Genomic DNA, 188,714 nt, shown 5'->3' with positions numbered 1-188,714 from the left:
GCCATAAGATCGAGTAGAGTCCGGAGCACATCGATGACTTTGGAACTGAGTGCGCTGGACAAATCCGTGCTCGGCGGTGAGCAAGGTCCTTCGGTTGCCGCCGCAATGAAAATCCTCCTCGCCTTTTCCAAAGCCATCGGTGCGGGCAGTCTGCTCGATATCACCGGCGCCCATATTGATGGCTGCCTCTATCACGGCAAGGCAGGGCTCGATTTCGTCGAGCGGCTGGTCGAGGGCGGTGGCCGTGTGCGTGTGCCGACGACGCTCAATGTCGGCTCGTTCGACCTCATCCATCCCGGCATGGTGAAGATGCCCGTCGCGGAAGAAGTGCCGGCGCGGCGGCTGATGAAGGCGCATCTGGAGCTTGGCTGCCAGGCCACATTCACCTGTGCCCCCTACCAGACGCGGTTCCGACCTGAATTCGGCCAGCAGATCGCATGGGGCGAATCCAACGCCATCGTTTTCGCCAATTCGGTGATCGGTGCGCGCACCAACCGCTATGGCGATTTTATCGATCTGTGCTGCGCCATGACTGGGCGCGCGCCGGCCTGGGGCTTGCATCTCAGCGAGAACCGGCGCGGCCGCATCCTGTTCGAAATGGACATCGCCGACCCGGAACCAAGCGACAGCCTGTTCGTCGGCGTCGGGCTGATCATCGGGCAAGCGAGCGGCGATCGCATTCCGGTCATATCAGGCCTGCCGCAACCACGCGACGAGGACCAGCTGAAGGCGCTGGGCGCGGCGGCGGCAACGACCGGCGCGGTGGCATTGTTCCATGTGGTTGGCATCACGCCCGAGGCGGGGACGCTCGAAGAGGCGTTCCACGGTCACGCCCCGGAAGAGATGTTTCGCATCAGTCGCGCCGACATTGATCATGCGCTTTCCAGGCTGTCTGGAGTGCCCGATGGCGCGCCGCTTTCGGCCGTCTCACTGGGCACGCCGCATTTCTCGCATGAAGAATGGATGCGCCTTTTACCGCTGCTGCGCACCGTCGCGCCGGGCAGGGGCATCCCGATCTATGTCAACACGGGCCGAGCGACGCTGATGCGGCTGCAGGAGGAGGGCGCGCTCGACGGGATGGAGGCGTTCGGCCTGATTCCGGTCGCCGACACCTGTACCTACGTCACTTCGATCCTCGAACGCCTCGACGGTGTGGTGATGACCAATTCCGGCAAATGGGCGCATTATGCGCCGGGCAATATCGGCGTGACCGTCGCCTTCGCCGAGATGAGGGACTGCATCCAGTCCGCCGCGGCCGGGCATGTCGTGCGGAGTGCATTATGACGCGGCCGGTGGAACTGGAAGTTACTGAGCGATCCGGTACATTCCAGCTGGCCGGCATCGCGGAAGGGCAGGCCTTGGTGATTTCGCAGCCGCTCAGCTTCTGGGGCGGCATCGACGTGGAGACCGGCGATATCATCGACCATTCCCATCCCGATCTTGGCCAGAATGTCGCCGGCAAGATCCTGGTCATGCCGGGCGGGCGTGGATCGTCTTCTTCTTCCTCAGTGCTGGCCGAGGCAATCCGCAGGGGCACGGCACCGGCCGGCGTCCTTCTCGAGCGGCCGGACCCGATCCTGGCGGTCGGAGCCATCGTGGCGGAGTTCCTTTATGCGATCAGCATGCCGCTGGTGGTCTGTGACATTGCGGGCCTGCCTTCCGGCGGGCGTATTGCGGTCGGTGTCGGTGCGGATGGCGAGGCGATAGTTAGCCTTGTCGATGCGGCGACCGCCGGGGGAGCTGCGGTCTGACGCAGCTTTTCTTGCTTTGGATTCCGCAGCTGTCACCTGCACCGTCCTGATGGGAAATGATGGTGCAGGCCTTGGCCGACGCCGGGTCCTTGACGTTATATCCTGTTCTCTAGGAGGACTGGATGGCGAGCACGGATTTCAAACCGGACGTCGAGGTGCGCGTCAGGGAATACCGGATCGGCTGCGTCGGCGCCGGCATGATCATGGCCGAGTGCCACCTGGCTGCCTATGCGCAGGCCGAATTTCCAGTGGTGGCGATCGCGTCGCGCACGAAGGCCAGCGCGGAGAAGGTGGCGAGGCGCTGGGCAATTCCCGCCGTGCACGACACGCCGGAGCAGCTGATCGAAGATGGCAATGTCGAGATCGTGGACCTTGCCTTTCCTCCCGACCAGCAGCCGGCGTTGATCCGCCATGCGCTGAAGCAGAAGCACATCAAGGCGATCCTGGCGCAGAAGCCTTTGGCGCTGTCGGTCGAGGAAGCCGTCAAGCTGCGCGACGAGGCGGCGAAGGCCGGCAAGATCCTCTCGGTCAACCAGAACATGCGCTACGACCAGTCGATGCGCGTGTTGAAGCAGATCATCGACAGCGGCGCGTTGGGCGACATCGTCTTCGCGCAGATCGACATGCATGCCATCCCGCACTGGCAGACCTTCCTTCAGGGCTACGACCGGCTGACGCTCGCCAATATGAGCGTGCATCACCTCGACGTGCTGCGCTTCCTGTTCGGCGATCCCGACGAGATCACCACGCTGGCGCGCAAGGATCCGCGCACGACGTTCGACCATTCGGACGGCATCACCGTCTCGACCTTGCGTTTCCCCACCGGCGTGCTTGCCGTGTCGCTCGAGGATGTCTGGTCCGGTCCGCGCCAGGAGGGCTACAAGGACGACCAGCACATCAACTGGCGTGTCGACGGCACCAAGGGCGTCGCCAAGGGCACGATCGGCTGGCCGACGGGCGTTGCATCGACCTTGACCTATGCCTCCACCGAAACGACCGGTGGAGAATGGGTCAGACCAAGCTGGGAGACGATGTGGTTCCCACATGCTTTCATCGGCGTCATGGAGCAGCTTCAGTATGCGGTGAAGACGGGCACGCCGCCGGCTTTGTCGATTGCCGACAACGTCAAGACCATGGCGCTGGTCGAAGCCGGCTACCGCTCGATGGGTGAAGGTCGCACGGTCAGGCTTTCCGAGATCGCTACCAACTGAATGTCTGTCGCCTAACAGCATGGCGTCTAAATCGCTTACCGGGAGGACTTCACCCATGATGCAGGCAGGAATTTTCACCGGCTATTTCCCCTATGAATTGGAGGAAGCCGCCAGGCGCATCCGCGCGCTCGGTTTCAACACGGTGCAACTCGACCTGCATTTCAGGGATATTGACCTGTCGGCCGGGCAGATCACCAAGGACAAGGCCAGGAAGGTGCGCGACGTCTTCCGCGACCACAATCTGCCGGTCTGCTGCGTGTCGGGCTACACCAACATCATCCATCCTGACAAAACCGAGCGCGACAGGCGCGTCGGCTATCTCAAGGAGATCATCCGCAACGCGCGCGATTTCGGCTCGCCCTATGTGATCTCCGAAACCGGCACCTACAATACCGAATCCGACTGGGTGCATCATCCCAGGAACAAGACCGAAGAGGGGTTCGAGGAATGCCGCAAGGTCATCTCCGACCTTGCCCAGACGGCCTATGACCACGGCGCGGTCTTCCTGCTCGAAACCTATGTCAATAACGTCGTCGGCTCGGTCGAAGAGACGGTGAAAATGTTCGCGCAGGTCGATCACCCCGGGCTCGGCCTCTTGATGGATCCGACCAATTATTTCGAGGCGCACAACATCGATCGCATGGACCAGGTGCTGAACCAGGTGTTCGACACGCTGACCGACAAGATCAGGATCGCGCACGCCAAGGACGTCAAGCGTTCGGGTGGCGACAAGTCGGAAAAACATGCCGACATCGGCGACGAGAACGCGCATGAGGGGCTGACATTCCGTGGCGTCGGCGAGATCGAACTGCCCGCACCTGGTCTCGGCTCGCTGAACTATGATCTCTATCTCAAGCGGCTCAGCGAGAAGCACCCGAACATCCCGGTCATCATTGAGCACTTGACCGAGGACGACGTGCCGCGCGCCAAAACATTTCTGGATGGGAAATTCCGCGCCAACGGCCTTTGAGGCCAGCGGGAGAAGACGATGGCGAAAAAGCGCGACTACAGCCTAGTCGGCGAAAGCACCAGGACGGCGATCGAGACCGGGCTTGCCTCGGCTGAGTGGTACCACACGGACGTGCCACGCAAGGCGATGAAGGAACTGATGCAGCGTTCCGACGGCCCGGCGATCCGCGACACCATCATCTGGATTGTCGCGATACTGGGTTCGGCCGCCGGCATCGTCTGGTTCTGGGGTTCGTGGTGGGTGGTGCCGTTCCTGTTCGTCTACGGCGTGCTCTACGGCTCGTCGAGCGACTCGCGCTGGCACGAGTGCGGCCATGGCACGGCCTTTCGCACGCGCTGGATGAACGATGTCGTCTACCACATCGCCTCCTTCATGCTGATGCGCAATCCCGTGCAATGGCGCTGGAGCCATGCCCGCCATCACACCGACACCATCATCGTCGGCCGCGATGCCGAGATCGCCGTCATGCGCCCGCCGGACCTGTTGAAGGCGGCGCTTGCCCTCACCGGCATTCTCGATTTCCGCTATTCGCTGCCGACGCTGGTGCGCCAGGCATCAGGCACACTGTCCGACGAAGAGAAGAGCTATATCCCCGAGATGGAGCAGCATAAGGCCGTGGTCGCGGCTCGCTGGCACGTTGCGATCTATGTCGCGACGATCGCCCTCGCGATCGCGCTGAGGTCGTGGATACCGCTGGTGCTGATCGGCCTGCCGCGCCTCTACGGCACCTGGCACATGGTGACGACCGGCTTGCTGCAGCATATCGGCTTGGCCGACAATGTCGTCGACCACCGGCTGAACACGCGCACCGTCCACATGAACCCGATCAGCCGGTTCATCTACTGGAACATGAATTACCACGTGGAGCACCACATGTTCCCGATGGTGCCGTATCACGCGCTGCCCAGGCTGCACGAACTGATCAAGCATGATCTGCCGGAGCCCAATCCGTCGATGTGGCATGCCTACCGCGAGGTTTGGCCGGTCCTGCTCAGGCAGCTGAAATACGAGGACTATTACCTCAAGCGCGAATTGCCGCCGACGGCCAGGCCGTATCGCGGCGAGTTCCACGAGGTCGATATGTCGGCGGCGGCCGAATAGCGGTCGCGAGTGGTTGCAGGAGATTGAAATGGCGGATTGGGTTGAAGCGTGCGCGGTGGACGACATCGAGGAAGAGGATGTCATCCGCTTCGACCATGGCGGCCGCACCTTCGCGATCTACCGCTCGCCGGACGACGAATTCTTCGCCACAGATGGTTTTTGCACACATGAAAAGGCGCATCTGGCCGACGGGCTTGTCATGGACGACATCATCGAATGCCCCAAGCACAATGGCCGCTTCAACTACAAGACCGGCCAGGCCAAGGGCGCACCGGTCTGCGTCAACCTCAAGACCTACCCAGTCCGGATTGAAGCTGGCAAGGTGATGATCGAGATCGGCTGAAGAGCCGGCACCAGCAAATCAAGGAAAGAGTTCCATGAGCCGAAAGAGACCGACCGTCGCCGACCTGCGCGCCATGAAAGGCAAGCGTCAGCTGACCATGCTGCGCGTGCTGACCCTGGACGAGGCGGAAGCCGCCGAGCGGGCAGGGGTCGACATCGTCTCGGTGCCGCCCGAGCTGGTGCTCAATCCGCAATACCGCGATGCGGCACCCAGCCTGTTCACCATGCCGGGGGACAATTTCTACGAAATCGGCACATCGGACGATTTTCTGCGTTGGGCCTTCCGGCTCTACAAGGCAGGCGCCGACGCGGTCTATTGCAGCGCCGGCTACGCAACCATCAAGCGGATGGCGGACGATGCTATCCCCGTCATCGGCCATGTCGGCCTCATTCCCTCCCGCGCGACCTGGACCGGCGGTTTCAAGGCGGTCGGCAAGTCCGCCGATACGGCCATGCAGGTGTTCGAGGCGGTGAAGCAATTGGAGGCGGCCGGCGCCATCGGCGCCGAGATCGAGGTCGTGCCGGTCGAGGTCGCCAAGGCGATCTCGGAGCGCACCTCGCTGATCATGCTGTCGATGGGGGCGGGCACAGGCTGCGACGCGCAATATCTGTTCGCTGACGACATCCTCGGCCAGAACCGGGGCCACATGCCGCGCCACTCCAAGGTCTATCGCAACTTCGCCGCCGAGTATGACCGGCTGCAGGCGGAGCGAGTGGCGGCGTTCTCGGAGTATGTCGCCGACGTCAACAGCGGCACCTATCCCGAGGACAGGCACATCGTGCACATGGACCCGGCCGAGCTAAAGCTGTTCCTCGACAAGGTCGGCCAGTCTTAAGGTCGGTTGCTGGTTTCCGGTGCATGGGCCAAACGACTTTTCGGGAGCAATGCGTCAATGAAAAATGTTCAGTTGATCGATGGAGCCATCAACACCGCCTACAATATCTATGCAGTGTCGGATGAGGATTTTGAATTGATTTTTCCGAATGGTCAGGACATAGAGTTCATTGAAGATTTCATCAAGCGTGTTGGGCGTAAGAGGGCCGGACAGGTTGTGTATTCTTTAAATAAAGGCTTGCAAAAGAAATCTGAAGTAAACGGAATACACGGTACGCTTTTCTATGAGCTGAGGCGGCAGAAGAAGCGTCTCTATCCGAATAAAAGATTTTCTGATGACCCTACGTCGGCATATTGATGGCACGTCATAAACGGCATAGGGCCTGCCATGTGCCGCCTGTGAGCGCGGCGCAGAGTGCTTCGGCATCGATGCCGAGCGGCCTGTCTTCCTTCAGGATTGGGACGAGCCCGCGCACGGCTGTCTGAACGTGCGTGGTTTGCGGTGCCAGCGTCAGCCCATCGCGCAGGTCGACGGCCTGGGCGGCGGCCATCAGTTCGAAGGCGATCAGCCGCCGCCACAGCGCGATCATCCCGGCGCATTTCGAAACGGCGAGGGGTGACTGGGTGGCGTGATCCTCGACACCTTCCGAAACCGGGAGAAAATCGAGCATTACCGGATTGGCCTTGTGGCGGATGGCGGCCAGGATCGATGTCGCCGTCTTCTGCAACGGCACGAAACCGGCCGAGGCGCCACCGATCGGCGACAGATATTTCGGCAAGCCGTTGCGGCCCGAGCCGGTGAGCTGGATGAAGCGGGCTACACTGGCGGCGGCACATTGAGCGATTGCCAGGCTGAGCGTCTCGAAGGCGAGCGCCAACGCCGCCGTGTGGAAGTTGCCGGTCGACAGCACAAGCTCATCGTCGCCCAGAACCAGCGGGTTGTCGGCGGCGGCATTCAGTTCGATCTCGACGGCTCGTCTTGCCTGGTTGATCGCCTCGATCAGCGCGCCGTGGATCGAGGGCATGCAGCGGATCGACAGCGGGTCCTGTATGGCGGTGGGCGCCGGCGCTTCGTCGCGGGCGAGAAGATCGTGCAGCGCCTTGGCGGCTTCCTGCTGGCCGGCGGCCGGCCGTGCCATGTGCAGGCGCGGATCGAGGATGGTGCGGTTGGCGCCAAAACCTTCCATGGTCAGCGCGCCGGCCTGCTGCTGCTGGGCAAGGGCCGACAGCGCATCCGTGACCACAAGCGCGCCGCTGCCGGCGGATACGGCGGATGCGTTGATCAGCGACAACCCGTCCTTGGGCGCCAGCCCAATCGGGCCGAGGCGGGCCATCATCAGCGCCTTGACTGCCGGCATGCGCCTTCCCTGATAATCGGCTTCGCCTTCGCCGATCAGCAGGCGGGCGAGCGCGGTCATCAGCACAAGGTCGCCGGCGCCGATCGAGCCCAGCGACGGCATAACCGGATGGACGCCGGCATTGAGGACATCGACCAAAGCGACAAAGACCGGCGGCGAAAGGCCGGACCCGCCGGCCGACAGCATTGTCAGGCGGGCAAGCATGGTGGCACGCACGGCCTCGATCGGCAGGGCCTCGCCGACCGCACCGCTGCGGCCTTCCAGCAACTGGCGCTGGAAGGCGCTCGCATCACCCTCGACCGATGTGCCGAGATTGGCGCCGAGGCCGGTGTTCAGGCCGTAAATCTGTTGGCCGGCGGCGGCGGCCTGGTCGAGCATTTTTCGCGCCTTCTCCAGCCTGCCGATGACATCGGTTCCGATCTCCACCTTGCGTGCCTCGCGGGCGACGGCGGCGACATCGCCGACACTGACGCCAGCCCCGGTGAGGACGAGCGCGCTCATGCGAAACGCAACCTCTGGCCGATGCCTTGCGCCTGCGCCTTGGCCAGCATCGCCTTGCCCAACGCGATGTCGGACAATGACAGGCCGCGATGCCAGAACAGGATTGTTTCGTCGTCGCGTTCACGACCAACCTTGAGGCCGGCGGCGATCTGGCCGAGCTCGGCATGCAGCGTCTTTTCGCTCAGCCGCCCTGTCTCGACATGCTCGCGCAGCGAGCCGAACTTGCCGCCCTTGCACTGGCCCCAGTCGTCGACGACCATCTTCTGCATGATGTCGGTCAGCGACAGCTCCACGGCACTCATCGTGCCATAGGGCACCACCAGCGCGCCCGGCTTGATCCATTCGGTCTTGAGCAGCGGCTGCGGCTCGGGCAGGCGCGAGGCCTCGACGACGATGTCGGCACCCTTGACGCAGCTTTCCCAGTCGGCCATCGCTCTGACGGGCTTGCCAAGGTCGGCGGAGAGTTTTGCGGCAAAGCCGTCGCGGCTTTCCGGCCGGCGCGAATGGACGCGGATTTCGTCGAAATCGAAGAGATGGTCGAGCAGGCGCACGTTCCAATAGGCGGTGCCACGCGCGCCGATATGGGCCAGCACTTTCGAACTCTTGCGCGCCAGGTGTTTGGCACCGATGGCTGTGACGGCTCCGGTGCGCATGTCGGTGATGACCGTGGCGTCGAGAATGGCGCGCGGCGCGCCGGTGCGTGGATCGAACAAATTGAGGATGCCGAATTCCGAGGGCAGGCCGTGCAGGTAATTGTCGACATAGTCGCCGACGATCTTCACTCCGGCCGTATCGAGCGGCGCAACATAGCCGCGCAAGACATTGAAATGGCCGTGAAAGGATGGGTCGGGTTCGAGATGGACACGCGGCTCGATCACTGTCTGGCCCTTGCCTTGCGCAACGAGCCCGGCCTCGACCGCGCCGATGATTTCTGCATCGGTCATGGCAAGGGCTTCGATGTCGAGGGCGTTGAGGTAGTCGATGTAGATGGGCTTCATGCGTCTGCGTTCCTCAGCAACCCCGCTCATCCATAACAGGCCGCGACGCCACACGAAAGTTTGTTGGCTCTTGTCTGGACGGAGTCGGCCAAATGCTGTTCAAAGCGGTCCGTCATGACTGCCATTTCCGAGACCGAAGCTTCAGCCGACCCAACCGGGAATTCGCGGCGTGTGGCGCTGATCGTCGCCATCGCCTTCTTCATGCAACTGCTGGATTCGACGATCATCTCGACCTCGCTGCCGCAGATGGGCGCCTCTTTCGGTGTGCCGGCGGTGGCGATGAGCACCGGCATCACCGTCTACATGCTGACCATGGCGGTGTTCGTGCCACTGTCGGGCTGGCTCGCCGACCGCTTTGGCGCACGCAACATTTTTCTCGCGGCCATCGCTCTGTTCACTCTGGCTTCGCTCGCCTGCGGTCTCTCGCAGAACCTGACTGAATTCGTCGTTGCCCGCGCCGTGCAGGGTCTGGGCAGCGCACTGATGACGCCGGTCGGCCGTATCCTGGTGCTGCGCAACGCATCCAAATCCGAATTGCTCAACGCCACGGCGCTGATCACCTGGCCGGCGCTGTTCGCGCCCGTGGTCGGGCCGGTGCTTGGTGGCTTCATCACCACCTATCTGTCCTGGCACTGGAATTTCTTCATCAACATTCCGCTCGGCATGATCGGGCTGGCGCTGGTCGCCCGCTTCATCCCGGGCGACCGTGAAGCCGATCCCAAGCCGCTCGACTGGCCGGGTTTCTTCCTGACGTCGCTGGGGCTCGCCTGCCTGCTCTACGGGCTCGAGCGCATCGCGCATCCGGAGGATGGCGCCTGGCCGACTATAGGGCTGATCGCGGCGGGGATTGTCATCGGCTGGCTGGCGGTGCGCCATCTCCGTCGCGCGCCGCATCCGCTGCTCGACCTGTCGTCCTTCAAGGTGCTGACCTTCGCCATCTCGACGCTCGCCGCCGGCACCATCTTCCGCGTCGCGATCAACGCCACGCCGTTCCTTTTGCCGCTGTTGTTCCAGGTCGGCTTCGGTCTCTCGCCCGTCGATGCCGGCATGATGATCCTGGCCTATTTCCTCGGTAATCTCGGCATGAAGACGGTGACGACGCCGACGCTGCGCCGCTTCGGCTTCCGCTCGGTGATGGTCGTCAACGGCATCATCGCGTCCGCATCGATCATGGCTTGCGCCGCGATCTCACCGCAGACGCCACAAGCGCTGGTGGTGGCGCTGATGCTGATCGCTGGCCTGTCGCGCTCGATGCAGTTCACCGCGCTCAACACGCTGGCCTTTGCCGATATCGCCGCCGGGCAGCGCAGCTCCGCGGCGACGTTGTCCTCAATGCTCCAGCAGATCTCAATGTTGTTCGGCGTCGCCGTGGCGGCGGCGATCCTCAATCTGTCGCAGATCGCCAGGGACCGGACGGCGCTCGATCTCGTCGATTTTCGAGCAGCCTTCCTGGTGATCGGCGTCATCGGGCTGGTGGCGTCGTTCCGTTTCCTGGTGTTGCCGAGGACCGCCGGCGCCGAGGTTTCCGGCCACATGGCCGGGAACTGAAATCGAATTTCCCCGCCGATCGCAGGGTTAAATTCCGTCTTCGCCTTTCGCCTTGGTGCTGTGCTTTCGCCAAGCGCCGCGATGGCGCAACCAATTACCAAAAACGTTGAAGTTTCCATGCATTGCGCCAGATTCGGCAATCAATGCGTCCACTTTGCGAATCCCGTCGCGGGCCCGCGTTTTGAACGCGGATTCATTTGACGAAACGGCGCTGAGCCGATTAGCTTTCTCCCCCAGGGGTGGCAGCGCTGCCACCGGGGTGAAAGCAGACAATGAACATGGCCGGCTGGCTGAACTTCAGGAGCCTGAATCAGGAAGGCATTGTCTTCGCCATAGCGGTGGTGCTGTTCGTTGCCGCGGCTATAGCCCTGCCTGGCTTCATCGATCCCAACAATCTCGTCGCCATCGTCCGCTCGGTCTCGGTGCTGGGTATTCTGGCGCTGGGCATGGCGGTCGTCATCATCGGCCGCGGCATCGACCTGTCGGCGGTGGCGATCATGGCGATGTCGGTCGCCTGGTATCTGCAACTGCTCAACACCGGAACGCCGGATGGGCTGGCCTTCGCCTACGTGCTGGCCGGCGTGCTCGCCATCGGCCTGCTCAACGGCTTTCTCGTCGCCTACGCCGATGTGCCGGCGATCTTCGTGACGCTGGCGACCGGCTCCTTCGTCTTCGGCTATGTCCGCTCGCAACTGATCACGCAAGACGCGGTGCCGGTGCCGCAGGGCCATTGGGTGGAACTGCTCGGCGGTCTGCGCTTCCTCGACGTTCCGATCGAGGTGTTCGTCTTCGCGGGGCTCGCCTTCCTGTTCTTCCTGTTCCTGCGCTACACCAAATGGGGCCGCTACATCTATTTCGCCGGTGACAATCCGGTTGCGGCGCGCAACATCGGCATTCCGGTGCGGCCAATGCTGGTGCTGCGCTATGTGCTGTCCGCTTGCGTGGCACTGATCGCCGGCCTGCTGACGGCGGCCAGCCTGCATTCGATCAACACCCGGGTCGTCAATTCGACGCTGCTCTACGACATCGTGCTGGTGGCAGTGATCGGCGGCATCGGCCTGTCGGGCGGACGAGGCGGGGTGCGCAACGTGCTGGTCGGGGCAGCTCTGATCGGCATCCTGCTCAACGCCATGACCATCATCGACATTCCGCTGCTCTACCAGAACCTGATCAAGGCGGCGATCCTGCTCGGCGCCATCATCGTCGACGGCATCATCAATCCGCGCGACGAACAGACCGCGCAGCAGGGTGACATTTAGAGCAGATGGGCTAGCCCATCTTGCTCGGGGTACCCGGTGGGATCGGGACGATCTTCCGGCAGTGAAAACCGAACCAGAGGATGAGACATGAAACTGATCAGAACACTCATGGCGGCGGCCACGGCCCTTGCCGTCACCGCCTTCGTGGCGCCGACTTTCGCCGCTGACGATCCGGGGCCTGCTGCCTATGCACAAGCGCTGAAAGGCAAGCGCGTCATGCTGGTGCCGCTGGCGATGGGTTTCGACCTGGCGCAAGGCTGGGCGCACTACCTGAAGAAGGAGGTCGAGGCCTGGGGCGGCACGTTCGAGACGCGCGATCCGAACTGGGTGGTCGATGCCGGCGCGCAGGCGATCACCGATGCGATCTCGTCGGACACCAGGCCTGATGTGCTGATCATCCATGCGCCGGACCTCAACTCCTACTCCAAGCTGATGAAGAAGGCGCAGGCCGCCGGCACCTATGTGATCCTCGTGGACAACCCGGCGAATTTCCCCGCCGACGCCTTCGTCGGCAGCGACTGGGACCGGCTCGGCCAGCTCGAAGCCGAAGCCGCGATCAAGGGCTGCGGCGAGAATTCGTCCAAGAAGATCGGGCTGGTGCAGGGCGACCAGGCCAACTCGTCCAGCCTTTATCAATATGCCGGCATTATGAAAGTGCTCGACAAGCACCCCGAGTTCAAGGTCGTGGCCAAGCCCGACTCCAACTGGGATGCGACGACGTCGCGCAACGTGACGACGACCATGCTGCAACAGAACCCGGACATCTGCTCGATCATCGATTTCTGGGATGGTGACGCCACTGGCGCATCCGCCGCGATCCGCGACGCCAAGCTCGACGGCAAGGTGTTTTTGGTCACCACCGGCGGCGGCGAAAAGGCGGCCGATTGCGACAAGCTGCAGGACGGTACTTACGGTGCTGTCGTCATGACAGAACTTGCCCGGCAGTCGGGCGACATGAACGCCATCATCAAATACCTGCTGCAGAGCGGCCAGCCGGCCGGCACCTCGCACACCTACATCTACACGCTGGAGAAGGCGACGACCAAGGCCGACCTCAAGCCCGACAGCTGCTGGGACCTGAAGGCGCTGCAGGCCGAAGCGGCGGCGAAGTAGGGCCGGCTTTCCTGAGTTGGGCGCTGCCCCTCATCCGCCTGCCGGCACCTTCTCCCCGTATAGTGACGGGGAGAAGGGACTAGACGCAACGTTGACGACCCCCTCTCCCCGTCCTTCGCGGGGAGAGGGTAAGGGTGAGGGGCAGCGCAAACCTTGACCGATTGCCCCTCGGATGCCGACCACATCTTTCTCCATCTCTTGCAGCAGTGACCTGATGAGCTTTCGCGAACGCCTCCAGTCCTGGCGCTACAATCTCGTGCCCGACCATCTGGTCGGCGAGATCCTGACCAAGCGCTGGACCGACAACGCCATTCCGTTCCTGGCGCTGGTGGTGACATTGGCGACCTTCGGCTCGATCATTCCGGGCTTCTTCAAGCTGACTTCGCTGCAGGAATCGACCCGCCAGCTCGGTGAATTCTCGATGGTGGTCACCGGCATGACCGTGGTGATGCTGGGCGGCGGCATCGATCTCTCGGTCGGCTCGATCTTCGCGCTGTCCTGCTTCTCCGCCGTCTATGTCTTCTTCATCCTCGAACAGTCGATCTGGCTGGCGCTGGCAGCCTCGCTGGCCACCGGCCTGGTGTTCGGGGCGATCAATGGCTACCTTGTCGGCTATCTCAGGCTGCGCGCCTTCCTCACCACGCTGGTCACCTTCATCTTCGGCCGGGCGCTGTTCGACATCCTGGTCACCAGCTATGCAGCCGACGTGCAACTTTCCACCGCGACGTCGAAGGTGCTGGATTTCATCGGCGACAGCACCTTCTGGGGCCTCTCCGTCTCGGTGTGGCTGGCGATCATTCTGGCCATCGTCACCCATATCGCGTTGACACGATCGCGGCCCGGTTGGCACGTGCTGGCGGTGGGCGGTTCCAGGCGCTCGGCGCATAATGCCGGCATCCGCGTGCGCCGCACCGTGTTCATGACCTATGTCTTTTCCGGCTTCTGCGCCTCGATCGGCGGCTTTCTCATCGCCTGCCGGCTGAGCGGGGCAGGGCCGGGTACGGGCCTGAACCTGGAGATCATGGCGCTGACCGCGGCGGTGGTCGGCGGCGTCAGCCTCGGCGGTGGGCGCGGCTCGGTGATCAAGGGCCTGATGGGCGCCATCATCGTGCTGACCATGACCAACGGGCTGATCCGGCTGGGCTACGGCACCGGCACCAACCAGATGGTGCTCGGCATCATGCTGGCGGTGGCGGTGACCATCGACATCCGCTGGCTGAAGAACCGCCACAAGGTGCTGAACGAAGTCTATGTCGCGCCGGTCTATCTCAAGATGGGCGAAACACAGTCCGCGGTGCCGGGCTCCGGCACGCCTTACGCGCTCGACAACCGGCTGTCTGCGGCGGACCATATCGGGCTCGGCGAACTGGAAGGGCCGGAGGACGTCATCCTCGACCGCGACGACCATCTCTATTGCGGCACGCGCCATGGCGAGATCGTCCGCTTCTTCGCGCCGGATTATGTCAGGTCGGAAGTATTCGCCCATATTGGCGGTTTTCCACTGGGCTTGGCCTTCGACAGATCGGGCAATCTGATCAGCTGCGTCGGCGCCATGGGACTATATTCGGTTTCGCCGGACCGCGAGGTGAAACGCCTGTCGGCGGAGACATCACGCTCCTGGACCTCGATCGTCGACGATGCTCGGCTGCGCGACCCCAATGATTGCGACATCGCGCCCGACGGCCGCATCTATTTCACGGATTCGACGAAGCGATACGACGCCCATGACTGGGCGCTGGACTCGATCGAGAACCGTGCCACCGGCCGGCTGCTGGTCTACGATCCCAGGGATGGCTCGACGAAGACGCTGCTCGACGGCTACCGCTACACCAATGGTGTCTGCATTGCGCATGACGGCAAGTCGCTGTTCTTCGCCGAAAGCTGGGCCTGCCGCGTGCATCGCTATTGGCTGGAAGGGCCGAAGGCCGGCACCGCCGAATGCGTCATCCGCGACATGCCGGGTTATCCCGACAACATCAACCGCGCCTCGGACGGCAATTACTGGATGGCGTGGCTGGGCATGCGCACGCCGAGCTTCGACCTCTCGCTGCGCCACCCCGACATGCGCAAGCGCATGACGCGCCGGCTGCCGCAGGACGAGTGGCTGTTCCCCAACATCAACACCGGCGGCGTGGTGAAATTCAACGAGAAGGGCGGCATCGTCGAGGCGATGGGCGACTTGACGGGCGGCGCGCATCCGATGGTCACCTCGATGCGCGAACACAAGGGTTTCCTGTTCGTTGGCGGCATCCTCAACAACCGCATCGGCCGCTACAAGATTTCGGGCGCCGACCCGAACTGGACCAGCCCCGCTTCCTATTGGGGAGCAAAACCATGATCCTCGACCCGATCCTGGATATGTTTCGCGGCAAGGCGGTGACCATCCCGCCGCTCGACGGCGCCTTCCGTCCCAACACGCGGCTCGATGACGCGCCGGCTTTCGCCGAATTGACCGAGCCGGACAATCTGCTGGTTGCCGATGGCCGGGTGCTGGCCTCCAGCGGCAACGCCATCTACGCGATTGCTGTTGGCGTGGAACCTGTCGTGGTCGAGGCCTTTCCGTCTCCCGTCACGGCGCTGGCGCTGTCGCCTTCAGGCGAACTGACGGTGGGGCTGGAGAGCGGCAAGCTGTTGATCGCGGGCAGGGAGGTGTTTTTGGCGGCGGGGATCCACTGCATCACCGCGCTTGCCTATGCAGAAGACGGCACGCTGTGGCTGGCCAATGGTTCGGCCGAATTCGCGCCGTCGCAATGGGCTGCCGATCTGATGAAAAAAGGCGCGTCCGGTTCGCTTTGGAAACGGGACGCGGCGGGTGGCGAGTTCCGCAAGGTGGCCGGCGACATCGCCTTTCCCTACGGGCTTCACATCCTTGGCAGGGATGTGCTGGTCAGCGAAAGCTGGCGCCATCAGCTTGTCCGTTTCGATGCCGCGACCGGCAGCCGCTCAACCGCGCTGACGCATCTGCCAGGCTATCCCGCGCGGCTGTCGCCCGCCGGCGATGGCGGGGCGTGGCTGACCCTGTTCGCCCCGCGCAACCGGCTGATCGAATTTGTGCTGCAGGAGACGCACTACCGCCAGGACATGATCGACCAGGTGCCGCCGGCCTATTGGATCGCGCCGGCGCTGGCCTCCAACCGCAGCTTCCTCGAACCACTGCAATGCGGCGGCATCCGCACGATGGGCATCCATAAGCCGTGGTCGCCCAGCCGCTCCTACGGGCTGGTGGTCAGGCTCGATCAGAACATGCAGCCGCAATTCAGCCTGCACAGCCGCGCCAACGGTACGCGCCATGGCATCTGCAGCGTGGCGGAGAAGGGCGGCGAACTGTACATCGCTTCCAGGGGTGGCGATTGCGTGCTGGCCGTCGACCTCGCCTCGGGAGGTTTCTGATGGAACCGATCGTTCGCCTCGAGAATGTCACCAAGACTTACCGTGGCGTGCCCGCGGTGAAGAACGTCAGCTTCGAACTGCGCAAGGGGGAAATCCATGCGCTGCTCGGCGAGAATGGTGCCGGCAAGTCGACACTGACCAAGATCATCGCCGGCGTGGTCGATGCCACATCAGGCAAGATGTTCCACAAAGGCCGGGAGATCGCCTACGCCTCGCCGCATGCCGCGCTCGAGGCGGGTATCGCCATGGTGTTCCAGGAGACCAGCCTGGTGCCGTCGATGACGGTGGCGCAGAACCTTTATCTCGGTACTGAAAAATTCCTCAACAGGCTGCGCGGCACGTATATTTCAGCACAGCAGTTCCTGCAGTCGCTGAATTTTCCCGTCGACCCGAACGCCATGGTGGCAACACTGGGTGCCGCCAAGCGGCAGATGGTCGAGATCGCGCGCGCCGTCCACCACAATGCCGAGATCATCATCTTCGACGAGCCGACAGCGACGCTGACGCCGGAGGAGAAGCGGCATTTCTTCGCGCTGATCCGGCGGCTGAAGGCGAACGGTGTGTCGATCGTCTTCATCAGCCACGCGCTGGAAGAAGCATTGATGATTGCCGACCGCATCACAATACTGCGCGACGGCGAGCTGGTCGTCACCGACGACACCTCGGCCTTCGACCGCGACAAGATCGTTGCCGCGATGGTCGGGCGCACGCTGTCGGGACAGATCTACCGCCAGCGCGATGAGGCCAAGCTGCGCAAGGCCGGCAAGAAGGTGCTCTCGGTGCAGGACATTTCGATGGGCAATGTCGTGCGCAACAATTCCTTCTCGATCTTCGAAGGCCAGATCACCGGCGTGTTCGGGCTGATCGGTTCAGGCCGCACCGAGACCTTCAAGATCGTGTCGGGCATCTACAAGCGTGATTTCCTGCGCGGCGGCACGATCGAACTCGACGACAGACCGGTGCGCTATCTCGTGCCGAGCGAAGCGGTGGCGGACGGCATCGTCTATGTCACCGAGGACCGCAAGAGCGAAGGCATCTTCGAGACGATGGGCATTGCCGAGAACCTCTTTGGCGGGCTGCTGGCGGCGGGCCGCGAACAGGCCTGGGTGATCAACCAGCAGGAGATGCGCCAGCTTTCGGCGGAATGGACCAAGACGCTGAACATCAAGGCGATCAACGACAATGCTCGCGTGGTAGAACTGTCCGGCGGCAACCAGCAGAAGGTGGTGATCGGCAAGGGTCTGGTGCAGCAGCCGCGCATCGTCATCTTCGACGAACCGACACGCGGCGTCGATGTCGGTGCGATTGCCGAAATCCACCAGATCATCAACCGGCTGGCCGATGAGGGGCTCGCGGTGGTGGTGATCTCGTCTTACCTGCCGGAGATCATGAACCTGTCCGATCGCATTCTCGTGTGCCGGCAAGGGCGCATCGTCGAGGAGTTTTCGCCGGCCGAGGCGACGGAGGAGAGGATCATGTACGCGGCGGTTCATTAGGGTGTCTCGGTATTCAGGTGAGGCCGGCCTGCAAACGGCGGCTTCCTGCGCTTCCGGTGCTCACGTACGAAAAGTACGCTCCGCTCCGGTTCTCGGAACCCGTCGTTTTCGACTCGGCCTGACCTGAATCTCGACACACCCTAGCCCCGTCCGTCGAACTACGGCGGAAGGCGAAAATGTAAGTCAAGTGAATGGATTGGCGGTGATTATTCGTCACCCGATTCAAGCAACAAACGAAGGACCAGACCATGGCCACCATAAGACTTCTCAGCGATGCCGAAATGGAGAAGATCCCGGCGGTGAAAGCGGTGTTCGACGATATCCGTGCGACACGCAAATCAGATTTCGTCAACAATTTCTGGCGCGGGCTCGCCAATGATCCGGCGGCGCTGAAGCGGATATGGGAGCAGTTGAAGGTGGTGATGGTCGCCGACAGCGCCATCGACCCCTTGACCAAGGAAATGATCTATATCGCGGTATCTACGGCCAATGGCTGTTCCTACTGCGTCCACTCGCACACGGCGGCCGCGCGCGCCAAAGGCATGACCGATGCGCAGCACGGCGAACTGGTGTCGATCATCGGGCTCGCCGGCCAGACCAATCATCTGGTCACGGCCATGCAGATCCCGGTCGATCCGCAATTCGAGGTGAAAAGCTAGCGGCCAGCCAGCTCATCGGCGTGGCAGGGAACATTTGTCCCCTGCCTGTTAAGGAAGTGACATGTAACGGCACTAAGGAGACCCACGCGAAGTCGCGCCGGTGGTTCTCCGGCAGCCGGCTCTCGCAGTGGAGCCGGCATGAAAATAATCCAGATCACCGACACGCATTTCAGCCCGACCAAGCCGCATTTCAACGGCAATTGGGAGCCGCTGGCCGCCTGGATCGAGCAGAGCGGCGCCGATCTCGTCATCCATACCGGCGATCTCAGCGTCGACGGTGCCGACAAGGATGCCGACATCAGCTTCTGCATGGAGCTGATGCGGGAAATCTCGGCCCCGATGCTGCTTGTACCCGGCAATCACGATGTCGGCCATCTGCCCGGCTCCCTGCAGCCGGTCAATGCCGGGCGGCTGGAACGCTGGCGCCGGTTGGTTGGCCCTGATTATTGGACGGAGGACGCCGGAAATTGGCGATTTATCGGCCTCGACAGCCTGCTGATGGGCTTTGATGATGCCGAGGAAGAGAGCCAGTTCGAATGGCTGCGTACGGCCCTGGAAAGCCGTGGCGGTCGGCGCGTCGCGGTCTTCGCCCACAAGCCGCTGTTCATCGATGAACCTGACGAGGGCGATACCGGTTACTGGAGCATCCGCCCGACACAGCGGCAGCGTCTCTACGATCTTATCGGTGCCCATGATGTGGCGCTGTTCGCCAGCGGTCACCTGCACCGGGCATGGCAAGGCAAATACGAAAACACCGCGCTGGTATGGGGTCCGTCGGCCGCCTTCGTCGTCGGCGACATGGAGCGCGACATGCCGGGCGAGCGGCTGCTTGGCGCGGTCGTGCATGAATTCGGTGACGCAGTCACCAGTGAAATCGCCGCGATCCCCGGCATGACCGTCCATGTCCTCGACGACGTGGTCGAGGAGGTTTATCCGCACGAAGCGCACAAGGTTCGAAAGAGGGTCGCCTCATGAGTGCTCTCTCGCTTCGCGGTCTGAACAAGTCCTTTGGCGGCAATGCCGTCCTGAACGGCGTCAGCCTTGATGTCGAAGCAGGCGAGTTCATCGCTTTGGTCGGTCCCTCGGGTTGCGGCAAGAGCACCTTGCTGCGCATTCTTGCCGGGCTTGATCATGCCGACAGCGGCGAGATATTCGTCGGCGGCAGGGACATGTCGGCGGTTGCCGCGGCCGACCGCAATATCGCGATGGTGTTCCAGTCCTACGCGCTCTACCCGCATCTGACGGCCGGCCAGAACATCGCGGTTCCGCTCGCAATGAAGCGGTTGAGCCGGACGCAGCGGCTGCCGTTGGTCGGCTCCATCCTGCCCGGCCAGAAAGAGATCCGCACCGGCATTTTGCGCGATGTCCGCGAGATGGCGACTGTGCTGAAGATCGATCATCTGCTCGACCGGAAGCCTGGTCAGATGTCGGGCGGGCAGCGGCAGCGCGTGGCCCTTGCGCGTGCCATGGTGCGCCATCCCAGCATTTTCCTGATGGACGAACCTCTATCCAACCTCGACGCCAATCTGCGCGTCCATGCCCGTGGCGAAATCGTCGAACTGCACCGCCGCGCCGGCGTGCCGACGCTCTATGTGACGCATGACCAGGCCGAGGCGCTATCGATGGCCGACCGCGTGGCGGTGATGATCGGCGGCAATCTGCTGCAGCTCGCCCCGCCCGAAGCGATCTACAACGATCCGGCTCATATCGAGGTCGCCCGTTTCGTCGGTCAGCCGAGGATCAACATCATACCGGCGCTCGCCGAAGACGGTCGGGTGAGTTTCGAGGGCATCCGGCTGGCCCTGCTGGAGAAGGTGGCCAATGGCCAGGTCAGCCTCGGCATCCGGCCCGAATTCGTCAAACTTTCGCCCAGCGGGCGGAGCGGCCTTGGCGGGCGGATCGATCGTCTCGAATTTCTCGGGTCGGAGGTCGTCGCCCATTGCCGGCTAGACGCGACCGGCGACATCGTCATCGCCAAGCTGGCGCCGCACGAAGCAAGGGATCTGATTGCTGGAATGCCGGTGGGTGTCCTTCTTCTGCCCGAACGGGCCATGGTCTTCGGGCCGGAGGGAAGGCGGTTGCGCACGGCGAGTGCCGCGCCCGCACGCCAGGAGCCGGCCTATGTCTAGCGTCGCGGTGGCGGGCAATGTCCGGAGCGCCGCCGCCCTTCATCGGCGCAGCGAGGACCGCATCGCCTGGCTGCTGGCGGCCCCGGCGATCGTGCTACTGCTGCTGTTCGTGCTGCTGCCCGTGGTTGCCGTCATCTTTCTCGGCTTCACCGATTTCGAGCTCGGCTATGGCAAATTCCGCCTGGTCGGCTTCGAGAACTACGCGCATCTCCTGACCGACCGCACCTTCCGCAGATCGCTGTGGAACACGTCGGTCTACACGGCGATCGTCGCTCCGGTCTCGATCGTGCTTGGCCTCGGCGTCGCCTTGCTGATCGAAGGCGAACCGCGCGCACGTGGTTTCTTCCGTACCGTTTATTTCTTGCCGGTGGCATCGCTGATCGTCGCCATGGCGACCGTCTGGCAATATCTCTTCCATCCGACGATCGGGCCACTCAACGCGCTGCTTGCGCTGGTTGGCATTCCTGGCCCGAACTGGCTCGGCGCCTCGAACACCGTGCTCTACAGCCTGTCGATCATCGGCATCTGGCAGTCGGTGGGGTTCAACATGGTGCTGTTCCTGGCGGGCCTGACGGCTATCCCGCGTGAACTCTACGCCGCTGCTCACGTCGACGGCGCGAAATCGGCGCTCGACCGGTTCTTCCTGGTCACCTGGCCGATGCTCGGGCCGACGACGCTGTTCGTCGTCACCATCAGCATCACCAATGCGGTGAAGGTTTTCGAGACGGTGAAGATGCTGACCGATGGCGGGCCTAACAAGGCCTCTGAAGTGCTGCTATTCACCATCTACCAGGAAGGGTTCGTCTACCTGCGCGTCGGCTATGCCTCGGCGATGACGGTGGTCTTCTTGGCGATCCTCGTCGTCCTGATGCTTCTCCAATACCGCGTGCTGGACCGGCGGGTGCACTACACATGACCAGCATCCCGGCCGGCCGCATCATCCGCTTCGCGCTGCTTTCGCTCGGCGCGCTGATGATCCTTGCGCCCTACATTTTCATGATCTCGACCGCTGGCAAGACGCAGAGCGACATCTTCACCTCGTCACTGTCGCTCATCCCCGAGCATTTCTACTTCGCCGAGAATTTCGCCAAGGCGCTAAGCAAGGTGCCGATGGCAACACTGCTGTGGAACGGCGTCCTTGTGTGCGGCATGATCTTCTTCTTCCAGGTGCTGGTTGCCATTCCTTGCGCCTACGCCATGGCCAAGCTGAAGTTCCGCGCCGCCCGGCTGATGATGGTGCTGGTCATGCTCGGCCTGCTGGTGCCGATCCACGCGACGGCGCTGCCGCTCTATGTCGCCTTCGACAGGATGTCGCTGTTGAACAGCTATACCTCGCTGGTGGCGCCTTTCACCATTTCGGTGTTCGCGATCTTCATGTTCCTGCAGTTCTTCCGCGCCATGCCCGACGATCTCATCCACGCGGCGCGGCTCGATGGCATGTCCGAGCTCGGCATCGTGGCCCGCGTCATCGTTCCCAACGCCTGGCCGGCGGTAACCGCCTTCGCGATCTTCTCAGTGGTCGCCCACTGGAACGATCTCTATTGGCCGCTGATCGTCGTCAGCAAGCAGGCCTACGCCACGCCGCCGCTCGGCCTGATGTATTTCCGCGCCGCCGAGGCGGGCGACGACTACGGCGCGCTCATGGCCGCCACGCTGATCATCACCCTTCCACTCGTCGTCGCCTTCCTGTTCGCACAGAAGCGCTTCGTCGAAGGCATCACCATGACCGGTCTGAAAGGCTGACCGGGTCGAACCAGGAGCACGAGCAAATGAAGCAACTTCCCAGGATTCTTGCAGCGGCGGCGGTCTCGCTGACCTTCGCCCTTCCGGCCTATGCCGACACGACGCTGACGGTCCATTATCCGATGCCCGGCTTCTTCAAGAACGTGATGGACACGATCTCGAAGAAGTTCATGGAAGAAAATCCCGATATCAAGATACAGTTCGCCAGCCCGTCCGCCACCTACGAGGAAGGCATCCAGACCATCCTTCGCCAAGCCGGCACCGACGAAATGCCCGACATCACCTTCATCGGTCTCAACCGTCTGCGCATGCTCAACGAGCGCGACGTTGCCGTCGATCTTGGCCCGCTGGTCAAGAAGGAAGGCAACATGGCGGAGCTCGGCTTCTCCGACACAATCCTGAAGCTGGCGCAGGTCAACGGCAAGCAGGTTGGGCTGGCCTTCGCCACCTCGAACCCGATCATGTATTATAATGCCGACCTGGTGAAGGCCGCCGGCGGCGACCCGGACAATCCGCCCAAGACCTGGGACGAGGTCATCGCGCTCGGCGGCAAGATCAAGGCGCTCGGCAACGGCGTCGACGGCATCGACTTCCGCTGGCAGGGCGACGACTGGATGTTCTCGGCGCTTCTGTTCGGCGCCGGCGGCAAGATGCTGAACGAGGACGAAAGCAAGGTCGCGTTCAACGGGCCAGAAGGCGAGAAGGCGGTCGAGATCCTGCAGCGGATGGTGAAGGAGGGCGGCATGCCGGTCTTCACCAAGCCGGCTGGCGAGCAGGCTTTCGCGGCCGGCAAGGTCGGCTTCGAATTCCAGACCACCGGCGCCTTGGTCAACACGATCAAGAATGTCGGCGACAAGTTCACTTTGCGCACGGCCAAGATCCCGCTGATCGATCCGATCAACGGCCATCTGCCGACCGGCGGCAATGCCGTGGTCATCCTGACCAAGGATGCCGCCAAGCAGGACGCCGCCTGGAAGTTCGCGAAATTCGCGGCTGGCCCTTATGGCGCGTCGGTCGTAGTGCCCGGCACGGGCTATGTCCCCAACAATGAGCTCGCGGCGAAATCGCCGGAATATCTTGGCGATTTCTACAAGAAGAATCCGCTGTTCCAGGCCGGCCTCAGCCAGATGCCGCGGATGATTCCGTGGTATGCCTTCCCCGGCACCAACGGTGTGAAGGTGACGCAGACCATCGTCGACAATCTGTCGCGGATCGTCGACCAGTCGGCACAGCCGAAGGAAGCGCTCGCTGATGCGGCAAACGACGTCGAAGGCATGCTGCCGACGCAGTAAGGGCCTGCCGGAGCATCGCCGCGCCAGTGGCGCGGCGACGCCGGGCGGTCAAGCTGGTCGATAGATCTTCTCCGCCGAATTCCAGAAGATATCCGCCTCGGCAACTGGACCGTGCTTCGCCACCGCATCCCGGTGCGCCCTGATCAGTTCGGCGTGGCTGGTCCACAACTTCTCGATCGGGAAGTTTGAGCCGAACATCAGGCGATCCGCGCCCAATATTTCGATCGCGTTGTCGACGATATAGACGATCAGTGCCGGGTCGTTGCGATGGACGAAGGTGCCGAGGCCGGACAGCTTGGCGTAGAAATTCGGCGCTGCCGACAGCGTGCGCAGGCCAGCCTTCCAGGCTTCGGTGGTTTCCTGATCCATGCCGGTCAGCATGCCGGCATGGGTGAGAATGAAATTGATTTCGGGATTTTCCCCGACCAGCGTCAATCCGTCCTTCATCTGGGCAGGGAAGAGCTGCAGGTCGAAGGACAGGCCATAGTCCTTCAGCCGCGCCACATTGGCGCGTACTTTCGGGTCGATGACCTGATCGGGGCCAGTGGCGAACCGGAAGGCCGGCGTCTCGTGCCAATGCAGTTGCATGCGCACGCCGCGCAGCAGCGGATATTTTTTCAAGCGGTCGATCTGGGGTCTGGCATCGTCCACCGTCATGTCGGTGTAGCCGACGATGGCGTGCGGCCAGCCGGTCTCGTCAGCCGTTTTCTGCAGGAAGGCGACTTCCTTTTCGAAATCCTCTTTCGCCCAGTTGGTCTGGACGTAGACAGCCTTCTCGACGCCCGAACCTTGCTGGTCGGCGAGAAACTCCTCGATCGGATAGTCGCGGCGGATCGGCTCGTAAGGGCCGAAGATGCGCGGCACCATTGGGCCGACCAGCCAGGGCTGGTCCTGCTGGCGCCAGATGTGGAAATGCGCGTCGATGGCTTTCTGCATCACGATACCCTTTTCCAGATTGTCACCGCTCGCGGGGCAGGGTGGGCGAGCGACAGGATGAAATCGGTGAGGCTGTTCACCGACGAGCCGTCGACCAGATCGTCAAGCACTGGCAGGATGGCGCGCAGTGCCGTCGTTGCCGGCTGGAAGCGCGGGTCGCCGGCCAAAGGGGTTGCCAGCGACAGCCTAAAGGCGCGGGCGCTCAGCCGGCGGATAGCCGTCTCCATCTCGGCATGGTCGCCGCGCTCCAGCGCGTCGGAGAGGATGATCACTGCCGCGCCACGCGCAAAAGATGAGAAGCGCGGCACGGAGAGGAAGGCAAGCAGCGTCGGTCCCATGCGGGTGCCGCCGTCCCAGTCATCGACTTGGGCGGCCGCGCGCGCCAGCGCCTGCTCGCGGCCGCGGACGTGCAACGCCGTGGTGATCCGGGTCAGACGCGTGCCGAAGGTGAATATCTCTGCCCGGTCCGCGCCTTGCACGACTGCATGCGCCAGCTTGAGGTAGTCAGCCGTGTGGAGTTTCATCGACCCCGATACGTCGATCAGGATCAGCAGCTTGCGCGGCACGGTCTGGCGGCGGCGCAGCAGCGGCGAGGGGACATCGCCGTCGGCACTGACGATTTCCCTGAGCGAGCGGCGCAGGTCGAGCTTGCCGCGCGAAGGGGTGCGCACCGTGCGGAAGGAGCGGCGGGCCGGCAAGGCGCTCGACAATCGGCGGCGAAAGGCGGTCAGCCTGTCGTCGTCGCGCTGGAAGTCGCGGCTGCTCAACTGCTCCAGCGCCGAGGAAAGCTCACCGCCTTCCTGTCGCTGCTCGGCCTCGATCCGCTCGTCGTCGGCGCCGCCATCATCGTTGATACGAGTTTCTTCGCCGGCGTCGCCTTCGACCACGGCTGACGTGTTGCCGTAGAAATGGCTCTGGAAATGCACCTCGAATTCGTCGCGGCGATCCGGCGGCGGCGCCAGCGTGGCGAGCGCTGCTTCGCGGATATCGGCCATCGAGCGGGGCCCAAGCAAGGTTGCCGCCTGCATGAAGCTGGAGACTTGTTCGGGGGCGATGGCAAAGCCGTAGCGGCGCAGCAGCCGGCCGAAGCCGAGAAGGGGTGCGGCGGCATGGGGCAAGCTATTCTCTCTCCGTTGGCGCCGCCCCTCATCCGCCCCTTCGGGGCACCTTCTCCCCGTGAACGGGGAGAAGGGATTGTCGAGGTCGCGGCTCACGCCAGCGCCTCCTCGACGATGCGGCCGAGTTCCGGCGCGATGTAGGAGAGGTCTTCCTCGTCCTTGATCAGCACCCCGATGGCGCGGCGGAAGGCTTCCGGCCACGGGCTGCCGCCTTTTTCCAGAATGGTTGCCGCATTGGCCCATTCGACGGCTTCGGCGATGCCGGGCGGCTTGGCCAGTGGCCGGGCACGAATGCTCTGCACGGCCGCCGCCACGGCGCGTGCGGTGGCCTGCGCGACGTCGCCTGCGCGCAGCATGATGATAGCGGCTTCTCGTTCGGCGTCGGGATAGCCGATCCAGTGATAGACGCAGCGGCGGCGCAGCGCCTCGGCAAGTTCGCGGGTGCGGTTGGAGGTCAGAATGACGATTGGCTGTGCCTCGGCACGGATGGTGCCGCGCTCGGGAATGCTGATCTGGAAGTCGGAGAGGAATTCCAGCAGCAGCGCTTCGAATTCATGGTCCGAGCGGTCGATCTCATCGACCAACAGCACGCGTTGCTGCGGCGCCTTCAGCACCTGCAGCAGCGGCCGGGCGATCAGGAAACGGTCGTCATAGATATCGATCTCGTGCTCGCCGGCATGGCGGATGGCGAGCAGTTGGCGCTGATAGTTCCATTCGTAGAGCGCATGCGCGGCGTCGATGCCTTCGTAGCATTGCAACCTCACCAGATCGCGGCCGAGCAGCTCTGCGACCGCCTTGGCCGCCTCGGTCTTGCCGACGCCTGGCGCGCCTTCGAGCAGCAGCGGCTTGCCGAGCCGGATGGCAAGAAAGATGGCGGTGGCCAGGCTGTCATCGGCGAGATAGCGCGAGGCGGCGAGATGCTGTGCCACCGCCTCCGGCGAGGTCGCGACAGTCTCGGTGTTCACCTCGGGCATTTCGGCACTCAGTTCGCTTGCGCTTTCAGCGCGCGCAGAATGCGCTCGGGCGTGATCGGTAGCGTGTCGATGCGCACGCCGACGGCGTCGAAGACGGCATTGGCGACCGCTGGTATTTGCGGGTTGGCGCACATTTCGCCCGGCCCCTTGGCGCCATACGGTCCGTCGGCCGACGGCCGCTCCAGCACGATGATTTCGGTCTCGGCGAGGTCGCCTGGGCCGGGCATCAGATACTGGTTGAAGTCGGTGCCGCCATGGTCACGGTTGGGATAATAGGGCTCGGTCGTCTCGTAGAGCGCATGGCTGATGCCCATCCACGAGCCGCCGACCAGTTGCTGCTCGACCATTTTCGGGTTCAGCGCGCGGCCGATCTCGAAGACGTTCTTCACAGTCAGCACGGTCACCTCGCCGGTCTCGTCGTCGACCTCGACTTCCGCGACCGTGCAGGCATGCGCGTAGCAGGTCGACGGCTTCATCGCGCCGGTTTCCTTCTCCGGGTGGGAGCGGGGGATCAAAAACATGCCGCGGCCGGAGATCGAGCGGCCGCGCTTGAAATGCGCCGACAGCGCGACATCGAAGATCGAGATCGACTTTTGCGGCGCGCCCTTGACCAATATGTTGCCCTGGCCATCGGTTTCGAGGTCCGAGGCATTCACCTCGAGCTCTTCGGCGGCCACTTCCAGCATCACCTGGCGGGCTTCCTTGGCGGCCTGGATGACGGCGTTGCCGGCGCGGTGGGTGCCGCGCGAGGCGAAGGTGCCCATGCAGTGCGGGCCGGTGTCGGTGTCGGCGGTGTCGACGACGACGCGATCGGTCGGCACGCCAATCGTCTCGGCGCAGATCTGCGCCATGATCTGCTTCATGCCCTGGCCGAGATCGACCGATGACAGCGTGACCATGAAATTGCCGGTCGGGGTCGAATGCACCAGCGCCTGTGTCGGATCGCCGCCGAGGTTCATGCCCGTGGGATAGTTGATCGCGGCGACGCCGCGTCCGCGCCTGATCGCCATCTCAAGCTCCGTTCTTGTAGGAGGACATCGCCATGTATTTTTCCGCCACCGGCCAGTTGGCGACGCGCGAGGCTTCCTGCATGCATTCGATCAGTGCCGCACCCTCTGTCGGCTGGCGATGCGCCTTCATGTCGCCGTCGCGATAGGCGTTGATGAAGCGGAATTCGAGCGGGTCCATGCCGATCAGCCGAGCCAGCTTGTCCATCTGCACCTCCAGCGCGAAGTCGCCGATGGTGACGCCGAAGCCACGCATGGCCGACGACGGCGTGCGATTGGTGTAGACACAGTAGGTGTCGATCCAGACATTGGGGATGGTGTAGGGGCCGGGATAATGCCCGGCGCCCTTCTGCGCGCCATAGGGCGAATGGCGGGAGTAGGCGCCGGCGTCGGTGTAGCCGGTGACTTTCCGAGCGATGATGCGGCCGTCCTTCATGACGCCGTCCTTGATGATGACTTTTTCGGCCGCGCGAGGCGAGGAGATCTGCATCTCCTCCTCGCGGCTGTAGATAAAACAGACCGGTCGCCCGGTTAATTTTGCGCCGAGGATGGCGATCGGCTCGACGATGACATCGACCTTGCCGCCAAAACCGCCGCCGACGGTGCCGCCGACGAAATGCAGCTTCGAGCCCGGCATCTGCAGGATGATCGATGTGTTGTCGAGGGTGAAGAACATCGCCTGTGTGTTGGTATAGCAGGTGAAGCGGTCATTGCCTTCGGGCACCACCACGCAGCCTGTGGTCTCGGTCGGCGCGTGCTCGATGGGCGAGGACTGGTAGCTTTGCTCCAGCACGTGATCGGCCTCGGCAAAGCCCGCCTCGACATCGCCGAAGCGCACCTTGCGGCATTCTCCGCTGTCATAGAGGTAATAGTTCTGCCCGTGATATTCGTTGACCAAGGGCGCGCCGGGCTTCAGTGCTTCCTCCATGTCGAAGACGGCGGGCAGCACCTCATAGTCGACCTTGACCTTGGCGGCGGCTTCCTGGGCGGCGCGTTCGGTCTCGGCCAGCACCGCCACCACGGCCTCGCCTTTCCAGCGCACCTTGCCGTCGGCGAGCACCGTCTCGTCCTCCGGTCCGACCTGGATCAGGATCAGGATGGTGTAGACATTGTGCGGCACGTCCTTGGCCGTCAGCACCTTGACCACGCCCGGATGCTTCTCAGCCTCGGAGGTGTCGATCGAGCGGATGCGGGCATGGTGGTGCGGGCTGCGCACCATCTTGAGGTGCAGCATCCCGGGGAAATTTCGGTCGGCGAAATAGGCTGTCTTGCCGGTGACGTGGCCGGGCGAATCCGAGCGTGGCCGGGGCTGGCCGATCTCGTGCAGGTCGTCCTTGCGCACATCGGCGAAGTAGTTCTTGCGCAGTTCCATTCTTTTGGTCCCTCAGGCCGCGTTCTGCGAGTTGGCGCGGGCGGCGCTGAGCACCGCCTGGATGATCGGCTCGTAACCGGTGCAGCGGCAGATGTTGCCGGACAGCGCCTCGACGACGTCCTCGCGGCTGGGATTAGGCGTATGGTCGAGCAGCACCTTGGCGGCCATGATCATGCCCGGCGTGCAGAAGCCGCATTGCGTGGCGAATGTGTCGAGAAAGGCGCGTTGCAGCGGGTGCAGCACGCCGCCTTCGGCAAGGCCCGATGTGGTGGTGATCGTTGCGCCGTTGCAGGTCTCGGCCAGCGTCAGGCAGGAGAGCCTCAACTCGCCGTCGATGATGACCGAGCAGGCGCCGCATGTGCCCTGGTGGCAGCCGCCCTTCGGCGAAGTGTCGCCGATCTTGTCGCGCAAGGCATTGAGCAGCGTCGTGCCGCTGTCGATGAATTCGGCCTTTTCAGACCCATTGAGCGTGAATTGAACCGGGACCTTTGTCATTCTTCCTCCTTGCGCGCCTGCCCCGCAGGGCAAGCGCGCGCCCCCCGACCTGTTCATTTTTGTGCTTGTCGTTCTCCCAAAACCGCTTCACACTTTTGGGCGACAAGCATTAGCCGAGCAGCAGCCGGCCGAGATGGACCGGCAGGACTTCGGCGCGATACCAGGCGCTGGCGATTGGATCGGTGATCGGCGCAGTGCCTTCGCTCGCGGCGGCCAGCGCCGGTGCGATGCCGTCCGGGTCAAGCGTTCTGCCGAGCAGCGCCTTTTCGGCCGCCTTGGCGCGCATCGGTCGATCTGCCATGCAGCCGAGCGCGATCCTCGCCGAGGACACGGTCCCGTCTCCAGCCTGTTCCAGAACGACGGCGATGCTCAGCACAGAGACACCCTTGGGCTTGACCCGCGACACTTTGAGGAAGCGGAAGTTGTCGGGCTTCGTGAAACTGACCGATGTGACGATGGCGCGGCTGTCGTCCCGCCCGACCAGGAAGGTCTCGATGGGCATCTCGCCGTTATCGGTGCCGACCGCTGCGTCGAGCGCCAGCAGGGCGACGGCAAAATCGCCATAGGGCGCTGGCGCGAACAGATTGCCGCCGACGGTCGCCATGTTGCGGATCGCCGGACCGCCGACGGCGCGGGCGGCCTTGGCAAGGGGGCCGAGTTCCGGATGGCGGGCGATTTCCGCCATGGTCACGGAGGCGCCGATGCGAACCTTGCCGCCGCCGACCTCGATGGCCGACAGGGCCGGGTCGGTCGACCTGACAGGGCTTGACACCGAGACGTCGCCTTCATTGGCGGCACGGACAACAAGTGTACCCCCGCCGAGATAGCGGGTGCCGGCGGACTTCAGCGCGGCATTCGCGTCCTTTACCGTTGCAAAAGTCTGCAGCGCCAGCGCCATGGTCCGCTCCTTCAGCTCTGGCCGGCGAAATGGCTCTTGAGGGCATTGAAGCCGCCCTGGAAGACATTGGCGCCCATGCCTTCGGCCAGCTTATCGGCTTCCTCGGGGGCGGCGTCGAAGCTGGCGGTCCATTCGGCATAGGTGCGGTCACCGTCGGTGACGCGCCTGAGCTGCAGCGTCGCCTTGTGGTTGGTGAGCGGCTGCGGCGTTTCCAGGATGGAATAGCTGACCAGGAAATCGTCATCGGAGAAGTCGACCAGTTTTTCGCGCAGACGTGCGCCGCTGGCCAATTGGAAGTTGCGGACGCAGCCGATCGTGGTCGCGTCCTTGCCGTCCTCGATATGGCTTTCGACCATGCGCGGATGCCACCCCGGCAGGCCGTTGAAGTCACGGATGCGCGCCCAGACCTTTTCGACCGGCGCGTCGATGACGCTGGAGATGGTGACTTTGGGCATATGACGTTCCCTTGCGAATTTTCGTTGCGGCAAGGGTAGGACGCTAGATCGGGCGGCACTTATCAATGCGTCTTGAGCGCGTATCAACCAGTCTGAAAAAACAGATGGCTGCGGCTCAGGCGGTTGCCCGTGCGGCCTCGCGGTAGAGCGTCGGCGGCACGCCGACATGGTCGCGGAAGAAGCGCGAGAAATTGCCTTGCGTGGTGAAGCCGAGATTGCAGGCGACCGAGATCAGCGGCTCTTGCGACCACTGCAACTGCCGCACCGCTTCCTCCATGCGCAGCGTATTCCAGTAGACGTTGGGCGTCAGATTGGTCTGTTCCTTGAACAAGGCGAAGAAGTGCGGCCTGGACAGGCCAACGGCACGGGCGACGTCGTCGAAGGAGATGCGCTCGCAGACATTGGCCTTCATCAACTGGATCGCCTTGCGGACGCGGAAGTCCTGCATGGTGTTTATGCGGCCGCGCGGCTCCTGCGGCGCCGAGGCGTCGGCGGCATCGAGCACTGAATCGATGAAGCGCTCGATCTCGTAATTGGCGATATCATCGACGCTTTCATTGTCGGTGAGATGGTCAAGCAGGCTGGCGGCGGCCTGGTGCAGCCACGGCTCGAGCGCGATTGCCGCCTGTGAGAACAGCGGCGCGCTGGATGGCAGGTCACGACGACGGTGCGCCCAGTCCGGATCGATGTAGAAGGCCAGGAACAGGCCCGGCCTGCCGTCATGCGACAGGACGTGGCTATGCGGCTGCAGCGAGTTGATGCCGGCGGCGGTGCCTGGGCCGAGGCGGACCGTCTCACGGCCGATGGTCATCTCGCCGGCGGTGCCTTCGAGCCAGATGATCAGATGTGCCTCGACATGGGCATGGGTGACGAAGTCGCTCGCGACATTCAAGACAGAAACATGTCCGAACCGGCCCCAGTAGAGCCTGATCGCTTCCGTCATGGGTATATCCTCCCGCAAGCGACTGGCCTCCCTTCGCCTGCCGGGGGATTGTGCGGCCGGTTTTCGGTATCCGTCAAGGTAGCGGCTGTTGGTGGGTACCAATGCAGGTCGGCCTCAGCCGATTTTCAGACTGAGCGATAGGAACCCGAACGAATAACGCTTCGACGACGAAGTGCTCTCAGTCGCTGCGCCTGAAATTGCGAATGCGGTCGAACAGAACCGCCAGCAGGATGGCGCCGCCGATAAAGGTGCCTTGCCAGAAGGCGTTGATGCCAAGCAGGCCGAGGCTGTTTCGGATGACCTCGATCAACGCCGCACCGACGATGGCGCCAAAGGCGGTGCCGACCCCGCCGGCGAGGTTGGCGCCGCCGATGACGGTGGCGGCGATCACTTGCAACTCCATGCCGTTGCCGAGATTGGTGGTGACTGCGCCGAGCCAGCCGGTTTCGATGATGCCGGCAATACCGGCCGACAGCGCCGAGATCATGTAGACGGCGACCTTGATCTGGCGCACTGGCACGCCGGTCAGGGTCGCGGCGTGCTCGTTGCCGCCGATGGCGAAGATATGCCGGCCGAACTTGGTCCAGCGCAGGATGAAGCCGGTGATCAGCGCCAGGATGATCATGTAGAGCACCGGATTGGCAATGCCGAACAGCCAGGCGCCGCCGCCGAGCGCCAGCAGCTTGTTGTGGTCCGGGCCGAACTGGAAGACGACGGTGTTGTTGGAAGCGACCATGGCGAGGCTGCGCGCGATCGACAGCATGCCCAGCGTCACCACGAAGGGCGGGAAACCGAGATAGGCGATCAGGATGCCGTTGAAGGCGCCGATGACGAGCGCGGTGGCGATCGTGGCCAGAATGCCGATCTCGATCGAATAGCCGGCATGCATGGTCACGGCCAGCACCATCGAGCACAGGCACAGCACCGAGCCGACCGACAGGTCGATGCCGCCGGTGATGATGACGAAGGTCATGCCGAGCGCGACGATGGCGACGAAGGTGATGTTGCGGGTGATGTTGTAGAGGTTCTTCGACGTGGCGAAGGCGTCGGTGGCGAAGGACAGGAAAATACAGGCCAGGATGACGGCGATCACCACCCAGAAAGTCTGGCTGGAGAACAGGCGCGACAGGAAGGTGTGCTGCTTCTGCGCGATCGTCTGGTCAAGGGTGACTGCCATTATCGACCTTTCCTGCGCTGCCGATGCGCGGTGAAATCCGGCTTCGCCATTCTCATGCCACCTGCTCGATTGCGCCGGTGATCAGCCCGGTGACTTCCTCGGGCGAACTGGACGCGATCGCCTTGTCGGCGACCTTCCTGCCGCGCCGCATGACGATGACGCGGTCGGCGACGTCGAAGACGTCGGGCATACGGTGGCTGATCAGCACGACCGCGATGCCCTGGTCACGCAGATGGCGGATTAGGTTCAGCACTTCGGCGACCTGCCTGACCGAGATCGCCGCCGTCGGCTCGTCCATCAGCACGATCTTGGCCTGGGACAGCATGGTGCGGGCGATTGCCACCGCCTGGCGCTGGCCGCCCGACATCTGCTTGACGAGGTCGCGCGGGCGGGTCTCGGATTTCAGCTCGGCGAAGATCTGGCCGGCGCGCTTGTACATGGCCGCATAGTCCAGGATGCGGAACGGGCCGACGCCACGGCGCAGTTCGCGGCCGAGATAGACATTGGCCGCCGCCGTCAGGTTGTTGCAGAGCGCCAGGTCTTGGTGAACGATCTCGATGCCGTGCTGGCGCGCCTCGACCGGCTTGTGCAGGATCAGTTCCTTGTCGTCCATCCGCATCGTGCCGTGGCTCGGACGGAAATTGCCGGCGATCATCTTGACCAGCGTCGACTTGCCGGCGCCATTGTCGCCCATCAGGCCGACCACCTGACCTGGCTCGATCGACAGCGACACGTCGTTGACAGCCTGGATGGCGCCGAAATGCTTCGAGATGTTGGTGAGTTCGAGAACCGCCACCAGCCTTTGCCTCCCATGCCTGGCCGCACCCGCCAGGGCACAGCTCTTGCATCGCGGTCCCGGCTCCTCCCGGAAAACAACGATGACGGGGCATTTACGCAAATGCCCCCACGGGCGTCAATTGTCGGATGAACGGGAACGAGGTATTTGTCCGACGAATAGTTGGACGCGGCTCCGAAAAATCCGTTTTGTAGGACAAATAGCAATTGACGTTGGCGGCTCGTCGTTATTAGCTGATCGTCGGAGGAAGATTTGCCGGTCCCCAAGCCGTTATCGATGGCCGGACCAGCGAGAGATCATCGATCGTCCCGGCGCGTGCCGGTGCGGTCGCATCTGAAAATGCTTATCGGCCTTGCCTGACGGCTCAAGCGTTCGCCTTGCCATCTCGCATCCAGGCTGGTTTGTGTGGCGGACACGCCGTGTCCGTCTGTTTCCAAGGGAGGACTGACATGAGGAAAACAGTTTTGCTCGCCGCCGTCGCCGCCATGGCATTGGGCGCCGGGCCGGCTTTGGCCAAGAAGCAGCTCGTCATCGTGGTGAAAGGTCTGGACAATCCGTTCTTCGAAGCCATCCACCAGGGTTGCGAAAAGTGGAACAAGGAAAACGCCAGCTCGGAATATCAATGCTTCTACACCGGCCCGGCATCGACTTCCGACGAGGCCGGCGAGGCGCAGATCGTGCAGGACATGCTGAGCAAGGCCGACACGGTGGCGATGGCGATCTCGCCGTCCAACGCACCGCTGATCGCGCAGACGATCAAGAGCGCCAATCCGTCTATCCCGATCATGACCGTCGACGCAGACCTTGCCAAGGAAGACGCGGCACTGCGCAAGACCTATCTCGGCACCGACAACTATCTAATGGGCAAGAAGATCGGCGAGTATATCAAGAAGGCCAAGCCGAATGGTGGCACGATCTGCACCATCGAGGGCAATCCCGCGGCGGACAACATCCTGCGCCGCGCGCAAGGCATGCGCGACGCGCTGACTGGCAAGGAAGGCCTCAAGGCCCTTGCCGGCGAAGGCGGCTGGACCGAAGTCGCCGGCTGCCCGGTGTTCACCAATGACGACGGCGCCAAGGGCGTCCAGGCGATGACCGACATCCTCGCCGCCAATCCCAAGCTCGATGCGTTCGGCATCATGGGCGGCTGGCCGCTGTTCGGCGCGCCGCAGCCCTATCGCGACCTGATCGGACCGTTGAAGGACCGGCTGGCCAAGAACGACTTCGTCATTGGCGCCGCCGATACGATCGGCGACGAGGTGGCGATCGCCAAGGATGGTCTTGTCACCGCGCTGGTCGGCCAGCGGCCCTTCGAAATGGGCTACAAGGCGCCATCGGTGATGATCGATCTCGTCAAGGGCAAGAAGGTCGACGATCCGGTGTTCACCGGTCTCGACGAATGCACCAAGGACACGGTCGACACCTGCATCCAGAAGTAGGATTTTCGATCCGGGGCGCCCGCCAGCGGGCGCCCTCCACCTCGGCGGATGATTGGGCAGACATTTCAGGGGCCGACGGCTCCGGCATTGTCGCGCCCATGGTTCGGATTTTTCTACAACGGATTTGGCGGACCCGACAGTTGCGGAATGTGCCCGGGACAAGATACGGCCGACGTATTGGAACGTGGATGCCGGACGAGACGTCAAACAGCCGAGCCAAGCGGGCCAAGCCACAGGCCGGCCGCCGGGAGGCCGTGGTGCGCCGGGCCGACGCGGCGCACTTTCCCGGCGCCAGTGTCCACGCCTCGCTGGCCGGCGAAATCGGTCTGCGGATCGTGCGCGGCGACTATCCGCCCGGCAGCATCCTGCCCAATGAGGCCAAATGGGCCGAAACCTTCAATGTCAGCCGTTCGGCGGTGCGCGAGGCGATCAAGATGCTGATGGCCAAGAGCCTTCTGGCATCGCGCCCCAAGATCGGCAGTTGGGTCGAGCCGAAGGAGCGCTGGAACCTGCTCGACCGCGACGTGCTTGCCTGGTACGCGACCGCACCGGATCGCGAGGCGTTCCTGCGCACCGTGCAGGAGTTCCGCCACATCATCGAACCGGAGGCGTCCGCCTTCGCCGCGATACGGCGAAGCGACGAGCAGATGGCCGAGATCAGCCTGGCCTGCCGCGAGATGGGCGAGGCGGCCAACCTGGCCGAGCGCATCCGTGCCGATACGCGCTTCCATCTCGCCATCCTGCGGGCGTCGGGCAATGATCTTCTGGTGCCGCTCGGCGTGCTGATCGAGTCGGCGCTCGACCATCTCTTCGCCTTCACCACGCGCCAGGTCGGCGATCAGCGGCGGGCGCAGAAACTGCACGAGGCGATCGAGAAGAGCATCCGCCTGCAGCGGCCGGCCGCGGCGCGCAACGCCGTGCACAAGCTGCTCGCCGACACCGATGAGGGAATCGGAAGGGACCGGCGGTAAGGCCAGCCGTCCGGATCCTCAGATCGTCTGCTTCTTTCCATCCTTCATCGGCATCAGGTCGATACCATTCACTTTGGCGATATGGGTCACCAGCATCGGCACGAACTGCTCGGCTGGGCCGGTTGCGTGAGCGCCGGCGAAGGAGTTCTTGGTGGCGTTGCCGAGCGGGTTGGCGATGCCGGCCGCACCCGCCATCGATTCCAGATAGGTCAGATCCTTGAAGGCGTTGGCGATGGTGAATTTGTGAGCGTCGCGGTCGCCTTCCAGCGTCCAGCGCATGAAGGTCTGGTAGAAACCGCAATCCATGCGGCCATTGCGGATGACGCTGTCGAAACGCGGCGGCGAGATGCCGACCTTCTCGGCCAGGGCCAATGCCTCGGAATAGATCGCGGCATAACCCAGCGAGATGAAATTGTTGAGCAGCTTCATGCGGTGGCCGTCGCCGGTGTCGCCGATATGGACGATGCGGCCAGCCCAGGTGTCGATCACCGGCTTGACCCTGGCGAAGACGGCGTCGGGCGCGCCGACCATGGCGTCGAGCGTGCCTTCCCAGGCTTCCTTAGGCGTACGGCTGAGCGGCGCGTCGACATAGTCGACGCCGAGGGCCTTGAGTTCGGCCGCGAGCGCCACCGTCGAGACCGGATCGGAGGTCGAGCAGTCGACGACGACCGAACCCTTCTTCAAGCCCTCCTTGAGGCCGCCGGGACCGCGAATGATGACCTCCACCTCGCGCGAGCCGGTGACGCAGATGAAGACGATATCGGACGCCGCCGCCACGTCGCGGGAGGTCGATGCCTCATGAGCGCCTCGGCCGAGAAGATCCTCCGCCGGTTTGCGGTTCTTGCGGCCGAGAAAGGTCAGGGAATATCCCTTGTCGACGATGTTCTTGGCGATGCCGTGACCCATCAGGCCAAGGCCGACAAAGCCGATCTTCTCGCTGGCGGTCGTGTTCATGCTGTCTGTCCTGTTCTGGATTATCGATAATGTCGACGCTGTTTTAGCCACAGACGGTTGCGGAAAGCAATATTGTCTGACAATACAGGTAAATCCCAGGACTTTCGTGGAGACCACAATGACGAAGCGGATCATGTTCACCGGCGGCAGCGGCAAGGCTGGGCGCCACGTCGTGCAGTATCTGGTGGAGCAGGGCTGCCAGGTGCTCAACATCGACACCAGGCCGCTCGACAATCCCAAGGTGCGCACGCTGATCACCGACATCACCGACAGCGGCCAGGTGTTCAACGCGCTGTCGAGCTATATGGGACTGCACGAATTCGACCCCTCGCTGCGCCCGCAACCGGTCGATGCCGTGGTGCATTTCGCCGCCATTCCACGCATCATGATCACGCCCGACAACGAGGTGTTCCGCATCAATGCGATGGGCACCTACAACGTCATCGAGGCGGCGGTGAAGCTCGGTATCCGCAAGGTGATCATCGCCTCCAGCGAGACGACCTATGGCCTGGTGTTCGCCAACGAGCCGCGCGACCCCACGCATTTCCCGCTCGACGAGGACTATGACGTCGATCCGATGGACAGCTATGCGCTGTCCAAGGTCGTCAATGAGAAGACAGCGCGTGCCTTCGCGCAGCGCAATGGCACGGACATCTATGCCTTGCGCATCGGCAACGTCATCGAGCCGCATGAGTATTCGCTGTTTCCGAAATGGTTTGCCGATCCGGGCTTTCGCAAACGTATCGCCTGGAGCTACATCGACGCGCGCGACCTTGGCCAGATCACGCTGCGCGCCGTCGAGAAGGACGGGCTGGGCTACCAGGTGTTCAACGCCGCCAACGACGATACCTCGTCCGATCTGCCGACCGCCGAACTCCTGAAGCGCTTCTATCCCGGCGTGCCGGTCAAGGGCGAACTCGGCGAATACGAGACGCTGCTGTCGAACCGCAAGGCGCGCGACATGCTCGGCTTCCGGCCGGAGCATAGCTGGCGCAAATACGTCAAGACCGCCTGAGTATGGTCGCGCCGCGGCTTGGTTGTGCATAGAAGCCGGCTTTGCGGCCCAACGGCCGCACCGCGCTTGACAGCTTCCCTAAACCGGCCTTTCTGGAATTCATGCGGGACGCGAAGCCGAGCAAGGAAAAATCGCCCAAAAAGGCTGTAGCCGCCGAGCGCCCGGCCGGTGTTCGCCGGCCCGACGCGGCGCGCATTCCGGGCTCCAGCGTGCATACGTCGCTGGCCAGCGAAATCGGGCTCAGGATCGTGCGCGGCGACTATCCGCCCGGCACCATCCTGCCCAATGAAGCCAAATGGTCGGAGACCTTCAGCGTCAGCCGGTCGGCGGTGCGCGAGGCGATCAAGATGCTGATGGCCAAGAGCCTGCTGGCATCGCGCCCCAAGATCGGCAGTTGGGTCGAACCGAAGGAACGCTGGAACCTGCTCGACCGCGATGTGCTTGCCTGGTACGCGACGTCGCCCGACCGTGAGGTGTTCCTGCGGACGGTGCAGGAATTCCGCCACATCATCGAGCCGGAAGCGACCGCGTTTGCCGCCATGCGGCGCACCGACGAGCAGATGGCCGAGATCAGCCAGGCCTGCCGGGAGATGGGCGAGGCGAAGAGCTTGCAGGAACGGACCCGCGCCGACACCCGCTTCCACCTCGCAATCCTGCGTGCCTCGGGCAATGATCTGCTGGTCCCGCTCGGCGTGCTGATCGAATCCGCCTTCGATCACCTGTTTGCCTACACGACCCGCGAACTCGACGATTTGCAGCTCGCCCAGAAGATGCACGAGGCAATCGAGAGGAATATCCGCCTGCAGCGGCCGGATGCGGCGCGCAATGCCGTGCGCAAGCTGCTGGCCAATACCGACAACGTCATCCGTTCGCGATAGATTTCCGCGACACGGCCATTCGGCGCAGGTGTGCTTCCGCCTTGCGGGCTCTCGGAAAAATTCAGGCCGGCGCCGCCAAAAAATTCGAGAGCCTGTGTCGGATCGGCTGTGTGGTATCCGTCCTTGGAGTATCGAACAGGAGCCGAAAGGAAATCGACATGCCCAGCACCGTCCGTCTGCACCGCGTCCTGACCGCCAGCCCGGAGAAGGTCTACCGCGCGTTCCTCGAGGCCGATGCGCTTGCCAAATGGCTTCCGCCGAATGGCTTCACCTGCACGGTCCATCACTTCGAGGGCAAGGTCGGCGGCACGTTCAAGATGTCGTTCCGCAACTTCACCACCGGCGACAGCCATTCGTTTGGCGGTGAATATGTCGAACTCGTTGCGGGCGAACTCCTGCGCTACACCGACAGGTTCGACGATCCCAACCTGCCCGGCCAGATCGAGGTGACCGTGACGTTGAAGAAAGTGTCCATGGGCACCGAACTGAACATCACCCAGGCCGGCATCCCGGACGTCATTCCCGCCGAAGCCTGCTATCTCGGCTGGCAGGAATCGCTGCGGAACCTGGCCAAGCTCGTCGAACCCGAGATCAAGCAATAGCGCGCCGACCGGCTGGGCAGCCGGTACGAAATGGGTTCCTCACCTCGTTTTGATGGGTGAGGAACAAGCTTGAGGAACCATTGGCGGTCGAGGGCTAATCCTCCTTTGGACGCCCGAATGCTTCGCGCAGTTCGTCCTTGGCGTCCTCGAGGATTTTCTTGCGCGCCGCAGGCAGGTTTTTTCCCGCCCTGTTGATGTAGAAATTCAGCATCGACATGGCGGACTGGAAGGGTTCGGCCTTGCGGCGGTGGCTGTGTTCGGCCGAACGCTTGAGCGAGGCGGCGATCTTCTTGGCATCGTCGGATTCGAAGACGTGGTCCTCGAGATCCATCGCGTCGCTGTGCTCGGTCACCTCGGCCGACCATTTGTGCTTGGTGGCGGTCATCGCTGGACTCCTTTGCGGGGTTGCTGATCGGAAACTCCAAATATCGGCGTCGGTTCCCGCATGCGTATCGGCCTGGAGCCACGGATTTGCCCGCTGTGGTGCTGCTGTGCGCCGGGAATGCGTCGATAGTGGTCAAAACAGCAGCGGTTGAGACCGCCGACAGGAAACGCCTTTGACGCGAACCGACTTCAGCCGGCCCAGTCCCGGTATCGACAGTTCCTACGCCTGGATGCGCCTGGCCATCTCGATGCTGCTGGCCACGATCGGTGCGGTCGGCATGTGGGCCGTCGTCGTGGTGCTGCCGGCGGTACAGGCCGAGTTCGGCGTCGATCGTGCCGCGGCATCCATGCCTTACACCGCGACCATGGTGGGCTTCGCCGCCGGCAATGTGCTGGTCGGCCGCGCCATCGACCGGATGGGCTACTGGATCCCGGCACTGTTCTCCTCGATCGCGCTCTCCGCCGGTCTCCTGCTCGCGGCGCTGTCGACCTCGATCCTGCAATTCACCCTTGCCCAGGGCGTGCTGATCGGTGTCGGCACGTCGGTGATCTTTGGGCCGTTGATCGCCGATATCTCGCACTGGTTCAACCGCCGCCGCGGCGTCGCCGTCACGGCGGCCGCCGCCGGCAACTACCTTGCCGGAGCGATCTGGCCCACCATCATGCCGACGCTGATCAAGGCGGAAGGCTGGCGCTTCACCTATGCCGCCATCGGTGTGTTCTGCCTGGTTACCATGGTGCCGCTAGTGCTGATGCTGCGGCGCGGCGCTCCGGAAGCGGCAGCCGCCGGCTCGCCCGGAAGCCGGCCTGTGCAGCCGATGCCAATGTCGCCGGCGGCAATGCAGGTCCTACTGGTCGTCGCGGGACTGGGCTGCTGCGTGGCGATGTCGATGCCGCAAGTGCATATCGTCGCCTATTGCATGGATCTAGGCTACGGCATGGCGCACGGCGCCGACATGCTGTCCATCATGATGGCCGCGGGCGTCGTCAGCCGGCTTGCCTCGGGCTTTGTCGCCGACCGCATCGGCGGCGTCAAAACCTTGCTTATCGGCTCGGTGCTGCAATGCCTGTCATTGCTGTTCTATATCCCGTTCGACGGGCTCGCCTCGCTCTATGTCGTGTCGCTGGTGTTCGGCCTGTCGCAGGGCGGTATCGTGCCTTGCTATGCGATCATCGTGCGCGAATACCTGCCGGCCAAGGAGGCCGGCCAGCGTATCGGCATCGTCATGATGGCGACGATCTTCGGCATGGCGATCGGCGGCTGGATGTCCGGCTGGATCTACGACCTGACCGGTTCCTACGCCGCCGCATTCCTCAACGGCATCGCCTGGAATTTGCTGAATATTCTGGCGATCGGACTGTTCATCTGGAAGGCGAGGCACAGAGCTGCCGTAGCCGCCTGAGGAAGGGCCAGGCATACCCACTCAGGGGCTCGGCTTGACAACAGGCAGGCACTGCGCGACGCCAGGGGCCGGTGGATGCGGCAACAGGCCGGTGAGATGGCGACAGCTGGAAAGATCGCATTGGGCGCGCGCTTGGATGGCCGTGCGCATGGGGCAAGGCCTTGACCAAGCCGCGCTCGCGCCGGGGCGGTGGCCGCCCGACCATAGCGGATGTGGCCCGCAAGGCCGGCGTCGGTGCTATCACCGTTTCGCGCGCGCTGCGCGAGCCGGAACGCGTTTCCGAGGAACTGCGCCGCCAGATCCTGGCCGCCGTCGACGAGCTTGGCTATGTGCCGGATCCCAATGCGCGCGCGTTGGCCTCGGCGCGGGCGGAGGTGTTTGGCGTGCTGGTGCCTTCGCTGACCAACAACGTCTTCGCGGAGGTGGTGCGCGGCATCTATGACAGCCTGTCGGACGGCCCGTTCCGCGTCCAGCTCGGCAACACGCACTATTCCGGACTGGAGGAGGAGCGGCTGCTGCAGGTGTTTGGCTCCCAGCGGCCGGCAGCGCTGATCGTTGCCGGCATTGACCAGACACCCACCTCGCGAAAGCTGTTGGAGAATGCCGGTTGCCCGGTGGTTCAGGTGATGGAGACCGGACCCGATCCCGTGGACATGATGGTCGGCTTCTCGCATCTCGACGGCGGCAGGACGGCGACCGAGCATCTCATCGAGATGGGCTACCGCCGGATCGGCTTCATCGGTGCACGCATGGACCCGCGCTCGCAGCGGCGTCTCGCTGGTTACCGGGTGGCGATGGAAAAGGCCGGCCTGCTGGACCCGCGCCTGATCACCACCACGCCGGTGCTTTCCAGCGTGTCGCTTGGCCGCGAACTATTCCGCGATGCCCTTGCCAAGATGCCGACGCTCGACGGCGTGTTCTGCAACAACGACGACATCGCGCTCGGCGTGCTGTTCGAATGCCATCGCGCTTCGATCGACGTGCCGAAGACTATCGGCATTGTCGGCTTCAACGATCTCGACATGATGCAGGTGGCCTTTCCCTCGATCACCAGCATCCGCACCCATCGCTACGAAATCGGCAGGCGCGCGGTGGCCATGGCGCTGGCGGCAATTGGCGGCAACAGGCCGGAGCAGCGGGTCGTAGACCTCGGTTTCGAACTGAAGCAGCGCGAGAGCACGGGACGCTGGAGTATTTAGAGGATGCTAAAGTGAGACTTTACAGCCGCCATTGGTAGCGCTACCATTCGCCATCAGCGTGAAGTCTCTGCGCTGTTTATTATACATAAGCGACAGAATTTTCCTTGTTTATTATTGATAATATGATACTTTCGCTGCCGCTTAAGGAAGCAACAAGGAGGATCAGATCGGCGCTGTCCACCTGACATGCATGGCGGGCTAGGGCTGGAGGTGCCTGGGCGGACGTCATTGTACTGCAGCTAAACAAACAAGTCAGAACTGCAACTGGGAGGAATATCGATGATCAAGTCACTCGTTGGTGGCATCGTTGCCGCCACTGCATTTGTCATGTTGAGCTCAGCGGCGATGGCCGCAGGCCCGGAAATCGTCAAGGGACCGGCAGCCGAGCCGGACTGCTTTGCCCCATGGGCAGCCGATACGCAATTCTTCAAGTTCCCCAAGAAGGCCGGCCCATACCGTATTGCGCTCGCCAACGGCTATATCGCCAACACCTGGCGTATCCAGATGGTGCAGACCGCCAAGGCATATGCCGCACAGCCGGATGTCGCCAAGAAGTTGAAGGAATTCAAGGTTGTGTCGACCGGTGAGGACGTTCCGGCGCAGATCTCCGCGATCAACAATTTCATCGACTCCGGCTTTGACGCGATCGTCGTCAATGCGCAGAATCCGACCGCTTTCGGGCCGGTTATCAAGCGCGCCAAGGAAGCGGGGGTCGTGTTGGTCGCCTTCGACAACATCCTCGACACCAAAGATGCCATCAACGTCAATGTCGACCAGAAGGGCCTTGGCCAGTTGTGGGGCAAGTGGCTGGTTTCGCATGTTCCGAACGGCGGAAAGGTGCTCGAAGTGCGTGGCGTCGCCGGCACCTCCGTGGATACGGACCGTCATGCCGGCATCCACGAGGTGCTCGACGGCTCGGGCAAGAAATGGGCCGTCACCGAGGTTGTTGGCAAATGGGACGATGGCGTGGCTCAGAAGGCGACAGCCGACGCGATTGCCACCAACGGCCCGTTCGACGGCATCACCGGCCAGGGGGGCGACACCGGCATCGTCCAGGCGATGATGGATGCCAAGCATCCATTCGTGCCTTTTGGCGGCGAGACGGAGAATGGCTTCCGCAAGTTCTGTGCGGCGCATGCGGCGGATGGGCTAAAATGCTCGTCAGCCGGAACCGGACCAGCCCAGGTGGCGGTTGCCATCAAGACGGCCATAGCAGCCCTCGAAGGCAATGTCGTGCCGCAATCGGTCAAGCTGCCGTTGGCGATCGTAGAGGATCCTAACTTCAAGCCAGGCCAGGATTTCTTCCCCGACCAATCCGACAATTTCTTCGTCGGCAATTCCTTCCCGACCTGCGGCATCAATTTCACAGCCCAGGAGATTATGGGCCAAACCAAGGAAAACAAATAGTCTGACCGGCCGGTGGCGCGGGGAGAACCCCGCGCCGTCGGCCCGCTTCTGCCAGCGGCAAATGGCTTGGGGAGGGCTGATGGACGGCGCGGTTCCGCTCTTGCGCGTGGAAGGCATATCCAAGCGCTATGGAGGCGTACGGGCGCTGGAGAAGGCTGATCTGTCGGTTTCCACCGGCAGTATCCATGCCATCCTTGGTGAAAACGGCGCCGGCAAGTCGACATTGATCAAGGTCATGGCCGGTGTCGTGGCGCCCGACGAAGGCCGCATGACGCTGGATGGGCGCGAGGTGACCTTCGCCTCGCCGGGTGCGGCGAACAAGGCGGGCATCGTATGCATCTTCCAGGAACTGTCGCTGATCCCCGAACTCAGTGTCGCCGACAATATTGTCATTTCCGATCCACCCAAACGCTTCGGCATGATCGACCGCAAGGCGCAGCGGCGCATCGCCGAGGACGCGCTGGCGCGGGCGGGTGCCGGTGACATCCATCCGCTGGCGCTGGTCAAGGACCTGCCGCTGTCGCGGCGCCAGATGGTGGAGATCGCCAAGGCCTTGGCTCGCAAGCCACGTATCCTCATCCTCGACGAAGCGACCTCGGCGCTGACGGCAGCGGACGTCTCGAAGATTTTCAGCGTCTTGAAGCGGCTGCGCTCGGAAGGGTTGGCGCTGCTCTACATCTCGCATCGCATGAACGAGATCGCCGAACTCGCCGACCAGTGCACGGTGTTCCGCAACGGCCGCAACGTCGCAAGCTACAAGGCCGGCTCGAAGAGCGACAATGAGGTGGTCGAGCTGATGATCGGCCGCGAATACAGCCATATCTTCCCGCCCAAACCGGCAGTGGCAGCTGCAAGCGCCGCCCCTAGGCTTGAGGCGCGCAAGCTGTCCTGGGTCGACCGGCTGGATAATATCTCGTTGACGGTCAGGGCAGGCGAGGTGGTCGGCCTCGGTGGACTCGACGGCCAGGGCCAGCGTGAACTGCTGCTTGCTTTCTTCGGTGTGCTGCGCGGCCTCTCGGGCGAGGTGCTGATCGACGGCAAGCCGGTGACGATCACCAGCCCGGCGGCGGCCCGCGAGGATGGCATCGGCATGGCGCTCATCCCGGAAGACCGTAAGACCGAAGGACTGATGCTGCCGATGACAGTGCGCGAAAACCTGTCCTTTGCCGCGCTCGACCGGCTGTCGAAAGGCGGCATCATCGATCGCGCCGCCGAACAGCGGCTGATCGACGACATGGTCGGCCTGCTGGCGATCAAGACGGCGGGTCTCGACATCCCGGTCGGCGCGCTATCGGGTGGCAACCAGCAGAAGGTGGTGATCGCCAAATGGCTGATGCGCCAGCCGCGCATCATCCTGCTCAACGATCCGACGCGCGGCATCGATGTCGGCACCAAGCAGGAAATCTATCAGCTGATGCGCAAGCTGGCGGACGCCGGCGCGGCGATCCTGTTCTATTCGACCGACTATGACGAGCTGATCGGCTGCTGCGACCGGGTGCTGGTGCTCTATGACGGGGCAGTCAAGCGCGAACTGGTCGGCTCCGAGATCACCGAGCGGGCGCTGATATCGAGCGCGCTCAACATCCATGGCGAGGAGAGCCCGGTGGGCCTGGGAGCGGAAGCGTGAAGGATTGGCGCTACTGGCTGGCCGAGCAGCGCGGAACGCTGCTGGCGCTCGGCATCTTCATCGTCATGTTCGTCATCTACACCTCGAACCATCCGGCTGGCTTCACCGCCAATGTCGTGCAGACGGCGGCGAACAAGGGCGTGCTGCTCGCCTTCGTCGCCATGGCGCAGACGCTGGTCGTGATCACCTCCGGCATCGACCTGTCCGTCGGCATGATCTTCCTGCTCACCAATTGCCTGGCCTCCTGGTTGGTCGTGGGCACCCCCATCCAGACGACGCTCGGCGTGATCGCCGTGCTGGCGGCGGGCCTTCTGTGCGGCGCCATCAACGGCGCCATCGTGATCTATGGGCGGCTGCAGCCGATCGTCGCGACCATTGCCACCGGCGCGGTCTACTACGGTATCGGCCTTTTGCTGCGGCCGTTCCCGGGTGGCTCGGTCAACGAGGATCTGGCCGATGCCCTGACAGGTCGTTTGTTCGATCTGGTGCCGGCAAGCCTGGTCGTGCTGCTGGCGGTCGTGCTGCTGATCTGGGTGCCGTTCAGCCGTTCCGTGCTCGGCCGCGCGGCCTACGCGGCCGGCTCTTCGGAAACGGCGGCCTATATGTCCGGCGTGCCGATCCGGCGCGGCAAGTTCGCCGCCTACACGCTGGCTGGGCTGCTGGCGGCGATTGGCGGGCTGTTCCTTACTTTCTTCACCTATACGGGCGAGGCGGCCTATGCGAGCGGCAATGCCTATACGCTGTTCTCGATCGCCGCCGTGGTGCTGGGTGGCGTCTCCTTGTTCGGCGGCAAGGGCAGCGCCATCGGCGCCATCTTCGGCGCACTCGCATTTCGCACCATCGGCGACCTGTTGTTCGTCTTCGATTTCGATCCGCTCTGGCAGCCGCTGTTCCAGGGCGTTATCCTGCTGGTCGCCGTCAGCCTCGGCGCCTTCGCCCTGTTTCGGGTCCGCAACCGGCTGGAGTGGTTCCTGTGAGCGAGACGACCTTGGGCGGCATTGCCGGCCGTATGCCGAAATTCATCCGCCGCGCCGATCCGGCGGTGCTGACGGCCTTTGCCTGCATCGTGGTGCTGCTGTTGGTCGGCAGCGTCTATTCACGCAGCTTCCTGTCGCCTGAATATCTCTTGCAGCAGCTCAAGGTGGCCTCGTTCCTCGGCGTTATCGCCACCGGCATGATGCTGGTCATCCTGCTCGGCCAGATCGACCTGTCGGTGCCGTGGTCGGTGGCGGCGGGCGCGATGATGGCCTGCGCGGCGGCCGCCTACGGTCCGGCCGGCGTGGCGCTAGCGATCACGTTCGGCATCTTCTGCGGCGTGCTGATCGGCATCGTCAATGGCATCGGCGTCGCCTATATGCGCATCCCCTCGATGATCATCACGCTGGCCACCAACGCCGTCTCGCAAGGGCTGATGGTGGTCTACACCGGCGGTTTCTCGCCGCAGGATTCGGCGACCGGCGCCATGCGCTACCTGGCCACCGGCTTCACCATTCCGGGCGTCCCCAACGCGGTCATCATCTGGGCGCTGATCGGGGCCGTGATGGTGTTCGTGCTGACCCGCACCGGCTTTGGCCGCGCGGTCTACGGCATCGGCAACCGCGAGCGCGCCGCCTATCTCTCCGGCGTCGACACAAGACGTGTGGTGATGATCGCCTTCGCCGTCTCCGGAGGGCTCTCGGCTTTCGGCGGCGTGCTGCTGGCCGGCTACGCCTCCAAGGCGGCGCAGTCGATGGGGGACGCCTATCTGCTGCCGTCGATCGCGGCGGTGGTGCTCGGCGGCACCTCGATCCTCGGCGGGCGCGGCTCCTATCTGGGCACGGTCGCGGGCGTGATCCTGATCACGCTGCTGCAATCCATCCTGTCGGTCATGCAGATGCCGGAGGCGGGGCGGCAGATCATCTATGGCGTCGTCATCGTCGCCATGCTCCTGCTCTATGGCCGCGCGCCGGCGAGCCGCTGACAGTGGACGAAAACGCAGCGCAGGCGCCGACGGGCGCCCTCGGCTCGGTGCCTCCAGCCATTGTGGTGATGGGCGTCGCCGGCTGCGGCAAGTCAGCCGTCGGGATCGCGCTGGCCGCCGCGCTGGGTGCCGTCTTCATCGAGGGCGACAGGCTGCATCCGCCCGAAAACGTTGCCCGTATGGCACGTGGCGAACCGCTCACCGACCAGATGCGCGAAGGCTGGCTCGACGCGATCGGCGAGCACATCGAGGCGTCGATCGGCAAGGAGCAAGGTGTGGTCGCCGCCTGCTCGGCGCTGAAGCGCGGCTATCGCGAGCGCCTGCGCGGCTTCTGCTCTGACATCGTCTTCCTCTATCTGGAGATCGATCCCGCTACCGCGCGGCGGCGCGTTGGCAATCGCAAGGGCCATTTCATGCCGGCAAGCCTGGTCGACAGCCAGTTCGCAATCCTGGAGCCGCCAAATGCCGATGAGCGGGCATTGACGCTCGACGCGACGCGACCGATCGACGAACTCATCGCCCAGGCAATGCGCTCGATGCGCCGGTCATGAACCTTCTTCAGCGCCGATGCCGACGCCGTCCTGGGCTTCCGTCAACCGCTCATGGCGCGACCAGGATATCATCTGCTCGGGGCACTGCTTCAGCGCCTGCAGCAGGCAGTCGCGTTTCAGAAGGATGTAGTGTGCCTGCAGGGCCATGTTCTTGGCTCCGGCCCTGGTTGTGTCCACTGCCAGGAGCGCCGGTGCCGCCGGCACCAGTTCGGGGCTCAAGACGGCGCGGTATTCCCTGAAGGGTACCACCTCGAAAGTCGACATGGCAAACAGGGCCGTCTTGCCTCGGGCGGCGAAATTCGCCGGTGCCGAGGCAAGGTGCGTCCAGCCGCTTTCGCCCAAAGTGGTTTCGGTGAAGGTCGAGCCGGCGTGGATGGTGTTGGTCATCAGCACGACGCCGTTCTGCTTCAGCATCTTCTGAATGCGGATGGTGACCTGATAGGCGTCGTCACGGCCGAAGACGATCCGGCTTTTCAGGAACCGGTTTTCGACATGAACCATTGTCGGGTTGAGGAAGCGCTGGCCGAATGCCGTCTCGGAAACGCCATGCGTGTTGACGCTGACCTGATGCGCTTCGATGCCGGCCTCGTATATAGCGCGCTTGCCGATCATCGTCTGGGCGGTGAACTGATCGCACCAGAGGATCGCGCCGTGGCCGCGTTGCAAGGCGGCCTGCAAGCCCTGGAGCCCCTCCAGCCGGATCGTCGGCGTCCAGCGACGGGCGACCAGATGCGCGGCAAGTTGCATGCGGCGGCGGTGGCGCGCCGCGAGCAATGCCTCGAACAGCTTTTGCGCATCGATACCGTCGCCGAGCACCGCGCGCGTTGCGGCGGCGTAGCCGCGGAAATCTTTGCGCATATGGCGCTTCAGGCGCAACCTGGACGCCCAATCGCAGATCGGCGACCACCAGCGCACCGGCAGCGCTGTCGCGACCGCGAGGTAGAAGAGGATAACCAGGCTTTCGCGAAGATCCCTGGTGGAGAAGCGGCGGAGCCTGCCGGGATCAGCTACCTTGCGGCTGAAAAAGCGCACGTCCTCGGCATATTCGGGGACAAGGACGTCGGCGATGATCTCGGTGCGAAAGCTCGCTGCCGATGGCTGCTTGCGGGCGGCTTTTCGGGATTTCGTAAACCTCGACAGCCTCATCCACCCGGCTCTAGATCTGGGATGTCAACTCGACTGGAAAATCGTCGTTGTCGGCATCGCGCATGGCGGCGAGGCTACGGTTGTCCAGCACCTCGGCGATCGCCTGCCGCACTTCGAGCATCATGTGCCGGACCTGGCAGGTCGCCTCGTCGCAATCCTCGCAGCGCTGATACTGCGTGCGGCTGGCGCAAGGTATCGGCGCCAGCGGCCCGTCGAGCACGCGCACGACATGGCCGATCTTGATCTCCGAAGCAGGGCGGGCGAGACGATAGCCGCCTTCCTTGCCCTTGCGGCTTTGGACGAAGCCTGCGTTGCGCAATTCGCCCAGGATGGCATCAAGGAATTTCTTCGGGATGTTGTTGGCGACGGCGATGTCGTTGACGAAGGCCAGTTGACCAACCGGAAGATTGGAAAGATGCACGAGGGCCTTGAGGCCGTATTTGCCTTTTTTCGTCAGCATGCCCTGATAACCCGTTGAAGCCCCAACCACCCCGCATCTGGCGGTTGTTTGTGTGCAAATGATGACAACATTGCTTCCGCACGCTGCCGTCTCGCGAAAACAAAGCCATGGGAGGGCATGTTAGGGCCAAACGCGTTGATTCTTTGTAACGTTTTGCGCGAAGCGCGCCGAATTTACCCGATCGGCTGCATAAGCAAGGAAAGCCGACCCCGGGGCCGGCTTTCCTGATTTTCGATCGGGCCGCGGAGACTTACCGGCTGCCATAAGCCTGGTCGAGCAGACCACCGGCGGCGAAATGTTCTTTTTGGACCTTGTCCCAACCGCCGAAGACGTCTTCCACCGTCAGCAGGCGAACGTCCGGAAAATCGGCCTTGTATCTGGCCGCGACAGCCGCGTCGCGTGCGCGCAAGCCATTGTCGGCGGCGATGCCCTGGCCCTCGGGCGTATACAGGAAGTCGAGATAGCTCTTGGCCAGATCACGCGTGCCGTGCTCGTCGGCGACCTTGTCGACAATCGCCACCGGGAATTCCGCCAGCAGGCTGACCGAGGGCGTGACCTGCTCGAATTTGTCGTCGCCATATTCCTTGCGGATGCCGCGTGTCTCGGATTCGAAAGTGATCAGCACGTCGCCGATCTCTCGCTGCACAAAGGTGGTGGTCGCGGCGCGCCCGCCAGTGTCGAAGATCGGCACGTTGTTGAACAGCTTGGTGATGAATTCCTTCACCTTGGCGTCGTCGCCCTTGAAGGCTTCCTTGGCGTAAGCCGTGGCGGCCAGATAGGTGTAGCGCGCATTGCCCGACGTTTTCGGGTTGGGGAAGATCACTTGCACGTCGTCGCGCACGAGATCGTTCCAGTCCTTGATGTGCTTAGGGTTGCCCGCGCGGACAAGAAACGACGGCAGCGAATAGAAGGGCGAGGCGTTGTCAGGGAAATCCTTCTGCCAATCGGCGGAAACGAGGCCCTTCTTGACCAGGAAGTCGACGTCGGTGACCTGGTTGAAGGTGACGACATCGGCACCGAGACCTTCGGCGATGGCGCGCGCCTGAGCCGAGGTGCCGGCATGCGACTGGTCGATGCTCACTCCCGGGTTCTTGGCGATGAAGGCCTTGTTGAGCTGGACGAACAGTTCGCGGCCGACATCATAGGAAGCGTTGAGCAGCTTGTCGGCCGACCAGGCTTGGGAGGATGCGAGGAGGAGGCCGGCGGCGACGGCAACGCCGATGAAAAATCGCTTCATGAAAAGGCTCCGGATGTCATGCTCTATTACCGGACCATAGCCGGGGCGCGGAGGAGCGGCGAGGTACGCGCAACAGTTGTGCCTTGTCGTCGTGAGAAAAGACGTCGTCACAAATGCCTGTCATTAGAATTCTGTTCCAGCCAGCGCCTTGTTGCCTCCGGATTGTTCCTCAACTTGCAATGTTGCATCTCTGGGCATATACATGTGGCATATACATAGAAGGTGACTATGCCCCAGCGCCAATCAACAACGTCGCCGAAGGAGGCGAAGCTCTTCCGCAACAACCGCAGCCAGGCGGTGCGCATTCCCGTCGAGTTCAAACTTTCGGGTGACAGGGTCCTGATCAGCCGTGAAGGCGACCGCCTGATCATCGAGCCGGTCCGAAAACCCGGCCTCGCCGCACTGCTGGCCCAGTGGGCGAAAGAGCCGCAGCTTGGCCCCGAAGACGGTTTCCCCGAGATCAACGATGCCCCTGTCGAATCCGAGGACATTTTTTGATGCGGTTCATGCTGGACACGAACATAATCAGCGACATGATCCGAAATCCGGCCGGCAAAGCTGCCAGTGCCGTGGCGCGCGAAGGTGACGCCGCTGTGTGCACCAGCATCGTCGTCGCTGGGGAATTGCGATATGGCTGCGCCAAGAAGGGATCAGCCAAGCTGCTCAAGAAGGTCGAGGAACTGCTGGCAGAGATTCCTGTCTTGCCGCTCGATGTGCCCGCGGATGCCAAGTACGGCGAACTTCGCGCCGAGTTGGAAGGCGCGGGCCAGACGATTGGCCACAATGACCTTTTCATTGCAGCCCACGCTTGCGCACTGGGAACGACTCTGGTGACCGCCAATAGAGGAGAGTTCACCTGGATACGGAACCTTAAGGTCGAGAACTGGCTGGAGTAGCGCGCTCGAGCCTGGAATCAAGCGGGCGGAAACAGCTTCCAGCGCCCTGGCCGGAACGCCACGCGGCTCTTTTGCGCCGCCGGATGATCGACCGGCAACTCTATCTCGACCCGCTGGCGTTCGCCGCCGATCTCAAGCTCGACGCGCCGTGTGCCGGCGACCCGGCGGCTGGCGACCACGGTGCCGGCGATGCAGCCGCTGCAGCCGTCCAGAAGTTCGACATCGTGCGGGCGGAAGTAGAGCGTCGCATCGCCCTCGGACGCGTGCGGCGCCTGCAATCCGATCGGACGGTCGGCGAGCCAGATCTCGCCATTCTCGACCTTGACCGGAAGGGAGCTCGATTCGCCGATGAAGCCGTAGACGAAGGGGGAGTTCGGCGTGTCGTAGATGTCGTCGGCGGTGCCAACCTGCTCGATGCGGCCCTGGCTCATCACCACGACACGGTCGGCCAGTTCCAGCGCCTCTTCCTGGTCGTGGGTGACGAAGACGGTGGTGTGGCCGGTGCGGTCATGGATTTCGCGAAGCCAGCGGCGCAATTCCCTGCGCACCTGCGCGTCGAGCGCGCCGAACGGCTCGTCGAGCAGCAGCACCTTGGGTTCGATGGCCATAGCACGCGCCAGCGCCACGCGCTGGCGCTGGCCGCCCGAAAGCTGCGCCGGATAGCGCTTCTCCAGCCCTGAAAGCTGGACGAGATCGATAAGCTCGGACGCACGGCGGCGGATTTCCGCTGCCGGCGGCCGCGTCGGCCCGTGCCGCACCTTGAGGCCGAAGCCGATATTGTCGGCCACCGTCATGTGGCGGAACAGGGCGTAGTGCTGGAAGACGAAGCCGACATTGCGCTCCTGGATCGATTTCTGCGAAGCGTCCTCGTCACCGAAGAAGATCTTTCCGCGTGTCGGCCGCTCCAGCCCGGCGATCAGCCTGAGCAAGGTCGTCTTGCCGGAGCCGGACGGCCCCAGCAACGCAATCAGTTCGCCCGACTTGATGTCGAGCGACACGTCGTGAAGCGCCGGAAACCGCTCGAACTCCTTGCGCACATTGGCAACGCGAACTTCCATACTGTTCCCTCTTCAGTGCCCGCGCGTTGCGGCGAGCTCGGCGCCGTAGCGCATCTCGAGCAACGTTTTCAAGACCAGCGTGACGAGCGCCAGCCCGGCAAGCAACGAGGCGACGGCGAAGGCGCCGACGGCATTGTATTCGTTGTAGAGGATTTCGACATGCAGCGGCATGGTATTGGTCAGGCCGCGTATGTGGCCCGACACCACCGAAACCGCGCCGAACTCGCCCATGGCGCGCGCATTGCACAAAAGAACGCCGTAGAGCAGGCCCCATTTGACGTTGGGCAAGGTCACGTACCAGAAGGTCTGCCAGCCATTGGCGCCAAGCGAAAGGGCGGCCTCCTCGTCGCCATTACCCTGTTCCTGCATCAGCGGGATAAGCTCGCGCGCGACGAAGGGGAAGGTGACGAAGACGGTGGCGAGCACAATGCCCGGCACGGCGAACAGGATGACGATGCCGTGTGTCTTCAGCCATGCGCCGAGCAACCCCTGGGCACCGAACAGAAGCACGTAGACCAGACCCGAAATGACTGGAGAGACCGAGAAGGGCAGGTCGATCAGCGTGGTCAGGAAGGCCTTGCCCTTGAACTCGAACTTCGCGATCGCCCAGGCTGCCGAGATGCCGAAGATGATGTTGAGCGGCACCGAGATCGCCGCCACCAGCAAGGTCAGGCGGATCGCCGAACGGGTGTCCGCATCGCTCAGCGATTCCAGATAGGTGCCAACGCCCTTGGCGAGGGCTTCCTTGAAAACGATGATCAGCGGCAGCAACAGGAAGACGACGAGAAAGACGAAGACGATGGCCATCAGCACGGCCCGTGCCGGCCGGCTTTCGGTCACCGCCGCCGAGTGGCTTTCATGGAACGGTTCGTAGGATTTGATCTCGGGGTCAGCCATAGCGCTTGCGGCTCCATGTCTGCACCAGATTGACGATCAACAGCATGAGGAAGGACAACGCCAGCATGATTGCCGCGATCGCGGTCGCCGCCGGGTAGTTGTATTCCTCGAGCCGGATGACGATCAAAAGCGGCGCGATCTCGGATTTGTAGGGCAGATTGCCGGCGATAAAGATGACCGAGCCGTATTCACCGACGCCGCGCGCGAAGGCGAGCGAGAAGCCGGTGATGATGGCCGGCGCCAAGCCCGGAAACAGCACGCGGGTGATGATCTGGAAGCGGCTGGCGCCGAGCGTGGCGGCGGCTTCCTCCACTTCCTTGTCGATCTCTTCCATGATCGGCTGCACCGTGCGCACGACGAAGGGCAGGCCGATGAAGATCAGCGCGATGACGATGCCAAGCGGCGTGTAGGCGACCTTGATGCCGAGCGGCATCAGCAGCTTGCCGATCCAGCCATTCGGCGCATAGAGCGTGGTCAGCGCGATACCGGCCACAGCCGTCGGCAGCGCGAAGGGCAGGTCGACCATGGCATCGACGATGCGGCGGCCGGGAAAGCGGTAGCGCACCAGCACCCAGGCGACGAGCGTGCCGAAAACGACATTGACGGCAGCCGCGACGAACGCCGTGCCGAAGCTGATTTGCAGTGCGTTGACTGTGCGGCGATCGGTGGCGATGGCCCAGAAATCGGTCCAACCGAGGGCGGCCGAGCGCCAGATCAGCCCGGATAGCGGAATGAGGATGATAAGGGTGAGGTAGGCAAGCGAGAAGCCGAGCGTCAATCCGAAACCCGGAATGACGCTCGGCTGCCTGAACCGCCACCCCGCCTGCGCGGGTGCTGTGGTCATGTCGTCCCGATCTGGATTAGCTCACTGGGCCGGCTTGTATATCTGGTCGAATATACCACCGTCGCCAAAATGATAAGGCTGTGCCTTCTTCCAGCCACCGAAAAGCGGGTCGTCGATGGTGATCAACTTGATCGGCGGCAGCTTGGCGAGATCCTCCGGCGGAACCAGTTCGGGCTTGGACGGCCGGTAGTGGTTCTTGGCGATGATGGTCTGGCCTTCCTTGGAATAGAGGTAGCCCAGATAGGCCTCGGCCACCTTGCGCGTGCCCCTGGCGTCGACATTGGCATCGACCACGGCCACTGGCGGCTCGGCCAGGATCGAGGTCGGCGGATGGACGACGTCGAAATTGTCGGCGCCAAACTCGTCGAGCGCCAGATAGGCGTCGTTTTCCCAGGCGATCAGCACGTCGCCGAGGCCTTTTTGCGCGAAGGTCACCGTCGAGCCGCGCGCGCCGGTGTCGAGCACGGGCGCATTGGCGTAGAGCTTGCCGATGAATTCCTTGGTCTTGGCTTCGTCGCCGCCATCATTGGCGTTGGCATAGGCCCAGGCCGCAAGATAGTTCCAGCGCGCACCGCCCGAGGTCTTGGGGTTGGGCGTGATCACCTGGACGCCGTCCTTGACGAGGTCGTTCCAGTCACGGATGCCTTTGGGATTGCCCTTGCGAACAAGGAAGATGATCGTCGAAGTGTAAGGCGCTGAATTGTTTTCGAATTTCGTGCGCCAGTCGGGATTGATCTTTTTCGATTTGGAGACGATGGCGTTGATGTCGCCTTCGAGCGCCAGCGTCACCACATCGGCGTCGAGGCCGTCGATCACGGCGCGGGCCTGGGCGCCCGATCCGCCATGTGACTGCTGGATGGTGACCGTCTCGCCGGTCTGTGCCTTCCAATGCGCGGCGAAGGCCTCGTCATAAGCCTTGTAGAGCTCACGCGTCGGATCGTAGGACACGTTGAGAATGGTGGTGTCGGCAAACGCGAAACCGAGCGTTCCGAACTGGACAGATGTGGCGACCAGTGCGCCGAGCAGTTTCCGGAAATGAGGTTTGGTCATTTCTGCCTCCGTTGAACCCGCGCCCAATCTACCAAATTGATAGAATTAAGATGCATTGAATCTTGCCTTTTTTGTCCTCCTGAAGAAAATCCTCTGGCGATCTGTCGCGGCAATGGGAAATATTTTCCGTGCAGCCGCTCCGCGCCGCCAATCGGCCAATCTAGGGTTGCGTGGTTGCCGGGCAAGGCTGCGTTGGCAGGTTACTCGGCGGTGACCGTGAAATCGAAGCGCTACCCGGGGAGGATCGGCGCAGGCAACGAAAGGGCAGAGGGGGTGCTTCGGAACAGGCATGGGGAGAGTATCCCGATTGTCCGCTGACCTTCTCGAAAGCTAGTTCTATGAATCGCTTGGTTCAGTCTACTCAACGAACACTTTCACGCTCGCCGCCCGTCCAGCCGCGTCGATGACGGTCAGCGTTGAGTAACCCGCGCCGTCGGGCTGCCAGGTGGCGGTGCGGCGGCGGTCGAGGCCGATGAGGGGCTTGCCATTGGCCAGCCAGCGGAACGGCGCGCGGCCGCCTTGCAGCTTCAGCACCAGTGGCGAGGCGTCGGCCGAATTGGTGGCCAGATCGACGCGGGCGCCATCCGGCGGGAAGATGATGGTCGGCGCCGGTTCGGTCGGCGTCGCCTGCACCAGGCCATCCGCGCCGGCGCCGAAGCGGGCGAGCGTCACTGGTAGGTCCTGCCGCTTGGGGGTGAAGGCGCCTGGCGGCTTGCCCGGCAGCGGTACGGTCACCAGCCCCGAGCGGACAAAGCCCTCGAACAGGATCGGGGCGGCCGAGACATAGCCGGAAAGACCTGGCACCGCGCCGGCGTCGGGCCGGCCAACCCAGACACCCAGCACATAGCGGCCGTCGAAGCCGACCGACCAGGCGTCACGGTAGCCGTAAGAAGTGCCGGTCTTGTAGGCAATGCCGCGTTGCAAGGCGCCTTCGGGTGGCTTCACACCTGACAAAATGTCGATGATCTGCCAGTTGGCCTGATCGTTGAGGATGGTGGTGGTCGAACTCACCGTGTTGGCCGGCTCGGTGCCATCATGCAGCGAGTGCGTCTTGCCGCCATTGGCGAGCCCTGTGTAGAGCTGGACCAGGTCGCGCAGCGTGACGCCGACGCCGCCGAGGCCGATGGCCAGGCCCGGCGCTTCGTTGACCGGCAGGATCGGGTTGACGCCGGCCTGACGGAACCGCGCGGTCAGTCGCGCCGGGCCGACCGCGCCGAGTACGCGTATCGCCGGCACGTTGAGCGACAGTTGCAGCGCCTGGCGGATGCTGACGTCGCCCTGATAGCCCATGTCGAAGTTCTTCGGCCTATAGCCACCGAAATCGACCGGACTGTCCTCGATCAGCATCTCCTGCGCCACCAGTCCCTGCTCGAAGGCGAGGCCGTAGATGAACGGCTTCAGCGTCGAGCCGGGCGAGCGCACGACCTTGGTCATGTCGATCCAGCCAGAACGGCTGGAATCGAAGAAATTGGCCGAGCCGACTTCGCCCAGAATGTTGCCGGTGCGGGCGTCGGCCAGCACCATGGCGACGGACAGTCGCGGCCCGAGCTTTGTCGCGGCATTGCGCGCCACCTGTTCCAGTCCCTGCTGGACGCTTTTGCGGATCGTCAGCTTGAGCGGCTGGCCGGGAACGGCCTTGGGAAGCATCGCATAGGAGGCATGCGCGGCCAGCGCCGGCAAGGTGCGGCGCAGCCCCGACACATCGTCGAGTGCTGCGCGTGCCGCCTCTCGTTGGCCGATCAGGCCTGACGAGACCATGCGATTGAGCACACGGTCGCGGGCGGCATGGGCAATCTGCAGGTTGCGGTCAGGGCGGCGTTTCTCCGGCAGCTGCGGCAAGGCCACCAGAAGCGCGGCCTCGGAAACGGTGAGCCGCCTCGGCTCCTTGCCGAAATAGGCGAGCGAGGCGGCGCGCACGCCTTCCAGATTGCCGCCATAGGGCGCCAGCGTCAGGTAGCGTTCGAGGATCTCGCGCTTCGACAGTCGCCGCTCGATCTGGATGGCGCGCAGCATCTGCTTGATCTTGGAGCCGAGGCTGCGGCTTTCGCGCGGCTCGATCAGGCGGGCGAGCTGCATAGACAGGGTCGAGCCGCCCGAAACGATATGGCCGCTGGCGGCGAACTGGCCGGCGGCGCGGCCGAGCGCCAACACGTCGACGCCCTCATGATCCCAGAAGCGCTTGTCTTCATAGGTGACCAGCATGTCGACGAACTGCTTGTCGACCTGGTCGAGCCGGGTTTCGAGCCGCCAGTAGCCGTCGGGCGTGGCGAAGGCGCGCAACAGCTGGCCGTCGCGGTCCTGGACTTCGGTGGAGACGGTGAGCTTTTCAGGAAGCGGGGGCGGGAAGGCGCGGTCGAGTTCCCAGAGGGAGGCGACGGCGATTGCCGTGAGGCCAGCGATAGAAGCTATCGCGATGGCAGTGTGACGACGAAATTTCTTGGAGAGCACGGCGCTGCCCCTCATTGCCCTGCCGGGCATTTCTCCCCGTATAGAGACGGGGAGAAAGAGGCCTGCGCAGAGGCTTTCGCCAATTTCCTAGGTTGCAGAACTGGTGCCGGCGATCGCGATGCTTCCCTTCTCCCCGTCTCTATACGGGGAGAAGGTGCCGGCAGGCGGATGAGGGGCAGCACCATCGCCATTTTCATTTTGACCATCAACACTTACGGCGCCTTGATCTCCATCATGCCGGTGGCGGTGCGGGCCGAATATTGCGGCCGGTACATGTCCTCAACCGTTGCCGCCGGATGGGCGTACGTGCCCGGCGTCACCGCGCGCACGACATAGGCAAGCGTCAGATTGTGGTCGTGGTCGCCGTCGGCCGGATTGAATGCCGCGACGAACCGGTCGTCGCGGAATTCGAGATGGGCTGCGTCGGTCTGGGCCAACCAGGAGAAATTCGACAGCTGGGCGCTGGAGACCAGGCCTGGATTGTCGATCTCGAAGCCGGCCGGCAACAGGTCGGTGACCAGCAGGCGTGAAGGCCAACTGTTCTGCTCGGTGACCTTCAGCACGACGACATAGCGTTCGTTCTGGGTTGCCTCCGTCACATTGGCTTCGGTGCCGTCGAGCTTGTAGTAGGTGCGAGCGATGGTGAAGCCGTCACCGCCGGCCGGCAAGGGCTGGATTGGCGAAGCCACGGTGGTGACGACGGTTTGCAGCGGGGCCTTGCCGGTGTTGGCGATTTCGAGCGGGCTGTCGACCAGTTCACGGCCGTTGACCTGGTTGGAATAGCCGCCGGAATGCGGCGCGCCATTGACGGTCAGCGCGATCGAATCATTGCCCTCCTTCAGCGCGCGGGCCGCCAGCAGCATCCAGGAATCGTCCTGGGTGCTGGTCCAGCGGGCCTCGGCGCGTTCCCTGGTCACCAGTTTGATCAGCTCGGGCACGATCGTCGATACCGGCTTCGATTCCGCCGCCAGCGACAGCATCGCCGCGCCGTCACGCAACGCCGAGCCGTAGTCGGAGCGGTACCAGTCGTAGTCGGTGCTCGATTTGGCGAGCTGCAGCGCGGTCTTGAACGTCGCCTCCGACCGCTGTGCATCGCCATAGAGCGCCAGGCTCGCGGCCAGCTGGGCAACGGCCATCGGGCTCGAGAAGGCTTCGAGCTGGGTGTCGGCGTAGTAGCGCAGATCGCCGATCGAGGCCTTCTTGTTGCGGGCCAGCACGTACAGGGCGTAGGCGATCTCGCTGCCGCGGTCCTGTACGCTCTGATCGTAGCCGAGCGAGTTCTGAAGGTTGTTCAGGGCCTGGTTCATCGCGAGAGCCGGCACGTCGTATTTCTGCTCCCGCGCCCTGGTCAGGAACTCGCTGACATAGGCGTCGAGCCACAGATCGCCGGAGCCCGGACCCCACAGACCGAAGCTGCCGCTCGAGGACTGGTAGCTCAGGACCTTGTAGATCGCATCCTGGATGCGGCCGTGCAGGTCAGGGTCGCTTTCCATGCCGATGCCGGATGCCATCTCGTTGACGTAGAGAAGCGGCATGGCACGGCTGGTGGTCTGCTCGGCGCAGCCATAGGGGTAGCGGTCAAGCGTCATCAGCAGCGAAGGCACGTCGAAGGCAGCCGCCTGCGAAACGCCGACGCTGACCGAAGCGCCTTCAAGCAGGCTGGCGGCCAGCAGTTCCTTGTCGACGCGCAGCGCGCCGCCATTGCCCTTGAGGTCGACTACAAGACGCGTGGTGACCGGCAATTGCGCCGGGCGCACCGGTACATAGAGCGTCTGCTCGACCTTGGTGCCGTCGGCATGCGCCAGCTTGATGGTGAGCGAGGCGTTGCCCGCCGTCTTTGCGATCAGCGGCACGGTCAAGGTCTGGCGCTTGCCCTGGGCGAGCGTCAGCTTCTGGGGCAGGGGCTTTTCGCCCGTCGACAGATCCCCCGTCGTGTCGATCGACAGCGCATAGTCGCCGGCAGGGCCGTCGGTATCGGCGACATCAAGGCGCATGACGGCGTTGTCGCCGGGCGCCAGGAAGCGCGGTAGACCCGCGGTGATAACGACGGGATCGCGCACGATGACGTCGGTCTGTGCATGGCCGACAGCCTCCTTGGTCCAGGCGACAGCCATGACGCGCACGGTGCCGTTGAACTGCGGGATGTCGAAGTCGATCCGCGCCTTGCCGTCGGCATCGAGCTGAACCGGGCCGGAGAAGAAGGCGACCAGCTTTTCGATGGGCGGGCTGCCTTGCGCCTGCATGTTGGCGCCGTCACCGCCGGTCCTGAGCTTGCCGGTGGTTCCCAGCGAGCCATCGATCAGGCGGCCGTAAATGTCGCGGATCTCCATGCCCAGCATGCGCTGGCCGAAGAACCAGTTCTCCGGGTCCGGCGCCTTGTAGTTGGTCAGGTTGAGGATGCCGACATCGACGGCTGCTACCATGACATAGGCGTTGATGCCTGGCTGCACGCCGGCCACGGAAACCGGGATCGACAGCTGCTGGCGCGGCATTGTCTTGTCCGGCGGCGTCAGGGTGACGGCGAGTTTCTTGGCGCCCGGATCGACCGTCAGCCATTTCACGCCGATGGCACGGGCGGGCATGCGTGTTTCCTGCGCATCGCCCGGCCGGAACAGGGTGGCCGTCACATAGGCGCCGGCGCCCCAATCGTCGCCGACCGGGATATCGACGGTGCTGCCGCCGGCCGGAACGGTCGCCGTGATGGTCTTCAGCAGCTTGTCGGAGCCGATGTTGATGAGAAGTTCGCCGGCAAAATGCGGCGAGATTTTCAGCTTGGCCACTTCGCCCGCGGCATAATTGTCCTTGTCGAGGGCAATCTCCAGACCGTCAGGCGTTTCGGTGGTGGTCGAAGCGACATACCAGCCGGCGTCGAACTCGTAACTGGTCGCCGGCCCCTCGGGGTCCGATGTCTCGACCTCGAGCCTGTACTGGCCCCAATCGACCGGTACGGAGACGGTCGCATCGCCGTCGGCGCCGAGGTCGACCTGACCGTTGGCGATCGATTTGGTGAAACTGACCGGCTCGTAGTTCCAGGAGTTGTTGGAGCGGTACCACTGGTAATTGCGTTCGACCTTGACCAGCGTCCACTGCGCGCCTTTCAGCGCCTCGCGCTTGCCGTCGGGATCGACGGCGATCAGGCTGAACTTGGCGGTGCCCCCCTGCGGCACTTCACCGTCGGCGAAATCCGGACGGATGCCGATCATATGGCCTTGCGGGCGGATGCCGATGTTGAGCGAGCGCTCGATGGCGCGGCCACCGGTTTCGCGCATGCGCACCGTCACCTTGCCGTTGACCAGCTTGGTGGTCGATGGCAACTGGTCGACGCTAACAGGGAAGGTCGCCTTGCCGTTATCGCCAACCACAGGCAGATCGGTGAGCGGCGTGACCGTGGGCTGCGCCGACTGCTCGTCGGCGAGGCCGAAGGAAAAGTTGGGGAAGCGGTCCCAGTCGCGCGACGTCGACAGCGTCAGTTCACCCTCCAGCGCCAGGCCCGCCGCCGGCGCGCCATAGAGGAAGCGGCCGTCAATGTCGATGTTGGCGGTTTCGCCCCGAGCAATCCCCTGCTTGTCGGCCTTCATGTCGAATTCGATGCGATCCGGCACGAAGTCCTCGACCAGGAACATCTGGCTAGCAACCGCCGGCTGCTTGGGGTCGGTGTGGATCGACACCGACCACGTGCCGCGCATGGCATTGGGTTCGAGCGGCAGGTCGACGGCGTGGCCGCCGGCGGATGCACCGTCGCTGACGATGCGGCGGTCCTCGACGCCATCTGGACGCGAGAAGATGAAGGTCAGCGGCAGGTTCTCGACCGCCTTGGCCGCACCGTCGCGGGCAAGGGCTGCGACATGGACGTCCTCGCCGGCGCGGTAGATGCCGCGCTCGGTCCAGGCATAGACGTCGAGCGCGCCCGGTGCGGCGCGTCCGGTGACGCCACGGTCGGACAGGTCGAAGCCGGCCTTGGCCATGTCGAGGAAGACGAAATCATTGTCGCCCTGCTTGGCCATCAAAACGGCCGGCACCATGCCGCCGTCACCGCGCGTCAGGCCGGGGTTGAAGACGGCATGGCCGTTCGCATCCGACGTCGCGGTTCCGAGGACCTCGTTGTTACGGGCAACCAGTGTCAGCTCCGCACCGGCAATCGGCTTGGCGCTGCCCAGCGAACGGGCAAAGACATTGAGCCCGTCCTGGCCGGTATAGGTCGACAGGCCGATGTCGGAGACGACGAACCACTGGGTGGCCAGCGAACCGTAGTCGTCGCTCTTGTCGTTGACGGCCTTGGCGGTCAGCACATAGACGCCGGGCTTGCGCTGCGGCAGCGCTTCGTCGACCGGGAAAGAGGTGGTGACTTCCTTGTTGAGGTCGTTGACGATGTCGAGTTGGCCGTGCCAGACCGGCGCGCCCATCTGCTCGGAAATGTTGGAAATGTCATAGCCGTCGAGCTGGTGCAGGAACTGGTAGCCCGACAGAAGCTGCGCCAGCGAACGGTCGCCGATGCGGTAGAGCTTCATTTCGGCGGCATTCATGTTGACGGTGACGACCGGTATGCCGCGGCGCGCGCCTGCGGGCAGCACGAAGCTGTCGCCGGTGAAGCGGGCGGACGGCGCGCGGTCCTGCACGTAGATCGAAAGCACCACGGGGCCCGCGGTCACTTCGCCGATCGCGGCCGGCAGGCCGGCGCGGAAGGTGACGTCATAATGCTGGCCGTGTTCGAGCCCCTCGACGCAGATCTGCTTGTCCTTGGCCTCGACGCCCTTGGGCGGCGCGTTGTCGACAGTGACGAACTGCGCGTAGTCGACGCCGGTCTTGACCAGATCCTCGGAGAATTGGGCGCAGATGCGCGGCGCGCTGGTGTCGGCATCGACAGAGTGATCGATGACACGGAAACCCTTGCGGGCCTTCAGATCGGCATAGTCGGCTTGCACCGCGGGCGAGCTTTCCAGCGCAAGGCTGGCCTCATAGGCCTGGAGCGCCGGCCGGTAGAGATCGCGCTTGTCGAGACCATTGCCGAGGAGCGCCAGCACTTCGGCGCGCGTCTTGGTGGTGCGAAGCAGCTTGTAGGCGTTAAAGGCGGCCGAGGTGCCGTTTGCCGGCAAAGTCGAGGCTTCGGAGGTGTTCGCGGCAGGCTGCACGGCCAGCGTTTCGCGCGCCAGCTTGAGCCAGAGCTGGCCGTCATCCGGCATGACCGAGACCGCGGCTTCATATTTCTGCATGGCGGAGCGATGGTCGCCAGTCTGTACCGCTTGTTCGGCCGAGTTGATCAGCGCCGCGATGCCCTCGGTCGGCTTGTCAAAGGCCGGGCCGAGCAGCTTGTTGCGGTATTGCTGGGCTTGGTCGGCCATCCAGTTGGGGAAGAAGGCGAGTTCCGGCGGCGCACCGATATCGGGATCGCCGTCGATATTGACGACCTTGCCGGCGATCGCGCCGTTGAAGGATTTCAACTGGTTATAGTCGGATTTGAGAAAGCACCATTTGGCCTTGGTGTTGTAGGTGAAGGCGCGGCAGGCCGGATCGCCGAGACATGTCGTCTTGCACTGGTCGAGCGTGACGTTCTGGTCCGACCTGAGGTCGAAACCGAAATAGTCGGAATTGTCGGTCGTTGCGATTCGCCGGGCCTCGGCCGCTAGCGCGACCCCGTTCCAGGCTAAGGCGTTGGCCCAGGCGAAGAAGAGAAGGATGAGGATCGACAGACCACGAGCCGCGCGCATTGCCATAACACCCCTCCAGACAATTGCAGACGTCCGGGCATGATCAAGCTTCAGTCAGGCTTGTCAACGCGCGAACGCGGCAGGTGCCGCCTGCCAACGGTTTATTTTCCGGCCAAGGACCGGTATGCGGACAGTAACCTCCATAGGACAGGAGATCACGCTTTCTTGCGGACACGCAGAAGGTGTGAATTCCAAGCCCGTCCTATTTCAGACAATTGGATTGTGGCCCCTTTACGAGCGCTTCAGAACTTCATTCCAATTTTAGGTTTACGAACTAGGTTGTCTTAATGCCGGCGCATGAAAAGCAGATGTCAGGAGGGACCGCGCCAGGGCGCGTGCTTCCGCACGCCCTGCTTGTGGCCATAATATGCTCGATGGCGCTGCTCGCCGAGGCGCGGCATGCCGGCGCCTTCGAGATTTTCGGCATCAAGCTGTGGGGATCGTCTAAAGACGAGGACGCTGACATTGTCGATCCCCTGCGCTACGCGGTGACCATCTCCGCACCCGATGCCGACAAGGATCTCGTCAAGAAGCTCGAAAATGCCTCGACACTGAAAGGCGACGAGGACCGGCCGGTTTCGGGCTCGCTTGGGCTGATGACCAAGGCGCGCAGCGACCGCGAACAGCTGGTCGCGGCGCTTTATGCCGATGCCCGCTATGAAGGCGTCGTCACCATCACCATCGACGGCAAGCCACTCGACGAACTGCCGCCGGACGCAGAGTTCAAGGGGCCGCAGCCCATTCCAGTGGCGATCACCATCTCGGCCGGCCCCAAATTCACCCTTGGCAATATCAGGCTGAAGGGCGATGCGGCGGAGCTGATGAGCGCCGATTACGGCCTGATATCAGGTGGCGACGCCGGATCGGGCGCGGTGCTCAAGGCCGAGGCGCTGATCGTGCGGACGCTGAAGGAGCAGGGCAGGCCGCTGGCCAAGGTGACCGACCGGCAGATCGTCGCCGACCATGCCACCTCGACGCTCGACGTGACGCTGACGGTCGCTGCCGGGCCGGTAGCCGGCTATGGCGCGACCACCGTGGAAGGTACCGAAAAGGTCGACCGCGACTTCACCGAATACATGACCGGGCTGAAGCGCGGCCGCCAATATTCGCCGCAGGAGATGAGCGACGCGCGTGACAGGTTGCTGGCGCTCGAGGTCTTCAACAGCGTGACCTTCAAGGAAGCCGACAAGCTCGACGCCGACGGCAACATCCCGATCGGCGTCCAGGTCAGCGAGCGCAAGCCGCGCTATTACGGTCTCGGCGGCACCTTTTCCAACACCGAGGGGCTTGGTCTGGAAGGCTACTGGGGCCATCGCAACCTGTTTGGTCACGCGGAAAAGCTGCGCATCGACGGCGCCATCAGCGGCATCGGCAGCAATAACCTGTCCGAGCTGAACTACAATGCGGGCATCATGTTCGAGAAACCCGGCGTCATCGGACCGGCGTCGAAGTTCTTCGCCAGCGTGAAGACCGTGCTCGAGCATCCGGACGCCTATGACCATTTCTCGGTCAAGGGCAGCACCGGCCTGTCCTATGAACTCGACAAGAAGCAGACCGTATCGGCCGAGGTGGCGCTCGATTATTCGCGCATCCACGACGCCTTCGGCAAGCACACCTACCTGATCGCCAGCATTCCGCTGCAATATGTCTATGACAACAGGGACAGCAGGTTGAACCCGACCAGGGGCTTCAGGGTGCTCGCCTATGCCGAGCCAAGCTACGACATATTGAGTGGTGCCGCCTTCCTCAAACTGAAGGGCGAGGGATCGGCCTATCAGTCGCTGGACACCGCCTCGAAGTTCGTACTGGCCGAGCGTGTCTCTATCGGCTCGATCGTTGGTACCGGGCTGCAGAACGTTCCGGCCGACCGGCGCTTCTATTCCGGCGGCGGCGGTTCGGTGCGCGGCTATGCCTATCAGGGCATTGGGCCCAAGGATTTCACCGGCCAGCCGATCGGCGGCCTGTCCTTCTTCGAAACTTCGGTGGAGATGCGCATCGCCGTCACCGACACGATCGGCATCGTGCCGTTCGTCGATGCCGGCACGGTGTCGACCAGGTCGGTTCCCAACTTCTCCGACGTCAAGGTCGGCGCCGGCGTCGGCCTGCGCTATGTCACGCCATTCGGCCCGCTGCGCATCGACGCGGCCGTGCCGCTCAACCGTGATCCCGGCGACCCGCATTTCGGCATCTATGCCGGCATTGGCCAGGCGTTCTGACGATGAAGACGGTCCGGCGCATCCTTCGCATTGTCCTCTACACGCTGCTGATCGTGGTCGCGGGCGCGATCGGCGCGATCGTCGTCCTGACCAAGACCGAGCGCGGACGCGACAACCTCGCCGGCATCATTTCCCGGCTGGCCTCTACTGACGACCGCAAGGTCACGGTCAGCGGCATCGACGGCATCTGGTCGGGCGCGCTCAGCGTCGACCATGTCGTGCTCGAGGATCGCGAGGGCGCCTGGCTGGTGGCGCGCAAGGTGGCAGTCGACTGGTCACCGACGGCGCTTCTGTCGAAAAGCTTCAGCGCCGACCACATCGCGGCGGAGCGCATCGAACTGGCACGCCTGCCGGTGGCCGGCACGCAGCCGCCGGCGCAGAGCGGCACGACGACGCTGCCGGTCTCCATCGACATCAAGCAGATCGACCTGCCGGAAATCGCGCTTGGCGAGCAACTGGCCGGCAGCGGCATCGCCGAGCTTGCGGCCAAGGGAATGCTCAAGGCCGATGCCGCGCCACTGGCGGTCCAGACAGTGCTCAACGTCACCCGCCACGACGGCAAGCAGGGCAATGTCGATGCCAAGATCCATTTCGCACCCGCCGACGACAAGCTGGACCTCGGCCTGAAGGCGTCGGAGCCGGCCGGCGGCATCATCGCCAATCTGCTCACGCTGCCGGATGCGCCACCGGTCGATATCGTGGTTTCGGGCAGCGGCCCCCTTGCCAACTGGAGTGGTGTCGGCACCTTCCTCGTCGACCATCGGATCGTCACCCAACTCACCGGCCGCCACCAACTCACCGACAAGGGCAATCATATCGAGGCAAAGGGCGACGGCGATTTTGCGCGCTTCCTGCCGGAAAACCTGAAGCCGCTGTTCGCCGGCAAGACCAGCTTCGATGTCGCGGGCACCGCCACATCGGCTGGCGGCATCAGCATCGACCGGGCCAGCATCGAGAGCGATGCAGTGCACGGCACCGCCTCCGGCATTGCCGACCCTGCCGGTGCCAGCGACCTGTCGGTCGAACTCGCCGCCAAGGGCCCGCCCGTGGTGATCAGCGTCGGCAGCAAGGCGCAGCCGATCACGCTCGCGATCAAGAACGCCACCGCGCGCGCCTTCGGCGACGGTAAGTCGCCGATCGTCGACATCGGCGCCTCCTTCGTTTCGATCGTCGCCGGCGGCACGCGGCTGGACGATCTGGCGGCGCAAATCCATTCCGATGGTTTCGATATCCAGAATCGCGCCGGCCCGGTTGCCGTCAAGCTGGCGGCCGGTGGCCTGAAAACCGACGTCGCGACCTTGGCGCCGTTGGTCACCGGCAAGGTCGACGTCGATCTGGCCGGTTCAATCAGCAAGGACGCCATTATTGCCATCGATCAAGGTACGTTGCGCTCCGATGCGCTCAATGCGTCGCTGACGGCGACGGTGGCGCTCGCCGACATGTCGATGCAGCTCAAAATGAATGCCGATGCCGTGGCGACCGCGTTCCCGCAGCAGATCGCTTCGGTGCTCGGCGGGCGGGTGAAATTCTCGGCCACGGCATCCCGCGACCCGCAAGGCTCCTTCGCCGCGAACTCCATCGAACTCACGTCGGGATCGCTCAGCGCCAGCGGCACGGCCAGCATGCAAGGCACGGACATTCAAGCCGACATCAAGGGCAAATTGGGCGACGTTTCGGTGTTGTCGCCGACGGTCGGCGTGCCGGTTGCCGGCGGGGTCGATTTCGCGCTCTCGGCAACCGGCGCGATCACCGCGCCGGATTTCACTGTTAGCGCCGACAGCGACAGCCTGACCGCTTCGGGCCGCACGGTGAAGGCCATCAAGCTGACCGCGAGCGGCAAGGCCGACATAACAAGCCCTTCCGCAAACGTTTCGCTGACCGGCGCCGTCAACGACCAGCCGCTCGACATCAAGGCGGCCCTGGTGACCAGCGAGGGCAAGCGTTCGATCAACGGCTTCCTGGTGTCGCTGGGCGACAACAAGGTCTCGGGCGACCTGGCGCTCGACGACAAGTTCATGCCCCTGGGGACGCTGACGCTCGCCGCGCCGGCAATCGACCAGTTGGCCGCGCTCGCCGGCCAGGCGGTGACCGGCGACATCAACGGCACCATCCTATTCGCCAAGGACGGCGACGCGCCGTCCATTGCCATCGATGCGAAGAGCACGTCGGTCGCGCGTGGAGAGGTGACGGCCAAAGCGATCGCCATCAATGCGCTGATCGCCAATTATCTCAAGGCGCCGGCGATCTCCGGCACCATCAAGGCCGATGCGGTCACCTCGGGAAGCACCGAGATCGGCGGTATCGGCGTCGACCTCAAGCGCGACGGCGACTGGACCAGTTTCACTGGCGGCGCCACAATCGCGGGCATTCCGGCAACCGCTGCCGGCCGGGTGAAGATCGCCGAGGGCACCACCAGTGTCGAGATTGCCTCGGGCGACGCCACCGTTCGCGGCATCAAGGCGGCGATTGCCGAACCGTCGGCTCTGACCATAGCCAACGGCACGGCCAATATCGAGAAGCTGGCGCTCGATATTGGCGGCGGCAAGGTGGCGCTGTCGGGCAGCGCCGGCGAGACGCTCGATCTTGCGGTGCAGGTCTCGGCCTTGCCTGCCGCCCTTGCCAACGCGTTTTCGCCTGGCCTCGATGCAGCGGGAACGCTTGACGGTATCGCCGAAGGGAGCGGAGCGCCGGCGGCTCCCGACATCCGGTTCAACGCGAAACTGGCCGGCGCCGAGACGAGCCAGACCCGACAGGCAGGGCTCGGGCCAGTCGCGGTCGACGCGGCCGGCAGCTACACGATTGCCGGCGGCGTTGCCGTTGACCACGCTACCCTCTCCGGCGACAAGGTCTCCGGCCAGGCCGCCGGCACCATCAACCCGAACGGGGCCAGCGATTTCGCGATCGACCTGACCTCGTCCGGCCCCAGCCTGCCGCTGACGGTCGGAAGCGCCCAGAGCCCGGTCAAGATCGATGTCCGATCAGTGTCGGCCAAGATTGCGGGCGAAAGCACGCATGCCCGGCTGGACCTTTCCGCGATCCTGCCCTCGGTCGTCACCGGCCCGGCGAAGGTGGACGGACTTACCCTGACGCTGCATTCGGATTCGTTCGATCTCAGGAACCGCGCCGGGCCGGTTTCCGGAACGGTGTCGGTGGACAAGGTTGGGCTCGACAATCCGACGATCGCGCCGCTCATCGCGGGCAAGGTAACGGCCGCGCTCAACGCCCGGCTAAGCGCCGACGCCGTCGCCATCGACAGCGGCTCGCTGAAAAGCGATGCGCTCAGCAGCCAGGTCGCCGGCCAGGTATCGCTGCGTGACGGCGCCATCGATCTCAACCTCAAGGCGGATGCGCCATCGTCGGCCTTGCCGGCGGCGGCACGCGGCATGCTTGGCGACCGCGCTCAAATAAGCGCCACGCTGAAGCGCGAGCCCAACGGCAATCTCAACATAGGCGGATTGAAGCTGACGTCAGGCGCGCTGAGCGCCGATGGACAGGCAAGCCTCGCCGACAACAAGGTGACCGCCGACATCAGGGGGGCGCTGAGCGACATCTCGCCATTGTCGAAGGATGCCACGGGCGCCATCGCCTTCGCGCTGAGCGCGCAAGGGCCGGCCATGGCGCCCGACCTGTCGCTTACCGTCAACAGCGACAAGCTCTCTGTGGCATCGCGCGAGATCACCGGATTGAAGCTCACCGCCACCGGCAAGGCCGATGCCACCAATCCGGCGGCCAATGTCCAGTTGACCGGCAATGTCGCCGGCCAGGCGTTGCAGGGGAGTGCCGTGCTGGCAACGGCCGACGGCAAGAGCGCCATCAACGGCCTGCTCCTGTCGCTGGGCAAGAACAGGATCTCCGGCGATCTGGCGCTGGACGACAAGTTCGTGCCCGAAGGCACCATCTCGCTCGACCTGCCCGATATCGGGCCGCTCGCCGCGCTGGCGCTGGAAAAGGCGGAAGGCGACGTGCGCGGCACGATCGCCTTCGCCAGGAATGGCGCAGCACCCCAGGTCGCCATCAAGGCGACTACCGCCTCGATCACGCGTGGCGACCTCCAGGCAAAGGCCGTTTCCGTCGATGCGCTGATCGCCAATTATCTCGCCGCGCCAGTCATCTCCGGCAAGATCCGCGCCGACACCGTCACATCGGGCGGCACCGTGATCAGCGGCATCGACGTCGACCTCAAGCGCGACGGCGACTGGACCGGCTTCTCCGGCGGCGCCACGGTCAAGGGCATTCCGGCCAAGGCGGCCGGCCGCGTGAAGGTGGCCGGCGGCACCACCACCATCGAGCTCGCTTCGGGAGAGGCGACCGTTCAGGGCGTCAAGGCGGCCATCGCCCAGGCCTCGACCGTCAGCATCGCCAATGGCAAGACGACGCTGGACAGGCTGGTGCTCAACCTTGGCGGCGGCACCGCGACGGTAACCGGCAAGGTCGGGCAGGCGCTCGAGATCAATGCGGCACTGGCGCGCGTGCCGATGTCACTCGCCAACAGTTTCTCGCCCGGGCTCGACGCCGCGGGTTCCATCTCCGGCACGGTAAAGGTGACGGGCGCACCGGCGAGCCCCGCCGTTGCCTTCAAGATAGACGCGGCCGGAGTGCAGACGTCGCAGACCCGTGGCGCGGGCGTCGGCGCGGTCGCTGTTTCCTCGGCGGGTACCTTTGCCGGCAACAAGCTGACCTTCGACGCCAATATCAGCGATGGAGCTGGACTTGGCCTCAAGGGCGGCGGCACGGTGATGACGGCGGGCACGCCGGCGCTGGCACTCGATTTCAACGGTGCCGTGCCATTCGGCCTGCTTAGCGAGAAGCTTGCCGCGCAGGGCCTGTCGTTGACCGGCAACGCCAACGTCAATGTGCAGGTGCGCGGTCCGGCGACATCGCCCGTGATCGGCGGCAGCGTCAAAACCTCGGGCGCGCGGCTGGTCGATGCACGCTCGGGCCTTGCCGCCAACGATATCGCGGCCGATGTCTCGATAGGCAACGGCGTCGCCAGGATCAACCGGTTGACGGGAACGCTGTCGACGCGCGGCAGCCTGTCGGCCAGCGGTACGGTCGGCATCAATCCGGCGCAGGGGTTCCCGGCCGACCTGTCGATCAAGCTCACCGATGGCCGCTACACGGATGGACGCGTGGTGACCGCCAACCTTGGCGGCGACCTGACGATCAAGGGGCCGCTGACTTCGTCACCGGCGATTGCCGGCACCGTCAACCTAGCCAAGACCGTCATCACGGTTCCGGACAAATTGCCGGGCTCGCTCTCGGCACTCGACGTCAAGCACAAGAATGCGCCGGGCCCGGTCAAGGCGCAGGACAAGGCGCTGCGCCCGGCGACGACCAGCGGCAAGAGCGGCGGCAGCGGCCTTGCGCTCGACGTCACGGTCAATGCGCCGAACCAGATTTTCATCCAGGGCAGGGGTGTCGACGCCGAATTCGGCGGTTCGCTCAAACTGACGGGCCCGGCCTCGTCGCCGCAAGCCGTCGGCACCTTCACCTTGCAGCGTGGCCGCCTGTCGATCCTTGGCAAGCGGCTCACCTTCACCGAAGGCACGGTCGGCTTCTCGGGCTCGCTGGTGCCTTACCTCAATCTGACGGCGACGACGACCACGACCGGCGCCACGGTCACCATCGTGGTGTCGGGCGAGGCGACCAATCCGAAATTCACCTTCAGTTCGGTGCCGGCACTGCCCGAGGACGAGGTGCTGGCGCAACTGATCTTCGGGCGATCGATGTCGAACCTGTCGCCGCTGCAGATTGCGCAACTGGCCGAAGCGGCCGGGCAACTGGCTGGTGTCGGTGGCTCGACGTCGCTGCTGGAGAATCTGCGCAGCGCCATTGGTGTCGACGATCTCGATGTCACCACCGATGACAAGGGCGGCACGGCGGTCTCTGCCGGGAAGTATCTCAACGACCGCACCTATGTGACCATCCAGAAGGGCGACAAGCCGGGTTCCGGCAAGGCGACCGTCGACCTCAATGTCGGGCGCGGCGCCAAACTTCGCGGTGAGGCTACGGACGCCGGCGAAGCCAAGGGCGGCATATTCTACGAGAAGGAATATTGAGGGTCTGGCCCTTGTCCTGGCCGCAACTGGCGCTGTCGTAACCGGTGCGAATGTCCCAGTTTAATCGCCCAAAGAGATTTTGGCGAAATCTGGGCGCACTAGCAATTTTGCGCCAAGACTGTCGCTATCGCGCGAACCGCTCCCCTCCCAAAGTTGCACATTCGCTAACATGTTCCCAATCCACGCCGTCTTTGACATCATGGCCCGGATGCGGAATGTTAATCGGCGGAAAGCCAACAATGGGAGTTAGTCATGACAATCTACAAGAGCAATGGCGACAGCGTTCCGGATCACATCCTGGCGATGGCCGAAGAAGCCAAGTCGGGTAAGGTCGATCGTCGCGAATTCCTGGCGCTGGCCAGCATCTTCGGCGCTTCGACGGCGATGGCTTATGGCCTGCTCGGCCTTGCCGCTCCGACCCCGGCCAAGGCCGAGGACGTGAAGGGCAAGAAGGGCGGCGTGCTGAAGGTGGCGATGTCGATCAAGGATCCCAAGGATCCGCGCACGGCGGACTGGTCCGAAATTGCCAATGCCGAGCGCCAGGCGCTCGAGCCGCTGGTGAAGTACACCAAAGAGTACACGTTCGCGCCCTATCTCCTGGCAAGCTGGGACATCAACGACGACGCCACCGAATACACACTGCATGTGCGGCCGGGCGTCGAATGGAACAATGGCGACAAGTTCACCGCCGATGACGTGATCTACAATTTCACCCGCTGGGCCGACAAGAACGCAGCAGGCAATTCCATGCCGGGCCGCCTCGGCAGCCTCGTCGACGAAAAGACCAAGAAGCTGAGCGAAGGCTCGATCGTCAAGGTCGACGACATGACGGTCAAGCTGAAGCTCACCAAGCCCGACATCGCGCTCATCGCCAACCTGTGCGACTATCCCGGCCTCGTCGTCCACAAGAGCTTCGACGAGAAGGGCGCCAACTTCAAGAACTGCCCGATCGGCACCGGTCCGTTCGAGCTCGTCTCCTACGATGTCGGCCAGAAGGTGGTCTACAAGCGCCGCACGACCGGCAAGTGGTGGCAGGGCGAGGCATTCCTCGACGGCGTCGAGTTCATCGACTACGGCACCGATCCGGCAGCAACCGTTTCGGCCTTCGAATCGGGCGAGGTGCAGACCAATCACGAGACGACGGCCGACTACGTCAAGATTATCGAAGGTGTCGGCGCTCCGGTTTCGGAAGTGGTGACGGCGGCAACCGTGGTGTCGCGCTTCAATGTCAACGCCAAGCCTTATGGCGACCAGAAGGTGCGTCAGGCAATGTGCCTGGCGGTCGACAATTCGGTGGTGCTGCAGCTCGGCTACGGCAATGCCGGCACACCGGCGGAAAACCACCATGTCGCGCCGATCCATCCGGAATATGTCGCGCTTCCGAAGATCCCCCGCGATATGGCTAAGGCCAAGCAGATGCTGACCGAAGCCGGCGTGATCGATTTCGAGCACGAGCTGATCAGCAATGACGAGGACTATCACAAGAACACCACGGACGCGATCGCGGCCCAGCTGCGCGAAGCCGGCATCAAGGTGAAGCGCACCGTGCTGCCGAGCTCGACCTTCTGGAATGATTGGACAAAGTATCCGTTCTCGGAAACCAACTGGAACATGCGTCCGCTGGGCATCCAGGTCATCGCCATCGCCTACCGCTCCGGCGAAGCCTGGAACGAGACGGCCTATGCCAATCCGGACTTCGACAAGAAGGTCAACGAGGCCCTCGGCATAGCCGATGCGGAGAAGCGCAAGGTGGTGATGAAGGATGTCGAGCAGATGCTGCAGGATTCCGGCATCATCATCCAGCCCTACTGGCGCAAGCTCTACATCAACATCAAGCCCGAGGTGAAGAACCACTCGATGCACCCCACCTACGAGCACGACTTCGGCAAGGTCTGGCTCGATCAGGCGTGACATATCGCTCGATAGAAGCGAAGGGTTGCCCTTCGCTTCTTCGGCATCTCCGTCGCTGCATGCCTTGCAGCGACGGTGTGACGTCACAAGGTTTTCGAAACAGGGTTGACCATATCTGACCCCAACCCGGCCGGCAGGGGGGCACAATGTTCTCATTCATCATCAGACGCATCGGCACGATCCTGCTCACGATGCTGTGCCTGACGCTGGTCGTGTTCTTCCTCGTCAATCTCGAACCCAATCTGAAGAAGCTGGCGATCAGCCAGACAGAAATGCACACATCGGCCGAGCAGCTCGAAAGCTGGCTGGTCAATCACGGCTATCGCCAGAACTTCTTCGTCCGCTATGGCCAATGGCTCGGCGTCGTGCCCAAGCAGCCGATCACGGACCCGGCGACCGGCAAGACGACACAGCGCTTCTCGTTCTGCAATGACCCGGTCGTGCCGACTTTCTCCGGCGTGATCGAAGGTGATTTCGGCTGCTCGACCAAGTTCAAGACCACGGTCGGAGCCAAGCTGTTTCCAGCGCTCGGCGCCACCGGCATTCTGATGCTCTGCGTGCTGGGGGTCATGGTGCCGGTCTCGCTGCTGGTCGGCATCCTTGCCGGCATGCGGGAGGGGTCGCGCACCGATCGCGTGCTGTCGGTCGCCTCGATCGCCTCGACGGCGACGCCCGAATATGTGTCCGGCGTCATCTTCACCGTCATCTTCGCCTCCTGGCTCGGCTGGCTGAACGGCTCGGCGGCATCAGCGAGCCAGGGCATCACCTTCTATAACTTCACGCTCCCGGTGATCACTCTGGCGATCTACGGCATCGGCTACATCGCGCGCATGACACGCGCCTCGATGGTCGAGGTGATGACGCAGCAATATATCCGCACCGCCCGATTGAAGGGCCTTTCGTTTGGCAACGTGGTGGTCAAGCATGCGCTGCGCAATGCTCTGATCGCGCCCTTCACTGTCATCATGCTGCAGTTTCCGTGGCTGCTCACCGGCGTCGTCATCGTCGAGGTGATGTTCCGCTACCAGGGCTTCGGCTACACGCTGGTCGAGGCCGCGGGCAACAACGACATCGATCTTCTGCTCGGCTGTTCGCTGGTCTCGGTGTTCATCGTCCTGATCACGCAGCTCATTTCCGACGTCGGCTACGCGTTCCTCAATCCGCGCATCCGCGTTCAGTAGGGAGAAGGCGCATGCAAGCCCAATATATCAGCGCCTCCGCCATCATCCTCGAAGTGCTCTGGCGCTTCTGGCCGGTCTGGCTCGCGCTCGCCATCGTCATGGGCGCGAGCTTCATCTACAAGAAGAAGCTCGCGCTCTACGGCCAGCTGTTCGACAGCGGCGTCGGCATTGCCGGCGTCTTCATCTGCCTGTTCTGGCTGTTCACGGCCATCTTCGCCTCAACCATCTCGCCTTTCGATCCGCTCGGCCAGATCCCGATCATGAAGGACACGCTGCCGGGCGCCATCGAACCGCAATCGGGGCTCGTCTATCTGTTCGGCGGCGACAAGCTCGCACGCGACGTCTTTTCGCGCATGGTCTATGGTAGCCAGATCGTGCTGATCATCGCGCCCGCCGCGACCGGTTTCGCACTGATGGTCGGCATCACGCTCGGCCTGCCGGCCGGTTATTACGGCGGCAAGATCGATTCCATCCTGTCGTTCCTGGCCAACCTCGTGCTGGCCTTCCCGGTGATCCTGCTGTTCTACCTCCTGGTGACGCCGGGCATCATGGACACGCCGATCCCTTATGCGCTGGCCGGCGTCTTCTTCCTGTTTCCGATCATCTTCTTCTGCGTGCTGTTCTGGACACGCTACAAGAACCGGCCGGACCGGATCTACATCCTGCTCGGCCTGACGCTTATCGTCGGCGGCTGGATCTATCTCGGCCTTGTCTTCGACAGGGATCCGCTGAAGATCGTGCATATCGATCCGAACCAGCTCAACATCTTCGTGGCGGTGGTGTTCGCCTCCAGCCCCGGCGTGTTCCGCATCGTGCGCGGGCTGACCATGGACATCAAGACGCGCGACTATGTGGCGGCAGCGCAGACGCGCGGTGAATCGCCCTGGTACATCATGCTGTGGGAGATCCTGCCCAATGCACGCGGACCCCTGATCGTCGATGCCTGCCTGCGCATCGGCTACACCACCATCCTGCTCGGCACGCTGGGTTATTTCGGCCTCGGCCTTGCGCCCGAGAGCCCGGACTGGGGCACCGCGATCAAGGACGCCAGCCGATTGCTGCGCTCCTTCATCCACCCGGCACTGCCGCCGACGATCGCGCTGATGTCGTTCGTGCTGGGGCTCAACCTGTTGGCCGATTCGCTGCGCGAGCAATCGATGAAAGACTGATTGACGGGCCTTGACCCGTATCTGGTACAATTTGGATTGGAGCGACCCATGAACGAGGCAGTTCGAAATCCCGCCAACCCGACCAATGGGCCGATCATCGAGATCGAGAACCTGTCGATCTCCTTCTTCACCCGCAAGGGCGAGATACCGGCCGTCATGGATTTTTCCTGCACGGTCATGCCGGGCGAGGCGATGGGCATCGTCGGTGAATCCGGCTGCGGCAAGTCGACCGTGTCGCTCGGCATCATGCGCGACCTGTCCAACATCGGAAAGATCGTCGGCGGCAAGATCAAGTTCCAGGGCAAGGACATGGGCGAGCTCTCCGAGGAGGAGCTGCGCGCCATCCGCGGCAACAAGATCGCCATGATCTACCAGGAGCCGATGGCCAGCCTCAATCCGGCGATGAAGATCGGCCAGCAGCTGATGGAAGTGCCGCTGATCCACGACAAGGTGTCGAAGGAAGAGGCTTATAAACGCGCGCTCGAAATGGTGCGCTCGGTCAAGCTTCCCGACCCGGAGCGCATGATGCGCTCCTATCCGCACCAGCTGTCCGGCGGCCAGCAGCAGCGCATCGTCATCGCCATGGCGCTGCTGTCGAAGCCGGCGCTGCTTCTGCTCGACGAACCGACCACGGCGCTCGACGTGACGGTGGAGGCGGGCATCGTCGAACTGGTCAAGGGGCTGGGCGAAAAATTCGGCACCTCGATGATCTTCGTCTCGCACAATCTCGGCCTCATTCTTGAGACCTGCGACCGCATCACGGTGATGTATTCGGGCGAGGCGGTGGAGACCGGCAAGATCAAGGACGTTTTCGACCGGATGCGTCATCCCTATACCCAGGGGCTGTTCCGCTCGATCCCGCTGCCGGGCGCCGACAAGAACTCGCGGCCACTGATCTCTATCCCCGGCCAATTGCCACTGCCGCACGAGCGGCCGAAGGGCTGCAATTTCGGTCCGCGCTGCCATCATTTCGTCGAGGGCGTCTGCAACGCCGCCGAGATCCCGATGGTCGAAGTCGCGGGACACGAAGGCCACTTCTCGCGTTGCGTACGCTTCAACGAGATCGACTGGGAAGCGCTGCCGCCCGGCGCCAAGAAGGTCAATGAGCGCGTCGTGCCCGGCGCGCCGGTGCTCAAGATCGAGGACCTCCGGAAATACTACAAGGTCGGCGGCAGCGAGGTGTTCGGCTCGAGCGAGGGCCGTGTCGTCAAGGCCAACGAGACGATATCGTTCATGGCGCGCGAATCCGAGACGGTCGCCATCGTCGGCGAATCCGGCTGCGGTAAGTCGACCCTGGCCAAGGTGCTGCTCGGACTGGAGACGGCCAGTTCCGGCAGCGTGACGCTGGGCAACAAGGAAATCCAGTCGACCGGCATCGAGAGCCGCAGCGTCGACACCGTGTCGTCGATCCAGATGGTGTTCCAGAATCCGTTCGACACGCTCAACCCCAGCCATTCGGTCGGATCGCAGATCATCCGCACGCTCGAAAAATTCAATGTCGGCAAGACGGTCGCCGACCGGCGCAAGCGCATGCTGGAGCTGCTCGACCTGGTGAAGTTGCCGCGTGCCTTCGAGACCCGCAAGCCGCGCCAGCTTTCCGGCGGCCAGAAGCAGCGCATCGGCGTGGCCCGCGCCTTTGCCGGCGATGCCAAGGTGGTGGTGGCCGACGAGCCGGTTTCGGCGCTCGACGTCTCGGTGCAGGCGGCTGTGACCGAATTGCTGATGGACATCCAGCGCAAGAACAAGACGACGATGCTGTTCATCAGCCACGATCTCTCCGTCGTGCGCTACATCGCTGACCGCGTCGTCGTGATGTATCTCGGCTATATCGTCGAGCAGGGCACGACGGACCAGATCTTCGCGCCGCCCTACCACCCCTATACCGAGGCGCTGCTGTCGGCGATCCCGATTGCCGACACCAGCGTGGTCAAGAAACACATCGTGCTGGAAGGCGACATCCCCTCGGCGATGAACCCGCCGTCCGGCTGCCCGTTCCAGACGCGCTGCGGCTACAAGAAGCTGGTGCCGGACAATCTGTGCGAGACCAAGGTGCCGCCGGTCAAGAACCTCGGCGATGGCCATATGAGCCTGTGCTGGCTTTCCGACGACGTGCTCAAGACCATGGAGCCGGTGATCAAGTTCGACAAGGAACACGCCGCCCATGAGGGCGTGCCGGATGATGCGGCGCATGGCGAAGGTCCAGGCTTTGCCGGTTCGCCGCCGGCGCGCCCGAGCGGCAAAAATGCCAATGCGGAAGCCGATGCGACCGGAAAGGCTGCCGAGGACGCGGACGCCGTCTTGCGGGCCCGTCGTCACGAAGTCCGCGACGAGGTTTCCGAAACCGGTGTTTCAAAGCCGAAAGATACGACAAGGCGGCACTAACCTGGGGTTGAGTGTCAGCTTCCGCACTGCCGCAGCTGCGCTTCATAGTCGCGGGCCATTTTGTCGGTAGCCCGTGCATAGCCCTGGACGCCGGCATCGCCCCGATTGCCTCGGCCATAGGCGGTCCAGCCGAGGTAATAGGCGAGGTAAAGGTTGTAGGTGTCGTTGCGCGCGACGCCGTATGCGTCTGATGTCTTGGAATGATACCAGCCGACGAAGTCGACGGCGTCGGCGAATTTCGTGCGCCGCGCCGCCCAGTTGCCGGTTTCGCTCTGATATTGCGACCAGGTGCCGTCCAGCGCCTGCGAGAAGCCTGTGGCCGAGGAGACGTGCTTCCACGGAATGAAGCCGAGCAGCTTGGTGCGCGGCGGCCGGGCATTGCTCTTGAAGCCGGATTCCTTGCGCACTGTGGCCATCAGCACCGGCACCGGCACGCCGTATTTCTGGGAGGCGCGCTCGGCCGCCGACTGCCAATTGTCGAACCAGCCGTCATTCTGGTCGAAGACGGCGCAGACATTGTTGATGTGACTGGGTGCAGTCGCGCAGGCCGAAAGTGCAAGCAGCACGCCAACCGCTACAATTTTACTAAAACTCGACCTGTGCATTGGATGAGCAATAGGCCGAAATCATAAAGGGAATCTTGCTGCCGCCGTTAACGCTTCGTCGGCAGGCGAGAAAATGCCATATCGGTATTCCGACGCCGATTGTCGCTTTTTCTAAACAGACGTTGCAGATATGCCGCCTTGGCTAAAATCACGCCGGCAAACGGCGTATTTCTGACAGACCGGCAACGCTGCCGAAGCTTTGATGCCGGCATGACCGAACCAAGACGCAAGCGCGGCGCCGAGCGCACCAGCAACAGGGGGCCAGCGCCCATCGCGCAGCTGCCGCCCAGACGGGTGATCAATCCCTATCCGCCGATGGCGTTGCTGTCATCAGACCAGATCGAGGCGATCCACCAGGCGTCGATGCACATATTGGAGAATTTCGGCATCGAGGTGATGAGCCCTCGTGCGCTGGCGCTGTTCGAGAAGGCCGGCGCCAGGGTCGATCACGCCTCGGCCAATGTGCGCATCGATCGCGGCATGGTCGACGAGGCGCTGAAGACGACGCGGTCCGACTATACGCTGACACCACGCAACCCGGCCAATGCCGTCCACCTCGGTGGCAACACCATCAATTTCACGCTTGTGGCCGGTCCTCCCAATGTGCACGACATGGAGCGCGGCCGCCGCGCCGGCAATCTGCACGACTATGCTGATCTCACCAGGCTGGCGCAGCATTTCAACTGCGTCCACATGCTCGGCAACCAGGTCTGCGCACCGGTCGAGCTGCCGGCCAATTCACGCCACCTCGATACGTACTTCACCAATCTGACGCTGACCGACAAGAGTTTTCATGTTTCGGCGATCGGCCGGGGCAGGGCTCTGGACGGCATCGAGATGATGGCGATTTCGCGCGGGCTCACCCTCGATCAGATGCGGGACGATCCCGGCATCGCCACCATCATCTCGGTCAACTCGCCGCGCCGCTTCGACGAGATGATGGCCGAAGGGCTGATGACCATGGCCGAATATGGCCAGTCGGTGGCGGTGACACCTTTCACGCTGATGGGAGCGATGAGCCCGGTGACGCTGGCCGGCGCCCTGGCGCAGCAGAATGCCGAGGCGCTGTTCGGCGTGGTGCTGACGCAACTGGTGCGGCCGGGCGCGCCGGTGATGTATGGCGCCTTCACGTCCAATGTCGACATGAAGTCGGGTGCGCCGGCCTTCGGCACGCCTGAAAATACCAAGGCCAACATCGCCTCCGGACAATTGGCGCGGTGCTACGGCCTGCCATACCGGACGACGCCCGGCTCGGCTTCCAACGCCGCCGATGCGCAAGGCGCCTATGAGACGCTGATGGCGCTGTGGGGCGCGGTGCTCGGCCACGGCAATCTCGTCTACCACGCCGCCGGCTGGCAGGAGGGCGGGCTGACGGCATCGTTCGAGAAATTCATCATCGACGTCGAGATGATCCAGCACATGATGGAGTTTTTGCGCCCGATCGTGGTCGACGAGGCGGAGCTTGCCGTCGAGGCGCTGGGCGCGGTACCGACCGGCGGCCATTTCTTCGGCGAGCCGCACACGCTTGAGCGCTACGCCACCGCTTTCTACCAGCCAATGCTTTCCAACTGGCAGAATTTCGAGGCCTGGCAGGAGGCCGGCGGCCTCGACGCGACCGCGCGCGCGACGCGGCTGTGGAAAAAGGCGCTGGAAGACTATGTCGAACCGGCGATGGACATAGCCGTGCGCGAAGAGCTCGAGGCTTACATGGCCAAGCGGCGCGAGGCGATCGGGCAGGGCGAGCCGTGACGCCTCTCATCCTGAATCCACTCACCCATTCAACTTATTGATATCAGAGAAAAATCCATGAAATCGCATGCAAAGGTCGTGGTCATTGGCGGCGGTGTCGTCGGGTGTTCCGTGCTGTTCCACCTCGCCCGCCATGGCTGGACCGACATCGTGCTGCTGGAGCGCGACGAGCTGACCTCCGGCTCGACCTGGCACGCGGCCGGCGGCATGCACACGATCAATGGCGATCCCAACGTAGCCAAGCTGCAGAAATACACCATCAATCTCTACAAGGAGATAGAGGAGCTTTCCGGCCAGGCGACCGGCGTGCACCTGACCGGCGGCGTGCTTCTGGCTGCCACCGAGGCGCGGCTTGACTGGCTGCGCGGCGTCGTCGCCAAGGGCCGTTATCTCGGCATCGAACTGGAGGAAATCTCGCCGAAAGAGGCGGCCGAGCTGATGCCGCTGCTCGATCCCAAGCAGTTCGTCGGCGCCGTCCGCAACAAGGAGGACGGCCACCTCGATCCGTCGGGCGTCACGCACGCCTATGCCAAGGCGGCGCGAAAGCTCGGCGCCGAGATCGAACGCTTCACCAAGGTGGAGGACATCGTGCGCCGTCCCGACGGGATGTGGCGCGTCATCACCAACAAGGGCGAGGTAGTGGCCGAGCACGTCGTCAATGCCGGCGGCCTGTGGGCGCGCGAGGTCGGCCGGATGGTCGGGCTCGAACTGCCGGTGCTCGCCATGGAGCATATGTACCTGATCACCGAGGACATGCCGGAGGTCGCCGCCTGGAACCAGAAAACCGGCACCGAGGTCATCCACGCGGTCGATTTCGACGGCGAGCTCTATCTGCGCCAGGAGCGCGGCGGCATGCTGATGGGCACCTACGAGAAGGCCAACAAACCGTGGTCCGAATACCAGACGCCCTGGAATTTCGGCCATGAACTGCTGGCGCCGGATATCGACCGCATCGCGCCGTCGCTCGAGGTCGGCTTCCGGCATTTCCCGGCTTTCCAGAACACCGGCATCAAGCAGATCATCAACGGGCCCTTCACTTTCGCGCCAGACGGCAACCCGCTGGTCGGGCCGGTGCGCGGCCTGCCGGGCTTCTGGGTCGCCTGCGGCGTGATGGCCGGCTTCAGCCAGGGCGGCGGCGTCGGCCTGGCCCTGTCCAACTGGATGATCGAGGGCGATCCAGGCGCCGATATCTGGGCGATGGACGTGGCGCGCTATGGCGACTGGGCGACGATGGCCTACACCAACGCCAAGGTGCGCGAGAATTATTCCAGGCGCTTTTCGATCCGCTTCCCCAACGAGGAACTGCCCGCCGGGCGGCCGCTGAAGACGACGCCGGTCTACGACCTGTTGTCGGCGAGCGGCGCGCAGTGGGGGGTCGCCTATGGGCTAGAGGTGCCGCTCTGGTACGCGCCTGAGGGCATCAAGGACGAGTTCTCATGGCGGCGCTCGAGCGACTTCACCCATGTCGCCGCCGAAGTCGCGGCGGTGCGCTCGGGCGTCGGCCTGTCGGAGATATCGAGCTTCGCCAAATACAAGGTGACGGGCGAGCGGGCCGCGGCCTGGCTCGACCGGATGCTCGCCTGCAAGCTGCCGAAGCCCGATCGCATGACCCTGGCGCCGATGCTGAAGGAAGACGGCAGGCTGATCGGCGATTTCACGCTGGCCAATCTGGGGCCCCAAGATCGGGAAGAAGGGGGCTGGTTCCTGGCCGGCTCCGGCATCGCCGAGCAATATCATATGCGCTGGTTCGAGCAGCATTTGCCTGATGACGGCTCGGTTCACATCGAAGCGCTGGGGCAAAAGCTGACCGGCCTGTCGATCGCCGGTCCCAAGGCGAGGGACGTGCTGGCGAAAGCCACGCGCTCCGACATATCGAATGCGGCGTTTCCGTTCATGGCCATTGGCAAGATGGATATCGGCATGGCGCCATGCCTGGTCGGCCGCGTCAGCTACACCGGTGATCTCGGCTACGAGATATGGGTGGCGCCGGAATACCAGCGTGCGGCGTTCAACGCCCTGATGGCGGCGGGCGAAGAGTTCGGCATCGGCCTGTTCGGCTCGCGCGCGCTCAACGCGCTGCGGCTGGAGAAGAACTATGGCTCATGGGGGCGCGAATACCGGCCGATCTACGGGCCGCTGGAAGCCGGCCTCGATCGCTTCGTCGCCTATGGCAAGGACGCGGATTTCATCGGCAAGGCAGCGGCACTGGCCGAGCGCGAGCATGGCGGCAAGCTGCGGCTGCGCGCCTTTATCGTCGACGCCGACGATGCCGATGTCATCGGCGACGAGCCGATCTGGTTCGGCGGCGCGGTGCGTGGCTGGGTGACGTCGGGCGGTTATGCCCACCATTCGAAGAAGTCCGTCGCCGTCGGCTATGTGCCGAAGGAGATCGCCGACGAGAGCGACGGCTTCGAGATCGAGTTGCTGGGCAAGCGGCATGCGGCGCGCATGCAGGCGGCGCCGCTGTTCGATGCGAATTTCGAACGGATGCGGGGATGAGAGCGCACCCCTGCATGGAGCATCATGCGTTGCGTCGGTTGTCGAGCGCGAAGGCGCCGGCGCCGGCAAAGACCAGATAGAGGAAGATGAAGCAGAACGAGATCGCCGCGTCGCCGCTGTTGTTGACGGGGAAGAAGTCGCGCGGCATGTGCGTCGAGAAATAGGCGATCGCCATTTCACCGGCCAGGAGGAACGCGACCGGGCGGGTGAAAAGGCCGAGTGCCAGCAGGATGCCACCGGCGAATTCGAGGATGCCGGCGGTCGTGGTCAGCCCGGTAAGGGCGTGGGGTTGGGCGCTTACCGGGAAGTTGAACAATTTCTGGCTGCCGTGTTCGATGAACTGCAGCGCGGTCATGATGCGCAACACGCCAAGCGCTTGCGGCCGGTACCTGGCAAGGCCTTCAAAAAGTTTCATCTGAACTCCTTTTCACCCTCCCGGCCCGGCGATAGATTATCGCCCAGCGATGGACCATTCACTTCCCTTGGCATGTCATCAACAATCGGTGATTGAAGATGTTCCCCGGCATGCCCTCCCATATTATTCTCGCCTGGGTTGCATTCTTGTCTCTATGGTTGTATTGACATGGGCATTCTGAACGTGTGGATTTCCGTGCCATGAAAAAAGTCATCATCAGCCTATTCGCACTCCTTGCAGGCACCAGTTTAGCCATGGCGGAGGACGCCGGCTGCGAGGCCTTCAAATGGCCGGTGACGCGAGAGCAGGCGCTGTTTGCCGCGGCGCCGGCAACGCCATCAGGGGCAACGCTGACGGTCGGTTCGGCCGCGGATCTGGTTTTGGTGCCGGCCGAGAAGGCCGGCTTCGCGGTGCCGCCCGAACACACCCCGGCAGCGGGCACGTTTGGCGCCGTCGCCAGCGTGGCGGTGCCGCCGGAGGGAGCCATCCAGATCAGCGTGTCGGGCGAGGCCTGGATCGATGTCATCCAGGACGGCCATCCGGTGAAATCGGTAGGTTATAGCGGCGTCAAGACTTGCCCCGGCATCCGCAAGAGCGTGCGCTTCAAGCTTGCGGCAGGCACGGCCACCGTCCAGTTCAGCGGTGCCAAGAAAGAGACCCTCAAGGTCGCGGTGCTGGCGCCGGAGTGAGCCGACGCCAGCAAGCGTGATATCAGCGGTTGGCGTGGGCGCTATCGCACCGGCGCCATCAAAGCGAAATGCGCGCCTTGCGGATCCTGGCACTGTACGATCCAGCTGCCTCCGGGCACCTCCATGGGTCCCATCAGGATCTTGCCGCCACCGTCGGTGACGCGTTTTGCTGCGGCGTCGATGCCGGTGACGTTGAAATAGAACTGCCAGACCGGCACCGGAATCTGCTCGGGCTTGTTCATGATGCCGCCGCCGGATTCGGGACCGGCCGTGAAGGTCTGGTAGATACCCATCGGCCCCATGTCGAATTCGCCGGCATTGGCCCAGCCGAACTGGCTGGAATAGAAATCGAACGCGGCCTTCCAGTCGCTCGTGTAGAGTTCGTGCCAGCCGATATGGCCAGGCGTGCTGGCCGGCACGACGGGCTGGTCCGGACCGTTAGGCTGCAGGAACATGAAGGTCGCGCCCTGCGGATCGGCGACGACGGCGAAGCGGCCGACGCCTGGAATGTCGTCGGGCTGGCGGTGAACGGCACCACCTGCCTTTTCCACCGACGCCGTCGCGGCATCGGCATCCTTGGTGTGGATGTAGCCGAGCCAAGCTGGAGGCATGCCCATATTGGCCGCATCCTCGGGCATCGTCATCAAGCCGCCGACGCCACGCTCGCCGACATTCATGACGATATAGCGCGGCATGCCTGGGGCCTTGTCGAAGGGTTGGGCCCTCCAGCCGACCACTTTTGTGTAGAAAGCCTCTGCGGCGTCGAGGTCCGACGTCATCAGTTCGTACCAGAAGAAGGGCATCGGGGATTTTGGCATGGTCGGTCTCCTCACCGTTGTGCGCCGATCGTCGTTCGATCCATCCTAGGACGATCTTGACGACAGAAATCCGACATCTGGGCTGAAAATCCGGAACGGCAAGGCGCAGCCTCCCCGCATCTTGCATGCCTTGCGATTTTCGCCTTTGCTCGGCTCGAGAAGGGGACCCGATCCATGCGGCAGATGTCACTTACGGCCGAGCTTGTCGCGCTGTGCCATCGCGAGGAGGCCGATCCTGGGCCCAGCGGTAGCTGGACACAACTGAGCGACGAGGATTTCCAGGCTCTCTCCGCGCGGCTGACCGATGAAGCAGACGCGGGGCCGCTGTGGGTGTTCGCCTATGGCTCGCTGATCTGGAAACCGGTTTTCGAGTCCGTCGAACGCCAGCGCGCCACCGCCTATGGCTGGCACCGCTCCTTCTGCATCGACATGGTGCGCTGGCGCGGCAGCGTCGCGCAGCCAGGACTGATGATGGCGCTCGAACGCGGCGGAAGATGCGATGGTGTAATCTATCGGTTGCCGGAACGGGAGAAGGCCGCGCAGATCGAAAGGTTGTTGCGGCGCGAGATCGACGATCATGAGAGCGTCGCTTCTGTCAGGTGGGTTCCGGTGCGTACGGCGCAAGGGCCGTTGCGGGCGTTGGGTTTCTGGGTCGGGGTGACGGGCAGAGGCACTTCACTCGGGCAGCCTCTGGAGACGGTGGCACGGGTGCTGGCGCGCGCTTGCGGCCATGTCGGTTCCGGCGTGGAATATCTTTACAACACGGTCAGCCACCTCGAGGAATTCGGCATCCGCGACCGCAATCTTTGGACGTTGCAGCAATTGGTCGCCGAAGAGATCAGGTCGATCCACGGCATCGGCATAGGCGGCGGCTCTATGCTTGCGTCACCGTCACCTTAACTTGAATACAAGTGTCATCTTTTAATTCAGCCTTTTCAGCAGTTTGCGTCAAAAATTGACCAATTGATAAAAAAATAAAACGTGCTAGCCTTCCTCAAAACAAAACATGGGGAACTGACGATGCCAGAAGGCCAGTTCAAAGAGGGTATTGCCGGCGGCCGGCTGTCGCCCGACCAATATGCCGAGAATTTTTCCGACCTGCATCCGCCGCTCGATCATCACGAGGCGCTGGTCGAATCCGACCGCTGTTATTTCTGCTACGACGCGCCGTGCATGAATGCATGCCCGACCTCGATCGACATTCCGCTTTTCATCCGCCAGATCTCGACCGGCAACCCGATCGGTTCCGCCAAGACCATCTTCGACCAGAACATCCTGGGCGGCATGTGCGCCCGCGTCTGCCCGACCGAGACGCTATGCGAAGAAGTTTGCGTGCGCGAGGTGGCGGAAGGCAAGCCGGTGCAGATCGGCCGTTTGCAGCGCTACGCCACCGATGTCGCGATGAGCGAGAACAAGCAGTTTTATCCGCGTGCCGAGCCAACAGGGAAGACCGTAGCCGTGGTCGGCGCCGGGCCGGCCGGTCTTGCCGCGGCGCATCGGCTCGCCCGTCATGGCCATGACGTGACCATCCTGGAGGCGCGCCCGAAGGCCGGAGGCCTCAACGAATATGGCATCGCCGCCTACAAGAGCGTCGACAATTTCGCCCAGGCCGAGGTCGACTATGTCACCGCGATCGGCGGCATCGACATCCAGAACGGCAAGGCGCTCGGCCGCGACTACCAACTCTCCGATCTGACCCGCAACTATGACGCCGTATTCCTCAGCATGGGGCTTGGCGGCGTCAACGCACTGCGCGCCGATGGCGAGGACGCGGCCGGCGTCACCAACGCAGTCGAATTCATTGCCGAACTGCGCCAGGCCAGCGACCTCTCAGGGCTGCCGGTCGGCCGCCGCGTCGTCGTCATCGGCGGCGGCATGACGGCGATCGATGCCGCCGTGCAGTCGAAGCTGCTTGGCGCCGAGGAGGTGACGATCTGCTACCGGCGCGGCCAGGAGCATATGAACGCCTCCGAATTCGAGCAGGACCTGGCCGCCGCGAATGGCGTCACCATCCGCCATTGGCTGCAGCCGAAGCGCGTCATCGCTGACGGTGGCAAGGTGTCGGCCATCGAACTTGAATACACCGCGCTCAACGGCGACAAACTCACCGGCACCGGCGAGACCCTGACGCTGGTTGCCGACCAGGTGTTCAAGGCTATCGGCCAGAGTTTTGTTCCTTCCGCCCTCAATGGCAGTGGCGCGTCGATCGACCTCGAAGCCGGCCGCATCAAGGTCGATGCGGAAGGGCGCACCTCGCTAGCCAAGGTCTGGGCCGGCGGCGACTGCATCTTCGGTGGTGATGATTTGACGGTTTCAGCGGTAGCGCAGGGGCGCGATGCGGCCGAGAGTATCAACCGGGCACTCACCCTTAACGGGAGGGCATGAGCATGGCAGACATCCGCAATAATTTCGTCGGCATCAAATCGCCCAACCCGTTCTGGCTGGCCTCGGCGCCGCCGACCGACAAGGCCTACAATGTCATCCGCGCCTTCAAGGCGGGTTGGGGCGGTGTCGTCTGGAAGACGCTCGGCGAGGAAGGGCCGCCGGTGGTCAACGTCAACGGCCCGCGCTACGGCGCGATCTGGGGCGCCGACCGGCGCCTGCTCGGCCTCAACAACATCGAGCTGATCACCGACCGCGATTTGCAAACCAATCTGCGCGAGATGAAGCAGGTCAAGATGGACTGGCCCGGCCGCGCGCTGATCGCATCGATCATGGTGCCTTGCGTCGAGGAAAGCTGGAAATCCATCCTGCCGCTGGTCGAGGAGACGGGTGCGGACGGCATCGAGCTCAATTTCGGCTGCCCGCACGGCATGTCGGAGCGGGGCATGGGCGCGGCCGTCGGCCAGGTGCCGGAATATATCGAGATGGTGGTGCGCTGGTGCAAGCAGTATACGCGCATGCCCGTCATCACCAAGCTGACGCCCAACATCACCGACATCCGCAAGCCGGCGCGGGCAGCACATGCCGGTGGCACCGACGCGGTGTCGCTGATCAATACCATCAACTCGATCACCGGCGTCAATCTCGACAGCTTCGCGCCGGAGCCGACTATCGACGGCAAGGGTTCGCATGGCGGCTATTGCGGCCCGGCGGTGAAACCGATCGCCATGAACATGGTGGCCGAGATCGCCCGCGACCCCGAAACCCGCGGCCTGCCGATCTCCGGCATCGGCGGCATCACCACATGGCGGGACGCCGCCGAGTTCCTGGCGCTGGGCGCCGGCAATGTGCAGGTCTGCACGGCGGCGATGACCTACGGCTTCAAGATCGTGCAGGAGATGATCGCCGGCCTCGAAAACTGGATGGACGAGAAGGGACACCGCTCACTCGACGACATCATCGGCCGCGCCACGCCAAACGTCACCGACTGGCAATATCTCAACCTCAACTATGTCGCCAAGGCGCATATCGACCAGGACGCCTGTATCAAATGCGGCCGCTGCCACATCGCCTGCGAGGATACCTCGCACCAGGCGATCACCAATGTCGTCAACGGCGTCAGGCATTTCGAGGTGATCGAGGCCGAATGCGTCGGCTGCAACCTTTGCGTCAATGTCTGCCCGGTCGAGAACTGCATCACCATGGAGCCGCTGGCGGCCGGTGTGATGGACCAGCGCACCGGCAAGCCCGTGTCTCCGGTCTACGCCAACTGGACCACACACCCGAACAACCCGATGGCCAAGGTGGCGGCGGAGTAGGGAACAGACATTCGACGAAAAAAGCGGTGCCTTCGGGCGCCGTTTTTTCATTTCCCTATTGCAGATAAGAATTATCCACGATAAAAGATATCCAGGAATTGGAGATTGGCATCATGAAGCTGGGCGAGGGGGTTGAGGCGGCTATTCACTGCGCGGCCACGCTGGCCAGTGTGGATGGCAACAGCACCATGCCGGGCGCGGCCCTGGCGGAATCCTTTGGCCTGTCGCCGAGCTACCTCCTGAAACATCTCAATATGTTGAGCGCGGCGCGCATCCTGGAATCGGTGCCGGGTCCGGCAGGCGGCTATCGGCTGGCACGGGCGGCGGAACGCATCACACTGCTCGACATCGTGCTGGCCGTCGAAGGGCGCGAGCCGGCGTTTCGCTGCGGCGAGATCCGCCGCAATGGTCCGGTCAAGATCGATGCCTCGGCCTATGTCAAACCCTGCGGCATCAATGCCGCGATGCTGAAAGCCGAGCGCGCCTACCGGGCAGCGCTCGCCGAGGTGAAGCTGTCCGACATCGTGGCGGATTATGCCGCGGAAGGCGACCCCAGATCGTTTGCCGCGAGTTGCGCCTTTGTCGAGCGTCACCAGCGGCCGCAGAAATCCGGTTCAACCAAGCAAATCTAAAACCCTGAAAGGAAAGACGATGAAACAGAGGATGCAGTTCTTCGCCAAGGCGCCCGAGATCATGAAGGCGGTGTCGGCGCTCAACAAGGCGGTCGACGAATGCGGACTGGAGGTGAGCCTGCTGCACCTGATCAAACTCAGGGCTTCGCAGATCAATGGCTGTTCCTTCTGCGTCGAGATGCACAGCCGCGAGGCGCGCCGCGACGGCGAGACCGAGCAGCGGCTCTATCTGGTGTCGGCCTGGAAGGAATCGCCGTTGTTTTCCGAGCGTGAACGTGCCGCCTTCGCCTGGACCGAGGCCGTGACCCTGATCGCCAACAATGGCGTGTCGGACGCTCTCTATGCCAGCACGCTCGAGCATTTCTCGGAAGACGAACTGGTCAAGCTGTCGGTCGCGCTGGGCATGATCAACACCTGGAACCGGCTCTGCATCCCGTTCCACGCCATTCATCCGATGCCGGCGGCCAAGGCTGCCTGATCGTTCTCCCGTCGTGCGGGTCTGTTAAAGGCCCGCACGTCCTTGATCTCCGTCGGCGGATTCGGCGCAATTGTTGGATCGGCGTTAATCGCTCTGTCGCGATTGTCCTCTATTAGACGTGCAGGTTCGCCCGTCGGAGCGTTCATGGAGCAGAGCTGGACTGCATTCTGGGCACGCGTTTCGGAGGCCTTCCACCAGGCGCTTTTTCCGTTCCGCGCAATCGCGGAAGCCTTCGGCCAGCATCCCGGCGATATGCAGATATGGTGCTTCCTGTGCGGCGTCTTCTTCCTCGCGCTCGTCAGTGCGCAGACCTATGGCGACATTGTCCTCCGGCGGCGCGGTGCCCTTGCCGCCGGCAAGGTCGTTGGCATCGATAAGTCGAGCGATGGCCCGGATACGCCGATTATCGAATTCGCCGATCGGGTGGGTAAGACTTGGCGTTTCGAATCGCATTTGCCGATCAATAGGACCACGGGATCGGTCGGCGCTTCAGTCGAGGTGATGTACGATCCTCTACGCCCCAAGCGAGCGCGCGAAGCGGGCCGGTCGTTCACGAAGGCGGCCCATCTGGCGGTTTGGTTTGCAATCGTTGCCGGGCTGATGACGCTCGCGTTCTGGCCCGGCCTGATTTCCAATTGATCCCTTCGCCGTTCAGGCGGCGAACCGCAGACCGCCATCGCAGGTCAGCACCTGGCCGGTCATGAAGCTGTTGGAGACGAGGAAGGCGATTGCCGAGGCGACGTCCTCGGCGCGGCCGATGCGGCCGACCGGAGTTTTCCCTGCATAGTCGGCAAAGACCGCCTGTCGCTGCTCAGCGGGCAGAAAGTCCCACCACGGCGTGTCGATGACGCCGGGCGCCACGACATTGACGCGTAGCGGTTTCAGTTCGACCGCCAGGATTGGCGCTACGGTCAGCAACATGCCGTTGATCGCGCCGATGCCGGCGATGCCTGGCATCGCGACCTGAGCCGACACGGCCGAGATGAAGGTCACCGATCCGCTCTTGTTGAGCGTCGGCAGTGCGGCCTGGAGGCAGGACAGTTGCGGCCGCACCTTTTCTTCGACTCCGCTGCCGATGTCGGCAAGGTCGAGGGTTTCGAATGGGCCGAGGCCCTTGCCACCGCTCGCCGCCAGGACGAGGTGATCGAACGGGCCGAGCCGCGCGAAGAACTGGCGCACCTCATCCGGCTTCGAAGCGTCGAAGGCGGCCTTGTCGGCGGCGCCGCCAAGGCTTTTCCAGGCGCTTACGAGCTTGTCCTGGTTGCGCCCGGTGATCGTCACCTTCATGCCCGGGCCAAGCAGTTTGCGCGCGGTCGCCAGGCCGATGCCGGATGAGCCGCCGATGATGACTGTGTGTTCGGTTCTGCCGGTCATGGTTGTTCTTCCTTCGATTTTGGCGAAGCCAGCCCGACGAGGTCGAGGCTCAGGCTTCGCAATTGCTGTCTTGCCTTGGCGTCGTAAGCCTGGGCATCGGCGCGGGATTCACGCAGGCCGTCGAAATAGAGGCCGCTGCGGCCTTCGAACGCTGACGAGGTGGCAAGGTTGACGATGGCTTCGGCGCCGGTTTCGACCGAGCTCCATGGCGTCACGCCCGCCTGTCGGACCATGGTCGTGTTCATGTAGCTCGCCGGATGCAGCGCGTTGACGGTGACGCCGGTGCCTTTCAACTGCTCGGCCAGATCGATGGTGAACAGGATCTGCGCCAATTTGCTCTGGCAGTAGGCGCGCACGCCGCTATAGCCGTGGGTCAGCATGACGTCGTCGAAATCGATCGCCTGCTGGCCGGCGGACGCGACATTGATGATGCGCGCCGGCGCGCTTGCCTTCAGCAGCGGCAGCAGCTCCGAGGTCAGCAGGAAGCCGGCGAGATAGTTGATGGCAAAGCGCAGTTCATGGCCGTCGGCGCTTGTCTGTCGCTTGTCGCCAGCCGTGCCGACGCCGGCATTGTTGATGAGGATGTCGAGGCGGTTCGTTCTGGCACGCACGGCCTCGGCGAGGCGTCGTACCTCCGCCAGCGAAGCGAGATCGGCCGCGAAAAACTCGGCCTTGCCGCCGGCGGCTTCGATCTCGGCGACAACGGCCTTGCCGCGTGTGGCATCGCGGCCATGCACCAGCACCCGTGCGCCGGCGGCACCCAGCCTTTGTGCCACGACCCGGCCGACGCCGTCGGTCGACCCGGTGATGAGGACGGTCTTGTCTTTAAATTCCATGTTCAGAGCCTCCTGTTGCTGCCCTGAACGCAAGATGGGGCGCTTCGCCCATGGCAAACAGTTCAAACTTTATCCTGGTATCAATACTGCTATAATAGCCGACATGAACGCTACCGCTGTCTCCACCCAATCAGCCGACGAGAGCCGCCGGCGCGAACTCGGCGCTTTCCTGCGTTCGCGCAGGGAAAGGTTGACGCCATCGGCCACCGGCATCGCAACCGGCCCGCGACGGCGCACGCCGGGTCTGCGGCGCGAGGAAGTGGCGATGATCGCCGGCGTCGGCACCACCTGGTATACCTGGCTCGAACAGGGCAGGGATGTGCGGCCCTCGGTGGAAGTGCTGGCGGCGCTGTGCGAGGCGCTGCGCCTCGACGCCGTCGAGAAGCGGCATCTGTTCATCCTCGCCGGCCGCCAGCAGCCCGAACGGCGCGGGGCGACGCCCGAGAAGGTGGACGCCACGCTGTTGCACATGCTGCAAAGCCTCGTCCTGCAGCCGGCCCAAGTGGTCGGCCGGCGCTGGGATGTGCTCGCCTGGAACCCGGCCGCGGCAGCTGTGTTCGGCGACTATGGCCTGCTGGAGGGCGATAGCAGAAACATCGTCCACCTGGTCTTCACCAATCCGCACCATCGCCGCCTGCTGGTCGACTGGGAAGAACGCGCCCGCATGGTGCTCGCTTCGTTTCGTGCCGAAAGCGCTAAATATGTCGGCGATCCGGATTTCGAACGGCTGATCGCGCTGATGATGAACTCAAGTCCCGAGTTCCGTGACTGGTGGCCCCGGCGCGACGTGGCGCGAAGGCTGACCGGCGTGAAGCACGTTCGGCATCCCGAGGCAGGCTTGATGGCTTTCGAGCATATGAGCCTGTCGATCGACGACGGCTCGGACATGCGGCTGATCGTCTACACACCGCTCGCCGAGCAGAACTCGATCGCCAAGTTGCAACAACTGCTGGACGCGATGCCGGCCCAACGGCGCAGCGCCTGAGACCATTTTAACGCGTCAGCCCTTCGGCTTCAGCCCGTCGAGGAACAATTGCTCGAGGAAGCGGGCAGCATCCTCGAAGCGGCCTTCGCCGCCGCGGTTTGGTCCTAGCACGGCGCGGACCTGGACGTCGAAATCGGCATAATGCTGCGTTGTCGCCCAGATCGCGAAGATCAGGTGCCAGGGATCTGTCCGGGCGATCTTGCCGGCGCGCATCCAGCCCTTGATGACGGCGGCCTTCTCGTCGACCAGCGTCTTCAGTTCGCCCGTCAGCAGCGGCATGATGCGCGGCGCTCCCTGAAGGATTTCATTGGCGAACAGCCGGCTCTCGCGCGGAAAGTCGCGGGCCATTTCCAGCTTGCGCCTGATATAGCTCCTGAGTTCGGTCATCGGGTCGCCGATATCGTCCAGTTCCCTGAGCGGCGCCAGCCAGGTTTCGAGCAGCCGCTCCATCAATGTCTCGTGAATGTCCTCCTTGCGGCGGAAATAGTAGAGGAGGTTCGGCTTCGACATGCCGGCGGCTTCGGCGATCTGGTCGATGGTCGAGCCACGGAAGCCGTTGGTGGAGAACACTTCGAGCGCGGCCTCCAGGATCAGCTCGCGCTTTTCCTGCTGGATGCGGGTGCGGCGAGGGGCTTCCGTACTGTCGGTCACTGTTGCGGGCCCTCGCATTCAAGGTCATCTGGACCAATTCTCTGGACCAGTTTTTCCCCAGCCTGTGGAACGCACTTCAGGAGCCGCATTTCCGCTAGTAATCCCTTGACCGCCGACAGGGCGGTGCTAACGTTTGTCCAATCGGTCAAAAATTTGCGTAGCATGAAAGCGCGGCAAAGACCAAGCGTTGGACGCACCGAAACAGGTTACAAGGGGAAGTCTTGGTCATGTCCAACCGGCTGAAAGTCACGCCGAACGATCTCAGCGCATTCTGGATGCCGTTCACGGCAAACCGGCAGTTCAAGCAGGCGCCACGCATGTTCGTGTCCGCCAAGGACATGCATTACACGACCAGCGATGGCCGCAAGGTGCTGGACGGCACCGCCGGCCTCTGGTGCGTCAATGCCGGCCATTGCCGACCGAAGATCACCGAGGCGATCCAGCACCAGGCCGCCGAGCTGGATTATGCGCCCGCCTTCCAGATGGGCCATCCGATCGTGTTCGAACTGGCGAACCGCCTTGTCGACCTGGCGCCCAAGGGCATGGACCATGTGTTCTTCACCAATTCCGGTTCGGAGTCGGTCGAGACGGCGTTGAAGATGGCGATCGCCTATCACCGCGTGAGGGGCGAGGGATCGCGCACCCGTCTGATCGGCCGCGAGCGCGGCTATCACGGCGTCAATTTCGGCGGCATCTCGGTTGGCGGCATCGTCTCTAACCGCAAGATGTTCGGCACGCTCCTGGGGGGCGTCGATCATATGCCGCACACGCATCTGCCGGAGAAGAACGCCTTTTCGAAAGGCGTGCCGGAGCATGGTGCGGAGCTCGCCAACGAGCTGGAGCGCATCGTCGCCCTGCATGATGCCTCGACCATCGCGGCTGTCATCGTCGAGCCGGTCGCCGGTTCCACCGGCGTCATCCTGCCGCCGAAGGGCTATCTCGAGAAGCTGCGTGAAATTTGCACCAAGCACGGCATCCTGTTGATCTTCGACGAGGTCATCACTGGTTTCGGCCGTCTCGGCGCGCCGTTCGCCGCCGACTATTTCGGCGTCACGCCTGATATCATGACCACCGCCAAGGGCGTCTCCAACGGCGTCATCCCGATGGGCGCGGTGTTCGTGAAGAAGGAAATCCACGACGCCTTCATGACCGGCCCCGAGCACATGATCGAGTTCTTCCATGGCTACACCTATTCGGGTAATCCGATCGCTTGTGCCGCCGCACTCGGCACCCTCGATACCTACAAGGAAGAGGGCTTGCTCACCCGCGGCGAGGAGCTGGCGCCTTACTGGGAAGACGCACTGCATTCGCTGAAGGGCGAGCCGCATGTCATCGACATCAGGAACATCGGCCTGATCGGCGCGATCGAGCTGGCGCCGATCGCCGGCAGCCCGACCAAGCGGGCGTTCTCCGCTTTCGTCAAGGCGTTCGAGCGCGGCGCGCTGATCCGCACCACCGGCGACATCATCGCGCTGTCGCCGCCGCTGATCATCACCAAGGGCCAGATCAACGAATTGGTCGATCATGTGCGTGAACTGCTGCGGTCGATCGACTAGACTTGCCTTACCTGGGCGGGTGGCGATGGGAACCGCCACCCGCCCAGAACATGAAATGGAAGGACTTTGAATGGCCGCACCCGGCGAGAATCTGCGAATCAATTCAGACCGCTTGTGGGATTCCATCATGGAGATGGCGAAGATCGGCCCCGGCATTGCCGGTGGCAACAATCGCCAGACCGTGACCGACGAGGACGGCGAGGGCCGGCACCTGTTCAAGCGCTGGTGCGATGCGGCCGGGCTCGAAATGGGCGTCGACGAGATGGGCACCATGTTCGCCCGCCGCGAAGGTACCGACCCCAGCCTGCCGCCGGTCTATGTCGGCAGCCATCTCGATACGCAGCCGACCGGCGGCAAATATGACGGCGTGCTCGGCGTGCTCGGTGGCCTGGAGGTCGTGCGCTCGCTCAACGACCTCGGCATCAAGACCAAACACCCGATCGTCGTCACTAACTGGACCAACGAGGAAGGCGCGCGCTTCGCCCCGGCGATGATGGCCTCCGGCGTGTTCGCCGGCGTGCTCGACCAGGCGGACGTGTACGAGCATACCGACAAGCAGGGCAAAAAGTTCGGCGAGGAACTGGAGCGCATCGGCTGGAAGGGCACCGAGAAGGTCGGCGACCGCAAGATCCACGCCTTCTTCGAACTGCATATCGAACAGGGCCCGATCCTCGAGGACGAAGGCATCGACATCGGCGTCGTCACCCATGGCCAGGGCCTGAAATGGCTGCAGGTGACGCTGACCGGCAAGGAGGCGCATACCGGCTCGACGCCGATGCCCAAGCGCCGCAATGCCGGGCTCGGCATGGCCCGGGTGATCGAACTGGTGCACGAGATCGCCATGGACTACCAGCCCGACGCGGTCGGCGCGGTCGGGCACATGGAAGTGTTCCCCAACTCGCGCAACATCATCGCCGGGCGCACCGTCTTCACCATCGACATCCGCTCGCCGGAGAAGGAAGTGCTCGATGCCATGGATGGCCGCATCCGCGAAGGCATCGACACGATCTGCGATGCGCTCGACATCAAATACAAGATCGAGCAGGTCGGCCATTTCGATCCGGTGACCTTCGACAAGGACTGCGTCAAGGCGATCCGCGATGCCGCCGAGCGGCTTGGCTATACGCACCGCAACATCGTTTCGGGTGCGGGCCACGATGCCTGCTGGATCAATCGCGTCGCGCCGACCGCCATGGTGATGTGCCCCTGTGTCGATGGGTTGTCACACAACGAGGCTGAAGAGATCACCAAGGAATGGGCTTCGGCGGGTGCCGACGTTCTGTTCCACGCGGTGGTGGAGACGGCGGGGATCGTGGAGTGAAGCCGAGAGGCAACCTTGACGAGGATCGAAAGCTGAGGGTCCTTATCGGTTGGCCTCACGCCAAATCGTCTTATCCTTCGTCGCTGGTAGAAAGATGCGAGGCGGCGCTCGACACACCTTTAGGGCAACTTTCGACCGAACAGTTGCGGCTCCTCATCGGCCAGGAGATCGGACTCGAGTTTCTAGCCGAGAAAGCAATTGACCTGATTGAAATGGATCCGTTGGCGCATGGTGATTTCTATGACGGCGATTTGATTTCGATGTGTCAAAAAATTCCTGCCGCGTTCTGGGCGACGCATCCCGATCTTTGGTTTCGCTTGAACGAGGTTTTGGAAGGCTTCGATCGGACGGTCGAAGCGGTGAATGAACATAGAGCCCAGTTCATGGCTGCAAATCCTTATGGAGCCCGATGACGCTGCAAAAGCCTGGCTATAAGGTGTAAGAACAAGGGAACAAGAAAATGACCAAAGTCATCCGGAACGGCACCATCGTCACCGCCGACCGCACGTGGAAGGCCGATGTGCTGATGCAGCACGGCAAGATCGTCGCCATCGGTTCCAACCTGCATGGCGACCATGAGTTCGACGCCACGGGCTGCTACATCATGCCGGGCGGCATCGATCCGCACACCCATCTCGAAATGCCGTTCATGGGCACCTATTCGGCCGACGATTTCGAATCCGGCACGCGCGCGGCCCTTGCCGGCGGCACGACGATGGTGGTCGACTTCTGCCTGCCGGCGCCGCAGCAATCGCTACTCGAAGCCTTGCAGATGTGGGACAACAAGACCTCAAAGGCGGCGTGCGACTATTCGTTCCACATGGCGATCACCTGGTGGGGCAAGCAGGTGTTCGACGAGATGGCCACCGTGGTGGACAAGGGCATCACTTCGTTCAAGCATTTCATGGCCTACAAGGGCGCGCTGATGGTCGACGACGACGAGATGTACGCGTCGTTCCAGCGCTGTGCCGATCTCGGTGCGCTGCCGCTGGTGCATGCCGAAAACGGCGATGTGGTCGCGGCCCTGTCGCAGAAGCTGCTCGCCGCCGGCAACAATGGCCCGGAAGGCCATGCCTATTCGCGCCCACCGGAAGTGGAAGGCGAGGCAACCAACCGCGCCATCATGATCGCCGATATGGCCGGCGTGCCGCTCTATGTCGTGCATGTCTCCTGCGAGCAGAGCCATGAGGCGATCCGCCGGGCGCGCCAGAAGGGCATGCGCGTGTTCGGCGAGCCGCTGATCCAGCACCTGACGCTGGACGAGAGCGAATATTTCGACAAGGACTGGGACCATGCGGCGCGCCGCGTGATGAGCCCGCCCTTCCGCAACAAGCTGCACCAGGATTCGCTGTGGGCCGGCCTGCAGGCCGGATCGCTGCAGGTGGTGGCGACCGACCATTGCGCCTTCACCACCGACCAGAAGCGTTTCGGCGTCGGCAATTTCACCAAGATCCCCAACGGCACAGGCGGTCTCGAGGACCGGCTGCCGGTGCTATGGACCCGGGGCGTCAACACTGGGCGGCTGACGATGAACGAGTTCGTCGCCGTGACCTCGACCAACATCGCCAAGATCCTCAACATGTATCCGAAAAAGGGCGCCATCGTCGAAGGTGCGGATGCCGACATCATCGTCTGGGATCCGAAGCGCAAGAAGACAATCTCGGCCAAGAAGCAGCAGTCGGTCATCGACTACAACGTGTTCGAAGGCGTCGAGGTGACCGGCCTGCCGCGCTTCGTGTTCTCGCGCGGCGCGCTGTCGATCGAGGAGGCCGAGGTCAAGGCGAAGCCCGGCCACGGTGAGTTCGTTGGCCGTGAGCCGAACGCGGCCGTGAACAGGGCGCTGTCGACCTGGAAAGAGATCACCGCGCCGCGCAAGGTGGAACGCACCGGCATTCCGGCGACCGGGGTTTGAGGATGCGGGCTCTTGCTCCCGCCATGGCGGCAACCGCGATACTGATCGCCAGGCAGGTCTTGGACGGCAATGCCCATGGGAAATTGTCTCGGTGCCAATGATTGCCGAGGGGCGGCGTCGGTCTGAGGCAATTGTCCTGCCTGCGTTCCTCAGCAGGACTGGCCACCCGCCAACACCGGTCTCAGGCGACCAACGCATCCAGTTCCGGCAGCAGGACGACGCTTTCCTGTTCGTTGGGATCGGTGCGGGCAATGACGGCCGAAGACGGAGCGTTGCTCAGATTGGCCGGCAAATGCGGCACGCCGGCAGGAATGTAGAAGAGGTCGCCGGCCTTGACGACGATGTGGTGCTCCAGCCGGTCGCCATACCAGGTATGGACCTCGCCGGAGAGCACGTAGATCGCCGTTTCATGGTTCTCATGCAGATGCGCCTTGGCGCGGGCGCCGGGGGGCATGGTGAGCACGTGCATACAGATGCCGGAGGAGCCGACGGACTCCGTGGCGATGCCGGCGAAATAGGTCAGACCCTGCTTGCCTTCATAAGTGCTTTCAGGGCGGATAAGATGACAAGTGGGTTTAGGCGACATCGGGAAACTCCGGGCGTCGGTTGAGTGGAACAAAGTCAGCAGGACTGAAGGCCAATGGGACGGGTCGAATGGAAAACAATATCGCGATAAAAGCAATCGGAATCGGGACGGCGCCGCGGGAACAGGCAGGCCGCAACCGATGAGGGGACCTTCGCCAGCCGTCGTTTCGGCAAGCAAACTTGGCCTCACCTTCCAGACCAATGACGGCCCGGTGCAGGCGCTGTCCAATGTCGACCTGACCATCGGCAAGGGTGAGTTCGTCTCCTTCATCGGGCCGTCGGGCTGCGGCAAGACCACTTTGCTGCGCGTCATCGCCGACTTGGAAAGGCCGACTTCGGGGGCGATTTCAGTCAACGGCATGACAGCTGAACAGGCGCGCGAGAAACGCGCCTATGGCTATGTCTTCCAGGCCGCCGCCCTGTTTCCCTGGCGCACCATCGAACGCAATGTCGCGCTGCCGCTGGAAATCATGGGTCTGTCCAGGACCGAGCAAGCGGAGCGCATCAAGCGCACGCTCGACCTCGTCAATCTCAGTGGCTTCGAGAAGAAATATCCCTGGCAGCTTTCCGGCGGCATGCAGCAGCGCGCCTCGATCGCCCGTGCGCTGGCCTTCGACGCCGACCTCCTGTTGATGGATGAGCCATTCGGCGCGCTGGACGAGATCGTGCGCGACCACCTCAACGAGCAATTGCTGCAACTGTGGGGCCGGACCAACAAGACCATCTGCTTCGTCACCCACTCCATTCCCGAGGCGGTCTATCTGTCGACGCGCATCGTCGTCATGTCACCGCGTCCTGGCCGGGTCAGCGACATCATCGAATCGACGCTGCCGAAGGAGCGGCCGCTCGACATCCGCGAGACGCCGGAATTCCTGGCGATCGCCGCGCGGGTGCGGGATGGGTTGAGGGCAGGGCACAGTTATGATGATTGAGCGCCTTCACGAAGGAGCGGCCAACAACGCCTTCGTCATCCTAGGGCGAAGCAGGCGCGAAGTCGCCTGCGCAGACCCTAGGATCCATGCCGTGACATTGGCCGAGGGGCGCAAACGGTTCAGGATATCCACCGGGCAGAGCGAGGCGAAGGGAGCCATATTCCGCACCGTCGCGGAGCGCAGAGGTAACGGCATGGATCCTAGGGTCTGCGCCGCGTCGCTTCGCTCCTTGCTTCGCCCTAGGATGACGAAGGCGTGTGGCCCGCGAGGGCAACGCCATGGATAGCTTCCGTGACAAGATCATCCCGGTGACCTCGATCCTGGCTGGCGTGGTCGTGCTCTGGTATGTTTTCGCCGTCATCCTCAACGCGCCGTTCCAGCGCGATCTCGACACCCGCGCAAACGAAACGCCAGGCACTGTCGAGTTCATCGGCAAGACGCTATCGCAGCCGAAGCCGACGCTCCCGGCGCCGCATCAGGTGGCGGTGAATTTCTTCGAGAACACTTTCCTGCGGCCCATCAACTCGAACCGCAGTCTCGTCTACAACGCCTGGATAACGCTGTCCTCGACACTGCTCGGCTTTGCCTTCGGCACCGCGCTCGGCATCGTCATTGCCGTCGGCATCGTCCATGTGGCGACGCTCGACCGCAGCCTGATGCCGTGGATCATCGCTTCGCAGACCATTCCGATCCTTGCGGTGGCGCCGATGATCATCGTCGTGCTAGCGGCGATCGGCATTACCGGGCTGATCCCGAAGGCAATGATCTCGACTTATCTGTCGTTCTTTCCGGTGACAGTCGGCATGGTGAAGGGACTGCGCTCGCCCGAACTCATGCACCTCGACCTGATGCACACCTACAATGCCAGCCGCGCGCAGACCTTCTGGAAGCTGCGTGTTCCAGCGTCGGTGCCGTTCCTGTTCACCTCGATGAAGGTGGCTGTGGCGGCAAGCCTGGTCGGCGCCATCGTCGGCGAGCTGCCGACCGGCGCGGTCGCCGGCATCGGCGCCAAGCTGCTGGCCGGCGCCTATTACAGCCAGTCCATCGTCATCTGGTCGGCGCTGGTGGCAGGTTCGATCGTTGCGGCACTTCTCGTCATGGTGGTCGGCATTGCCGGGCGCCTCGTCGATCGCGCCATGGGCGGGAGGACGGCATGAATCGGCTGAAACCTTCGTGGCAGGCGGTTCTGGCGATCTTGCTTTGCCTGATCGCGGTTGCGCTCGGAGCGATCGCAGCGCCAAAAATTGATTCGCTGGCGCAGCCCGTGGGGACGTTGATCTATCCCTATGGAGCGGCGACTTGGCTCATCTTCGGCGCGCTGCTTCTCGCCGCTTTGATCTCCATGGCCAAATTACCGCCCATGATCGAAGCTGTCGTGCTTTTTATCGGGGCGCATCTGGCAGCCTGGTTGCTCATCAGGGGCATTGCCGGCTTCGAAGGTCTGGCGCGGGCGCCATATTTCCTGCTGCTCGCGTCCGCCTGGCTGCTTGGCTGGCGTTGTGTCGCGGTCTTGTCTGGACTGCGCCCGACGGCAAGCTGGGCACGGACCGCGCTGCGCCTGATCATTCCGGCCATCTTCGGCGCCTGGATCCTGATCATCTGGGAAGCGGTGACGCGGGGCGCCGGCATTCCTTTCATCCTGCTGCCGCCGCCAAGCGCCATTGGCGTGCGCATAGCCAATTCGCTGCCGGTGCTCGGAGCCGACGTTCGGCAGACGATCTTCAAGGCGGTGCTCTTCGGCTATGTGGTGGGCAGCGGCGCCGGCTTCATCACCGCCATCCTCGCCGATCGCGTTCCGTTCCTGCGGCGCGGGCTCTTGCCGATCGGCAACATGGTCTCGGCGCTGCCGATCATCGGCGTGGCGCCGATCATGGTGATGTGGTTCGGTTTCGACTGGCAGTCCAAGGCGGCTGTCGTCATCATCATGACCTTCTTCCCGATGCTGGTGAACACGGTCGCCGGGCTCGCCGCGTCCGGCCATATGGAGCGCGACCTGATGCGCACCTATGCGTCCGGCTATTGGCCGACGCTCATCAAGCTGCGGCTGCCGGCGGCGGCGCCTTTCATCTTCAACGCGCTGAAGATCAACTCGACGCTGGCGCTGATCGGCGCCATCGTCGCCGAGTTCTTCGGCACGCCCGTCGTCGGCATGGGATTCCGCATTTCGACCGAGGTCGGGCGGATGAACATCGACATGGTCTGGGCCGAAATCGCAGTTGCAGCACTTGCGGGTTCGGTCTTTTATGGCGTGGTCGCCCTTGTCGAAAGGGCCGTCACGTTTTGGCATCCCTCTGTCCGTGGTGGATAGGGGCGGTGGGTTTAGGGCACTAACTTCAGAGGGTAAAAAAATGAAAAGACTTATTATTCCAGTTCTGGCCGGCGCGATGTCGCTGGCCGCGTTCCAGGCGATGGCCGCCGACAAGGTGACCTTGCAGCTGAAATGGGTCACGCAGGCTCAGTTTGCCGGCTACTATGTCGCCAAGGCCAAGGGTTTCTATGACGCCGAGGGTCTCGACGTCGACATCAAGCCGGGCGGTCCCGACATCGCGCCCGAGCAGGTGATCGCCGGCGGCGGCGCCGACGTCATCGTCGACTGGATGGGCGGCGCCCTGGCCGCACGCGAAAAGGGCGTGCCGCTGGTCAACATCGCCCAGCCGTTCAAGAAGGCCGGCATGGAGCTGGTCTGCCCGAAGGACGGCCCGATCAAGAGCGAAGCCGACTTCAAGGGTCATACGCTGGGCGTCTGGTTCTTCGGCAATGAATATCCGTTCTATGCCTGGATGAACAAGCTTGGCCTCAAGACCGATGGCGGCCCCGATGGCGTCACCGTGCTGAAGCAGAGTTTCGACGTGCAGCCGCTGATCCAGAAGCAGGCGGATTGCATCTCGGTCATGACCTATAACGAGTACTGGCAGCTGATCGACGCCGGCTACAAGCCCGAACAGCTGACCGTGTTCAACTACTCGGCGATGGGCAACGACCTGCTCGAGGACGGCCTCTATGCGTCGGAAGACAAGCTCAAGGACCCGGCCTTCGAGGACAAGATGGTGCGTTTCGTGCGCGCTTCGATGAAGGGCTGGAAATACGCGGTCGACCACAATGACGAGGCGGCAGGCATCGTCATGGACGGCGGTGGCCAGGACGAGAACCACCAGAAGCGGATGATGAGCGAAGTCGCCAAGCTGATCGACAATGCCGACGGCAAGCTCGACCCGGCGACCTACGAACGCACCGCCAAGGCGCTGCTCGACCAGAAGATCATCACCAAGGAACCGAAAGGCGCCTATACCACCGCCATCACCGACAAGGCGGTCAAGTAAGCCTCGCAGACGCAATCAACAGCGCCTGCGACCGGCGGCTGACATCAAAAAGGGGCGGGCGACTGCCCCTTTTTCATGCGCTCCGATCACAAAACCGTGTCCGGGGATACATTGCGCCGCCCAGCCGTTGCACTGAAGCATCCGCGCGTCGGGGAGCCGCGACGGATGCTGCATTCAATCGGAGGTTCTTCATGCGCGCTCACTCCTTCCTGCCGGCCCTATCGGCGCTCGCCATTTCCACCGCTTTCCTGTTCGCGTCACCGGCCATGGCCGAGATGGTAAAATACAAGGCGACCCTCGATGGCGGCCAGCAGAGCCCGGCCGTCACAACCAAAGGCAAGGGGACGGCCACGTTCACCTTCGACACCACCAAGAAGAAGCTCAGCTGGAACGTGAAGTATTCCGGCCTTAGCGGTCCGGCGACGGCCGCGCACATCCACGGCCCGGCGGCAATGGGTGAAAACGCCGACCCCGTGATCCCGTTCAAAGGCAAGCTCAAGAGCCCGATCAAGGGATCGGCCACGCTGACGGATGCGCAGGCCGCTGACTTGGAGGCCGGCAAATATTACGTCAACGTGCACACGGCTGCCAACAAGGACGGCGAGATCCGCGGGCAGATCGAAAAGGCGATGTAGAAGCCGAGGCCGGCGGCATATAGAGGGGCGCCAGGAACTCGGCCTGGCGACCCTTAAGCCTTGTCGCGTATCTGTGTCATCGTCCGGGTCGGCGTGATCGCTTCAGGATCGAGCCTGATCTCGACGATCGCCGGCTTGCCGCTGGAGAGCGCACGCTCAAACGCCATTGCGAATTCCGCCGTCTTCTCCACCGTCTCGCCATGGCCGCCATAGGCGCGGGCAAGCGCGGCAAAATCGGGGTTCTTCAGATCGGTGCCGACGACACGGCCGGGATATTCGCGCTCCTGGTGCATGCGGATGGTGCCGTAAATGCCGTTGTTGACGACGATGACGACGATCGGCAGGTCGTACTGCACGGCGGTGGCGAATTCCTGCCCATTCATCAGGAAGCAGCCGTCGCCGGCAAATGCAACCACGGTGCGATCCGGATAAAGCGCCTTGGCGGCGACCGCCGCCGGCGTGCCATAGCCCATCGAGCCCGAGGTCGGTGCGCCCTGCGTGGCGAAACGGCGGAAGCGGTGGAAACGATGTACCCAGGTGGCGTAGTTGCCGGCGCCATTGGTCAGGATGGCGTCTTCGGGCAACATTTTTTCCAGATAGTCCATGATCGGACCCATCTGCACGGCGCCAGGGCCTGTCTGTGGTGGCGTCGACCATTCGAGATAGGCCGCGTGGTGCTTTGGCGTCTCGGCCGCCCATGCCGGCGTTTCGGCCGGCTTGCGCTTGGCGAAAGCCTCGACGAAAGCCGCCGGCGAGGCGTTAATGGCCAGCGTCGGGCGGTAGACCCGGCCGAGTTCGCCGGCGTCGGCATGGACGTGCACCAATGCCTGGTCGGGATAGGGGCTCTTCAGCAGCGTGTAGTCCGAAGACGGCATCTCGCCCATGCGGCCGCCGATCAAGAGAACGACGTCGGCCTGCTTGATCGCCGCCGCCAGCTTCGGATTGATGCCGATGCCGACATCGCCGGCATAGTTTTGATGAAGATTGTCGAACAACATCTGGCGGCGGAAGGAACAGCCGACAGGAAGCGACCAGGCCTCGGCGATCTCATGCATTCGCGCCACGGCGTCCGCGTTCCAGCGCGTGCCGCCAAGGATGACGAAGGGACGTTTCGCGCCGGCAAGCAGCATTTCCAGTGCGTCGAGTTCGGCCTCGCCGGGATAGGTCTCGACCGGCGTGTGCGCAAGTGCTTCCGGCGCATCGACCATGCTGGTCAGCATGTCCTCCGGCAGCGAGATGACGACCGGGCCGGGACGGCCCGACGTCGCCACGGCGAAGGCGCGGGTGACGAATTCGGGGATGCGCGAAGCGTCGTCGATCTCGACCACCCATTTGGCGATGTCGCCGAAGAACCTGACGTAATCAACCTCCTGAAAAGCCTCTCGCTCCTTGGCGTGGCTGGCGACCTGGCCGATGAACAGGATGAGCGGAACCGAATCCTGCATGGCGATGTGCACGCCGGCCGAAGCGTTGGTGGCGCCGGGGCCGCGGGTCACGAAGCAGATGCCGGGCTTGCCGGTCAGCCGGCCCTGGCAGTCGGCCATCATGGCAGCGCCGCCTTCCTGGCGGCAGACGATGGTGCGGATCGAGGAGTCATGCAGCGCGTCGAGCACCGCAAGATAGGATTCGCCCGGCACACAGAAGATACGGTCGGTGCCGTTGGCTTCGAGGGCGTCGACGATCAGTTGTCCACCGGTCTTCATTTCCCAGGCTTCTCCAGTTCGGCAAGGATTTCGTCAGTATGCTCGCCAAGGCGAGGCGAGGGGCGTTCATAGGTGAGCGGCGTGCCCGACATCACCATCGGCGCGCGCACCGATGGCAGGCGGTTGCCATGGCCGTCGTCGAGGTCGAGCCGCATGCCGCGCGCGATGGTCTGCGGATCGGCGAACATCTGGCCGATCGTATTGATCGGGCTCGCCGGCACGCTGGCCGCTTCGAGCTTGGCCAGCAGCGGATCGCGATCCCAGGTCTTCAGCGCCTCGACGATGCGTGCGCGCAGCGTGACCCGATTGGCGACACGCGCGGGATTGGTGGTGAAATCGGGATTGGCCGGCAAATCGTCCAGCCCGACCGCGGCGCAGAATTTGGCGAACTGGCCGTCATTGCCGACAGCCAGGATGATGTGGCCGTCCCTGACCGGAAGCACTTCGTACGGGGCAATGTTCATATGCGCATTGCCCATTTGCACCGGCGACTTGCCGGAGACGAGATAGTTCAGGTTCTGGTTGCCGAGCGCCGAGATCTGGGTGTCGAACAGCGCCATGTCGACGTGCTGGCCCTCGCCGGCCTGTTCGGCATGGCGAAGTGCCGCCTGGATGGCGACGACCGAATAAAGGCCGGTGAAGATATCCGAGATGGCGACGCCGGCCTTCTGCGGCTCGCGGCCGGCCTCGCCGGTGATCGACATCATGCCGGCCATGGCCTGGATGATGAAGTCGTAGCCGGCGCGCGGCGCATAGGGCCCGTCCTGACCGAAGCCGGTGATGGAGCAGTAGACCAGGCGAGGGTTGATCTCCTTCAGGCTGTCGTAGTCGAGCCCGTATTTCTTCAGCCCGCCGAGCTTGAAGTTCTCGATCAGCACATCCGCCGTCGCGACCAGCCGGCGCACCGTCTCGGCGCCTTCCGGCGTCGAGAAGTCGATGGCGATGGAACGCTTGCCGCGGTTGCAGGAATGGTAATAGGCGGCCGACAGGTTCTCGCCGTCGTGGCTCATGACGAAGGGCGGACCCCATTTGCGGGTGTCGTCGCCGCCATCGGGGCTCTCGACCTTGATGACATCGGCGCCGAGATCGGCGAGCAACTGCCCGGCCCAAGGCCCGGCAAGAATGCGGGCGAGTTCGACGACGCGGACGCCTTTCAGCGGGGGTTCGGCCATAAATCACCGTGGTTGCTGCAATCGTCCTGATTGCTGCGAAAGCAGAGCCTCTATCAAGCCCGGCAGCGGCTGTCACGGTCCTTGCAATGGGCCAACCCGTCACGCTTTCAAGACGGTGTCCGCCCAACTGGCGAAATCCGCCATGATGGTGTCACGGTTCACCTCGTTCAGGCTTTCGTGGCGGGTGTCGGCGTAAACCTTTGAAACCAGATTCGAAAAGCCCATCTTGCGCATGCGATTGGCGAGATGGGTGATGCCCTTGCCATAGTCCGAGGCAGGGTCTTTTTCGCCGCCGACGACGGCGACAGGGATGGCGCGACGGACGTCGGCAAAGCCTGCATCCTTGCCGCCGTTCAGCGCCATGGCGACGACATCGCGCCACATCGAAATGGAGGCATCCCAGCCGCAGAGTGGATCGGCGATGTATTTCGCCACCTCCGCCTCGTCGCGCGACAGCCAGTCGAACAGCGTGCGATGGTTGGGCACGGCCTTGCCCCAGGCCTGGAAGGTGAGTTTCGGCAGCAGGCGCGACGGAACATCGGAGCCCAGCCGCATCCGTTCCCAGGCGAGGATACCGAGCGCCACCTGGCCGAGCAGGCCTTGCGAAAAGTTACCGTTCCAGATCGCGGCGGCATGGATGCGGTTCGAATGGCGCAGCATGAAATTCAGCGCCACGGATGCGCCCATCGAGTGGCCGAAGAGGATCACCGGCAGGTCAGGCTGCTCGCGGGCAATGACATCGTGGACGGCGGCGACGTCGGCGATCACCTTGGCAGGACCGTCTTCCCGCGCAAACCGGCCGAGCGGTGCGTCGGGCGCCTTGGTCGCGCCGTGGCCGCGGTGGTCGTGGGCATAGACATGGAAGCCCCGGGCGGCCAGAAAACCGGCGAAGCGATCGTAGCGGGCGGCATGTTCGGCCAGGCCATGATTGATCTGGACCACCGCGCGCGGACGGCTGTCGGCCTGCCGGACATACAGATTGAGGTCGGCGCCGGTCGGCGAGCGAACCACGCGCTGCTGGCTGAATGTCATGCCGGCTGGTCTCCCCCTGGTTCCGCCCTTGTGATGTCTAAACTGTGTGCGCCGGTGCCAGATTTGCGTCAATCCGGCCTGCCTGCTTTTCCGCGACGATCTTTCTTGCTACGAGCCTGCAAAATATCGCAATTCTGACATGGAGACAGCTTCAGTCTGTCGCCCACTTTCCAGCAGGGGATTCTCCATGCGCATTGCTGTTGTTTTCGGATTGGCCTTGCTGGCGGGATCGCTGGCAGGCGCGGCGCATGCCGACGTCAAGATGAGCGGCACGTTCGTGGCCGACGCGGCCTGTCCGGCGACGCAGGCGATCAAGAACGGAAAGAACCCCGGCAATGTCTCGACCGATGCCGGACAGAGCTATCAACTGCTTGCCAGCAACAAGGACACACCGACCCACTACCTCATCCTGGTGCCGGGCGCCGATCCCGAGCGCCGCTGGGTGAAGGTGAGCTGCGGTCACCTCTCGGGCAGCAGCGCCGCGACCGTGCCGGCGGCCCCGGATGGGCAAGGCAAGCCCGCCGCCTCGGGAAAACCCGAATATGTCTTCGCGCTGAGCTGGCAGCCGGCCTTCTGCGAGACCAAGTCGAACAAGACCGAATGCAAGGCGCAAAGTCCTGGCGAATTCGATGCGACCAATTTCACGCTGCACGGTCTGTGGCCGCAGCCGAACGGCAACTTCTATTGTCAGGCTTCGGCCAGCGACAAGGCCAATGACAATCCGGCCCACTGGCAGAACCTGCCACCGGTCAACCTCGATGCCGATACCCGCGCGGAGCTCGACAAGGTGATGCCGGGCACCGCCTCGAAGCTGGAACGGCATGAATGGATCAAGCACGGCACCTGCTATGGCAAAAGCCAGCAGGAGTATTTTTCCGATGCCCTTCATTTGATGCGCGAGGTCAACAGCTCGCCCGTGCGCGACCTCTTCGCCAAAAATATCGGTGGCAAGCTGACCGCGGATCAGATCCGCAGTGCCTTCGATCAGGCCTTCGGCGCGGGGGCAGGGGACCGGGTGCGTGTGTCCTGCCTTATCGATCCGTCGAGTGGCCGGCGGCTGATCGGCGAACTGACGCTCGGTCTGGCCGGCCCGATCGGCCCCAACAGCTCGCTCAAGGACCTGCTGCTGGCCTCGGTGCCGACCAACAAGGCCGGTTGCCCGACGGGCACGGTCGATCCGATCGGTTTCCAGTAAGCCGGCGCGGCGTTTCCACCGTCGGCGAAACGACGCAGTGCCTGGCCGACCTGTTCGCGCTCGCCGACCAGCGCCTTTACAAGGCGAAATCGACCGGACGCGACCGCGTCGTCGGCGAACCGGGTGGGCAAGAGGCCGGCGCCGCCATTGCCTGGACCAGGTCCGCTCAGATTTAGCTCTCTCCGCGGCGTGTGGTTGGCTCGACGTGGCAAAAGCGATTGCCGTTCGCCGCCGCATCGCCTACATAGCGGCCAACCTCCATTCAATTCGGCAAATCCAGTCAGTTTTTCAGGGAAAGCGCGCGTGGCACGCCAGTTCATCTATCACATGTCCGGCCTGTCGAAGGCCTACGGCACCAAGAAGGTGCTCGATAACGTTCATTTGTCCTTCTATCCGGACGCCAAGATCGGCATCCTCGGCCCCAACGGCTCGGGCAAGTCCACGATCCTGCGCATCATGGCCGGGCTCGACAAAGAGTTTCAGGGCGAGGCCTGGCTGGCAGAGGGCGCGACCGTCGGCTACCTCGCGCAGGAGCCGCAGCTCGACAACAGCAAGACCGTGATGGAAAACGTCATGGACGGCGTTGCCAGGAAGACTGCCATCATCGAGCGCTACAACGAGCTGATGATGAACTATTCCGACGAGACGGCTGACGAGTCGGCCAAGCTCCAGGACGAGATGGACCGGCTCAATTTGTGGGATCTTGAGCAGCAGGTCGAGATGGCGATGGACGCGCTGCAGTGTCCGCCGCCCGATTCCGAGGTGACCAACCTGTCCGGCGGCGAGCGTCGCCGCGTCGCGCTGTGCCGGCTGCTTCTGCAACAGCCCCATCTGCTTCTGCTGGACGAACCGACCAACCATCTCGACGCCGAGACCACGGCGTGGCTGGAAAAGCATCTGCGCGACTATCCGGGCTCGGTGCTGATCATCACCCACGACCGCTACTTCCTCGACAACGTCACCGGCTGGATTCTCGAACTCGATCGTGGCCGTGGCATCCCGTACGAGGGCAACTACACCAGATATCTCGACGCCAAGGCCAAGCGCCTGATCCAGGAAGGCCGCGAGGACGACGCCCGCCAGAAGTCGATCTGGCGCGAGCGCGAGTGGATCCAATCCTCGCCTAAGGCCCGCCAGACCAAGTCCAAGGCGCGCATCAAGGCCTATGAGGAACTGGTCGAGCAGTCACAGAACCGCAAGCCGACCGACACGCAGATCGTCATTCCGTCGAGCGAGCGTCTCGGCAATGTCGTCATCGAGGTCGAAGGCCTCAACAAGGGCTTCGGCGACGAGCTTTTGATCGAGAACCTGTCGTTCAGGTTGCCACCGGGCGGCATTGTCGGCGTCATCGGCCCGAACGGCGCCGGCAAGACGACGCTGTTCAAGACGTTCACCGGCCAGGAGAAGCCGGATGCGGGCACCGTCCGCATCGGCGAGACGGTCAAGCTCGGCTATGTCGACCAGAGCCGCGACGCACTCGATGCCAACAAGACGGTGTGGGAAGAGATCTCCGGCGGTGCCGAGGTCATCAAGCTCGGCAAGCATGAAATCAACAGCCGCGCCTACTGCTCCTCCTTCAACTTCCGTGGCGGCGACCAGCAGCAGAAGGTCGGCAATCTCTCGGGCGGTCAGCGCAACCGCGTGCACCTCGCCAAGATGCTGAAGGGCGGCGGCAATGTGCTGCTGCTCGACGAGCCGACCAACGACCTCGACACCGAAACGCTGGGCGCGCTGGAAGACGCGCTGGAAGCCTATGCAGGCTGCGCGGTCATCATCAGCCACGACCGCATGTTCCTCGACCGCATGGCCACCCACATGCTCGCCTTCGAGGGCGACGCGCATGTCGAATGGTTCGAAGGCAATTTCGAGGAATACGAGAAGGACAAGCTGCGCCGCATGGGCGCGGAAGCGGCGGCTCCGCACCGTATGACGCACAAGCGGCTGACGCGGTAAGGACTTCATCGGGCGGCGAATTTCTCAGGGATACGAGGAGAGCTCAAATGGCTGATTGGTCCGCCGCCCAATATCTGAAATTCGAGGACGAGCGCACGCGGCCGGCGCGTGATCTCGCAGCTCAAGTGCCGGTCGACTTTCCACGCCGCGTCGTCGACATCGGTTGCGGGCCCGGCAATTCGACCGAACTTCTGGTCGAGCGTTGGCCGGATGCGCAAGTGAGTGGCTTCGACACCTCTCCCGACATGATCGAGAAGGCTAGGGCGCGCCTGCCCAATGTCAGCTTCGACCTTGCCGATGCGTCGACATGGCAGCCGGCCGAGCCTGTCAACGTCATCTTCGCCAACGCCGTGTTCCAGTGGCTGCCCACGCATCCGGCGGTGTTCCAGCGGCTGATGGGTTTTCTGGCGCCTGGCGGCGCGCTGGCCATTCAGATGCCTGACAATATGGCCGAGGATTCGCATCGCCTGATGCGGGAGACCGCGGCGGAAGTGCCTTTCGCGGCAAAGATGGAGGGCGCGGCGCGTGCGCCGCTGCCGCCAGTGTCGTTCTATTACGACCTGTTGTCGCCGCTCTCCGCTCGGCTCGATATCTGGCACACCACCTACAACCATCCGCTGGCCGATGCCGAGGCGATCGTCGAATGGGTCAAGGCCACGGGGCTGAAGCCGTTCCTCGATCCGCTGGAAGCTGACGAGCGCAAGCTGTTCCTCGACAGCTATACGGCCAAGATCGCCAAGGCCTACCCCAAGACGGCTGACGGCAAGGTGCTGCTGCGTTTCCCCCGCATTTTCATTGTCGCCAAGCAGGCCGGCTAGGCTTGCGTAAACCTTGGTTTAAGCCGGCGTAAACCGGCCCAGTGAGAAAAGTATTGCGCCGAAGCGTTTCGGCGCCCACATGAAGCCGCATCGCCTGCGGATGGGACGGACTGAAACATGCATCGCGTCATCATCAGCGGCATCGGCGCTGAAATCCCCAAGCCTGTCATCACGAATGAGGAACTGGTCGCCAGTTTCAACGCCTGGGTCGACACGGAGAACGCGCGACGCCAGGCTGCCGGCGAGACGCTGCTGCAGAAATCGGATGCCGACTTCATCGTCCATGCCTCGGGCGTGCGCGCCCGCCACGTGATCGAACGGGAAGGCATTCTCGACCCGACCCGCATGACGCCGCTCATTCCCGCGCGCCCCGACGATGCGCTCTCGCTGCAGGCGGAATTCGGCGTCGCTTCGGCTGGGAAGGCGATCGAGCACGCCGGCATCGAGGCGTCGGACATCGATCTGGTGATCTGCTCGTCCTCGCATCAGCAGAGGCCGTATCCAGCGATCGCCATCGAAATGCAGGAGGCGCTGGGTACGAAGGGCGCGGGCTTCGACATGGGGCTTGGCTGTTCGTCCGCGGCGGCGGCGCTGCACATGGCAGTCAATTTGGTGCGCTCGGGCGCACACAAGCGCATCCTGGTGGCCACGCCCGAGATCATCACCGGCCATCTCAATTTCCGCGACAGGCAGACGCATTTCATCTTCGGGGACGCTTCGGTGTCGATGGTGGTGGAGGGGCTCGCCCAGGGCGAGAAGCGCCCGAGCCGCTTCGAGGTGCTGGACACGCGCATCTGGACGCAGATGTCGAACAACATCCGCACCAATCTCGGCTATCACACCCGCACCGCCCAGGATGATCCCTACATGATCGACCTGGAGGGCAATCTCATCAAGCAGGTCGGCAACAAGGTGTTCAAGGAAGTTACCGTCGCTGGCCACAAATTCATCGTCGAATTCCTGGCCGAACACGGGCTGACGCCGGAGGCGATCAGACGCTTCTGGCTGCATCAGGCCAATGCGCGCATGAATGCGATGATCCTGAAGCTGGCATTCGGCCACGATGTCGGCCATGACCGCGCGCCCATGGTGCTGGAGCGGCTCGGCAACACGGCGGGCGCCGGCGCCATCATCGCGCTGTCGGAGAACCATGCCGACATGAAACCTGGCGATTTCGGCCTGATCTGTGCTTTCGGCGCGGGGTATTCGATCGGCGGCGCGCTCTTGCGCATGCTCTGATTGGAGAACGCTGCGCCCCGTCAGGCCGGCGTGAAGGGAACCAGCATCGGCACCCGCTTGGCGTAGTCGTCATAAGCGGGGCCGAGTTCGCCGCGCAGGAAACGCTCCTCCAGCCTCGCCTTCACGACGACGCCGATGATGAGCAGAGCCGTGCCTGCAATGCCCCAGATCGTTCCCTTTGCCGCCATGGTGGCGAGCACCGACAGCAGCCCGGTATAGATCGGATGCCGGACCAGACGATAGGGACCGGTGTCGACCACGCGGTGATCCGCCTTGGCGGTGACCGTGGCGGACCACAACCGCCCGAGATGCAGGCGCGCCCACCAGGCGAAGGCGATACCAACCGCGATCAGGGCAACGCAGGCCCAGGCTTCGGCAAGGGTCGGCGTCCACAATCTCAGCCTGCCTTCATAGCCATGCGCTGGAACGAACAGCAGGACGGTGCCGGCCAGCCAGAAGACGCGATAGCGGGCCTCCGCCCCGATGGTGGCGCGTTTCTGCGCCGGATCGGCCCAGGATGCGGCGAGGATCCAGGATACCACCCAGAACAGCCAGAGCGCTGCGATGGCGTGTCCAACCTGCATTCCGAACCTCCTCCCGATTTGGCGCCACCGTATATATCGGTGGCGCGGCGGCAATGCGACGCCGCGCTGGTTTTCGGTAAGAAGGTTGTGATCGAACGGTCAACGGCTGACGTCTATTCATTGGAGCAACTGAACATCCACTGTACGCCGAAGGCGTCGACCAGCATGCCGAAGCTGGTCCCCCAATATTGCCGGGCAAACGGCACGGTGATCCGCCCGTCCGTGGCCATGCGGGCGAAAAGGTGCTGGCGGGCGAAAACCTCTGGCGCTGCGGCGGGCCCATCGAATTCCAGCATCATCGCGGAGCCCTTCATCGGCTCCGCGTCGTCATTGTCCGAGGCGTGGAACAGGACACCCGGGCCTTCGAAACGGGCATGCAGGACCTTTCCGCGCATGGCTTCGGTGCGCACCGGCATGTTGTTATCACCCCAGCGCCGCAGGATCGTTCCCCGGCCAAGGCCGCATTGTTCGTAGAAGGCCAGCGCAGGCTCGCAGTTGGTGGTGAAGAACAGCGAAGGGGAGAGCCGCATCATTCTGTTCATCACTGCGCGGCGGCGGTAGCGGCCGCGATCAGCGCGTCGCCTGTATATTGCCGATCACCGATGCCCCAGCCGCCATCGGGCGCGTTGACGATGTTGACCCAGGTGTTTTCAGCTTGGTGTTCCGGGACGCAGAGTTCGGCAACAATTCTTGCGGCGGCGTTGATAAAGGTCTTGCGGGCTTCGACCGAGTCAAGGCCGATATTGGGCAGCTTCAACTCGACCATGACGACGGGCCGGTTGGCGCCGCCCGCATAGATGTGGTGCGACGGCAGGATGTGAACCGTGCCGCCGACGATCGCGGTCAAGAATGAATTGCCGGTGGCGCCGGAGGCCTCGATGAGGGCGGCGCTCAGGCGCGGCAGGATTTCGTGTTCTCCGCCAGAGGTCAGTACGCCTTCCGGCGCGGTCACGGTGATCGGCATTGCTTTTCTCCTCGGGTTGCACGGCCCTCGCCGGGAAGTCATCTTCCGGTTTGCCTAGTTTCGTATCAATTGATATGATATGCGGGAAGGGCGAGTCAACAGGTTTCGTATCGATCACTATGGAAAATTCAAACAAGGCACGCGGCGGCAGGCCGCGCGCATTCGACCTCGAGCAGGCGCTCGATGCCGCCATGCATCTTTTCTGGGAGCATGGCTATGAAGCGACGTCGCTGGCGATGCTGCGCGAGGCGATGGGGCTGACGCCGCCACAGATTTACAACGCCTTCACCGACAAGGAGACTTTGTTCCGCAAGGCGTTGATGCGCTACCACGAGACCGAGATCGGCTTCGCGCTCGAAGCGCTGAGCGCGCCGGTGTCGACGGGGGAGGCGATACGATGCTTGCTGATCGGCGCTGCGGAGGCCTATTCCAGGCCCGGCAAGCCGGGCGGATGCCTTTTCGTCAGCGGCGCGCTGGCAGCTTCACCACAGGCGCAAGCCATCGCGGATGAACTCAGGACCTATCGCAAGGCAAGCGAGGCGGCGATCGCGGCGCGGCTGGCCAAAGGCAAGGCAGAAGGCGACTTGCCGGATAACCTCTCCGTCGAAGACTTGGCTAGATATGTTGCAGGCGTCATGAACGGCATGTCGATCCAGGCACGGGATGGCGCGTCGGTCGAAGACTTGCGCGTTTTGGCCCAAACCGCTCTTGCGGCCTTGCCGGCCGAAGGGCAAAACCGGGGCGCATCATCCAAGGAACGAAGCCATGCTGGAACTCTTCCCCGAGGCTGAAAAGCCGGTCGAAATCATCCCGGGAAAGAAGCTTTCCGCCCGTGCGACGGGGCTGTATGTCGCGCCAGCGGACCATTTCCAGACGCGTCCGGTGGACGAATTGCGGCTCGGCTTCGACGGCATATCAGGCGATTTCCATGCCGGGTCGACGCGGCGCTCGGGCGGACGCGAGCCATGGTACCCACGCGGCACCGAGATGCGCAACGAAAGGCAGCTATCCATCGTGGCTGCGGACGAACTGGCCATCGTCGCCGAGCGGATGGGGCTGGCCGAAATCAAGCCCGAGTGGATCGGTGCCAATCTGGTGATCGAAGACGTGCCGCATCTGTCGATGCTGCCGGCCGGCACGCTGCTGTTCTTCAAAGGCGGCGTGACCCTCAAGGTCGATGCCCAGAACGGACCGTGCCGCATCGCAGGGCGATCGATCGCCGAGAACGCCGGAATGCCCGACGTCGAAGCCGGTGCGCTATTGTTTCCCAAGGCTGCGAAGCGGTTGCGCGGCGTGGTCGCCTGGGTTGAAAAGCCCGGCATCGTCAGGGCCGGCGAAGAGATTTCGGTGCGCGTGCCGGAGCAATGGATCTACAAGGCATAGCTACGCCGCTCCGGGGGCGGCGCAGCAAAACACCAGATGTCAGCCCTTGCGGTTCTTGTTGGCGCCTTGCGCCATGACGGAAACGTGGTCCCACTTGTCCCAGGTGGCGAGGCGGTTGGCGTATTCCTTGCGTATCATTGGCAAGCCGCCATCGCCGAAGAAGACCCGCAGCGGCGGCTCGTCGGCATCGACGATGGCCAGCATGGCCGGACCGGTCGCCTCGGGATCGCCGGCGACCGAGTTGGCGCGGCGCTCGGCCATCTTGGCGCGGGCAGGCGCATAGGCCTCGATCGGCTTGGAGACCTTGGCCGATGCTCCCGACCAGTCGGTGGAGAAACCGCCCGGCTCAACAAGCGTGACATGAATGCCGAATTCCGCCACCTCGATGCTGAGCGACTGGCTGAAGGCTTCTAGCGCCCATTTCGAGGCATGGTAGAGGCCGAGCGAGGCAAAGGCGTTGACGCCGCCGATCGACGAGATCTGGATGATGTGGCCGGACCGCTGCGCCCGCATGATCGGCAGGGCGGCCTGGGTGACCCACAGCGCGCCAAACACATTGGTCTCGATCTGGTCGCGGGCTTCCTGCTCGCTGACTTCCTCGATGGCGCCGAAATGGCCGTAGCCGGCATTGTTGATTACGACGTCGAGCCGGCCAAAGCGCTTATGCGCCTCGGCGACCGCGGCATCGACGGCTTTCTTGTCGGTGACATCGAGCTTTATTGCGGCGATGTTGTCGCCGTATTTTGCGACCAGATCGGCGAGCGTGCCGACGTCACGGGCGGTCGCGGCGACGCGGTCGCCGCGCGCCAATGCGGCCTCGGCCCAGACGCGGCCAAAACCCTTGGACGATCCGGTGATGAACCAAACCTTTGATGTCATGATGTGGAATCCCTGCCCCTGCGGGCGCAATTTCTGGATGAAAGCGGAGGCTTCTCCGCTTTCGGGCATATACGGCCTATCCCGTGATTTTCCAGAGGCGAGGGGAAATCTTTTTGAACCTGGCGCTTTCCCGTAGAACAAGAAATCGTGTGGATCAGGGGTAGTTCACCAAACTCGACCAGGCCGGGTCGTCGTGCTTTTGCCAATAGAGCGCCATCAGCCGGCTGGTGATCGGCCCGACCTTGCCGTCCGCGACGTCGGCACCGTCGATCTCCGTCACCGGCATGATGCCGCCGGCAGTCGAGGTGATGAAGACTTCGTCGGCGGCCTTGAGCGCGGCTACGCTGACATCGGCGGCCTTAGCGGTGAGCCCTTCCTCGCCACAGAGGTCAAAGACGGTGCGGCGGGTGATGCCTGGCAGCACGCCAATGGCCGGTGTCGACAGCCTGCCGTCCTTGACGCAGAAGACGTTGAAGCCTGGGCCTTCGGCGACATTGCCGTTGAAGTCGAGAATAAGGGCCGTCTCGGCGCCGCGATCATAGGCATCGTAAAGACCGCGCACGAGGTCGAGCCAATGATAGTTCTTGATCGCCGGATCGATCGAGGCCGGCGGAATGCGCATCTTGTCGCTGATGGCGACACGCAGGCCGCGCTGCAACTGCTCGGCATTGGCGACCGAGCCGAAAGGCACGGCGAACGCCATGAAGCGGTTGATCGCCTGGCGCGGGTCGCGGCTGAAGGTCGGCGAAGCACCGCGCGTGCACAGCATTTCGACATAGGCGGCGCGGTGACCCGACAGTGCGACGCAATTGTGCAGGATCTGGGCCACGCCGTCGCGATCGAACGGGATCGTCATGCGCAGCTTTTGCAAACCGCCGAAAAAGCGGTCGAGATGGAGATCGAGACGGAAGAAGCGACCGTTCCAGACATGCACCGTATCGTAGGTGGCGTCGGAATGCAGAAAACCCCAATCCAGCACCGAGACCTTGGCCTGCGACATCGGCAGGTACTGGCCGTCGAGGAAGGCAATGCCGTCGGGATAGGAATACGGGTCGACATGGCGGTCGCTCACCATAGGCAGCGGCGGTATATCCTGTGCGATTTGGCTCATCGGCAGCTCCTAGCCTTGGCGTCACAAGCTATCGGCAGCAGGCCGAACGCATAGAGCCAGCACTCCGACTTCAGTCGTCCTCGAGATAAAGATCGGCCAGCGTCGCGAGGTGAGGGCGATCCCACCCGCAATGGCGTTATTCCTCCTCGTCATCGGCGTCGAGCAGACGTGTCGCGCGCCAGCGCGTGAGCACGATGTTGGTCCGCTCGATGACGAAGAAGCGCGCCGAGTCGCGGTCATAGCCCTCGGCCAGAAGCTTTTCATAGTCGGTGTGCATGTGACGGATATGGGCGATCGTTGCCAGCCAGACCGCGATCGCCGGCGGCAAGGTCTTCATATGCACCGAGCCGGCGTCGGCGCGGATCTTCTCCATGTCGGCATAGGGCGCCAGCGGCAGAAGTGCAGTCAGCGCCTTGGCGATGGCGCGGCGGCGGCCGGTCGGCGCGGTCATCGCTCCTCGCGCCCCTCAACGGTCGCCTCCGATATTGCATCGGTCGAGGCGAAATAAGGTTTGATGTCGATGACCGGCGTGCCGTCGAGCACGTCGATGGCGTCGAGGTCGATGCGCCCGGTGGCAATGTCCAAGCCGACGAGCTTGGCTACATGCAGGCCGATTGGGTTCGGCCGGGCAGGGGAGCGCAGGCCGAATACGCCTTTTGCCTCAGTCGCATGGCGGGGTTTCTGCACAAGCAGATTCCGTGGCGCGTGATGCAGCCAGGATAGGATGACGACGTGGCTGGCGCGTTCCAGCCCGCGCAGGCCTGCACGATAAGGCGCATCGATGGTCAGCACCGCGGGCTGTCCGGCCTCGCGTGCGGCGCGCATATTCTTCGGGCAGCTTTCCCGGGTGGTCCATGGCGAGGCGATGCGGCCGATGAAGACGATGCCGCCGTCCGGCGCCATCGTTGCCGGATCCTGGGCCAGCCTCTGCTCGCCTTCGCGTGCCTCGAACATCTCACGCGGCCCTGTCATTGCCTGTCCCTGTCCTGGTGCATGCCATCGTCTCGAATCGCCAGACGTTTCGGGGTGACTTGGACCGGGAAATCACGCATGCGGCATTTTCTGGTCCGGAAGCGACATAGCGCTTGCAAGGCTGACAAAACCGACATAAACATATGTTTATATCTTTTTCAAAGAGAATACGCAGATGCATGTCTCGCTCGACACCATGGTTGATACGCTGAAGGCGGCGGCCGAATCCAGCCGCCTGCGCATACTGGCACTGTTGTCGCGCGGCGACCTTACCGTTTCCGACCTTACCGAAATTCTCGGCCAGTCGCAGCCGCGTGTCTCGCGGCACCTGAAGCTGCTGCTCGAGGCCGGGCTGATCGGCCGCTACCAGGAAGGATCGTGGGCCTTCTTCCGCCTGTCGGACGCCGATTCCGCGCGCGACTTCGTGATGGGGCTGGTTTCCGGCATTCGGGGGGCCGACCCGCAGGTCGAGCGCGATCTGGAGCGGCTGACCTCGGTCAAGCGCAAGCGGCAGGACCGCGCCACCGAGTATTTTTCGCAGAACGCAGCAAGCTGGGATCATATCCGCTCGCTGCACGTGCCCGACCGCGCCGTAGAGGCCGCGATGCTGAAGCTGGTCGGCAAGCGGCCGTTCCAGTCCATGCTCGACCTTGGCACCGGCACCGGGCGGCTGCTCGAAATCTTCTCGCCGCTCTACCGACGCGGTATCGGCATCGACATGTCGCGCGAGATGCTGACCGTGGCGCGCGCCAATCTCGACAAGGCCGGCGTTTCGAATGCGCAGGTGCGGCAGGGTGATATCTTTTCGCCGCCTGTCGAGCGCGATGCCTTCGATCTCGTCACCATTCACCAGGTGCTGCACTATCTCGACGATCCCGCCCGCGCCATCCGCGAGGCGGCGCGGCTTCTGCGCCCGGCAGGCCGCCTGGTCATCGTCGATTTCGCGCCGCATGCGCTGGAGTTCCTGCGCGACGAACACGCGCATATGCGCCTCGGCTTTTCCGACCGGCAGATCGGGGAGTGGTTCTCCGAAGCCGGCCTCGATCTCGAGGATGCCCAAGAATTCGAACCGCGCGGCGGCAACGAGGCCAGGCTCACCGTCAAGCTTTGGCTTGGCCGCGACCGGCGCCTGCTGATCGCCGATCCTGCCAATGCCAGCCAGCAGACCAGAGTGGGCTCGATAGGGGAAATCGCCTGATGAACCAGTTTCGTTTTTCCCGCCGTCCCGATATCGGCGACAAGGTCAGGGTTTCGTTCGAGTTCTTCCCGCCGAAGAACGACGAGATGGAGGCGAGGCTGTGGGATACGGTCACTAGGCTGGAGCCGCTGCAGCCCAAATTCGTCTCGGTGACCTATGGCGCCGGCGGTTCGACGCGCGAGCGCACGGCGCGCACCATCGGCCGCATCCTGAAGGAGACCAGCTTGACGCCGGCCGCGCATATGACCTGCGTCGACGCCGCTCGCCACCAGGTCGACGCCGTGATCCAGGAATTCACCGACATGGGCGTGAAGCGCTTCGTCGCCTTGCGCGGCGATCCGGCAGCCGGCGTCGGCACCGCCTACCGGCCGCATCCGGACGGCTACGCCAATGGGGCCGAACTGGTCGGGGCGCTGAAGGACGCCGGCGATTTCGATATCTCGGTTTCGGCCTATCCGGAAAAGCACCCGGAAAGCCCTGACTTCGCCACCGACATCGATATGCTGAAGCGCAAGGTCGACAATGGCGCGACGCGGGCGATCACCCAGTTCTTTTTCGACAATGATCTCTACGAGCGTTACGTCGAACGGGCGCGCCGCGCCGGCATCTACATCCCGATCGTGCCCGGCATCCTGCCGGTGCACAATTTCACGCAGGTCGCCAATTTCTCGGCGCGCTGCGGTGCGCTGGTGCCGGCATGGCTGGCCGAGCGCTTCGACGGGCTACAGAACGACCCGCAGACGCATGCGCTGGTGGCATCCGCCGTGGCGGCCGAACAGGTGCTGGACCTTGTCGAGCGTGGCGTTGGCGATTTTCACTTCTACACGATGAACCGGGCCGACCTTGTCTTTGCCGTCTGTCACATGATCGGCATCCGCTCGCATGAGGCGGAGGTGGCCGGATCGGCCGCGGCATAAGGCATGGCTGAACAGCAAAAGGCCGGGTAAAAACCCGGCCTTTCGAATTGTTTGAATTATCTGGTGCTGGTCTTCCCCGTCTTGGCGGGTTCAGGGAAGGACGCCCATAATGAGGGCGCCGATGAAAGCAAACGCAGCACAAATCATCAATGCGTTGATTGGCCTCGTAAGTCCCATGACATAGCCTCCTCTTAAAGAGCTATGCCCTGGAGTCTAGGTTCATTTGTGCCACAGGCAAGCGGAAAATATGCTGCATTGCGACGTAAATGCCAGATTTGCGACACCAGTTTTGCCGTTAGGCTTTGAAACTCCTCTGCAAAACCCGGCTCCGGACCTGTGAATAAAATATGGCGGCTTCGTGTCTTTGCCGTGTCATGATGGCGCTCCCGACGCGAAAGTTGGCTTCGAATTTCGCGTCGATGGGTCCCTTGCCGGTTCTAACGCCTTCCGAACAATCGCCCGTCAATAGTAACCAGGCCAAGGCCGATCAGCACCATGCCGCCGATCTCGAACAGTTCGAGCCGCTCGCCAAGAAACAGGAAACCGAGCAGGACCGCGCTGACCGGCACGATCAGCGTGACCAGCGAGGCGTTTGTCGCTCCGGCGGAAGCGACGAGGTTGAAATAGAGGATATAGGCGAAGGCGGTGGACAGCAGCGCCAGCGCCAGCACCGCCGCCCACACCGGGGGCGAGGCCGAGAACAGACCGGCCGGGCCATGCGCCAGCAGCGCGATGGGGATCATGATGATGGTTGAGGCGGTCAACTGTCCAGTGGCGAGTACCGGCGAGGGGATGCCCTTGAAGCGACGGGCGACCATCAGGGCTACGCCATAGGATAGCGAGGCGCCGATCAGCGCGGACTTCGCCCAGACCGGGCCGCCAAGGCCTGCAAGCAGGCCGGGGCCGATCATCACAGCCGTGCCGGCGACGCCAAGCGCGATGCCGGCCAGCTTGTTCCACGACAGCTTCTCATCCGATGTCAGCGCGTTGGCCAGGATCAGCGTCCAGAACGGCGTCGTGGCGTTCAGCACCGAGGCAACGCCGGCGCCAAGCTCTGTCTGCCCGGCGAAGATCAGCGAGAAGGGAACGACATTGTTGGTGAGCGCCAGCAGGAAGAACAGGCCGGCGTGGGGAAGGGCGAGGCGGAAGGACGGGCCGCGCAAGCCGAGATAAAGCTGCAGCGCCAGTGCGGCGATGGCGACGCGAAACAGCACCAGCACCAGCGGATGAAGCTCCGCAACCGCGATGCGGGCGAAGAAGAACGACCCGCCCCAGATGGCGCCAAGCAGAAGCAACTGCCCCCAATCCTTGAGGGCCATCGGTCCGCGTGGTGACGTTGCTGCCATCGCCATGTGATTCGTCCTCCCCCAAGACGACTCGAATGCCAGCCATCAGGCAGAAGCAATATCGGGTTCGCCGGCAAGAGCCACCCGAAACCTGTGGATGGACTGCCGGCAGGGACTAATGCCGGCCCGCAAGGGGCGCGAGACACAGAATTGTTTTCATTAGCCGCTAGCTTGGATTAATTGTGCGCATCGGAAGCCGAGGATTCGTCCATGCAGCGATTCGAGAATGCAAGCGAGGCGGCACTGGCGCTTCGCCCGGACGATCCGGTCTATTGTTTCCGCCCGCAGGTGCTGAAGGCCGACGCCTTGCAGTTCATGGGCATGTTCCCCGGCAAGACCGCCTACGCGGTCAAGACCAATGGCGAGCAGATCGTGCTGAAGACCTTGGTCGAGGCTGGGGTTACCGCCTTCGACGTCGCTTCGCCCGGTGAGTTCGCCGCCGTGCGCGCCGTCTCGCCCGATGCGGAGATGCTCTACATGCACCCGGTCAAGGCGCAGTCGGATATCAAGCTGGCGCTGGAAAAATACGGCATCAGGGTCATTTCGCTGGATCATGAGGACGAGATCACCAAGCTGACCCGGGTGGTACGGGCGCTGGATATCGACCCAGGCGCGATCAGCGTGTTCGTGCGCGTGCAGACCAAGGGTCACGCCGCCTACGAGCTGTCGAAGAAATTCGGTGCCGGGCCGGCCTATGCGGTCGAACTCGCCGAGCGGCTGAACCGCACCGGCTACAAGGTCGGCTTGTGCTTCCATGTCGGCAGCCAGATCGAGGATCCCGACACCTATGAGCGGGCACTGGCCTCGGCCGACTGGGTGCGCAACCGGCTAACCTTCGACATTGCCGGGCTTGATGTCGGCGGCGGCTTTCCCGCCGAATACGGACATGATCCCAACCGCAAGCAGATCGAGATGCCGTCGCTCGGCCAGATCATGTCGCGGCTCTCCGGCGACCTGAAGGAGTACCAGTTCGACGAAATGCCGCTTGTGGCGGAGCCGGGCAGGGTGATCGTGGCGCGTTGCCTGTCGCTGATCGTGCGCGTGCTCCTGCGCAAGGGCAAGCGGCTCTACATCAATGACGGCATCTGGGCGTCGCTGTCGGATTCATGGACCGGCAAGATCACGCTGCCGGCCCGCTTCATTCCCGATCCCGCGATCCGCACGCGCAATGGCGACGAGAAGAACATCGTGCCGTTCAAGGTGTGCGGCGCGACCTGCGATTCCGTCGATATCCTGTCCCGGCCGTTCTGGCTGCCGGAAACCGTCGATACCGGCGACTGGATCGAGATCGGCCATATCGGCGCCTACTCGCTGTCACTCAGGACCCGCTTCAACGGCTTTTATCCCGACACTTTCGTCGAGGTGACGACGCCCTTCGACGAGGGTGACGCGCCGCAGGGGTTTGCGAGCTTGGAGACGATGGCGGATTAGGAAAAAGAAGTGAGTAGTCAGTAGTCAGCAGGGAATTTCCTATATTCCACTACTCACTACTCACTACTCACTACTCACTACTCACTACTCACTACTCACTACTCACTCTCTTCACAGCTTCGCCAATAGCTCCGGCGTCGGCCAGCCGTCCACCGGCAGGCCTAGCCGTGTCTGCTCCTTGCGGATGGCATCGCGGGTGTTGGTGCCCAGGATGCCGTCGACCGTGCCGACATCGTAACCCCTGGCCTCGAGCTTGGTCTGCAGCGCCTTCATCTGGTCGTTGTTGAGGCCCGGCTCGGGATTGCGCGGGTCAAGCGGCGGCGCGCCGGCGAGCCGCGCGGCAAGGTTGGCCGCGGTCAGCGCGTAAGTGAAGGACTGGTTCCATTCGAGATAGACGTCGAAATTCTCGTAGGTGAGGAAGGCCGGACCCTTGCGGCCCATGGGCAGCGCCAGACCGGCCTTCAGACCCTTGTCGACCAGCGGCGAGCCGTCGGGATTGGTGACGCCCCATTGCGCCCACTGTGTCAGCGGCAATTTATTGGTGCGCCCGGTCTGGTCCCACGGCATCTCGTCGGGCACGCGCACCTCCTGGATCCAGGGCTCGTCGCGCTTCCAGCCGCGCGACAGCACCTTGTTGCCCGTGGTCATGATCACGTCGGGAACGCTGTTTCTAAGATCGATCTTGCCGTCGCCGTCGCCATCGACGCCGCGCGCAAGATAGTCGGACGGCAGGATCTGCGTCTGGCCAATCTCGCCGGCCCAGGCGCCCGTGACATCGGCCGGCAGCACGCCGCGATCGATCAGTTCCAGCAGCGGCACCAACTGTTGCCGGAACAGCTGCGGACGGCGGCAATCATGCGAGAGCGTCACCAGCGCGCTCAGCGTGTGGAAATCGCCCTGCACGGCACCGAAATCCGTCTCGAGCGCCCAGAAGGCGGTGATGACAGGCGCCTGGACGCCGAATTGCTGGTCGGCGCGGGCGAAGATGTCGGCGTATTTCTTCATGTTCGCCGCACCTTGTTTCAGCCGGTAGGCCGAGATCATGCGGTTGGAAAATTGGATGAAGGTTTGGGTAAACACACCCTGCGCGCGGTCGCGCGCTAGGGCCCTCGGGTCAAACGCGGCGTCCTCCAGCGCATCGAGGCCGACGGCGCCGACGCCGGCAGCCTTGGCTTCCGTCGCCACACCTTTTTTCCAGGTTTCGAAATCGCCGCCGCATTCCTGCGCCATCGCCGGCAAGGCCGTGGCGCACAGGAACAGCGCCGCGAGGGCTTGGGAACGCAGTCGCATCAGCTTCCTTTCGAAACGAAAAGGGCATGTGCTTGGCCGGAAGCCCAACGCCCTAGATTACCAGCGGTTGCACTCTTTACCGCTGGCTGTGTCGAAAAGCAGGCGGCAGGCCCGGTGTCAACGGGTGTTCTGCCGCAGCCCTTTGATCAAGGCGGTGCTGCCGTTGAACCTGACATCAACGGGTGTTCTGCCGCAGCCACTTGTTCCAGGCGGCCTCACTGCCGTTAAAAACGTTGATGTCGGACTTGCCGGTCATGCCGGGAACGATGCCGGTTCCGGTGTACTGCCAGAAGGTGAAGGGATGGCTGCCGTATTTTTCACGCGGGTGGCCGGCGACGGAACGCAGCCAGTAGGGGTAGCCGCGGAAGGTCGACAATTCATTGTCGTCGAAGAAATCGACCGAGGTGTAGATGATCGGCTTCTTGCCGTAGTGCCGCTCGACGATTTCGAGGAAGGTGGTCATCTCCGCGCGCACCGTGGCGGCGTCCGGGCGCAGCCTGCAGGTCGGCGATTTCGGATTCCATTCCATGTCGAGCACCGGCGGCATCGCCGAGCGGTCGACAGGCACGTTCTGGATGAACCAGCGCGCCTGCTGGGCCGCCGGAGTGCAGAAATAGAAGAAATGATAGGCCGCGCGGGGAACACCGGCGGCTCGGGTGCGCGCCCAATGCTCGCTGAAATATTCATCGAAACGATCGCCGCCTTCGGTCGCCTTGATGAAGGCGAAGGAGATACCGCTCGCCTTGGCCGTCGGCCAGTCGACCGAGGTCTGGTATTTGGAGACGTCGGTGCCGTGGACGGCATAGTTCCACGGCGCGCTGCTGTCCCACTCATGCGGCTTGGAATCGGCAAAGCGCGGTGCGCGCACGGCCACCGTCGGGCTGCTCGAAGCGGACGGCGACAGCGGCGAGAGATCGTCCACGGTCGAGCAGGCGCCGAGCAGCGCCAGCATGAAAAGGACCGCAAGACGGCGCATCGCAACTTCCAAGCCGGAATCAGCCGGTCGCTGATGGGTCTGTGCACTGATGGCCGAAGTTGATCTGGCCCCTCCAGGCGATCGCCCCACGCATCGCCCAGCCTATTCGTTTTTCGTGCATGTCGTTGTCGCAAAACCGCTGCGCACTTTTGGGCGACATGCATCCCTGTGATCGCCGATCATGGTTGATATCTGGTTTATGGCGCTCGACAAGAAGCCCGATTTTGCGGAAGCAATGGAGGCAATTCGATGACATAAACGTCAGGCGAGTGCCTGGGAGGCAATGGATGCGGATCATCGTCAAGATCGTCAAATGGCTGCTTGGCCTGATCGTGCTGGCGGTTGCCGCCCTGTTTGCCTGGCTTTACATCGCGCCGCCCGAACTGATCCGCGTCGGCTCGGGCTATTCGGCCAAGATCGTCTGCTCCAACGTCTTCATCGCCGGGCGCGACGCCAAAGAGGTGCTGGCCGTCGACGTGCAGGCGCCCGGCCACCCGCTGCTGCGGCTGATGCGGGTCTCGGTCGACAAGAACCGGGGTACGGTTTCCGCCGGCCTGCTCGGTTTCCTCGGCAAGAGCGAGGCGGTTGCCCGCGACGGGCTGGGCTGCGCCTCGGTTCCGGACGGCGACGTCGGCAAGGCCCGGCGTACGGCGGTCCATGTCGACCCCGCGGCGACAAGTCAGGATGCGCTATGGCCGGAGGGCGAACGGGTCGATGCGTCGCAGAACCCCGAGGTTGCGAAGATCGTCGCGGACGACGCCATGGCCGGCACCGGCATGCGCGCGATCGTCGTGGTCAAGAACGGGCGGGTCGTCACTGAGCGCTATGGCGACGGCTTTTCGGCCAAGACGCCGCTGCTCGGTTGGTCGATGACCAAGACGGTCAACGCCGCCATCATCGGCACGTTGGTCAAGGACGGCAAGATGGCGGTCGACAACAAGGGCCTGTTCGCGCCGTGGAAGGCCGACGGGCGCGCCGCGATCAGCCTCGCCGACATGATGGCCATGTCGAGCGGGCTGAAATTCAACGAAGACTATGGCGACGTCGCCGATGTCACGCGCATGCTCTATCTCGAACCCGACATGGCGGGCTTTGCCGAGTCCAAGCCGCTGACCGGTGAGGTCGGCAAGGTTTTTTCCTATTCCAGCGGCACGGCGGTGATGCTGTCGCGGCTCTGGCAGGACACGATCGGCGACAAGGTCAAGGCGTTGACCTGGCCGCGCACGGCACTGTTCGAGCCGCTCGGCATGCACAGCGCGGTGTTAGAGACCGACGAGCAGGGCACTTTCGTCGGCTCGTCCTACCTCTATGCCACCGCGCATGACTGGGCCCGCTTCGGCCAGTTCCTGCTGCAGGGCGGGGTATGGAACGGCGACCAGGTCCTGCCGGCCGGCTTCGTCGACTGGATGCGCGAGCCGGCATCCGCCTCCAAAGTCTACGGCAAGGGCCAGTTGTGGATCGAGGCGCCGGGCGACGAGGAAAATCCCGGCGCCGGCGTTGCCGCCGGCCTGCCCAAGGACACTTACTGGATGGAGGGCCATGACGGACAGACGGTTGCGATTATTCCGTCCGAGCAGTTGGTGATCGTGCGGCTCGGCCTAACGCCGGCCAAGCTCAATTATCGGCCGCAAGCGATGGTGGGGGCACTGGTGAAGGCACTGCATTAAGCGGCAGTCGATTGCTGCAAGTTTCTTCTATGCCGCAGTCGCCAAAGGCTTGGCGCGATCGACACGCGCGCGCTCGTCGGGCGAGTTCATGACCGACCAGAGATCGCTACGGCGCTGCACGTTCAGCCAGAAATCCGGGCTGTTGCCGAAGACTCGCGCCAGAATAAGCGCGGTCGCAGCCGTCACGTTGCGGCGATCGTTGCACAATTCGTTCACATGCTTGCGCTGGACCCCCATCGCTTCGGCCAAAGCCGCCTGTGTCAGGCCAAGCGGCTGCATGAATTCTTCCGTGAGGATTTCGCCAACTGTTGCAGGCTTGCGTGTGGTCATCAACATGTGTCACCTCATCTGTAACTATGGTCGTCGAGATAAATACCCGACGCTTCACCGCGTCCGCCGTCCCACTGGAAGATCAGCCGCCATTGGCTGTTGACGCGGATGGAATGGAAGCCATCGAGATTGCCGCGCAACTTCTCGAAATGGTTGCTGGGTGGCACACGCAAATCCAGATCGGTGATCGCGTCATCGATCATCTGGAGCTTGCGAAATAACCGGCTTTCAAGGTCGGACGGAATGTTGCGGGAGTGAATGTCTTCGACGAAGAAGGCCCGTAGCCATCCGTCCCGAAACCCGACGATCACTTTCGACCTCCAGCGTGGAGGTAATGTACCACCCCTTGGGCCATTCGGCAACAGCGATAGGCTAATCCGTCGATCCATCCGCCAGATCGTCCGTGGGACCTGAAACGTTGGTCGCCGATCATGTCTGCGATGTCAGATGCCGAGCTTGATCACAGCCAGCCAGGCATAGCCGCGATAAAGCGTGCGAAAACGAAAGGTTGCGCCGGTTCGCCGAGATTCCGATTCCAGGACTCCACGCAGGGATTCACGCGGCATGACGTGGAATTTTTTCAGCCAGCCGCGCAGCAGGGTGCGGAACCAGCCCGGCAAGCCTTCCTGCTGGCCGAAATCGACTATGTGCAGCGAGCCTGTCGGGGCGAGCGCGGCAAGTGCTGCCGAGATCGTCTTCTCCCAGCCCGGGATCATCGACAGCGAGTAGGATACGAAGATGCGGTCGAACCGTTCGATGCCATAAAGCGCGCCCGTGTTGAAATCGGTGGCGTCGCCCCTTGCCAGCATGACGCGATCGGGCAGGCCCTCGCGGTTGATCGCCTTGCCGGCCGTCTCCAGCATTTCGGCCGAAATATCGAGGCCGAAGAAGTGAGCATCGGGATAGGCACGGGCGGCGAGGATGATGTTGCGGCCGGTGCCGCAGCCGAGCTCCAGCACGGTGCCGCCTGGCGGCACGTCCAGCCCCGCGATCATCCGGTCGCGGCCGAGCAGATAGTATTTGCGGGTCAGGTCATAGATGTGGCGCTGCCAGCGGTAGACGCCGTCCATCAGCTCGGCGTGGCTGGCCGGCAGCTCCGTCGTGCTCATGCCGCGCGCTTCACATAGAGGTGGAAGCCGCCATAGATGGCGGAGCGGTCGCGGGCCGAGAATTCGCGCGATGCTTCGTTCTGATAGTCCCACTGATCGAGCAGCGAGGTCGAGACGCGCCCCGGCAGCAGGCTGGGCTCGGCGGCGGTGCGGAAGATGACGCGGGCCCCGGCGGAGGCGGTGCGGGTGATCTCCGACCACAGCGCGTTGAGCTGGTCGTCAGTCATCCAGTCCTGCGCGTCGAGCAGGATGAAGCGGTCGACGGCGCCGGCATCCTTGCCGGCGAGGAATTCGATCAGGTTGGCGTGGTGGATGGCGACGCGGTCGATATTGCCGCGGATGGTTTCATAGTTCTGCTTTTCCAGATAGGCGGGCAGGGCGGCCTCGCCTGGCTCGGGATAGCGGCGGGCAAAGGCTTGCCAGGCGAAGTAGTTGTTCTCCAGCGGGAAATCGCAAGCGAGCTTCTCCAGCCGGGCCTTCAGCACGCTGGCCATGGTGCCGTCGCCGGAGGTGATGAGCGAATCATACTGCGCCGGCGGGATGCCGAGGCCGAACAGCGAAGCTTTGCGTGAGGTGGCCCATTTCAGAAGCTTCTTGTCGAAGACGGGCGCCAGCTCCTCGTTGAAGAAGCGGCGCTGTTCGCCGATGTTCCTGGCTTCCATCATGCGGGCCGGGTTGACGCCGAAGAATTTCGCCGTGCGGTGGCCCATGGCGATGAACAGGCCGAGCAGGCCGGTCCGGTAGAAATTACGGTCGAAAACGCCGATGCGCCTGCGGCCACGCCAGTTGCGGCGCTCCCAGTAATGGCGGCTGACGGGGTCGAGATGCGGGGCGATGAAGCGGTCGTAGGCTTCGGAATTGTGGCTCGTGTCGGCCGCGCCGAAGAAACGGAACAGGTCGCCCTGCGAAGGCAGATGGCGAACCGCCTCCAGCTTCATGCGGTTCAGCGCGATGTGGGCGGCGTTGAGGTCGACGGCGTCGATTTGTGCCGGCGAGCGGGTGAGATAGGCCAGGATGTTGCAGCCGCCCGAGGCGATGGTGACGACGCGGTGGCCCTGGCCAAGCTGCATCGCGTCCATGTCGACATCGGGGTCTTCCCAGATCTGCGGATAGACGAGGCCGGAAAACAGGAAGGCGAACAGCCGTTCGGAGATGCCGGCTTTCGAAAGCGGGCGGTTCTGGTAGACGGCTTTTCCAACTTCCTTGCCGCGGCGAAAGACCAGATCTGCGGAGACATCCGTCATGGCAAAGTGATTCCCCATTTGCTTTGGCGCAAGCGGGTAACCCAGGGTCATGACAGGCCGGTGACAGCCTGTTGACGCTTTCCTTACAGCCTACCGAACCCGCCTGGCGTTGGCGTCGTCAAGATGACGGCCTCGCCGGCGTCGAGCACGGTCTGGTCGCAAGCTTTCAGCACGTCGACCGTGCCGTCGTTGCGGCGCACCTTGGTCGAGCCGACTTCGCCGTCGCCGCCGCCATCCAGCCCTTGCGGCGGGCGATTGCGGTGCGAGGACAGGATCGCGCATTCCATCTTCTCGAGGAAGCGGACGGTGCGTTTGGTGCCGTCGCCGGCGTTCCATTTGCCCTTGCCGCCGGATCCCTGGCGGATGTGGAAATCCTCCAGCACCACGGGGAAGCGCAGCTCCAGCACCTCCGGGTCGGTGAGGCGCGAATTGGTCATGTGGGTGTGCACTCCGGAGGTGCCGGCAAAGCCGCGGCCGGAGTTCATATGACCGGCCGGCGAGCCGGAGCAAATGGTCTCGTAGTACTGGTATTGCTTGTTGCCAAAAGTCAGGTTGTTCATCGTTCCCTGCGCGTTGGCCATCGCGCCCATGGCGCCGAACAGCGCGTTGGTGACGTGCTGCGAGGTCTCGACATTGCCGGCGACGACAGCGGCAGGGTAGGCGGGCTTGAGCATGCAGCCGTCGGGAATGACGATATTGATTGGCCGCAGGCACCCGGCATTCATCGGGATCATGTCCTCGACCATGACGCGGAAGGCATAGAGCACGGCGGCGCGGGCGACCGGCTCAGGCGCGTTGAAATTGTTCTTCATGACAGGCGACGTGCCGGTGAAGTCGACGGTCGCCTCGCGCTTTTGGCGGTCGACTGATATCTTGACCTTGATGACCTGGCCGGTGTCGGTGGGATATTCATAGTCCGACGTGTCCGGCAGCCGCTCCAGCACGCGGCGCACGCTCTCGGCCGCATTGTCCTGCACATGGCCCATATAGGCCTCGACGACGTCGAGGCCGAAATGCGCGACCATCTTGCGCAGCTCCGCCACACCCTTCTCGTTAGCGGCGATCTGCGCCTTGAGGTCGGCGATGTTCTGATGCGGGTTGCGGGCCGGATAAGGATGATCGGTGAGCAGCGTATGCAGCTCGTTCTCGCGGAATTTTCCGCGGTCGACGACGCGGAAATTGTCGAATAGCACGCCTTCCTCGTCGACCGTGGTGGCGAGCGGCGTCATCGAGCCGGGGGCGGTACCGCCAATGTCGGCATGGTGACCGCGCGAGGCCGCCCAGAAGAGGATGTTTTTCTGGGCATCGTCGAAGACCGGCGTCACCACCGTGATGTCGGGCAGATGCGTGCCGCCATTATAGGGGGCGTTCAAGGCAAAGACGTCGCCGGGGTGGATGTCGCCGGAGTTCAGCCGGATGATGGTTTCGACCGAACGATCCATCGAGCCGAGATGCACCGGCATGTGCGGCGCATTGGCGACCAGCGCCCCGGTGTGGTCGAAGACGGCGCAGGAAAAATCCAGTCTTTCCTTGATGTTGACGGAATAGGCGGTGTTCTGCAGCGTCACGCCCATTTGCTCGGCGATCGACATGAAGAGATTGTTGAAGACTTCGAGCATCACCGGATCGGCTTGCGTGCCAAGGGCAGCGGCGCGCGCTTTCCTTTCCGTGCGGCGTATGACGACGTGATTGAGGTTGGTGATTTCGGCTTGCCAGCCCGGCTCGACGACGATGGTCTGGTTCGGCTCGATGATCAGGGCGGGGCCGGCGACCAGATCGGACGGCTTGAGGTTCTGGCGACGGTAGACGCCGGCTTCATGCCACCGGCCTTCCGTATAGATACGCCGGGTCTCGGAAGTAGCTGACTTGACCCTTCCCGGTCCGGCGGGCGCATAGGCTTCGGCGGCCGTCTGGCCGGTTTCGGTGCCCTCGACGCCGACGGTCTCGACGATCATCGGCTTGTCGTCGTAGACGAAGCCGAATTGTGCCTTGTGGGCGATTTCGAAATCGCGCCTAGCCTGGAAGATCGAGTCCGCCTCGAAATTCACCGGCAATGCCGTGTCGGTGCCGTCATAGCGGATGTGCAGCACCGGCCTGGTGGCAACCGAGTTCTCGGCGATGCCCTGCGCCGTGAGCTCCGCGATCACGGCCTTTTTCAAGGCGGCGATGAGGCCGCCGATTTCCGTTCTGGATTCCTCGGCAAGCGGCATCAGCAGCGCCTGCTGGCGCGAGGCAAAGACCGAGGCCAGGCCGATGCCATAGGCCGAAAGCAGGCCGGAGAAAGGATGGATCAGCACTGCCTCTATGCCGAGTGCGTCCGCGACCAGGCAGGCGTGCTGTCCGCCGGCGCCGCCGAAACAGTTCAGGAGATATTCGGTGACGTCGTAGCCGCGCTGCACGGAAATCTTCTTGATCGCATTGGCCATGTTCTCGACCGCGATTGTGACGAAGCCTTCGGCGACCGATTCGGGCGACCGGCCATCACCGATTTCGGCGGCAAGAGCCCCGAATTTCGCGCGCACGGTTTGCGCGTCGAGCGGTTCGTCCTGGCCGGGGCCGAAGATCGACGGGAAGAAATCGGGCTGCAGCTTGCCGAGCATGACGTTGGCATCGGTGACGGCCAGCGGACCGCCGCGCCGGTAGGCGGCCGGGCCGGGGTTGGCGCCCGCGGAGTCCGGTCCGACGCGGAAACGGCCGGCCTCGTAATGCAGGATCGAGCCGCCGCCGGCGGCAACGGTGTGGATGCGCATCATCGGTGCGCGAACGCGCACGCCGGCGACTTCGGTGTCGAAGGCACGTTCATACGCGCCGTCATAGTGGGCGACGTCCGTGGACGTGCCGCCCATGTCGAAGCCGATGACTTTGTCGAAACCGGCGAGCTTCGCCGTCTCGACCATGCCGACGACACCGCCGGCCGGGCCAGACAGCAGCGCGTCCTTGCCCTGGAACATGTCGGCGGCGGTGAGCCCGCCAGAGGACATCATGAACATCAGGCGGGGGGAATCGTCGTTCCCTCCTGCCAGTTCTTGCGCCACCCTTTGCACATAGCGCGACAGGATCGGCGACAGATAGGCGTCGACCACGGCGGTGTCGCCGCGGCCGACCAGCTTGATCAGCGGCGAGACCTCATGGCTGACCGAGACCTGGCCGAAGCCAAGCTTGCGGCAGACCCTGGCCACCGCCTTCTCGTGATCGGGGTATTTCCAGGCATGCATGAAGACGATTGCAATGGCGTCGATGCCATCGGCTTTCGCTTGTTCTATGGCCGGCCGGCAAGCTGAAATGTCGAGCAGCCGTTCGACGCAGCCGTCGGCGAGCACGCGCTCGTCGATCTCGATGACGCGCTCGTAGAGTTGCTCGGGAAGAATGATCTCCTTGGCGAAGATGTCGGGACGCGCCTGATAGGCGATCCTGAGCGCATCGCGAAATCCCTTGGTGATGAGCAAGAGCACGCGGTCGCCCTTGCGCTCCAGAAGCGCGTTCGTGGCCACCGTGGTTCCCATCTTGATGTCGCCGATCAGGCCGGACGGGATCATGGCGCCCGCTTCGAGGCCGAGCAGGTCTCGGATGCCTTGGATGGCTGCATCGGTGTAAGCTTCCGGGTTTTCCGACAAAAGCTTGCGCGGATGCAGTGCACCTTGCGGGTCACGGCCGATGACATCGGTGAAAGTGCCGCCGCGGTCGATCCAGAAATCCCATTTCGCGGCCATGGCGGCGGTCTCCGGCATTTTTTCGTTTCCAGGTTTCGTTGTTAATGCGCCAAGGCGCCGGCAGCAACGCTGCCAACATGCCGTTGGTGTTACATGCGGAAACGCAACGTTACGAAACTCATCGCCTTGTGACGCATTTCTCTCTCGACCGTTCACCGCAAGGTGAGCGTGTGTTGAAGGAGAGATGTCATGAAAAAGCTCATTCTTGCGTCGGTATCGGCGCTCGCGCTGTTTGGCGTCGCGGCCTGCAGCGACAGCGGCACCGACAAGACCACGACCCAGAGCACTAATCCGCCGCCTGCCGAGCAGCCGATGAAGCCTGCGGCTCCGACCAACAATTCGACCAAGCCTGCCGAGCCGGCTCCGGCAACGCCAGCTCCTGCGCCCGCGCAGTAGTTTGTAAAGCAGTGGTAAAAGTAGTGTCTTGGGAGGAAGGGCCGGCGTCTTGCCGGTCCTTCTTTGTTGGGGGTATCGGACCAGGCGGCTCGCCGTTCACAAGCCGGTCATGGGCTGTTATTGACTTGATAGCGGGGATCGGTTGGCTCTATGAAGCGGGCCATGTCGATTTGGGACCGCCTCGGCGACTTCATCACGCGGGTATCGTCTTCAGCCACGTCGGGTGTCGGGGACGTCGTTGAGGCCGTGCGCACGGTTTTCTCCGGCGATGCTGACCTGCGCCGTCGCGTCGCCTTCTCGGTGGCGATGATCGCGCTGTCTGCCAAGATGGCCAAGGCCGATGGCATCGTCACCCAGGATGAGGTGCGCGCCTTCCAGGAAATATTCGAAGTGCCGCCGAAAGAGACGCGCAACGTTGCGCGGCTGTTCGATCTCGCCCAGCAGGATGTGGCCGGTTTCGAAACCTATGCCGAGCGCATGGCTCAGCTGTGCGGCTCCGGGCATTCCAACTGCATCATGCTGGAAGACATACTCGACGGGCTGTTCCATATCGCCAAGGCCGATGGGCTGGTGCATGAGCGCGAAGGCATCTTCCTGCACCGTATCGCGGAGATCTTCCGCATCGACGAGGCGCATTACGAATCGATCATGGCGCGGCATGTCGATCTTGGCGCCGGCGACCCCTATGTCGTACTCGGCATCGAGCGCGGCAAGCCGTTCGAGGAAGTCAGGAGGCGGTATCGCAAGCTGGTTTCCGACAACCATCCGGATCGGCTGATCGCGCGCGGCCTGCCGCAGGAGTTTATCAAGATCGCGACGACCAGGGTCGCGGCGATCAACGCCGCCTACGAGATGATCGAGCGGGGCCTGCGGCACGCATGAGCGGCTTCCTGCCCGACGAGCCGAGCGCCGAGGTCAGGGTATCGCCGAATTTCGGGCCAAGGCGTGACACGCTGACGCCCGACATGATCGTGCTGCACTATACTGGCATGGCGACCGGTCCCGGGGCCGAAGCCTGGCTCTGCGATCCGGCGAGTGAAGTCTCGTCACATTATCTCGTCCATGAGAATGGCCACATCGTGCAGATGGTCCGGGAAAGCGACCGCGCCTGGCACGCCGGCCAGAGTTCCTGGTTCGGACGCACCGACATCAATTCCTGCTCGGTCGGCATTGAAATCGTCAATCCGGGCCATTCACTGGGCTATCCCGGCTTTCCGCGGCGCCAGATCAATGCGGTGATCGGGCTGTGCAAGGGCATTGCTGCGCGCCATGCGATCGCCGCCGAGCGGGTGCTGGCGCACTCAGACGTAGCGCCCGGGCGCAAGATCGATCCAGGCGAGAAGTTTCCATGGGCCGCGCTATTCAAGGCCGGTGTCGGCCATCTCGTGCCAGCCGCTCCCGTCAGGCGCGGAGCCGCGTTGAAGCCCGGCGACCGCGGTGCCGATGTCGAGACACTGCAGTCGATGCTGTCGCTCTATGGCTATGGTGTCGAGATATCAGGCATTTTCGACGATCGGACACGGGTCGTCGTAGAAGCCTTCCAGCGGCATTTCCGGCCGCGCCGGATCGACGGAGTTGCCGACGGCTCGACGATGCGCACGCTGCAGAAGCTGCTTGCTTCCATCAGGAATTGACGCAGGGTCAATTCCTGATCCAAGTAATCCTCCCTAGTCCTAAAGTTACAAACTGTCACTTAAAGTGACTTGCCCCGCCTTCATTGGCGCCAAATCGGGCTTCAAAGGGCTTTTCGTACAGTTTGTCGGACGTCCAGCCCCCGGGTGTCCCGATATTGATCAAGCGATGCCACGCGAAAATCTTCGCGCGGTCCCAACAGAACAGGATCACATGCAGAAATTGACCGTTTTAACGGCAGCTCTTGCTGCCGGCGTAATGAGCTTTGCCTTCAGCGCGGCCGACGCCGCGCCGTTAAGCCCACGGGCCGACCAGGGCCTCGTCGCGGCGTCCACCAAGGGCAAGGCCATTTCGACCAAAAGCAGCAAGAGTGCGAAGGCGACGACGAAGCAGGCTCCCGCGAAAGTGGAGAAGGCAAGCTGGGCCAAGGCAAGGAAATCCTCTGCCGAGAGGCAGACGAAGCGCGACCGCAAAACCGTGGACATGACGACGACGGCATCGATCGGTCTCAGCAACGTCGCTGCGGCGACCGCGGCAGTGACGAGCGGCGGCCAGTATTCCGCGATTGTCGCCCGCTACGCGGCGAGCTACGGCGTTCCGGCGTCGCTGGCCCATGCCGTGATCAAGATCGAGAGCAACTATCGGCCGAACATGGTCGGCGGCGCCGGTGAAATCGGCCTGATGCAGATCAAGCCGGCAACCGCGAGGATGATGGGCTACAGCGGCTCGGCCAAGGGCCTGTTCGATCCCGACACCAACATCAAATACGGCATGAAGTACCTCGCCATGGCACGCGACCTCGGCGGCGGCACGACCTGCGGCACGATCCTGAAATACAATGCCGGCCATGGCGCCACCCGCATGAACCCGGTTTCGGCGGCTTACTGCAGCAAGGTCAAGGTTCAGTTGGCGGCTGTCGGCGCGCCGGCTTGACAAGAACCGGGCATGACCGGCTTTTTCGGTTGCGTTTTGTGGTGTTAGCCCCTTTATACGCCCTGCCAGCTGGCCGGGCGGCCGCACCCGCAAACGCCGAAAGGCCGCGGGTGAGGAAAGTCCGGGCTCCATGGAGACACGGTGCCGGTTAATGGCCGGCGGGGGCGACCCCAGGGAAAGTGCCACAGAAAGCAAACCGCCACGACTTTGTCGGGGTAAGGGTGAAAGGGTGGGGTAAGAGCCCACCGCGCGACTGGCAACAGGAGCGGCACGGTAAACCCCACCGGGAGCAAGACCGAATAGGGGCGGTGCGAGGGGAAACCCTCGAGGGCTGTTTCCGGCTCACCGTCCGGGTAGGTTGCGTGAGGCGCATGGCAACATGCGCCCAAGATGAATGGCCGCCACGTTCTCGCCTCGCAAGGGGCGAGGGCCATACAAAACCCGGCTTACAGGCCGGCTGGCAGTTTTCTCCACGATATTTGGATTAAGTCTCTCGATATCAGGAGGTTGCGCCGTCGGGCGCAGCTTCTGATTCAGCGCGCGCCGACTTTCTTGAAACTGGTGCGATTAAATCGTACCATCATGTCTCATTCATCGGGAGCCTGTCATGGGTCAGGTCGACAAACGCAGCATCACGCTTTCGCCGGAACTGGCGCAGGCGGTCGACGATGTGGTCGCGGCGGGAGAATACGCCTCGGCGAGCGAAGTGATCCACGACGCGCTGAGGCAGTGGAAAGACCGCCGCGACCTGATGGGCTACACGGTCGAGGAATTGCGCAGGCTGGTGCAGGAGGGGATCGACAGCGGGCCGGGTCGATATGCCTCTATGGATGAAATCAAGGCAGAGGCCCGCAGGCGTTTGCGATCTGACGATGCAGCATGAAGTTGTTGCCTATCGACCGCAACGCTCGTGCAGAAGAGGATTTGGTTGCGATCTGGCTTCATATTGCGCGCAACAACGAGGCAGCAGCCGATCGGCTGCTTGATCGTTTCGCGGCAAGGTGGCAGCAATTGTCGACTTATCCCTTCTCAGGTGCGTCGCGCGACGACATAGCGCCCGGTATCCGCCACCTGATTGTCGGCGAATATCTCACCTTGTACCGGGTCGGCGGTGATGCGATCGAAATCCTTCGCGTGCTGCATGGCCGTCGCAACATCGAAGCCGATGACCTCTGCTCGTAGTCGATTTGTCAGCCGCTGATCCTGTCCAGCGACGCCTCGATCGCCTTCCAGAGTTCTTCCACCGGCTCACAGCCGACCGACAAGCGTACGAAGCCAGCCGGAACCGCGTCGCCTCGCTTCAGGCGTCGCTCGGCGGAGGTGTGGACGCCGCCAAAGGATGTGGCGGCCTGTATCAGGCTGCAATTGTTGATGAAATCCTCGGCCTCCTGCTCCGAGGCGAGCTCGAAGGAGATGAGAAAGCCGAAGCGTTCCATCTGGGCGCGGGCAAGATTGTGCGAGGGGTCGCCATTCAGGCCAGGAAAACGCAGGCCGCGCACCGCGCGATGGTCCCTGAGCCGTTGTGCGATCGTTTCGGCCGATGAGCACATCCGGTCGAAACGCACCTCCAGTGTTTCGAGGCCGCGATGCACCAGCCAGGCTTCGAACGGCCCGGGAATGCCGCCGACCATTCCGCGCCAATCCGTCACCTTGGCGATGATGTCGGCGTTGCGGCTGGCGACGTGACCGAACAGCACATCCGAGTGGCCGTTGACCGCCTTGGTGTCGGCGGAGACGACGACATCGGCGCCGAAATCGAGTGGGCGTTGGCCGAATGGCGTCATTGTCGTGTTGTCGACGACAAGGATCGCGCCCTGTTCGTGAACAGCCTCGGCGACGGCCGAAATGTCGCAGATGTCCAGCCGCGGATTGGAGGGGGTCTCGACGAAGACCAGCCGGTAGCCTTCGAAGCCGCCGTCAAGGAAAGTCGGCGTCGGCCTGGTGTCGCAATCTATGCCGAGCGGCTTCAGGAAGCGTTCGGCCATCGCACGCGTGGCATGGTAGCCGTCCGCGGGCAGGAGCACGCGATCGCCCGATTTCAGGAGTGCGAAAAACACAGACGAAATCGCGCCCATTCCGGAGGGAAAGGTTACGCATTGCGCATCTTCCAGATGGCCGAGCGCATGTTCCACGGCACGCCAGGTTGGGTTGTCGTAGCGGCCATATTGATCGAATCCGGTCTCGGCGCCCGGGGTGTGAAAGATCGAAGCCATGGTCAGCGGCAAAGGGATCGGATCGCCGTTGACGAAATCGCGGCTACGCAAATGGGAAAGTTCGGCGGCGCGTGACCTTGCCGTCTCGGGCATGAGTTCGATCCTTGTTGGTGCGCGAAAAACGTTGGTCGACGCTATGCGCGGGGATGATCCGCGGCAAGCCACGTCTTTTGGGCCAGGCAGGCTCTAAACGCTTCGTTATGCGGGAACCCAGGGATCGCAAGGGATCGTTCTGTAACAGATGTAACGATTTCGCGGCATCTGTAACGCGATCTGTCACGCACGTTTGCCGCCAACAACCGTGAGCTTCGGGGCACTCTGGCCTTCCAGCGCAGCAAGGTTGTCGAGCAGATGCGTGGGCGCGAGGTTGGCGTAGATCAGGGTCGTCTTGTAGCTGTCGTGCCCCATCCACATCATGACGCGGCGAAGGTCGATGCCGGCGATGACTTGCCAGGACGCACAGGTGTGCCGCGCCGTGTACAGGACGGTGTCGCTGAGCTGCGGAAGGTGCTGCCTGACCTTGTCCCACACGTAGACCATGCGGGACTTGGTGATGTCCGAGAACGGACCCTTGAGACCGCGCACACGCTGCCGTTCGACAGCCTCGATAGCGCGGCGCGTCAGGGGCACCGTCCGGCTCTTGCCAGTCTTGGTTCGACGCACAGCCTCGCCTCGGCCACGGGCAGCCTTCTGCAGGGTCACCTTGCCATCCCAGTAGGCGTCCCACCTGAAGGCTGTGGCCTCCGAGAACGGGCGCATTCCGGTGTCGACGAGGAACATGAAGAAGTCCCGCTCGACAGGCATTGACCACAGGGTCAGCGTCTGGATCACAAGGGCTACTTCCTCCTCGCTGAAGAACCTCGGCTGTCCTGCCTCGGGGCGATCCCACTTCAGGTCAACCTTTGGCACCTTGGCGTACTTGATCAGGACGCTGATGTTGGCCTTGTAGAGGTTGATGGCCGACGTGCCGATCCTGCGCTCGTCATGGAGGTAGTTGATGTATTTGCGGATGTTCTCTTCGGACAGCGCCTCGTGGGGTGCCGTCTCGGAGCCAGCCCACTTGACGAACAGTCGCGCTTGGTCACCGCCAGTCTTGGCATTGAGGCGACCCCAATGCTCCTTCTCGGCTGACCTGAGGACTTGCCCGAGGGTGCCTGTGTCACCACCGCCAACCGAACGGGCAGGGCCAGCAGGAAGGGGACGACCGAGCTTGATCGCCTGCTTCGTGTCAAACTCCCACCGCTCGGCATCGGCTTCGGATGAGAACTGCTCGATGTACCGCTTTCCCTTGACCGTGAAGTTGGCCTGGAAGCCGTTGCCGCGTGAATAGACCGCCATGGTGGTTAACTCCCTAATAGGTTCATGAGCGTGTTGAAGACCTTGCTGCCCTTCGGGGTCGCCCGAACCCGCTTGATGCGGCGATCCATGGCGTCCTCATAGGTGGTGACGAGGTCATGCCCCGGCTGGCCCTTGCGGTGGACCTTGGACAGCGCGGAGACGTTCCGGCTGACCGAGGACGAGCTGAGCCCAGTCGCCTGTTCCAGTTCGCGCATCGTGAGGTCAGGCGTCCCCATGACGTGGAGAAAGACCGCGATCTGTTGGATTTGCATTTCTGCGTCGAGCTTACCGAACTCCTCAATGAATGAGAGCAGTCGCCGCGCTGTCTTGTTCTCGGGCTTGCGCCCGGCAAAGGTGTTCATAGTCCGTCCCTCACATGATGGTTACGTGTAGGCAGATACTCCTGAGCCGCATCCTTTGCAAGAAGGGGACGATCACACAATCGCGATCATCCCCCTTGTGGTCCCTGTTAGACCCCCCTTGCGGTGGCTTGGTGATTAGTCCCCCAGGCGCTTCCGCAGTAGCTCGATTGGATAGGCGTTGACCGTATCGATACCGACTGCCTTAAGCGGGGCCGGTGCCTCAACCGTTACGATCTGGATGTCTTTGCGACTGGCCTGATGCGTGAGCCAGTAGCCGTCTCTTTGGGTATCTGCAATTGGATCGCCCATTAGATCGAGCGCTTCCGGGTTGACCTCGGCAAGGTAGCCAAGGACCGTGTTGTAGCCAGCCGGTAAGTCGGCGCTGGCGTAGGGGTTGGTGGGAACTGCTGCGCTGACCCCCGGCGCAGACCCCCGACCGCTCTCCAAGGCGTCGGCAATTCGTTTCAGTTGAAGAAGGATGTCCCCGAACGGTATGGCGTTCATGCAATTTATTCCCTGAGTTGGCCTCTATCCCGCGAGTGGGACAGAACGTGGCGTGGCATTTATTGGTTGTTCTCGGTTTAGTCTATAGTTTTGGTGTCCAAAATGGACAGGTCGCGGGAAGCCTCCCGAACGATCCTCTCAACGCGCTGATAGAAAGGCTTGGTGAACTTCGTCTCAGCCTTGCCGTTGAGCGTCACCACAGTGCGCCGGCTACCGCGCTTGATCGCAATCCTATCATTTGCCTCCAGCAACCTGATGTGTCGCAGCACGGTCGTTCGCGGTAGGCTCGTAGCGCCGGCCAAGGACGTGATGTCCAGTGGCTTTCCTTGGTAATGGCCGAGGCGCACCGCCATAAGCACGAGGCTGACCTCCCCATCAAATTCCAGCTTTGCAATGGCCTCCTGAATGCCGAGCATCATCTCGATCAGGATACAACGTTTGGCCCTCTCCTTGGGTGAGTTAAGCATTCCAACAGTCCTCCCGTTCCCGGGCATCCCTTCCGTGTGGTCAACGGCGGATTACCCGGGCTGGTTGCTCTGTACGGTTTGGAACTAAAGTTTAGGCGACTTCCAAATGATACCGGGCGTACTTCTGGCCGGTTGGGTCAACCTTCAACTCGGTGACGATCTTGTGGCCGAGGCGCTTCAGTTCGAGGACGCGGGCCGGCAACTGACGGCAGCGCAGGACGCCCTGGGCTTCGAGTGACGTGATGGCACCCTTGCGCCGCAGCAGATCGAGGACCGACTTGGTCATGGGCGCGGTGGGCTCCCTGGCTGGTGCTGAGACAACGGTTAGGGCCGTCTTGGGGTAGTACCAGAGGTCTGTGCGGCCCTTCGGGTCGTAGCCGTCGAGCAGCAGCAGGCCGTTGTAGTTGAACCCGTCGTGGCCCCTTGTGAGGCCCTCGACCTCAACCAGATACAGGCTGGAGTAGACACCGACGATGCGACCCTGGGCGCGGCCAGAGCTGACGACGGAGGAACCGAGGGCGATGCTGGACTTCTTGATCATGATGGTCTCCTTGACTTGGTTGATCAGTTGATAGCGAAGCGCGAGCCGACGACTTCCCAATACTGGCCGCAGCGCGAGCGCCGCTTGGTCAGCCGGGTGCCGTAGGTCGAAGGGCGGTAGGTGTCCGAGTAGTCACGCATCCATGCGACGGCGCGGCCCTCGGTGTGGAATTGCTCGTTGATGATGTGCATAGGAATATCTTCCTCGGTTCTGGGTGTCAACACAGGATTTGAGTTTTGCTTGCAAAAGCGAGTTGGACTTAAGTGGCCTTGACCAGCCACCAAGCGGTGAACAGGCAGACGAAGGCGTAGCCGCCGACGACGAGCTGGACGAACTCCCACAGCGTCATGCTGCCACCCCGACGAGCTGGTCGACGGTGTATTCCTTGGTGCCGCCGTAGACCCAGGGATCGCGCTCCATCGCGGCAATCGAGCGGACAGGGTATCCACCCTTGTGTGGGGTGCAGACCGTGACGACCACGCTGATTGCCTTCGAGCGCACGAATGGTGTCGCCCGATGGAGCGCCTTGTGGGCCGCGTCGAGTGACCCATAGGCCTCGTAGGGTGGATCGAGCAGATCGCCCGAGGATCGCAGCGACCCGGTGGCGTTGCGATACCAGATCATGGACTTGAACATCATCACGCGACCCTCCAAGCGGTGATCCGCTCGCGCTTCTCGCGCACCTCGATCTTGCCCTGCCGGCCAGCCAGGACGCGGGCGACGGTGATGCAGACCTTGCGGGTCTTGTGGAAGCCGAGGAGCGTCCTGGCGCCCGTGGTGTGGGCAACGCTCAGTTCCCACTTGTTGCCGCGTTCGGTGTAGTCGGTGAGCTTCTGGCAGACGTAGGTGGTCATTTGCTCTTTCCCTTGGGCTTGAGCTTGCGTTGGGCGCGGCGTTTGCGTTGCTGGAGCAGGGTCCAGTAGGCGGCGAGACCTCCTCCGGTCATCGGTTGCCTCCCATTTCGTAGTCGTCGCGCCAGTCCTGCGCGGGCGGCTCGTAGGTGTTGGCTGGGCCAATCCAGTAGCCGACGTCGAGGATGTCGATTGAGGTTGGCTCTTGGTCGCCGTAGGTCTTGCGCCACTCGTCGAGATCGACGCGGGTGATGAGCGTGTAGCCGCGCTCGCTGGCGTCCTCGGGATCGGGCAGGGTGCCCCTGTGGTCGTAGGTCAGCACGTTGCCGGTCTCAGCGTCGACCGTGAGTTCGCCCCACGATCCGCCGATGGTTGTCATCCTTGTCATGGCTTTGCCTCGTCGTTCAGGGACCGCACAGCCGCGTCGATGTCGGCCTGCTTGTCGGTAGTGGTGATGATTTTGAGTTCCTTGGCCTTCCAGCCCTTGTCGCGGTACTCGTCGCGCTCGGCCTTCACGGTGTCCAAGTCGTAGTCCCCGAAGGCGATGCCCCAAGGGTTGTCCGCTATGTGGTCGCCCTCATGCGCCACGAGGGTGTAATAGGGGCGCGGCTGTTTGGTCCTCATTTCGGTGCCCTCAGGGTTGCGATGAAGTAGGCAGCGCAGCCTGTGATCAGCCCGCACCACAGGAAGGTTGCCCAGATGGTTTCGACTTCAGGCGGCATGGTTCAGCACTCCCCGGCTGGTTTGAAGGTGGCGAGATTGAGGGTCGCGACAGGCCTTGCGGCGTCACGCTTGAAGGCGACTTGCCGGTTGCCCTTGGCGACATGCTCAGGGGCGACCTCGTAGACGCGCAGGGTGGCTGTGCCGGCTTCCTGCATTGCCTGCCGGCCAGCCTTCGACGAGAACCAGAGGACAAGCTGGGTCTTGGACCTGAAGCCGAAGACGTAGCTTTCCCGGGCCGAGCGATCCTGTCTGAAGATGTGGGATAGCGCCGTGCCGGCTTCACCCGAGCAGCGTGGCCCTGGGTGATCGTAGGCACTGCAGGCATCTTCGCGGCGGTTGGCGTCGTAGCGATAGACCGCGCCCGTTTGCCAAGGGCCTTCATCGGGGTGGTTAGGGTGTTCGATGCGATAGACGTGCATGTGATCTCCTGCCCGAGCGACACCGGCCAGCGCTGGAGGACGCCAGACCGATGCGCTCAGGGAACCTTTGCGACAGTGGAGGGGTTAGTCGATAACGAAGCCAGAAGTGTCCTTCTTGGCTGGCCCCTTTGCGTAGAGCCCGACGATGACGCCTTGCGGGTCCGTGAAGCGCATATCGGTTTCGTCACCGTCGATGACTGGACGAATGACGCGGGTGGTTGACACCACACCATTGGAGGCATCACCGAAGGCATCACCGCTTGACAGCATGTTGTCGCGGATGGCCTTGGACCGATAGACCACAGCCATGTTGATGCCGGTTTCGCAAGCGGTCTTGATGACGGCGGCAGCATAGGCCGGCGAGGCCTCGCTATAGGACAGGGTCAGCGAATAGTTGGCAGGCAGCTTGCGGTAGGCCCGCTTGTAGACCTTGGTGTAATCGTAGAATTGCACCTCGGGGAAAGCTTCGAAGATGGACGCGTGGAGGTACGCCACAGGGTACGAGAAGTGACCCTTAGGGGCGTCCCGTTGGCATGGGTGCGCCACCTCCCATTGAATGTCTGACGTGCCGTTCAGCCGAACCGCTGGCTTGACACCCTTGCGGTTGCAGTAGCGCACAAAGGCCTCAATGTCCTTGACCAAGTCGGCCATGAACGCGGCGCGGTTGCTGAAATACCGTTGCGTCTTGGCGATCCGTGCCTCGACAATGGACGAGAACATGCCGGCGCGGCCAGCCTTTGACAGGCAGCCCATTTCACAGCCAGCGGTTTCAGCCATCGGGCAGACATTGCCCATGAGAGCCTGTTTGGCCGGCGCAAGGTACATGATCGCCGTCTCATATTCCCCGAACTTGTCGCCTTTGATGGTCTTGGCGTTGCCACCCGAGCGGATGGTCTTGGACTTGAAGAGCTTAGCCATGGTGAGAACCTCACGTTTGTGGTTGTGCATACCGCTACACTGCCGAGACGTTCCCGACAGTGCAGAAGAATGGACAAGGCTATGGCATGAGAACGGGCAGGCGATCCGCCTTCCAACCAGCGGTTATCCCCTCGACTGTGAAGCGATCCGACGCGGCGGCAAGCAGATAGGTGTACCAGCCGCGCCACTTAGGGCCATGCGGCTCATAGGCCGACAGGGTGGCTTTACCGCCAAGCTTGTGTGCCCATTGGTCGGCCCAATGTGCGACTTCATGGGTGATGATTGTGTCGGTCCAGCCCCATTTGGCGAAGTAGACGCCAGCGGAGCAACCATCACACACCGCGCGGCTTTCCTTGGTCATTGCGACCTTGAAGGAAGCCCGCACCACCTCTTGCGTCACCTTGTCGTAATCAGCGATGACGCCGGTTGCGATCATGTGGCGAATGGCGATCTTGGCGCACAGCCGGGCAAAACCCTTAGCCGCTTGCCTATCGTCGAACTTGCCAGCCCTTGGATGAAGCCTTGCCGCCTCGCTGTTGTAGCAGCGTTGCCGGTTGCCATCGCGGACTGTCCATTGAATGGAAGCATGACGCACCGCAGCGCGGCGATCATTCCAGAATGCAGTGTGAATGGTTGTCATGCCAGCACCGCAGCGACTAGAGCCCGCAGCATCTGGCCAGCGGCACCGCCATCGAAGGCAGCGACCGAACCGAACATGACAACCAGCGCAACCAGTGGCCATGTGTGGGAGAGGATTGATTTGATCATTGTCAGACCCTTTCAAGACATGCCGAAAGGCCGTTTGAGCGACCCTTTGGAATGCCTTGGCGGCACCCTTGGGCACCGCTAGGCAGATTGTAGGGAAGGCCTAAGCCTTACCTCTTTGGCACCGTCTTAAGGCTAGGAACCGGGCACCGCAGACTGTCACTTGCCCGTGTCACTTCCGGTTGCCGCCAAGGCTTCACCGTCATGCGACCGATAGGGTTCGATCTAGTCCCGCTTGATCCGTTCCGTTGCCGCAACTTTCGCGCCAGTGGATTGGTAGAGACGTTATTCAGTGGCTAGGGCGGCTTTGCCCGTGTTTGCGCCTGTCAAAGAACAGAGAGCCGATGGTCTGGCAGTCTTTAGTCTGGCACCCCTTGGTGTGCCGAAATCCGTACCGAACTGGACTGGTCTAGTGGAACCCGAGAACCTCGCCGCCCCGAACCGTTTCGTTCGATGGCCACTTGTCCCATAAGCGAGACCGTTGCGCAAGTGGGATGATTGAGAAAAACGACAGATAGAGCCCACTTTTCAGCTAAGCCCTTGAAATCACAGCGAAAGAAAGTTTGAAGAAATCGCTCCTACTGCGCGAAAGCCGCCTCATGTGGGAACAAAAGCAGCAATCCCGAACCGGCCATGACTAGGCTAACCCACATGCCGACACTGTCCGCGTGTCGATAGCGCCAGATCGCGCTAATCACCATGAGGGTGACCCATGCGCCAACGTATAGTCCGGTTATCGTATCGCCCATGTGCTGCCCTTCCATGCGCCCAAGAGGAAACCATGTGGGCACCTATACGCGCGGAGCTAGAGACCGGGCAAGGCGTGACCTAGCGTGAGACCTGAAGGCGGGCTTAGGTGTTGCTGGGCAAATACACCGATTGGCAGACAGGGGAATGAACATTCCGTGACTGGAATGCCCGTTCCATGCCCCTCGTCGCACTCCTCATGTGCCTCATTGGTCGACCCTGAAGGCCTATCATCAAATGCTGCATTAGGTTGGAAGCCTTGGATTGCATGGGCATTGCCCGGATGCGTTACGAAAGGTGTGACAGAAGGCGCGATGTGCGCTCGCGTACCTCAAGCCGCGCTCGGGATCACGCGCTCGTGCCTTTACCGCGCGCGCGAAGGGGGTACGGGGGGTCGGCGCGCGTGCCTGTTATCCGATGGGTCGCGGGGAAATTTGCACCAAATATTCCCACCCCCTATATCGGCCTCATGGCGCAGCAGAGGTACGACCTAAGGAAAGACCCAGACGGGACCTGGACGGTGTTCGATGTGTTCACCGGGCAGCCGGCCATGGTTGAGGGTCGCCCTGCTGTTGGCCTCAACATGGAGTGGGCCGACGATCTGGTCGACCTTCTCAATGCTGACGACCTGAAGCGTAGGATAGCACGAGGTGACATCTCTTGAGCTTGAATTGGTTCACCCCAAAGGTCCCCGTCAGGGAACGCCCAGGTCTCCGACACAACGTCTCCTCGGTCGAGGCAGCCGGCGAGTTGCTCCTGACATTCACCAAGAGGGGCGCTAACTGGCGACGTGCGGTCGAGGCTTGCGTGGCCTTCGGGGAACACCGGGCGACAGCTCAGGAGGTCCGTAGGCTGTTCCGTCTGGCTGCTAAGGACGAGGGGGTCCTCCTACCAGATCAGGACTAGGGGTGTCTCCTGACTACGGCAGTCCCCCTAAGCACCCCTCGGCTAACCTCCAGGGAGAACTCTGGGGCTGCTGAGGGATGCTATCAGGTGCCACCTAAGGGGCTACCTTAGGGGTCCAATCAGGTCCCACTTAAGGTAACACTCTAAGGGGAACCATCAGGGTAGTGCTAGTGGAGGGGGTATTCGATTTAGGTGGTCGTGAAGGTGGACTATAGGGCGAACCGAGGGGGCGACCGTAGGGAGCCACCGAGGGCCGTCTCCATGAACTTGGCCAGTTCAGCATCGAGCAGCTCCTGCTTCCGTTGTTCGACAGCCACCGTCGTGTTCCTGGCCATCCATTCAAGCCAGTAGGCCACACAGCCGGCCACAGCATCCAGTCTGTCGTCATGAGCCAGGGCACCACGGTTCTTGGTGATCCGGGTCATTTGGTAGAACAGGCGGTACTTGTTGACCTCGTCAGTCGGCAGGGCAGCCGTGCTGTCGTAGTCCCACTCGATCACCTTCGGGTCGACCACCAGTCTGTGCTGGTTCATGATCGGCTCCAGGGTGTCGATGATGCGAGCTTCCTTCTGGGCCTTCGACCACTCTGCGTCCTCAATCGTGACGGGGTAGCGGAGCTGGGCTCGGGCGCGGAGGAGCTGGGCGAACATGCCATCGCCGTAGTTTGGCTCGACCTGAATGATGTTGACCTCATGCTCCTTGGCGCAGGCCAGGATTTCATCCAACACCTTGTCCTCGTAGCCGTGGCCACGGACCCCGCCAACAGCAGTTAGGTAGAGGATGCCGTTCAGGGCCTTGACCACAGCCCATGCGGTCTCGTCCTTGCCTCGGCCCGAGGGGTCGATGAACATGCACGAGCCGTCATACTCGACGTAGTCCTTGTCGGTGAAGATCGGGCGATACAGCCGGTCGCCGGGGAGGCCAACCATAGGCAGCTTCTCATAGACCTGATCAGGGCCAGAGCCCCACACGACCTCTCTCGGAGCCCTCTTGCGGTCCAAGCCCATGATGATCAGGTCGGACAGCTTCAGCGGGAAGCGATCCTCGTCCGATAGGCTGGTGTCGAGGTAGAACTGAAGGGCGAAGCCTGAACGCCCATAGGACATCTCACGCTCGTTCAGGTCCACGTCGGTGAACCGCTGGGGATCGGTAGGGCCACCCACGAGGTCGGGCTTGTCGTCCAGCAGCCGGCCAACGAACGGGGCCAGCTTGGAGCCATACTTGGCGCGGCGCTCCTCGTCGGGGAAGCGAGCCGGCCAGATGCGGCAGACGTAGCCACGGTCAGGCAGGAGGTTGTATATCGATTGCTCGGTCTGCGGGGTGCCGAGGTAGATGATGCGGCCACCCGGTGACAGCACGGCGTCGAACTCTTTGATTTGTTCGGACAGCTTCTCGCGCTTCAGGTGGGTGTCGGAATTGTTCGGGACCTCGATATCGTCCGCGATGATCACGTTGGCGCGTGAACCGGCGATCTGTGAGGTGATGCCCAGGGACTTGACCGAGGGGCTGTGCGAGGCGCGCGCGGGGCCGACGTCGAAGGCGACCTTGGACTGGCGCTGATCGGGGCCGGGCCTCAGGTGGGCCAGCAGCTCCATCTCGAAGATGAGGCGCATGGTGAAGGTCGAGAAGTCATCGGAGCGCTGCTTCGAGGCCGAGATGACGAGAACCTTGGTTTGGGGATCGCAGTAGAGCAGCCAGCAGACGAAGGCCGAGGTGACCCAGGACTTGCCGACACCACGGAAGGCTTCGATGATGAGGCGCTTCGGGCCGTGCTGTAGGAATGATGCGATGTCATACTGAACCCGCGTGGGGTCCGGCAGATTGAGATGTTTCCACACGACGTAGAGGAAGTTTCTGAAGTCGAGTAGAGGGTCCTTCTGCGACGACAGCGAGGTCGAGGCAGATAGCGTCTGCTTGGTCATTTGCTCCTAGTTGTTCGGGGGCAGGGAGGTGGTCAGGAGAGGCTCTATGAGCTTGGGGCATCAGTGGACCGGGATGGACCTGAAGCCTCTCCTGAGGGCTCTCTGTTAGGGGGCCGTCATGGCCATGAGATCGGCGTCTGAAGGCGCATAGTTCGGGCTGAACGCGGCGCGCTCGACGAGGCCGTTGATAGCTGCACCGCCCGACCCATTGGATGAGAAGACGAAGTGCGTACCGTTCGGCGTGAGTAGCGTGCTGGTGCTGGTCGGAGGGTTGCCGTTGATCGAGAACTTGGCGATCCCGGCACCGTTGGTCCAGCCGGCGACCTTGTTGAGGTTGCTCATGCCAGCCTTCCACTGGCCGGTTGGCGAGGACTTGCCGCCATACTGGATGGTTCCGTCAGCTACGATGTTGACCTGAAAGGCCCCGTCACTGACGAACAGGCCACCACCCAGGCGGTCGGCGCGGCCCTGCCAGTACCAAGCGAAGGGCTGGGTGATACAGGTGAACAGCGGGCTGTTATCGGTGTTGAGCGCCCATGGGGTTGAGCGGCTGAATGAGCCGACTGCGGTTCCCGTGCTGCGGACCAGATATCCGTAGGGCAGGAGCTGGCCGTTCATCGCCCCGCTGACCATGCTGAAGTCGACCGCGAAGCTGTCGCCAGAGTTGGCGATCCTGAACGCGATGCTGGGGTTGGTGACGCCGAGCTGAACGATGAAGGGTCGGGTGTAGGCGTTGGTGACAGGCACCACGGTCCACGTCGCCTCGTTGTCAAGCGAGAACTCCAGGGTTCCAGTGCCAGACAGACGCTTGACGTATGCCGACATCACGCGGTCAGCCACAGCCGAGGTGATGACTTGCTTGACCACGCCGTTGGCAGTCGTGGCCGTTATGCTCGATGCTGTGTTGGCTACGCCATCCGCACCGACTTGGTTCTTGACAGCGTTGATGCCCGTCTTCGTCCAGGCGGCGTTGGAGAGGTCAGCGCCCCATAGGCCCAGAATGGACACCGAAGGGTACAGCCAGATACCAGCATCAGTGCGCCGGATGCCTGCGCTGCCCACTGAAACCAGCAGGCCCGCCTTGTTCGGGAGGTAGCAGGCTTGGTAGTTGCCGCTGTCGCGTAGGAAGCGACCGTCGAGGGTGTTGTTGCCAAGCGGCTGAGTGCCACCCTTGTAGGTGTTGGTGAGGAAGTTGAGGTCGTACTGGAACACCGCGAGCGGGTCGGTCGGACCGGACGTACCTGAGTGCAGCACGTTACGGAGGACGCCTCTTACAGCGACCCCCGCAACAGCCTTGATGTGGGCCATTAGTCGAAGAGGTTGGCGACCACAGTGCCAGAGGTGTAACCCCCGGTCTTCACCCCGAGGCGGAAGTACCAGGCCGAACCGGCAGAGCCAGTCTTCTCGACGGGCGCGGTGTTCGCCTCGACGTCCAGCCAGGTAACCTGATCCTTCGACCGCTGCAGAACCACGGTCGCCACGAAGGTGCCGCTGATCGAGATGTCGAAGGAGTTCCCCGCCTGCACGAGGATGGGATCAGTGAATGTGTTCTGTGCGGTGATGTTCATCAGTTGTATCGCTCTTGATGCTCGGAGCCGTCGAACGGCAGATTAGAGACGATGTCGTTGACCACCTTGTGGGTGCCCGGGGCGACGGTCGTGCCGGTGTGCTTGAGGAAGTTGAGGATCACGTTCAGGGACGCCGCGTCAGGGGTTACCTGAACTGGGTCTCCGGTCTCCTTGTCGACGACCGTGCGGCCCTCGGTGAGGATGGTCTTGAGCTGATCCGCGAAGGTGTCGAAGAGTGCCCCGAGGGCAGCGCTATCGGTCTTCACTTGTGGTCCTTTCGGGTCATGTCCCGCACCTTCCCGACGATCTGAACGATGAGCCAGACGGTGCCGAGAAGGGGTGCGATGAGTGCAGCGCCGTCAGAAGCTGCGTGGAGCCAGGGGAGCCAAACAGGGCTCGCTACTGCGGAGACGGCGACCGCAGCGGTAGTGCTGTCCACGGTGGATGTTCCTGAGATGAGATTGAGGATCACAGCGCAGCCGCCCATTCCCATAGGCTGTCGATCTGCTCTGCGGTGATGCTGAAGAGGGCACCGAGGCCGTCGACCAGCGGGTGCGTCCGCTTGAAGTAGGTGGCGTATTTCCACTCCACCATGCCGGTCGGATCGCTGACCAGCTTCATGTCGACGTCAGCTTCGTGAATGCCGAGGGACAGCAGGGTGAGCCTAAGCTGCCTCGGGGTGATCTGCGGCATGGCCTCACGGAGCGCCTCGGTCGAGGGTGGCGAATAGGTCCAGATGTCGCCGGACCATTCGTAGTCTGCGCCGGGCTTGAGGGGGACCACGACGGTCCCCTCCGGGTATTGTGCAAGCAGCTTCGAAGGGTCGCCGCCATTGGTCTGCCAGTACCCCCGAACGGGGTGGTAGAAGCCAGTTTCAGTCATGTGTGTTTCCTTTACCGAAGCTCGTACCAGTTGCCCTGGGCGACCCTGGAGGTGAGCTTGTAATACCAACCAGCTGGGATGATGCCACTGGCGGTGGGCTGACCGCTGTCGCCAGTCGATTTGAAGACGTCAGCAAGGTAGGTCACGTTGTCCGCAGAGAGGGAAACGTTGGCGCGGTCGCCGGCATAGCTGATCATGATCGCCCTGCCAGTAGTGTTCTGGTAGGCGGTGTTGAAGGCCCGCGTGACGAGTTGCCAAGTCTGGCCGCTGCCGATGCCTGCGGCTGGGAGGGAGGCATACGTGGCGTAACGAGCATCCTGTTCAGCTTGGCTGAGCTGGAGCTTGTACCAAGCCTCCCAGGTTCCGCTGTTCTTGCTACGGCGGTAGGAGGCCGTGTTGCCCGCGCTATCAGCGGTGAATGCGTGAATGGTCTGCGTACACCAGTTGACATCATGGCTGATAACCTCACCCAACCACCAGCCGCTGTCAGGTGCATTGGCAGCGGCAGAACCCCGATACCAGCCGTTGTCAGTCACGGCGTTCCAGTCCGAGATCAACTGCGCGCCAATTCCCAGACGTGCCGCTGTCGGACCCTCGACGCCTTGCGGACCAACCGGACCAACAACGCCCTGAACGCCCTGAACGCCCTGGTCACCCTTGATGGCAACCGGAGCCCAATAGGTGGTGTTCGTCGGGACGACGCCAGTGCTGGCTAGGATGTTGATGTAGGAGCTGCCGTTGTAGGACACGACGTCCTTCACTGCATAGGCAGTGCTGGCGACGTAGGTGCCCTTCCAGACCATCCCGGGGCTGCCGGTGGGACCAATAGAGCCAGCGGGACCTTGCGGACCCTGAGAGCCCTGCGGGCCTTGCATACCCTGAGGACCAGCGCCGCCAACCGGACCAGCGGGACCAATCGGGCCAACTTCGCCGGTCAGGCCTTGTGGACCCTGGACGCCCTGCGGGCCGTCGTCACCCTTCTGACCCTGAGGGCCTTGGACGCCCTGTGGGCCTGCCGGACCTTGGAGGCCCTGAGGACCACGCCCGAACGGCACACCGTCAGACCAAGCGCCAACAGCGTTGGACAGCTTCCAGTAGACGATGCCGGCCTGCGTATCGAGGAAGGAGAAGTTTGCTGGCTCGGCGTTGTAGGCAGAGCGGTCTGCGGTCAAACCGGAGGCGTCGGGATCGAAAGCCTTGCCGATAGGACCCTCAGGTCCCTGCAAACCCTGCGGACCCTGGATGCCGGGGAGACCCTGAGGGCCAGCCACACCGGAGATACCCTGTGGACCCTGAGGTCCGGCGATGCCCTGCGGACCCTGAGTACCCTGAGGGCCACGCTCGCCAGTCGGCCCAATCGGACCCTGGGGGCCTGCGTTGCCTTGCGGACCAAGCGGACCAATGGGGCCTTGATTACCGACAGGTCCCTTGTCGCCGGTCTCGCCCTTGGGCATGTCGGCAGAAGTGAACGGGCGGAACTGACCGTCGCTATCGAAGCCGAGGACGTTGCCCCTGCGGGCCTCAATCGAAGGGAACTGCAGGGTGACACGACCGGCATCCGTGGTCGGAGCGGACAACGTGCCAGAGCGCATGAGGGTGGCGATGTCGGCGCTTTCCTGGCCCACGTACATGGACTGGAGTGCCTGACGGTTGAGGTCTTCAGCGCGGAGCGAAGATCCATTTGCGATGGTCACAACCGGCTTGGCTGCGGGCGTCTCGCGGGCGATCCTGATCTTCTTGCCGGTGGGCGGTGCCACAGCGAAGCGGAGAGCGAACGGGCCGGTCCAGGTGAAGGAACCAGTGCCGACGTCGTTGAGGTAGACTTTGATGTGATCCCGGTCGAGGTAACCGAAGTCGAACGTGAAGTCGCGCGTCGACCCGTCCCCGTCGTAGACGACGAAGGATAGAATTGGTGAGGTCATTTCGTTCCTTGAGTGGAAATGCAAAAGGCCCCCAGGGTTGATCCTGAGGGCCTCGTTGAGGGGTGCGTTAGGTTGTTAGCGGGGTGCCCGTTCGGGTTGACCGCTGATCAGGCCGTTGAGGCCCATGACGAGAGGAAGAGCGTTCCCAAACATGAGGACGCGGGAGACCTTGCGGGCCTCGTCCTGCGACCACTCGCGGTCCTTGAAGAGACCGGCGACCGACTGGCCAGCTTGGTAGATGTCGTCCAAGCCACCCGTGGTCGGATTGCCTAGCCACATGTTGCTCGCCTGTCCGGTCGTTCGGGTGTAGGAGAACAGCGTGTCCTGGCCGGCGATGCCTAGGCCGGTGTCGATGAGCATTGGCAGGATCGAGGATGCGCCAGCGCGGGCGAACGCAGCAGCAGAGAGGTTCTTGGGGTTGAGGCGCTCTTCGAGGAACTTGTCCCCGTCCGAGCGTAGCATCGCCTGAGCCTTCATCTGCATGATATAGCCGGCAGCCGCGAAGGCCGTCGTCAGGATCATCTGGTGGGCAGCCATGACGTCCTTGAAATGCAGCGACTTGAGGGTCTGCTTACCATAGGACCCGACCATGAACGTGCGGAACTGCATCAGGGCCTTGGCCAGCGGATGAGACATCCACATGGTCATGTTCCCGATGTCGTTCTTCTGGATCACCTGACGGCTCAGCCTGTGGGCTGCCGAGATGAAAGCCTCGCGGGCCTCCTTATCTGCCCACTTGTCGAAGTGCGCTCGGGTGACCTTGCGGCCCGTGATGAAGCCTGTCTCGTGTTCGAAGTTGCCCTCGGTCGTGAACATCTTCATAACGCGGTCGGTCATGTCCTTGCTCAGGCCCAGGTCGGCAAACCTAGCCGCCGAGAACTGCCTGCCACCATGAGCCATGTCCGAGAACCGCTGCACGATGGCCTTGGCTGTCCAGCGTTCGAGCATCACGTTGGCCTGGGTCAGCCCCGAGACTTCGGAGGTAATCTGGTTGGCCTTGTTCAGCTTGCGCTCGATGAACTCCTTCCAGCTCGACGTTGGCTCACCATGGAAGCCATTGGAGAACTCGTCGATTCGGTAGTCCGAGGTGTGCAGCAGCCTGTCGGCGCCAACACCTATGATCGCCTCCACGTCGTTGCCTAGACCAGACTTCAGGAGCGATGCCCCATCATCCGTCACGACGCGCCTGAGGGCCGGTGCCTGCGAGAGTGCAGCCTTCCAGCCGAGTGACGCGATAGGCGAGCCGATCTCGGAAATCTGGGCGAAGCCGACTTGGTTCATGATGCGCGAGAAGTTGTACTTGCGGACCATCCTAAGGAACCAGCCCGCGCTCGTGGCCTCCATGTCGCTTGTTGGGCGACCAAGGATCGACGCATAGGCGTACTCCAGGCGCTTCACACCGGCAGCCGCTTGGGCCTTGGTGATCTTGCCTTGGCCCATCAGGTCAGCGTTCTTCTGCTTGACCTTGGTCATGTAGGCGGCGAACTCCCTGTCGCTGGTGAAGCCGTTGATCAGCATCTCGCCGGTCTGCGGGTCCTTGAAGCGGTAGCGAGCGAGCGCCACGCGGCCCATGGCATTGCGCATGTAGCGGGTGAAGTTCTGGCGGGCATCAGTGACCACGAGGTCGGACAGGCTGAGACCACCCTCATGAATGGTGCCGGTCTTCTTGCTGACCACGCCGTCCAGCTTCATCTTCTCGTCGAGCAGCAGACGGGCCTTGTTGTGGCCATCCCTGCCGGCGTCCTTGGCCCTGTTCTTGGTGAACTCGAACCGCAGCGCTTCGGCATCCTTGGGATCGAGCCCGTAGTGGCCCTCCAGCATGTCCACGAGGTTGTCCATCTGGTCAGCGCTGAGGATGCGTGAGGTGACGTCTTCCAGGCCATGGGCACGGTCGACGATGGCCCCGGTGAAGGCCTTGGCCGTGCGCTCGATCAGATCTTCCTTTAGGCCTGTGTCAGCGGACTTCATGGCCCTACCGATCAGGGTGACGATGGTGTCCTGGCCGAACTCGTCGACTGCAGAGATGATAGCCTCGTTGTTCCAGTAGCGGGGCGAGTAGTGTGGGTCTGACGGAATGCTGTCCGTGCCAAGCACCGCGCGTCCCTCGATACCGTCACGATGGAACGGGTTCTGCTGAAGGGCGAGGGCGTCGGCGTACAGCTCGGCGTGTTTGTTGCCAACCTTGACCACTGCCGGGTCATAACGCTCCGCGCGCCCTGGCTCCCGGTCGGTGATGTAGGCGTGGATTTCGTCGTTGAAGTTGCGCTCGATCTGAGCCTTGTTCAGCCCCTTCTGACGCTTGGCGTAGTCAGCGAGCTGCGGGTTGTAGGTTTGGGCTTCATGGACGCGCTTCTCGTCGAACAGGCGAACTTGATCTTCCGAGGCGGCGATAGCGTTGACCGCTCCGTCCTTCTTGCCAGTGCCATCCTGCACGAGACCAGCGCCGGCCTTGACGAGGACGTTGTCGTCCTGCTGAAGGCGAGCCGAGAGGTCTGGGCGGATCGCACCGAAGGCCGTCTTGTCGAAGTCGCGCTCATCGAGCAGGCCGAGGCCTTTCTCGTCGAGGAATGGCTGATCGACCGAAGCCTTAGCTGCACCCACAGAGCCAGCCATTGGGAGACCCTCATGGGCCTCTGCGGCGTTGCGTGTTGCTCTCGCCAGCGCGGCACCTTCGAACGTGGTCTCGGGGCGACCGAAGAGGTGACCCACAGCGCCACCCATGCCGGCACCAAAGACGGTGGCAGCGAAGAGGTCGGAGTTGGATACGTTCGGGTTGACGGCAGCGTTGAGGGCCACCGAGGCAGCACCACCAGCGGCACCAGCCATGGCCCCTTCAAGGACCCTGCCGAGGCGCTTGGCGCGATTTCCGATGACCACCTCAGGCGCTACCGAGGATGCCAGAACGTCGGCACCGAGGGCGACCGGATCGAGGATCGAGTTGGCCATCTTGAGGAGACCGCCAGTGAACCCCGCATTGGAGAGCCTGACGTTGGCGTCCCAGTCTGACTTAACGCGACCCAGGTTGTCCTGATAGTCGGCCTCGGAGACACTGGCCAAGCGGGGCGCATAGCGCTCCATCTCAGACTTAGGGATGCCGCGAGCTTCGAGATCGGGGCCGAGGCGCTTCTCATCCAGGGACCAGTTAGGGTCGGGCTGTATCTGCTTGTTCTGGACAGCCAGCCAGGGCAGCGTCTGCTGCGTGTTGTAGGCGTCCTTCTGGAGCTGCCACCAGCCGGGTTCGGCGGTCTCAACCTCAGGCTGGCGGGGGGTGTTTGTCTGCCACGTCGGGACCTCGGAATGGGTCATGCCGATGTCAGCCGAACCATTGGGGCTCGACGACGTGATCTCGTTGAAGGTGCCGCCCAGGAGCTTCGCAGCGTTCTGCCGGTGACTGCCCATCTGGTAGTCGACCTTGTCGTTGGCAGTGCCTGGAGCGCCTCCGTTGGTCGCGTCGGACTTGTTGCCGCCGTTGGGGCTGCCGGTGTTGATCGTGGCATAGAATTGGTGTTCGTTCATGCCCGGCCTGAAGCCGCTGGCGACCATGTAGTCAGCCGAGGACTTGACCAGATCGGCCACGGACTTGTCGGGGGTGTAGCCAAACTGCTTGCGCTGTGGCTCGCCCATTTGAATGAGGCCTACGTGGCGACCCCACTTGGTCGTCGGACCCTTCTTCCATGGGTCGAATGTGCCGCCAGTCTCATACGACATCGACGTGGCGAACCACATAGGGTCAGCCCCGATGCGCTTCGACTGCTCGATGATGGCGTTCTTCAGTTCGTCGTTCATTGTTCCTCATGGTGAAATGGAAAGGCCCCCGGTGATGTGCCGAGGGCCTCGTGATGGTTAGCGGTTTGCGCCGCCGAAGTTGGGTGGAGTGAAGCCGTTGTCCTCGTAGACCGGGCGGTCAGCGCGAACACGCTTGCCGAGCTTCTTGACGACAGGCTTAGCGCCCGGTTCGGGCACCGTGACGTCGAAGGCCTCGCGGGTCTTCGGGTTGATCCAGACCGTGCCGTTGCCATCTTCCGCCCTGGCGGGGACGAGGCCGTGGGTCTTGGCCGCACCTCGGATGGAGATGTCGTGAGCCGACTTGGCGTCAGCCGTGGACTTGAGGTTCTCGCCGCGCTGGCGGATGGTCCCGAGGGAGATGAAGAAGGGCTCGCCCGACTTGTCGTCCATCAGGGGCTGGCCGGTGTTCTTGTCGGTCAGCATGAAGCGGCCACCGGATCGGTTGATGTCCTGTATCGGCATTATGGTGATGTCGCCAACGCCGATGTCGTGATCCTTAAGGACCCCAGGGTTCTCCGTAGCCCAGTCCCCGATGATGCCATCCAGGGCCGGCTTGTAGTTGTCAGGCAGAGCCTTGTTGTTCAGCTCCAGAAGCGTCCCGTTGTAGGTGATCGAGTTGCGCTTGACGCTGTCGACGGCGATGGTGACTGCCTTGTCCTGATCCACGCCGCCGCGCACGAGGCGCTTCGCGATGGAGGACACACGCTGCTGGGCTGCTGCCGAGTTCCACGGGGTCAAGCCGCTTCCGATGCTCGTGCCGAACCAACCATCTTGCGTGGCGATGTTCTTGACCGAGGTGTCGATCTTGTCGTTCTGAGCCTTGGTGAAGTTCAGGCCGTCGACTTGGACAGGCTGAGAGGTACGCACGGCAAACTCAAGGGCACCCTGATCGGACATCTGCCGACCATCCTTGCCGGTGAGGTTGTCCTTGGCGATCATGAAGCTTTCCATGAAGTCGCGGTCGCCCTCAGGAAGGTAGGACATGTAGGTGTTCTTGGAGGTGTTGTAGAGCCACCTCGCCATGTGAACCTTGTCCATCACGAGCTTCATCGCTTCGGGGTCCTGAGCCATGTCGACCGAGGCTGCCTTAGCGATGCCGGTGACGACTGCCTTCATGCCTGGATGATCGAGACCGGACTGCTGGGCCACGCGGAGTTCACGAGCTGCCGTCTGGTCAGGGGTTTCCTTGTTGGACGTGGCGATCTGCTGCGACCTGTCGAGGTAGCGGTTGAGAGCTTCCTTCTTGATCGTCTCGGCGGGGATCGTCTTCTGCTCGCCGGCATGGTCATACCAAGTCGTGTCGGTGACGCGGTCGAGCTTGCCTTGGGACAGGAGACTGTCGGCCTGCCGGTCCACCTCAAGCTGCTGGTTCTTGTCGTCACGGACACCAACAGCCTTGGCCGCTTCAGCCTTGATGGCCAGCACCTTGTCGCGGTAGGCCCGCTGCGAGGACAGGGACGTCTTTCCAGAGCGTCCGGTGTACTCGGCGTCCAACATGGCGACGGCATACTCAGGGTTCGTGGAGGCGATCCTTGAGGCCGCGTTGAGGAACTCGTTGTCGAGCGTCTCATCGTTGACCCCGAGGGAGCCCTTGACGCCCAGCGTACCGCGCACGACGTTGAGGTTCTCTGCGAACTTCGCCGGATCGACGCCCTTCGAGATGTACTCGTTGGCCTTGTCGCTGATGACTGTGAAGGCCGTGTCCGTGTTGGACTGGTTGACCCTGTCAGTGCGATATTTGGCCTGCTTAGCCAAGACCGCGGATTTGTAGCCGTCCCATGCCTTGCCGGCAGCCGCGAGGGCGTTTGGGTCGGTCAGGCCGCTCTTCTCGATGTTCTCCTGGAACTTCTTCGCCAGGAACTCTTCCGGGTTGCCGTTGTCCCAATCGAAGCTGGTCTGCAGCTCGGCGTCGGTGTCCTGCGCGAGGCCTTCAGCCCACTTGCCACCATAGACCGACTGACGGGCCGCGTTGGCGATCTTGTCGTCGGTGACCATCATCTTGCCGTCAGCAATGTCCTTGCGCGTCTGCGCCAGGGTCTGGCCGGCCATGTGCATCTGGAACGCAGCATCGTCCTTGGCGCGCTGCTCCTTGGAGGTCTTCCCGACCACGCCTACGAGGTTCCCGACCGAGCCTGAGAATGCCCCCAGGGCGTCAGCCAGACGGAACAGGTTCTCGTTCTTCACCGGCTGCGGCGGCGGGGCATATGTGTCCGACTGCATCGGCGCTGGCGTGAGCCTAACGTTCGACTGCAGATCGGGTGCTTGAACTCTTCCTTGTGGCATTAGGAGGCGTATCCCTGTTGCTTGGCTCTCTGGTAGCCGCCATAGGCATCTAGCCCACCGCCGAGAATGCGGATGGCAGCGTCAGCGAACGATGGCTTCTGGCCCTGCTGGACCGAGTTGATGCGTCCCTCGGCCTGCGCCTGGGTGCTGTCCATCTCGCCTCGGAGATAGTCGGCCTGCATCTGGTAATTGTTGTCGAGGGTGCGCTCATAGCGACCCTGCTGGCCGTAGTAGTCGCCAATCAAGGCGTCGACCGAGAGGCCCGACACGCCGGCTTCACCAGCGGCAACCTCTGCCGTGGCTCGAGCCCGTGTGGCATCGGTCTGCAACTGCTGGGTCTCCTGGGAGGCAGCCTTGCGTTCCTGTAGCGCCCGGTTCTGGTTGGCCGCATACGTGTTGACGGCAGCCTTGTTGGCCGCGTCACGGTTGTTCTTGTAGTACTCCTGCTGCGCTGCTGCCTGCTGCGACTGGCCGACGAAGCCGGCGACAGTGCTGGCTGCGGACAGGGCGAACTGAGCAACAGCCATGCCGACTGCGCCGATGCACATTCGTTATGACCTCAATCTTGCAAATTCATGGAAGGGACGCTTCTCGACGCCGAACTCTGGATGGGTCCTCAGGAACGAGAAACCCATGCGCCTGAGCCAGCGGATGTGCGTGGTGTTGCGGGCGTCGATATGGTTGCCGATCAGGGGCCTGATCCGGTGCAGCCTTTTGAGCCACTTCGGGGTGAGCCTGACCAGCTCTCGACGGTAGTTCATGATCTCTGGTGAGGAGACCATCCAGACGATCCCAAGGTGGGGATTGTTGTGGACCGGGTCGATCCCGAAGAGCCCGAAGACCCTCCCTGATGGCTCGACGCCGGCCCAGATGTAGTTCCCCTGAATGAACAGAGGCAGGGCAACCTCAGGCGTCATGCCCAAGGCTGCTCTGATTTCGTCTCGATCTGCTGACCGCAATCGCGGAGCCAGGGAGATAGCGTCGGCCACCTTGGCCCTACGAATTGTGATCATCAAATCCTTGTCGATTTCTGGACGTAGTTGGCCACCCACTCAGCGGAGAGCAGGCAGGACGGGAGGTAGCTGTCGTTCACGATCTCGACGACGACGCGGTCGTTCTTTGAGAGCAGCGGGACCTTGAAGGAACCGTCGCTCAGATTGACCACATCAACCCGGTTGTTCGGGTCACCCATGAGGCGACCGTTGGAGAAGTACGAGCGGACCTCGCGCGCCATCGGGGTGACCTCGACGCGGAAGTAGGCGGTCTTCGAGAACTGGATCAGGAGGTGCATGAGCTGCAGCCGTCCCTCAGTAATCGTCGAGACACCGCCGCTGCGGCTCTCCTGCCGGATGTAGATCGTCGATAGCCGGTAGCGCATCTCATAGACGGTCCCGAAGTAGAGCGGAACGCCCCTGATGTCCCCGGAGAGGACGACCTGGGTGGAACTCTTCGACAGAATTTGGAGAGCGAGGCCGGGCTCCATCACAGCGTTCTGCTGCCCCGCTGTCACGCAGATGTAGCTGTCGGTCGTGATGTCGATAGGCATGGGCACCGTGGTGGTGTTGTCGAACGGATCGTAGGTGCGATTGCCGGTGTCCTTCACGGTGAACCTCCGGTCGAGGTTGATGACGAACCGGCAGTAGTCGTCCACGCCACCCGGCTGAATGTCCATCACCTCAATGAAGGCGTTGAGCCCGCGATTGACGATCAGGATGAGCTGGCTGTCGATGAACTGGATATCGAGGATCGCAGTCACACCGGGGAACGTCCACCGCGACCAGCTCGCCTGGAGCTGCTGATCATTCGACCAGTAGTACTTGTAGACGTAGAGCGCGCCGGGATCACCGTCAGCCTGCACCACAAGGATGTCCTCATGGGTCGATGCAGCGATCCTCAGGGCGGTGCCTGGGATGTACTGAGGGACATGTCCGGTGGCGTCAGAGGCGTCCGCTAGGCCGGTGTTCACGTCGATCTTGTAGTCGCGGATCATGGTGTATTGGCCGCGATCCACGGGGAAGAAGATCGAGTTGCCGGCGCGAACCGGGCGAGCCACGCTCGATGCCGAGAACGACGTCGAGGGCCGGATCGAGGCTGTCTTCGGGGTCAGCAGCTCGTTGCCCATAAGGGTGAACTGCGTCTGGTCCGCGAACAGCACCAGCCGGTCAGCCGCCGCCACCGCGCTGCGAAGCACAGAGACGCCGTTGTCGGTCGCGGCCACGTCGATAGGATCATCGTCGAGCAGGGCCGTCGCGGTCGAGCGGTAGAAGTCGAAGAAGCTGCCGTGCCTGGACAGGATCACGTTCTCGTCGGACAGGAACCCGAGCCGGTTCTTGAAGAACAGCAGCTCGTTGATCGTATTGCCAATGAAGGACGGGCCAGGGGCGATCTTGTCGTCGCCGCACTTGCGCTGATCCCATGTGGCAGCCTTGAAGGTGAACGTGCCGTTGGCCTCACGGACAAGCACGAATGGCATCGTGTTGGCGTTGATGCCCTTGACGATCCCAGGCTTGGGGATTTCCCGCCACACGCCGATGGAGGAGTTGGCATCCTGGCGGTCGAAGCGGACGTAGTAGTTGTCGAACTCGGTCCCGACTGAGCCGGTGACCTCGATAGCGACCTTGTCCTCGCAGTAGGCTGGTAGATCAGCGAAGTCCTGCACGGTCTTGCGCACAGCCTTCATGGCGTTGCCGTTGTAGCCGTCGTCGACCGCGATGCTGAAATCGGCGCCATCGTTCTTCTTGATGTAGATCGTCGACTTGAAGACCTTGACGGTCCAGCCGTGGGCCGCGTCGATGCCGTTGGCAGCAAGGTTGGTGTCGGTGGCCTTCCACGTCCAGTTGCCGTTCGGCTTGTCGTTGGCTGTGTTCTCCAGGGCCACGGTCTCGCCAGTGGCAAGCCTGCGGGCGATGTAGGAGACGTCGACTGCCGGCGACTGGGCCGCGCTCTGACCGTCTGGGGTTCGGTACTCGGCCACCTTCACGTTGTTGATGGTGATCGTGTAGGTCTTGCCGTAGTTGCCAGCCAGCACGTTGACGATGGCCTCACTCGGGGAAGCCTGCTCGACGATGGCGGGGTCCTGGGCGACCACCTTGGTCTGGTTCGTGATGTAGGTGTAGTCGCCAACCGTCAGTGCCCGGTAAGGGGGACGCTGGTAGGCAGCCGTGTTGTAAGACAGGTAGCCGTAGCCGGTCGGAGCGTTGACCACCTTCTCGACGCCATCCAGGGTGAACACGCGGATAGACGTAGGGGTGACCACCAGCTCATACCGTTCGTTGGCGTCACGGTTGATTGTGTGGGTGAAGACGGTGCCTGAAATGGCTGGCCCGAGGCTGGCCCTGAGCTTCGTCGGAGGGCGCTTCTTGAGTCCGTCCACGATGGTCGAGTAGGCGTTCGTCTGGAGGTCGCCTTGGGTGGCCAGCCGCAAGGCCATGGCCTGCTGACTGACACCGTTGGCAAAGTTGGCAATCGAGCCAGAGACTTTGGCCACTTAGCTGCGGCCTCTGAGCTTGGTCATGAACTGGCTGTCGGACAGCATGTTGGCGTCGTTGCTGTCCATCTCTTCCTGCATCATGGCGGCGCGAGCGATCTGCTCGTCCTGCGACGTGTAGGAGTGGACAGCCTGATCACCGAAGTAGCGGTCCTGGTATTTGCGAGCCGCGCGAATGGTGATGTAGAGCCGGGCTGTGGACGGGAGGTCTTCAAAGTCGAGACCGAGGACCCAGTCGACCGTCACAGGGCCTTCAAAGATGGTGGTGCGGTTGCCCTTGTCGTAGAGACGTAGGCCGCGCTGCACGGCGTTGGTGGCCGCGCTTTCGCCAGAGGTATCGACCCTCAGGACGTTCGGCGGGAGGATGATCTCTCCGTTCTGGTCTGGGGCGATGCTCACGCCTTCCTCGGAGTTGAAGTTCCAGCCAGCCGTCTGGACCTCGACCGAGGTGGCCCGAAGGGTATTCATTGCGAGCGAGGCGTCGATCACTTGGTTCTCCTCAAGGGTCGACACAGGGCTTTCAGCTCCGGTCGCGAGGATTTCGTTGATCGCCTCAAGCTCTGTCAGTGGGGTCAGGCCGTTGGCCATTTTGCCTCCAGTGGAGAGTTGAACGAAAAAAACCGAGGCCCCCTAAGGAGCCCCGGTTCATCGGTGTGTGGGTGTGGATTAGGCCGTAGCCAGCTCCAGGCCGCACTCGGGACGGAGACCGCCGTGACCGACAGCGTACTTGGCGACGATCAGGGTGCCCTGACGCGAGACCATGTATTCGCTCTCGATAGCGACATCGAGCAGCTTCACGGTGCCGGCGAGGCCCTTGTTGAAGATGATGCCAGCGGTGTTCGTGAAGTCGCCCTGGTACTTGGCCGGGCCGGTGTTCACGTTGGTGCCGTTCGGCAGGTTCAGCGACTTGAAGATCGGGATGTCCGCGATCTTGACGACCTTACCGTCCGAATAGGAGCCCTTGCCGTCCCACTGGACGTTGATCACCTTGGTGTTCTGAGCCAGGGCGTAGTACTGCACCGGCTTCAGGGCAGCGTAACGCTCAGCCGGGATGTACTTGCCATCCAGAACGGCAGCCGCGTCGAAGAAGGCCTTCGCCATCTGGTCGCTGTCCGTGAGCAGAGCCGCGTTGACGATCTTGCCGCCGCCCGGGAGGTTGTCCACGACGTTCGACATGCGGGTCGTGAGGAGCATCGTGCGAGCGACGTTGCGGTCGTAGGCCTGTGCCAGCTCTTCACCGAGCTGCTTGGTCATCTCCGAGCGGGTCTCGAAGTGGTTCATCGCCTCGTAGATGTTGGCGGTGAAGTAGTCGGTCAACAGGAGGTCGTCGATGGTGATGACGCGCTCGTTGAACTTGGTGACCGTACCGAGGACCTGATCGCCCGGGGTATGGTAGCGGGCACCCGAGGTGCGGCCCGTCACCGGGAAGGAAGCGGACTTGCCTTCCGAGATGTTGCGGACCATGTGCTTGTCCGCGAACTCGACAGTGCGAGTGAATGCAGTCAGGATTTCGCCGGTTGCGACCTTGACGAAGTTAGCCTGGACGTCACCGACGCCGTTGGCCTGACCGAGATTGGATACGATGCCAGGATTGGCCATGTGTGTATTCCCGTGTTTGTTCTGAGGTTTGCGCGGACCTCGGAGCAGCACTGGAAGCGTCATTGGGATTGTCCGGCTTCCACACCCTCAGGTGCGGTTGGCGGGTCTCCAAGTGGTCTTCTGGTGAGACTTCCTTGGTTCCTTGATCACCGCCTAAAGAGGGGTGTGATCTGTCAGAACAGGCGTCGGGAACATGAGAAGGCCCCGCTTTGCATTGCAGGGAACGGGGCCATAGTCAGTGGGAGAGACTGTCGTAGAAGGAGATGAGGCGCTTGCCGCAGTCCGTCTTGTCGCTCTCCGATTTCTTCAGCTTGGCGATGAGGTTCATCACCCGCTTCTTCGTCATCACGCCCGAGCTGGGCGGCGCGACGGTGGTAGAGAAGCACACCCGCAAATCAGCAGGCAGCTCCGGGTAGTGGGGTGCGACGATCCTACTTCCAGAGGTCGCGCAGCCGCTCAACGTCAGCGCCACTAAGGCACTCGCGATTAGCGTCTTCAAGCGTTTCCGCATAGGTGTTCAGCTCGTCAATCTTGGTGGATAGGGCAGCCTGTCGTTTGGCTGCTTCGGTGGCGAGAATGGCATCACCCAGGCGGGCGTCCTTCTCGTTCTTGAGGTTCAGCTCAGCGACCTTCAGGTTCCCCTTCAGGAGCGCCGTTTCGGCTGCATGTTTGGCGTCAAGCCGGCCTTTGCCGTAGATCACCCCAATGAGGGTGAGGACGGCGAGCAATCCGGCGAGGTAGGCATAGACCCTGGGTATGATAGGCCTGTCTCCTGTCCGTTGAAGAAATTGAGGAAGCGTCGGTAGTCCATGTGACCGACACCGACATAGGCCCCGTAGAGGGAACCGATCAGCGCCAGTGAGGATGCAACTGCGGCGGCCCCTTGGTTGGTGTAGAGGCTGTAGAAAGCGAGCCCCCAGGCCAACCCGGTGTTTGCCAGCAGGAACTGTTTGGAGGTGCGCCTGCTGGACTTGATGGTGGTCATTTCCACCAGCCCCAGGAGACGATCCATGGGCCGACTATGAAGTGGTTCTTCAGGCCGAGGGCGGCACCATAGCGGTATCCGAACCTGACCTTGATGCCGTCCTTCTCCCACACGCCGTCCTTGGCCTTGCGGAAGATGATGAGGAAGGGCTTCACTTGCCGTAGCCCGATGCGCGGAGACCCTTCTCGAACACGAGGGCGATCTTGCCAATCTCGAGTTTCTTGTCGACGCCGTTGATGATGCGCCGTGCTTCGACGAACTCGCGGAGGTCTTCCACGTCACCCTCGTCGATGCCGTCCATGTAGTCGGAGAGCTTCTTGCCGGTGAACCAGCCTTGCTCCATGCCGACGAACAGGATGACGACCGCGTACTCGGGGCGCATGACCAGCTCGGGGTTCTTGACGAAGTCAACGTTGATCCCGAGGACCGTGCGGAAGTAGTCAGAGGCCTTCTTGTAGTTGTAGTCCCACGTCAGTTGGACGTAGCCACGACCGTAGAACGGGTAGTAGCGGAGGTGCGTCTTGCGCCATGCCTCGGCGTTCTTGATCCAGTTGGCCTCGGCCACAGGCTGCATCGTCCTGCCGGTTTCCCAGTAGGTCGTCGCGAGCATGTAGGCTAGGCGGTCGAGGGGTGTCTTGACCCTCTCGGCCTGATCGAGGATCAGAGTGAAGCCAGCAACCTGGGCGGCTGCCAGCGGGCCGAACGCAGAACGCACCGCAGCGAAGAATGCTGGGCGGTTCATGGTGTCCTTTGGAACGCGAATGTCCCCGGGCCGCATACCAAAAGGCAGAGACGGTTCCCGGGGTTATTCGATTAGCGGATGTTGTTGGACCGGGCGAGCTTCTGCTCGATCTGGGTCCGGTACGCATGGTCCTTGCTGTAGCGCTCGTCGCCCATCGCAGCCTGGACCTGAGCCCAGCTCGTGAAGACGTCAGAGGCATTGGCACCGGGCTTACCGGCTACCAGCGTCGGGTCTTTCCCGTTCGCGGCCTCGTACTTCGCCTTGAGCTGTTCCATGGCGACCACAGCGGCATTCACGTCGGAACCTTCGAATGACTTGTTGAAGGTCTCGATCTCGGCTGCCGGGATGGAGGTGGACGCCCATGCGAACATGCGGTCCATGCTTTCCTTGCCACCGGCTGCGGAGGTGATGCGCTGCGTTGCCACTTCAGCGAGAGCCTGCTGGCCGGCGATGAAGGCGTCGACAGTTGCGCGGTCGTGACCAATGGCCTCGGCTGCGGCGTAGTCGGCGTCAGTCAGCTTGCCGTCCTGAGCCAGGAACTTCGAGTTCAGGTCAGCGACGACCTCAGATGCCTTCTTAGGGGCATCCTCGGCAGCGGCCTTGTCGGCGGCTTCCTTGGCGATCTGCTCGGCGGTCTTCTCACCTTCGGGCTTGGTCTCTTCCTTCGGGGCGCCAACCTTCTTCTCCAGCTCCGTATAGGAGGCCAGGAGAGCTTCATGGTTCACGACGCCCTTCTCGGCATCCCAGAACTTCTCGGGGACGCTGTCGGGGCGAACAGGCTTAGCCGGCGCGATCTTGGCCGCTTCAGCAGCAGCGATCTGGGCGCGGGCCTCAGCTTCAGTCGTCGGGGCAGCAGCAGCCGCAGCCGCCAGGGCCGCAGCGCTTTCGTCAGCGGTGGGCTGAGCGGCCTGGACCTGAATGGTAGCAGTCGTCAATGTGTCACCACGACGTTGCCGCTGATCATCAGCTCATGGTTCGCCGGGCGCTTCTCTTTGGCTTTCGCCTTCGGGGCCGCTTTGGCTTTCTCTTCGGCGACCACTTCGGTCACCACTTCGGGTGTGCTTTCGTCAGCCATTCTGTTCTCCTGTCGTGGCTTGTGGGGGTTGGGCCTGCTGCTTCATGCCTTCCTTGGCCATACCGCCCATCTGGGAGATTGCCTGGGGGCCGAGCTGCGAGATCATTTGCTGCTGCATGGCTGCCTGATCGGCTGCCTGGATTTCTTGGTCGGTACGGATGAGACCACCCATGTCGATGCCAAGGGCAGCACCACGGCGCTTGAAATACTCACCGAGGTTGACGTATCGGCCGATTGCTTCAGGGCCACCCAGTTGGGCAGCGCCAGCCAGGAAGCTGTCGAGGTTCTGCAGATCGTTGCCGCGACCAAGGGCGTCTAGGCCCGTAACGATGGTCGTGGAGGTAATCTCCTTGGGAAGCGGAGGGACCTTGCGAACGAACTCCATGCGCGCCTCGAACAGGCGAGCGACGGGGAGCTGGAACTCTTCAGCCAGCAGCGAGTAGACGCCGCCGAGACCCTGGTCGAGTTCACCGGCCATGTACCGAATCTCTTCTGCCGTGACCCGCTCACCCTTCCGCTGGACGGAGGTGTTAAGGAGGAACGCGAAGGAGAGCCGTTCGGTGAGCTGCTGGATGAACCTTTCGGCCACCGCAAAGTCGGCCTGCTTGTCGAGCCTGAGGGGCTGGATTTGGTTGATGTCGCCCTGGACGAATGCGCCGTTCTCAGCCTTTGACAGCTTCTCGACACGGACGTTCGCGTTGGGCGAGACAATCCAGACAACCTTCGCACCTTGCACGGTGCCGTCCCGTAATGCTTCGGTCAGGACGTCGAGGGAGTTCAGGTCGCCAATGTACTCGTCGACAAAGCCGCGACCGTAGTCCTCGCCTTCCACATAGGTGAAACGCAGGGGCAGCCAGGGCAGCTTGTCTTTGGGGTACGAGCCCGAGTATTCGCCGTCGATCTGCACACCGTCGATCTCTTGGACCACGATGTACTGACTGGAGGCGTCATCGAGCGTGATGAGCGTGTAGACATCGACCGTCGCTTCCTTGTCGCTATCTGCAACGTCGGTGCTGGCTATCTTGGACTTGATGTCCTCGGACAGGGCAGCGCGAGCGATCTGCTCTTTGATGACGATGTCGAGGATGTTGCCGGACGGGTCGCGATTGACCACGTAGGATGACAGGCGGAAGCCACGAGGCTTGCCCTTCTTCGGGATGAAGATCATGTAGTTGCCAGCCAGCACAAGCTGACGGCAGGCTTCGAAGGCAACGGGCCGGAACATGGAACCGTTCATTTCGCTGAGAACCGCACGTTCGCGGGCGCTCAGGGCCTTCTCGATCTCACCCCTCTTGTCGTCGGCCTTGGTCAGGTCTTGGAGGGCGATGTCGTCGATTTCGTACTTGAAGAAAGGCGCGTTGATGGGGAACAGGCTTTGGCTCAACTTGGAAGCCAGGAACCTGATGCCACGAGCGCCGAGACCTTGGTTAGGCTCTGCGAAATCAGCGGCCCCTGTAGTGCCCTCTTTGGGGAACAGGTAGGGGACCGTCAATTCAGCCGCCCGACGAGCCCGCTTAAGATACGGGTTTCTGTCGGTGACTAGCTGTTCGTATAGAGCCTTCGCTGAGATGGTAATCTTAACGTCGGCCAAGGTCGGTTATTGTGGGATGTTGATACCGGACCCGCCAGTTCTGGCCAGCGGGATCGTCAATGCTTTGCGGCCACGTCGGGCTGCGCTTGCGTTAGCGCCTTCCTGATTGGCGAGGCGGGATGTTTCGTTCAAGACAGGGGCCAGAGGCTTGTCATTGGCCGGGGGCGGAGGAGGAGCGACTGGGTCGGCCTTCTCAATCTTTGGCTTTGAGCACATTTGCGAGGAGGTCTTCTTCCTGTTGGTCGAGGATGAGAGCGAGGTGAGTGATCACCCGCTGGCGTCCGATCAAAGCCCCAAGCTCACGGTCGGAAATCGATGGGTCATCGGGGAGCTTGTTTGGAAATACCTGTCTGAGGTACGCCATCAGTTCCCGAGTGACTGCCGGAGGAGCAAGAAACCCCTCCGTAGTGCTAGTGGAGGGGTTATTCACCCGACCACCTCACTAAGCTTGTCACGAAGATCGTCGATAGTTCCGTCGTTCTTGACCGTGTGGGTCACCCAGTCTTCCCCAATGCCCGCCTCTGCGGCGTGGCTCGAAGTCTTCCTGCGGTGAACCTTCGGCTTGAGCCTCACGACGTCGCCGCCGATGGCCCGAACAGTCTCGGCCTCGTTGTCGAACCGGCAGTCGTCGGTGACCACCGGGCCGGCGATGCTGTCGACCTTGCGAGCCCATGCGTTGATCCAGAAGTTCTGGCCCATGCACATGCGGCCCCACTCCGTCCCCAAGGTTTGCATTGCGTGGCGCGGGGTGCAGCCGTTGAGGTATTTGCAGGGTTCCTCTTTCAGGTCCCCCTCGATCCGCCGCTCGATCTCCGCTTCGCTCGTCAATCCGGCTGCCCGGTAGAATGCCCGCACCATGTCCTTGAGCGGGCCGGCGAACTTGACGGGAGTGAACCCGTGGGTGTCCGCGAGGTGTGATCCGGCTACCGACTTGCCGGAACCCGCAGGCCCCGACAAGGCGATCAGACGTTCAGCCATCAGATGATCCCAAGGGCCTTGAGGTAGAGGACCGTGGACGCGGCGCTGGTGTGCAGCACGTAGATGCCACCGGCAGCTTCCCAGGCTTCACGGTTCACGGCGCGGTCGTCGACCAGCACGTCACCAGGCTCACAGAAGTTTGGCTTGTCCTTGGTCTCACATGTGATGACCCTGGTCGTCATGCCGCTGCCGAACGGGTGGCGCAGATGCCGCTTGACCCAGGTCCGCTTCTGCGTGTCGACATCCGTAGCGTCCTTCTTTGGGAGCGCCGTAAGGACCACCGGATCGAGGGCGCGAACAGCATTCCACAGGACCATGGCGTCGTCCTTCAGGGGCAACCCACCGAAGAAGTTCGGGTAGACGTTCAGCTTGTCCCAGAAGGCCTTCGGGCCGTGGACGAACTCCCACTTGTAGATGTTGTCGGTGCCGAGGATGTTGCCAGCGCCGGCATCGAAGTCAGCCAGGACGCCGTCGAGATCGAGATAGATGGTAGGCTTCACGGTCTTGGAGACAGTGGGGCATCGGCGGGTGCAGACGTAGCCAGGGCCTTTGCAGAGGCAGTCGTGGATCATGTTCACGGTGTCCAGAGTATCGGTTCCTTCTTGACATGGTCGTAGTCGTCGTTGTGGAGGATGCGGGCCAGTCGGGCCTGCAGGAGGGCGTCGTCAGTGGTCAGGCCGGCGCGGTGGTACTGGTGGATGACCACGTCCCAGAGCGTGGGAACGTCGATCTCTTTCCAGCGGGTCTCGACCTCACCCTTGCGCTTGCCGCGCTCGATGGTGTGTTCGTAGCTCTCCAGCCCAATGCGGCGGACGAGGGCGTCCTTGGCCGTTACCGGACCCATGCCGGGGCAGCCAGGGTAGCCGTCCGTGGTGTCGCCGGTCAGGGCCTGTGTGAGCCAGTTCAGCTCGGCCTCTTCCGGGGTGACCTTGACGATCTCACCATTGCGGTAGATCAGGCCCGGGATCGTCAGCATGTCCTTGTCCTGGGACACGATGATCTTCTCGCCTTTGATCAGCCGAGGGTTGGTGGCGAGGATGCCCATGACATCGTCGGCCTCGATCCCTGGCTTGTATTTCGCGCCATGCTCTTCGATGAGCCAGCGCTTGACCTCATTGGTTCCAACCGGCTTGCGGGAGCGTCCCTTCTTGTAGCCGTGGTAGAGTTCGTGGCGGAAGGTGATGCCCTTGGACAGGGTGATCACCGAGGCATCGGCATCAAGGTCCCTTTCGAGGCGCTTGATGGTGTCCAAGATGGTGGACTTCACTTCCTTGACGTCGCAAGTCAGGGTCCACTCATCGTCGCCCCAGTCGGTTTCGACTTCAAGGGCAGCTCCGGTCGATACGACGAGGATGTCCCCGTCGATAAGTAGTGTTCTCAGCTTTCAATCCTCGTGTGTTCGATGCGGTAGTTGAGCTGCCCATCCATGTATTCCCACTCCTCGTCGTAGGTCTCTTTGAGGAGGGCATCGACCTTGGCCTGAGGCGGGTCATAGGGCCACACATGGGGGCCGATGGGGTCGCCGCTTTCGGTGCGGCCAGTGAGGACCCAGACGTCCATCAGTCGATCTGCCGGATGCCGTACTTGTCAGTCAGGGCTGCCTGCATCGCGTCCCGGTCTGCCTTCTGCAGCAACCCGGCGATGGAGCCCCCGTAGCATACCGGCTGCATCGTCTGGATGTAGCTCGAACCACTCGGTGCCGGCGATGCGATAGCCAGCCAGCAGCTCGTGAAGAACTGCTTCAGCTTGTTTGCGATCATCAAAACTCCTCGTTTCATGGAAGTAGTAGGCTCGGTCAGGGTCATTGGTGTTGGCCTGACGGAGGCGGTTCTTAAGGTCCTTCGCGAAGCCGGCTTTGCTTCGCCCAGGCCACGCAGGGTTCGCCATGATGTAGACGAACCCCGGCGCGTTCTGAGGGGCCTTAGTGTGTCTCGGCCCAGTTCGCTCCCACGACGCTGTTGCCAGCGAGAGGGCAGCGGAACTTGTAGTACTCGCCAGCAAGTCGGATGGCGTCCTGCGCCGTCTTCCCCACCAGCTCTGCTTTGTCTTCATCGACCTCGATCTGCCATTCGTCGTGGACGTTCGCGACGAACTCGTAATGGACACCCGGGACTAGCCCGAGCGCTTGAAGGTTGTTGTCTAGGATCACGAGAGCGCGCTTCATCTGGATTGCCCCTGCGGATTGAAGGAGGGTGTTCAGGGAGGAGTGAGCCGAGCGCACCATGAGGATGCGACCGTCGAGCCCCTTGATCCAGCCTTGGGTCTTGGCCTTGCGGGCCACTGCTTCCGACAACGACTTGAGCGCCGGCAGTGCCGCGAGGAACTTGGCGCGGGACTTCTTGCCCTCTGCCATGGCTCGCTTGCCGGTGAAGCCCAGGATGTTGCCGAGGTTCTCGTCGCCCGATCCGTAGATGAAGGCGTAGAACCACGTCTTGGCCGTGTCTCGACTGCATCCCAGCGCCGCAGCGTTGAGGGTGTGCATGTCGGTGCCAGCGGCCTTGTTCCCTTCGAGAACGGTCTTGATGTACGCGCCGCCGTCGTAGGCAGCCATGTACCCGGCGAGGTCCCGCAGCTCCAACGCATCAGCGTCACAGCCGACGAGCTTCTTGCCCTTTCCGACGGTCCAGCACCGCCGGCACTCGAAGCCATAAGGAAGCTTCTCGCCGGTCTTCTTGTCGTAGATGCCCGGGACCTGGGCCATGTTGGGCTTGGAGTGGGTCATTCGACCCGTCACCGCACCGTTCGTGGCTACCCTGCCGTGAACCCGGCCATTGACCACATGCCGAAGCCAAGCCTCCTTGCCTTCCGCAACTTGGCCGATGCGCTTCTGAACCATGAAGTATTCGCACAGCACCTTCGCGGACGGGTAGGAGAGGCCCTTGAGCGTCTCGTCATCGACCTTTGGGTGACCATCGGAGGTGAACTCCGTGGGCCTCCAGCCGAACAGCTTGCGCATCCGGTTGGCGACGTCCTGCCGGCTGCCCGGGTTGAATGGGAGCAGCTTGACATCAGTGTATGGGGCGTCGGTCGAGTAGTGGCACTTTGGCCAGATCGGCTTCTTGTTGCCGTCCTTGTCGAGCTTGAACTCGCCGTTCTTCTTGGTCTCGTACCCGATGATCGGGAGGTGCTTCTGTGAGACGGAACGGTCGACTGTCGGCTCTTTGGGACCAAGGTTGCGATACCAAGGCTTGAACTCGGACTGCAGGGCCTTCTCCAGCTCAGCCTTGCGCTGGGCCAGGGTGCCGTGGAGGTCTTGGACCTTGCGGAGATCGAGGGCGAACCCATAGGCCTCCTGACGGGCCACGATGCGGCGCACGTCATGTTCAAGCTGGATGCTCTCTTCCGAGAACCCCTTCTTGGTGAGCTTGAGCCAAAGCCTGTCGGTGACCTCGACGTCCTGCTCGCAGTAGTCCTGCATCTCCTTCGACCAGTTGCCCCAGACGTAGTCCACGGCGTCCTGGCCGGTGAGCCCTTTGGCCTTGGCCTCGGCCTTCTTGATCTCGCCATAGTCACCCTTCCAGATGCCCATGCGCTGGCCCCAGCTTTCGAGGCTGTGGCGACCGAGAAGGTTCTTCTTGATCCACTTCCCGATCCCGAGGCGCTTCTCTTGCCGGAAGTCGGCGTCCAGCATGTCCGCGTAGATGAGGCGGGACATGATGATGGTGTCGCGGATCAGGCCCTTCGGCTTGAACGACGGGTAGAGCTTCTGGATCGCGGGGATGTCGAAGTCTTGGATGTTGTGGCCGACGATGACGTCTGCGTCCTGCAGGAGCCCCAGCCCGAAGGCGATGGAGTTGCCGGTGTCCCCGACGTACTCTTTGCAGCAGGACCAGACTTGGCCGGTGTCGGTGTTCTTGATGACCAGCGAATGGATCGTGGTCATCTCTGGGATCAGTCCGTTCGTCTCGATGTCGAAGACGAGGGTGGTCTGACCCATCAGCCCTTGTAGAGGCCCGGGGCCATCATCTGTGGCTGGCGCAGGAAAGCATTGTCGGACTTAAGCGCCACGTTCTCGTCGAGCAGCTTGCCAACCATCTTGTCGAGGCTGGCGTTCTCGTCGGCCAGAACCCTGCTGGTTTCCCTGAACTCCTGGGCAGCGGCGAGCAGAACTTGGAGTTCTTTCCGTTCGCGCTCAATCACCTTGAAGCGGTTGTAGAGCTGGCGATTCTCTTCCTTCTCAGCGAGCAGGAGTTGCGTCAGATTGTGGACTGTCGTTTCCATTCATTACCTCTTGAATTGCGCCCACAAGGTCCCTCCACGCTTCCGCGAACAGGACGATGCTGGCAGTTCTGCCTTGGAGGATTAGGCGGGAGCCCTCGCGCCGAACGATCAGCGCTGAGGGTATGTTCTCGTTGGTGTTGTCGAAGGTCAGACCTCTTGGCCCTCCCAGTACCAAACCATCGGGAGGACGCTTGGCTCGGCCTTCGCGCAGGGGATGAAGAACGGGGTGGGGCTGTCCGCTTTGCTCACGTCCAGAAGGCACTTCCGCGGTGCCTGGTGGTTCTCTTCGGAGTGGGCTGGAGGGCAGAGGAATGCCACCCAGCAGATGAACCCGAGGGCCACCCAAAAGCCCCAGCTAGAACGGGAGTTCGTCGTCTTCGTTGTTGAAGCCGTGGTCATTAACGTCCTTGTCTTTGAAGGGATCGTCTTCCCGCACGAACAAGCGCCCGGTCTCCTGCTTGAAGCCGAGCATGATGGTCTTGCCCGTCGATCTGCCGGTGTAGCGGTCCTTGAGGATGCGGAAGATGGTGGTGGTGGCGATGATCGGATCTTCGTTCTGCTGGTCTCGTTCGAGGCCGAACATGAAGTAGGACCAGAAGCCGATCGCTCGGGAGCCCTTGAAGTGACGGATCATGACGCGCCCGCCTTCCTCGTGAGGTTTCCCATCCGGGGTCGACAAGTGCGAGACGAAGTGGATGATGATGCCCAGCTCCATTGCGAGCCCGGCCATCTCCTTCATGATCTGTTCGAGGGTGCCTTTCTCGTCGCCAGTGTCGGCCATGGCTGTCAGGTGGTCGATGTAGATCAGCTTGATGCCAAGGCTCACCGCCATGTAGCGGATATGCCCCTTGACCAACTCCCAATCCGTCTGGCCGAAGCTGTCGTAGAAGAACAGCTTGCCATCCAGCTCGGTCGCGGCGCGGGTCAGTTCCTCGGCTGTCCACCCAGCGTTGGGGACGTGGAACATCTTACCGGCCAACTTGCCTGCAACACGCTTCGCCGTCTCGACGGGCTTCTGTTCGAGGAAGATCGCACCGACGTGCTGCTTCAGATCGGTGATGTCGAACGCGATCTGCTGCATCAGGAAGTCGGTCTTGCCGATGCCCGTGCCGGCGCCAAAGCCATAGACCTCACCGAAGCGCCGGCCATAGGTCTGCTTGGTCAGCTCTTCCAGGCACCACGGTAGGCCCCACTCGACTGGCTTGAGGAGGTCGCCCATGATGTCCGAGACCCCGACGAGACCGTCAGGGCGGTAGACCTTGGCACCCCAAATGGCGTCGATGGTCTCCTTGATGCGGCCCGCCATGAGCATCTCGTTGGCGTCCTTGAGGGGCAGTGAGGCGATCTTCAGCTTGCCCGGAGTGAACGGGATCACCTTGCATTCGTCGGTCGCCCGCTGGCCGTGTTCATCGCCATCGAACATGAGGACGATCTCTTCGAACTGCTCCAGCCATGCAAGGTTCTTGCGGAGGGCCTTGGCCGCGCCGTCACACCCGTTTGGGATCGAGACGACAGGCCACTTATGCCCCTGCATCTGGCTGAGCGAGATCGCGTCCAGCTCACCCTCGACGACCACGACACGCTTGCCGCCGTCCCGCCACAGCCATTGGCCGTAGAGGCACATGTCGTCCTTGTGACCCTTGGATCGGAAGTCTTTGCCGGCGAACCGGACCTTCTGCCAGACAAGCTGGCTCGCGCTGTTTCGGTAGTTGAACAAGCGGACGGGCTGACCGTTCAGGTTCGAACGGGTGAAGCCCCACTTCTGCGCGCTTTCGAGATTGATGCCTCGGCTTGCCCAATCAGATGGCTCACCGAGCGGAACGAAGTCTGTGGTCCGGGGCTCCGAAGCCTCGGTCTGTTCTGTCAAATCATTGTCTCCGGGTTCGTAGTAGCGGCAGCCACCTGTGAAGCAGTAGGCGTGGCCGTCCGTGTACCGGGCGAGATTGTCGCGGGAACCACACTTTGGGCATGGCTCCTTGCGGAGGAACTCACTGTCGGTTTCGTGCATTCAGCCTTGCGGCGGGTTGTTCTGGAACTGCTGTCGTTGGGCGATCTCGTCGACGAGGATCAGGTCGCCGCGAGTGCCAATGATCTCGGTAGGGTCCAGCACCCTCACGTTGTCCCCCGTGCGAAGAACGAAGGTCGCTCCGTGGAGGGCGAGCTGGTAGCGGAGGACCGCGAGCTTCTCAGCGGCGGTCATCAGATTTCCCTGATGGCGTGGATGAGGAAACCCATGACCAGACCAACGATGGTGATGATCAGGGCTACGCCCAGGGCGGATGAAATCTCACAGGCGACCTGTACGCCGACGATGGTGAGGACGAAGCCCCAACAAATGCTGACGCCTTGCAGAAGACTTCTGATCATCTGCGTCTGATGCTCGCGTAGAGCTTCCCGAACTCGTTGCGGAGCCTCGGGATCAGGTCGGCCTTGAGCGCTTCCTCGAACTGCCTGCAGACCATCTCGAAGAGGTGAGGGTGGTCCTGCTGGTTGATCGCGTAGTCGTCTCGAATAACCACCCGGCACCGCGCCGGATCGGGGCGCCAGTTGACCGTGTAGCTATTGAGCATCTCGTAGGGGTGCCGTTCGGCGTGGGCTTCCAGCTTCCCGAAGGAGACCGGAATGGCGACCCTGCTGTAGAACTCCTTCTCCATGCCATCCATGTGCTTGGCCATGGCCTCGCAGCGCAGATGGTAGTCGTGGATGGTGTGCATCAGGTCAGTGATCCGGGCCTCATAGGCGCGGGACATCGCGTAGACCTCGTGGCGGGTCGTGCGCGGAAGGTACTTGTCGATCAGCTCGGTGACCGAAGGGTAGGACTTGGAACGGGCCTCTCGACCCGTCCAAGCCTTGCTGTCAAGTTCCAATCAGAACCAGCCGAGGATCGCGCCCAGGCCGAACAGCGGGATACCCACGATGCGGCAGATGAGCATGGTCGTGAACGGTGCGCCCGAGGTGGCCGCGTGGATCACGTCGATCAGGTTGATGACCCAGCCATAGAAGGCAGCGACCATGGTGGCGACGTAGAGGATGATGATGCCCTTCATGATCAGGCCACCAGCTTGCGGATGCGCTTGGCGATCTTGTCGGCCTCGGCAGCAGCTTCCTTCGCGGCGACCTGGGCGGCAACCTTGATGGCGATCTCGGCGTCGATCAGCTCGGCCTTGACGTTGTGATGCTCGATCACAGCCTCCAGCTCGGTGATGGCCTTGTTGAAGCCGGCGACGGCCTTGGCGGTCGAGGGGGTGCGCTTGATGAAGTTGATGACGGTGGAGAGGATGCTCATTTCTTGACCTTCGATTGGGAGTTGAGGATTGCGTTGAGGGCCTCCATGCGACCGGCAGTCGGTGGCTCATCGATCCAGGCTTGGGGGATTGACTTGTCCGCATAGAGGAAGCCATGGGTCTCGCACCACATGGCGTAGGTGGTCTGGGACTGCTTGGAGATTCGGGTGCCTGAGCGGCTGAACACGAGCCGGATGTCGAGTTCCGGGTTCTGCTCTTTGATCAGCTTGTGCTTCTGGCGATCCGCCGTGACGAACTGCCCCTTGGTCTCCACGATGATGCCGTTGCCCAGCAGGCGGAAGTCAGGTGTGTACTTCGCCAGCCGGGCCGGTATCTCGTAGGTGATCTTGAAGCTCTCGTAGGTGTAGGGGACGGACGCGCGGTCCAGCTCCCCTGCCACCTTATCTTCGAGCCCTGAGCGGAACCCCTTGGCGACAGCGTTCTGCCGCGTCGAGGTCCGCTTGGGGAAAGGCCTTGGCAAGGCTTAGAAGTCTTCTTCGCCTGCCGACTTGCCGCCCTCGGAACCACCCTCGGACTTGTCTTCGCCTTCGTTCTCGTCCTGGTACTCGCTCGGGTCGTAGCCATATCCGTCCTCTTCACCGAAGCCATGGCTGTCAGCGGAGCGCGAACCGTTCGACACGAGGTCGATGATCTGGACGCCGTTGAGCATCAGCTTGAGGCCGGCAGCCGCCGTGCCCGGGATGAAGTAGGACGAGACGGCAAAGGACACCTTGCCCTCGGAGCCGCCCCAGATGTTGGGGAGCTTGCCGACCATCTTCTTGCCGCGCGCGTCATAGATGTCGGGAGCCGACGTCCACTTCTTGCCTTCGCGCGGACCCTTCTTGACGATGCCCGAGGCCTTCTTGGTGAACTTGAGGCAGACCTCGCCGGTCTCTTCCTCGCTCTCCTTGTCGTACAGGGTCTCGAACAGTGAGTTCATGACCGGGCCGGTGATGTTCTTCTTCTCGAACTCCTTGCGTGTCTTGACCGACAGCTCAGCGAACTGCTTCTCGGCATCGCGCTTGGCCTCTTCGTAGAGGTCGTCGAGGGACACGTTGTCCTTGTTCTTGCGAGCGGTGAACTCGGCCAGTGCGGCAGCCGACATCTTGCCCTTCAGCGAATACTCGCCGTCCGGCTTCGGGAAGTCCTTGTTGCCGTAGTCCGGCTCGGTCAGCTTCGGGTAGACGAAGACCAGACGCGGGGAGGTGAATGAGGGGAGAGATTTCTTCTTGGTATCGTTTGCCATTGTGCAATTGTCTCGTGAGTGGAGGGATTTAGACGGAGTAGTGGCGTTCAAGTGCTTCGACGTCGAAGCCCAGGTCGGTCAGCTTGATGAAGAGATCGACCGGCAGCGGCTGACCGCGCTTCCAGTGAAACTTGGCGAGGGTCAGGTAGCTCACGCGGCGACCTCGTGCTTCAGGACCAGCTCGACGGCCTCGGGGAACTTGTCGACCAGCTTCTCGACCGTGGCGTTGATGCCGAGGCCGAAGCGGACGTACTGGGTCAGCACGTCATGGATGTCGGACATGTTGACGGTGACCGACTTGATCTGGCCGAAGGCAGCCGGCTTGGCCTTGCCAGCGGTCTTGGGCTCCACCTCAAGGAAGCGGGACGGACGGAAGCTGCCAACCATGCCCTCGAAGCGAAGGAAGCCGTCGTAGCGGACCTCCCTGACCACATACTGGGTGCCAAGCTTGATCTTGCTGCCGGACACGGTGTCGATGCACTCTACGGTGTCACCTGCCTTGATGCTCATTTCAGTTCGCCTTTCATGTATGCGTCGATGCCACGGAACTCGGCGCGCTTGCCGTCGTCCCCGTTGATGAGGTTCTTGGTGACCGTGAAGGCTTCCTGAGCAGGAATGCCGAGGTGGTCTGCGAGGGTGAGGAAGACTGTGGCTGCGCCCATGATCTGGATTTCGGGGCGGAAGTCCTGCAGTCGGTCGAGGACAGTCATGGACGCCATGGCGACGTCCCGAGGGGTCGCCGTGTTCAGCACGTCACGGTTAAGCCGGGGCATGTGGACCTTTCGAATTGGTGGAGATGAAGGTGATGATGATTGCGATGGAGATGATCAGGGCAGCCCACTGGATGCTCATGAGAACCACCATGTGATTGCCGCGATGACGCCCAGGTCGATGGCCAGAAGGTTGACCAGCAGGGCCAACAGCAGGGCGACCGCTATGTTGCGGCCGCTGCTCATAGGCGCCCCAACAACTTTGTGGATGCCACGAGGGAGGTGCCGATGATGATCCCGGCCATGGCACAGAGGGACAACCCGGCGACGAGAACCCCGATGATTTGAATGGCCTCACTCATGCAGCAGCCCTCCGGTTGCGGAAGACGGCCTTGCGCTGTTCCTTCTTGCCGAAGTAGCCCTTCTCCTTCAGGCCCTCGATCAGGGTCTTGCGGACCTCGTATCGATCCGTCTTGGAGGCGGCAGCTAGGTCGATGTTGACCGAACCAACGGTGATGTCGTGGTGGGCAGCGCCCATGCGAATGGTGATGTTCTGCATTAGGTGAAATCCTTCGAGAATGTTTCGTAGGGCTAGTGGAGGGGCTATTGATGCACTGGAAGGAATGTCCCGCCAGTGCAACGATCTATGCGAAGAAGAAGTCTGATTTGGTGACCTGTGACAGGTCGAGGTCTCCTTTCGAGGGAAGCTCTTCGAACGCTCCAATGTCGGGAGCGACGAGTGACTGCAGGACAAGTTGGTCCCGCAGCTTGGTCAGTGGATCGCCCTGGTACATCTCGACAAACACCTTGCGGAGGGTCGAGGCCAGCAGCGTTGTGTTGCAGGCGTGGGTGCCATAGCTGTCGTGGATCATGGCAAAGTCGGTGAGACCTTTGGCAGCCAGCTCGTCGACAGTGAGGATCATGGCAGAGGCGTCCATGGAGTGGACGAAGTTGGGGCTGATCGAGGTAGCCTGCTTGGACACGTCGATCAGGTCGGTCTCCTCATAGACGCGAGGCTTGACCAGCTTGCCGGCGATCTTCGTCTCGATCTGCCGCGACTTGAAGTTGACGTAGCCTTGGTAGGCCACGAACCCGCTCGGCGTCTCCCAGTGCATCGGAAGGTTCACCTTAGCGATTGTCCTGGCCGTCTTCTGAAGCCACCCCATGGCCTCCCTAGCGGCGATGACCACGTCCCCGATGCTGTCCCAGATGATGCTGGACAGGAACCCGATGGCCTTCTTCAGATCGTCGCCCAGGTTATGCTTGTAGCCGCCAGCGATCTTGGCCTTCACAGCCTCGTCGACGTACTTCAGGCACGACCGTGGCGTTCCGCCGTAGGGCAGCACCATGACTGGCCGCTTGGTGACCTTGCGATCGATCCCCATGGTGAGCCATTCGTAGGCCCATCGTCCCCTTTCTGCATTCATCCCTTCAGTGGAGAGGATAGCGCGCAGTTGTTCCATCACGCGGTCAGCGACGACCTGATAGATGTCCTGTGGCTTCTTCGCCGGGATCAGGTTCACAGCCCGCCCGCCGACAGCGTCGAGGAGCATGGCCGAGAAGTGCTGTAGCCCATTGCAGGAGCCGTCCAGGGCGATAGGGAGGTGCGAGACGAAGTCGGTCCTACCCAAGCCGTTGATGTAGTCGCGGTACTCGAAGCAGAACGCCAGGAAGCACCAAGGCTTGTCGGCCTCAGTCCACCAGCGATCCTCAAACGGATCACGGGCACACGAAATGATTCGAGTATGGTTCTCGTCAACCCATTTGACGCGCTCGTCGAACGACACCTTGTCGACGCCAAACGTGTTCGCCCCATGGATGGCCAGCCAGCGCGCGCCATCGGCCCCGAGAGGCTTCCCCTCAGCGAACCGCAGCAGGGCCTTGACCGGATCGCCGGCCTGCGGATGCATGACCAGAGGAACCGGATAGGCGCGGCCACGGAAGTCGAGGTTGTGTGGGAAGTAGATCGCCCGCTCGTCGCGGAACCGCTGAGCCAGCCCGAACAGGGTCTCCTGATGGAGCCGGTCTTGGCGAAGCTGGAGGTTCTCGGTGTAGACGTCGCGGGCAGCCCACTTCCACTCTTGGAGCTGCTTCTGCTGATGCGGAGGCAGCGTCTTGGGGTCGACATCCTCAGGGATGCCGATGGGTCGATCCGGCTTGGGACTGTCCCCCGGCACGAGGCCGGCGATGCCCTCATTCGTCTTGGCCATCACGGTCATGACGTCGAGGACCCGCTGGTTGATCTGCCAAGGCGTCCGCTGAATGGCGTTGAGACCACGCAGGAGGACACCCCTGTGCTGCGTCTCGGCCAGCTTGCGCTTGAGCAGCTCGAACTGCTTCTTGCTTGCCCTGCGGACGAGCTTAAGAGGACGGTCGAGGTCGGTGTAATAGCCGCCACCTGAGAGCCCCGTCCAGTCCTTCGGCGGGACCAGCATGGGTAGGAAGTCGGGGTATAGGTGCTGGCCACCACGGATGGATTGGTCGATCCATGCCATGGCGCGCTCGCTCAGGTGGACGAGGTATTGGTCCTTGGGGGCGTTCTTGTCGCCACCCTCATGGGCCTGCTGGATCATGATTAGGCCAGTATTCTCCGCGAACAGCTCGACCAGACGGATGCCGAGGTGGATCATCTGCGTCCGGCTCCACCTGTCCCAGGCGATGTTGTGCTTGCCCATGGCGAAGGTGAGGACGACGGCCTTGTGCTGCTCGGTCGCGCCGTCATCAGACAGCTTGCGCAGCTCATAGTCGAACCGATCCTTGTCCTGCTTGCGGAACTCAGTGAACCGGGCTTCCAGCTCAACCGCACGGGCAACCGCCACGGCCAGCGTCAGGAGGACCGGAGCGCGCGGCTTCATCATGCGCCCGAGGATTGCCCTGCAGGCGAGATAGGAGACCACGCTATGGTCCATGTCCTTGATCAGCTTCGCGGCGACGGCGCGCGGCCCAGGACGACCCGAGTACACCTCGTCGACAAACTTCGTGATGCTCGCTGCGACGGGACCGACCACGCTTTCGAGGATCGTGCGCCCCGTATCCGTCTCATAGCCGCGCTCCTTGTCTACGTTCTTGCGGACCCGGGAGAGGTAGCGATCCCGCCCGAGGCCCGACATTTCAATCTCCAGCTCGATCTGGCGCTGGAGTAAGTGGTCGTGTTGGGTCAATGCGTCTTCCTTGGTGTTCGAGAGGGACGAAATGCTGGTCACCGCCGATGGCCATAGCCAGCGTTCGAGCCGCTGAAGCAGCCCGACAGGTGTTCAGCATGATGTCGAAGAGGAGCAGCTTGGTGTCTGCGTAGGAGAGGCCGGCGCGGTTGGCGAGGATGTGGACGCCTGTTCGGTTCTTAGCCATCAGGCAGCCCTCAAGACCACGAAACGCCCAAAGGCTGCATTACGCGCCGTGGCCATGGCTAGAACCGACTGAACATCCGGGCAGGCACCAGCGGCAAGGCTTTCTTCAAAGTCGTCGAGCAGCGCTTCTAGGCTGCTGAGAACTGTCAGCAACTCTTTGTCGATGCAGACTGCTTTCTTTCTGCCTTCAGCCTTGATCGATAGGTAGCCATAGGCATCGACCACGATCTTCACAGCGGGCGCGTCGGGGTCGCTCCTCCAGTAGCCGTCGAGGCAGAGCCATGGGTCGCCATATGGGCCTACTGGTTCGACGGTAATGCTTACGTGGCCGTCGAGGTGGGAATTGATGTTCACGGTCAGTTCTCCTTGGTGTAACAGGGATTGTTTCAGGGACCGATCTGTCACAGCATTTGGCCCACCAGTGCAATGATCGGGAAAGAGGCTGAAACCCCAGCGCAAAGCCGGGGATTTCAAGGCGTTCGGGGGTTCGTCCCGCTAGTGGGAAGAAATTAAGCTTAACGCTTCGTTAGGCTTAATGGATCATAAAGACGAGACGTGCTGTCAGGCTGCGCTCATCGGCCTGACGTGCGTGTTTGTGACGCCTATTCCCGTTGACGCCCATAGTGCCCCATGATATCCCATTTCCATACCAAAGCTTTCGTTCCGCGTCAGGGTAAAGCGTACGCCAATCGGGCAGCCGCGGCGGCTGCGCGTTTGCCGGTTTTCGCCGGTGCGGACGGGGTTGGTGCGGGGCAGGCAACGCGCGGCGGTGGCGCGTGCGACACGACGAAGAGGGGTGCGGCGGCGCAAGCGGCCGTAACGTGTGATGGACCGGTTTCTGTCGAACACGGTGAGCAGGATCGACGCGAAGGGGCGGGTGTCCGTTCCGGCGCATTTCCGTGCCGTGGTGCAGAGGCGCAGCTATTCGGAGCTTTATGCGCTGCGTTGCCTGGACCTGCCGGCGATGGATGTCGGCGGGCTCGACCTGCTCGACCGCTACGAGCAGCGCATCGCTCAGGAAGATCCGTTCCTTCAGACGGCCGACGACATGTCGTTCTTCTGCCATGGCGACGGCGCATTCCTGAAACTCGACCAGGATGGCCGCATAACCATGACCGATTTCATTCGCGAACATACCGGCATCTCGGCGGAGGTGGCCTTTGTCGGGCGCGGCAATTTCTTTCAGATCTGGGAGCCGGGACGGCTTGCGACCTATGGGGCACAGGCTCGGGCCAGGCTTTTGCAGCTTCGGCAGGGGACGAAGGCTCACGAGGCCAAGGCTGGGGAGCGACCGGAATGACGGTGGGCCACGGCGATGATATCAACGCCGTTGGCGGATCGGCCCGCCACATTCCGGTCCTCCTTGGCGAAGTGCTGGAAGCGCTGGCGCCGGCGGAAGGCGACATCGTCATCGACGGTACGTTCGGCGCCGGCGGTTACACCAAGGCGATCCTGGCGGCTGGCGCGTCCGTGGTTGCCATCGACCGCGATCCGGATGCCATCGCGGCCGGCCGCGACCTCGAGGCGCAGTCCGGCGGCCGGCTGAGGCTCGTGCAGGCGCCGTTCTCGACGCTCGACGAATACGTTGAAAGCGCCGATGGAGTCGTGCTCGACATCGGTGTCTCCTCGATGCAGCTCGACCAGGCCGAGCGCGGCTTTTCCTTCCGCTCCGACGGCCCGCTCGACATGCGCATGGCGCAGGCGGGCCTGAGCGCCGCCGATGTCGTCAACAGTTTCAAGCCGGGCGACCTTGCCCGCATCTTCGGCTTTCTCGGCGAGGAGCGTCACGCGGGGCGCATCGCCCGCATGATCGAGGCCCGGCGCGAAAAGCGGCCGTTCGAGCGCACGCTGGAACTCGCCGACGCGATCGAGACGCATATCGGCCGGGCGCCAAAGGACAAGATCCATCCGGCGACGCGCGTCTTCCAGGCGCTGCGCATCTTCGTCAATGACGAGCTCGGCGAATTGGCCAGGGCATTGCTGGCGGCCGAACGCGCGCTGAAGCCTGGCGGGCGCCTTGTGGTGGTGACGTTCCATTCGCTGGAAGACCGCATCGTCAAGCGCTTCATCGCCGACCGCGCCGACGCTATGACCGGCTCGCGCCACATGCCGGAGGCGCAGGCGCGCACCGCGACTTTCCGCAAGGCTGGTGGCGGCGTGACGGCAGGTGACGCCGAGGTCGCCGCCAATCCACGGGCCCGCTCGGCCAGGCTGCGTGCCGCGATCCGCACCGAGGCGCCGGCGCGCGGCGGCGATTTTTCGATCTTCGGCCTTCCAAAACTTCCCGGCATCGATCGGCCGGGGGAGAGGTAAGCACGTGTTTCGTACCAGCGACATTGTCCTGATCGCCGTCATGGTTTCGGCAGCCGCCCTGACTTACAAGGCCAAGCGCGAGGCCGAGGACCAGTTGGCGGCCGTGCAGAAGATCCATGCCGAGATACGCTACGAGGAGGACACGATCGACCTGCTCAAGGCCGATTGGAGCCTGCTCACCCAGCCGTCGCGGCTGCAGAGGCTGGCCGAACTCTATAAATCCCAGCTCGCACTGGAGCCAGTCAGCGCCCGGCAGATCGTGGGCCTGGGCGACCTGCCTGCCAAGGCCCTCGACATCCAGGACATCCTGAACGGGCGCCAGGGCGCCATGGCCGACAATTCCGACAAGGCGCCTTCGGGCGACAAGGATCCCGTCGTGACCGGAGACATCGCCCAATGATCGGCAAACTGCTGAAGCGCTTCGCCACGGTCGGCCGCGCCAGGACGGGTGGGGACGGATCGATCGTGGTCGAAGGCGCCCGCAAGGCGACCGGCGGCAAGGGCAAGGCGCGCATCGTGATGACGATGGCGGTGTTCTTCGGCATTTTCTCGATCATATCGGGGCGGCTGGTCTATCTCGGTTTCCAGACACCCGACCTGTCGGGCGGTCCGCAAAGCCGGGTGACAGCCTCACGCCCCGACATTGTCGACCGCAACGGCGAAGTGCTGGCCACCGACATCAAGACGGCGTCGCTGTTCGCCGAGCCGCGCCGAATCGTCGATGCCGACGAGGCGATCGAGAAGCTGTCGACAGTGCTACCCGAAATCGACTACGAGCAGACCTACCACAAGCTGAAGAGCGGTGCAGGCTTCGTCTGGCTGCAGCGGCAGCTGACGCCCAAGCAGCAGGCCGACATCATGCAGCTTGGCATTCCGGGCTTTGGCTTCCGCACCGAAAAGCGCCGTTTCTATCCGAGCGGCGAAACCTCGTCCTACATTGTCGGCCTGACCAACATCGACAACCAGGGCATCTCCGGCATGGAGAAATATATCGATGAGCAGGGCCTGAGCGACCTGCAGGCGTCGGGCCTCGCGGTGGCGAGGGATCTCAGGCCTGTGAAGCTTTCGATCGATCTGCGCGTCCAGCATGTAGTGCGCGACGAGATCGCCGCCGGCTTGGAACGCTATCGCGCCATGGGCGCTGGTGCCGTCGTGCTCAACGTCAAGACCGGCGAAGTGGTGGCCATGGCCTCGGTGCCGGATTTTGATCCGAACAATCCCTACAATGCACAGGACAAGGACCGGCTCAATCGGATGTCGGCCGGGCTCTATGAGATGGGCTCGACCTTCAAGAGCTTCACCTCGGCCATGGCGCTCGATTCCGGCAAGGCGACGATGTCGAGCCGCTTCGACGCTTCGCATCCAATCCGGGTCGGCCACCAGGCCATTCACGATTTCCACGGCAAGAACCGTGTGCTGTCGTTGCCGGAGGTGTTCCTCTACTCGTCCAACATCGGGTCGGCCAGGGAGGCCGAACTGGTTGGCATCGAGGCGCACCGCGAATTCCTGCATCGCCTCGGCATTCTGGAGAAGATGCAGACCGAACTGCCCGAAGTCGCCCGCCCGACCGAGCCCAAGGTCTGGAAGCAGGTCAATTCGTTCACCATCGCCTTCGGCCATGGCGTGTCGACGACGCCGCTGCAAGCGGCTGTCGGCTGCGCGGCACTGGTCAATGGCGGCTTCCTGATGCAGCCGACATTCCTGGTCCGCAGCCAGGAGGATGCGATGGCGGCGGCCAAGAAAGTGGTTACTGAAAAGACTGTCGAGGGCATGCGCTATCTCTATTCGCTCAATGCCGAGAAGGGGTCGGCCAGAAACGCCCGGGTCCCCGGCTACCGCGTCGGCGGCAAGACTGGAACGGCCGAGAAGGTCATCAACGGCCGTTACTCGAAGGAGTTGAATTTCAACACCTTTGTCGCCGCCTTCCCGATGGACGATCCGCAATATCTGGTGTTCACGATCGCCGACGCCCCGCATCCGGAAAAGCCGGGGATGACCGACGTCGCTGCCAACAATGCTGGGGTGATGGCCGGCAATATCATCAGGCGTGCAGCGGCCATGCTTGGCGTGAAGCCAGATTTCAGCCATGAAAATGGTGCAACGCTGGTTTCCTATCAGTGATTCTTGCGGCGCGCCGGCAACTGCGCGCTATTTTGTTGCGGTGAACGGGACTCGATGAAGCTCAAAGATCTAGCCGGTATCCTGCCAGTCGAAGGAACAGCTTCC

187 protein-coding genes and 1 other RNA gene (1 of these 188 cut by a window edge) are annotated in these 188,714 nt (G+C 62.8%); 81 read left to right on the top strand and 107 right to left on the bottom strand.

Translation table 11 applies throughout. The annotated features are described in order from the left end of the window. Positions 1-33: 33 nt before the first annotated feature. The 8 genes from C7I87_RS01445 (at position 34) to C7I87_RS01410 (ending at position 6,568) form a co-directional block, all read left to right on the top strand. A complete protein-coding gene (locus tag C7I87_RS01445) occupies positions 34-1,284 on the top strand; it encodes an aconitase X (RefSeq protein WP_149902521.1) in 1,251 nt (416 codons plus the stop codon). Further along, on the top strand, positions 1,281-1,751 hold the full coding sequence (locus tag C7I87_RS01440) for an aconitase X swivel domain-containing protein (protein ID WP_149902520.1): 471 nt from the start codon (positions 1,281-1,283) through the stop codon (positions 1,749-1,751). Before C7I87_RS01445 ends, C7I87_RS01440 begins: the two co-directional genes overlap by 4 nt. Positions 1,752-1,873: 122 nt before the next feature. Next, positions 1,874-2,962: a Gfo/Idh/MocA family protein gene (locus C7I87_RS01435; RefSeq protein WP_149902519.1), complete on the top strand. Its 1,089-nt coding sequence runs from the start codon at positions 1,874-1,876 to the stop codon at positions 2,960-2,962. Positions 2,963-3,017: 55 nt separating this feature from the next. Then, positions 3,018-3,932, top strand: coding sequence for a sugar phosphate isomerase/epimerase family protein (locus C7I87_RS01430; RefSeq protein WP_149902518.1), 915 nt, complete (start codon positions 3,018-3,020; stop codon positions 3,930-3,932). 18 nt (positions 3,933-3,950) lie between these two features. Then, complete coding sequence (locus tag C7I87_RS01425) at positions 3,951-5,033, top strand: fatty acid desaturase family protein (RefSeq protein ID WP_149902517.1); 1,083 nt, start codon at positions 3,951-3,953, stop codon at positions 5,031-5,033. Positions 5,034-5,061: 28 nt separating this feature from the next. Continuing rightward, positions 5,062-5,376: a MocE family 2Fe-2S type ferredoxin gene (locus C7I87_RS01420; RefSeq protein ID WP_149902516.1), complete on the top strand. Its 315-nt coding sequence runs from the start codon at positions 5,062-5,064 to the stop codon at positions 5,374-5,376. A gap of 34 nt (positions 5,377-5,410) precedes the next feature. Beyond that, positions 5,411-6,211, top strand: a complete 801-nt coding sequence (locus tag C7I87_RS01415; protein WP_149902515.1) for a 3-methyl-2-oxobutanoate hydroxymethyltransferase — start codon at positions 5,411-5,413, stop codon at positions 6,209-6,211. Between the two features lie 57 nt (positions 6,212-6,268). Continuing rightward, positions 6,269-6,568, top strand: coding sequence for a hypothetical protein (locus C7I87_RS01410; RefSeq protein WP_149902514.1), 300 nt, complete (start codon positions 6,269-6,271; stop codon positions 6,566-6,568). A gap of 7 nt (positions 6,569-6,575) precedes the next feature. On the opposite strand, the gene hutH is transcribed toward C7I87_RS01410, so the two are convergent. Then, positions 6,576-8,069, bottom strand: a complete 1,494-nt coding sequence (gene hutH, locus C7I87_RS01405; RefSeq protein ID WP_149902513.1) for an HAL/PAL/TAL family ammonia-lyase — start codon at positions 8,067-8,069, stop codon at positions 6,576-6,578. Next, positions 8,066-9,067, bottom strand: coding sequence for an ornithine cyclodeaminase family protein (locus C7I87_RS01400; protein ID WP_149902512.1), 1,002 nt, complete (start codon positions 9,065-9,067; stop codon positions 8,066-8,068). Before C7I87_RS01400 ends, hutH begins: the two co-directional genes overlap by 4 nt. Before the next feature lie 114 nt (positions 9,068-9,181). On the opposite strand from C7I87_RS01400, the gene C7I87_RS01395 reads away from it, so the two are divergent. After that, a complete protein-coding gene (locus C7I87_RS01395) occupies positions 9,182-10,615 on the top strand; it encodes a DHA2 family efflux MFS transporter permease subunit (protein ID WP_149902511.1) in 1,434 nt (477 codons plus the stop codon). A gap of 27 nt (positions 10,616-10,642) precedes the next feature. Here the strand turns inward: C7I87_RS01395 and C7I87_RS01390 are convergent, their stop codons facing one another. Beyond that, the gene (locus tag C7I87_RS01390) at positions 10,643-10,888 is read right to left on the bottom strand and encodes a hypothetical protein (protein WP_149902510.1); all 246 of its coding nucleotides are present in this window, start codon (positions 10,886-10,888) and stop codon (positions 10,643-10,645) included. Between C7I87_RS01390 and C7I87_RS01385 the strand changes: the two genes are divergently transcribed. From C7I87_RS01385 to C7I87_RS01335, 11 genes are all read left to right on the top strand, one after another. Further along, positions 10,888-11,874, top strand: coding sequence for an ABC transporter permease (locus C7I87_RS01385; RefSeq protein ID WP_149902509.1), 987 nt, complete (start codon positions 10,888-10,890; stop codon positions 11,872-11,874). The two genes, C7I87_RS01390 and C7I87_RS01385, sit on opposite strands and share 1 nt — an antisense overlap. A gap of 87 nt (positions 11,875-11,961) precedes the next feature. Beyond that, on the top strand, positions 11,962-12,987 hold the full coding sequence (locus tag C7I87_RS01380; RefSeq protein WP_149902508.1) for a sugar ABC transporter substrate-binding protein: 1,026 nt from the start codon (positions 11,962-11,964) through the stop codon (positions 12,985-12,987). 214 nt (positions 12,988-13,201) lie between these two features. Continuing rightward, a complete protein-coding gene (locus C7I87_RS01375; RefSeq protein WP_149902507.1) occupies positions 13,202-15,325 on the top strand; it encodes an ABC transporter permease in 2,124 nt (707 codons plus the stop codon). Beyond that, entirely contained in the window at positions 15,322-16,377 is a 1,056-nt protein-coding gene (locus tag C7I87_RS01370; RefSeq protein ID WP_149902506.1) for an SMP-30/gluconolactonase/LRE family protein, read from the top strand. The genes C7I87_RS01375 and C7I87_RS01370 overlap by 4 nt, the downstream gene beginning before the upstream one ends. Further along, positions 16,377-17,873: a sugar ABC transporter ATP-binding protein gene (locus C7I87_RS01365; protein ID WP_149902505.1), complete on the top strand. Its 1,497-nt coding sequence runs from the start codon at positions 16,377-16,379 to the stop codon at positions 17,871-17,873. The genes C7I87_RS01370 and C7I87_RS01365 overlap by 1 nt, the downstream gene beginning before the upstream one ends. A 248-nt stretch (positions 17,874-18,121) precedes the next feature. Next, positions 18,122-18,532, top strand: coding sequence for a carboxymuconolactone decarboxylase family protein (locus C7I87_RS01360; RefSeq protein WP_149902504.1), 411 nt, complete (start codon positions 18,122-18,124; stop codon positions 18,530-18,532). A 138-nt stretch (positions 18,533-18,670) separates the two neighbouring features. Continuing rightward, the gene (locus C7I87_RS01355; RefSeq protein ID WP_149902503.1) at positions 18,671-19,507 is read left to right on the top strand and encodes a metallophosphoesterase family protein; all 837 of its coding nucleotides are present in this window, start codon (positions 18,671-18,673) and stop codon (positions 19,505-19,507) included. After that, positions 19,504-20,661 carry an ABC transporter ATP-binding protein gene (locus tag C7I87_RS01350; protein ID WP_149902502.1) on the top strand — a complete coding sequence of 386 codons (1,158 nt, stop codon included), beginning with the start codon at positions 19,504-19,506 and terminating at the stop codon, positions 20,659-20,661. Before C7I87_RS01355 ends, C7I87_RS01350 begins: the two co-directional genes overlap by 4 nt. Beyond that, complete coding sequence (locus tag C7I87_RS01345) at positions 20,654-21,577, top strand: carbohydrate ABC transporter permease (protein ID WP_149902501.1); 924 nt, start codon at positions 20,654-20,656, stop codon at positions 21,575-21,577. The genes C7I87_RS01350 and C7I87_RS01345 overlap by 8 nt, the downstream gene beginning before the upstream one ends. Then, entirely contained in the window at positions 21,574-22,404 is an 831-nt protein-coding gene (locus C7I87_RS01340; protein ID WP_149902500.1) for a carbohydrate ABC transporter permease, read from the top strand. Before C7I87_RS01345 ends, C7I87_RS01340 begins: the two co-directional genes overlap by 4 nt. 26 nt (positions 22,405-22,430) lie before the next feature. Further along, complete coding sequence (locus C7I87_RS01335) at positions 22,431-23,696, top strand: ABC transporter substrate-binding protein (RefSeq protein ID WP_149902499.1); 1,266 nt, start codon at positions 22,431-22,433, stop codon at positions 23,694-23,696. A 48-nt stretch (positions 23,697-23,744) separates the two neighbouring features. Here the strand turns inward: C7I87_RS01335 and C7I87_RS01330 are convergent, their stop codons facing one another. The 11 genes from C7I87_RS01330 to C7I87_RS01280 all read right to left on the bottom strand — a co-directional run bounded on the left by C7I87_RS01330 (position 23,745) and on the right by C7I87_RS01280 (position 33,867). Then, positions 23,745-24,632 carry an amidohydrolase family protein gene (locus C7I87_RS01330; RefSeq protein ID WP_188393685.1) on the bottom strand — a complete coding sequence of 296 codons (888 nt, stop codon included), beginning with the start codon at positions 24,630-24,632 and terminating at the stop codon, positions 23,745-23,747. Further along, positions 24,632-25,750, bottom strand: coding sequence for a vWA domain-containing protein (locus C7I87_RS01325; RefSeq protein ID WP_149902497.1), 1,119 nt, complete (start codon positions 25,748-25,750; stop codon positions 24,632-24,634). The genes C7I87_RS01330 and C7I87_RS01325 overlap by 1 nt, the downstream gene beginning before the upstream one ends. A gap of 92 nt (positions 25,751-25,842) precedes the next feature. Beyond that, positions 25,843-26,724, bottom strand: a complete 882-nt coding sequence (locus C7I87_RS01320) for an AAA family ATPase (RefSeq protein ID WP_149902496.1) — start codon at positions 26,722-26,724, stop codon at positions 25,843-25,845. An 8-nt stretch (positions 26,725-26,732) separates the two neighbouring features. Continuing rightward, positions 26,733-27,734 carry a xanthine dehydrogenase family protein molybdopterin-binding subunit gene (locus C7I87_RS36380; protein WP_149902495.1) on the bottom strand — a complete coding sequence of 334 codons (1,002 nt, stop codon included), beginning with the start codon at positions 27,732-27,734 and terminating at the stop codon, positions 26,733-26,735. Position 27,735: 1 nt separating this feature from the next. Beyond that, positions 27,736-29,103, bottom strand: coding sequence for a xanthine dehydrogenase family protein molybdopterin-binding subunit (locus C7I87_RS36375; protein WP_149902494.1), 1,368 nt, complete (start codon positions 29,101-29,103; stop codon positions 27,736-27,738). Between the two features lie 12 nt (positions 29,104-29,115). Then, a complete protein-coding gene (locus tag C7I87_RS01305) occupies positions 29,116-29,598 on the bottom strand; it encodes a (2Fe-2S)-binding protein (RefSeq protein WP_149902493.1) in 483 nt (160 codons plus the stop codon). Positions 29,599-29,707: 109 nt separating this feature from the next. Next, positions 29,708-30,496 (bottom strand): FAD binding domain-containing protein, encoded by a 789-nt coding sequence (locus C7I87_RS01300; RefSeq protein ID WP_149902492.1) that lies wholly within the window; start codon positions 30,494-30,496, stop codon positions 29,708-29,710. A gap of 11 nt (positions 30,497-30,507) precedes the next feature. After that, positions 30,508-30,951, bottom strand: a complete 444-nt coding sequence (locus C7I87_RS01295; RefSeq protein WP_149902491.1) for an SRPBCC family protein — start codon at positions 30,949-30,951, stop codon at positions 30,508-30,510. 115 nt (positions 30,952-31,066) lie between these two features. After that, a complete protein-coding gene (locus tag C7I87_RS01290) occupies positions 31,067-31,894 on the bottom strand; it encodes an AraC family transcriptional regulator (protein ID WP_149902490.1) in 828 nt (275 codons plus the stop codon). A 178-nt stretch (positions 31,895-32,072) separates the two neighbouring features. Beyond that, positions 32,073-33,071 carry an ABC transporter permease gene (locus tag C7I87_RS01285; protein ID WP_149902489.1) on the bottom strand — a complete coding sequence of 333 codons (999 nt, stop codon included), beginning with the start codon at positions 33,069-33,071 and terminating at the stop codon, positions 32,073-32,075. A 52-nt stretch (positions 33,072-33,123) separates the two neighbouring features. Then, the gene (locus C7I87_RS01280) at positions 33,124-33,867 is read right to left on the bottom strand and encodes an ATP-binding cassette domain-containing protein (RefSeq protein WP_127280595.1); all 744 of its coding nucleotides are present in this window, start codon (positions 33,865-33,867) and stop codon (positions 33,124-33,126) included. Positions 33,868-34,316: 449 nt separating this feature from the next. Between C7I87_RS01280 and C7I87_RS01275 the strand changes: the two genes are divergently transcribed. Together C7I87_RS01275 and C7I87_RS01270 are read left to right on the top strand one after the other, a co-directional pair. After that, entirely contained in the window at positions 34,317-35,306 is a 990-nt protein-coding gene (locus tag C7I87_RS01275) for a sugar-binding protein (protein WP_149902488.1), read from the top strand. 188 nt (positions 35,307-35,494) lie between these two features. After that, the gene (locus C7I87_RS01270) at positions 35,495-36,277 is read left to right on the top strand and encodes a FadR/GntR family transcriptional regulator (RefSeq protein ID WP_149902487.1); all 783 of its coding nucleotides are present in this window, start codon (positions 35,495-35,497) and stop codon (positions 36,275-36,277) included. Positions 36,278-36,295: 18 nt separating this feature from the next. On the opposite strand, the gene C7I87_RS01265 is transcribed toward C7I87_RS01270, so the two are convergent. Beyond that, positions 36,296-37,231, bottom strand: coding sequence for an NAD(P)-dependent oxidoreductase (locus C7I87_RS01265; RefSeq protein WP_149902486.1), 936 nt, complete (start codon positions 37,229-37,231; stop codon positions 36,296-36,298). A gap of 118 nt (positions 37,232-37,349) precedes the next feature. Between C7I87_RS01265 and C7I87_RS01260 the strand changes: the two genes are divergently transcribed. From C7I87_RS01260 to C7I87_RS01250, 3 genes are all read left to right on the top strand, one after another. Beyond that, a complete protein-coding gene (locus tag C7I87_RS01260; RefSeq protein WP_149902485.1) occupies positions 37,350-38,246 on the top strand; it encodes an NAD-dependent epimerase/dehydratase family protein in 897 nt (298 codons plus the stop codon). 101 nt (positions 38,247-38,347) lie between these two features. Next, positions 38,348-39,124: a FadR/GntR family transcriptional regulator gene (locus C7I87_RS01255; RefSeq protein ID WP_149902484.1), complete on the top strand. Its 777-nt coding sequence runs from the start codon at positions 38,348-38,350 to the stop codon at positions 39,122-39,124. Positions 39,125-39,282: 158 nt separating this feature from the next. Further along, positions 39,283-39,726 (top strand): SRPBCC family protein, encoded by a 444-nt coding sequence (locus C7I87_RS01250; RefSeq protein WP_149902483.1) that lies wholly within the window; start codon positions 39,283-39,285, stop codon positions 39,724-39,726. A gap of 94 nt (positions 39,727-39,820) precedes the next feature. Here C7I87_RS01250 and C7I87_RS01245 read toward each other — a convergent pair whose 3' ends face one another. After that, positions 39,821-40,111, bottom strand: coding sequence for a DUF3175 domain-containing protein (locus C7I87_RS01245; RefSeq protein ID WP_149902482.1), 291 nt, complete (start codon positions 40,109-40,111; stop codon positions 39,821-39,823). 172 nt (positions 40,112-40,283) lie between these two features. Between C7I87_RS01245 and C7I87_RS01240 the strand changes: the two genes are divergently transcribed. The 7 genes from C7I87_RS01240 (at position 40,284) to C7I87_RS01210 (ending at position 48,257) form a co-directional block, all read left to right on the top strand. Then, the gene (locus C7I87_RS01240) at positions 40,284-41,513 is read left to right on the top strand and encodes an MFS transporter (protein ID WP_149902481.1); all 1,230 of its coding nucleotides are present in this window, start codon (positions 40,284-40,286) and stop codon (positions 41,511-41,513) included. 161 nt (positions 41,514-41,674) lie between these two features. Next, the gene (locus C7I87_RS01235) at positions 41,675-42,712 is read left to right on the top strand and encodes an HTH-type transcriptional regulator GntR (RefSeq protein WP_149902480.1); all 1,038 of its coding nucleotides are present in this window, start codon (positions 41,675-41,677) and stop codon (positions 42,710-42,712) included. Between the two features lie 279 nt (positions 42,713-42,991). After that, positions 42,992-44,119: a sugar ABC transporter substrate-binding protein gene (locus C7I87_RS01230; RefSeq protein ID WP_149902479.1), complete on the top strand. Its 1,128-nt coding sequence runs from the start codon at positions 42,992-42,994 to the stop codon at positions 44,117-44,119. 79 nt (positions 44,120-44,198) lie between these two features. Continuing rightward, positions 44,199-45,746, top strand: coding sequence for a sugar ABC transporter ATP-binding protein (locus C7I87_RS01225; RefSeq protein ID WP_149902478.1), 1,548 nt, complete (start codon positions 44,199-44,201; stop codon positions 45,744-45,746). Then, on the top strand, positions 45,743-46,723 hold the full coding sequence (locus tag C7I87_RS01220; RefSeq protein ID WP_149902477.1) for an ABC transporter permease: 981 nt from the start codon (positions 45,743-45,745) through the stop codon (positions 46,721-46,723). The genes C7I87_RS01225 and C7I87_RS01220 overlap by 4 nt, the downstream gene beginning before the upstream one ends. Next, positions 46,720-47,706, top strand: a complete 987-nt coding sequence (locus tag C7I87_RS01215) for an ABC transporter permease (protein WP_149902476.1) — start codon at positions 46,720-46,722, stop codon at positions 47,704-47,706. The genes C7I87_RS01220 and C7I87_RS01215 overlap by 4 nt, the downstream gene beginning before the upstream one ends. A 2-nt stretch (positions 47,707-47,708) precedes the next feature. Further along, entirely contained in the window at positions 47,709-48,257 is a 549-nt protein-coding gene (locus C7I87_RS01210; RefSeq protein ID WP_149902475.1) for a gluconokinase, read from the top strand. On the opposite strand, the gene C7I87_RS01205 is transcribed toward C7I87_RS01210, so the two are convergent. From C7I87_RS01205 to C7I87_RS01195, 3 genes are all read right to left on the bottom strand, one after another. Continuing rightward, positions 48,252-49,403 carry a hypothetical protein gene (locus tag C7I87_RS01205; RefSeq protein ID WP_149902474.1) on the bottom strand — a complete coding sequence of 384 codons (1,152 nt, stop codon included), beginning with the start codon at positions 49,401-49,403 and terminating at the stop codon, positions 48,252-48,254. The genes C7I87_RS01210 and C7I87_RS01205 overlap by 6 nt on opposite strands. A 10-nt stretch (positions 49,404-49,413) precedes the next feature. Continuing rightward, positions 49,414-49,863, bottom strand: a complete 450-nt coding sequence (locus C7I87_RS01200; RefSeq protein WP_023769580.1) for an RrF2 family transcriptional regulator — start codon at positions 49,861-49,863, stop codon at positions 49,414-49,416. 250 nt (positions 49,864-50,113) lie between these two features. After that, positions 50,114-51,100 carry a sulfate ABC transporter substrate-binding protein gene (locus tag C7I87_RS01195; protein WP_149902473.1) on the bottom strand — a complete coding sequence of 329 codons (987 nt, stop codon included), beginning with the start codon at positions 51,098-51,100 and terminating at the stop codon, positions 50,114-50,116. 228 nt (positions 51,101-51,328) lie between these two features. Here C7I87_RS01195 and C7I87_RS01190 point away from each other — a divergent pair, with 228 nt between their 5' ends. Both C7I87_RS01190 and C7I87_RS01185 read left to right on the top strand, forming a co-directional pair. Further along, positions 51,329-51,598: an antitoxin gene (locus C7I87_RS01190; protein ID WP_149902472.1), complete on the top strand. Its 270-nt coding sequence runs from the start codon at positions 51,329-51,331 to the stop codon at positions 51,596-51,598. Beyond that, entirely contained in the window at positions 51,598-51,996 is a 399-nt protein-coding gene (locus C7I87_RS01185; RefSeq protein WP_149902471.1) for a type II toxin-antitoxin system VapC family toxin, read from the top strand. The genes C7I87_RS01190 and C7I87_RS01185 overlap by 1 nt, the downstream gene beginning before the upstream one ends. A 17-nt stretch (positions 51,997-52,013) precedes the next feature. On the opposite strand, the gene C7I87_RS01180 is transcribed toward C7I87_RS01185, so the two are convergent. From C7I87_RS01180 to C7I87_RS01150, 6 genes are all read right to left on the bottom strand, one after another. After that, a complete protein-coding gene (locus C7I87_RS01180; protein ID WP_149902470.1) occupies positions 52,014-53,054 on the bottom strand; it encodes a sulfate/molybdate ABC transporter ATP-binding protein in 1,041 nt (346 codons plus the stop codon). Between the two features lie 12 nt (positions 53,055-53,066). After that, positions 53,067-53,951, bottom strand: a complete 885-nt coding sequence (gene cysW / locus C7I87_RS01175; RefSeq protein ID WP_149902469.1) for a sulfate ABC transporter permease subunit CysW — start codon at positions 53,949-53,951, stop codon at positions 53,067-53,069. Beyond that, on the bottom strand, positions 53,944-54,795 hold the full coding sequence (gene cysT / locus C7I87_RS01170; RefSeq protein ID WP_149902468.1) for a sulfate ABC transporter permease subunit CysT: 852 nt from the start codon (positions 54,793-54,795) through the stop codon (positions 53,944-53,946). Before cysT ends, cysW begins: the two co-directional genes overlap by 8 nt. Positions 54,796-54,816: 21 nt before the next feature. After that, positions 54,817-55,845, bottom strand: coding sequence for a sulfate ABC transporter substrate-binding protein (locus tag C7I87_RS01165; RefSeq protein WP_149902467.1), 1,029 nt, complete (start codon positions 55,843-55,845; stop codon positions 54,817-54,819). A gap of 357 nt (positions 55,846-56,202) precedes the next feature. Next, positions 56,203-58,308: a penicillin-binding protein 1C gene (gene pbpC / locus C7I87_RS01160; RefSeq protein WP_188393672.1), complete on the bottom strand. Its 2,106-nt coding sequence runs from the start codon at positions 58,306-58,308 to the stop codon at positions 56,203-56,205. Positions 58,309-58,505: 197 nt separating this feature from the next. Next, a complete protein-coding gene (locus C7I87_RS01150) occupies positions 58,506-64,004 on the bottom strand; it encodes an alpha-2-macroglobulin family protein (protein WP_149902465.1) in 5,499 nt (1,832 codons plus the stop codon). Positions 64,005-64,285: 281 nt separating this feature from the next. Here C7I87_RS01150 and C7I87_RS01145 point away from each other — a divergent pair, with 281 nt between their 5' ends. The 6 genes from C7I87_RS01145 (at position 64,286) to C7I87_RS01120 (ending at position 78,916) form a co-directional block, all read left to right on the top strand. Continuing rightward, the gene (locus C7I87_RS01145; RefSeq protein WP_149902464.1) at positions 64,286-66,214 is read left to right on the top strand and encodes an autotransporter assembly complex protein TamA; all 1,929 of its coding nucleotides are present in this window, start codon (positions 64,286-64,288) and stop codon (positions 66,212-66,214) included. A 2-nt stretch (positions 66,215-66,216) separates the two neighbouring features. Further along, a complete protein-coding gene (locus C7I87_RS01140) occupies positions 66,217-72,273 on the top strand; it encodes a translocation/assembly module TamB domain-containing protein (RefSeq protein WP_149902463.1) in 6,057 nt (2,018 codons plus the stop codon). Positions 72,274-72,525: 252 nt separating this feature from the next. Continuing rightward, complete coding sequence (locus C7I87_RS01135; RefSeq protein WP_149902462.1) at positions 72,526-74,184, top strand: ABC transporter substrate-binding protein; 1,659 nt, start codon at positions 72,526-72,528, stop codon at positions 74,182-74,184. 146 nt (positions 74,185-74,330) lie between these two features. Next, positions 74,331-75,365 (top strand): ABC transporter permease, encoded by a 1,035-nt coding sequence (locus tag C7I87_RS01130; protein WP_149902461.1) that lies wholly within the window; start codon positions 74,331-74,333, stop codon positions 75,363-75,365. An 11-nt stretch (positions 75,366-75,376) separates the two neighbouring features. Then, positions 75,377-76,534, top strand: coding sequence for an ABC transporter permease (locus C7I87_RS01125; RefSeq protein WP_149902460.1), 1,158 nt, complete (start codon positions 75,377-75,379; stop codon positions 76,532-76,534). 48 nt (positions 76,535-76,582) lie between these two features. Beyond that, on the top strand, positions 76,583-78,916 hold the full coding sequence (locus tag C7I87_RS01120; RefSeq protein WP_149902459.1) for a dipeptide ABC transporter ATP-binding protein: 2,334 nt from the start codon (positions 76,583-76,585) through the stop codon (positions 78,914-78,916). Positions 78,917-78,930: 14 nt separating this feature from the next. Here C7I87_RS01120 and C7I87_RS01115 read toward each other — a convergent pair whose 3' ends face one another. Beyond that, complete coding sequence (locus tag C7I87_RS01115) at positions 78,931-79,521, bottom strand: transglycosylase SLT domain-containing protein (protein ID WP_149902458.1); 591 nt, start codon at positions 79,519-79,521, stop codon at positions 78,931-78,933. A 210-nt stretch (positions 79,522-79,731) separates the two neighbouring features. Between C7I87_RS01115 and C7I87_RS01110 the strand changes: the two genes are divergently transcribed. Both C7I87_RS01110 and C7I87_RS01105 read left to right on the top strand, forming a co-directional pair. After that, a complete protein-coding gene (locus tag C7I87_RS01110) occupies positions 79,732-81,270 on the top strand; it encodes a trimethylamine methyltransferase family protein (protein WP_149902457.1) in 1,539 nt (512 codons plus the stop codon). Positions 81,271-81,327: 57 nt separating this feature from the next. Further along, a complete protein-coding gene (locus C7I87_RS01105) occupies positions 81,328-83,769 on the top strand; it encodes a GcvT family protein (RefSeq protein ID WP_149902456.1) in 2,442 nt (813 codons plus the stop codon). Between the two features lie 22 nt (positions 83,770-83,791). Here the strand turns inward: C7I87_RS01105 and C7I87_RS01100 are convergent, their stop codons facing one another. After that, positions 83,792-84,184: a DoxX family protein gene (locus C7I87_RS01100; protein ID WP_149902455.1), complete on the bottom strand. Its 393-nt coding sequence runs from the start codon at positions 84,182-84,184 to the stop codon at positions 83,792-83,794. Between the two features lie 200 nt (positions 84,185-84,384). On the opposite strand from C7I87_RS01100, the gene C7I87_RS01095 reads away from it, so the two are divergent. Continuing rightward, the gene (locus C7I87_RS01095; RefSeq protein ID WP_149902454.1) at positions 84,385-84,873 is read left to right on the top strand and encodes a hypothetical protein; all 489 of its coding nucleotides are present in this window, start codon (positions 84,385-84,387) and stop codon (positions 84,871-84,873) included. Between the two features lie 41 nt (positions 84,874-84,914). Here C7I87_RS01095 and C7I87_RS01090 read toward each other — a convergent pair whose 3' ends face one another. Further along, positions 84,915-85,691, bottom strand: coding sequence for a VOC family protein (locus C7I87_RS01090; protein ID WP_149902453.1), 777 nt, complete (start codon positions 85,689-85,691; stop codon positions 84,915-84,917). A 174-nt stretch (positions 85,692-85,865) separates the two neighbouring features. Between C7I87_RS01090 and C7I87_RS01085 the strand changes: the two genes are divergently transcribed. From C7I87_RS01085 to C7I87_RS01060, 6 genes are all read left to right on the top strand, one after another. Beyond that, positions 85,866-86,591, top strand: coding sequence for a gamma-glutamylcyclotransferase (locus C7I87_RS01085; RefSeq protein ID WP_149902452.1), 726 nt, complete (start codon positions 85,866-85,868; stop codon positions 86,589-86,591). Positions 86,592-86,711: 120 nt separating this feature from the next. Beyond that, positions 86,712-88,076: an NAD(P)-dependent oxidoreductase gene (locus C7I87_RS01080; protein ID WP_149902451.1), complete on the top strand. Its 1,365-nt coding sequence runs from the start codon at positions 86,712-86,714 to the stop codon at positions 88,074-88,076. Between the two features lie 2 nt (positions 88,077-88,078). Then, positions 88,079-89,392, top strand: a complete 1,314-nt coding sequence (preA, locus tag C7I87_RS01075; protein ID WP_149902450.1) for an NAD-dependent dihydropyrimidine dehydrogenase subunit PreA — start codon at positions 88,079-88,081, stop codon at positions 89,390-89,392. Between the two features lie 113 nt (positions 89,393-89,505). Continuing rightward, positions 89,506-90,024: an RrF2 family transcriptional regulator gene (locus C7I87_RS01070; RefSeq protein ID WP_149902449.1), complete on the top strand. Its 519-nt coding sequence runs from the start codon at positions 89,506-89,508 to the stop codon at positions 90,022-90,024. 19 nt (positions 90,025-90,043) lie between these two features. Next, complete coding sequence (locus tag C7I87_RS01065) at positions 90,044-90,502, top strand: carboxymuconolactone decarboxylase family protein (RefSeq protein WP_149902448.1); 459 nt, start codon at positions 90,044-90,046, stop codon at positions 90,500-90,502. A gap of 42 nt (positions 90,503-90,544) precedes the next feature. After that, positions 90,545-91,141 (top strand): DUF3592 domain-containing protein, encoded by a 597-nt coding sequence (locus tag C7I87_RS01060; RefSeq protein ID WP_149902447.1) that lies wholly within the window; start codon positions 90,545-90,547, stop codon positions 91,139-91,141. A 12-nt stretch (positions 91,142-91,153) separates the two neighbouring features. Here C7I87_RS01060 and C7I87_RS01055 read toward each other — a convergent pair whose 3' ends face one another. Together C7I87_RS01055 and C7I87_RS01050 are read right to left on the bottom strand one after the other, a co-directional pair. After that, positions 91,154-91,876, bottom strand: coding sequence for an SDR family oxidoreductase (locus C7I87_RS01055; RefSeq protein WP_149902446.1), 723 nt, complete (start codon positions 91,874-91,876; stop codon positions 91,154-91,156). After that, positions 91,873-92,712, bottom strand: a complete 840-nt coding sequence (locus C7I87_RS01050) for an SDR family oxidoreductase (protein WP_149902445.1) — start codon at positions 92,710-92,712, stop codon at positions 91,873-91,875. The genes C7I87_RS01055 and C7I87_RS01050 overlap by 4 nt, the downstream gene beginning before the upstream one ends. A 103-nt stretch (positions 92,713-92,815) precedes the next feature. Here C7I87_RS01050 and C7I87_RS01045 point away from each other — a divergent pair, with 103 nt between their 5' ends. Further along, positions 92,816-93,697 (top strand): helix-turn-helix transcriptional regulator, encoded by an 882-nt coding sequence (locus C7I87_RS01045; protein ID WP_149902444.1) that lies wholly within the window; start codon positions 92,816-92,818, stop codon positions 93,695-93,697. A 15-nt stretch (positions 93,698-93,712) separates the two neighbouring features. Here C7I87_RS01045 and C7I87_RS01040 read toward each other — a convergent pair whose 3' ends face one another. Next, complete coding sequence (locus C7I87_RS01040) at positions 93,713-94,348, bottom strand: TetR family transcriptional regulator C-terminal domain-containing protein (protein WP_149902443.1); 636 nt, start codon at positions 94,346-94,348, stop codon at positions 93,713-93,715. A 227-nt stretch (positions 94,349-94,575) separates the two neighbouring features. On the opposite strand from C7I87_RS01040, the gene C7I87_RS01035 reads away from it, so the two are divergent. From C7I87_RS01035 to hydA, 4 genes are all read left to right on the top strand, one after another. Continuing rightward, complete coding sequence (locus tag C7I87_RS01035) at positions 94,576-95,904, top strand: omega-aminotransferase AptA (protein WP_149902442.1); 1,329 nt, start codon at positions 94,576-94,578, stop codon at positions 95,902-95,904. 70 nt (positions 95,905-95,974) lie between these two features. Next, entirely contained in the window at positions 95,975-97,225 is a 1,251-nt protein-coding gene (locus tag C7I87_RS01030) for a Zn-dependent hydrolase (protein ID WP_149902441.1), read from the top strand. Then, a complete protein-coding gene (locus tag C7I87_RS01025; RefSeq protein ID WP_149902440.1) occupies positions 97,222-97,638 on the top strand; it encodes a contact-dependent growth inhibition system immunity protein in 417 nt (138 codons plus the stop codon). Before C7I87_RS01030 ends, C7I87_RS01025 begins: the two co-directional genes overlap by 4 nt. A gap of 47 nt (positions 97,639-97,685) precedes the next feature. Further along, positions 97,686-99,137 (top strand): dihydropyrimidinase, encoded by a 1,452-nt coding sequence (hydA, locus tag C7I87_RS01020; RefSeq protein WP_149902439.1) that lies wholly within the window; start codon positions 97,686-97,688, stop codon positions 99,135-99,137. 181 nt (positions 99,138-99,318) lie between these two features. Here the strand turns inward: hydA and C7I87_RS01015 are convergent, their stop codons facing one another. Further along, the gene (locus tag C7I87_RS01015; RefSeq protein WP_015317160.1) at positions 99,319-99,723 is read right to left on the bottom strand and encodes a cupin domain-containing protein; all 405 of its coding nucleotides are present in this window, start codon (positions 99,721-99,723) and stop codon (positions 99,319-99,321) included. 139 nt (positions 99,724-99,862) lie between these two features. Between C7I87_RS01015 and C7I87_RS01010 the strand changes: the two genes are divergently transcribed. The 5 genes from C7I87_RS01010 (at position 99,863) to C7I87_RS00985 (ending at position 104,609) form a co-directional block, all read left to right on the top strand. Further along, positions 99,863-100,654: an ABC transporter ATP-binding protein gene (locus tag C7I87_RS01010; RefSeq protein ID WP_149902438.1), complete on the top strand. Its 792-nt coding sequence runs from the start codon at positions 99,863-99,865 to the stop codon at positions 100,652-100,654. 278 nt (positions 100,655-100,932) lie between these two features. Continuing rightward, positions 100,933-101,811, top strand: a complete 879-nt coding sequence (locus C7I87_RS01000) for an ABC transporter permease (protein WP_149902437.1) — start codon at positions 100,933-100,935, stop codon at positions 101,809-101,811. Next, complete coding sequence (locus C7I87_RS00995) at positions 101,808-102,962, top strand: ABC transporter permease (protein WP_149902436.1); 1,155 nt, start codon at positions 101,808-101,810, stop codon at positions 102,960-102,962. Before C7I87_RS01000 ends, C7I87_RS00995 begins: the two co-directional genes overlap by 4 nt. A 40-nt stretch (positions 102,963-103,002) precedes the next feature. Continuing rightward, positions 103,003-103,974: an ABC transporter substrate-binding protein gene (locus C7I87_RS00990; RefSeq protein ID WP_149902435.1), complete on the top strand. Its 972-nt coding sequence runs from the start codon at positions 103,003-103,005 to the stop codon at positions 103,972-103,974. Positions 103,975-104,165: 191 nt separating this feature from the next. Further along, positions 104,166-104,609, top strand: coding sequence for a CHRD domain-containing protein (locus tag C7I87_RS00985; RefSeq protein ID WP_149902434.1), 444 nt, complete (start codon positions 104,166-104,168; stop codon positions 104,607-104,609). Between the two features lie 53 nt (positions 104,610-104,662). Here C7I87_RS00985 and C7I87_RS00980 read toward each other — a convergent pair whose 3' ends face one another. From C7I87_RS00980 to C7I87_RS00970, 3 genes are all read right to left on the bottom strand, one after another. Beyond that, on the bottom strand, positions 104,663-106,312 hold the full coding sequence (locus tag C7I87_RS00980; protein ID WP_149902433.1) for a thiamine pyrophosphate-binding protein: 1,650 nt from the start codon (positions 106,310-106,312) through the stop codon (positions 104,663-104,665). Then, on the bottom strand, positions 106,309-107,484 hold the full coding sequence (locus tag C7I87_RS00975) for a CaiB/BaiF CoA transferase family protein (protein ID WP_149902432.1): 1,176 nt from the start codon (positions 107,482-107,484) through the stop codon (positions 106,309-106,311). Before C7I87_RS00975 ends, C7I87_RS00980 begins: the two co-directional genes overlap by 4 nt. 99 nt (positions 107,485-107,583) lie before the next feature. Then, positions 107,584-108,516, bottom strand: a complete 933-nt coding sequence (locus tag C7I87_RS00970) for an alpha/beta fold hydrolase (RefSeq protein WP_149902431.1) — start codon at positions 108,514-108,516, stop codon at positions 107,584-107,586. Between the two features lie 187 nt (positions 108,517-108,703). Here C7I87_RS00970 and C7I87_RS00965 point away from each other — a divergent pair, with 187 nt between their 5' ends. From C7I87_RS00965 to C7I87_RS00945, 4 genes are all read left to right on the top strand, one after another. After that, complete coding sequence (locus C7I87_RS00965) at positions 108,704-109,711, top strand: ribonuclease T2 family protein (RefSeq protein WP_149902430.1); 1,008 nt, start codon at positions 108,704-108,706, stop codon at positions 109,709-109,711. A gap of 303 nt (positions 109,712-110,014) precedes the next feature. Then, complete coding sequence (gene ettA, locus C7I87_RS00955; protein ID WP_149902429.1) at positions 110,015-111,664, top strand: energy-dependent translational throttle protein EttA; 1,650 nt, start codon at positions 110,015-110,017, stop codon at positions 111,662-111,664. A gap of 47 nt (positions 111,665-111,711) precedes the next feature. Next, a complete protein-coding gene (gene tam / locus C7I87_RS00950) occupies positions 111,712-112,482 on the top strand; it encodes a trans-aconitate 2-methyltransferase (protein ID WP_149902428.1) in 771 nt (256 codons plus the stop codon). A 117-nt stretch (positions 112,483-112,599) separates the two neighbouring features. Continuing rightward, positions 112,600-113,721: a beta-ketoacyl-ACP synthase III gene (locus tag C7I87_RS00945; RefSeq protein WP_149902427.1), complete on the top strand. Its 1,122-nt coding sequence runs from the start codon at positions 112,600-112,602 to the stop codon at positions 113,719-113,721. 20 nt (positions 113,722-113,741) lie between these two features. On the opposite strand, the gene C7I87_RS00940 is transcribed toward C7I87_RS00945, so the two are convergent. From C7I87_RS00940 to C7I87_RS00930, 3 genes are all read right to left on the bottom strand, one after another. After that, complete coding sequence (locus tag C7I87_RS00940; protein WP_149902426.1) at positions 113,742-114,305, bottom strand: methyltransferase family protein; 564 nt, start codon at positions 114,303-114,305, stop codon at positions 113,742-113,744. Positions 114,306-114,418: 113 nt separating this feature from the next. After that, positions 114,419-114,835, bottom strand: a complete 417-nt coding sequence (locus C7I87_RS00935) for a VOC family protein (protein WP_149902617.1) — start codon at positions 114,833-114,835, stop codon at positions 114,419-114,421. An 11-nt stretch (positions 114,836-114,846) separates the two neighbouring features. Then, on the bottom strand, positions 114,847-115,269 hold the full coding sequence (locus C7I87_RS00930; RefSeq protein WP_149902425.1) for a hypothetical protein: 423 nt from the start codon (positions 115,267-115,269) through the stop codon (positions 114,847-114,849). Positions 115,270-115,343: 74 nt separating this feature from the next. Between C7I87_RS00930 and C7I87_RS00925 the strand changes: the two genes are divergently transcribed. Together C7I87_RS00925 and C7I87_RS00920 are read left to right on the top strand one after the other, a co-directional pair. After that, on the top strand, positions 115,344-116,060 hold the full coding sequence (locus C7I87_RS00925) for a TetR/AcrR family transcriptional regulator (protein WP_306440413.1): 717 nt from the start codon (positions 115,344-115,346) through the stop codon (positions 116,058-116,060). Next, positions 116,035-116,652, top strand: a complete 618-nt coding sequence (locus tag C7I87_RS00920) for an MOSC domain-containing protein (protein ID WP_149902423.1) — start codon at positions 116,035-116,037, stop codon at positions 116,650-116,652. The genes C7I87_RS00925 and C7I87_RS00920 overlap by 26 nt, the downstream gene beginning before the upstream one ends. Positions 116,653-116,691: 39 nt before the next feature. Here the strand turns inward: C7I87_RS00920 and C7I87_RS00915 are convergent, their stop codons facing one another. The 4 genes from C7I87_RS00915 to tsaA all read right to left on the bottom strand — a co-directional run bounded on the left by C7I87_RS00915 (position 116,692) and on the right by tsaA (position 119,614). Further along, positions 116,692-117,531: an SDR family oxidoreductase gene (locus C7I87_RS00915; RefSeq protein WP_149902422.1), complete on the bottom strand. Its 840-nt coding sequence runs from the start codon at positions 117,529-117,531 to the stop codon at positions 116,692-116,694. A 154-nt stretch (positions 117,532-117,685) separates the two neighbouring features. Further along, the gene (locus tag C7I87_RS00910) at positions 117,686-118,642 is read right to left on the bottom strand and encodes a D-amino acid aminotransferase (RefSeq protein WP_149902421.1); all 957 of its coding nucleotides are present in this window, start codon (positions 118,640-118,642) and stop codon (positions 117,686-117,688) included. Positions 118,643-118,778: 136 nt separating this feature from the next. After that, positions 118,779-119,093, bottom strand: coding sequence for a DUF2293 domain-containing protein (locus C7I87_RS00905; RefSeq protein WP_149902420.1), 315 nt, complete (start codon positions 119,091-119,093; stop codon positions 118,779-118,781). Further along, a complete protein-coding gene (tsaA, locus tag C7I87_RS00900; RefSeq protein WP_149902419.1) occupies positions 119,090-119,614 on the bottom strand; it encodes a tRNA (N6-threonylcarbamoyladenosine(37)-N6)-methyltransferase TrmO in 525 nt (174 codons plus the stop codon). Before tsaA ends, C7I87_RS00905 begins: the two co-directional genes overlap by 4 nt. A gap of 175 nt (positions 119,615-119,789) precedes the next feature. Here tsaA and C7I87_RS00895 point away from each other — a divergent pair, with 175 nt between their 5' ends. Then, on the top strand, positions 119,790-120,812 hold the full coding sequence (locus C7I87_RS00895) for an ArsR/SmtB family transcription factor (protein WP_149902418.1): 1,023 nt from the start codon (positions 119,790-119,792) through the stop codon (positions 120,810-120,812). Further along, entirely contained in the window at positions 120,812-121,729 is a 918-nt protein-coding gene (metF, locus tag C7I87_RS00890; protein ID WP_149902417.1) for a methylenetetrahydrofolate reductase [NAD(P)H], read from the top strand. The genes C7I87_RS00895 and metF overlap by 1 nt, the downstream gene beginning before the upstream one ends. A 437-nt stretch (positions 121,730-122,166) precedes the next feature. Here metF and C7I87_RS00885 read toward each other — a convergent pair whose 3' ends face one another. Beyond that, positions 122,167-123,081, bottom strand: a complete 915-nt coding sequence (locus C7I87_RS00885; protein ID WP_149902416.1) for a DMT family transporter — start codon at positions 123,079-123,081, stop codon at positions 122,167-122,169. A gap of 204 nt (positions 123,082-123,285) precedes the next feature. On the opposite strand from C7I87_RS00885, the gene C7I87_RS00880 reads away from it, so the two are divergent. Then, positions 123,286-124,506, top strand: a complete 1,221-nt coding sequence (locus C7I87_RS00880; RefSeq protein WP_149902415.1) for an alanine racemase — start codon at positions 123,286-123,288, stop codon at positions 124,504-124,506. Positions 124,507-124,617: 111 nt separating this feature from the next. Here C7I87_RS00880 and C7I87_RS00875 read toward each other — a convergent pair whose 3' ends face one another. Further along, positions 124,618-125,796, bottom strand: coding sequence for a lytic murein transglycosylase (locus tag C7I87_RS00875; RefSeq protein WP_149902414.1), 1,179 nt, complete (start codon positions 125,794-125,796; stop codon positions 124,618-124,620). Positions 125,797-125,971: 175 nt separating this feature from the next. Next, entirely contained in the window at positions 125,972-126,772 is an 801-nt protein-coding gene (locus tag C7I87_RS00870) for a glycoside hydrolase family 25 protein (RefSeq protein WP_149902413.1), read from the bottom strand. Between the two features lie 287 nt (positions 126,773-127,059). Here C7I87_RS00870 and C7I87_RS00865 point away from each other — a divergent pair, with 287 nt between their 5' ends. Further along, positions 127,060-128,439 (top strand): serine hydrolase domain-containing protein, encoded by a 1,380-nt coding sequence (locus C7I87_RS00865; protein ID WP_149902412.1) that lies wholly within the window; start codon positions 127,060-127,062, stop codon positions 128,437-128,439. Between the two features lie 27 nt (positions 128,440-128,466). On the opposite strand, the gene C7I87_RS00860 is transcribed toward C7I87_RS00865, so the two are convergent. From C7I87_RS00860 to C7I87_RS00840, 5 genes are all read right to left on the bottom strand, one after another. Next, complete coding sequence (locus C7I87_RS00860; RefSeq protein WP_140758980.1) at positions 128,467-128,775, bottom strand: HigA family addiction module antitoxin; 309 nt, start codon at positions 128,773-128,775, stop codon at positions 128,467-128,469. An 8-nt stretch (positions 128,776-128,783) separates the two neighbouring features. Next, entirely contained in the window at positions 128,784-129,080 is a 297-nt protein-coding gene (locus tag C7I87_RS00855) for a type II toxin-antitoxin system RelE/ParE family toxin (protein ID WP_149902411.1), read from the bottom strand. 132 nt (positions 129,081-129,212) lie between these two features. Further along, on the bottom strand, positions 129,213-129,878 hold the full coding sequence (locus C7I87_RS00850; RefSeq protein ID WP_149902410.1) for a class I SAM-dependent methyltransferase: 666 nt from the start codon (positions 129,876-129,878) through the stop codon (positions 129,213-129,215). Then, positions 129,875-131,173 carry a BtaA family protein gene (locus tag C7I87_RS00845; RefSeq protein WP_149902409.1) on the bottom strand — a complete coding sequence of 433 codons (1,299 nt, stop codon included), beginning with the start codon at positions 131,171-131,173 and terminating at the stop codon, positions 129,875-129,877. Before C7I87_RS00845 ends, C7I87_RS00850 begins: the two co-directional genes overlap by 4 nt. 32 nt (positions 131,174-131,205) lie before the next feature. Further along, positions 131,206-134,832 carry a hydantoinase B/oxoprolinase family protein gene (locus C7I87_RS00840; protein ID WP_149902616.1) on the bottom strand — a complete coding sequence of 1,209 codons (3,627 nt, stop codon included), beginning with the start codon at positions 134,830-134,832 and terminating at the stop codon, positions 131,206-131,208. Positions 134,833-135,021: 189 nt separating this feature from the next. Here C7I87_RS00840 and C7I87_RS00835 point away from each other — a divergent pair, with 189 nt between their 5' ends. The 7 genes from C7I87_RS00835 (at position 135,022) to C7I87_RS00805 (ending at position 138,975) form a co-directional block, all read left to right on the top strand. After that, positions 135,022-135,228, top strand: coding sequence for a hypothetical protein (locus C7I87_RS00835; protein ID WP_149902408.1), 207 nt, complete (start codon positions 135,022-135,024; stop codon positions 135,226-135,228). 162 nt (positions 135,229-135,390) lie between these two features. Further along, on the top strand, positions 135,391-136,110 hold the full coding sequence (locus C7I87_RS00830; RefSeq protein ID WP_149902407.1) for a J domain-containing protein: 720 nt from the start codon (positions 135,391-135,393) through the stop codon (positions 136,108-136,110). Beyond that, on the top strand, positions 136,107-136,862 hold the full coding sequence (locus C7I87_RS00825; RefSeq protein WP_149902406.1) for a peptidoglycan recognition protein family protein: 756 nt from the start codon (positions 136,107-136,109) through the stop codon (positions 136,860-136,862). The genes C7I87_RS00830 and C7I87_RS00825 overlap by 4 nt, the downstream gene beginning before the upstream one ends. A 211-nt stretch (positions 136,863-137,073) precedes the next feature. Beyond that, on the top strand, positions 137,074-137,793 hold the full coding sequence (locus C7I87_RS00820) for a lytic transglycosylase domain-containing protein (RefSeq protein ID WP_149902405.1): 720 nt from the start codon (positions 137,074-137,076) through the stop codon (positions 137,791-137,793). A gap of 65 nt (positions 137,794-137,858) precedes the next feature. Further along, positions 137,859-138,258: RNase P RNA component class A (gene rnpB, locus C7I87_RS00815), an RNA gene on the top strand. A gap of 142 nt (positions 138,259-138,400) precedes the next feature. Then, positions 138,401-138,676 carry a type II toxin-antitoxin system ParD family antitoxin gene (locus tag C7I87_RS00810; protein WP_149902404.1) on the top strand — a complete coding sequence of 92 codons (276 nt, stop codon included), beginning with the start codon at positions 138,401-138,403 and terminating at the stop codon, positions 138,674-138,676. Further along, positions 138,673-138,975 carry a type II toxin-antitoxin system RelE/ParE family toxin gene (locus C7I87_RS00805; RefSeq protein WP_149902403.1) on the top strand — a complete coding sequence of 101 codons (303 nt, stop codon included), beginning with the start codon at positions 138,673-138,675 and terminating at the stop codon, positions 138,973-138,975. Before C7I87_RS00810 ends, C7I87_RS00805 begins: the two co-directional genes overlap by 4 nt. 8 nt (positions 138,976-138,983) lie before the next feature. Here C7I87_RS00805 and C7I87_RS00800 read toward each other — a convergent pair whose 3' ends face one another. From C7I87_RS00800 to C7I87_RS00545, 57 genes are all read right to left on the bottom strand, one after another. Next, entirely contained in the window at positions 138,984-140,099 is a 1,116-nt protein-coding gene (locus tag C7I87_RS00800; protein ID WP_149902402.1) for a cystathionine gamma-lyase, read from the bottom strand. Between the two features lie 183 nt (positions 140,100-140,282). Continuing rightward, positions 140,283-141,344 carry a tyrosine-type recombinase/integrase gene (locus C7I87_RS00795; protein ID WP_149902401.1) on the bottom strand — a complete coding sequence of 354 codons (1,062 nt, stop codon included), beginning with the start codon at positions 141,342-141,344 and terminating at the stop codon, positions 140,283-140,285. A gap of 5 nt (positions 141,345-141,349) precedes the next feature. Next, a complete protein-coding gene (locus C7I87_RS00790) occupies positions 141,350-141,706 on the bottom strand; it encodes a MarR family transcriptional regulator (RefSeq protein WP_149902400.1) in 357 nt (118 codons plus the stop codon). Positions 141,707-141,841: 135 nt separating this feature from the next. Next, positions 141,842-142,210: a hypothetical protein gene (locus C7I87_RS00785; protein ID WP_149902399.1), complete on the bottom strand. Its 369-nt coding sequence runs from the start codon at positions 142,208-142,210 to the stop codon at positions 141,842-141,844. A 77-nt stretch (positions 142,211-142,287) separates the two neighbouring features. After that, a complete protein-coding gene (locus C7I87_RS00780; RefSeq protein WP_149902398.1) occupies positions 142,288-142,677 on the bottom strand; it encodes a hypothetical protein in 390 nt (129 codons plus the stop codon). 91 nt (positions 142,678-142,768) lie between these two features. Further along, positions 142,769-143,218 (bottom strand): helix-turn-helix domain-containing protein, encoded by a 450-nt coding sequence (locus tag C7I87_RS00775; protein ID WP_149902397.1) that lies wholly within the window; start codon positions 143,216-143,218, stop codon positions 142,769-142,771. Between the two features lie 23 nt (positions 143,219-143,241). After that, positions 143,242-143,409, bottom strand: a complete 168-nt coding sequence (locus tag C7I87_RS35045) for a hypothetical protein (RefSeq protein WP_188393671.1) — start codon at positions 143,407-143,409, stop codon at positions 143,242-143,244. 154 nt (positions 143,410-143,563) lie between these two features. Beyond that, positions 143,564-143,857: a hypothetical protein gene (locus tag C7I87_RS00770; protein ID WP_149902396.1), complete on the bottom strand. Its 294-nt coding sequence runs from the start codon at positions 143,855-143,857 to the stop codon at positions 143,564-143,566. After that, positions 143,857-144,072: a hypothetical protein gene (locus C7I87_RS00765; protein ID WP_149902395.1), complete on the bottom strand. Its 216-nt coding sequence runs from the start codon at positions 144,070-144,072 to the stop codon at positions 143,857-143,859. Before C7I87_RS00765 ends, C7I87_RS00770 begins: the two co-directional genes overlap by 1 nt. An 88-nt stretch (positions 144,073-144,160) precedes the next feature. Beyond that, positions 144,161-144,457, bottom strand: a complete 297-nt coding sequence (locus C7I87_RS00760; RefSeq protein WP_149902394.1) for a hypothetical protein — start codon at positions 144,455-144,457, stop codon at positions 144,161-144,163. After that, positions 144,454-144,693: a hypothetical protein gene (locus C7I87_RS00755; RefSeq protein ID WP_210250610.1), complete on the bottom strand. Its 240-nt coding sequence runs from the start codon at positions 144,691-144,693 to the stop codon at positions 144,454-144,456. The genes C7I87_RS00760 and C7I87_RS00755 overlap by 4 nt, the downstream gene beginning before the upstream one ends. 101 nt (positions 144,694-144,794) lie before the next feature. Then, the gene (locus C7I87_RS00750; RefSeq protein WP_149902393.1) at positions 144,795-145,211 is read right to left on the bottom strand and encodes a hypothetical protein; all 417 of its coding nucleotides are present in this window, start codon (positions 145,209-145,211) and stop codon (positions 144,795-144,797) included. A gap of 84 nt (positions 145,212-145,295) precedes the next feature. Further along, entirely contained in the window at positions 145,296-146,129 is an 834-nt protein-coding gene (locus tag C7I87_RS00745; protein ID WP_149902392.1) for a GP88 family protein, read from the bottom strand. A 79-nt stretch (positions 146,130-146,208) separates the two neighbouring features. Beyond that, positions 146,209-146,769, bottom strand: coding sequence for a hypothetical protein (locus tag C7I87_RS00740; protein ID WP_149902391.1), 561 nt, complete (start codon positions 146,767-146,769; stop codon positions 146,209-146,211). Further along, positions 146,766-146,897 (bottom strand): hypothetical protein, encoded by a 132-nt coding sequence (locus C7I87_RS36370; protein WP_281409035.1) that lies wholly within the window; start codon positions 146,895-146,897, stop codon positions 146,766-146,768. Before C7I87_RS36370 ends, C7I87_RS00740 begins: the two co-directional genes overlap by 4 nt. A 1,859-nt stretch (positions 146,898-148,756) precedes the next feature. Further along, positions 148,757-150,469 (bottom strand): phage terminase large subunit, encoded by a 1,713-nt coding sequence (gene terL, locus C7I87_RS00725; RefSeq protein WP_149902390.1) that lies wholly within the window; start codon positions 150,467-150,469, stop codon positions 148,757-148,759. Positions 150,470-150,574: 105 nt separating this feature from the next. Beyond that, positions 150,575-151,723 carry a hypothetical protein gene (locus C7I87_RS00720; protein WP_149902389.1) on the bottom strand — a complete coding sequence of 383 codons (1,149 nt, stop codon included), beginning with the start codon at positions 151,721-151,723 and terminating at the stop codon, positions 150,575-150,577. Positions 151,724-151,776: 53 nt separating this feature from the next. Next, positions 151,777-152,037, bottom strand: coding sequence for a hypothetical protein (locus tag C7I87_RS00715; RefSeq protein WP_149902388.1), 261 nt, complete (start codon positions 152,035-152,037; stop codon positions 151,777-151,779). Then, on the bottom strand, positions 152,037-152,303 hold the full coding sequence (locus C7I87_RS00710; protein WP_149902387.1) for a hypothetical protein: 267 nt from the start codon (positions 152,301-152,303) through the stop codon (positions 152,037-152,039). Before C7I87_RS00710 ends, C7I87_RS00715 begins: the two co-directional genes overlap by 1 nt. A gap of 202 nt (positions 152,304-152,505) precedes the next feature. Continuing rightward, a complete protein-coding gene (locus tag C7I87_RS00705) occupies positions 152,506-152,919 on the bottom strand; it encodes a hypothetical protein (RefSeq protein ID WP_149902386.1) in 414 nt (137 codons plus the stop codon). Positions 152,920-152,930: 11 nt separating this feature from the next. Beyond that, positions 152,931-154,841 carry a phage tail fiber domain-containing protein gene (locus C7I87_RS36365; RefSeq protein WP_149902385.1) on the bottom strand — a complete coding sequence of 637 codons (1,911 nt, stop codon included), beginning with the start codon at positions 154,839-154,841 and terminating at the stop codon, positions 152,931-152,933. Positions 154,842-154,916: 75 nt separating this feature from the next. Further along, the gene (locus C7I87_RS00695; RefSeq protein ID WP_149902384.1) at positions 154,917-158,627 is read right to left on the bottom strand and encodes a hypothetical protein; all 3,711 of its coding nucleotides are present in this window, start codon (positions 158,625-158,627) and stop codon (positions 154,917-154,919) included. Positions 158,628-158,684: 57 nt separating this feature from the next. Next, positions 158,685-160,847: a hypothetical protein gene (locus C7I87_RS00690; protein WP_149902383.1), complete on the bottom strand. Its 2,163-nt coding sequence runs from the start codon at positions 160,845-160,847 to the stop codon at positions 158,685-158,687. Positions 160,848-160,909: 62 nt separating this feature from the next. Beyond that, the gene (locus C7I87_RS00685) at positions 160,910-161,437 is read right to left on the bottom strand and encodes a virion core protein, T7 gp14 family (RefSeq protein WP_149902382.1); all 528 of its coding nucleotides are present in this window, start codon (positions 161,435-161,437) and stop codon (positions 160,910-160,912) included. 24 nt (positions 161,438-161,461) lie between these two features. Further along, positions 161,462-161,827 carry a hypothetical protein gene (locus C7I87_RS00680; RefSeq protein ID WP_149902381.1) on the bottom strand — a complete coding sequence of 122 codons (366 nt, stop codon included), beginning with the start codon at positions 161,825-161,827 and terminating at the stop codon, positions 161,462-161,464. Positions 161,828-161,922: 95 nt separating this feature from the next. Continuing rightward, entirely contained in the window at positions 161,923-164,340 is a 2,418-nt protein-coding gene (locus tag C7I87_RS00675; protein WP_188393670.1) for a phage nozzle protein, read from the bottom strand. 57 nt (positions 164,341-164,397) lie between these two features. Continuing rightward, a complete protein-coding gene (locus C7I87_RS00670) occupies positions 164,398-164,985 on the bottom strand; it encodes a phage tail protein (protein WP_149902379.1) in 588 nt (195 codons plus the stop codon). Between the two features lie 78 nt (positions 164,986-165,063). Further along, positions 165,064-165,996: a major capsid protein gene (locus tag C7I87_RS00665; protein ID WP_149902378.1), complete on the bottom strand. Its 933-nt coding sequence runs from the start codon at positions 165,994-165,996 to the stop codon at positions 165,064-165,066. A gap of 431 nt (positions 165,997-166,427) precedes the next feature. Continuing rightward, the gene (locus tag C7I87_RS00660) at positions 166,428-166,697 is read right to left on the bottom strand and encodes a hypothetical protein (protein WP_149902377.1); all 270 of its coding nucleotides are present in this window, start codon (positions 166,695-166,697) and stop codon (positions 166,428-166,430) included. Next, positions 166,694-167,008, bottom strand: a complete 315-nt coding sequence (locus C7I87_RS00655) for a hypothetical protein (protein ID WP_149902376.1) — start codon at positions 167,006-167,008, stop codon at positions 166,694-166,696. The genes C7I87_RS00660 and C7I87_RS00655 overlap by 4 nt, the downstream gene beginning before the upstream one ends. After that, the gene (locus C7I87_RS35040; RefSeq protein ID WP_188393669.1) at positions 166,978-167,136 is read right to left on the bottom strand and encodes a hypothetical protein; all 159 of its coding nucleotides are present in this window, start codon (positions 167,134-167,136) and stop codon (positions 166,978-166,980) included. Before C7I87_RS35040 ends, C7I87_RS00655 begins: the two co-directional genes overlap by 31 nt. Next, positions 167,133-167,723 carry a lysozyme family protein gene (locus C7I87_RS00650; RefSeq protein WP_149902375.1) on the bottom strand — a complete coding sequence of 197 codons (591 nt, stop codon included), beginning with the start codon at positions 167,721-167,723 and terminating at the stop codon, positions 167,133-167,135. The genes C7I87_RS35040 and C7I87_RS00650 overlap by 4 nt, the downstream gene beginning before the upstream one ends. Before the next feature lie 71 nt (positions 167,724-167,794). Then, complete coding sequence (locus C7I87_RS00645) at positions 167,795-168,658, bottom strand: capsid assembly protein (RefSeq protein WP_149902374.1); 864 nt, start codon at positions 168,656-168,658, stop codon at positions 167,795-167,797. Continuing rightward, complete coding sequence (locus C7I87_RS35035) at positions 168,655-168,798, bottom strand: hypothetical protein (protein ID WP_188393668.1); 144 nt, start codon at positions 168,796-168,798, stop codon at positions 168,655-168,657. The genes C7I87_RS00645 and C7I87_RS35035 overlap by 4 nt, the downstream gene beginning before the upstream one ends. Continuing rightward, a complete protein-coding gene (locus C7I87_RS00640) occupies positions 168,791-170,389 on the bottom strand; it encodes a portal protein (protein ID WP_149902373.1) in 1,599 nt (532 codons plus the stop codon). The genes C7I87_RS35035 and C7I87_RS00640 overlap by 8 nt, the downstream gene beginning before the upstream one ends. 193 nt (positions 170,390-170,582) lie before the next feature. Beyond that, the gene (locus C7I87_RS35030; protein WP_188393667.1) at positions 170,583-170,753 is read right to left on the bottom strand and encodes a hypothetical protein; all 171 of its coding nucleotides are present in this window, start codon (positions 170,751-170,753) and stop codon (positions 170,583-170,585) included. A 62-nt stretch (positions 170,754-170,815) separates the two neighbouring features. Next, entirely contained in the window at positions 170,816-171,367 is a 552-nt protein-coding gene (locus C7I87_RS00635; protein ID WP_149902372.1) for a deoxynucleotide monophosphate kinase family protein, read from the bottom strand. After that, positions 171,367-171,939 carry an HAD family hydrolase gene (locus C7I87_RS00630; protein ID WP_149902371.1) on the bottom strand — a complete coding sequence of 191 codons (573 nt, stop codon included), beginning with the start codon at positions 171,937-171,939 and terminating at the stop codon, positions 171,367-171,369. Before C7I87_RS00630 ends, C7I87_RS00635 begins: the two co-directional genes overlap by 1 nt. A 2-nt stretch (positions 171,940-171,941) precedes the next feature. Continuing rightward, positions 171,942-172,619, bottom strand: coding sequence for a hypothetical protein (locus C7I87_RS00625; protein ID WP_373424598.1), 678 nt, complete (start codon positions 172,617-172,619; stop codon positions 171,942-171,944). Between the two features lie 125 nt (positions 172,620-172,744). Beyond that, positions 172,745-172,927: a hypothetical protein gene (locus C7I87_RS00620; RefSeq protein ID WP_149902369.1), complete on the bottom strand. Its 183-nt coding sequence runs from the start codon at positions 172,925-172,927 to the stop codon at positions 172,745-172,747. A gap of 27 nt (positions 172,928-172,954) precedes the next feature. Then, positions 172,955-173,254 (bottom strand): GIY-YIG nuclease family protein, encoded by a 300-nt coding sequence (locus C7I87_RS36670; RefSeq protein ID WP_149902368.1) that lies wholly within the window; start codon positions 173,252-173,254, stop codon positions 172,955-172,957. Between the two features lie 34 nt (positions 173,255-173,288). Then, entirely contained in the window at positions 173,289-175,304 is a 2,016-nt protein-coding gene (locus C7I87_RS00610; protein WP_149902367.1) for a DNA polymerase, read from the bottom strand. After that, a complete protein-coding gene (locus C7I87_RS00605) occupies positions 175,304-175,588 on the bottom strand; it encodes a hypothetical protein (RefSeq protein ID WP_149902366.1) in 285 nt (94 codons plus the stop codon). The genes C7I87_RS00610 and C7I87_RS00605 overlap by 1 nt, the downstream gene beginning before the upstream one ends. 355 nt (positions 175,589-175,943) lie before the next feature. Continuing rightward, positions 175,944-177,596, bottom strand: coding sequence for a toprim domain-containing protein (locus tag C7I87_RS00600; protein WP_149902365.1), 1,653 nt, complete (start codon positions 177,594-177,596; stop codon positions 175,944-175,946). Beyond that, complete coding sequence (locus tag C7I87_RS00595) at positions 177,597-177,788, bottom strand: hypothetical protein (protein WP_149902364.1); 192 nt, start codon at positions 177,786-177,788, stop codon at positions 177,597-177,599. Beyond that, positions 177,788-177,955: a hypothetical protein gene (locus C7I87_RS35025; protein WP_188393666.1), complete on the bottom strand. Its 168-nt coding sequence runs from the start codon at positions 177,953-177,955 to the stop codon at positions 177,788-177,790. Before C7I87_RS35025 ends, C7I87_RS00595 begins: the two co-directional genes overlap by 1 nt. Beyond that, on the bottom strand, positions 177,952-178,455 hold the full coding sequence (locus C7I87_RS00590) for a hypothetical protein (protein ID WP_149902363.1): 504 nt from the start codon (positions 178,453-178,455) through the stop codon (positions 177,952-177,954). Before C7I87_RS00590 ends, C7I87_RS35025 begins: the two co-directional genes overlap by 4 nt. Next, positions 178,456-178,635, bottom strand: coding sequence for a hypothetical protein (locus C7I87_RS00585; protein WP_149902362.1), 180 nt, complete (start codon positions 178,633-178,635; stop codon positions 178,456-178,458). Between the two features lie 2 nt (positions 178,636-178,637). Next, positions 178,638-178,874 carry a hypothetical protein gene (locus C7I87_RS00580; RefSeq protein WP_149902361.1) on the bottom strand — a complete coding sequence of 79 codons (237 nt, stop codon included), beginning with the start codon at positions 178,872-178,874 and terminating at the stop codon, positions 178,638-178,640. Then, a complete protein-coding gene (locus C7I87_RS00575; RefSeq protein WP_149902360.1) occupies positions 178,871-179,353 on the bottom strand; it encodes an endodeoxyribonuclease in 483 nt (160 codons plus the stop codon). Before C7I87_RS00575 ends, C7I87_RS00580 begins: the two co-directional genes overlap by 4 nt. A 3-nt stretch (positions 179,354-179,356) precedes the next feature. Beyond that, on the bottom strand, positions 179,357-180,118 hold the full coding sequence (locus C7I87_RS00570; RefSeq protein WP_149902359.1) for a DUF2815 domain-containing protein: 762 nt from the start codon (positions 180,116-180,118) through the stop codon (positions 179,357-179,359). Positions 180,119-180,146: 28 nt separating this feature from the next. Beyond that, positions 180,147-180,272, bottom strand: a complete 126-nt coding sequence (locus tag C7I87_RS36360) for a hypothetical protein (RefSeq protein ID WP_281409034.1) — start codon at positions 180,270-180,272, stop codon at positions 180,147-180,149. Beyond that, complete coding sequence (locus C7I87_RS00565; protein ID WP_149902358.1) at positions 180,269-180,628, bottom strand: hypothetical protein; 360 nt, start codon at positions 180,626-180,628, stop codon at positions 180,269-180,271. Before C7I87_RS00565 ends, C7I87_RS36360 begins: the two co-directional genes overlap by 4 nt. Continuing rightward, a complete protein-coding gene (locus C7I87_RS00560) occupies positions 180,625-180,828 on the bottom strand; it encodes a hypothetical protein (RefSeq protein WP_210250609.1) in 204 nt (67 codons plus the stop codon). The genes C7I87_RS00565 and C7I87_RS00560 overlap by 4 nt, the downstream gene beginning before the upstream one ends. 358 nt (positions 180,829-181,186) lie before the next feature. Continuing rightward, positions 181,187-181,387, bottom strand: a complete 201-nt coding sequence (locus C7I87_RS00555) for a hypothetical protein (protein ID WP_149902356.1) — start codon at positions 181,385-181,387, stop codon at positions 181,187-181,189. Between the two features lie 85 nt (positions 181,388-181,472). Beyond that, positions 181,473-184,031, bottom strand: coding sequence for a DNA-directed RNA polymerase (locus tag C7I87_RS00550; RefSeq protein ID WP_149902355.1), 2,559 nt, complete (start codon positions 184,029-184,031; stop codon positions 181,473-181,475). Between the two features lie 144 nt (positions 184,032-184,175). After that, entirely contained in the window at positions 184,176-184,529 is a 354-nt protein-coding gene (locus C7I87_RS00545) for a hypothetical protein (RefSeq protein WP_149902354.1), read from the bottom strand. A 472-nt stretch (positions 184,530-185,001) separates the two neighbouring features. On the opposite strand from C7I87_RS00545, the gene mraZ reads away from it, so the two are divergent. The 5 genes in view from mraZ to C7I87_RS00520 are tightly spaced (at most 54 nt apart) and all read left to right on the top strand, a layout consistent with a single transcriptional unit that may run on beyond the window. Further along, positions 185,002-185,475 (top strand): division/cell wall cluster transcriptional repressor MraZ, encoded by a 474-nt coding sequence (mraZ, locus tag C7I87_RS00540; protein ID WP_149902353.1) that lies wholly within the window; start codon positions 185,002-185,004, stop codon positions 185,473-185,475. Further along, positions 185,472-186,488, top strand: coding sequence for a 16S rRNA (cytosine(1402)-N(4))-methyltransferase RsmH (gene rsmH, locus C7I87_RS00535; RefSeq protein ID WP_149902352.1), 1,017 nt, complete (start codon positions 185,472-185,474; stop codon positions 186,486-186,488). Before mraZ ends, rsmH begins: the two co-directional genes overlap by 4 nt. Positions 186,489-186,492: 4 nt before the next feature. Then, positions 186,493-186,888, top strand: a complete 396-nt coding sequence (locus C7I87_RS00530) for a cell division protein FtsL (protein ID WP_149902351.1) — start codon at positions 186,493-186,495, stop codon at positions 186,886-186,888. Next, entirely contained in the window at positions 186,885-188,609 is a 1,725-nt protein-coding gene (locus tag C7I87_RS00525; protein ID WP_149902350.1) for a peptidoglycan D,D-transpeptidase FtsI family protein, read from the top strand. The genes C7I87_RS00530 and C7I87_RS00525 overlap by 4 nt, the downstream gene beginning before the upstream one ends. Positions 188,610-188,663: 54 nt before the next feature. Beyond that, positions 188,664-188,714, top strand: the start of a protein-coding gene (locus tag C7I87_RS00520; RefSeq protein WP_149902349.1) for a UDP-N-acetylmuramoyl-L-alanyl-D-glutamate--2,6-diaminopimelate ligase. The gene runs 1,404 nt beyond the window's last position; the window shows 51 of its 1,455 coding nt (coding positions 1-51); the start codon lies at positions 188,664-188,666; its stop codon lies beyond the right edge, outside the window.

Source organism: Mesorhizobium sp. SARCC-RB16n (assembly GCF_008520305.1).
Classification (GTDB): Bacteria; Pseudomonadota; Alphaproteobacteria; order Rhizobiales; family Rhizobiaceae; genus Mesorhizobium.
Note: the sequence above shows the minus strand (reverse complement) of the source record. Positions and strands in the feature narration are given on the sequence as shown.

Excerpts from the sequence above, each read along its gene's own strand:
- C7I87_RS01445 (WP_149902521.1), top strand. The coding sequence starts at position 34 with ATGACTTTGGAACTGAGTGCGCTGGACAAATCCGTGCTCGGCGGTGAG.
- C7I87_RS01440 (WP_149902520.1), top strand. The coding sequence starts at position 1,281 with ATGACGCGGCCGGTGGAACTGGAAGTTACTGAGCGATCCGGTACATTC.
- C7I87_RS01435 (WP_149902519.1), top strand. The coding sequence starts at position 1,874 with ATGGCGAGCACGGATTTCAAACCGGACGTCGAGGTGCGCGTCAGGGAA.
- C7I87_RS01430 (WP_149902518.1), top strand. The coding sequence starts at position 3,018 with ATGATGCAGGCAGGAATTTTCACCGGCTATTTCCCCTATGAATTGGAG.
- C7I87_RS01425 (WP_149902517.1), top strand. The coding sequence starts at position 3,951 with ATGGCGAAAAAGCGCGACTACAGCCTAGTCGGCGAAAGCACCAGGACG.
- C7I87_RS01420 (WP_149902516.1), top strand. The coding sequence starts at position 5,062 with ATGGCGGATTGGGTTGAAGCGTGCGCGGTGGACGACATCGAGGAAGAG.
- C7I87_RS01415 (WP_149902515.1), top strand. The coding sequence starts at position 5,411 with ATGAGCCGAAAGAGACCGACCGTCGCCGACCTGCGCGCCATGAAAGGC.
- C7I87_RS01410 (WP_149902514.1), top strand. The coding sequence starts at position 6,269 with ATGAAAAATGTTCAGTTGATCGATGGAGCCATCAACACCGCCTACAAT.
- hutH (WP_149902513.1), bottom strand. The coding sequence starts at position 8,069 with ATGAGCGCGCTCGTCCTCACCGGGGCTGGCGTCAGTGTCGGCGATGTC.
- C7I87_RS01400 (WP_149902512.1), bottom strand. The coding sequence starts at position 9,067 with ATGAAGCCCATCTACATCGACTACCTCAACGCCCTCGACATCGAAGCC.
- C7I87_RS01395 (WP_149902511.1), top strand. The coding sequence starts at position 9,182 with ATGACTGCCATTTCCGAGACCGAAGCTTCAGCCGACCCAACCGGGAAT.
- C7I87_RS01385 (WP_149902509.1), top strand. The coding sequence starts at position 10,888 with ATGAACATGGCCGGCTGGCTGAACTTCAGGAGCCTGAATCAGGAAGGC.
- C7I87_RS01380 (WP_149902508.1), top strand. The coding sequence starts at position 11,962 with ATGAAACTGATCAGAACACTCATGGCGGCGGCCACGGCCCTTGCCGTC.
- C7I87_RS01375 (WP_149902507.1), top strand. The coding sequence starts at position 13,202 with ATGAGCTTTCGCGAACGCCTCCAGTCCTGGCGCTACAATCTCGTGCCC.
- C7I87_RS01370 (WP_149902506.1), top strand. The coding sequence starts at position 15,322 with ATGATCCTCGACCCGATCCTGGATATGTTTCGCGGCAAGGCGGTGACC.
- C7I87_RS01365 (WP_149902505.1), top strand. The coding sequence starts at position 16,377 with ATGGAACCGATCGTTCGCCTCGAGAATGTCACCAAGACTTACCGTGGC.
- C7I87_RS01360 (WP_149902504.1), top strand. The coding sequence starts at position 18,122 with ATGGCCACCATAAGACTTCTCAGCGATGCCGAAATGGAGAAGATCCCG.
- C7I87_RS01355 (WP_149902503.1), top strand. The coding sequence starts at position 18,671 with ATGAAAATAATCCAGATCACCGACACGCATTTCAGCCCGACCAAGCCG.
- C7I87_RS01350 (WP_149902502.1), top strand. The coding sequence starts at position 19,504 with ATGAGTGCTCTCTCGCTTCGCGGTCTGAACAAGTCCTTTGGCGGCAAT.
- C7I87_RS01345 (WP_149902501.1), top strand. The coding sequence starts at position 20,654 with ATGTCTAGCGTCGCGGTGGCGGGCAATGTCCGGAGCGCCGCCGCCCTT.
- C7I87_RS01340 (WP_149902500.1), top strand. The coding sequence starts at position 21,574 with ATGACCAGCATCCCGGCCGGCCGCATCATCCGCTTCGCGCTGCTTTCG.
- C7I87_RS01335 (WP_149902499.1), top strand. The coding sequence starts at position 22,431 with ATGAAGCAACTTCCCAGGATTCTTGCAGCGGCGGCGGTCTCGCTGACC.
- C7I87_RS01330 (WP_188393685.1), bottom strand. The coding sequence starts at position 24,632 with ATGCAGAAAGCCATCGACGCGCATTTCCACATCTGGCGCCAGCAGGAC.
- C7I87_RS01320 (WP_149902496.1), bottom strand. The coding sequence starts at position 26,724 with ATGCCCGAGGTGAACACCGAGACTGTCGCGACCTCGCCGGAGGCGGTG.
- C7I87_RS36380 (WP_149902495.1), bottom strand. The coding sequence starts at position 27,734 with ATGGCGATCAGGCGCGGACGCGGCGTCGCCGCGATCAACTATCCCACG.
- C7I87_RS36375 (WP_149902494.1), bottom strand. The coding sequence starts at position 29,103 with ATGGAACTGCGCAAGAACTACTTCGCCGATGTGCGCAAGGACGACCTG.
- C7I87_RS01305 (WP_149902493.1), bottom strand. The coding sequence starts at position 29,598 with ATGACAAAGGTCCCGGTTCAATTCACGCTCAATGGGTCTGAAAAGGCC.
- C7I87_RS01300 (WP_149902492.1), bottom strand. The coding sequence starts at position 30,496 with ATGGCGCTGGCGCTGCAGACTTTTGCAACGGTAAAGGACGCGAATGCC.
- C7I87_RS01295 (WP_149902491.1), bottom strand. The coding sequence starts at position 30,951 with ATGCCCAAAGTCACCATCTCCAGCGTCATCGACGCGCCGGTCGAAAAG.
- C7I87_RS01290 (WP_149902490.1), bottom strand. The coding sequence starts at position 31,894 with ATGACGGAAGCGATCAGGCTCTACTGGGGCCGGTTCGGACATGTTTCT.
- C7I87_RS01285 (WP_149902489.1), bottom strand. The coding sequence starts at position 33,071 with ATGGCAGTCACCCTTGACCAGACGATCGCGCAGAAGCAGCACACCTTC.
- C7I87_RS01275 (WP_149902488.1), top strand. The coding sequence starts at position 34,317 with ATGAGGAAAACAGTTTTGCTCGCCGCCGTCGCCGCCATGGCATTGGGC.
- C7I87_RS01270 (WP_149902487.1), top strand. The coding sequence starts at position 35,495 with ATGCCGGACGAGACGTCAAACAGCCGAGCCAAGCGGGCCAAGCCACAG.
- C7I87_RS01265 (WP_149902486.1), bottom strand. The coding sequence starts at position 37,231 with ATGAACACGACCGCCAGCGAGAAGATCGGCTTTGTCGGCCTTGGCCTG.
- C7I87_RS01260 (WP_149902485.1), top strand. The coding sequence starts at position 37,350 with ATGACGAAGCGGATCATGTTCACCGGCGGCAGCGGCAAGGCTGGGCGC.
- C7I87_RS01255 (WP_149902484.1), top strand. The coding sequence starts at position 38,348 with ATGCGGGACGCGAAGCCGAGCAAGGAAAAATCGCCCAAAAAGGCTGTA.
- C7I87_RS01250 (WP_149902483.1), top strand. The coding sequence starts at position 39,283 with ATGCCCAGCACCGTCCGTCTGCACCGCGTCCTGACCGCCAGCCCGGAG.
- C7I87_RS01245 (WP_149902482.1), bottom strand. The coding sequence starts at position 40,111 with ATGACCGCCACCAAGCACAAATGGTCGGCCGAGGTGACCGAGCACAGC.
- C7I87_RS01230 (WP_149902479.1), top strand. The coding sequence starts at position 42,992 with ATGATCAAGTCACTCGTTGGTGGCATCGTTGCCGCCACTGCATTTGTC.
- C7I87_RS01225 (WP_149902478.1), top strand. The coding sequence starts at position 44,199 with ATGGACGGCGCGGTTCCGCTCTTGCGCGTGGAAGGCATATCCAAGCGC.
- C7I87_RS01205 (WP_149902474.1), bottom strand. The coding sequence starts at position 49,403 with ATGAGGCTGTCGAGGTTTACGAAATCCCGAAAAGCCGCCCGCAAGCAG.
- C7I87_RS01200 (WP_023769580.1), bottom strand. The coding sequence starts at position 49,863 with ATGCTGACGAAAAAAGGCAAATACGGCCTCAAGGCCCTCGTGCATCTT.
- C7I87_RS01195 (WP_149902473.1), bottom strand. The coding sequence starts at position 51,100 with ATGAAGCGATTTTTCATCGGCGTTGCCGTCGCCGCCGGCCTCCTCCTC.
- C7I87_RS01190 (WP_149902472.1), top strand. The coding sequence starts at position 51,329 with ATGCCCCAGCGCCAATCAACAACGTCGCCGAAGGAGGCGAAGCTCTTC.
- C7I87_RS01185 (WP_149902471.1), top strand. The coding sequence starts at position 51,598 with ATGCGGTTCATGCTGGACACGAACATAATCAGCGACATGATCCGAAAT.
- C7I87_RS01180 (WP_149902470.1), bottom strand. The coding sequence starts at position 53,054 with ATGGAAGTTCGCGTTGCCAATGTGCGCAAGGAGTTCGAGCGGTTTCCG.
- cysW (WP_149902469.1), bottom strand. The coding sequence starts at position 53,951 with ATGGCTGACCCCGAGATCAAATCCTACGAACCGTTCCATGAAAGCCAC.
- cysT (WP_149902468.1), bottom strand. The coding sequence starts at position 54,795 with ATGACCACAGCACCCGCGCAGGCGGGGTGGCGGTTCAGGCAGCCGAGC.
- C7I87_RS01165 (WP_149902467.1), bottom strand. The coding sequence starts at position 55,845 with ATGACCAAACCTCATTTCCGGAAACTGCTCGGCGCACTGGTCGCCACA.
- pbpC (WP_188393672.1), bottom strand. The coding sequence starts at position 58,308 with ATGAGGGGCAGCGCCGTGCTCTCCAAGAAATTTCGTCGTCACACTGCC.
- C7I87_RS01150 (WP_149902465.1), bottom strand. The coding sequence starts at position 64,004 with ATGGCAATGCGCGCGGCTCGTGGTCTGTCGATCCTCATCCTTCTCTTC.
- C7I87_RS01145 (WP_149902464.1), top strand. The coding sequence starts at position 64,286 with ATGCCGGCGCATGAAAAGCAGATGTCAGGAGGGACCGCGCCAGGGCGC.
- C7I87_RS01140 (WP_149902463.1), top strand. The coding sequence starts at position 66,217 with ATGAAGACGGTCCGGCGCATCCTTCGCATTGTCCTCTACACGCTGCTG.
- C7I87_RS01135 (WP_149902462.1), top strand. The coding sequence starts at position 72,526 with ATGACAATCTACAAGAGCAATGGCGACAGCGTTCCGGATCACATCCTG.
- C7I87_RS01130 (WP_149902461.1), top strand. The coding sequence starts at position 74,331 with ATGTTCTCATTCATCATCAGACGCATCGGCACGATCCTGCTCACGATG.
- C7I87_RS01125 (WP_149902460.1), top strand. The coding sequence starts at position 75,377 with ATGCAAGCCCAATATATCAGCGCCTCCGCCATCATCCTCGAAGTGCTC.
- C7I87_RS01120 (WP_149902459.1), top strand. The coding sequence starts at position 76,583 with ATGAACGAGGCAGTTCGAAATCCCGCCAACCCGACCAATGGGCCGATC.
- C7I87_RS01115 (WP_149902458.1), bottom strand. The coding sequence starts at position 79,521 with ATGCACAGGTCGAGTTTTAGTAAAATTGTAGCGGTTGGCGTGCTGCTT.
- C7I87_RS01110 (WP_149902457.1), top strand. The coding sequence starts at position 79,732 with ATGACCGAACCAAGACGCAAGCGCGGCGCCGAGCGCACCAGCAACAGG.
- C7I87_RS01105 (WP_149902456.1), top strand. The coding sequence starts at position 81,328 with ATGAAATCGCATGCAAAGGTCGTGGTCATTGGCGGCGGTGTCGTCGGG.
- C7I87_RS01100 (WP_149902455.1), bottom strand. The coding sequence starts at position 84,184 with ATGAAACTTTTTGAAGGCCTTGCCAGGTACCGGCCGCAAGCGCTTGGC.
- C7I87_RS01095 (WP_149902454.1), top strand. The coding sequence starts at position 84,385 with ATGAAAAAAGTCATCATCAGCCTATTCGCACTCCTTGCAGGCACCAGT.
- C7I87_RS01090 (WP_149902453.1), bottom strand. The coding sequence starts at position 85,691 with ATGCCAAAATCCCCGATGCCCTTCTTCTGGTACGAACTGATGACGTCG.
- C7I87_RS01085 (WP_149902452.1), top strand. The coding sequence starts at position 85,866 with ATGCGGCAGATGTCACTTACGGCCGAGCTTGTCGCGCTGTGCCATCGC.
- C7I87_RS01080 (WP_149902451.1), top strand. The coding sequence starts at position 86,712 with ATGCCAGAAGGCCAGTTCAAAGAGGGTATTGCCGGCGGCCGGCTGTCG.
- preA (WP_149902450.1), top strand. The coding sequence starts at position 88,079 with ATGGCAGACATCCGCAATAATTTCGTCGGCATCAAATCGCCCAACCCG.
- C7I87_RS01070 (WP_149902449.1), top strand. The coding sequence starts at position 89,506 with ATGAAGCTGGGCGAGGGGGTTGAGGCGGCTATTCACTGCGCGGCCACG.
- C7I87_RS01065 (WP_149902448.1), top strand. The coding sequence starts at position 90,044 with ATGAAACAGAGGATGCAGTTCTTCGCCAAGGCGCCCGAGATCATGAAG.
- C7I87_RS01055 (WP_149902446.1), bottom strand. The coding sequence starts at position 91,876 with ATGACCGGCAGAACCGAACACACAGTCATCATCGGCGGCTCATCCGGC.
- C7I87_RS01050 (WP_149902445.1), bottom strand. The coding sequence starts at position 92,712 with ATGGAATTTAAAGACAAGACCGTCCTCATCACCGGGTCGACCGACGGC.
- C7I87_RS01045 (WP_149902444.1), top strand. The coding sequence starts at position 92,816 with ATGAACGCTACCGCTGTCTCCACCCAATCAGCCGACGAGAGCCGCCGG.
- C7I87_RS01035 (WP_149902442.1), top strand. The coding sequence starts at position 94,576 with ATGTCCAACCGGCTGAAAGTCACGCCGAACGATCTCAGCGCATTCTGG.
- C7I87_RS01030 (WP_149902441.1), top strand. The coding sequence starts at position 95,975 with ATGGCCGCACCCGGCGAGAATCTGCGAATCAATTCAGACCGCTTGTGG.
- hydA (WP_149902439.1), top strand. The coding sequence starts at position 97,686 with ATGACCAAAGTCATCCGGAACGGCACCATCGTCACCGCCGACCGCACG.
- C7I87_RS01015 (WP_015317160.1), bottom strand. The coding sequence starts at position 99,723 with ATGTCGCCTAAACCCACTTGTCATCTTATCCGCCCTGAAAGCACTTAT.
- C7I87_RS01010 (WP_149902438.1), top strand. The coding sequence starts at position 99,863 with ATGAGGGGACCTTCGCCAGCCGTCGTTTCGGCAAGCAAACTTGGCCTC.
- C7I87_RS01000 (WP_149902437.1), top strand. The coding sequence starts at position 100,933 with ATGGATAGCTTCCGTGACAAGATCATCCCGGTGACCTCGATCCTGGCT.
- C7I87_RS00995 (WP_149902436.1), top strand. The coding sequence starts at position 101,808 with ATGAATCGGCTGAAACCTTCGTGGCAGGCGGTTCTGGCGATCTTGCTT.
- C7I87_RS00990 (WP_149902435.1), top strand. The coding sequence starts at position 103,003 with ATGAAAAGACTTATTATTCCAGTTCTGGCCGGCGCGATGTCGCTGGCC.
- C7I87_RS00985 (WP_149902434.1), top strand. The coding sequence starts at position 104,166 with ATGCGCGCTCACTCCTTCCTGCCGGCCCTATCGGCGCTCGCCATTTCC.
- C7I87_RS00980 (WP_149902433.1), bottom strand. The coding sequence starts at position 106,312 with ATGAAGACCGGTGGACAACTGATCGTCGACGCCCTCGAAGCCAACGGC.
- C7I87_RS00975 (WP_149902432.1), bottom strand. The coding sequence starts at position 107,484 with ATGGCCGAACCCCCGCTGAAAGGCGTCCGCGTCGTCGAACTCGCCCGC.
- C7I87_RS00970 (WP_149902431.1), bottom strand. The coding sequence starts at position 108,516 with ATGACATTCAGCCAGCAGCGCGTGGTTCGCTCGCCGACCGGCGCCGAC.
- C7I87_RS00965 (WP_149902430.1), top strand. The coding sequence starts at position 108,704 with ATGCGCATTGCTGTTGTTTTCGGATTGGCCTTGCTGGCGGGATCGCTG.
- tam (WP_149902428.1), top strand. The coding sequence starts at position 111,712 with ATGGCTGATTGGTCCGCCGCCCAATATCTGAAATTCGAGGACGAGCGC.
- C7I87_RS00945 (WP_149902427.1), top strand. The coding sequence starts at position 112,600 with ATGCATCGCGTCATCATCAGCGGCATCGGCGCTGAAATCCCCAAGCCT.
- C7I87_RS00940 (WP_149902426.1), bottom strand. The coding sequence starts at position 114,305 with ATGCAGGTTGGACACGCCATCGCAGCGCTCTGGCTGTTCTGGGTGGTA.
- C7I87_RS00935 (WP_149902617.1), bottom strand. The coding sequence starts at position 114,835 with ATGCGGCTCTCCCCTTCGCTGTTCTTCACCACCAACTGCGAGCCTGCG.
- C7I87_RS00930 (WP_149902425.1), bottom strand. The coding sequence starts at position 115,269 with ATGCCGATCACCGTGACCGCGCCGGAAGGCGTACTGACCTCTGGCGGA.
- C7I87_RS00925 (WP_306440413.1), top strand. The coding sequence starts at position 115,344 with ATGATATGCGGGAAGGGCGAGTCAACAGGTTTCGTATCGATCACTATG.
- C7I87_RS00920 (WP_149902423.1), top strand. The coding sequence starts at position 116,035 with ATGCTGGAACTCTTCCCCGAGGCTGAAAAGCCGGTCGAAATCATCCCG.
- C7I87_RS00915 (WP_149902422.1), bottom strand. The coding sequence starts at position 117,531 with ATGACATCAAAGGTTTGGTTCATCACCGGATCGTCCAAGGGTTTTGGC.
- C7I87_RS00910 (WP_149902421.1), bottom strand. The coding sequence starts at position 118,642 with ATGAGCCAAATCGCACAGGATATACCGCCGCTGCCTATGGTGAGCGAC.
- C7I87_RS00905 (WP_149902420.1), bottom strand. The coding sequence starts at position 119,093 with ATGACCGCGCCGACCGGCCGCCGCCGCGCCATCGCCAAGGCGCTGACT.
- tsaA (WP_149902419.1), bottom strand. The coding sequence starts at position 119,614 with ATGACAGGGCCGCGTGAGATGTTCGAGGCACGCGAAGGCGAGCAGAGG.
- C7I87_RS00895 (WP_149902418.1), top strand. The coding sequence starts at position 119,790 with ATGCATGTCTCGCTCGACACCATGGTTGATACGCTGAAGGCGGCGGCC.
- metF (WP_149902417.1), top strand. The coding sequence starts at position 120,812 with ATGAACCAGTTTCGTTTTTCCCGCCGTCCCGATATCGGCGACAAGGTC.
- C7I87_RS00885 (WP_149902416.1), bottom strand. The coding sequence starts at position 123,081 with ATGGCGATGGCAGCAACGTCACCACGCGGACCGATGGCCCTCAAGGAT.
- C7I87_RS00880 (WP_149902415.1), top strand. The coding sequence starts at position 123,286 with ATGCAGCGATTCGAGAATGCAAGCGAGGCGGCACTGGCGCTTCGCCCG.
- C7I87_RS00875 (WP_149902414.1), bottom strand. The coding sequence starts at position 125,796 with ATGCGACTGCGTTCCCAAGCCCTCGCGGCGCTGTTCCTGTGCGCCACG.
- C7I87_RS00870 (WP_149902413.1), bottom strand. The coding sequence starts at position 126,772 with ATGCGCCGTCTTGCGGTCCTTTTCATGCTGGCGCTGCTCGGCGCCTGC.
- C7I87_RS00865 (WP_149902412.1), top strand. The coding sequence starts at position 127,060 with ATGCGGATCATCGTCAAGATCGTCAAATGGCTGCTTGGCCTGATCGTG.
- C7I87_RS00860 (WP_140758980.1), bottom strand. The coding sequence starts at position 128,775 with ATGTTGATGACCACACGCAAGCCTGCAACAGTTGGCGAAATCCTCACG.
- C7I87_RS00850 (WP_149902410.1), bottom strand. The coding sequence starts at position 129,878 with ATGAGCACGACGGAGCTGCCGGCCAGCCACGCCGAGCTGATGGACGGC.
- C7I87_RS00845 (WP_149902409.1), bottom strand. The coding sequence starts at position 131,173 with ATGACCCTGGGTTACCCGCTTGCGCCAAAGCAAATGGGGAATCACTTT.
- C7I87_RS00840 (WP_149902616.1), bottom strand. The coding sequence starts at position 134,832 with ATGGCCGCGAAATGGGATTTCTGGATCGACCGCGGCGGCACTTTCACC.
- C7I87_RS00835 (WP_149902408.1), top strand. The coding sequence starts at position 135,022 with ATGAAAAAGCTCATTCTTGCGTCGGTATCGGCGCTCGCGCTGTTTGGC.
- C7I87_RS00830 (WP_149902407.1), top strand. The coding sequence starts at position 135,391 with ATGTCGATTTGGGACCGCCTCGGCGACTTCATCACGCGGGTATCGTCT.
- C7I87_RS00825 (WP_149902406.1), top strand. The coding sequence starts at position 136,107 with ATGAGCGGCTTCCTGCCCGACGAGCCGAGCGCCGAGGTCAGGGTATCG.
- C7I87_RS00820 (WP_149902405.1), top strand. The coding sequence starts at position 137,074 with ATGCAGAAATTGACCGTTTTAACGGCAGCTCTTGCTGCCGGCGTAATG.
- C7I87_RS00810 (WP_149902404.1), top strand. The coding sequence starts at position 138,401 with ATGGGTCAGGTCGACAAACGCAGCATCACGCTTTCGCCGGAACTGGCG.
- C7I87_RS00805 (WP_149902403.1), top strand. The coding sequence starts at position 138,673 with ATGAAGTTGTTGCCTATCGACCGCAACGCTCGTGCAGAAGAGGATTTG.
- C7I87_RS00800 (WP_149902402.1), bottom strand. The coding sequence starts at position 140,099 with ATGCCCGAGACGGCAAGGTCACGCGCCGCCGAACTTTCCCATTTGCGT.
- C7I87_RS00795 (WP_149902401.1), bottom strand. The coding sequence starts at position 141,344 with ATGGCGGTCTATTCACGCGGCAACGGCTTCCAGGCCAACTTCACGGTC.
- C7I87_RS00790 (WP_149902400.1), bottom strand. The coding sequence starts at position 141,706 with ATGAACACCTTTGCCGGGCGCAAGCCCGAGAACAAGACAGCGCGGCGA.
- C7I87_RS00785 (WP_149902399.1), bottom strand. The coding sequence starts at position 142,210 with ATGAACGCCATACCGTTCGGGGACATCCTTCTTCAACTGAAACGAATT.
- C7I87_RS00780 (WP_149902398.1), bottom strand. The coding sequence starts at position 142,677 with ATGCTTAACTCACCCAAGGAGAGGGCCAAACGTTGTATCCTGATCGAG.
- C7I87_RS00775 (WP_149902397.1), bottom strand. The coding sequence starts at position 143,218 with ATGATCAAGAAGTCCAGCATCGCCCTCGGTTCCTCCGTCGTCAGCTCT.
- C7I87_RS35045 (WP_188393671.1), bottom strand. The coding sequence starts at position 143,409 with ATGCACATCATCAACGAGCAATTCCACACCGAGGGCCGCGCCGTCGCA.
- C7I87_RS00770 (WP_149902396.1), bottom strand. The coding sequence starts at position 143,857 with ATGATGTTCAAGTCCATGATCTGGTATCGCAACGCCACCGGGTCGCTG.
- C7I87_RS00765 (WP_149902395.1), bottom strand. The coding sequence starts at position 144,072 with ATGACCACCTACGTCTGCCAGAAGCTCACCGACTACACCGAACGCGGC.
- C7I87_RS00760 (WP_149902394.1), bottom strand. The coding sequence starts at position 144,457 with ATGACAAGGATGACAACCATCGGCGGATCGTGGGGCGAACTCACGGTC.
- C7I87_RS00755 (WP_210250610.1), bottom strand. The coding sequence starts at position 144,693 with ATGAGGACCAAACAGCCGCGCCCCTATTACACCCTCGTGGCGCATGAG.
- C7I87_RS00750 (WP_149902393.1), bottom strand. The coding sequence starts at position 145,211 with ATGCACGTCTATCGCATCGAACACCCTAACCACCCCGATGAAGGCCCT.
- C7I87_RS00745 (WP_149902392.1), bottom strand. The coding sequence starts at position 146,129 with ATGGCTAAGCTCTTCAAGTCCAAGACCATCCGCTCGGGTGGCAACGCC.
- C7I87_RS00740 (WP_149902391.1), bottom strand. The coding sequence starts at position 146,769 with ATGACAACCATTCACACTGCATTCTGGAATGATCGCCGCGCTGCGGTG.
- C7I87_RS36370 (WP_281409035.1), bottom strand. The coding sequence starts at position 146,897 with ATGATCAAATCAATCCTCTCCCACACATGGCCACTGGTTGCGCTGGTT.
- terL (WP_149902390.1), bottom strand. The coding sequence starts at position 150,469 with ATGACCAAGCAGACGCTATCTGCCTCGACCTCGCTGTCGTCGCAGAAG.
- C7I87_RS00715 (WP_149902388.1), bottom strand. The coding sequence starts at position 152,037 with ATGAACATCACCGCACAGAACACATTCACTGATCCCATCCTCGTGCAG.
- C7I87_RS00705 (WP_149902386.1), bottom strand. The coding sequence starts at position 152,919 with ATGACTGAAACTGGCTTCTACCACCCCGTTCGGGGGTACTGGCAGACC.
- C7I87_RS36365 (WP_149902385.1), bottom strand. The coding sequence starts at position 154,841 with ATGACCTCACCAATTCTATCCTTCGTCGTCTACGACGGGGACGGGTCG.
- C7I87_RS00695 (WP_149902384.1), bottom strand. The coding sequence starts at position 158,627 with ATGAACGACGAACTGAAGAACGCCATCATCGAGCAGTCGAAGCGCATC.
- C7I87_RS00690 (WP_149902383.1), bottom strand. The coding sequence starts at position 160,847 with ATGCAGTCGGACACATATGCCCCGCCGCCGCAGCCGGTGAAGAACGAG.
- C7I87_RS00685 (WP_149902382.1), bottom strand. The coding sequence starts at position 161,437 with ATGGCTGTTGCTCAGTTCGCCCTGTCCGCAGCCAGCACTGTCGCCGGC.
- C7I87_RS00680 (WP_149902381.1), bottom strand. The coding sequence starts at position 161,827 with ATGACGCCTGAGGTTGCCCTGCCTCTGTTCATTCAGGGGAACTACATC.
- C7I87_RS00675 (WP_188393670.1), bottom strand. The coding sequence starts at position 164,340 with ATGGCCTTGCGGCTGGCCACCCAAGGCGACCTCCAGACGAACGCCTAC.
- C7I87_RS00670 (WP_149902379.1), bottom strand. The coding sequence starts at position 164,985 with ATGGCCAACGGCCTGACCCCACTGACAGAGCTTGAGGCGATCAACGAA.
- C7I87_RS00665 (WP_149902378.1), bottom strand. The coding sequence starts at position 165,996 with ATGGCCAATCCTGGCATCGTATCCAATCTCGGTCAGGCCAACGGCGTC.
- C7I87_RS00655 (WP_149902376.1), bottom strand. The coding sequence starts at position 167,008 with ATGGATCGTCTCCTGGGGCTGGTGGAAATGACCACCATCAAGTCCAGC.
- C7I87_RS00650 (WP_149902375.1), bottom strand. The coding sequence starts at position 167,723 with ATGAACCGCCCAGCATTCTTCGCTGCGGTGCGTTCTGCGTTCGGCCCG.
- C7I87_RS35035 (WP_188393668.1), bottom strand. The coding sequence starts at position 168,798 with ATGGCTGACGAAAGCACACCCGAAGTGGTGACCGAAGTGGTCGCCGAA.
- C7I87_RS35030 (WP_188393667.1), bottom strand. The coding sequence starts at position 170,753 with ATGGCGTACCTCAGACAGGTATTTCCAAACAAGCTCCCCGATGACCCA.
- C7I87_RS00635 (WP_149902372.1), bottom strand. The coding sequence starts at position 171,367 with ATGGCTGAACGTCTGATCGCCTTGTCGGGGCCTGCGGGTTCCGGCAAG.
- C7I87_RS00630 (WP_149902371.1), bottom strand. The coding sequence starts at position 171,939 with ATGATCCACGACTGCCTCTGCAAAGGCCCTGGCTACGTCTGCACCCGC.
- C7I87_RS00620 (WP_149902369.1), bottom strand. The coding sequence starts at position 172,927 with ATGGACGTCTGGGTCCTCACTGGCCGCACCGAAAGCGGCGACCCCATC.
- C7I87_RS36670 (WP_149902368.1), bottom strand. The coding sequence starts at position 173,254 with ATGGCGAACCCTGCGTGGCCTGGGCGAAGCAAAGCCGGCTTCGCGAAG.
- C7I87_RS00610 (WP_149902367.1), bottom strand. The coding sequence starts at position 175,304 with ATGGGTCAGACCACCCTCGTCTTCGACATCGAGACGAACGGACTGATC.
- C7I87_RS00605 (WP_149902366.1), bottom strand. The coding sequence starts at position 175,588 with ATGGAAACGACAGTCCACAATCTGACGCAACTCCTGCTCGCTGAGAAG.
- C7I87_RS00600 (WP_149902365.1), bottom strand. The coding sequence starts at position 177,596 with ATGCACGAAACCGACAGTGAGTTCCTCCGCAAGGAGCCATGCCCAAAG.
- C7I87_RS00595 (WP_149902364.1), bottom strand. The coding sequence starts at position 177,788 with ATGACCGCCGCTGAGAAGCTCGCGGTCCTCCGCTACCAGCTCGCCCTC.
- C7I87_RS35025 (WP_188393666.1), bottom strand. The coding sequence starts at position 177,955 with ATGATCAGAAGTCTTCTGCAAGGCGTCAGCATTTGTTGGGGCTTCGTC.
- C7I87_RS00585 (WP_149902362.1), bottom strand. The coding sequence starts at position 178,635 with ATGAAGGGCATCATCATCCTCTACGTCGCCACCATGGTCGCTGCCTTC.
- C7I87_RS00580 (WP_149902361.1), bottom strand. The coding sequence starts at position 178,874 with ATGAGCATCCTCTCCACCGTCATCAACTTCATCAAGCGCACCCCCTCG.
- C7I87_RS00570 (WP_149902359.1), bottom strand. The coding sequence starts at position 180,118 with ATGGCAAACGATACCAAGAAGAAATCTCTCCCCTCATTCACCTCCCCG.
- C7I87_RS00565 (WP_149902358.1), bottom strand. The coding sequence starts at position 180,628 with ATGAGCATCAAGGCAGGTGACACCGTAGAGTGCATCGACACCGTGTCC.
- C7I87_RS00560 (WP_210250609.1), bottom strand. The coding sequence starts at position 180,828 with ATGACTGTCCTCGACCGACTGCAGGACTTCCGCCCCGAAATCCAGATC.
- C7I87_RS00555 (WP_149902356.1), bottom strand. The coding sequence starts at position 181,387 with ATGCAGAACATCACCATTCGCATGGGCGCTGCCCACCACGACATCACC.
- mraZ (WP_149902353.1), top strand. The coding sequence starts at position 185,002 with ATGGACCGGTTTCTGTCGAACACGGTGAGCAGGATCGACGCGAAGGGG.
- rsmH (WP_149902352.1), top strand. The coding sequence starts at position 185,472 with ATGACGGTGGGCCACGGCGATGATATCAACGCCGTTGGCGGATCGGCC.
- C7I87_RS00525 (WP_149902350.1), top strand. The coding sequence starts at position 186,885 with ATGATCGGCAAACTGCTGAAGCGCTTCGCCACGGTCGGCCGCGCCAGG.